This window comes from Leclercia sp. 1548, assembly GCF_050435045.1.
In the GTDB taxonomy this organism is placed as follows: domain Bacteria; phylum Pseudomonadota; class Gammaproteobacteria; order Enterobacterales; family Enterobacteriaceae; genus Enterobacter; species Enterobacter adecarboxylatus.
Window position 1 is genome coordinate 227622 of sequence record NZ_JBNDJP010000001.1, and the last position, 227507, is coordinate 455128.

Consider the following 227507-nt stretch of genomic DNA (forward strand, 5'->3'; position numbering starts at 1 on the left):
CCGGGCAGGACGCGCCGTGACGCGGAAGGCGGATCACGCGGATATCGTGGGCAAAATATTTGCCGCCAAACTGTGCGCCCAATCCGAGGTTCTGGGCTTCCACCAGCAACTCCTGTTCCAGCTGCACATCGCGGAACGCCTGACCGTGCTCGTTACCTTCGGTTGGCAGGCCGTCATAATATTTGGTGGAGGCCAGTTTGACGGTTTTCAGGGTGCTTTCTGCCGAGGTGCCGCCGATGACAAAGGCGATGTGGTACGGCGGGCAGGCCGCGGTGCCAAGGGTACGCATCTTCTCGACCAGGTAGTTCTTCAGCTTGCCCGGGGAGAGCAGCGCTTTGGTCTCCTGGTAGAGATAAGTTTTGTTGGCTGAGCCGCCGCCTTTAGCGATGCAGAGGAATTTGTATTCGTCGCCATCGACGCTGTAGAGGTCGATCTGCGCCGGCAGGTTGGTGCCGGTATTCACCTCTTTGTACATATCCAGCGCGGCGTTTTGCGAATAGCGCAGGTTATCTTCGATATAGGTGTTGTAGACGCCGTGCGCCAGGGCCGCTTCGTCACCGCCGCCGGTCCAGACGCGCTGGCCTTTTTTACCGGTGATGATGGCGGTACCGGTGTCCTGGCAGGTCGGCAGAATGCCTTTCGCCGCGATATCGGAGTTACGCAGGAACTGCAGCGCCACGTATTTGTCGTTTTCACTGGCCTGCGGGTCGCTGAGGATATCGGCCACCTGCTGCTGGTGCGCCGGGCGCAGCATGAAGGAGGCATCGTGGAAGGCCTGTTGCGCCAGTAAGGTCAGCGCCTGCGGGTCCACTTTGAGGATCTCCTGACCTTCAAACTCAGAGACAGAAACGTAATCGCGGGTTAACAGGTAATATTCGGTCTGATCCTTGGCCAGCGGGAAAGGATCCTGATAATAGAAGGGTTTATTCGACATTGTTCTCTCACTTACGACATTGCTGATTATGGTTCAGGCAGATGTTCCGTTTGCCTTGCTTAAAAGCGAGTTGGCTTATCCTACACAATTTTTTAACAAAAACTGAGACTAGTACGACTTTTTCCGTGCGCAGGTTACTTCCGCCCGGTTTATTGCTTTAATACGGGCAGTTAATTCCACATTTGAAACAGGGCTTGATAATGCAAAAACTCATTAACTCAGTGCAGAACTACGCCTGGGGAAGTAAAACTGCGTTAACGGATCTCTACGGTATCGCCAACCCCGACAACCTGCCGATGGCAGAGCTGTGGATGGGGGCGCACCCAAAGAGCAGCTCAAAAATTGAGGGTGCCCACGGGGTTCGCTCCCTGCGCGAGGTCATCGACGCGGATAAAGGCACGCTGCTGGGTACGCAGGTCGCAGACCGTTTTGGCGAACTGCCGTTTCTCTTTAAGGTGCTGTGCGCGGATCAACCGCTCTCCATTCAGGTTCACCCGAACAAGCAGGCCTCAGAAGCAGGTTTTGCCAAAGAGAACGCCGCCGGTATTCCGCTGGATGCCGCCGAGCGTAACTATAAAGATCCGAACCACAAACCGGAGCTGGTGTTCGCTTTAACGCCGTTCCTGGCGATGAATGCTTTCCGCGAATTCTCTGAAATTGTCTCCCTGCTTCAGCCGGTGGCCGGGGCGCACAGCGCCATTGCCCACTTCCTCGAAAAACCCGATGCAGAGCGCCTGAGTCACCTCTTCGCCAGCCTGCTCAATATGCAGGGCGAAGAAAAATCCCTCGCGCTGGCGGTGCTGAAAGCCGCTCTGAACAGCCAACAGGGTGAGCCGTGGCAGACTATCCGCGTGATTTCAGAGTTCTACCCCGACGACAGCGGGCTGTTCTCGCCGCTGCTGTTAAACGTGGTCAAACTCGAACCGGGTGAAGCGATGTTCCTGTTCGCCGAAACACCGCACGCCTACCTTAAAGGCGTGGCGCTGGAGGTGATGGCCAACTCCGATAACGTGCTTCGCGCGGGCCTGACGCCAAAATACATCGATATTCCTGAACTGGTGGCGAATGTTAAATTTGTCGCCAAACCGGCGGCAGAATTGCTCACCCAGCCGGTTAAAAACGGTGCAGAACTGGACTTCCCGATCCCGGTTGAAGACTTTGCGTTTTCGCTTCACGAACTGAGCAGTGCAGAAAGCGCGCTGGCTCAGCAGAGCGCGGCGATCCTCTTCTGCGTTGAGGGCGAAGCCGTCGTGAGCAAGGGTGACGAGCGGCTGGTGCTGAAGCCGGGCGAGTCGGCATTTATTGCCGCCAGTGACTCGCCGGTCAACGTCAGCGGCGTCGGTCGTCTGGCCCGTGTTTACAACAAGCTATAGTGACCTACTGAATTTTTTAACATTTGTTGCTAAGCTATTGGTAATCTTATGACCTCACCGGGCGGTTTTAACCGCTCGGTTTCATTTTAGGGATAATCACGATGAAGAAATCGGTTATAGCCGCAGGCGTTATTGTTGCATTAGGTGTGGTCTGGACGGGTGCGGCCTGGTATACCGGGAAACAGCTGGAGAGCCATCTGGCAGAAATGGTCGCGCAGGCGAACAGCGAGCTTAAGCGCACCGCGCCAGAAGCCGGGCTGGAGGTCAGTTACCAGGATTACCAGCGCGGCCTGTTCAAAAGCCATCTGCAACTGGTGCTTAAACCGGTCGCTGGCGCGCAAAATCCATGGCTGCAGCCAGGACAAAGCCTGGTGCTGAACGAAGTGGTGGATCATGGTCCCTTCCCGCTCGCCCAGCTGAAATCCTTCAACCTTATCCCTTCCATGGCCTCGGTAAAATCGACGCTGGTGAACAACGAAGCGTCAAAACCGCTGTTCGATCTGGCGAAGAATGAGTCTCCGTTCGAGGCCAATACCCGCATCAGCTATGCCGGTGATACGAGCACCGATCTGGCGCTGAAAGCACTGAATTACGAAAATGGCGATGAAAAAGTGGCCTTCAGCGGCGGCAATTTCCAGCTGGATGCCGATCGTGATGGCAAAAACGTCTCGCTGAAAGGTGACGCAGCAAGCGGCCTGGTAAATGCCGTCAATGAGTACGGCCAGAAAGTGCAGCTCACCTTCAACAACCTCAAAACCGAGGGCAATAGCCGTCTGACCGACTTTGATGAGCGGATCGGCGACCAAAAACTCACGCTCGATAAGCTGGCTATCGCCATTGAAGGCAAAGAGATGGCCGTGCTTGAGGGAACCGATCTGAGCGGTAAAGCCGAGCTGTCGAAAGATGGCAAGAGCGTTAATAGCCAGCTGGATTACAGCCTGAAGAGCCTGAAAGTGCAGAATCAGGATCTGGGTACCGGCAAGCTGACGCTGAAAATCGGCAATATTGACGGCCAGGCGTGGCATCAATTCAGCCAGCAATATCGCGCCCAGAGCCAGGCGCTGCTGGCAGATAAAGCGCTGATGGAAAATCCGGCCCTGTATCAGCAAAAAGCGGCAGAAGTTTTCTTCAGCAACCTGCCCGTCCTGCTTAAAGGCGAGCCGGTGGTGACGCTGGCTCCGCTGAGCTGGAAAAACAGCAAAGGCGAGACCAACTTCAACCTGTCGCTGTTCCTGAAGGACCCTGCCACCGCCAAGGGCGAGGCGCAAACCCTGGCCCAGGAAGTGGATCGCAGTGTGAAATCGCTGGAGAGCAAGCTGACTATCCCGATGGACATGGCGACCGAGTTCATGACCCAGATTGCGAAGCTGGAAGGCTATAACGAAGATGACGCTGGTAAGCTGGCTGGCCAGCAGGTGAAAGGCCTGGCGGCAATGGGCCAGATGTTCCGCATCACTACCGTGGAAGATAACGTCATCAGCACCAGCCTGCAGTACAGCAACGGTCAGGTTACGCTGAACGGTCAGAAGATGACGCTGGAAGAGTTTGTCGGCATGTTTGGCGTTCCGGCGCTGAACCTGGCGGTACCGGACGAGCCTGCCGCGCCAGCGGCTCCGGCTCCGGCTCCGGCACCGGCACAGCCTGCGGTTCCGCAGCAGTAATGATAAAAAACCCCTCTTCGAGGGGTTTTTTATTGCCGCCAGCCAGAATGCCTTATCGCTCTTCCTTTAACCGTGAAACTACTTCACGGGGACTAACCGGGCGGAGACAATCTGATGCCCGGCTTGCACATCAGATTTTTCAATCCGCTGCATAATCCTGTCCGCCAGCGTGTGGCCCATCTCCCGTGCAGGGGTGGTTGCCCAGACGATAGGCAGATCGTCCAGCGCGTTTTCTGACACATCCGCAAAGGCACCGAGCGCCACCTGATGACCAAAGAAGGTTTCAACCCCGCCTTCCCCGCTCTGGCGTCCGGCCCGTATCAGGCCAAACCAGGCGCCCATGGCGATGACGTCGTTGTAGCAGATCACGGCGCTGATGGTGGGGCTGGCGCGGAGCAACGTCCCGATAGCCTCTGCCGCCTGCTTCTGGCTGGACTCGCACTCCACCACCCACTCACTGTGGAACGGCAGGCCGTATTTAATTAGCGTTGAACAGTAGCCGCCCACCCGTTCGGCGCGGGTCAGCGACGAGCTTTTTCCGCCCAGCCAGGCAATCCGCTGATGGCCGCGGCGAATAAGATGTTCGGTCAGCATTTGTGCTGCCTGCATGTTGTCCGGGCGCAGGGTATCGGCCTCATCCAGATAGCTGGCGCGGGAAGCAAACACCAGCGGAACACCCTTCTGGGCTGCCCGTTCGCACAGTTCGTTGCTTAACCCGGATGCCCCGGCAACGATCACCCCATCGACCCCCTGGGTCAGCAGCATATCGAGGCGCTGGAGCAACTGATCCGCTTCCCGGCCACCGTGGAGTAAAAAGACCATCCGCCCTTGCGATTCCAGCGCCTCCGTCAGCCCTGCCGTCAGTTCGGCATAAAACGGCGAGGTCAGATCGCGGACAATCAGGCCAATCACCCCGCTTTGTCCACCGCGCAGCGCCGAAGCCTGCCGGTTACGAACAAATCCTAATTGCTCAACCGCATCGTTAACGCGCTGGCCCGTCGCGGAGGAGATCCGCCCTTTTCCGCTCAGCACCAGTGACACCGTGCTGACGGACACGCCCGCCGCCTGCGCAACGTCATTAATGGTGATCTTTTTCGCTACAGCCATGTGATGGCGTGACTCCCTGACAATGAGACCGGTAAAACGTTTTATCAATACGTTATCTTTATACTACCAGTTAAAGGCTAAGAATGTGATTTAGCGCGCACTAAAATTTGATAAAACGTTTTATCTTCTCGCAGCATTGAAGCAGATAAACTGATTTTAACAACACAGGAGTCGTTTTATGACGGCGAAAGCAGCACAAAAAATATCGCTGTGGGAGTTTTTCCAGCAACTGGGTAAAACCTTTATGCTGCCAGTGGCGCTCCTCTCGTTCTGCGGGATCATGCTGGGGATCGGCAGCTCGCTAAGCAGTCACGATGTGATTACGCTGATTCCGTTCCTCGGCAATCCTGTGCTGCAGGCCGTCTTCATCTGGATGAGCAAGGTCGGCTCCTTTGCCTTTAGCTTCCTGCCGGTGATGTTCTGTATCGCTATCCCGCTGGGACTGGCGCGGGAAAACAAAGGTGTAGCGGCATTTGCCGGTTTCGTTGGCTATGCGGTGATGAACCTGGCGGTCAACTTTTGGCTCACTGCCAAAGGCATCCTGCCGACCACCGATGCGGCAGTACTCAAGGCCAACAACATACAGAGCGTGATTGGTATTCAGTCTATTGATACCGGGATCCTCGGCGCAGTGATCGCGGGTGTGATCATCTGGATGCTGCACGAGCGTTTTCACAATATCCGCCTGCCGGACGCGCTGGCATTCTTTGGTGGCACCCGTTTTGTACCCATTATCACCCTTGTGGTGATGGGTCTGTTTGGCCTTGTGATCCCGCTGATTTGGCCTGTCTTTGCCATGGGCATTACCGGCATTGGCCGCATCATTAACGGTGCCGGTGATTTTGGACCGATGATCTTCGGTACCGGTGAACGTCTGCTGCTGCCGTTTGGACTTCAGCATATTCTTGTCGCACTGATCCGTTTCACGGAAGCGGGCGGTACGATGGAGGTGTGCGGTCACGATGTGAGCGGCGCGCTGACCATTTTCCAGGCGCAGCTGAGCTGCCCGACCACCCACGGTTTCTCGGAGAGCGCCACTCGCTTCCTGTCCCAGGGTAAAATGCCAGCCTTCCTCGGTGGCCTGCCGGGCGCAGCCCTGGCGATGTACCACTGTGCTCGCCCGGAAAACCGTCACAAAATTAAAGGCCTGCTGATCTCCGGTGTGATCGCCTGCGTGGTGGGCGGAACCACCGAACCGATTGAATTCCTGTTCCTGTTCGTTGCCCCGGTGCTGTACCTCATCCACGCTGTGCTGACCGGTCTGGGCTTTACCGTGATGGCGGTGCTGGGTGTGACTATCGGCAACACCGACGGCAACGTGATCGACTTTGTGGTGTTCGGCATCCTGCATGGCCTGTCGACCAAATGGTATCTGGTACCCGTAGTAGCAGCGATCTGGTTCGCGGTGTACTACGGTATCTTCCGCTTCGCCATCACCCGCTTTAACCTGAAAACGCCGGGTCGTGATACCGATGCGGCCACCATGGTGCACCCAGTGGGACTATATTGCCGACCGTTTTGGTGCCGCCGATCTGCTGCCTTTTACCATCTCGGATATGGATTTTGCCACTGCCCCTTGCATTATCGACGCCCTGCAAACGCGCATCGGCCACGGGGTGTTTGGTTACAGCCGCTGGAAAAACGACGAATTCCTGGCCGCTGTGGCCCACTGGTTCCACCAGCGTTTTCACAGCACCATCGACACCCGTGCCATCGTCTATGGCCCCTCGGTGATCTATATGGTGTCAGAGTTGATTCGCCAGTGGTCGGACGCCGGTGACGGCGTGGTGATCCATACCCCCGCTTACGACGCGTTTTATAACGCCATTGCGGGTAATAACCGACAGGTTGTCTCTGTCGGCCTGCAACATTCGGTGGTGGGCTGGCAGTGCGATATGGCCGAACTGGAAGCGGTGCTGGCCCAGCCGCACAACAAAATCCTGTTGCTCTGTAGCCCGCATAATCCGACCGGCAAGGTCTGGACACGCGACGAGTTAACCACTATGGCTGACCTCTGCGCGCGACATGGCGTGGCGGTGATCAGTGATGAAATCCACATGGATATGGTGTGGGGCGAGCACCGGCATACCCCCTGGTGCGAAGTCGCTCAGGGTAAATGGGCGTTGCTAACCTCTGGCTCCAAGAGCTTCAACATTCCCGCCCTTACCGGCGCATACGGCCTGATTGGCGATGAGGCCAGTCGCATGGCCTATCTGCAGGCGCTGAAAGGCCGTGATGGGCTGTCCTCGCCGTCGGTGCTGGCGCTGGTGGCGCATATTGCGGCGTATCAGCAGGGCGAAGCATGGCTGGATGCGCTACGCGCTTATCTGGAGGCGAATTTGCAGTACGTCGCCGACACGCTGAATGCCGCTTTCCCGACGTTAAACTGGCAGCCGCCGCAGGCGACCTATCTGGCATGGATCGATCTTCGTCCGCTCGGGATCGATGACAAGGCACTGCAGAAGGTGCTGATTGAGCAGCAAAAAGTGGCAATCATGCCGGGTTATACCTACGGGGATGGAGGCAAAGGTTTTGTCCGTCTTAACGCTGGCTGCCCACGCAGTAAGCTTGAGCAGGGTGTCGAGCGCCTGATTGCCGGGATCCGTACTTTGCAGTAATTCGTTTGCGCAACGGAATAATCCCTTGCGCAAATAGCTTTTTCTCTCGTTTTGTTTTTATAATAGCTCGCACATTACAGTTAATGCGCAGAATATCGTTGAAAATCAATGTTTATCAATCTTTTCAATTGCTTGCTTAGCGCATGGTATTAACATTATCTCGCATTAACTGACATTTATCTGTCCCTGTTTGTGTCCCTAACATACCTTTTGCCCCCGGCATGCCCCCAGACAACCCCCTATGTGTGGCTCCTTTCAGAACTCAAATCCCCAGCTTAAAGGACCACTACCAGCTGTACAAAAACATATCCACATTCGTTTGTTTGATTCGAAAGGTGCGCACCACTTCTTACATCGAAGGCTGATTTGTGCCAGAGGCAGATTTTCCTAATGTCAGCCCGTGCTAATTAGAGGGGGAGCAGGTGACGGTGACAGGTTTCATAAACTTCAACGACGCAGTCCACGTAGTAACAGACTATATCGTTGGGATTACAGCGTGCTCTAGCCTCATGAATATAATGGCGTATTATCATAAAACGAATCAGAAAACCGGTACTAAGAAAACTCTAAACAGTGGCGAGATTTTTATTGACCGCTACATTTGTACGAAACCCTTTTCCAAGTACGATCTCATCTTCGATGCCACTAAAGAGACGGCAAGTAGTTGTACAGTCATAAGAAATGACTTTTGAAGGTTATTCACAGTCTTGTCGGATTAATGCCTAATGAAGGGAGAACAGTAAAGATATAAGCTCTCCCCCAGAAATAATGCATGCTTTCGGATTGTAGCTTATAATTACTATGCTTCTAACGAAGTACGCGATTGGTAAGCACCTTTTTCTGATTTTCAGAAACCGTGTTTAAGTACACGGTTTTTTTTGAATACAATGACTATGCGTACTGACCTTCTAAAAAACCAACAACCTTTGATTTGTTGCAACTAAATTGAAAATTTATGCAACTTCTACTCTTATCTGCAGATGATGATTCCCTTGATACGCCCCCTTAGATGGCGAAATATTTTAATGATTCCCCTCACCGCCACAGACTTACATGTTGACAAAACATGCTCTTATTCTAGTTTTATTTAGTGGTGAATCCCCCTCAGCGGCGGGGCGACTGGTCAAAATGCAATATGCTCGCGTATCTTAGGACTGGTAAAGATACACCGGGAGGCACCCGGCACCACATTTATCTTATTCTTATACAAGGATATTTTTTCTTTAATGATTGTTTAAACATTTATTTCAAGCACTTGACACTTGGTTTAAAAAAGTAACGGGATATCCGACATCAAACACCCCGTCAAAATTTTACATCGATAATATTCTTTATCTTCCCAATGGAATATACACGACGAGTTAGAAATAAAAATCAAATAGTTTTCTTGTATTGCACACTGAAAAATAGCAAGCAAATTATTAATTTAGTAAAATCAGTCTAAGACAGCCATTTTAACCATTTTTCATTTAGCCAATGGTAAAAAGCCCTCTTGCATCAGCAAACTTTGCATTGGGTTCTATAAATAAATCATTACAGTTTATCTAGGTATCATATACTTACGAACCTTTAATGATTTAAACAACTTTAAACTGATACGTCGATAACCTCGAAACTCACTAAATATAGTATATAAAACACCCCTTGTAAGAATAAAACAATCTAAGATGCTTTACCTGGCCATAAATTTCTATTTACCTAAGCGAATTAACTATAGTTAAAGGGATAATTTAAAAGCCGGAGGATATTATGTTTAACCACTCATCTGAGAAACCTGAAAGTGAATTCACGGAAACCGTAAAGAAATACGCTTCTAAAACTGACGATGCGTTACGCAGTGGGGCTAATAACATGAAGGATAAAGTTGAATCATATCCTACAACAAGCATTCTGATTGCTGTCGGCATAGGTTTCGCGTTAGGCTTTATATCGGGAAGAAGGTGAATAAATCCGAGAAAAAACAAATAGATCAAAAAATACAATTAGCGTATTATTTAATAATTCTTAACCGCAGAAAGGGGCTGGTTTCAGATTGGGCTTTTAAGCCTCTGAGGGCTGTAGTGAGCACCGGAGACAACTCATCTATCTCACCTGTTTAGGCCATCGCCTTCTCCGTGGCTTTGGAATGAGAGAGCGGGTGGAAAGCCGAGTACCACATACGGAACATACGGCCCCGTGTGGCAGGTTTTGTACAGGATCGAACGAGGTGAAAAAGAACCGGTTGCTTTTGCAAGCAGGACAGATGAATCTCATAACAGATACGACGCTCCCAAGCCGTTGGCTGTACTAAATCATAAACATTTTTATATAGCTAACAGAGCATCAATTCAACATTTCTTAAAATCCGTACATCACACACGACTTGATATGTCCCTTTTCCGCCGTGCCATCGAGCAAGTCGAGGACCTAAAAGTCTGCTCTCATAAAGTTATCCTTTATGCTGCCGATATGTTAAAAACCTTCGCCCTGAGCGTGGGATCGATAACAAAGCCAAGGAAATTATACCTGCTCCCGTGCGGGCTTTTTTATGGGCTGCATTTACACAGGGCTTTAATCAGCGTCCGTGCTGTTGATGAAGAAGAGACCCTACCCATAACTTCTACCTCTTCCGCCGTAGCGCCCTTGATCGCTTCGCCATCATCCGTGATTAAAGCCCTCCCCATTACCCGAGCAAATTGAGTGCGGCCGCCGGACAAAATCAGCAAAATCTGATTCTGTACCAGCCGGGTGCACGGTTCAAAACCGCGAACCCGGATGATGTTTCGAGAATTCTGCTTTCGATACCTATTCCGCAGATAATTTCTAAAGATAAACGAGGGGCTACGTAATCAGCCATTCGAGAGGGAAATCCCATCAGTGAACTCTCCCCATGTTGCGCAGGATCCAGTAATGATTGTCGGTTCCGTCAGTTGTCTTATCCGTGAAATCTGGCTGGTAGCGCGCTATCCAATGGTTGGCGTCGGCTCGGCTGAAATGCCAATGGACCTTTGCCAACTCACGGATGAAGTCTTCTGTACGCAAACACCTGTAGCCCTTTGGGTTTTGCTGTATGGCTGCCACAAACGCGGCATGAATGTCGAGACGGCGGGGCATGGTGACCTCTCATTTGCCATTACTGTCTATACACACAGTAGTTTTATAGAGAGTGTAGGGCAAGGTGGCTATGCCTATTGATGATTACCACTGAACATCATGATGCTGTTACGCTTTCAGCGCCTTAATCTCACCCTGCAGCTGGGCGACCTGCGCAGTGAGGTTATCGACAGTATCCATAAGAACGAGAATGGCCTCATGGTGAAGCGCTCCAACGCCTGCGACATTCAGAGACAGGAATCCGTCATTATCCTCACCGACTACTTCCGGTAGTACCTTTTGCACTTCCTGGGCAATATACCCTGCAGAGTCAATATCCCCCTTTTTATAAGTGAAAGTTTTCCCATGAAATAAGCGCATTTTCTCGATAGGGTTTTCAATAGTTTTAATGTTGTATTTCAGTCGCTCATCGGACGGGTTGTTCCACGTTCCGCCGCCAGCGTTGCCGTTAGCACCGAAGAGATAAGACGACCATACATTTGACGATCCCCCATTGACGTTAATTTGAACTCGGTCGAGGTTAGTAGAACCTCCTCTTACGCCTCCAATAGACCAGCCTGCTGTGTACCAGCCACCGGAGAGCTGACTTACAAAACTCCCTTCGCTACTGTCATTTGTAACGTTGTTTAATTCAATGTAGTTGTTGGATTCAGGTCGCCACGCCTTAACCCCACAGCCGCCTCCCGGGCTGGTGTGAATGTCGGAAAATACACTGCCAGCAGCATTCACTGTCATTTTGCCAGTTACCTGCACGTTGCCGTTTACGACACCGCCTGAATCAGTACTAAGTGCCTTTACGTCCGCTGCTGTCAGGGTAACTGTATCTTTTCTGTTTGCCATGATTTAACTCCTAAGCCCAGACGCGAGCCGGTGTTTTCGGTGTAACCACAAATTCGTTCAGCCCGGATAAATCGAGCGAGTCATTCATGACCCGCAAATTGACGTGATAGCCGGGTTCGGTGGTGTACTTGATAACTACGTTTTCTTCACCGGGATTGATAACTTCAGCAGGAACAGTGATAACGCCGACGATATCCAGGCTGATATCAGGGTGATATAAACCACCCTGCTCTTCATCATCCACAAACCCCGCCGCGATTAATTGCGTGCGCATTTCGTCGGCGTCATTAAAGCGCAGATATAAGTCTCTCATTAGCGGAGTCCATTAATTTGATTAGGGGTTAACAGGCGATGCCAGATACGGAAGTTGCGAATGTGATAAACAACGTTCGGGTTGCTCTGAATATCAATACTGGTTGGTTTAGAGGCCGGGTTTGTTGGTGCCAGTTTTCTGTTGCTGGTCTTTCCATCAAAATACATGCTGTTTGTATTATCGACATCAATGGATTGCACATAGACTTTACTGGCAAACGGATAGGTTATGGGTACAGATGGTCCACTCCCGCCAATATATGAGTTAATGGTGCCTGACACCGCCCTGAATATAATATCGTTGTTGGAACCCGCCACCCTGACAAGATCAGCGTAACCAACACTGGGCGTAACATATCTGTTTACAGCAATTTCAAATGCCAGTGTCCTGCTAAATGCATCACCAATTGATTGATAGCCAACATTGCCAGAAGGTTGCAATGAGGCTTTTTCACCACCCCTTGTCACAGCCGCCGAACCAGTAGGGATATAGCTTGTTGGTACTGCGTTTTTTTCACACTGAACGGTTTGGACGAACACCTCTGCACCTACGGGGATCGTGCCGCTTTTCGGCATGAAATAAATGCGGCCAACATATGCGCCATCAACTGGCGCTTTGCAGGTAACTGTGCCGTAACAATACCCATCAGGGCCGGGGGTGTTTGTCGCCGATACAATGCTTGTGCTGGTTGTGTTGCCCACCATCCCATCAAAATACAAGCCGACTTGCCCCTGATTCGTTCCGCTGGGGGCGTCAAACCGGAACAACATAAACCCATCGGTGTATGAGCTTTTAAACCTGCATGAAAGGGTAATGAAGTCACCAGCCGAGCAAGTGATGGCCGAACTAGCTAATACAGTAGCGTTATTCATGCCCGTGGCAGTGATGACACCGTCAAAGGTTTTTGCCTGCGTCGCTCCGTCTGTGATAGTGCTCCTAGTCCCAAAGCCAACCGCTACGCCGCTCCATTTAGATGGATCGTCGCTGTTCAGAATATAGTTAGTGCTCTGGCCCTCCAATAATAAGCCATCATGCTGATAGCGCGGTTCGTTAACATCAGCGGTCTGCAATACACCGGATTTGTCGATATAAGTCGCAATGGTTGAGCGGGTAAAGGCCCCTGACCTTGTTGGAAGCTCCAGGACCTGCCCCGAAATTGTCAGCCGGTCATAAGGCGCGGAACCCGCCAGCAGGCGCATGTCATCATTGAAGGGTAACCAGACATCGGGGAACGGGGCTTCCTCGTAAGGCACAGAAGTCAGCAGCTGAGCAGCAGCCAGTGATGATGCGGCGTTCGTTTCGCTGGTTTTAGCGTTATTTTCTGAAGCCTTCGCGTTCGTCTCAGACGTTTTGGCGTTGGTTTCTGAGGTTTTGGCGGCATTCTTCGATGCGAGTGCGTTACCCTCTGACGTTGCCGCGTTCGTGGCGCTTTGTGCTGCTGCATTTTTTGACGCCAGAGCATTCGTTTCACTGGTTTTAGCAGCAGCGGCGCTGGCTCCTGCCGCACCGGCCTGGGCGATCAGCTTCGTCCAGCTGGGGCCCGTTTTTTTCGAGCCGTCTGCCAGGGTTACGGTGACGTCACCGGTGCCCGATAAAATCAGGTCCTGGTTGATGATACTGCCTTGCGCCAGGCGAAACCCTTCTGTGACGGCTTTCGCTAAATCGTCATCAAGTGTGGCCATTCGTGATGTCCTTAAAATGAAAAACCCAGCCGGAGCTGGGTTGGATGGTCTGAGGTTGTAGGGATCAGGAGAAGGAGCCGGTACCGCGGGTCACAGTGATAGTTGGTGCATAAATTGCCACGGTTGCATTACTGGAAGAAACGAAAATGCTTGCGTCGATACGTTGCCCGGTCAACCCAGTTGCAGCATGACGTGCAGTGAACCAAAACCCACCAACAGGAACGTCAAAAGTGAACGTGCGAACGTTACCCGCGATAGTTATGTTAACTGTACTCCCGACCGCGCCTGTAGTCCCTCGGACATATATCAACGCCTCCACGACGGCGTTTTTATTCAGCCCGTTATTGCTGGAGTCGGTGTATGCCATGGCTACACTGGTAGAAACGGCATTGTTAGACCGGTTGCTGGAGTCGGGATAGACCCCTGTGTTGGCGACATCTCCAATGAAAGATGTCGCTTCAACCGTGCCCCTGAAGCTCCCGCTGGTCGCCTCAACCCTGCCTTTAAAGCTCCCGTCAGTGGCATAGATCGTCCCGCGAACTGTCACGCCGTTAAACGTCGCATACCCGGATTTATTGATATGCCAGCCGACATTGCCGGTCCCGTCCCAGTTGCTGGACTGGATGTAATTCCCGATCTTGCCGTTGTCGATGGAACCGTCCTGGATGAACACCGAACGCATGAATATCTGGCCGCCGGTCGAAGCAAACACCAGCTCCTGCCCGTTCGTCGTAGGGTTATAAACCGCGAACGTATCGGCAGAAATCAGGAAGTTTGAGGCCCCTGTACCGTCAATGCCCAGCTGAATACCCGCGATGCGTTTAACACCGTTCGCCTCCACCTGGACTTTAACGCCCCACTGCGCGGAGAGCTTGCCGTTGATATCAGCAACAGCCTGGCTGGTCGTCTGGACGTTAGCGTTGGTTTGCCCAATCGACGCAGTCACCTGCTGGATACTGGTCGCCGTGGCGCTCTCCAGATCCGTAACGGCTTTATTAATGCGCGTAATGGCGGCGGCGTTGGTCTGGCCGTTTTGCTCAACTGTGGCCTTAAGCGTCGTGACCTGTTCAGCTACAGCGCTTGTGGCATCCGCAGCGGTCTTCCGGGTCTCGGTGATCTCGGCCATCGTTTTCGTTTCGCCAACGGCAAACGTGACGCGCTGATCCGAAAACGCAAAGAAGTTGGCAATGGCGTTGCTGACGCTACCCACAATGCCTGCGTCGCGGCTGGCCGTGTTACCGTCCACATCAACTTTCAGGCTGTCGATACGGCGACCCAGCGCGCTGTCTGCATCCGTGCGGGCCGTGGTTTCCGTGCTGATATCAGCCGTGTTCTTGTCAGTCGTCGCCTTTACCGCAGCCAGCGCGGTAGTCTGCGCCTTGTTGTTATCGGCGACAGCTTTATCGATACGCGTGATATCGCCGGTATTTTTCCCGACGGTGGTCTGCAGGCCCGACAACGTGGTGGCCTGCGCCTCCTGCTCAGTCGTCAGCGTTGCCAGCTCCTGCGTCACGCTGGCTTTGTTGGCATTAACGGTCGCTTCCAGCGCCGTCCGGGCTGTCACCTCCGCTTCCTGCGCCGTGATGCGCGCCTGGCGTTCGGTGTAGAGCAAGCCCGAGGCCAGCTTCGACGGGTCATCACCGGTGTAGCCGCCCCGGATCTGCGTCGCCAGCGTTTCTCGCGCTGTGGCTTCCGCCTGGTCGCCAGCGACACGGGCTGTCGTTTCCGCCTGCAGCGCCGCCATGCCTGCGCCGGGCGTTGGCCGTCCGAGCGCCACCCAGTCAATCAGGTAGTAGTTCGTCGCATCCTGCTTAGTGGACAGATCCAGCCTGAACTGATTCATCGTGGCTTCAGTCAGCCAGGGGATATTATCGAACTCCAGCGTGGCGATCCCGTTCGCGTCATAAGCAGGCTCGGCGACAGTTAGCATGTTGGTGTCGTTGAAGCCACCCGTACCCCGCCAGCGCAGCTGCCCCGCCCAGCCCGGCGCCCCGAACTTCCTGATGCGCAGTTTAACGAAGCGATAGGACGACGAGTTAACACCCAGTGAACCGGGAGACGCCACCCACGGATCTGTGACATGGTTCGCAGGGCGGATCCACCCGTCAACAATCGTCGGGGTCCCGTTCCCGGTCCAGCCCTCTACCGTCGAATCGAAGTACCAGATTTTGGCAGGGTCGAACTGCGAGCCGGTGCCAGCAGAAATCTGCCCAATCTGCTGCGCCAGTGATTCGGTGGTGGTCTGGATCGTCTGATTGACGTTGCTGATATCCGCGACGCGCTCGTTCTTCTCGGTCAGCAGCGCCTGGCCGCGCGCCGCTGCCTCGTCGATGATGGCTTTCTTACGGTCCGTGACCTCCTGTGCCAGACCCGCTTTGGTTGCCGCTGACTCTGTCGTAACTTTGCTGATGTCGTCGCGCGCTGACTGAATATCGTCGCTGAGATCGGCGATATCCGAGGTGAGTTCCTTATACGCGTCTGTCTGTTTGATCTGGTTATCGATATCCACCAGGTAATCAGCTGCAACCGAGCTGCTGCTGCCCTGAATGAAATCAGTCCAGGCTGACTTATTGCCGGTGCGATCGACAAGCCGCGCGCGGTACCAGAATCCTACCCCGGCTTTAAGGCCCAGTTGCTGATAAACATGCTGCGGATAGGGAACCCCGGCCAGCAGAAGCGGATTTGTGCCGGTCGATGCAGTGGAATACTGGATCTCCGTCTGTAAAGTATCGCCGGTACCAGCCGGGAAATCCCAGTCCAGCTGTACGCCCCAGAGCAACGGCGTGGTACGGAAATTGGCGGGCTTTGGCACATCACCGGACCGGCCCTTGAGATGCGTCAGCACTGAGGTGGCCCACAGGCTGGATGCGCCGCCAGCGTTAATCGCCCTGACACGCACCAGGTAATCACCTTCGTAGATCCCCGGCACTTCGATATTGCGCAGCCCGGTTTGCGGTACGTTAACCCACTCGCTGTCACCCCTGCGCCACTGCACCTGGTAGGCGATAACGTCTGCCTGCGGTTTCCCGGCTTTATCCAGTGGAGCGTCCCAGGAGGCTGTCAGCGTGGCAATGCGCTGCCCCTGTCTCACTGAGTCGTAGCTCGATACCACGACGTTTCCGGGCTGAGAAACAACACCAGTAGGAATCAGGCTGACAGGCGGGATGTCCAGGCGCGCTTTGTTATCGACAGCGTCATATTTCGAGGCGTTGTATTCCGCACCCGTAATGGTGTAGGTGTTCTCCTCGTCGTTGAATGTCAGGTTCATCACACGGAAATACTGCAGGCGCAGCTGTCCGGCATCGATAACGAAAACGGCATCTGGCGCTGGCGCAGAGGAAAACGCCGTGGCCACGATTAACTGCGTGCCGTTGACCGCCTGAATGACCCGGTTTTCTACAATGCCGCCCTGTGTGCGGATCATCAGCGTATCGCCCGGGACGGCGCTGGTCCCGCGATCGGTTGTAACGGCTTTAAGCCCGGCGTTGTAACTCAGAACGCGCCCACCATACACTCGCCCGGAAAAGCGTTCATCCGCAAAAGCGAACACGGTGCCGGGAACATAGGCAAAGCCATCCAGCCCGGTTTGCAGCGTGATCAGGCGATCGAGATAGTTGGAGTACACCGCCCAGCCGCCGCGACGCTGCGCCTCACTCTCACGCGTACAGCCAATGGCAGTCAGCTGCGTCTGCTGGAATTTGAACTGCTTAACCAGGTCAGGAAACATCACCGCAGTGGTGCGATCCTGGTAGTGGTTATCCGGGTCGCTGAAGTTAATTAGCGCAGAACTGTAGCGGTTCTTCTCGCTGCCGCTGGAATAGTTCGGCTTTCCGACGACCGAGGCGCGAGTGAGGATCTGCAGCTTCGTCGTATCCGCTGGCATGTCCGAGACAACATTGAACATGTTGTTGCCCCAGAACGTCATACCGTTGAAGCCAGCGGCGATATCCTTTATCACCTGCCAGGCATCGGCCTGCGACTGGATATAGACGTCAAACAGGAAGCGCGGCTCGGTACCGGTGCCGCCCTTACCATCGGGCACCTTCTGGTCACAGCGCTGGGCTATGCGGTACAGCTCCCACTTATCCAGCATGGCTGCCGTTACCCGACGACCCAGGCCAAAGCGTGGCTCCGTGAGTACATCGAACCAGATCCACGCCGGGTTATTCGACCAGCCCCATTTGAATGTCCCATCCCAGGTGCCGTTATAAACCCGGCCAACCGGATCATAGTTCTGCGGGATGCGGATAATCCGCCCTTTCGGCTTGCAGGATATCTTCGGGATGTTGCTGAAGGATTTTGCGTTGAACGACACATACAGCAGCGCGGTATGCGGATAGCGCAGGCGCGCGTCGATCACCTCCGTGATTGCCTGCACCTGTGTCTTGTTCTGAAGCATCTGGCTGGTGCTGTCGGCGTTATCGCGAACCACGCGGATCTGCCAGCCGGTGTTTGCCTTCGGCAGATTGATGCGGTGGGTCAGCTCGTACAGTGAGCTGAGCTTTTCGGTTACGGTTTTGGTGAGCACGGTGCTGTATGCCCCGCCATCTACAGCCACGTCGATGTGATAGGTGACGGAAGTGCCAACGATATCGCCATCATTCTCCTGCTGCTGCAGACCGGTAATGCCGATACGCACCAGCACTGCGTCAATCTGGGTATTGCTGATGGCCCGGGTCCAGGGAGTGGCCTTAGTCAGCGATACGCCGATGCTGGTCTCGTTCTCCACGGCGGGGAACCCGGGGATCGGCGACTGCGTCTGTGTACCCGGACGAAAGTCCCAGGAGACATTCTCGAAGTTCATCGAGCCGTCGGCGTTACCCAGCGGCGTGCCGTCAAGGAAGATCCGGGTAGCATCCAGTCCACCAGCAAACTCACCTTCACCGAGCGCCAGCAGCATACGGCAGCGCGCCATCGACTGCGCGGAATCGGGTTGTTCAACAGGCGTGTGCTGCTTCTGGCTGCCGCCTTTTGCACCAGTAATCGTTGCCATATTGCATCCATAAAAAAAGCACCCGATTGGGTGCTAATTGAAGAGTAAGAAATTCTCAGATGTCCTCGGCCACGATCCCCGCACTGATTATGGCACCGCCAATTTCGCGCTCGCCATAGAACAGCGCGACCGGGTTGCCCATCGCCAGGGTGTTCACTGCGCCGCCGAAGGCATAGCTGGGTTTATTGTCCGGGTCATCACGCCCCTGAAGGCCTTTGGGCTGCGGCGAGAGCATCTGGTAGATACCGCCTGCAGCCATGCCGATACCAGCAGAAATCATGGCACCACCGACCGGACTGGCCCAGCCAGCAGAGAGGCCAGACACCACGATGCCCGCCACCACCATCACTGCGCCAAGGATCGTCTGGAATAAACCTGCCTTTTTCGCCCCTTCCAGCACAGGCGCGATGCGGATATCACTGTCACCACCCAGCTCCTTGAAATCCTGTTCGCCGATGTTGCGTTTGCCACGAAACACCGCGAAGGTCATGCCGTTTTTTTTAGCATTCATGAGAAAGCTTTCCAGCCCGTCCAGGTTGATGCACAGCGCCTTTACCGCTTCCGCAGACGTCTGCACCGCCAGCCGGTGAACGCGGCCAAACCGGGCACCCAGCGCGCCATACAATCGAATCGTGGTTAAGCGCGCCATGGTTTAATCTCCTGCGGCAGGTCTTTGTGCCGAACGCAGATCATCGTCCGGTCTTTAAAATATCCACGGGCATAAGGCGTGATGCAGGATGGCTGGCCGTACAGGTGGTGTAGCAGTTCGCCCTCTTCGGTGATGATCCCCGCGTGGTTCCACTTGTCCGACTCGACCTGCATGATGACCATGCACCCGGGCGCGGGGTCGCATTCGACAAACCCCTCACGTTCCCAGTTATCGAAATAGAGGTTGTCCGGGTACTGGCTTTCCCACCACGGATAATCCACGCGGAAATCGTTCAGCGTGACGCCCTGGGTGGCGTGCCAGTCCATGACCAGCCCCCAGCAGTCGTGCGAGCCAAGGAGGAACGGGCGGCCAATCAGCGGGATCGCATCAGGGGTGATCTCGGCGTATTCATCGCAGTCCGGCGCGTAAATGCCCCAGACCACACCAGAGTTATTGCACTGCTGGCGATCAAGGTCAGAGGGGATAGGCCGTGCGCCATCGCCCGGGTGGGAGTGAATGACGCGGACAATGGTCCCGGCGTCCTCGGCGTTCGCCCAGTGTTCGCCGTCAATTCGGAAATGCTCTGTCGGATTTTCATGGCTGTTCGGCACCGGGATATAGCGCTGGCGCCGTCCTGACTGAATGACGAAGCCGCAGCACTCGCGTGGGGATTCCTCCAGCGCATGCGCCCGGATCGCCGTCATAATGGTTTTATTCATGGGTATATCCGGTTATCGGGTGAAGAGAACTGTCGCCGGGTAGCCGCCGAAATCAAGAACGGCAGTGTTCGGTTCTGCCAGCCCGGCGCCGAAACGCTTGCGGCAGTCACTGAGGCAACCTCCGCATACATCAAACGCCGGGTCAGCTACCGCATTGCCCTTCGCATCGAAATATGCCGTGCCGTTGTAGGTGCAGCCGTCACCGCTGCGATATTGTCCGCGCAGTGCCCATTCGCAGAGCGAGGTGATCTGCCGGGTGGGTATAACCAGATTCTGCAGGTCAGCCGGGCTGCTGAGCGACCAGGACACCGTCTCGTCATCTTCAGAAATTTTGGTGTCCAGCCAGAAGGTCTGCAGGGAGAACATCGTCGGATCTGCTGTCGGATTCACTCCGCCCGGGAAGTTCACCGCATCAAGGTAAACCGCATAGGTGTCGATGATGCTCACCTTTGCATTCACCATGTCTTTAAACTGGAGACACAGCGCAGTGATATGGCCGTCGAGGTTAGACACGCTGAGCTTCGGCTCGGCGGCCTGATCCGTTGAAAGCGCCAGGTCGGTAATCTGGAAAGGCCAGAACTCGTAGGCGTTGCCATCCCAGATGATAGGCTTCGGCCCAAGCCTGGCCTCGTCGCCGTTCGCCGCGTCAATCTCGGCAGGCGTATGGGGAAACGGACTGTAGTGAAAGCGGTGGATCCCGCCGCTGAACTCTGAGGCATCCACTTCGACCAGGCGGACCCTGCCACCTGGTGCCAGCTTCGCCGCTGTATCAATCAGTGCTGTCATGTTCTACCTCAGGCAAATACGCCATAGGCGCGCTTAATGGTGAACGTCAGCTCTGCGAATTTGCTGTTGATCTGGTTTTTGCGAACAGAGTCGGCGATAACGCGGTACAGCCCCTTCTCTTCACCCGGCGGCGTAATGATGAAGGCCTTAACGGTGTGAGCCAGCAGAAAGTCGCGGATCGCGTTTACCTCCGCCTCAGTGCCGGAATGTTTCATCGGCACCTGGATCGCGGTGGAGTTGATGCCGTTCTCGGCAACCTGTTCATAGCCATCGCCAAACTGCGCAGCACGCACTGTCTGGCTATATTCAACAGGGCCAGCGCCGAGCTGCGAGCGCCAGCTGTAGGTTTCGACTGCCATGTTTGCTCCATAAAAAAAACCCGCCGAAGCGGGCTTATAACTATTTAAATATGCGAATCATTTAACGTGATTTACTTGCATTTCTTTATACATATTTTTAGCGAACTCTACATCACTAATTTTGGGATCGATTTTCTCTTGGCATTGCTGAAACTGTCTTAGTGGCTCTTTACCATCACTTGCTGGTTTTTGAGATACCCCCAGAGCCTCATTTTGGACTCGTTCAGCCTCTTCCAAAGCAAAATTGTTTGCATTAAAGATACATATGGTTTTTGGCACTGCAATTTTCGTAGAAAACTTAAGATAACCGGCGTAACTCCCAGCAACTCCAAAAATGAGAGATACGATCACACCAAATATAAAACAAAATACTTTGTCTTTATTCATCTAACTCCCCTTGGCATTCTGTTTATAACTCATGCGTTTTCGACATAACCCAATTAAGTTATCATATCAATTTGATAAATCACATGTTTTTGTAATAACTAACCTTTGAATCAAAGTCCTGTTTAGCTAGAGGAGTCTGACTTGTAATGAAAGCCTCCCAAGCGCTATAAGCACTAATAAGTCCATGCTTCTCATCAGCGCCCGTTGTGCCTGCCTTTACAGCCTCAAACACGTTGGACGCATTCTCTTTCCGTTTGTTTTTCCTGTTAGCACCACATGTCGCTATTGCATCGGCAACAGAATCATTCCACCCAACCATTTGCAGGATTTCTATCCGCTTTTGAATTACGAACTGATCCGCAGATGCGTTACGTGCCTGAGTTGAAAGATACTCAGCAAATTCCCTTTTATTTTTTGGCGTCTGAGAGGGAAACTCTAGGTCCAGATCGCATTTTGACAGCTCATTATACTTGGCTTGTTTTTGCACGTTATTGCCTGGACCATTACCAGCGCACGCAGAAAGAGCCATTGCTAACACCACAGTCGTGAAGACCTTTTTCATTATCATCCCCTGATTAGTATGGTTTTGAGCATAATAACCAGGGCAGGCATCGGTGTAACCAGGTACGGGTGATATTGCCATCTCAGAATTTAAGACGATGCCTATTTGGACTGGAACTGCCTACCAAGAAGGCCATCACTTCGAGCTGCCCTCATAAGGATCTCCGTCACCTTAATTTCTATTTCCTTCCCTAACGCCCGCGCTGCAGCGCCTCCGTCTCCAGATGTGTTTGATGATGCATTGCCCTTATTATCGACATAAATATCTATGTTGACCTGCGGCTGAGCACCACCTCCCCCCTGCGCCCTGACACCAAGTCGGCCTGCGGAATCACGCGTTAGCGGCATAATCGCCTCAGCACCGGCCTCAGCAAAGACACCGCCCTTGGCAAACTTCGAGGCTCCCTGGAACGCGAAGTATTGAGGTGTATCATAGACGCCATTCACGTACTTACTCAGGCCCGGAGACTCATAGACTCCGCCTTTTGCATTCGGGGTGAATGATGTAACAGCGAATGATTGTCCGCCCCCAGCCGAAGCCCCAGAGCCACCACTAATCCACCCCATAGCGGCCTGCACTGCATAGGCAATCATGAGGCGGTTCGTCACATCCAGGATCATCTTAAGCATCGACTTGCCGAACTCTTTAACCGATGCTTTGCCGGTTGTCATAAGTTCGGTAAGCATGTCGCTCAGACCTGTTAGCGTGGAATTGGCAACGTTTTTCACGGCATCGTAAGTATTAGTGGCAGCGTCCAGATACTCATTCCAGCCGCTTACAGCACCAGCTTTCCAATCACCGCGCAGCTTATCCTCTTCAGCATAATAATTCCGAAGCGCTGCCAGCTCTTTTTCATAACCAGCATCTTCAAGCTTGCCGCCGCCATTCAGCCATCCCTGTCGAAGCTGCGCTTCCTCCATCAGGCGCTGCGTTTGACGACTACTTAACCCGGCGCTATCACGCAATGCATCGGTTTTTTCAGCCATCTGGGTGACGTATTTGTTTGCCTGCTGCGCCAGCCCGTTAATCTTCTGCTGGGCCTCGACTTCCTTATTTTTCTGATCCACAACTTTGGCGGCGTTGAGGATGGCCTCACGGTTCGATAGAAGAGATTTCTCCTGTGCGCTCAGAGCGCGAGACTTAGCAGCCTCGTCCAGCTCGGCAAAATGGGATTGCTGTTTGCTGAACTCGGTATTTTTGGCGTGAATATCTCCCGTTTGACGCAGCGTTTCGAGCGTTTCCGTTAGGGTTCTGGCCTGAGCGCGGTAGTTTTCCAGGGTGCGATCGCCAGCATCCAGCATAGCTCTTGCCTCTTTGGCCTTTTTCGCGGAGTCTTCTGCAAGCTTCGAGACTGCGTCTCTCGATTCGCGACTGGATCCCCCCTCGCCTTTTACCTTGGACCCTCGCGCTTCGGCTTCATAGCTTGCCTGTGCGTTAGGCGCAGTGACTCGCTTCCAGAGTTCGGCGTAGCGTTTTTTGTTCGCCGCGATCTCTTTGTCAGCTTCTGCCCCAGCCTTTTTCATGGCCTCGACATCCATGCCGAGGAAGTCCGTAATTGCCCCACCGCCAGGTATTTTCTCAGCCCAGCCAGCTAAAGTGCCGGTGAATTTGGCATCCAGTAAGGTGATATTGAGGAAGAGATCTTTGATGGAGGACTTAACCAGTTCGAAAATATCGATTATCTGGTTTCCCCAGGCGCGTACTGTTATACCGATGTCACCAAAGGTATCAGAAGCGCTCTTCTTGAGGCTTTCCCACGTCTGACCGATATTATCGGTCGCTTTATTGGTCTCCTCAGCGCGCTTTGCCATTACGCCTGCGAACAACTCAATAGCTTCGGTAACCGCCGCCTGCTCACCTTTCTGCTTACGCAGCTGGATGATGTGCTTCATCATGGCTTCATCGACAAAGCCATATTGTTCGTTCAGGCTGGCCAGCCCTTTTATCGGATCGCTGACAATTTTGCCGAAGTCGGACATCGCCGCTTTGGTGTCGCTTCCAGCCTTGCCCATGAGGGTGATGGAAGTGGCAATTTGTTTCATCTGGCTGGCGGTATATTTGCCAGTATCGTTCAGCGTAACCAGCGTATCCACGGTGGAACTGATGGATGAATTCGTCTTGCCTGCCACCTCCTCAGCGGCCTGGTTAAGCTGCTGCATTGAGGCGAAGCCAGCTCCCCCCATCATGATGACCGAGCGCGCCACCTGATCGAACTGTTGAGACGAACTATATGCAGCAGCGGCCAGCAGACCGATGGTGCCGACCAGCCCGGCCAGCGCAATCGTGGTTGGGTTAATCATCCCAGCCATGCTGCGGATGTATTCGCCGACGCCAGTGAGTGCCCCCTGGACCCCGCCAAACTGGTCTTTAATCTGCCCGCCCTGCTGGAGCAGGATCAGGAACGGAGACTGCCCACCAGCCAGCTGCGTGGCGATATCGGTGAACTGTGCCGGTAGTGTGCGCATTGCTGCGCTGTACTGACCCACAGAGATACCGGCGCGTCGTGCTGCGGCCTCCTGCCGGGATAGCGCCTCAGGCAGCACGTCAGCCACGCCAGAGAGCCGTTCACGGGTCTGGTTGAGGATGGTGTTGAAATGCTCGAACTGGGTGCCGTTAATGCGCCCCGCTTCGAAGTGTGCTACCAGCTGCGCATGCTGCTCGTCCAGCGAGTTGAATGCGCGGATCGTCGGGTCGATTGACCCCAGCAGGTTCTTTAGTGCGGCTGATTGCTTCTCTGCCGCCTGGGTGGCCGCGAGTTCTGCCTGGGCACGCGCAGCTGCTTCGCCGGTATCCGTCAGCTTAAGCCGGGTATCGTCCAGGATTTTGTTGTAGTGCTGAAAATCATCGGTATCCAGAAAGCCTTTGGTCTGGAAGTTACGCAGCGCGGCCTGCTGTTCGTCCAGCCGGTTCAGCGCTTTGTTTACCGGATCGATATTCTCAAGCAGGCCTTTCAGCGCAGCCTGTTGCTCCTTGATGCCCTCGCTGCCCTGCTTTGCAGACTCAGCACCAGCGCGGAAAACGCTGTTAAGGTCATCAGCTTTGCCGACGGCACCAGCCGCGGCTTCACCGAGTTTATCCAGCTCATTGCTGGCAGTTTTCAGGTCAGAAACATCGGCCCGCAAAGTAATCGAGGCGATCTGGTCTGTCATTATTTCGTCTCCTTGTGCATTACTTTGAGAGCCTCGCTTTCCATAATCTGAAGGTCAGCCATGCAGGCCGCCGCATCCTCAACCCCGTGTAACTTAAACACCCAAGGGAGAACGTTGTAATCAAGGCCGGTCGCCCCGCCCGCGCCAACACGCCATTGAGTCGCAAGTGCAGAGAATATGGTGAAGGATTTCCATACCGACGGCAGGATCCCCACCTCTTCCTGCACGTCCTCAGGCGTCAAACCAAAAGCGGCTAACTCCGCGAGAGTCGGTCCCGGTGTGTACAACGCTGCGGCGACCTGCCTCAGTTTTTTTCTCGTACACCCATCAGCTCTTTGGTATAGGCCAGGCCGATGTTGTCGAACGCGCGCGGGTAGTTCTGCAGTAGAACGATCACGTTATCGCGGTTGAACTCGTCAGGCAGTGCCCAGCCGTCAACGATCGCCATCAGGTAGTCGGCCTGTGGCTCGATAAGGGACTTTTTGCCTTCGGCACCTTTGCGCAGCTTCTCATCCATGGCGTACAGCTCTTCGAGCGTCTTATGGCGGAAGGTAAAGGTCAGCTTGCCGTCTTCAGCACCGGCGCGCGGAATGCTGGCAGTGGCGGGAAAGGTCGGGTTTGGGATCAGGGAGAATTGGGTCATTTCGGTTCCTTAGAAAAGTGCAGGATGGGGCCGTAAAAAAGCCCGGCGAACCGGGCCAGAGTGGTTAGCTGACCGTGACGACACACGCGCCAGAGGTAATGGTCTTGCCCGCGGCGTCGGTGACTTCGCAGGTGTAAGAGCCAGCATCGCCGGATGCCACAGACGGGATGTTGAACGTCGAGGCCGTTTTGGCCGGGATAGGGGTACCGCCTTTCTTCCACACGTAGGTGTAAGGCGCGGAACCGCCCTGCATGACCACCGCCAGATCCAGCGCCGAGCCAGTAGAGACCGATTTGGTTGCCGGCAGGTCAGTCAGGAAGGCCAGCGGCATAGCAGATGAGTCGGCGATCGGGTAAATCTGCATATCCGATTCGAAGTTCATGCGCGCTTCGTTGCTTTCCACGGCGTTGATTTCGGTACGTGGCACGCGCTGGAACGACACTTTGGCAGAGTAGTAACGATCCGCTTTCCCGCGAGGGTTGTGGAACCAGACCGCCGTGGTGTCGCTGGAGTCGTCCAGGTCGATGAGGCGCTTGTAAATCGCCAGCTGCGGGTCGTGGGCGAACGTATAGACCTGAACCACGGCGTTTTTAAACGTCGGGATGGTACGGGCCTTATCATCTTCCAGGAACTGGACACTGATGGTCTGCTGGTCGCCGCCTTCGGTAGAGAGCGTCATGACCTGAGGCATGGTGATCCACGAGTCGATTTTGCGCAGTGTGCCTGCGCCGGTGCCCGCCGGGAATTTCTTGGTATCGGTGGTATCAAACGCTTCCAGCACAATTTTGGTGCCGGTCACCGATTTAACGCGCAGCACCATGTTATCGAGTTTGAGCCAGCCAGAGCTTACCTGGACGACATCGCCCGCAAGGATCCCGGCAGCGGAGGCAACGGTCAGTTCGCATTCCGTCGCGTTGGAGGCTGCTGTGAAGACAATCGGCGCAAGATAGGCCTTGGCCACGTTCACACGTGACCCGTTAGGGATTGCGAATGCCATTGCATTCTCCTGAATTGAGGGAATAAAAAACCCGCCGGATGGCGGGTCAGTAATCAGCGCGGTACTGCATGCTGACGGGAGTGGTATAAGTGATGGAGCCGCTACTGCCGTTTGGTGCTGATGTAGGGCGATCCTGTACAGGTGGACGTACCTGTGGTGGCCCGTTGATGTAAACCGTCAAATCCCCATCCACCAGCGGCAATCCTTCGGGGAAGGCATCTGCGACCGACGTTGCCAGTCCCCTGGCCTGCGTCACGCCGCTGCCTGCTGGCGCAATGATGTTGAGCTGGAGAATGCCCTGGTACGTACGCAGCTGGCCTTCCAGATCCTGCCCAACGGTCTGAGCAGGTATGATGTAAACGCGCCCGTATGGCGCATTATCCGGGGGAGCGAACGCGATGTTCGGCCAGGCCACCGGCAGGCCAAGCGACGAGCAGATAACCGCAACATGACTCTCAAGCAGGCCAGCGATACGCACTGACTGGTCACTGGCCATTGCGCACCTCGCTCATTGCCTCACGGAACATTTGCGCGGCATCCAGCGCAGTGATACCCACCATGCCGCCGGGCGCCTGACCAGAGTGCCCGTTCTCAAGCGCCGCCGCATAAGGCAGATTATTGGTGAAGTAAATCGAGCTGACCTGGCCCACCCTGAACACCTCGAGCACCGCCATGCCACGGGAGTTTGAACCCTGGCCGGAAGCGTCCGGTGTATCGTTGGACTGAGTAGGCTGGCTGTCGAAACCCACATACCAGTTGTTTTTGAAGCGCCCGCCGACATAGCCCTCAGGCTTTTTGATGTCCATCGAGTCATTTACGCGCAGACCACGCTTAAGCCGTCCCGATTTGGTCAGGTTGGCAGGGTCATCGCGAAGGGCCGCGTTATGCTCCCGCACCGCAGTGTTGTACGCCGTCGCGGTCTGGTTGACCTGCCAGATATCCGGCTGGCCCACCGGGGACATATCAACCAGTTGAGCGAGGATTTTAATGCCCGTCCGGCGCACTACCTGATCCATCTCCTGCTTCGAACTATCCACAAATAACTGAATGGCAGCCAGGAACGGCTGATTAACAGAGCTGGCCATAGTCACACCCTTAACTGAATGTTGTAGGAGATGAGTACATCGGCAGGCTTAACCGGATTAGGCTGCACCACCCGCCATGCTTTGCCGCCGATCTCGATGCGGTCGTCAATACGCACTTCCGTTTCGGCTGTGGCCGCCAGTTTCTTATCACCAGTGGCGATCAGAGAACCATCAATTTCGCGGGCGGAATACTCAGTAATAACACCCGTAACTGTGGCGGTTATTGTAGGCGTGGTGATCTCTTTGCCGAACTGATCGCGGGTAGTGCCGCCACCGCGGGTAAGCGGATAGGTCTTCCCGTTCTCAGTCAGCAGTCGCGTTGCGGTGTTTCGCATGCGTCGGTAGTCGACTGGCATATCACCCCCTTTCGATGCGGATCTGATTGCCACCCACCACCAGCCCGCGCAGCGAGGAATAAAACCAGGGGAATGACGGTGCAGCCTTATTCGTGCCTGGTTCGTACTGGACCGTGACTGCACCCTCTACGCGCTCCATCGTTACCGCACCACCACCAGCAACCGAAGGCGTGAGGTCAATCTCCTGCGATTCGAGAGCCAGGCGGCACTGGGCATCAACCAGGCGCTGTGGGATGGTGTCATCTTGCAGGTCAACGCCGTCGAAGCGCACGCCCGCGCGCGGCCACGATAGCGGCTGTGATGCACTGGAGCGCTGCCCGCGCCATGTCTTGCTTTCCAGATAGTCCATTGCCTGCATCAGCATCTGGCTACATTCGCCATCATCCGCAGGAACGGCATATCCGCGTCCCGCCGCGAACGTGCGCAGGTCAATAACGCTGGCGTAGCTGTTGAAGTCAGGCGAATGGGGATCGGCAACCAGCATGGTTATTCCTCCAGACGCCAGTCCAGCGCCAGCCAGTTATCCACCTCGTCAGGGTGAACCTCAGCGCTCAATGGGCCACCGGGAAATTCTGGTGTATCACGCACCATCACCACCAGATCAATGCTGGCCTGGTCCTGCTGCTGGTCCTGCTGCTGGTCCTGCTGCTGGTCCTGCTGGGCAGGAGTTTGTTCAGCGCCATTCTGCGCGGCAAGCTTTTCAGCCTCACGCTGTGCGCGCTGCTCTTTGGTCAATCCGGCCATCGGGCCTCCTGAATAACAAAGGGGCCGAAGCCCCCTGGGTTAACCCATGATGATGACAGAATGTTCAGGCTGAACAGCTGCCACACCCCACGCCACACCAACCTCATAACGCACCTGGCGGTACTGGCGGTACAACGCGATCTGGAAGGTGATACCAGAGATCGGATCGGTTACGTTCATCACGTCGTCAGCGGTATCGCCGCCTTTTGGCATGGCCGGGGTTCGACACGCCAGCAGGAAGGCGTTACGGTCAAACGCCATGTTAGGCGCGAACTCACTCAGCACAGTGACAGTTGCCTGGTCCGCCAGATCCTTACGCAGGCCCGGCGCGCCGATGGTGATAGTGGAAGAGGTTGCCGCGACCACCATGTACTGGTTGTCATCGCCATCGAACTTCACTGCGGTCCCGGCAGCAATACCGCCAGTGCCAGCAGAGATAGCAACAATGATGTCGCCCTCTTTCTTCGCGCCGTTGACCTTATAGCCCGCCGCAGTGCTTTTCGCGGTGCGCTTGATGTTGGCGGATTCGTGCAGGTTAAAGCCCATCACACGACCAATAATGCCTTCGCGCAGCAGCTGATCGGTACCGGCTTCGTTCGCCTTGAACAGTACGGACTGTTTACCGCGGATGGATGCCATGGCTTCACCGCCCAGCACCATGCGCAGGTCAGTGGTGGGCGCACCGTTATCAGTCAGCACCTGGCGGGCGTTCGCCGCGTCGGACAGGTCATCTTTCACACTGAACGGCGTATCTTTCGGCGCACTGACAGCACGAGAGGATTTGTAGTACAGCGCGGCCAGGTCAGCGTCCATTTCGTTGCTCAGTGCGCGGAATGCCTGAGAGAACTGGTCAGCCAGGACAATGTCATAGGTGCCTGACGGCCCGATGGCAAGCTGCTCTTCACCATTCCATTTGACCGGGGCCATTTTGGATTTGGTGATTTTGACGTCCACGGTACCGATGTTCTGATCACCGTCGTTTGGCGCGGTTGCCGCCGGAGTGATATCAACGGTGGTGGTTTTTGGTGCGACCGGTGCGGTCACGGTTTGGTCTTTAGCCGCGGCATCGGCTTTGGCGTTACGGGCCACCGCCGGGATAAAGCCCACCTGCTCGCGGGATACGCGATTCAGGGCGGTGAAGATGGTTGGGATGAGGCCAGTGAGGGTGTTGGACATGCAGGTTTCCTTTCGGTTAATCAACGATGCTCGTGCCGCCGCCAATTACCGTTTGTTGTTCAACTGGCGGTAAGGCGTCGAAAGCAGCGCGTTTCATGGTTTTCTGCCCGGCCTGATGCTGCGACTGGTGAGAGCCGCCGCCGCTGTTGCCGGACGCTTTGAGGATGTAGTCTTTCTGCGGATGCAACTCGACCAGGGATTCCAGCGCTTCATCGAAGTCAGCCAGCTCGCCGGGCTTGGTACGGGAGAACACCTTGTTGCCCTGCCCGTCGTAGGCCACGACCTTGCCGTCTTCGATTTTGAAGTTCTGGCCGAAGTGGGAACGCACGAACTCAGCCGGGATCGCCATCTTCTCGGAGATAAATTTCGAACCACCGAAGCGGCCGCCGATCATCTCGTCGTAGAGCTGGGTTTCGAGCTGTTTGGTTTTACCGTTCGCTTCGTCCAGCTGCTGCTGGAATACCTTGGTGATCTCGGCCTTCACCTGGTCAACGGCGCCAGCGTCGATCAGTTTCTTCTGGTCGATTTTGGTCATCATTTCCAGGGCCTCAAGCGCCTTAGTCGGGTCGGAGATGCCAGCGAATTTCGCGAGGCTGGCTTCCGCCGCCTCCTTCGCTTCGCGGTGGGTTTTGGCCTCACCGTTCAGGGAAGTGATTTTGGTCATCGCTGCGGCTGCATCGAACGGGAACTCCTTGCCGTCATCATGGACGTACACAGGCATACCGTTTTCAACAACCACATTTCCGTTAGCATCGAGTTTGAGTTTCATTGTTTTGCTCCAGCCTTCCGGCCATTGGTTATGGGTCATCCGACCCGGTCACCGCGTCGCATCCGCTCAGCGGCAGGCATAAAAAAAGCTGCCCGGAGGCAGCCTTGATGTTGATTAGGGTTGTGTTATTCAAACGCCGACGCATCCACGCGGCGCAGTTCGTCCAGAGTCAGGAACTCCCCGCGGTCGTTAAACATCTCGGGTACCGTGATTTTGCCGTCACGCAGCATCTGCGCCCGGGTTACACCCAGCACCTGCTCCTGTCGCGCGTATGGCTGCCGGGCGAGCCAGTCGGCATAGCTGGTATGCGCTGGTACCTGCCCGTCCATCGAGGCGCGCGTGGCGCTGCTCAGCTCATCACGGGGAATCTTTAGTTCTTCCCACGACTTCGTGATCAGGATTTCACCGGAGCGGCAGCAGAAGTGAATTTTGCCGGGGCCACGCAGATACGGCACCACATGCCCCAGCGGCTTGCCGTCGAGGGTGTAGAGCTTGCGGTCGCGGATGATGCACCACTGGCTGGTATGCGTATCCAGCGTGGATGACCACTGCTTGGCCTTGACGATATCGCTGTTGGCCTGGGCAAACTCCTGCCGCGCCGTAGCGGCCATATGATTCACTGCGGTGCGGGTCACCACCGCCAGGTCACGCCGGGATGCGTTGATCACCCCATCTTCACGGTTAAGTTTTGGCGTGCCGGCAACGCGCCGGACAATCTGCTCTACCGTTTCGCCCTGGAGGAAACCGGAGCGCACGGCATTGGTGATTTTGTCCAGCCGGTCGGCTTCAAGATTCTGGCCCCACTCCTTCAGCAATCTCCCCTGGAATGGCTGCGCTGCTGCTGCGGCGTAGACCTGCTCGGGTGCAATGCTCTGCAGCGGAACGTGTTTCAGGATCTGCTGCGGGATGATGCTGCTGAACAGGTCCAGTTGATACCCGGCCTCATATTCAACGTAGCGCGTCAGTTCGCGTGCCAGCGCCGCGTTAACCGGTTCGTAGGCCTGCTGATTAAGTTCACGCACACCAGCCAGCAGCGATGCCAGGCGACGGGCGCTGTAGGTATCCGCCCGTTTGCCGTCCAGAAGCACCAGCAGTTTCGCTGCCAGCTCTGCATCCAGTTTGTTCAGCAGCGCCACCATGCGCCGGGCGATGCCAGTGCCGTAGCGCGTCACATACAGGCCATGCGCTATCGTCTCATCCTGCAGGCGGTCGTTGACGGAGCGGGCCATATTACACCTCGCCCGGTGACGGTTCGTTCAACGAGGCTGATTCTGCCAGCAACTCATCAAGGACTTTCTCAGGGTCGGCATCAGCATCAATCAGGTTGAGCTTCTGCAGGGCTTTAATGGCATCAATACGACGGAGGTCACCACCCTGGCGCAGGGACTGAATAGCCAGCGCTGCCGGAGGGTTGAACTCATTCGACTCAACATCCAGCTCAGTACGGACATCAACGTTGCCGCCCTCTTTCTCACCGATGTACTCGGCCATGATTTGCAGGATGTTGTCGATCGCATCCTCCAGGCTGGTCGCCATGGTGTAGAGCGGGGACTGCTCCTGCATTTTCTCTTCAGAGGTCTGGTCTACGGACTTCGTCGAGGTATTGTCGGTGCGCAGCAGCTTCGCGCCAGCCTGGCGCATCTGCTCCACCAGTTCAGCCAGCGACTCTTTGCCAGCGCCGATAGAGGAACCGGTGTGCTCAACGTACTCGAGGCCTTGCGTCTGCCTATCAGTGAAAGAAGTCGCGGAAGAGGAGCCGATCGTCAGCTCTTCTCCCTGCTCCAGCCCGAACACGGTGAGGATCGGCACCCGGGCGACGTGGAGGATGTTGTCCTGCTCGCTCTGGCTCTGCCAGTGCTTGACGTTCAGCAGCGCCATGTTGAGCAGCGGCGGTGAACCGCACATGAAGCCGGTGCGCTTGGTGTAGAGCGTGACCAGGGTGATATCTCGACGGGAGGTTGCCCACTCTTCATGCTTTTGCCAGTTTGATTCACCCTGACCACCAGCGGTCTTTCGATAGATTTCGACCTTTCCCGGCGTCAGGAGGCGGATCTGTTCGACTTTCGTCTGCCCGAAGTCGTCACCGTCTTCGACCACCACCTCTTTGATGCGCAGCGACGTGAGCACGACCTTGCCGCCAGTCATCTTCGACTTCCAGCCGATCACCTGGCGGGGATTCAGCATGGTGACGTACGGGCGTGCACCGGTGGCCTTCTCATCCGCCTTGGTCTTCACCTGTTCGCGGTCAACGCGGGGGTAGTCCACCAGCGCATGGGAGAGGCCATACTGCATCGCCAGGCTGAAGAACGACTGCGCCCATACATCCAGGCGGGTGCCTTCAAGGTCCACGTCTTTTGCGAACTCACGCAACTGGTCCGGCACGTTTTCGCCCAACTGGATTGGCTCAGCGAACACACGCCCGACGTTCTGGTTGATCGTCTCTTCGTAGGCAGGGAGAAGCGTGGCTACTGCCAGGCGCTTTTTGTAATCCTCTTTGTCTTCCTTCGGCCAGCGCGGCAGATAGGCATCACCCAGCTGGCGCATGTACAGCGTACCGCCCATCAAAGCGTCGTTAATGTCCCACGCCTGCACCATGTTCCCATAGTCCAGATTGGGTGTTGAAATATCAGGCATGGTCTTACATCCGTAGTTTGGTGACTTTGCCAGTTGGTTTGATGATCGGGAATTGCTTCACGATGTAGTAACCACCAGCATCATTGGGGTGATCGTTATCAGCGGATTTATCCGGCTCGCCATTCGCCGCCCATACCTGCTGTTCCAGGCTGTCGGTGTATACCGGGCAACGGGTCACGTTAACTTTGTAGCGGCGCTCTCCGTTGCCGTTGCAGAACATGGCGTTCACGGAGTTAATGCGATCCTTCACGGGCGGGTTGGCGGCGTTCACCACCACGCTGAACCCGGCCTGTTTGAGCTGCGCGATATCCGTGGCGCTGGCGTTGTTCGATTTGCGCGAATCGCCGGAAGCATCGGGATAGATGTAAATCTGACGAGAGGCGACGTAACGTCCGCCCTCATAGCGCCAGAACTCCTCCTGGATGCGCTTAATCATCGCTGGCGTGTCATAAACCTTCACCAGCTCCCGTACAGCTCTCGGTTCTCCGTCACGCAGCACATGGACGATGGCTGCCATCTTGCCAACGTTAAAGTCCATGCCGATATACAGTGGTTCGCCTGCCTGCTCCTCATCAGTACAGCCGTTAAGCTGGCGATCGAACTGGTGATAGATGGTGCCGCTGGTCAGGTTGGTGAATTTCCCGCGCAAATACGCCTTAATCAGTTCTGGCGGATAGGAGTCCATCAGCGAAGGGATGTAATCGTGGGGAAGGTTCGCTTCATTATCGAACGTTGAGGCCTGTATCAGGCCATACAGCGTCGCCAGTTCAGGCTTATCGCGCACAGCTTTAACAAACTGCTGGTAGACGAACTTAAAGCCCTCTGGCGTGGTGGTCACATCGATGCCGTTACGCAGGCCGTCAACCTTGTAGCGCATACGAGCGATGATTTTTCGCCATGCCTGCTGCGCTTTTGCGGCAGCCATAACGTCCAGTTCATCAACCATCGCGTTGCCGATTTTGAAGCCGACAATAGAGCCTGGCTTCTCCATCGAACGGCAGATAGTCGTTCCGCGGTACTGACGCCCGGCGTAGAAGTGAACCTCTTTGTTCCCCTCGTTGATTTTGACGTTCATGCCCCAGTCGAAAGCCACCTCTTCCACTGTCGGATAGAAGATGTCACGGATCTGCGGATAGGTCGGCGCGAAGTAGCCCTGGTTGATTTTGGGGAACTCCCACATCCCCTTGCAGATGCCGCCGCAGCCAACCCACGTCTTACCGGAACCGAACCCGGCAACGTAGGCCTTAAACTTATGCGGCATTGCGAGAAAACGCGCCTGGGGAACGTTAAGCGTCGGCGCTATCATCACGAACCCTCGCGTCTACCACGTTAATGTTGATTGCAACTGGTGCAGGAACATCATCATCAGGATCGGCTGCCAGCTCTTTGCGGAGTTTTTCTATCTCCAGTTGCCGGCGCTCAATTTCAATCTGCTGCAGACGCTGCGCAAACTCGCTATCGGCCAGGCCAAGCCGCTTCATCACGGCTTCATACATGCGCTCGCGGCTTATGGCTGTTATCTCAACGCCATTCTTACCCAGCTTCACGCCGGAATAAGCCAGGGCAGCATCAGGAGGAAGTTTCCGGGTATCCGCGAAGTATGGCTGCCCTATTCCATCGCCATTGCAGCGTGGACAATCAGGGTTAGGCTCCCGGTTGTGGTCGTAGCCATAACCACCCACATCGACTGGCTCACGCTTATCGCGTTCTGTTGCTTCCAGCCTCTTCTCTTCAAACTCCACCATATCGCGCCACTGATATTGATGACCGAAGCCCCAGCAATAACGGCAGGCACCGCGACGATACTGTGAAAGCTGGTTTGCATCGAAGGTGGCGAGTTGCCACATCTGGGAGAGGACTTCATCGGCACTGCCGAGAGTGCGCTCAATGGACGCTTTCTGCTGACGCTCGATCGCCTGTGCAACTGAAGTTTTCTTAAGTAGCTGATGACCTATCTGATCCGCGGTCTTTGTACTGTACCCCGCCCGAATAGCTGCCTGTGTGGCATTGCGATCCTTCAGGTATTCTGCGACGAAAAGTCTTTGCTGGGCCGTCAAGCCATCATCATCCACCAGCTCAACTGCGCACTTTTCCTTTTGCGCAGTGCGCACTTTCTTCTGCGCAGTTTTTTGCGCAGTTTGCGCAGTAGGCTTTTTGATGTGTCGGCGTGCGGTTGCATAATTCAGTCCCTGCGCTTCACACCACTCCTTTGGTGATACGCCGGTTACGGCATGGTCGGACAGGAACCGTTGCTGAAGCACGCCCCAGTCCGGTTTTACCATGGTCATATTCCTTTTGTTATAGCCATTAAAAAAGCCACCCTGAGGTGGCCTTTGTGATGGCAATAAAAGGGCCGCCTTAGCAACCCCTTCTTTGAAGATATGATTATAGAAGTTTAATTTTCACGTCATAACCTTCCAGACCTGTCATCGCTTCACGAGCAACAAACTGAATGTCAGAGACTTCTTTTCCTGTTTTTTTTCTTAACTCTGAAATTTTTTTTGTGATCAAAGCGGAAATTTCTTCCTCGGCCTTTTGTGTAAGGACATCAACTTTCATTTGGGCCTCTTCTGGTTTACTCATATTCCTATTCTCCAGCAAGGTGATAGTTGTTGAAATACTATCCTCTACTATAAGTGTTTATAAATTATATACTAATAATGTTCTTGTCGCTGCATACACCTACCAAACCCTTGCTTTCCTCGTTGGATGGAAACCCTGATAGGTTGGTCTGTGAAAAAAAAGCCCCTGCATCACTGCAAGGGCTTTGGGCATATGGTGCCGGGTGCCTCCCGGAGAGTCGTTGGGATAACCACCCGTGACTCGCTGCTTCAGTCGTTCACGATGAGCGCCAGTGTAGAAGAGCCATCGGTTAATTAGCCCCTCCGCTTAGGGGGATTCACCAAAGTTTGTTTCCAGCATGGACATGAAAAAGCGCTCAATCATCGAAATGCCAGTAGCTATGCCCGGGCGTTGATGGCACTCCATTCACAGATACTTTTTCACTGCGTTTGAAACTTCTTCCTGAGTAAGTTCTCGGTCAGAAGCAACACAAATCTCGACATGATCCCCTGTCAGTGAATGAATTCCGGTAAGCATTATTTTTAGGGAGACTTCATCACCGTTTGGGTAGCTTCGAACAATTGATGTTACAGGCTTAAGTACATTTGCGACCTCGACCTGCTGCGAATTGAAGAAAACCAGTACTTTTTTCATGAATTTGCCTTAATCCCGTCTTGCGTCTGTTTAAGGCAGATATCGCTTTGACTTCAGATAACCGCAAATGTTTAGGATAGGCCACTCTATTGTGTGGCCTCTGTAAGTATTGCATGCCATTCACTCCGCCATGCTCCGGGGCCACTGGATAGAGTCATAACTAAACGGCACCCAATACACCTGCAAGATTGATAATCTATACAGGATGGATTGAGTCTATATGTAAAAAAAAAATCGACACATCTAAAAAAGATTTAGTTATGTTTGTATCGTTCTATAAGATATATGAGCGCACTAAAGCTGGAATCAAAGTGTAATCCACTACTTATAACGAAACTTCAGAGATACCATTTCAAAGCTCATAGCCGGTGAGCTTTGAAATGGCTAATGGTTATCTTGTCGGAGGATTCATCGTTAGGCGCACTCGCAAATGCGCCATTATATAGTTATTGAACATCAGTGCCTTTGCGTTTAGCTTTAACCTCTTCTACTGCTTTTTTAACGATGCCACATATTTCTTCAGCGCCATCAGGGCAGTAATGGTTGTACTTCCCGCCCTTATTCATTACCCGCCGTACATCATTCACGACTCCATCTAGGCTCAGGCCTGCATCCTCATTAAGGGATAGGACTACCAGTAACGTCTGTTGAAGAAGCTTTTCTTTATCGTTTAGCAAAATTCCACCCCGTTCAAAGTTGTCAGACTTTAAATGTAGACTGAATTACCTTAGACATTGCTCTCTGACGTACTGCTGCAGTCCGGCTAGTTGCTTTGTGGCGGTTTCGATCCGCTCTCTGAGGGTGAAATAATCCCGTTCAGCGGAGTCAGTAAGTCGGGGGCTGCTGCCATCATCCATGCTGGTGGTGCTGGGCGCTCCGTTCGCGGGGCACTTGGCGTTGATGCGCAACCCACATTTGCCAGTGCTAACGCAACGCTGCAGATCATCCAGCTGCTTTTTCGCATCTGCGAGTTCTCCTGTGTACTTGGCATCGAGTGCGGCAACATCTCGCTGACGTGTTTGCATGTCGGTGATTGTGGTATTCGCCAGAACAAGACTCTGCTCAGCAGCATCAGCGCGCAACCGTTCCGTCTGATACTTATCGTGATAGTGGCTTGCAGACCAGATGATGCCGCCCAGCACGCTCACCGCGAGCGCGAAAATAATTATCCGGTAGTGGATCTTCATGACTTACCCCACATGCAGACTTCACGCTCAATCTCCCGCCGGGTGATGAGGCCCTTCCACTGCTTATCACCGGCGTACGTCCAGCGCTGCAGCTCTTTGCACGCGCCCGGAACATCGCCAGCATTCAGTTTTTTCAGCAGCGTGGAGTGACTAAACGCGCCAGCGCCCACGTTGTAGGTAAACGAGTAAAGCGCTGCCCGGGTAGGCTCAGGGATGCGGACCTTGATTAGCAGGTCAATAGCCTTTGCCACCTTACCCAGATCGGATTGCAGCAGGGCATCGCACTCTTTGTCGGTGTAACGGTGACCGCGTCGAACGTCTGCGCCGGTATGTCCATCACATACAGTCCAGACTCCAACGACATCCTGATATGCGTAATACCGCCGCCCTTCCAGCCCGTCAGCATTACCCAGCATGACAGCGGCAATGGTTATTGCGCCCGATCCGCCTAGGATGGCCTTCACGAGCTTACTTTTCAGCGTCGGGTCCATTCTGGCTCCTGTCGCGGCGATTACTTTCGCGGATTTTGAAGTACAAATTTGTCAGGTACGTAAGAACAGCGACAACTATGCCCACCAGCACGCCGATGGCGTTCCACTGCTCAGGGCTGTATGCGTTAAGAATGCCGTTCAACACACTCCCCGCAGAGGCGCCGTAAGCTGCGCCGGTGGTTAATTTATCCATGCGTAACATCTCTCACCTCCGATGGGTCCGGGGTGCTGTGCAGTGTAAAAGGTTCAGGCTCTCCGGATGAATTAACGGCAGTCCTTGATGGGGTTTCCGGGAGCCTGAAATAAAAAAGGCCCGCTTTTCAGCAGGCCTAACTGAGTTGGAAATCTAAGAAGGTAGTCGTGTAATCTTACCATTATCCGTGCAACAGCTGTGTCGAGCAGCGCCACTGACCGATCAGGATGTCCGGCGAAAGGTTCTGGCCTGGCTCACAATTTGAAGGTAGCAGCAGTTTCGAAGCGGGAATAAAAAAAGCCTGTCCGGAAGAACAGGCTCAAAAAGCACTTACCAGGTTACATACAGGTGCCGGGTGCCTCCCGGTGACTCGTTACCAGTTATACGAGCCGCAAGCACATATACATTAACTGGATTGCCCCACCGCACAGGGGGATTCACCAGATATAAGCCTATACCCTATATTGAAACGCAACGGTGTTTATTTCAAAAATGTGGCGGCGTTAATGGTCCTGATAAAATCTCAGCCTCGCCGTCATCGCAAATATCATCGCCTTGTGTGAGGTGCCAGATACCAGTAATGATTCTTCCTGTTTCAAGGTCTTCAGTTTCGCCGTCAGTGTAATAAGCAACCTGAACTCTGCCGCCGTACTGTATCCAGTAGAATCCTTCTTCCATAATGATTGTCCTCTGCAAGCTCTGATAGAACTCATAAGGATGACATTATCTGATATGTAAAACGGAATCCAGGCTTGCTGTGCGCTACATAACCTACATCAGAGCCGGACGAAGAAGTGCATGAATGGGTGTGATGCCGGGTGCCTCCCGGTGACTCTGCGCCAGACCACAGAACCGCGCTACTCACCTGCCTGTCTAGACGCCCCACCGCATAGGGGGATTCATCACAGGCACAGCCTAGTCGTCTTCCTGCCATAAAGCTATTTTATCTGTATATTTATTCAGTATGAACAACAGAGCATCAGTGCCCTGCTGGCTAAAGTCATGTAAAACATAAAGCTGCCAATAGGCAGCCTGGATTACGTAACAAACACCTTAGCCGCTGAGCTAATTTATTTGCAGGGAAATTTCGACCGTAAAGCTTCAGGGATTACTTTGGTGAATGGTTCGTTAACAGCGCTGGGCGTTGCGATAATGTATTCACTAACCTTTTGCTCAACATGTGCAAGAGAACCGTTCGGGCAATAATCAACTTTTCCACGTCCTGCCTGAAAATCCGCATAATCCTTATCAAGATAAGCAAGGATATAGCCCTTTAAAGTTGCAGCACGAGTTTCTGCATGAGGTTCTTTACTGTGTCCCAGCACAGCTTCTGCTGAAGAGACTTTCTCCGGGTTATACTCTCCCCCTAATACTGATTGCATCTGATTTTGTGCAGCACCAGCAGTCCCTGCAAATACAAGAGCAAGTAAAGAAATTGTCAAAATATTACGGCACATAAAACCAGCCTCGTCGATGAGTATGCTGTAGATCTTATCACCCTCAGAATGACCACACAAACACTGCTGCAATTGACGATATTTTAGGTTAACTTTTCAGCCCCATCGAGAATTTTACCCTGAACCTCAGAGTTAGTAGTCCGTATTTTCTCCAGTTGAGCTAGTGGCAAAAAAAGACCAGCGCTGAGTCGCTGGTCAGGGGTCATGCAGTTGTCTCTGCGTATGGGTGTTTCCCCACCCGAGTGTTGTAAGGGTATCGAGAGCATTATCGAATGCCACCTTAAAATTAGCATCCAAAGGCCAATCCAGACAAAATGGCAAGAGCTTTATGCTTCAATTTTGTGACGAATGAAATACTGGCGGGTGTTCTACGCAAACAAAAAGCCCCACGGTGTTAACCGCAGGGCTTGAAACGAAGGCAATAACCCATCGTTGGGATGAAATTAACACAGATTCGGGAAAAGTAAATAGCTCACGGTTGAAACGTAAGCTATTTCCGTGAGCATTATCGTGTTATCTGCTTAAGCTGCGCTTCTGCCCAGGCTTCTTCGATATCAAATTTCGTGATCAGCTGGTCGTAAAACGGCTTAACCGACTTCTTCCAGGTATCCAGGCTGATTGCATCAGTAATCTGGCAAACAGCTGCATGGGCCTCTGTCGAAGGGATTCGCTCATAACCGCGACCACTGCAGCGCTTACAGGCAGCCAGCACTGGCACGCCCTGCTCCTCTGTGAGTTCCTGATTCACTGCCAGCCCCCTCCCATGACAATCACTACAGGCGCAGCTGACAACCCTCTTCCCTTGGCAGGTCACACATAGAACGCGGGCAACTTCTTTCACCTGGCGCCGGTTCTGATGCTGCGAGGGAATAACCTTCAGTCCCCATTTCTTTGATTTTTGAATGATGTCCTTTGCGCACCCAGACATGCTGGTTTTCATAGTGAACACGTCAGCCTCGATAAACCCCTGCCCCGCGCAGCAATCACAATTTTTCACGCTGGCAGCGCTACGCGAATAGTCTTCAAACGCGAACGTGGCCAGCTGTTGCATTACCAGCGGCTTAACTCCCTCGCTCAGCTTGCGCAGCGCGGCAACCTTATCGCATTTTGTCAGCGCGTATTCGGCCAGCAGCGCGATCGCCCTCTCCCGGTCGTTATGGCTGATCCCCATCTTCCCGAGAAAAGCGCTGTACCCCATGGCGGCGCGTTCCTGCGTCATGCCAATGGCTGCCATGATATCCGTACCGGTCAGAGAATCTGATGCGGTGGCGTGCGGGGAGTCGCTGATCATCGTGGACTTTGCGAAGTGGTATTTCACGGTGTTTTCGAGGTTCATGCTGTGGCTCCTGCCATCAGGTAAATGCGGATAAAGTTACGAAGGATGCGATAGTCCACCAGCACCGTTCCCGGGCGGCGATAAATGCGGAGGCGCAGCCAGCGCATGCGAAGCGATTCGATTAGTTCTGGTTTCATGCTGGCTCCAGCTCGGTGATGGTTAACTCCAGTTTGCCGCCCTTGATGATCGGCATCCGCTTTACGCGGTAATCGTCCACCTGCTGGTCGTCCAGCCAGAACCCGGCTTTTGTCAGCGCGTCGAACGCAGCTTTTTGCAGGTTGTCCAGGTCCCGGCGGCGGCGATCCGGCATGTGGCACTCGATACGGATTTTCACCGGCGTAGCCAGGCCGATATCCAGCATCCCGTCTTTGATGATTTGGGCGACGCGGTCGCGGTAGGCCTGCCCTTCTGTGCTGATATGCGTGCGCCCTCGGTTATGCCGGTAGTAGCGGTTATTGCTCGGCGGCCACGGCAAGCTGATTCGATACTCGCTCATACTTTTACTTTGCCTTCTTTCAGCCAGATAACCTGCGTGCGGGCCATGCCTTCCAGCGCGCACTCCTTTGCATATGCCGCATCAACTAAGCGGGTGCGGCGGTCTATTTCGTCGTGGCAGCTGCTGCAGGCGATGGTGGCGATCAGGTCAGGCGGTTTGATGCCGGTACCGCACAGACCGGCCAGGCGGATATGCGCAAGAACGGACGTTTCAGAATTGCCATTGCACACGCCGGGGATACGTACCTGACATTCGCGGCCACGGGCTTCTTTGCATAGATTTGCCATGATCACCCCCAGACCTTTTGGCGGAAGGTCCGCGGCGTTGGCTCGAGGTACTTAACCTCCTGTCGCTCTACGCTGACGGTCCAGGTAAGGTAATCGCGATTGAGGCTGCGTGTTACAGCTACCCCACGGCGCTGGTACTGCCGCTGAAGTTCATCGGCCTGTTTGGTACTGCATTCGGTGTAGTGGAACCATGATTTCGCCATCTGGTTATCCCCCGAAGCTCATCAGCTGCGCGGCGGCGTTCTCAGCCTCGCGCTGGTCTTTGAATGCCCGTGACAGGATCCAGCGCCACAAAACGTCGAGTGCAGCCCGGTAGAGCTGCTGAAACTCGGTATCGTCCATGTTGGCGAAGGCTATGCTGCGTGGATGCTTGCGAAGAGTGCCGTCAGGCAACTGGATAGCGTCGTAATGCCCGGATTCGATGGTTACCCAGGCGCGATACGCGTCGAAGGACTTGCAGGCGCTGATGCTGCCAGTGCGCTTGTCGGCGATGCGTTCAAGATACTGTTCAGCAGCATCCAGCAGCGCGCCTTCGTTCCCGCCGTATGAAGCGAGGTATTTCGCATAGCCGGTCACCAGCTTGCGTTCGTTGGATGAGATGGCCCCGCCGGTTGGCTCCCAGTATTCGAAGCCGAGATTCAACAGAGCGAAGAAGCGGCGGTGGAAAGCTGGGTTACGGACCTGTTTGAAGTCGGCCACCAGCACCGCGCCGAGCTTGATTTTTGATTGCAGTAATTCGCTGGTCTCCGGCGTGGCGGGGATCAGAATTCCTGAGGATTGCTTGATGAGTTGTAACTGCGCCATGGTGTTCTCCGTGGCGCATCAGGTCAACGGGTGTTCAGTCCGTTGATATCATAATATCAGAGGGTTGAACGAGGCGGTAGCCAAGGCGGCGAAGAAAGCGGGTTCCAGACGACAGATTGAAGATTCCCTCATCCTCCAGCAGCGGGCGGCAGGACACCATCCCATTCCTGGTGTATACGAGGCATCGGCTCTCAAACGGCATGGAACCAATAAGCTTGCCGTCTGAACGTCTGATAATGTCGTACCAGTCATCCTGCTCCTGCTTTTCTTTCACATCAACCTCCTCACTTTGCTATCTACAAATACGCTCTCCCGGCGGGGAGAACTTCACTCCATAGAGCCAAAAATAACAAATGGCGCAAATTTCCTAATAGGTTCGCCGGAAGAAAAATTCATTTTTTCCTGTAGTACTTAAACCATACAACAAAATACTGTATGTATAAACAGTTATCGTTCTTTTAGCGTAAGAATGCCTGTGAAAAGCATGCCTGCAAAGCATGGCACAAGTGCTTGAATAAAATTAATTTTATTAAAAATTGAAGTTTTTACACTCAAATCCGGAGGGATGTGCCTAAGCAAAGCTCTGTTCAGAAAGCGTTCAATTCCACGTAACCAAGCGCAGGCCTAGGCCTGAGGGTATATTGATGCGGTGACACGTTGTGTCAGCATTACAATTTTTTGCAAGACGGTGACTATTTACTACTCAGGCCACTAAAGTTCGTCTGCTGACTGCCGATAATATATGAAATTTTATTTAAGTATGGTGACTAATGATTTTTGAATGTCATAGGTGAGGGCAAAAAATAGACGACATTGCAACTATGCTTTAGCAGTTTAAAGATTGCGCTTTTGTTAACAACAATCATATGATGACGGTAAACATTATTGTCACCTTTAGAAAATAGATTAACAATGTTGTCAGATTAGAGCCAACTTCCTCTAGACGTGGCTGGGTTCTAGAAGTGGCTGGGTTTTATTTCTATAACTTAAATTACTTATCATTACGGCTTTTGCCGAAAAGGAACTCTTATGGGATTGTGGGATAGTATTAAAAGTGCAGCATTAAAAGCTAAATGTGCCGTCGGAATTCATGGCGGTAGTTACAAATTAATTGAGAATGAGACCTGTAAATACTCAAAGATATGCCCGGATTGCCATGAGACTATCAAAACTGAAAAGCATCAACTCGGTAAAGCTGAGTACAAATTCGACTACAAGTGCGTGACGGTCAAAAAATGCATCAAATGTGGACTGGAACAAGAGGGAGAAAAACACGAAGAGTATGAAAACGTAGATGTGGATGATTTTTGCAATGTTAAGCAACGTTGCAGGCGCTGTGGTTCCGAGCGCATCCATGGAAAGGAACATTCATGGTCATCCGCTGGGTCTACCGATACACACCACTTATTTGAATGCATAAAATGCGGTGCTAAATCAGAAGAAAAAAAAGTGAACTTCAAGTCACGTTAATCTCTTCATTCGACACTCCATCTCCGATAACACCCTCTTGGGTTTAGAGAGGAGGCAGTCTTAGGAACCTATTACTAGCATAAAAAATCTACCACAGGATTGCCCCAACAATCTTCTCTGAAGGAGGTCATGACATAGTCTCATCTGATTAGTAATAAAATAATTAAGATGAAATTAAATAGTATTAATATTTTGTCGATTTACGACATTACGTTTGTCTAATCTATCGCGAGGATTGAATGTTAAAGGCATTAGCAACCATCTATGTAAGTGGATTCTTCATCGTCGGTCTTTTTTTGACCTTTTCATCTGATATGACAGCTACTGAATCGATGGATATAGCAGCTGAGTGGCCTTACCGACTTTACAAGTATATTGACCTGTATTTTACAATGAAAGAATACGAAGAAATGAAGTCTAACGGTCTCTGATTGCAAAAACAGCGGCAACAAGGCCGCTGTTAAGTCTGCTGTCCGCCTAATCCAGCGCCCAAAAGCTTTTTAAATCGAACATTGCTAACCCTACCGTACTTCCACTGCATCAGCAATTCTTAGCTCTGCATCTCCATAATTAATGCCTTTCGACTTCAGGGCTCAATCTGTATCGCGATATTTAGTGCAGGCATCCATCGTTTCCCTGATAACTTGCTGATGCATAGCCTTCAGTGCATCCCTCTGCTTCGTCATCTCACGCAACGCCGCGGTGGTGCAGTCCAGCCGCTCCGCCAGACGGGAAACAATCTTCGCCATATCGATGATCGGCGTGTCGCTGCTCATCGTCTTCGCAAACTGATGGCCAACGGCCACCAGCTCTTTGTTGCTCAGTGAATCACTCATGTGATGCTCCTCGGTGCGTGTAACGCTCCATGTCAAAGTCGATAACTGCCCGCTGGTCGCGGAAGACGCCGCAGCGCCCGTGGCGGATAAGTTTCCCCTGCTCTACGGCAGCCCGGATGTATTTCTCGGCAGTGGTGCGGTGCAGGCCGAAAATGGCGACGACATCGTTGGTCGTTACGCGGCCATGCTTTTTCACCAACTCGATAATCCAGGCGATGAACAGGGTGCGTTCGCTATGCGTTTTTGGTCTCGGCATAATCACCCCCTTCTCACTTCACAGCCCGCAGGTGCGATACGTTCCCGCGATAGCTTGCCCAGTCGAAATTGACCCAGATGCCGCTGTCCATCCGAAGGCGATCTACGACGCGCGCGCCGAGTGTAGCCACCAACTCGTCGTAATTCAGGTTGCTCAGGATGCCGACCGGTCGCATCGAAGAGAGCCGACGGTCAATCACTTGGTTGATAATCACCTTCTCACCACTGGAGCCGCGCTGGATGCCTACTTCGTCCAGCACTAGGAGATCGACGTTACACAGATCGTTAAGCAACGCTGATTCAGACTGTCCGCCGTCGTAGCACTCGCGAACACGGAGCATCAGGTCAGGGATGGTCACCACCAGAACGGAGTGCCCGGCTGCCAGCAGGTGGTTGCCGATTGCCGCCGCCAGATGATTCTTCCCGGTACCCGGTGCGCCGCTGAAGACGAAGCTTGCGAATCCGCCTCCGCCAAAGTTTTGCGCGTAGCTCTTCGCCATGCTGTAGGCCTGACGCTGTTCCGGGCCTGATACTTCGTAGTTCGCGAACGAGCAGCTGCGGTGAAGGGCCTGTATTCCGGCACGACCAAAAATTTTCTCAGACCGCGCGCGCTGGTTTTGCTTTTCGATTAGCTGGCGGTGTTTACGGCCCTCTTCCTGCTGCCATGCCTGCCACTCTGCGACGCTGTTGAATTTCGGCTGCACGCTGGCCGGGATAAACTTACGCAGGCGTTCAAGCGCGCTGCCGGTGCCGATTGCGTTTTTCATGGTTGCCCCCTGAAGCCTGCTGGGATTTTTTTATCTGGCTGGGAAATGTGATTCACATCTCGGACCGCCTTACGGCTGCTCAGGCCAAATTTTGGCTTGAACAGACCCTGGTACCCGTTTGCGATGCTGGTGTTGATCACGGCTACCGGATCGTGACCTTCGTCCAGGCACTCTTTCAGCAGACGGAACGCTTTGGTGACGGTCAGTTCAGTTTTGATGGCCTTGCCAGACTGCTGACGATAGGCAATCCACTCCCTCCAGGACGACGCATCCAGCCATTCAGGAACCGGGATACTCAACGGGTCAAACTTCACCTTCTCCCTTGGGGGATTAGAGGGGGTTAGATCTGTATTTATATTTGTCTTTGGAAGAATGTCTTTGGTGTTCCCTGTTTTCGGGGATCCATTTCCCTGTTTTCGGGGATAACCATCCCCGTTTTCAGGGATGGTTTGAGGGGTATTTTTGCTATCCCCGTTTTCAGGGATAGCTGTCCCTGTTTTCAGGGATAACCATCCCTGTTTCAGGGGATTGTAAAGGCTGATTTCGGGAATAGAGATTACCCAAGTTATAGCTTCAGCAGACGGGAAAGCTACTGGGCACTTCATGCAGTTCGGCTTTGTATAAGCCCATTTATCCAGGTTGGTATTAATCCCTATGTATCTGGTTTGCCCGATGCGGCGCAGGATGATGATGTTCCGATAAGCGAGGCTCAGCACGGCTTCAGAAACATGCTTTACCTTCAGCGTGGTTTTGTCCGCGATGAGGCTGTTGGCAATCCGGTCTGATTTTTTCGACCAGCCATACGTCAGACGAACGATAGCGTTCAGCACCCGGAACTCACGGCCCGATAACTCGACGATACACAGAGCATCCTGAATCTGGTTGGCTAAGCGCAGGTAGCCATTCTCCAGTTCAGCCATGCGACTCTCCTGCTTCCCCTCTTGCGTGGGGAAATTGTAAATTTCAGCAGTATTTGACATACTTACCTCCGCAATTGACTGACGTTTGTTGCAACTGAAGGCCACTTCTGTTCCCGCAGAGTGGCTTTCGCCTTTTTAGATCCCGTCATACAGCCCCCAACATCGTCGTTACCATAGCCATTAATGGCGCCACAGAGTCCGGGCCGTCCAGATAGAAACTGGCGACAATCTTTTCGCTGATCTCCTTCAGCCGAACCTGCTTTGGCGCTTTGAGCATGACAGCCTGAATAGCTTCAGCGTCCTCTTTCACCGTTCTGGCGATTCGAACTGCAACATCGTCGATCTGAATGACACGATCCCGATACGCAAGAGGTAATGCCGAGATAATGGCTGGGGCCAGCAATTCGACATTCGAGCGGTATACTGCCGAATTCTCTTTGTTGTCCAACCAGCGAAACATCTTCACGTTCCAAACGCCCGGCTGAACGTTGAGATCAATTCCTTCAAGCGCCATTTCTTCCGCCACTTCCCTGATTTGCAGCGCAACGAATAAACGCCCTTCCGCTGCTGCCCAGGCGCGGACCGCTGCGCATAAATTACGGTGGTCAACGTTACCAGCTGACTCTTCTTTGTGGTGATACTGGAATATCAGGTGCTCTGCCGGCGCTCTGTTATTCTGTTGAAAAGAAAGTGTTTGCATTGTTAACGCTCCTACTTTGGTAAACCGTCAGTGGGATTTGGGTAAAGATCTGGTCGCAGTTCGTGGGGTGTTACGCCAGTAGCCTCAAACACTGGCAGCACTCGTTCGGCAGGAATGCCTTTGCGGCGCCACAGCGAAACGGCCATTTTTGAAACTCCGATCAAAGCGCCAAGCGCGCTGGCTGAGCCAGATCGGAGGATTGCATTTTCAATACCAGTCATAGGACCTCCTTAAGTGAGCAAAGTAAAGCACCAATTTACCATTGAGTCAATACACGCCTGCCTACCAACTGGTAAAGCTATTGTTTACAATCCCTATATGAATAAAAAAGATCCTAACCAGAGCCTGATTTCTAGGCTGACTGAATTGAACGGCAAAGGCTTCTCAAAAACAGAGATGGCCAGGGTTGCTAATGTCAGCAAGCAGGCTGTAACCGGCTGGTTTCGAACCGGTAAAATCAGCAAAGAATCAGCATTGGCTATTGCAGACGCAGCTGGCGTATCGGTGCCATGGTTACTCGGTGAGGACGTTGGAGAGAAAGACGGACTCAAGCCGGACGAACAGCGTCTGCTGGAGCTTTACCGCCAGCTGCCGGAAGAAGAACAACAGAACATGCTCCGCATCTTCGCGATTCGCCTGAAGGAGCTTGATGAAATGTATGAGAAGTACATGAAGGGGCGGACCCGGTCTAACAAACGGTTAAATGAAAATGAATGAAGTAAGAATTCTTTCTGTAACCTCAGGTAAAACAGTACGTGATAATGACAATAGGGCGTTTTGTCATCCGATATCTGTTTTCCCTGCGGCCACTTATCCTATTGACTTAGAGCTTTGCATAGAAGTGCATCTTTATGGTACATCCCCCACTTCTTCCTATCATTTAACATTAGAAGTACTTGATGATAAAGGTAATGACACAACTTCTGCCTACCAATGGCTGGAACCAATCGATATAAACGAAGCTCACAATGGAGAGGGATTTTACGTAACCAAGCTTTTATTTGACTTAAAAGGCCATAAAATTCATTCTTCAGGGCTGTATAGAATTGAGGTGGGTCTGTTAGATAAGGATGCCTCTGAGCCTGATGCCATAAAGTACGAGCGCATGTCGACTTTCATAATTGTATCCGATACTTGGGTTACTGGTGAAAATAATGCATAAGATGTATAACTATAATGCTGAGAAAGCCAAACGTGGCATGACCCCTGCTTTCCCTGAGCTGGATGGTAAGTTTGGGGATGGAAATGGCGGAGGTGATGACATGCTCGAGAGAATAAAAAAACTAGAAGAAAAAGTATCGACGTTAGTAACTGACATCGCAGTCATAAAATCTAATTACGCCACCGGTAGTGACATCGCATCTGTTAAAACCGAGGTAGCTAACGCTAAAGCTGATCTTCATAGTGCATTAAGACTGCAGGCGTTGACAATCATTGGGTCAATGATTGCTATCGTAGGCGTTGCTTCCGGAATTGTTATTAAATTTTTACACGCCTGACAATCAGATTAAACCCGGCCACCACGCCGGGTTTTTTTATATCCTAACCCACCAGCTCCGCCGCAAAACTACCACCCCGAACTCCCCGATCCCGACCTTGGCGTCGGAATTTTTTTGCCTTCTAACACGCAATTCCGCACTCCAAATCATACCAGTAAAGCATTGCTGTACTTTTTATAACTTCATTGCTTGACCATTTAGTAAAGTGGTGATTTACTAGTATCACCAAGACGCACCACGTACCACCCAGGCATGGAGCCCACGAAGTAGCCGCCGGCGGCATACGAATAGTCGGATGAGGTGGAGTGATTAACGCGCATCAGGTTAAAGAAACGTTCCGCCAGCCTGGCGACAAGGGCAAACAAGAGGGAATCATCATGGTTCATCAGCACTATGGAACCCAGACGGTCAACCGCGGCGCAGTTCTGCCCGGCATGCTCGTAAAGCACAAAGACAGCACCTGGACGGCATCCGCCAACAAGCGCGGCAAACTCTATCTGCATCGCGGCATTGAGCGTACTTGCACCACTGATCTGCTGGTCGAGGTTTTTCTTAACGGCGTGGGGAATGGCCTGAGCCATTAACGGAGGGAGTCATGCAAGAGAAGAAATGCGCGTACTGCCGCAAACCAATCGAGCAAGAGAAAGAAGTTAAAAACGTATTGCTCTTCATCTGCGGCGCCCAGCTGGCGCGCGAACCACGTGACTACTGTTCTACACGTTGCGCTTCTTACGACCAGATGGCTCACGAAGCCTAACGTAAAACCCGCGCAAGGCGGGGTCTACGTCCGGTGCCACCAACCAAAGTTACACCGGAATTTATACCAAAACCAAAAACACACCCAATGGGCGCTATCTCTGGCCCGGGGATCTTACATCCAAAAATGAGGATCTGACATGGAATTTTTCTACCTGGTTAAGGCCACTCAGAAGTCAGGGAAGCCTGACGCTGTAGTGTGGCTCTCCGCCAACACCCAATCACGAGCTGCGTTGCAGCTGGATGTCGCGCTGGAAGATGCAGGCATCGAAACTGGCCGCGGTAAAGACTACGCCAAGCCTGTTCGCACCGATTTCCCGGTGTTCAATGACCTGCCCGAAGAAAGCACCATCGATTACACCTGGTGCGAGCGCTACACCCTGGCCGAAGACCAGCGCACCTGGAACGTGATCCCGGGTGCCGCATCTCAGAGCGAAACCACCATCGCCCTGGACAGCGCCACCAGCGATGAGAATCAGCCGACCGCAGCGGTAACCCCCACTGATACCGCAGATGTGGGCAGCACCTCCCTGCTTGAAAATCGCACCCCGGCTGTCCGCTTCGCCGTTCATCTGTTGGGTGACAAATACCTTTCGGAAATCAGCCAGGAGCAGCACATCGTCGCGAACGAACTGGCGACCGATGAGGGAAATGTTTACTTCCAGCGTCTCCTGAAGGCCAAAAATGACGTTGCTGATATTAGCGATCTCAGCCTGCATGCTGAGTGGAAGCTGGTGCAGGCCGTCAAAGAAGTTTTTCCGCAGGACAAAGAACACGACCCTGCACTGGTGGCCGCCTTCATGTCGGGCTGGATTAAGGCAGAAGCTGGTGATCGCAATCAGCTGGTTGAAGACTGGAAGAATGGAAAGCTCCCGGCCAAGGATGAGCCTGATTACTGGTATGAGAATGGCCTGCGGGTCCATAAAACCGGTGATGAGTTTACTCGTTATCCATTATGCAAACTGCCGTTCCGTCAACAACTGCTGGCTCAACTGACGGTGGACGAACTGCGCCATCATGTCACTCGCGGTGAACATGCGGAACTGCATGCGCTGGAGAGTGATACCGACAATAGCTATGTCCAGACCCTTTTGCTTGCTGCTGAAAGCTGCCCTGAGGTTAAGACCTTCGATACCAAAGACCTGTGGCGCTATTCCAATGCCATTCGCAAAGTGTTCAGCATGGATAAACGCCATGAGCTGGCGCTGCTGTTGCAGTTCACTAAAGCCTGGGTAGCCACCCCATATATTGACCGTGGGATCCTGACACGCGAATGGGCCGCCGGCAGCCGCATAAGCAATGTGCAGCGCACAGATGCAGGCACCAATGCCGACGGCGGGTACGTAACTGACCGTGGAGCAGATGCGCATCACACCCTGGACACCCTCGATCTGGAGATCGCCTGCGCCCTGCTGCCGATGGATTTCCACCATTTTGAAATCCCTTCCAGTGTTTTGCGCCGCGCCAAAGAGATTGTCGCGAACAAAGAAGATCCATGGAAATCCTGGAGCAAAATTTTACGCAATCAACCTGGCGTTTTGGCGGTCAACCGCGCGGCCATTTTTAACTTGGTACGCATTGCGCCGGAGAACATCCACCTGACGCCGGTTGCTCATCTCGAATACGTCAACCAGACAATGACAGTAGCTTTCTGCCAGGCGACAGAGCTTCTCCCTCTGCCGTGCATCGAATCGGAAGAGGACACTCAAGCCGTCGAGCAGCAACAAGCATTGCCGAAATGGGTAGAAGCCGGTGAGAAAAAACTCGCTGATGAAGATGAAGCAGAAACGCAGATCCTGCCAAAGTGGGTGAGTGCTGGCGACAGCCAGCCACAGGTCGCTAACCTCGGAGGCGGCGTGTTCTCTATCGATGGCCTGATGGGTGGAAATACTGACCCGGTCACCAATACCCCCTCAAACGCAGTCGAAAAAACGGAAACAGTAACGGAGACCACCAGCGATGTGCAGATGGAAGAGACTCACCCGCAGGAAGGAGAAGCTGGTGACGCGTTACCACCAGGCGAAAGCGCTGATGCAGCTGATCCGCAAACAGATGCCCTGAACCTGGCAGAAGTTCTGGCCGTCGCCGTGCCAGAGCTGGCGAACGCCACGCAGCCGGAAGTTACCACCGAAGCGCCGGAGGAAACCGCCAGCGCGCCGGAATACCCGGCGTACTTCGAACCGGGCCGCTATGAAGGTCTGCCGAATAACGTTTACCACGCAGCGAACGGGATCAGCAGCACCCAGGTGAAGGATGCCCGAGTCAGCCTGATGTACTTCAACGCGCGCCACGTCGCCAAAACCATCCCGCGCGAAAGCTCCAAAGTGCTGGATATGGGTAACCTAGTGCATGCGCTGGCGCTGCAGCCGGAAAACCTCGATGAGGAGTTCACCGTGGAACCGGCGATCCCGGAAGGGGCATTCACCACCGCGGCGACCCTGCGCACCTTTATCGATGCGCATAACGCCAGCCTGCCAGCGCAGCTGAGTGCCGACGATATCAAGGCGCTGCTGGATGAGTACAACGCCACCCTGCCCGCACAGTTGCCGCTGGGTGCATCAGTTGATGAAACCTACGCAGCTTATGAGCAGTTGCCAGAGGTTTATCAGCGAATTGAAAACGGCACGAAACATACCGCCACGGCAATGAAAGCCTGCATCAAAGAGTACAACGCCACCCTGCCCGCGCCGGTGAAAACCAGCGGTAGCCGTGATGCGCTCCTCGAGCAGCTGGCGATCATCAACCCTGACCTGGTGGCACAGGAAGCGCAGAAACCTGCACCGCTGAAAGTGTCCGGCACCAAAGCGGAGATGATCCAGGCGGTGAAGTCCGTTAAGCCGGATGCGATATTTGCTGACGAACTGCTGGATGCGTGGCGCGAGAACCCGGGCGATAAGATTTTGGTTACTCAGCAGCAGATGCAAACGGCGCTGGCCATTCAGAAAGCCCTCCACGAGCATCCGACAGCCGGCAAGCTGCTGCTGCACCCTGATCGCGCTGTTGAGACGAGCTATTTCGGTATCGATGAAGAGACCGGGCTGGAAATCCGCGTGCGCCCGGATCTGGAAATCGACATCGACGCCGTTCGCATTGGGGTCGACCTGAAAACCATCAGCATGTGGAACGTGAAACAGTCCGGCCTGCGTGCCCGTCTGCACCGCGAAATCATCGACCGCGATTATCACCTCAGCGCGGCAATGTACACGAACACCGCGGCGCTGGACCAGTTCTTCTGGATTTTCGTCAACAAAGACGAGGGTTATCACTGGATCGCCATCGTTGAGGCCAGCGAAGAACTGATTGAGCTTGGCATGCTCGAGTATCGCCAGACGATGAACCGCATCGCCAACGCTTTCGACACTGGCGTGTGGCCAGCGCCGATCACCGAAGACTACACCGACGAACTGAACGACTTCGACCTGCGCCGCCTTGAAGCGCTGCGCCTGGCTTAATGGAGAGAATGACAATGCAAAACACTAACGTAACCGTTGCTGACCAGAACGCTGTGATTAACTCCAACGTGGCTCTGTTCGATTCTCAATACCTGAACGCCATCAGTACATTTGCTCAGATTATGGCTCAGGGTGCCGCAACAGTTCCCAAGCACCTGCAGGGCAATCAGGCCGACTGCATGGCTGTTGCGATGCAGGCCGCCCAATGGCAGATGAATCCCTTTGCAGTGGCGCAGAAAACCCACCTGATCAACGGTGTCCTCGGATACGAAGCTCAATTAGTTAATGCGGTAATTTCTCGCAGCGGCGTGCTGGCCAACCGCTTTGAATATGAATGGTATGGGCCATGGGAAAAAATCATTGGCAAATTCAATATCCGCAAAGGGGATAAAGGAGAGTATCGCGTACCAGGGTGGACGATGGCTGACGAAGCTGGAATTGGCATCGTTATCCGCGCAACGCTGAAAGGTGAAGACCAGCCCCGTGAACTGGATTTGCTGTTGGCGCAGGCACGCACCCGCAATTCAACACTATGGGCTGATGATCCGCGCCAACAGCTCGCATATCTGGCAGTGAAGCGCTGGGCGCGACTGTTCTGCCCTGACGTAATCCTCGGGGTATATACCCCTGACGAGCTTGAAGATCGCCAGGAGAAGGAGATTAACCCTGCGCCCGCTCAGAAAGTCAGCCTGGCTGACATCCCCGGTGACACTGTAACAACCACCCACAGCGCGCAGGAATCGGCAACCAACATTGATGCTCTGGCCGATGATTTCCGGGATCGCATTGAAGCGGCGCAGGACGTAGATAACGCCAAAGCAGTTAGGGCCGATATTGAAACTGCCAAGAACACGCTGGGTTCGGCCCTATACACCGAGCTGAAAAACAAGGCCGTGAAGCGTTATCACCTGGTGGATGCGCGCAACAAGGTTGAGGCGGCGATCAACTCCTTGCCGCAGCCCGGCGAACCGGATGGTGCCGAGCGCTTCGAGGAAGCTGAACGCGTGCTGGCGTCGGCAAAACGTCATCTGGGCGACGAACTGCACGATCAGTTCAGCATCACCCTGGCAGACATGAAACCGGAATACGTGGCCTAAGGGAGGCGGGAGGGTTCGCCCTCCCGGTAACGAGATGAGCAAATTCACAAAAGAGCAGTTGGTTGAATACGTAAAGGGATGTATCGAGCACGCCGAGCGGTTTCCGGGCGTCGAAATAGCCGACAAAGAAAAGGCCATATTTGAAATCGCGCTGGCAGCACTGACCGCTCCGACTGAACCGGTCTATCAATACCGCATCAGGAACGAATACAACGGTCAGGTAACGGAGTGGCAAACCATTCGCCGTGACCAGGTTGATTTTGTTTTGAAAGCACAGCCGCTTAATGCTGAGTTTCAAATTATCGCCCCGTCAGCGCCGGAAGTGCCAAAAGAATGCCCGTCAGAAATTCGTGATCTGATGGCATCACATTCTGACGCCCTTTTTGATGACGACGACGCACAGGAGATTTGGAACGCCTGCCGCGCCGCCATGCTCCAGGGCGCAAAAAAGGTGGTGAAGCATGAAGCTGATTAACCGCAGCACACAGTCACCGCTGACGCGTCAGGCCTGCGAAATCGCCCTGGCGGCCCATCAAGAGCGGTACGGAAACTACGGACGCAGCCGGATGAAAGAGACGTACACGGTAAAGGTGGAAGGAGTGAAGGTCTGGGTGGAGGTGGTGAACCGCAAGGCGAGCTACGTGGCCACGGCGATGACCGGCATGCGCCGCCTGCGATCATTACCCGGGCAGATCGCCTGATATTGAAATATCAATGTTTAACAACCGGCATCTTTATAATGATGTCGGTTACCTGAGGTGAAAGATGGCACAGGTGATTTTTAACGAAGAGTGGGTGGTCGAAGCGAAGCTGTGTGAGAGAACGGGACTCTCAAAGCGGCAGGTAACCTGCTACCGCGCTCATCGCTGGATCGAAGGTATTCATTTTAAGCGTGTAACCCAGACTGAAGGAGATAACAACTCTCCGCGGGCGACACTTTGGTACAACTTCCCAAAGATAAACAGTTTCGTTCAGGAGCAGTGACGTGGCGCCAACGGGTGTTGAAATTCACAATGGCAAGATTCGGATATGGTTCATTTATCGAGGGGTTCGTTGCCGGGAAACGCTTAAAGGCTGGCTGGTGACGAACGCCAACCTCAAAAAAGCAGGCCAGCTCAGAGCGAAGATCACCAGTGATATCCAGATGGGGATATTCGATTATGGCCTGCAGTTTCCTGGCTCTAAGGCAGCAAAAAAATTCTCAACTACGTTGAGGATTAGTACCTTCCAGGAACTTTGTGATGAATACAGCGGAACCAAAGAGCTGGAAATGTCCTACGCATCAGCGCGGAACATGCATTCCATCATCAAGATTCTGCTGCGGATCGTTGGTAGCGAAACCCTCATCACCGATATTCAACAGATCGACATTCTGAGATACCGGAAGGAGTTGTTGCTGGGGGATGTACGGAATGATGTTGTGCCACATTTGAATAAAACGGGCCGTGCACCGGCTACGGTAAACGAGCAAATCCGCACGCTTTGCGCCATGCTAAAATTTGCCAAACGTAGCCACATTATTACCAACAGCCCTTTTGAAGATATTCCTTCTTTGAAACGGCCAAGAAAAGCACCGGATCCATTCACGATGGAAGAATACGAGCGATTCATTTCGGTATTACCGGCTTCAGTTGTTAACTTATGGAAACTGGCCTTTTACGCTGGTCTTCGTCATGGGGAGCTGTGCGCACTTGGATGGGATGATGTTGATCTGGTCGATGGAAAAATTCACGTCAGTCGGAATCTGAACAATTACGATCAGTTCGGGCCGCCTAAAACGTCCGCCGGAGAACGCACGATCACATTGCTGGAGCCAGCCCTCGAAGCGTTAAGAGATCAGTTCCATCTGACCGGTGCAGACCAGACGACAGAAATCACATTTAACCATCGTGCGTATGCGAGCACTGATCAGCAGCACGTACGGTTTGTGTTTCGTCCGGTAATTAAATTTGCCGTTCCGAATCCCTATTATTCAAAAAACGCGCTGGGCTATAGCTGGAAGCAGGGCTTAAAAAAAGCGGGAATACGCAGTCGTGTGCCTTATCAGTCTCGCCATACTTACGCGTGCTGGTTGTTGTCTGCAGGAGCGATCCCCTCTTTCATCGCCAGCCAGATGGGGCATACTGATGCCAGTATGGTGTATAAGGTTTACTCTAAATGGATGTGTGATAAAGACCGGGATCAGGTGGAGTTTTTAAACAGCAAATTAGGCTAATTGCCCCCTATATGCCCCTTTCATTCTGCAAATGCATGAATTTCTCAGCATTTTTAATAGGTTAATTAACTGTAGTATAATGGCTCGCACTTCTACTAATAAAGAGTGCGACCATGATTGATATCACCCTCCCGTTAACTGACGTTCATCGCCACCTTGATGGTAACATCCGCGCCCAGACCATCCTTGACCTGGGCCGTCAGTATAATTTAACCCTGCCCGCACAAACCCTTGAAACGTTGATCCCACATGTGCAGGTTACGGAAAACGAGCCGGATCTGGTCAGTTTCCTGAGTAAGCTCGACTGGGGGGTAAAAGTTCTGGCCTCGCTGGACGCCTGTCGTCGCGTCGCTTTTGAAAATATCGAAGATGCCGCGCGCAACGGTTTGCACTATGTCGAACTGCGCTTCTCGCCGGGCTACATGGCGATGACCCATAAACTGCCGGTGGCAGGCGTGGTTGAAGCGGTGATTGCTGGCGTGCGTGAGGGCTGCAAGACCTTCAACGTCGAGGCCCGTCTGATTGGCATCATGAGCCGCACCTTCGGGGAAGACGCCTGCCTGCAGGAGCTTGAGGCGCTGCTGGCGCACCGCGACCATATCACCGCTGTGGATCTGGCGGGTGACGAGCTGGGCTTCCCGGGCAGTCTGTTCCTTTCTCACTTTAACCGCGCCCGCGATGCTGGCTGGCACATCACCGTGCATGCCGGTGAAGCGGCAGGCCCGGAGAGCATCTGGCAGGCCATTCGCGAGTTAGGTGCCGAGCGTATCGGTCATGGGGTGAAGGCGGTTGAAGATCCGGCCCTGATGGACTTCCTGGCAGAGCAGCGTATCGGGATTGAATCCTGTCTGACCTCCAACATTCAGACCAGCACCGTGGCGACGCTGGCGCAGCATCCACTGAAAACCTTCCTGGAGCATGGGGTGATGGCCTCGCTGAATACCGACGATCCGGCGGTTCAGGGCGTGGATATTATTCACGAGTATACGGTTGCCGCCTCGCTGGCTGGACTGAGCCGGGAGCAGATCCGCCAGGCCCAGATCAACGGGCTGGAGATGGCCTTCCTGACTCCTGCGGAGAAGCAGGCGCTGCGCGACAAGGTCGCACGCGGATAAGAAAAAGCCCGGCTCTGCCGGGCTTTACTTTTTTAAGCGAGACACAAGGTCGCGCGATGTTTCGCAGACTCAATCCCTAGCTCAATCAACTCCATAATCTGAATCGCCTGGCTCGCAGGAACAGGGTTTTCACCGTCGCCGTTCAGTGCATCGCGAATACCAGCATAATAGGCCGGATAGTTACCCGGCAGCGTCAGCCAGGTCTCTTCTACACGCTCTTCGCCTTCAACGCGGGTCAACACGCCGTCACGCATGTCATAACCCCAGTCTTCCTGCGGCAGACGCTCGCCATTTTTCAGACGATCTTCCTGCGGGTCGAGGCCAAACTTCACGTAGCTGCCGCGGGAGCCATGCACTATATAGCGAGCCGATTCTGCCGCTGCCATCATGGTGCCGTGCAGTACCACACGACGCTGCGGATAACTCAGCACAGCGTGGAAGTAGTCCGTGGCCTGTGCGCCAGGGCGCAGTTGGGCCAGATCGACGTTCAGACTCACCGGTAGACCGAACAGGTTAACGGCCTGGTCAAGCAGATGGGGGGCCAGATCGTACCAAATGCCGCTGCCCGGACCCGCCTGCTCGCGCCAGCGGTTGCGTACCTGCGGACGGAAGCGATCAAAATGCGATTCAAAGAAGGCTACTTCTCCGAGAGACCCGTCAGCGATCAACGCTTTCACGGTCAGGAAATCGCTGTCCCAACGGCGGTTATGAAACACGGAGAGCAATTTCCCGAGGCTTTTCGCCAGCGCGTCCAGCTCCCGGGCCTGTGACAGTGTCACGGTAAAAGGTTTGTCCACCACCACATGCTTCCCTGCTTCCAGGGCTGCTTTTGCCAGCGGGAAGTGAGTGTCATTGGGCGTAGGGATGACGATGAGATCAATAGTGGGATCGTTAAACAGATGCTTCGGCTCGGAAACTACCGGCACCGTCGGCCAGTCTGCATGCACTTTACTCGCATCGCTACTGGAGATTGCCGCCAGTTCCATCCCCGGCGTGCCATCAATTAGCGGAGCATGAAACGTTTTACTCGCATAACCATAACCTATTAATCCAACACGGATTTTGTCGTTCATGACGTCGCCTCTCTTCTTTTGACACACATATTTCACACTATCTCTACTCTGGTCACAATAGGTTAAAACTGGGTTTTGCGCCTCGGGGCGACATATGCAATCAGTAATTTCTGATTAACAATTATAACTAGCTGATTACAATCGCAAAACAACACTGCAAAGCGCTTGCCGGGCGGCAATCTGCGCTGTAAAATTCTTAAACTGTATTTATGGATAAAACAAAATAACGAATCATGACGACAATCATTAATCGAATTATCGAGTTAGCCGGATGGATTGTGTTGGGCGTGTCGGTGATATTGCTGGGCATCGCCAGCCATATCGACAACTATCAGCCGCCGGAACCGGTCAATAGTGTCAATCAAGCCAAGCCGCATGCACTGCTCAAAAATAGTGACATATGATGTCAGTTGCATATTGCCAGCCGTCATGAACAGCGTTAACCTTCATCGCCAGGCGTCGACCGACGCCTGATTTTGCCATGTAAAGAAAATTCTTATTTTTGCCGCTACGCTTCGGCAAATGTTTACGCCTTTTTTGTTCCGTTTACTATTCGACCGAATTACTTCTTTGGTATCACTCCTTCTTAATATGGAAAATTATTAATATGACCGTTCAGGACTATTTATTAAAATTTCGCAAAATTAATTCCCTCGAAAGTCTGGAAAAGTTGTTTGATCATCTGAACTACAGTCTGAGCGATAACCAGGAGATTATCAGCATGTACCGCGCCGCAGATCATCGCCGCGCTGAACTGGTCTCTGGCGGGCGTTTGTTCAACATTGGCGAAGTGCCTAAGTCCGTGTGGCGTTACGTGCTATAAGAGGGTAGCCATTCCCGGGAAATGTTATATACTCTCGCCCCTGCAAATTTGCAGTTTGCACTGTTACGCTGACTTCGGGAGAGAACATGACCACAACGGCTGGAGAAAAAATTGGCGGCTGGTTACTGGCTCCGCTTGCCTGGCTGCTAATGGCATTATTAAGCGCTTCGCTGGCACTCGTCCTTTACTCTACGGCGTTAACGACGCCGCACGCGTTAAAAACGCTGGGCGCGCAAAATACCAGTAATATTGTCATGTGGTTTATTTCTTTCGCCTTTGCGATTGCCATGTGGTACTACACGCTTTGGTTAACCATTGCGTTTTTTAAATGCCGTCGGGCTGTGCCGAAACACTATATTATCTGGCTACTGGTTTCTGTATTACTGGCTATTAAAGCTTTCGCGTTTTCGCCCGTCTCCGATGCGCTGGCGGTGCGTCAGTTACTCTTCCCCCTGCTGGTGACTGCACTGTTTGTGCCCTACTTTAAGCGTTCGGCACGCGTGAAGAACACCTTTGTGAACCCGTAATAACCTTACAGTTAACCTGTTGTCGCCTGCCGCGGCTTGTCCGATAATAGGGGGCTTTTTTATCTCAGGCTGAAAAATGACCGATTACTTACTGCTTTTTGTCGGCACGGTGCTGGTAAACAACTTCGTTCTTGTGAAGTTTCTTGGCCTGTGCCCGTTTATGGGCGTGTCCAAAAAGCTGGAAACAGCAATGGGGATGGGGCTGGCAACCACTTTCGTGATGACCCTCGCCTCGATCTGTGCCTGGTGGATTGACACCTGGATCCTGCTCCCCCTTGGCCTGACCTATTTGCGCACGCTGGCCTTTATTCTGGTTATCGCGGTGGTGGTGCAGTTCACCGAAATGGTGGTGCGCAAAACAAGCCCGGCGTTATACCGTTTGCTCGGCATCTTCCTGCCGCTGATCACCACTAACTGTGCGGTGCTCGGCGTGGCGCTGCTCAACATTAACCTTGGGCACAATTTCCTGCAGTCGGCGCTGTACGGCTTTTCGGCTGCGGTCGGCTTCTCGCTGGTGATGGTACTGTTTGCGGCGATCCGCGAACGCATGGTCGCCGCCGATATCCCGGCACCGTTTCGCGGTAACGCCATCGCGCTGGTTACCGCCGGTCTTATGTCTCTTGCCTTTATGGGCTTTAGTGGTCTGGTGAAGTTGTAATGAATGCAATCTGGATCGCCATCGCAGCCATCAGCGTACTGGGGCTGCTATTTGGCATCATTCTCGGTTACGCCTCGCGCCGCTTCGCGGTTGAGGACGATCCGATCGTTGAGAAAATTGATGAGCTGCTGCCGCAAAGCCAGTGTGGGCAGTGCGGCTATCCCGGCTGTCGCCCGTACGCAGAGGCGGTAGGTAACGGCGGAGAGAAAATTAACCGCTGTGCGCCTGGCGGCGAAGCGGTGATGCTGAAGATTGCCACCTTGCTGAACGTCGATCCGCAGCCGGTTGACGGTGACGAAAGTGCGCAGGAGCCGGTTCGTATGCTGGCGGTGATCGATGAACCAAACTGCATCGGCTGTACCAAATGCATTCAGGCCTGCCCGGTAGATGCCATCGTCGGCGCCACGCGCGCCATGCATACCGTGATTGAAGATCTGTGTACCGGCTGCAACCTCTGCGTTGCCCCCTGCCCGACGCAGTGCATTGAGTTACGCCCGGTAGCGACAACGACCGACAGCTGGAAATGGGATCTTCAAACCATTCCGGTTCGCATTATTCCTGTGGAACAACATGCTTAAGTTATTTTCTGCCTTCAGAAAAGAGAAGATCTGGGATTTCGACGGCGGTATTCATCCGCCCGAAATGAAAACCCAGTCCAGCGGTACGCCGCTGCGCCAGATCCCGCTGGCTAACCGTTTTGTTATCCCTCTTAAACAGCATATCGGTGCTGAGGGTGAGCTGTGCGTGAAGGTCGGTGACACTGTGTTACGCGGCCAGCCGCTGACCTTTGGCCGCGGGCGTATGCTGCCGGTTCATGCCCCCACGTCCGGTACCGTAACGGCGATTGCTCCGCACACGGTAGCCCACCCTTCTGCCCTGTCTGAGCTGTGTGTGGTGATTGACGCTGATGGTGAAGATCGCTGGATCGAACGCGACGGCTGGAGCGACTACCGTAGCCACAGCCGCGAAGAGCTGATCGCCCGTATCCACCAGTCTGGCGTCGCCGGGCTGGGCGGCGCAGGCTTCCCCACCGGCACCAAACTGCAGGGCGGCGGCGACAAGATTCAGACTCTGATTATCAACGCCGCCGAATGTGAACCTTACATCACTGCCGACGATCGTCTGATGCAGGACTGTGCAGCGCAAGTTGTTGAAGGTATTCGCATCCTCGCCCATGTTTTACAGCCGAAGGAAGTGCTGATCGGTATTGAAGACAACAAGCCGCAGGCGATCTCAATGCTGCGAGCGGTGTTGGCGGGAAGTCATGATATCAGCCTGCGGGTGATCCCGACAAAATACCCCTCCGGTGGCGCGAAGCAACTGACCCAAATTTTAACAGGCAAGCAGGTTCCACACGGCGGCCGCTCGTCTGACATCGGCGTGCTCATGCAGAACGTCGGCACCGCCTATGCAGTGAAACGTGCGGTCGTTGACGGCGAGCCGCTCACTGAGCGCGTCGTTACCCTCACCGGTGAAGCCGTCAGCCGCCCTGGCAACGTCTGGGCGCGTCTGGGCACACCGGTTCGTCACCTGCTGGACCAGGCCGGGTTCTGCCCGAGCGCGGAGCAGATGGTGATCATGGGCGGGCCGCTAATGGGCTTTACCCTGCCGTGGCTGGATGTCCCGGTGGTGAAAATTACCAACTGTCTGCTGGCCCCGTCCGTCAGCGAGATGGGCGAGGAACAGGAAGAGAAAGGCTGCATACGCTGCAGCGCCTGCGCCGATGCCTGTCCGGCGGATCTGCTGCCCCAGCAGCTTTACTGGTACAGCAAAGGTCAGGTCCACGACAAAGCAAAAGCCCATAACCTGGCCGACTGCATTGAATGCGGTGCCTGCGCCTGGGTTTGCCCGAGCAATATTCCGCTGGTGCAATATTTCCGCGTCGAAAAGGCCGAGATTTACGCCATCGCCCAGGAAGAGAAACGCGCTGCTGAGGCCAAAGCACGCTTTGAAGCCCGCCAACTGCGTCTGGAGCGAGAAAAAGCCGCCCGCGAAGAACGTCATAAAAAAGCAGCGGTTCAGCCTGCGGCGAAAGATCAGGACGCCATTAATGCCGCCCTGGCTCGTGTTCGCGAGAAGAAAGCCACCGCCGCTCAGGATGTGGTGATCCCATCGGGTCAGCGCCCTGACAATAGCGAAGCCATTGCCGCGCGCGAAGCGCGTAAAGCAGAGGCTCGTGCCCGTCAGGCCGAGAAGGCCCAGTCCGGCGCCGCACAGCCAGAAGCGGATCCGCGTAAAGCGGCCGTCGAGGCTGCTATTGCCCGCGCTAAAGCCCGTAAGACATCGCAGCCGGACGAGACTGACGTAGAACCGACCTCCGTTGATCCGCGTAAAGCGGCTGTTGAAGCCGCTATTGCCCGTGCGAAAGCCCGTAAAACCGCGCAGCCGGACGAGATCGAGGTAGAGCCGACACCGGTCGATCCGCGTAAAGCGGTCGTTGAAGCCGCCATTGCCCGCGCCAAAGCCCGTAAAGCGGCGCAACCGGACGAGGTTGAGACCGAACCGGCACCCGTTGATCCGCGTAAAGTGGCCGTTGAAGCCGCCATTGCCCGTGCGAAAGCCCGTAAAGCGGCGCAGCCGGACGAGATCGAGGTAGAGCCGACACCGGTCGATCCGCGTAAAGCGGCCGTTGAAGCCGCCATTGCCCGTGCGAAAGCCCGTAAAGCGGCGCAGTCGGACGAGGTTGAGGCCGAACCGGCACCGGTCGATCCGCGCAAAGCGGCCGTAGAGGCAGCTATTGCCCGCGCCAAAGCCCGTAAAGCGGCGCAGCCGGACGAGATTGAGGTAGAGCCGACATCGGTCGATCCGCGTAAAGCGGCGGTCGAAGCTGCCATTGCCCGCGCCAAAGCCCGTAAAACCGCGCAGCAGGACGAAATTCAGGTAGAACCGACACCGGTCGATCCGCGTAAAGCCGCGGTCGAAGCCGCCATTGCCCGTGCGAAAGCACGTAAAGCGGCGCAACAGGAAGAAGAACCGGCAGCCAATGACGATCCACGCAAAGCGGCAGTTGCTGCCGCCATTGCGCGCGTCCAGGCGAAGAAAGCCGCACAGCAGGCAGTTAACGAGGATTAAATGGTTTTCAGAATCGCAAGCTCCCCTTATACCCACAACCAGCGCCAGACATCGCGCATTATGATGCTGGTCTGCCTGGCCGCGCTGCCGGGCATTGCCGTTCAGTTCTGGTTTTTTGGCTGGGGGACGTTGTTCCAGATAATCCTGGGCTGTGCAAGCGCGCTGGCGGCGGAAGCCCTGGTGCTCAAACTGCGTAAGATGGCAGTAAGTAAGATCCTGGCCGATAACTCCGCCCTGCTCACCGGCCTGCTGCTGGCCATCAGTATCCCGCCGTTCGCTCCATGGTGGATGGTGGTGCTCGGTACCGTGTTTGCGGTGATCATCGCCAAGCAGCTGTATGGCGGCCTGGGGCATAACCCGTTTAACCCGGCAATGATTGGTTATGTGGTGCTGCTGATTTCCTTCCCGGTGCAGATGACCAGTTGGCTACCGCCGCATGAGATCGCGGCCACCGTGCCTGGCTTTATGGATGCCCTGCAGATAATTTTCTCTGGCCATACCGCCACAGGCGCGGATATGAACAGCTTGCGCATGGGCGTGGACGGTATCAGCCAGGCGACCCCGCTCGATACCTTTAAAACCTCTCTGCACGCCGGTCACAGCGTGGAGCAGGTCATGCAGTACCCGATTTACAGCGGCGTGCTGGCAGGCGCTGGCTGGCAGTGGGTAAACCTGGCATACCTTGCCGGTGGCCTGTTTATGCTGTGGCAAAAGGCGATCCGCTGGCATATCCCGGTGAGCTTCCTGGTCACCCTGGCAATTTGTTCCGGGCTGGGCTGGGCCTTCTCGCCGGAATCGCTGGCGTCACCGCAACTTCATCTGCTCTCCGGCGCGACCATGCTGGGGGCATTCTTTATTCTTACCGATCCGGTGACGGCCTCAACCACCAACCGTGGGCGTCTGATTTTCGGTGCTCTGGCCGGTCTGCTGGTGTGGTTGATCCGCAGCTTTGGCGGCTACCCGGACGGCGTGGCCTTTGCGGTTCTGCTGGCGAACATCACCGTACCGTTAATTGATTACTACACGCGACCACGTGTGTACGGCCATCGCTAAGGGACTCGCCATGTTAAAAACAATGCAAAAACACGGCGTGACGCTGGCGCTGTTTGCCGCTGTGCTGACCGGCCTGACGGCTCTCGTCAACGGGCTAACCAAACCCACCATCGACGAACAGGCGGCCCGTCAGCAAAAGGCGCTGTTCGATCAGGTGATCCCGGCAGAGCTTTACGATAACAACCTGCAAAAAAGTTGTTATCTTGTCGAGGCAGCCCCCTTAGGCAAAGGCACTCACCGTATCTTTATTGCCCGTAAAGGGGATGCCCCGGTTGGCGCAGTGATGGAAACCACAGCCCCGGATGGCTATTCCGGCGCCATCCAGCTGCTGGTCGGCACCGACTTCTCCGGCACCGTGCTGGGCACGCGCGTCACTGAGCATCACGAAACGCCAGGGCTTGGGGATAAAATCGAAACCCGCTTAAGCGACTGGATTTTGCATTTTGCCGGCAAAACCATTCATGGCAGTGACGATCCGGCATTTGCAGTAAAGAAAGATGGTGGTGAGATCGATCAATTTACCGGGGCGACCATCACCCCACGCGCGGTGGTAAATGCCGTTAAACGTGCGGGCATATACGCCCAGACGCTGCCTGCGCAACTCAACAATCTGCCCGCCTGTGAGGAGTGATCATGAGTCAGGTTAAAGAGGTTATTGTCCAGGGGCTGTGGAAGAACAACTCCGCCCTTGTTCAGCTGCTGGGGATGTGTCCCCTGCTGGCGGTCACCTCGACCGCCACCAACGCCCTGGGTCTGGGTCTGGCGACCACCCTGGTACTGACCCTGACCAACCTGTCGATCTCTGCCCTGCGTCGCTGGACGCCGTCAGAAATTCGTATTCCGATTTACGTGATGATCATCGCCTCGGTGGTGAGCGTCGTGCAGATGCTGATCAACGCCTACGCCTTTGGCCTCTATCAGTCACTGGGGATTTTTATCCCGCTGATCGTGACCAACTGCATCGTGGTAGGCCGCGCCGAAGCCTTTGCGGTGAAAAATGACCCGCTCATTTCTGCTCTGGATGGCTTTGCCATCGGCATGGGCGCAACGGGGGCGATGTTCGTGCTGGGTTCGATGCGTGAAATTCTCGGCAACGGCACCCTGTTCGACGGCGCAGATGCGCTGCTGGGCGGCTGGGCGAAATCCCTGCGCATTGAGGTGTTTCACACCGATACCCCGTTCCTGCTGGCAATGCTGCCTCCGGGCGCGTTTATCGGCCTCGGCATGATGCTGGCGGTAAAATACCTGATTGATGAGAAACGTAAGCGCCGCGCTGCCGCACGCAGCGTCGAGGAAGGGATCCCTGAGAAGGCTTCATGAACAAAGAGAAACGTTTAACTATTCTGCAACGCCTGCGGGATAACAACCCGCACCCAACGACCGAGCTGAACTTTACCTCGCCGTTTGAACTCCTGATTGCCGTCCTGCTCTCTGCGCAGGCTACTGACGTCAGCGTCAATAAAGCCACCGCAAAGCTTTATCCTGTTGCCAACACGCCGCAGGCGATGCTGGAGCTGGGCGTGGAAGGCGTTAAGTCGTACATCAAGACCATCGGCCTGTTTAACAGCAAAGCCGAGAACGTGATTAAGACCTGTCGCATGCTGCTGGAGCTGCACGGCGGCGAGGTGCCGGAAGACCGCGCCGCGCTGGAGGCCCTGCCGGGCGTCGGGCGTAAAACCGCTAACGTGGTGCTGAATACCGCCTTTGGCTGGCCAACCATTGCCGTGGACACTCACATCTTTCGCGTGTGCAACCGCACCAACTTTGCCCCCGGCAAGAATGTCGAGCTGGTGGAAGAGAAACTGCTGAAAGTGGTTCCGGCGGAATTTAAGGTCGATTGCCATCACTGGCTGATCCTGCACGGGCGCTATACCTGCATTGCGCGCAAACCGCGCTGCGGCTCCTGTATAATCGAAGATCTCTGCGAATATAAAGAGAAAACAGACCACTGAAACCGTCATTTGACGGTTTTTCACCTTTTCAATGCCTTACGGAAAGTATGCCTCCCTGCTGATCCCCCCTTTTGCAGTTGTTCAACCTGAGCACGAGTCCGCCCCTCGCGTAATCTGTGGCGATATAACAATCAAACAGGTTAATTGTTTTTTTGTCAGCGAAATTTTCTATATAAGTGTGACGGGGATCACTCTGTTCACACTGTGTTAATTTTATGTATTGGAAATGCCGACAAAGCCTTATTGCATCAATAAATCACCTCTGATAACCCGAAGATATGACCGGATATTTTTCAGAACTTAGTCCATATCACTGCATATTGCCTTTTACAGCAGAACATATCGCCATCTGCGCATTTTTTGGACTGATTAATAGTGAAAAAAACCAGTTTATACGCAACGGTAAAATTTAACGCTAAATAACATTTAGGTTTCTGGCGCATTATAGTGCCAGGGTTATATGTAACAGATTATTGCAAACACCTTGCCAGACGGGTCAGGATAGTGAACATTACCCGCCGTTTCCCCTCCCACTATAACTATAAAGCGGACGGACTACGGTCATCACGCTATGAACACCCCCGTTAATATGGGATGTAAAAAAAGAGGTATATGTGTCTACTGCAAACAATAAACCAGCTGAGGAAAGCGTAAGTCTTAACGCTTTCAAACAACCGAAATCGTTCTATCTCATTTTCTCTATTGAGCTGTGGGAGCGTTTTGGTTACTACGGTCTGCAAGGGATCATGGCTGTTTACCTGGTTAAACAACTGGGTATGTCCGAAGCTGATTCCATCACGCTGTTCTCTTCTTTCAGTGCTCTGGTGTACGGTCTGGTCGCAATTGGTGGCTGGCTCGGCGATAAAGTACTGGGAACCAAACGAGTTATTCTGCTGGGTGCCATCGTTCTGGCGATCGGTTATGGCCTGGTAGCCTGGTCTGGTCATGATGCCGGTGTGGTTTACATGGGTATGGCGACCATTGCGGTCGGTAACGGCCTGTTCAAGGCTAACCCTTCTTCCCTGCTTTCGACCTGCTATAAGAAAGATGATCCACGTCTGGACGGTGCATTCACCATGTACTACATGTCCATCAACATCGGCTCCTTCTTCTCTATGCTGGCGACCCCGTGGCTGGCAGCGAAATTCGGCTGGAGCGTGGCGTTTGCCCTGAGCTTCGTCGGCATGCTGATCACCGTGGTTAACTTCCTGTTCTGCCGCAGCTGGGTGAAAGACTACGGTTCAAAACCTGACTTTGCACCGGTACAGATGGGCAAACTGCTGGCGACCATCGTCGGCGTGGTGATTCTGGTCGCTGTTGCCACCTGGCTGCTGCACAACCAGGGTATCGCCCGTGCGGTACTGGGTGTGGTTGCCCTGGGTATCGTCTGTATCTTCGCGAAAGAAGCCTTCTCTATGCAGGGTGCGGCGCGTCGTAAGATGATTGTTGCCTTCATCCTGATGGTTGAAGCGATTGTATTCTTCGTCCTGTACAGCCAGATGCCAACGTCGCTGAATTTCTTCGCTATCCGTAACGTTGAGCACTCTATCCTGGGCATCGCGTTCGAACCTGAGCAGTTCCAGGCCCTGAACCCGTTCTGGATCATGGTGGGTAGCCCAATCCTGGCCGCTATCTACAACAAGATGGGCGACCGCCTGCCAATGCCGCACAAGTTCGCGATTGGTATGGTGCTGTGCTCTGGTGCTTTCCTGGTGCTGCCGCTGGGTGCGAAATTCGCCAGCGACGCCGGTATCGTCTCAGTCAACTGGCTGATCCTGAGCTACGCCCTGCAGTCTATCGGTGAGCTGATGATCTCTGGTCTGGGTCTGGCGATGGTTGCACAGCTGGTGCCACAGCGTCTGATGGGCTTCATCATGGGTAGCTGGTTCCTGACCACTGCCGGTGCCGCGATTATCGCAGGTAAGATTGCAAACCTGATGGCCGTGCCATCTGATGTAACCGATCCACTGCTGTCACTGCACGTGTATGGCGATGTATTCCTGCAGATTGGTGTCGCTACCGCAGTTATCGCCGTGCTGATGATGCTGACCGCACCGAAACTGAATCGTATGACTCAGGACGACGACACTACCGCAAAAGCGAGCAAAACCGCGACCGTGTAATGTCATCGGGAAACGACTGAACAGAAGCCGCTAACTGTGCGTTAGCGGCTTTTTTTTTAGTCGGTGCCGCACTACCATAGAGTAAACCTACGTAAACAGGAGTGACCGATGAAACTGTTCTATAAACCAGGCGCCTGCTCTCTTGCCTCCCATATTACGCTGCGCGAGAGCGGTAAAGACTTCACACTCAACGGCGTTGATCTGATGAAAAAGCGTCTGGAAAACGGCGATGATTTTTTCGCGGTGAATCCTAAAGGCCAGGTCCCGGCACTGTTGCTGGAAGACGGCACCTTACTGACCGAAGGGGTGGCCATCATGCAATACCTGGCGGATGGCGTCGCGGATCGCCAGCTGCTGGCCCCGACCGGCAGCATCGCCCGCTATAAAACCCTCGAATGGATGAACTACATCGCCACTGAACTGCACAAAGGTTTCACCCCGCTGTTCCGCCCGGATACCCCGGAAGAGTACAAGCCGACCGTTCGTGCTCTGCTGGAGAAAAAGCTGCAATACGTGAACGAGTCGTTAAAAGACGATCAGTGGATTTGCGGCCCACGCTTTACCATTGCCGATGCGTATCTGTTTACCGTTCTGCGCTGGGCGCGGGCCGTGAAGCTGAATATGGAAGGGTTAAGCCATATTGACGCCTATATGCAGCGTATGGCGGAGCGCCCTGCCGTGGCGGCAGCGCTGGAAGCGGAAGGTTTGAAGTAAATTAGTGTTTGTTGCCGGGTGGCGCTATCGTTCACCCGGCACTCTTTAAAGGCCCGGCAAACGCAGTGCCGCCGGGCATAGAGGTTAAAGCTGGGTCGCGCTAAAGAGGTGCTCCGGCATAGCAATCCGGTCCTGGGCGGCCACCACCTGCAGTTCATACTCCTGCATACTCTTTGTGGCAATCATGATTTCGTATACTGCCGCTGTGACGTGCTCAAGCGCATCACGCACCGTCGCCCCTTGAAGCAGTTTCACCAGCAGCAGGCCGCTGGTCACATCCCCGACGCCTACCGGTTGACGGCTACCAAAATCCACCAGCGGACGGCTAATGTGCCAGGCTTCGTCTTTCGTCACCAGCAGCATCTCAAAGCGGTCCGGGCTTATCCCGGCGCGGGCGAGATGTTTCACCAGCACGATCTCCGGGCCTTTGGCAATCAGTTCGCGTGATGCCGCAATTGCCTGTTCCACATTATTTACCGGATGTTCGCAGAGGATCTCCAGTTCAATCAGATTAGGGGCGATGATATCGCTGGCGGGTAAAGCATAACGGACATGAAACTCGGCCACGCCGGGCGCCACGATGCAGCCCTTTTCAGGGTGGCCCATCACCGGGTCGCAGAAGTATTTCGCCGCCGGGTTGGCTGCCTTCACCTGACGGACAATCCCAAGAATATGCTCACCCTGCTCGGCTGACCCCAGATAGCCGCTCAGCACAGCATCACAGGTTTTGAGTTTGTCGATCTCCGCAATACCCTGAACAATCTCGGTCAGATGGGCAGGCGGCATCACGCAACCGGTCCATTTGCCGTATTGCGTATGATTGGAAAACTGAACGGTATTTAGCGGCCAGACGTTGGCCCCGAGACGACGCATCGGAAATTCAGCGGCGCTGTTGCCAGCATGCCCAAACACGACGTGGGACTGGATGGCGAGGATATTCTTCATTTTCTTACCACAACCCTGAAAAAATAAAGGGGCGTGGTTTCCCACGCCCCTGTGCTTTTATGATTACTTCCAGCAAATCAGGCAGTAATTCTTTTTGCCGCGACGCAGTAAGGTGTAGCGGCCAAACAGGCGATCGCTGTCCACGAAGGTATACTCCTCGTTGGACTGCTTTTCGCCGTTAATGGTGATGGCATTTGAGGCGATAGTTTTACGCGCCTGACCACGGGACGGCTGCAGCTCGGAGTCAACCAGAGCCTGCATCAGGTCTGCCCCTTTCTCCATCTCAACCATCGGCACGCCATCCTGCGCCAGCTGTTCGAAATCAGCTTCGCTCAGATCGCTCAGGGTACCGTTGAACAGGCTGGCGGTAATACGCTTCGCGGCTGCCAGACCCTCTTCGCCGTGAACAAGCTTCGTAACCTGCTCCGCCAGCACGTACTGGGCGCGCGGGGCTTTACCGCTGTTCTTGTCTTCTTCTTCCAGAGCGTTGATCTCTGCAAGATCCATAAAGGTGAAGAACTTCAGGAAGCGATAGACGTCAGCATCTGCGGTGTTGATCCAGAACTGGTAGAACTTATACGGGCTGGTTTTCTTCGGATCGAGCCATACCGCGCCGCCTTCGGTTTTACCGAACTTGGTGCCGTCGGCTTTGGTGATCAGCGGAACGGTCAGACCGAAGACCTGGTTCTGGTGCAGACGACGGGTCAGGTCGATACCGGAGGTGATGTTACCCCACTGATCGGAGCCGCCAATCTGCAGCGTCACACCGTAAAGGTTATTCAGGCAGGCGAAGTCATAACCCTGCAGCAGGTTATAAGAGAACTCGGTGAACGAGATGCCCTGGTCGTCACGGTTCAGACGCTGCTTCACCGCTTCTTTGTTGATCATCTGATTAACGGAGAAGTGCTTGCCGATATCACGCAGGAAGGTCAGCACGTTCATGCCGCCAAACCAGTCGTAGTTGTTGGCGGCGATCGCTGAGTTTTCACCACAGTCGAAATCGAGGAACGGGGCGACCTGTTTGCGGATCTTATCCACCCACTCCTGCACGGTGTCTGCCGTATTCAGTTTACGCTCAGCGGCTTTAAAGCTCGGGTCGCCAATCAGACCCGTTGCGCCGCCCACCAGCGCCACAGGCTTATGGCCTGCCAGCTGGAAGCGTTTCAGGCATAACAATGGAACAAGATGCCCCAAATGCAAGCTGTCGGCGGTAGGATCGAAGCCGCAATAGAGCGCGATCGGGCCTTGCGCCAGTCGCTCTGCTAACGCTTCCTCGTCCGTCACCTGGGCTACCAGCCCCCGCTCTTGCAATTGTTTAATCAAGTTACTGCTTGCCATCAAATTCTCCATGTATAAAACGACTGCACCTCTGCCGGTACACGACTTTTCGCCAGACGCGAAAGGTACATAGAATAAAGCGCTGACACCCGTTGTACCAGCGCTTAAAAGAACAAATTTAGGGGATTAAGGTGCCAGACGATCGATTTTCCACGCGCTGTTATCGCGCTGGTATAAAAACCGGTCGTGGAGGCGATGTTCACCGCCCTGCCAGAACTCCATCTGCTGAACGCTGACGCGGAACCCGCCCCAGAAACTTGGCAGGGGTACTTCGCCCTGCTGGAACTTCTGTTTCAGCTCGAGGAATTTACTTTCAAGCACGCCACGCGCAGAGATGCGACTCGACTGTTTAGAGACCCAGGCACCAATCTGGCTGTCGCGCGGGCGGCTGTGGAAGTACTTCACCACTTCCAGGGTAGAGAGGCGCTCAACGGTACCGGTGACCATGACCTGACGCTCCAGCATATGCCAGGGGAAGAGCAGGCTGATGCGCGGGTTGTTTTCGAGGTGGTGCGCTTTGCGGCTGCCGAGGTTGGTGTAGAACACCAGCCCTTTCTCGTCGTAATGCTTCAGCAACACGATGCGCTGGTAGGGTTGCCCCTGTTCGTCGACGGTCGCCACTACCATGGCGGTGGGATCCGCCAGTCGGGCTTCACAGGCCTGTTTCAGCCAGTGCTCAAACAGCACCAGCGGCTCTGCGGGGAGATCCTGGCGACGCAGGCCGCCTTTGGTGTATTCGCGGCGCAGGTGCGCGATATTTTGCAATTCGTCGTTATCTGACATGGCGTTAGCTGACATTGACAATGGGTGAGGCTATTGTGCGCCCCCCCCTGCAAAATCTCAACGCTTCGGATTTTCGATCTGACAATTGTTCAGCACGATACGATCGCGCTTATATACCGTCGCGCTGTCACCTTTCGACCAGAAGACATAGACCCCGTCGCTGTAACGGGTGCCGGAGGCAGACATCCCCTGCTTCAACGTCAGCAGCTTGTTGTCATAGACAAAACTGACTTCCTGACGAGGATTGTTGAGCTTCACGGTGAGCGGTTTTTCATCGCACTGGTATGCCAGGGAGTCGGTTTGCATGCGCTCGACAAACTGGTTGTAGACGCTACAGCTCGCCAGGAGGAAGGGGGTTAAAGCAAGAAGCAGTTTTTTCATGGGTGAGTTCCGAAGACTTTCCAGGTCCCGGAGGGCGCGAACGCCCTCCCGTTTTTTCGTGTAATTCTACCCATCGTGCTTTTAAGCGAAATTCGGTTAACTCTGATTTTGCCGCGGATTGGCTGGAAAAACAGCACCTAACACGCTGGCTTCACGCGCGCCGGTCACGGAGGGGAGGTTCCCAGGCAGTCCCGCCACCGTCCGCCACGCCAGCCAGGCAAAGGCCAGGGCTTCCATATCATCGCCGCTGATCCCGGCCCGATCGGTGGTTGTCACTTCTGTGCCCGGCAGCAGACCGGCCAAACGCGCCATCAGCAACGGGTTACGGCCGCCACCACCGCACACCAGCAGACGATCGCAGCCGCCGCTCAGCAACACCTGTTCCGATACGGAAACGGCAGTAAGCTCTGCCAGCGTGGCCTGAACGTCCTGCGGTGCCAGGCCCGGGAAATTCGCCAGCTGACGTTCCAGCCAACCGTAATTGAAATACTCGCGGCCGGTGCTTTTTGGTGCCGGGGCGGCAAAATAGGGATCGCACAGCATGCTTTGCAGCAGCGGGATGATGACCTTGCCGCTGCAGGCCCACTGGGCGTCTTTATCGTAAGGTTTGCCCGCCTGGCGCCAGATCCAGGCGTCCATCAGCATATTTCCCGGCCCGGTGTCGAATCCACGTACCGGCTGCCCGGGGATTAATAAGGAAAGATTAGCGATACCGCCTATGTTAAGCACCATGCGGCGCTCCGTCGGGTGCGCAAGCAGCGCATGGTGGAAGGCCGGAACCAGCGGCGCGCCCTGCCCGCCGAGCGCCATATCCCGGCGGCGGAAATCCCCCACCACCGTCACCCCGGTTTTGGCTACAATCTGGTTATTATCGCCAATCTGCAAGGTATGAGGCGCCTCTCCGACCGGCTCATGCCAGACCGTCTGGCCGTGACAGCCTATCGCCACCACATCCTGAGGGCGCAAATCCTCCTGGTTCATCAAGGCCAGCACGGCATCGCCGAACAGACGTCCCAGTTGCGTATCCAGTTGTCCCAGCTGCGACAGCGTTAGCTGTTGGCCCTGACAGATATTCAGGATCGCTTGTTTAATTTCCTGGGGAATGGGCCAGCTAAGGCTTGCCTGCTGCGCCACCATATTCTCATCGATTGCCGCGAGAACGACATCCACACCATCCAGACTGGTTCCTGACATTACGCCAATATAGCGACCCGATTTCATGAGTTTTCCTTACTTCGCTGGGTTGATGGCCCACTCCACCATAAACCCGGCACCAATTCCATGACCGGATAATACTTTTTAACAATACCTTCAGGTTAGGGTCATTCCAGGAATTATCCTTACCGGATATGGGGTGAAGTCAACGCCCGTTTATATCTGGTTAAGTCAGAATCAAGTACTATTCTCCTATTGTTTAGGCGAAGATAGGAACTATGGCCCCAGATGCCATATAATTTAGCCATAACGGATGCTCACAGAGCGTTTTTTGGTGAACAGGAGATTCAAATGATTTTACGTGTACTGGCCGTTTCGCTGGTTGGATTCACTCTGGCTGGCTGTGTTAATAACGACTCCCTCTCCGGGGATGTTTACAGTGCGTCTGAGGCGAAGCAGGTACAAAACGTCACCTACGGCACCATTGTGAACACGCGCCCTGTGCAGATTCAGGGTGGAGATGATAATAACGTAATCGGTGCGCTTGGCGGCGCGGTGCTGGGTGGCTTCCTCGGTAACACCGTGGGTGGCGGTACAGGCCGTTCTCTGGCGACTGCAGCAGGTGCTGTTGCCGGTGGTGTGGCCGGTCAGGGCGTTCAGGGATCAATGAACAAAACCCAGGGCGTCGAGCTCGAAATCCGCAAAGACGACGGCAACACCATTATGGTGGTGCAGAAACAGGGCAACACCCGTTTTGCCGCAGGCCAACGCGTCGTGCTGGCAAGCAATGGCAGCCAGGTTACCGTTTCTCCGCGTTAAGAACAATGTGGGCGTGGCCTTTCGGCCACGTCCCTTTACACTCCACAACATTACCGTGAATATATTTACAAAATACATTCATCACAAATATATTTAATATCCGCTTAACTTGTCCCTGCGCAAAGTATTTCCCCCTGCGCTCATGAGACCATTCGCAAATCCTCTCTCTCTGCTTTTTACTTTAAAACGATGCCTATGGTTGCGATGAGTCGAAATATAAAAAACAGTTATGTTCAGTTCTTTCTTGGATGCATTATTATCATTGGGATTGCAAACTTTCTCTTTGTTGGGCTTGAAGAAAAGGTTTCATCATTCTCACCGCTTTTATTCCCCATGCTGACCATATTTTTACTGGTCTTTCACCTGGTTATTGCCTGTTTCATGGTGATGAAATACTGGTGCGACAGAAAACGCTTATATCTGATGGCGTTCGCCTTCGCCTATACCGGCTCCGCTATGCTGATGGCGGGGACGCTGTCCAGCTACCCGGCCTGGCTGGATCTACACCAGTACAACGTTGTGAATTACAATGATGCGATGATCTTCTTTACGTTTCGTCATTTGTTAATGTCAATTCTGTTTATCACTTCAGCGCTGCTGTACGCTATTCGTAATAAACCGCTGTCGCGAAGGTTTCATTTCTCGCTTCTTTTCGGTGTCTCTCTTTTTACCGTCGTAATAGTAATGTTAGCCTGGATATATTCCAGCTGTTCGCCTTTGTTATCATTAGATTTGGTCGATAATGAAACCCGGCATTACATGCTGCTGTGGAAAAAGGCGATAAGCGTCGCCTTAATTGTATTCTGGGTTGTTACATTAGCTACGCTGATGATTATTACCCGCGTGCGCAATATGTTTTGGGTCGGTGGGAATTTTATTTGTGTCTGTTATATTGTGACCCTGGCTATGCTCTTTTTAGGCGACCAGGCAGAAGATATCACCTGGTATCGTGCCCGTTTATTTGAAACGGTCGCCACTGTGCTGATTATTTTCATCCTGCTGTATGACGTCTTTAATCTGTATCGCGCTTCGCATCTGAAGTATCAAAAGTCTTACCAGAACTCGATACGCGATCCCCTGACCCGCCTCTACAATCGAAGCTATTTTTACGACGCGTTAAACCAATCGCTGCGCACCGCAAATGAGCGAGAGCCGGTCTCGGTTATCGTGAGCGATCTCGATCGTTTTAAGCGTATCAACGACAACTACGGGCATCTTCAGGGCGACAAGGTGTTGCAGTTTGTCTCCCGACTACTGATGGATTCAGTACGGCCTCAGGACATCGCAGCGCGTATAGGCGGTGAAGAGTTTGTTTTACTGTTAAACCAGACCTCTTCCGAGGCCGCCCTTCAGATTGCAGAGCGGATAAGGTTAAAATTGAGCAGCGTTGACAGCGCCAGTTCCGGGGGACAACTTCCCGAACCCATCACCATCAGTATGGGCGTATTTACCGCCACGTCGACCAATACCAGCGCGGAAACCTGCGTAGAATGCGCAGATAAGGCGATGTACGAGGCGAAAGAGACCGGGCGTAACCGAGTAGTGGTATTTCGGTAAAGAAAAAGCCTTGCATCAGCAAGGCTTTTTTAAAGGTTAGTCACGGGATTGCAGCTCGTGGATATTGCTTTCCAGCCGGGCGACCAGCGAGATGAGCAGCTCGAGTTCTGCGGGGCTTATCCCGGAGAGGATCTCACCACGCGTTTTGCTGATCACGGCTTCCATCTCAGTGATGATAGGCGTGGCTTTCTCGGTAAGCCTAATCCGCTTGGCACGACGATCGCTGGCGCAAGTCTGACGCGAGATCAGACCCTTATCTTCCAGTTGATCGAGCGTACGTACCAGAGATGGCTGCTCGATGCCAATCGCTTTTGCCAGTTGGATCTGTGACTGGTCGGGCGGCAGCTGATGAATATTATGCAGCGTGACCCAATGCGTCTGTGTCAACTCCAGAGGTTTCAGGCGATGGTCAATCAGAGCACGCCATATGCGTACTAACCTTGCCAGATCAGAACCTAGTGGCGATTCCAATTTCATCTCCTTATAATTAGCTTGCTAAGTTATTATACTGATTTTAGAATAGTGTGCAGCATTTATATTGCCAAAACAAATGCAATACTGGTCTAAAAGTTGATGGCCGTCTGTTTTACACTGCGTAGAGACGCCCGCGGGTGTCATGCGACTGCTATTATGGTCACTTCCCCTTTTGCTAAGGAACCGGCTCGTGAATTTCACGTTTAACGCCACGGGGTTACCGCTTCAGGATTTAATTGTCGGCGCCTCGGTTTACTTTCCTCCCCTCTTTAAGGCGGTAATGCTGGGTTTTCTGATCTGGCTTGTCACCCACCGTATGCTGCGCGACTGGATCTATTCCGGTGAGATCTGGCACCCAATGTTAATGGATCTTTCGCTGTTTGTGCTGGCGGTGTGCCTGAGTCTGGCTCTGTTGATTGCATGGTGACGATACTGTGAAAACCATAAAATATTTCTCTTCATTACTTGTTCTGGCCCTGGCCCTGATCGCAGGCTGGTGGTTATGGAATTATTATATGCAGTCACCCTGGACCCGTGACGGCAAGGTGCGCGCCGAGCAGGTCAGCATCACGCCGCAGGTGTCCGGCACCATCACCCACTTGCAGATTAAAGACAACCAGTTTGTCCACGCGGGCGACGTGCTGTTTCATATTGATGAGACCCCTTATCACATCGCGATCCTCAATGCCGAAGCACAGCTGGCGAAATCCCAGTCCGACCTCGCGAAGGCGAATAACGAAGCCAACCGCCGCCGCCATCTGTCAAAGAATTATATCTCCGCCGAAGAACTTGATACCGCCAACATCAACGTCAAAGCGATGCAGGCCAGCGTTGCCGTCGCCGAAGCCACGCTCAAGCAGGCCCAGTGGCAACTCACCCAGACGGTGGTCAAAGCGCCGGTTGATGGCTGGGTCACTAACCTTTCCACCCGGTCTGGTGATTACGCTACAACTGGCCAGCCGGTCTTCGCCCTGGTCGATAGCCATTCGTTTTACGTGGTGGGCTATTTTGAAGAGACCAAATTGCGACACATCCGCGAGGGTGCCCCGGCGCAAATCGTCCTCTACAGCGGCTCGACGCGATTACAGGGGCATGTGTCCAGTATCGGTCGCGCTATCTATGATCAAAGCGTAGAAACTGATTCAGGGCTGGTGCCTGACGTTAAGCCTAATATCCCCTGGGTGCGGCTGGCGCAGCGCATTCCGGTACGCATCGCCTTTGACCAGTTGCCGACGGACCTGACCCTGGTCTCCGGCACCACCTGCACCGTCTCCATCGGAAGCGCCCGGTGAATTTGCACAGCCTTCCGTGGCTCAGGGCAACCCCAGCGCAGTGGCGCTATGCCCTGCGCAACGGGATTGCGATGTGTCTGGCGCTTACCGTCGCTTACTGCCTCAACCTGGACGAACCTTACTGGGCGATGACCTCAGCAGCGGTGGTCAGCTTCCCCACCGTCGGAGGGGTGATCAGTAAAAGTCTGGGCCGTGTCGCGGGCAGCCTGCTGGGGGCCACCGCGGCGCTGATCATTGCTGGTCACACCCTGAACGATCCGTGGCTGTTTCTGTTGAGCATGGCGGCCTGGCTCGGGTTCTGTACCTGGGCCTGCGCCCATTTCAGCAATAACGTCGCCTACGCCTTCCAGCTGGCCGGATATACCGCGGCAATCATCGCCTTCCCGGTGATCAATATTCTGGACATCACTCAGCTGTGGGATATTGCCCAGGCGCGGGTGTGCGAGGTCATTATCGGCATCCTGAGCGGAGGGGTGATGATGATGATCCTGCCCAGCACCTCCGACGGCACTGCCCTTATCAACGCCCTGAAAGCAATGCACGCCCGACTGCTGGAACACGCCAGCCTGTTGTGGCAGCCCGACACCAACGACGCCATTCGCCTGGCGCATGAGAAAGTCATCGCCCAGATCCTGACCATGAACCTGCTGCGCATTCAGGCTTTCTGGAGCCACTACCGCTTTCGTCGTCAGAATGCCCTGCTGAATTATCTGCTCCACCAGCAGCTGCGGATGACGAGCGCCATCTCCAGCCTGCGCCGCATGCTGTTGAACTGGCCCAACCCGCCAGCGCAGACCCGGGAGATCATCGAGCAACTGCTCGCTGCCCTCGCACGGCCCGACACAAATTTCTATACCGTGGCCCGCATCATCGCGCCGCTCAACCCGGGTGCTGACGGCGACTACCGCCATCGCGCCGTCTGGCAGCGGCTGCGCTATTTTTGTCGCCTGTACCTGCGCAGCAGCCGCTGGATAGCCGCTGTCGAAAACGCCACCCCGGTCACTGTGTTCGCCGTCCCGCGCAGCCCTGCTTTGGCACGGCATACCGATAATCTGGAGGCATTGTGGAGCGGCTTTCGCACCTTTTGCGCTCTCAGCCTGGTAGGCGCCTGGACCATCGCCGCCCAGTGGGATGCCGGAGGGGCAGCCCTGACGCTGGCAGCGATCAGCAGTGTGCTTTACTCGGTGGCGGCTTCGCCCTTCAATTCGCTGGCCCTGCTGTTACGCACCCTGATCCTGCTTTCGCTGTTTAGCTTTGTGGTCAAATTTGGCCTGATGGTGCAGATCTCCGACCTGTGGCTGTTCCTGTTGTTCCTGTTCCCGCTGCTGACCACCATGCAACTGCTGAAGCAGCAAATGCCTGCCCTGGCCGGCCTGTGGGGGCAACTCATCGTGTTTATGGGCTCGTTTATTTCGGTGACAAACCCGCCGGTGTATGACTTTGCCGATTTCCTTAATGACGATCTGGCAAAAATTCTTGGCGTAGGACTGACGTGGCTGGCCTTTGCAGTGCTACGCCCGGGATCGGATGCGCGCAAAAGCCGCCGTCATATCCGGGAGCTGCGGCGGGGATTTGTCGATCAGCTCAGCCGTAAGCCGCAGCTGAGTGAAAATGGTTATGAGTCGCTGGTGTATCACCATGTGAGTCAGCTCAACAGCAGTCAGGATGCCCTGTCGCGCCGCTGGCTGTTACGCTGGGGGGTGGTGCTGCTCAACTGCAGTCATGTGGTGTGGCAGCTAAGGGACTGGGAGACCCGCGCGGACCCGCTGGCCCGGGTGCGGGATGTCGCCGTGTCGCTACTGCGCGATATCATGAGCGAGCGCGGGGTGCAGCAGCGGCCGCTGGCCTCTGCTCTCGATGAACTACAGCGTATCTGCGACGTGCTTGGGCATCATCCACATCCGGCCGGGCAGGAGCTGGCAGCACTGATCTGGCGTCTGCACTGCTCGCTATCCCAGCTGGAACAGGCGCCCGCTCCGGGCACCTTAAGCGATCAGATAACGCCGCAGGCGTAACGCGCCCCGCCACCGCCGAGTGGTTTAGGGTGATCGGACATGTTGTCGCCGCCAACGTGGATCATCAGCGCTTTACCTTTAACTTCATCAAGCTTTTTAAGGCGCGGCGCGACCACAGGATCGGTGGCCTTCCCGTCGTTGTTCACGACCAGCGCGGGCAGATCGCCCAGGTGGCCCATGCCCTCTGGCCCTTCATGTTTGCCGGTATTCTGTGGATCGAGGTGTCCGTCCGCAGCCTCAGCGGCGGAAGGTTTACCCTCTTTCATTGCCGGTTCGCAGGAGCCTTTGGCGTGGACGTGATAACCGTGTTCGCCCGGTGGAAGGGCGTTGAGATCGGGGGAGAACTCCAGTCCTTTATCCGTTTCGGTAATTTTTACCGTCCCAATGGACTGGCCTATCCCTTGCGGGGTGACGAGGTTCATCTTTACTTCTTCACTGGCAGCCTGCGCACCTGCGCAAACCACCAGCGTCAGCATTGCCAGAGTAAAACGCTTCATATGACCTCCTTCGGTTATTTTTTGCCCCTTAAGTTTATACCAGGGGCAAGGATTTCACCGGGAAATCAGACGAATACGCCATTACGGCACGTCGTAGCCCAGCGCAGCTTTACGGATGCGGAACCACTGCTGGCGCGTCATTGCCAGCTGTTCTGCCGCCAGCGCCGAACGCACGCGCTCGATTTTACCGGAACCGATAATTGGCAGCGGCTGCGATGGCAGACGTAAAATCCAGGCGTATACCACCTGCTCGATGGTTTCGGCGTTCAACTCCTGCGCAACCTGGGCGAGTTCATCGCGCAGCGGCTGGAAGGCTTCGTCGTTAAACAGGCGTCCGCCGCCGAGGCAGGACCAGGCCATCGGACGGATCCGCAGCTGCTGGAGCTGATCGAGGGTGCCGTCCAGCAGCAGTGGCTGGTGAACCGGTGAAATTTCGACCTGATTGGTCGCCAGGGTGAACGGCAGACGCGACTGCAGCAGGGCAAACTGCGCCGGGGTAAAGTTCGACACGCCGAAATGACGCACCTTGCCGCTCTGATGCAGGGCGAGGAAGGCTTCAGCCACGTCGTCGGCATCCATCAGCGGATCCGGGCGATGGATCAACAGCAGGTCAAGATAGTCGGTCGCCAGGTTGGTGAGGGACTGTTCCGCACTGCTGATGATATGGTCGCGGTCGGTAATATAGTGGCCAAGCGCATGTTCTGCTTTGGCAGTGGTGGCAATGCCGCATTTGGTGACGATCTCCATCCGCTGACGCAGCGCGGGTGAGCGCTTCAACGCTTCCCCGAAGGCCGCTTCACACTGGTAGCCGCCGTAAATATCGGCGTGGTCGACGGTGGTGACCCCCAGATCAAGATGTTCTTCAATAAAGCTGACCAGCTGTTGGGCGGACATATTCCAGTCCATCAGACGCCAGTAACCCATCACAAAACGGGAAAACTCCGGGCCTTGCGGCGCGAGGGTAATACGCTGAACCATAGCAATTTCCTTAAAAAAAGTCTGGGGGGAGTATACGCATTTACGAGGCTAAAACAGTGAGGGTTGCTGCGGTTCTTCGGTATCGGGGGCTTTGTTTGCGCGCAATTTGCGCAAAAGGCGCTGACGGCACAGGCGCAGGACCTCCTGCTTCTGGGCATCACTGAAGCTTTGCCAGTTAAAACGCTCCTCCCGGCTGCGCATACAGCCGCGACAGAAACCCCGCTCGTCAGACTGGCAAATCCCCCGGCATGGGCTCTGGACAGGAAAGAACTCCAGTTGTTCAGCCACACGACCCTCCCGAAACCCTTGAATACCCTAAAGTGAAGACCTTAAGCCGGGGTTACGCAAGGCGTCAATCATAGATTTGTGGCATTAAGGTTTCACTAATCTTCGCTTCTTATAATCGCCTCATCAATACATTCTGGTTTAACGATGATGCTGACCATAAAAAAGTTACAGTGTAACGACATAAAGTTTACGTTGGGTTGTGCGCTCTTATTTACGCTGTTAAACGCCCTGTTTATTCATCGCAGCTGGCAGGTGATCTCCCCCGCCCGGCTGCATGACGTGCTCTTCGCCCTCTCGGTGCCGCTGGTGCTCTTCTGCGGCTGGGTGATTGTATTCAGCATCCTGAATATCCCCCTCATCCGCAAACCGCTGCTGGTGCTGTTGACCCTGGGCTGCGCGGCGGCGACCTGGTTTATGTTTACCTACGGGGCGGTGATTGACCAGAACATGATGGTCAACGTCTTTGAGACCAACTCTCAGGAGGCGGCGGCGCTGGTGACCCCGCAACTGGTGGTGTGGCTGGTTGTCGCCGGACTGCTGCCCGCCAGCCTGCTGGCGATGATCCGCATCCGGCCGGGTAAATGGTGGCATACGCTGTTAATACGCCTCGCCGCAATTCTCGCCAGCGCAGTGGTGATTGTTCTGGTAGCGGCGGTCTTTTATAAGGACTATGCCTCGCTGTTTCGCAATAACAAAGGCATCGTCAAAATGGTGACACCGGCTAACTACGTCAGTGCAATTGCCAAATACAGCAAGGCGCGCTGGTTCGCCGGTGATCAGACCTTGATCCGTCTCGGTGAAGATGCCCGAAAAGGTCCGGTACTGCTGGCGCAGCAGAAAAAGACCGTACTGGTGCTGGTTGTCGGGGAAGCCTCCCGGGCGGAAAATTACTCCCTGAACGGCTACGATCGCGAGACCAACCCCGAGCTTAAAAAACAGAATGTGATTAACTTCCCGCAGGCCTCCTCCTGCGGAACCGAAACCGCCGTCTCCGTCCCATGTATGTTCTCCGGGATGCCCCGGAAAAAATACGATGCCGATCTTGCGCACCATCAGGAAGGATTGATGGATGTGCTGGGCCACGCTGGCGTTAATCTGCTGTGGCGGGATAACGACGGTGGATGTAAAGGCGCCTGCACCCGCATTCCGCACACCGACATGACCCAGTGGAAGCTTCAGCAGTTCTGTAAGGACAACTCTTGTATTGATGACGTGAATCTCTGGCGCCTGGATGACATGCTGGATGGCGTGAAACAGGATACGGTGCTGGTGATCCACCTGATGGGCAGCCACGGTCCGGCCTACTATGAGCGTTACCCGGCCCAGTACCGTCACTTTACTCCGACCTGCGACACCAATGAGATCCAGGACTGCACGCATCAGGCGCTGATGAATACTTACGACAATACCATTCTGTATACCGACAGCGTGGTGAGTAAAACTATTGATGCCCTGAAAGCGCGGCAATCGACGCTCAACACGGCACTGGTGTATCTCTCCGATCACGGGGAATCGCTGGGGGAAAACGGCCTGTACCTGCACGGCACGCCGTACATGCTGGCTCCTGAGCAGCAGACACATATTCCGTTTATATTCTGGCTTTCAAAGGACTACCAACAGAACTTCGGCGTTGACGCGCAGTGTCTGCGCGACCAGGCGGCGAAAGAGGCGGTGTCGCAGGATAATCTCTTCTCCACGGTGCTGGGAATGATGAACATTCGGACGGCGGTCTATCAGCCGCAAATGGATCTGCTCACCCACTGCCGTCGAACCTAAGACTTGCATTAGACCAATTGGTCTATTACATTGATGGCATGAATAAGCATACTGAACACGATACACGCGAACACCTTCTGGCCACCGGCGAGCAACTTTGCATGCACCGCGGGTTTACCGGAATGGGGCTGAGCGAACTGCTGAAAACCGCTGACGTGCCGAAGGGATCGTTTTATCACTACTTCCGCTCCAAAGAGGCGTTTGGCGTGGCACTGCTGGAGCGCCACTATGCGGGCTATCACCAGCGACTGGCCACGCACTTTGCCAGCGGCAACGGCAATTACCGCGATCGTGTTCTGGCTTATTACCAGCAGACGCTGACCCAGTTTTGTGCCCAGGGCATTATCAGCGGCTGTCTGACGGTGAAACTTTCTGCCGAAGTGTGCGATCTCTCTGAAGATATGCGCACCGCGATGGATAAAGGGGCCACGGGTGTGATCACCCTGTTGGCACAGGCGCTGGCGAAAGGCCGTGATGAAAAATCACTGGCCTTCGTCGGTGAGCCGCTGACCCAGGCGCAGGTGCTCTACTCCCTGTGGCTGGGCGCTAACCTGCAGGCCAAAATGTCCCGCAGCGCGCTGCCGCTGGAGAGCGCGCTGGACCATGTTAAAAACATCATTGCGACGCCTGGTGCATAACAGGCGTTTTTATTTCACGATTTACTAGACGACCGGTCTACTCAGGAGCCACTATGTCAGCCGAAAAATTATTCACCCCGCTTAACGTGGGCGCGATCGTTGCACCAAACCGTGTCTTCATGGCGCCTCTTACCCGTCTGCGCAGCATTGAGCCGGGCGATATCCCGACGCCGCTGATGGGCGAATACTATCGCCAGCGCGTCAGCGCGGGTCTGATCATCTCGGAAGCTACCCAGATCTCCGCCCAGGCCAAAGGCTATGCTGGCGCACCTGGCCTGCACAGCCCGGAGCAGATCGCAGCGTGGAAGAAAATCACCGACGGCGTGCATGCCGAAGGCGGTCGCATCGCAGTGCAGCTGTGGCACACTGGCCGCATCTCTCACAGCAGCATCCAGCCTGACGGCCAGGCACCGGTTTCAGCCTCTGCCCTCAACGCAGGAACCCGTACCTCCCTGCGCGATGAAAACGGTCATGCCATTCGCGTCGATACCACCACGCCGCGCGCGCTGGAGCTGGACGAGATCCCGGGCATCGTCAACGATTTCCGTCAGGCCGTCGCCAACGCCCGTGAAGCCGGTTTCGACATGGTTGAGCTGCACGGTGCCCACGGCTATCTGTTGCACCAGTTCCTGTCTCCGTCCTCTAACCAGCGTACCGATCAGTACGGCGGCAGCGTAGAGAACCGCGCCCGTCTGGTGCTGGAAGTGATTGATGCCGTATCCAAAGAGTGGAGCGCCGATCGCATCGGGATCCGCGTCTCGCCAATCGGTTCCTTCCAGAATGTCGATAATGGCCCGAACGAAGAAGCCGACGCACTGTACCTGATTAAAGAGCTGGCTAAACGCGGCATTGCGTACCTGCACATGTCCGAGCCTGACTGGGCCGGTGGTGAGCCTTACACCGACGCGTTCCGCCAGAAAGTGCGGGACGTGTTCCCGGGTGTGATCATCGGTGCAGGCGCTTATACGCCAGAAAAAGCAGAAGACCTGATCAACAAAGGGCTGATTGATGCGGTGGCCTTTGGCCGCGCCTATATCGCTAACCCGGACCTGGTCGCGCGCCTGGAGCGCAAAGCCGAGCTGAACCCGCAGCGCCCGGAGAGCTTCTACGGCGGCGGCGCTGAAGGTTATACCGACTACCCTTCTTTATAATCCCTTCATTGATAGCGGCGACCTTTCGCCGCTATACTAAAACATCGTTTCTGTTCAAGATGATAAAAAGCTAAGAGGATAATATGCGCCTACTTCACACCATGCTGCGCGTTGGCGATCTGCAACGTTCCATCGAGTTCTACACTAACGTGCTGGGCATGACCCTGCTGCGTACCAGCGAAAACCCGGAGTACAAATACTCCCTGGCGTTTGTCGGTTATGGCCCTGAGAGCGACGAAGCCGTTATTGAACTCACCTATAACTGGGGTGTTGAGCAGTACGAGCTGGGCACCGCCTACGGTCATATCGCGCTGGAAGTGGATAACGCGGCAGAAGCTTGCGAGCGTATCCGCAGCAACGGCGGCAACGTGACTCGCGAAGCGGGTCCGGTTAAAGGCGGCACCACGGTGATCGCTTTTGTCGAAGATCCAGACGGTTATAAAATCGAACTGATCGAAGCCAAAGACGCGGGCCGCGGTCTGGGCAACTGATCCTTGAGGGCGCGCCATGCGCCCTTTGTTTTACTGCATCTCACTGCAAAATTTGCCATAATGCGCACTGCTTTTTTCCCCTTGTAAGAGATCCAGATGTCCGATAACGCTCAACTTACCGGTCTGTGCGACCGTTTTCGTGGTTTTTATCCTGTAGTCATTGATGTCGAAACCGCTGGATTTAACGCCAAAACCGATGCGCTACTGGAAATTGCCGCCATCACGTTGAAAATGGATGAACAGGGCGATTTGTTGCCGGACTCCACGCTGCATTTTCACGTTGAACCTTTTGAAGGGGCGAACCTGCAGCCAGAGGCGCTGGCGTTTAACGGCATTGACCCGCATAACCCGTTGCGCGGGGCGGTCAGTGAATATGAGGCGCTGCATGCCATTTTCAAAATGGTGCGCAAGGGCATGAAAGAACAGAACTGTAACCGCGCGATTATGGTGGCGCACAACGCAACCTTCGATCACAGCTTTATGATGGCCGCCGCGGAGCGCGCCTCACTGAAGCGAAACCCGTTCCATCCGTTTGTGACCTTCGATACCGCCGCGTTAAGCGGGCTGGCACTGGGGCAAACCGTGCTGTCGAAAGCCTGCATCACTGCCGGCATTGAGTTTGACGGTACCCAGGCGCACTCTGCCCTCTACGATACCGAGCGCACAACGGAACTGTTTTGTGAAATCGTAAACCGCTGGAAACGCCTCGGTGGCTGGCCGCTGCCGGAAGCCGATAACGACGCATAAAAAAAGCGACCTTCTGGTCGCTTTTTATTTACCTGGCCCGGTGGATCACTCGGCGCCTGGCTCTTCAGATTTGTATTTCGCAGCTGTCTCTTTGATCAGCTGTTGCAGTTCACCGCGTTGATACATCTCAATCAGGATGTCGCAGCCACCTACCAGTTCGCCATCAACCCACAGCTGCGGGAAGGTCGGCCAGTTAGCGTATTTTGGCAGCTCAGCGCGGATATCCGGGTTCTGCAGAATATCAACGTAAGCAAAACGCTCGCCACAGGCAGAAAGCGCCTGGACCGCCTGAGCGGAGAAACCACAGCTTGGCAGTTTCGGAGAACCTTTCATGTACAGCAGGATCGGGTTTTCAGCAATCTGCTGCTGAATTTTTTCAATAGTAGTACTCATGTTTTGCTTCCTTAAACTTCTGTTACGGCAATCGTCTGACATTGTAGCGTTTCAGACCGACAACGGAAAATAACATTTTTGTCACTTATATGATTTTACCGCGCGCCCCTTAAAGTTGCATTCAGAAACGACCTTATCGCGCGATTACCTGCGGTTTTGTTCAGCTAATACACAAAATGCCCAGGTGAAAGAGTGATATTTTTGCGCTAGCTAACGAAACGTGGTTTTAGATGCAAAAAGTTTATTAACGTCGGGCCTTTTTATAGATTAGAATCGACGAGTTTTGTAAATCATACGCAGGTTTATTTATAACCTGCTATTACCAGGGGATTGCCCAGTGGCGCGAATAAATACATTCTCGATCACGCTCTGTGCCTTGCTGTTTACGTCTCTCACCTGCACACCGATGGCTAACGCCTCAGAGCAGGCGCGGCCTTCTGCCGCGCATAAAACGCATCTGGCAAAAGCAACCGAACCCAAGAAAAAAAGCAGTACCAGCAAAACCACAAAAAAAGAGAGCACCAGTAAAAAAAGCAGCACTAAAAAAAGCCTCGCTAAAACGCAGTCAACAAATTCCAGCAAAAAAAGCCGAACCTCCTCACGCAGTGCCAGCCGAACCACGCAAACCGCCTCCCGCGTTGTGACAGAAAAATGCACCACCCGTAAAGGGCGCAAAACGCACTGCGTGAAAACCAGTAAAACGACCACCCTTGCCGAGGCGCATAAAGTCCGGGTGCAAAAAGCCCAGAAAACGGCAATGAATAAACTGATGGGCCAGATTGGTAAACCTTATCGCTGGGGTGGCTCGTCGCCGCGTACCGGCTTCGACTGCAGCGGCCTGGTTTATTACGCCTATAAAGATCTGGTTAAATTCCGCATTCCACGTACCGCTAACGAAATGTACCACCTGCGTGACGCCTCACCGGTCGATCGCGGTGAGCTGGAGAGCGGTGACCTGGTGTTCTTTCGCACCCAGGGTCGGGGTACGGCGGATCATGTCGGCGTCTACGTCGGCAATGGCAAATTTATTCAGTCGCCACGCACCGGCCAGGACATCCAGATTACTTCCCTCAGCGAAGACTACTGGCAGCGTCATTACGTCGGCGCGCGTCGCGTAATGAAGGCCAACACCCTCCGTTAATCCCCTGCCCCGCCAGTACGCTGGCGGGGTAAGTTCCTCTTTTGCATGGCCTTTCAATTTGCTACTCTATCCCTTCATTTAGTATGGCTATTAAATGGATCACTATAATAAGGAGAGTAGCAATGTCGTTTGAATTACCTGCATTACCGTATGCAAAAGACGCCCTGGCCCCGCATATTTCGGCGGAGACCCTGGAATATCACTACGGCAAACACCACCAGACCTATGTCACCAACCTGAACAACCTGATCGGCGGCACCGCATTCGAAGGGAAAACCCTGGAAGAGATCGTACGCACCTCCGAAGGCGGCGTGTTTAACAACGCCGCTCAGGTGTGGAACCACACCTTCTACTGGAACTGCCTGGCACCCAATGCAGGCGGCGAGCCAACGGGCGAGCTGGCGGCAGCCATTACTGCTGCATTCGGCAGCTTTGCGGATTTTAAAGCGAAGTTTACTGATGCGGCGGTGAAGAACTTTGGCGCAGGCTGGACCTGGCTGGTCAAAGAAGCGGACGGCAAGCTGGCTATCGTTTCCACCTCCAACGCCGGGACGCCATTAACCACCAGCGCCACGCCGCTGATGACCGTTGACGTCTGGGAACATGCGTATTACATCGATTACCGTAATGCGCGCCCAAATTACCTGGAGCACTTCTGGGCGCTGGTAAACTGGGAATTTGTTGCGAAGAACTTCGCGGCATAAACAAAACGCCGAAGGAAACTCCTTCGGCGTTATTTTTTTACTCGGTCGCGCAAACCGGTTCAGGTTGTTTTCGCCCGGAGGCCAAGACCAGAATAAGCCCCAGACCGGCAATGTTCGCCCCCATTACCGGAACGAAGCTGTAACCCATCCCGCTAGAAATAACCGCCCCTCCGGCCGCCGCCCCCAGCGCATTCCCCAGGTTAAAGGCACCGATATTCACCGAAGAAGATAACCCTGGCGCATCGCTGGCCACGCGCATAACGCGCATCTGCAGCGGGGGGACCACCGCAAAGGTCGCCATACCCCATATCACCATCGCCACGGCTGCGCCCACCTCATTCCGCGCCAGCCACGGAATCGCCAGCATGATCACGATAAGCAGCAGTAAAAAGCCTTTCAGGGTGCCGGTCACGGACTTATCCGCCAGCCTGCCGCCCAGATAGTTGCCGAGGGAAAAGCCGACGCCAACCAGCACCAGCATGGCGGTGATAAAGGCCGGCGTCGCCTGATTGAGGTCATGCAGCACCGGGGCAATATAAGTATAAAGAGTGAACATCGCACCGGCCCCCAGGACGGTGGTCAGCAGGGCTGATAACACCTGTGGACGCAGCAGGACCGCCAGCTCTTTGCGCACTTCCGGCTTTTCACCCGCACCGCCAGAAGGCAGAGAGAAGAACAACGCCATCATCGACACCACGCCCAGCAGCGCGGTGGCCAGGAAGGACATCCGCCAGCCAATCGCCTCACCCATCCAGGTTGCGGCAGGCACGCCGCCAATATTGGCGATGGTCAGCCCCATAAACATGGTGGCTACGGCGCTGGCCTGCTTATGCTTTGGCACCACGCTGGCTGCCACCACCGACCCGAGGCCAAAGAATGCGCCATGGTTCAGGCTGGTCAGAATACGTGACAGCATCAGGGTGGTGTAGTCCGGGGAGAGCGCCGACAGCACGTTGCCGACAGTAAAGATCGCCATCAGGAAGATCAGGGCGTTACGGCGGCCCCGATGCGACAGAAGCAGCGTCATCAACGGTGCCCCCACCATCACCCCGATGGCATAGGCGCTGATCAGCATGCCTGCCGCGGGAATGGAAACATCTACCCCTCGGGCGATAACCGGCAGCAGACCCATCGGCGAAAATTCGGTGGTACCAATACCAAAGGCACCGATGGCAAGGGCCAGCAGCGGAAAATTGATTCTCATACTTCAACTCCAGACACCGTGTCGTCGGGCGACACAGAACAATGAAGGCGAAAGCATGACATCAATCACAAAAAATGAGAAGTTAACAATTTAGCAAAAGATTTTTGCAGGGCGCGTAACAATCAGCGTAAAGGAACGAGGGAGAGCTGCCTCTCCCGCATCAATCAGTGCAGTGCCGCAACCAGACCGCTGGCGACAATCAGACTCAGAACAATAATGGTGGTAATCAGCGAAAACTTAAGATCGGTACTCATCAATTTTTCTCCTTTTAATCACCCTATGAAGAGTGAGCCTGCTCATTTTTACACAGTTCAGGGTAAAAATCTTGCTGGATTTAGATTGATATCGTTTTTTGCTCTTCCCCTTTTGGCCAAGATAAGACAAAATTCCACGCTAAATTTATTAGCGTACCGGCCATTGACCCCCTCCTGACGTCCTGTGTCGTTTTCCCGGCGTACCGCAATTCAAATTGCGCAATTAGGGCGAGTGAAGGCAAACGTTTACCTACCGGTTTTTCAGGAGCTTAGATATGGTCTGGAGTGACATCTGATGGCAACAATTAAAGACGTGGCGAAACGCGCAAACGTTTCCACTACAACCGTATCACATGTTATTAACAAAACCCGCTTTGTCGCGGAAGAGACCCGTAATAATGTCTGGGCGGCCATTAAAGAGCTGCATTACTCACCCAGCGCCGTGGCCCGCAGTCTGAAGGTCAATCACACTAAATCGATCGGCCTGCTGGCAACCAGCAGCGAAGCGCCCTATTTCGCAGAAATTATTGAAGCGGTAGAGAAGAACTGCTTCCAGAAAGGCTACACCCTGATCCTCGGCAACGCGTGGAACAGCCTCGAAAAACAGCGGGCTTATCTGTCGATGATGGCGCAAAAGCGCGTCGATGGTCTGCTGGTGATGTGTTCCGAATACCCGGAATCGCTGCTGTCTATGCTGGAAGAGTATCGCAATATACCTATGGTGGTGATGGACTGGGGCGAAGCGAAGGCCGACTTCACCGACTCGGTGATCGATAACGCTTTTGAAGGCGGCTACATGGCCGGTCGTTATCTCATCGAACGCGGTCACCGCGAAATCGGCGTGATCCCGGGCGCGCTGGAGCGCAACACCGGTGCCGGCCGTCTGGCGGGCTTTATGAAAGCCATGGAAGAAGCGTTGATCACCGTGCCAGAGAGCTGGATCGTGCAGGGCGACTTTGAACCGGAGTCCGGCTACCGCGCAATGCAGCAGATCCTCTCCCAAAGCCCGCGCCCTACTGCCATCTTCTGTGGCGGGGATATTATGGCCATGGGTGCGCTCTGTGCCGCCGATGAGATGGGCCTGCGCGTCCCACAGGACGTTTCGCTGATCGGGTATGATAACGTGCGCAACGCGCGCTTCTTTACCCCGGCGTTGACCACCATCCACCAGCCAAAAGATTCGCTGGGGGAGACCGCCTTCAACATGCTGCTGGACCGTATCGTCAACAAGCGCGAAGAGTCCCAGTCAATTGAAGTGCATCCGCGCCTGATTGAACGCCGTTCCGTTGCGGATGGTCCGTTCCGCGACTATCGCCGTTAATCTTCTCCGGGAGCCAGCACCTCTGGCTCCCGCAGCCACTCCCTGTTCATCGTTTCACTGTCTCCCAGATAATCCAGCAGCCATTCCAGGGCCGGTGACATATCGTTTTGTTGCCAGGTCAGGCAGCACGCCGCATCCGGGAAGGGATTCTCCAGCGCCAGCTCTACCCATTTCCCGCTGGCAATTTGCGGGCGCGCAAAATGAACCGGCACCATGCCCACGCACAATCCTGCCGAGAGGCAGGTGGCGGACGATTCCCAGTCCGGCGCGACAATTCGTCGTTGGTTATCCAGCAGCCAGGTGATCCGTTTCGGCAGTGAGCGGGAGGTATCTTCTCGTACCAGCGACGGCCAGTTGCGCAGAATATCGTCGCTGATCGGCCCGTCCAGAGCAGCCAGAGGATGATGGCTGGCCACCACGCAGCACCAGCTCAGCATTCCCATATCGCGGAACGCATAGCGGCCGCCTACCGGGATCGCCTGCGTGGCACCTATCGCCATCTCAACCCTGCCGTCTGCCAGCGCATCCCAGACGCCGTTGAAGACCTCCTGAGAAACCCGCAGCTCAACGTCAGAAAAGTGGCGGTAAAAATCGACAATCATCTGGCGGGTGCGCTCGGGACGAACAATGTTGTCCACCGCAATAGAGATATGCCCGCGCCAGCCATTGGCGATCTGCTGACACTGTTCGCGGGTGATCTGCATTTTTTTGATAACAGACCGCCCCTCTTTCAGAAACCACAGCCCGGCCGGGGTGAGAACCACATCGCGATGGCGACGCTCAAACAGCGGCACTGCCAGCCACTCCTCCAGTTGACGCACGGTATAGCTGATGGCTGAAGGTACGCGATGCAACTCCTGCGCAGCACCGCTGAAACTGCCGTTACGCGAGACCGCATCCACCACTTCAAGAGAATATTCTGACCACATTTTCTGCCTGCAAAATTTTTGAACGCAACCGCCAAATATTAGCGTTTCACAAGCCTGTTTGCACTCCCTACACTTTGCGGCAATGACAACCTGCGCCCATAAGGAAAATAAAACAGTGAAACCCGGGAAAGGATTTTTAGTCTGGCTCGGCGGCTTAAGCGTGCTGGGCTTTCTCGCCACCGATATGTATCTGCCTGCCTTCTCGATTATGCAGGCGGATCTGCAAACCCCTGCGGCTGCGATCAGCGCCAGCCTGAGCCTGTTTCTGGCCGGGTTTGCCTTTGCCCAGTTGCTGTGGGGACCGATGTCCGACCGCTTCGGACGTAAGCCGGTGCTGCTGGCGGGCTTAGCCATTTTCGCCCTCGGCTGCCTCGGCATGCTGTGGGTTCGCGATGCGACCTGGCTGCTGGTGCTGCGCTTTATCCAGGCGGTAGGCGTCTGCGCTGCGGCGGTCACCTGGCAGGCACTGGTCACCGATTATTACCCGGCGTCGCGCACCAACCGTATCTTCGCCACCATCATGCCGCTGGTCGGGCTTTCTCCGGCCCTGGCACCGCTGCTCGGTAGCTGGATCCTCTCCCACTTTAGCTGGCAGGCAATTTTCGCCGTGCTGTTTGTGATCACTTTGGTACTGATGATCCCGGCCTTAAGCCTGAAGCCAGCGACGATCAAAAATGAGCAACCCAAAGAACGCGTAACCTTTTTATCGCTGTTACGTTCGCGCACCTACCGCGGGAACGTGCTGATTTACGCCGCCTGCTCAGCGAGCTTCTTCGCCTGGCTGACCGGCTCGCCGTTTATTCTTAGCGACATGGGCTACAGCCCGGCGGTGATTGGCCTGAGCTATGTGCCGCAGACTATTGCGTTCCTGATTGGTGGCTATGGCTGCCGCGCCGCGCTGCAAAAATGGCAGGGTAATCAGATGCTGCCGTGGCTGCTGGGTCTGTTTGCCCTTAGCGTAATCGGCACCTGGGCGGTTGGGTTTATTCCGGGCGCGAGCCTGGCAGAGTTACTGATCCCCTTCTGCCTGATGGCGGTGGCGAACGGTGCAATCTACCCGATTGTGGTGGCGCAGGCACTGCGTCCTTTCCCACAGGCGACGGGCAGTGCCGCTGCCCTGCAAAACACGTTACAGCTCGGCCTCTGCTTCCTGGCGAGTCTGCTGGTGTCGTGGCTGATTGCCACCCCGCTGCTGACCACCACCAGCGTGATGGTGGCAACCGTGGTGCTGGCGGCGCTTGGCTATCGGATGCAGTATGTGCGTGCTGATCAGCAGGATAATAGTCTGCAAGCTGAATCGACCCGGGTATAACAAAATAAGCCGTTAGCTTGCTAACGATACCCTGTTGAATCAGTGCGATATCAGTCCTATACTGACTGAAGCGTTCTGATAAATACTAAAATATTATGTATTAACGGGAGCCGGAGTGCTCCCGTTTTTCCATGGATGGCCTTTCGGCAAGGGTCCCCTCCCTTCCTCTGTTCTACGTCGGATATTAGCCTCACGGTTCCCGTGAGATTTATCACTCTCCATAAAGAGCATCTACGCTGTTTATGGATTCTGATTACATCAGGTGATGGAGAAGCTATGAGTTCATCGTGTATAGAAGAAGTCAGCATACGGAACGATGACTGGTTCCGTATAGTCAATGAATTGCTGAGCCGCGCAGGTATCACCATCAACGGCCCGGCATCCTCCGATCTACAGGTTAAACACCCGGATTTTTTTAAACGCGTCCTGAAGCAAGGCTCGCTGGGTCTTGGCGAGAGCTACATGGACGGCTGGTGGGAGTGCGAGCGGCTGGATATTTTTTTCCATAACGTCTTACGCGCTGGCCTGGAAACGCAACTGCCCAGCCACCTGAAGGATACGCTTCGGATCGCCACTGCCCGCCTGTTCAACCTGCAAAGTAAAAAGCGCGCCTGGATCGTCGGTAAAGAGCATTACGATCTGGGTAATGACCTGTTCAGCCGGATGCTCGACCCCACCATGCAATACTCCTGCGGTTACTGGAAAGAGGCTACCACCCTTGAACAGGCGCAGCAGGATAAACTCCGTCTTATCTGCGAAAAATTGCAGCTGAAACCCGGCATGCGGGTGCTGGATATCGGCTGCGGCTGGGGTGGTCTGGCTGAGTTTATGGCTAAACATTACGGCGTTAGCGTGGTGGGCGTGACCATTTCAGCGGAGCAGCAACGTCTGGCGCAGGCGCGCTGTGCCGGTCTGGATGTCACCATTCTGCTGCAGGATTACCGCGACCTGCGCGATCAGTTTGATCGTATCGTCTCCGTGGGGATGTTCGAACATGTCGGACCAAAGAACTACCGCACCTATTTCGAAGTCGTGGACCATAACCTGAAGCCGGATGGTCTGTTTCTGTTGCACACCATAGGTTCACAGAAAACCGATCATCGCGTTGACCCGTGGATCGATAAATACATCTTTCCGAATGGCTGTTTACCTTCTGTTCGCCAGATTGCAAATGCCAGTGAACCCCATTTTGTGATGGAGGACTGGCATAATTTTGGCGCTGACTACGATACGACGTTGATGGCATGGCATGAACGTTTCCTCGCCGCCTGGCCGGAGATCGCAGACAACTATTCTGAACGATTTAAACGGATGTTCAGCTATTATCTGAATGCTTGTGCCGGGGCGTTTCGCGCCCGCGATATTCATCTGTGGCAGGTGGTATTCAGCCGCGGCGTGGAGCACGGCCTGCGGGTGGCTCGCTAAACAAAACACCCCGGCAAGCCGGGGTGTTTTTTATTACGCGTCGTTGAGCGTCTGTTGGATGGCTGCGGCCTCTTTGGCCGCCAGCACGCGTTCAACGGTATCGACCACCGCCTGGGTTTGCGGATCGATTTCAATATTAACCCGATGGCCCAGCTTTTTATTCCCGAGGGTGGTGCGCTGCAGCGTCTCCGGGATCAGGTGTACGCAGAAACGAGTTGGTGTTACTTCACCCACCGTCAGGCTGATACCGTCCACGCCAATAAATCCTTTATAGAGGATGTATTTCATTAAGGACGGATCCTGAACTTTAAACCAGATCTGACGGTTATTTTCCGAGGTCAGGATTTTGGCGATTTCTGCCGTGGTCATAATATGGCCCGACATTAAATGGCCGCCGATTTCATCGCTGAATTTCGCCGCGCGCTCAACGTTAACAATATCACCCTCAGCCAGCTCGCCCAGATTGGTGATGCGCAGCGTTTCTTTCATTAAGTCGAAACTGATCAGGTTTCCGTTAATTTCGGTGACCGTCAGGCAACAACCGTTGTGTGCAACCGATGCTCCCGTCTCCAGCCCATCAAGCATCTCATCCGGCAGGGCCACAACATGGGTTCGGAAGTTGGGTTTTTCATCAATGGACACCAGTTTCGCGGTGCCCTGCACAATACCAGTAAACATGCTTACGACTCCTGTTTGTTCCTTCGGTGATGACACCGTTTTATCGCACCACAATAACAGTTGAAAATAGAGGTTGCCAGTACCCCACCTTTTCTGGCGATTTTTTCACTAGATAATTGGCGCATCCCCGCTACAATAGCTGGAATTCCCCCGCATTTCTTCTTGCTGTTTTTCGCAGCGGCTTTTTTTATCTCAAATAACAACAATATCAAAGGTGTTTACGTGCAGAAGTACTTCATTGAAGCGCGTCAGTTATTAGCTCTGGCGATCCCGGTAATACTCGCGCAAATTGCCCAAACCGCAATGGGATTCGTTGATACCGTCATGGCGGGGGGCTACAGCGCCACCGATATGGCCGCGGTAGCCATTGGCACCTCTATCTGGTTGCCGGCAATTTTATTCGGTCACGGCCTGCTGCTGGCCTTAACCCCGACTATTGCCCAGCTCAATGGCTCCGGGCGCCGGGAGCGTATCGCCCACCAGATCCGCCAGGGCTTCTGGCTGGCCGGTTTTGTCTCAGTGCTGATCATGATCGTCCTGTGGAACGCGGGCTATATTATTCACGCCATGCGCAATATTGATCCGGCCCTGGCCGATAAAGCCGTCGGTTATTTGCGCGCCCTGCTCTGGGGGACGCCAGGTTATTTATTCTTCCAGGTGGCGCGTAACCAGTGCGAAGGTCTGGCAAAGACCAAACCGGGCATGGTAATGGGATTCATCGGGCTGTTAGTGAATATTCCGGTGAACTATGTCTTTATTTATGGTCATTTCGGCATGCCTGAGCTGGGCGGTGTTGGCTGCGGCGTAGCGACAGCGGCGGTTTACTGGGTGATGTTCCTGAGCATGTTGTCGTATGTGAAACGTGCCCGGTCAATGCGCGATATTCGCTACGAAGCTGGCTTCAGCAAGCCGGACATGCCGGTGGTTAAGCGTCTGGTGCAGCTGGGCCTACCTATCGCGCTGGCGTTGTTCTTCGAAGTGACACTGTTCGCGGTGGTTGCGCTGCTGGTTTCTCCGCTGGGGATCGTGGATGTGGCAGGTCACCAGATCGCCCTTAACTTCAGTTCGCTGATGTTCGTTCTGCCGCTTTCGCTCGCAGCCTCCGTAACCATTCGCGTGGGGTATCGCCTTGGTCAGGGGTCGACCCTGGATGCGCAAACCGCGGCACGCACCGGGATTGGCGTCGGGGTGTGCATGGCAGTCTGCACCGCGCTGTTCACGGTCGCGTTACGCGAACAGATCGCCCTGCTCTATAACGACAACCCGGAAGTGGTGCTCCTCGCCTCCCAGCTGATGCTGCTGGCGGCGGTGTATCAGATCTCTGATTCCATCCAGGTCATCGGCAGCGGGGTGCTGCGTGGCTATAAAGATACTCGCTCGATCTTCTTTATCACCTTTATCGCTTACTGGGTGCTGGGGCTGCCGAGCGGTTATATTCTCGCCCTCACCGACCTGGTGGTGGATCGGATGGGTCCTGCCGGCTTCTGGATGGGCTTTATTATCGGCTTAACCTCAGCCGCGATCATGATGATGCTGCGCATGCGTTTCCTGCAACGCCAGCCATCGAGCGTGATTTTGCAACGCGCTGCACGCTAATTGCGCAGTAGCCGCCTGCGGGCGGCTACTTTCTCCGCATTTTGCGCGGGAATGAAGCAATCGCGTGAAATCGTGAAGAAATTTGCAGTTTCCCTCTTGCCTGATGCCCGCACTGCCGCTAATATTCGTCCCCGTTGTCACACACAACAATGCGTTCATAGCTCAGTTGGTTAGAGCACCACCTTGACATGGTGGGGGTCGTTGGTTCGAGTCCAATTGAACGCACCATTCTCTACAGTGCGTCCGTAGCTCAGTTGGTTAGAGCACCACCTTGACATGGTGGGGGTCGGTGGTTCGAGTCCACTCGGACGCACCATTTCAGTAAGTTCTCAGCAATACCTTTCTCTTCCTTATAAACGTCCCTGTTAATCGATTTTTTATGCTTCCCGCATACCGTACTTATGCCGCTGACATACCGCACACTGTTCCGTTTCCGGGGTAAAGGTATAAAATTCACGCTGACAGCAACGGCAGGATTTTTCTATCCATTCAAAGCGTAACACCCTGTTTTCACTCAACTGCCGGGCGATACGAATAGCGTCCACAGGGCATACCACGGCGCAGCTGTTACAGCCGGTGCAGGATGAAGATGAAAACGTCAGCGCCCCTTCGTTCAGGCTCAGCGCGTTCTCCCCACAGATCCTGGCGCAGGCACCGCAGGCCGTACACAAGGCCCTGTCCAGTGCCAGGTGATACTCGCTAAGTGTGGAAAAAGCCTGACGACGTGCCCGTCGCCCGGTACGCGCAGTGGCAGACTCTACGTCCACCTCATTGGCTTTGATAAAGTGTCGGCGCGCCGCGTTGATCGCTTTTTGCTGCGGGGGGAGGATTTGCCAGACGGGGGCATTTAACTCCCGGAGTTGGATATTCAATGCCGCAACGGCACGCACCCAGCCGGGAAACTTATCCATCTCCATTTCCACCGCCCGGATCCCGTGCTGCTGATGCCACATCAGTAACTCATCAACAGACGGCTCCAGCGTGGAAAATGGCGCCACCAGGGTTGTTCCGGTAAAGCGGCGGGTTTCAGGGCGAATGTTTTGCAGCGCATCCGTCGGACAGACGAACAGGCAGCGGCCACATTGCAGGCACTCCCCCTCGTCAATGGACGGCGTGCTGGCCGTTGCAGTAATGGCTTGCACCGGACATGCCGCCACGCATGCCTGGCAGTCGTGGCGAGGAAGCAAGTTGCGTAAACAGGGTTCCCCCACGCCAGGCGGCGCGGGGGGGTGTGACAGGCGAAATAGCGCCATCAGTTAATGCTGAAGAAGATAAAGCGGAACAACACTTCAGACAGCACCAGCAGCAGACTGCCAAAGACCATCCCGGACTTGCCCTGACGCCATGCGCCAACGGCAAACAGCAGCGCGCCGAGTACGGATAAGGTCCAGCTAAACAGCCGCAGACCGCTTAACTGGGTGAAGCTCTCCAACGGCTGATGCGGTAAGGTGACAATGCCGCTCAGGCTGGCGCTCGCCAGATAAGCCATATAGTCCGGCTGCGCCAGTAGACGGATCGCCACAATCGACACCACCACTACCGCGGCGAAGCGCATCACGGCCTGTCGATCCCGGGCCATGGAGCGTGCTTTCAGTATCGGCAGCCATGCCACCGCCACCGCGCCCAGCACACCAACGGCACCGTAAAACATCAGCCAGGTATTGAAATGGCTCCAGGTAATAACCGACGTATGGGCATAGATTGCACTCATGCACCAGACATCAATCAGTCCCAGCACGGCGGCCAGGGGGAGCAACAGCGGAATTAGCTGTTTTTTGACCATCATAACCAACGTACATAGCCCCAATGCCGCCAGATAGACGCTGGCAAAGACAATTTCACGGCTCAGCCAGGAGCTGGCGACGTGGCGCAGGGCATTGAACGCATTCAGCGGATAGCCAAGGTGCAGGGTGGAGACCATCAGCCCCAGCCCCCCGACCACGCAGGCTAGCAACATGCCAGGCAACAGCTGGTGTTTAACCTCCGGTATGCGCGACGCCGCGCGGGCGGATAAGGTCAGAAAGACGGCCATGCCAACCGAGCCTTGCACCAGCAGGGTAAAGATCAGGAGCGGTAACTCATGCATGCGGGTTTTCCTCTTTTTCTGCGCCCTGATGCGGCTTAATCACCAGGTTAGGCTGCGTAATGGATGACGCCGGCAGGCCCTGCACGTCGCAGAGATTGCCGTACTTCGCGCGCAGCTCCTCAATTGGCCCGAACTTAATCGCCCCCAGTGGACAGGTAGCGACGCAGATGGGCTGCTCGCCTTTGGCCTGCAAATCCACGCAGAAATCGCATTTTGACATCTGCCCGGTCTCTTCATTCATCTGCGGCGCACCGTAAGGGCAGGACCAGGCGCAGTACCCGCAGCCAACGCATTTGTTGGTATCAACGCGGACAATGCCATCGCCCGGGCGCTTATGCATCGCCGTGGTCGGGCAGTTTTTGGTGCAAATCGGATCGGCGCAGTGGTTGCAGGAGATCGACAGAGTGTAGGCGTACACGTTATTGGCAAATCCGCCCTGCCCGGTCGGGATAAAGCCCCCGCCTTTCACCTCATAGACGCGGCGAAAACGGCGTCCTGGCTCAAGGTTATGTTTATCTTTGCAGGCCACCTGGCAGGCTTTACACCCGGAGCAGCGTGACGAGTCAATGAAAAAGCCAAGCTGCTTATCACTGACCGGTGGGTATTCCTTATACTGCTGACTCATACTTTGCGACCTCCACAAGCATGGTTTGATGAGAATTGCCTTTCGCAAGCGGAGTAATACGTGCAGAGCTCAGCACGTTGGCACATCCGCCGTGGTCGACGCCTTCGGCATCCGGTTGCCACCAGGCGCCGGCCTGCATGGCGACCACCCCAGGCATGATGCGCATGGTGACTTCCGCCGGGACCTGGCAGACGCCGCGCTGGTTGTGAATACGCACGGTATCGCCCTGACGGATCCCCCGCTGTTGGGCATCCGCCGGGTTGATCCACAGCTTCTGGATCTGCACTTCCTGCAGCCAGGGGTTGGCATACTGCGTGGAGTTGGCGCGGTTTTTCCCTTTCCAGGTGATCAGCTGGAGCGGGAACTGCTTCGCCAGCCTATCCTCCGGGCCTTCATGGGCCGGAACATAATGCGACAGCGCCGGTATTTCCGGGTTATTCATGTCGTACAGACGCTTCGAGAAGATCTCAATTTTCCCGGATGGCGTCGGGAAGGGATGATTCTGCGGATCGCGGATGTTGTCTTCAAAGGCCACATGCGGCTTGCTCTTAAAGAGATGCTGGCGTTTTTCCCGCAGCTCAGCGAACGTCGGCAGATGCTCATCTGGCATGGAGAGGCGGGTCTGCTCCCAGATATGTTCAATCCACTGCTGCTCGGTACGGCCTTCGCTGAACTGCGGCTCCATTCCCAGTTTAGCGGCAACTTCACGCTGCCAGTCATAGTCAGAGCGGCGTTCAAACTCTGGCTCAATCAGTTTTTCTGACAGGATCAGGTAGCTTGCCGTCCCCCAGGTTTCCCCGATGTTCCAGCGTTCCATAAAGCTGGTTTCCGGCAATAACAGATCCGCATAGCGGGCGCTTGGCGTCATATAGAGATCGCTAACGACGATAAACTCGATTTTCGACTCGTCCTCCAGCACCTTCACCGCCTGATGCAGATCCGGGTTCTGGTTCGCCAGGTAGTTGCCTGCCAGCGAGAAGAGGATGCGGATATTGCTTTTGAGCTTATCTGCCCCTTTCAGCCCCGCCTCTGGCGTCACTTTGTTGGCATCGTCGGCGGCCTGCACCCAGTTCATGATCGAGATGCTCTCTTTGACCGGGTTATCTGGCATCTCCGGGCCTGCCGCGAACTTACGGTTGCCGCAGCCGCCGTAGCCTGCCGCCCAGCCGCCTTTGATCCCGACATTACCGGTGAGGGTTGCCAGCAGCGTCGAGCCACGGGCGGTACGTTCACCACAGTTATGTCGCTGCGGCCCCCAGCCCTGAATTAACGCTGCCGGTTTGGTGTTGGCATAATCGCGCGCCAGCTGGCGAATGGTTTGTGCCGGGACACGGGTAATCTTTTCAGCCCATTCAGGGGTTTTAACCTGACCGTCTTTTTTGCCCATCAGATAGGCCACCAGCGACTCGTTGGCAGGCACGCCTTCCGGCATAGACGTCTCGTCAAAGCCCAGGGTATAGCGATCGATAAAGGCTTTATCATGCAGATTTTCGCTGACGATGACGTACATCATCGCGTCCATCAGCGCGTTATCGGTGGCGGGCAGCAGCGGGATCCACTCATCGGCGAGCGATGCCACGGTATCGGAGTAGCGCGGATCGACGACGATAAAGCGCGTGCCGTTCTGCTTCATCTGCTGAAAATAGTGATTGGTATGCCCGAAAATGGTTTCCGTCGGGTTGTGCCCCCACAGGATCACCAGCTTCGTGTCCGCCAGGGTATCCAGCGAGTTACCGCTGGCGACCGTGCCATAGGTATAAGGCGTGGCGGCGGCCGTGTTGCCCATACTCACCGAGTGGTAATACTCCAGATAACCGCCGGTGAGATTGAGCAGACGACGCATCATTTTATCGCCAGAGAAGGTGCCCCCGCTGGTCGCGGTATTGTTGTGCACAAAGCGGCTCTCTGGGCCATATTTGGCGGTAATGCGTTGCAGATTGTTGGCGATAAGCGTAGTGGCTTCGTCCCAGGAGATGCGCTCAAATTTCCCCTCTCCCCGCTTGCCCACGCGCTTCATCGGATATTTCAGCCGATCCGGGTGATAGACAAATTTACGGTAACTGCGGCCGCGCACGCAGGCGCGCATGACGGGCATCTCGGGATCGAGCGCGCTATCCGGGCGCGTCGTAATTTGCGTGACCACACCGTCAGCGACGTGGGCGCGAATATCGCATTTACCGCCGCAGTCAAAGGTGCTGCAGGTCTGGACAACACGCTCAGTGGAGCCAGCGGCCTCTGCCGTCGTAGCGGCTTCGGATTTGGCGGCAAAAGACTTGCCGGACATCACAAAGGGCAGCGTCACCAGGGCGGAACTGGCCTTCAGCAGTCCTCGGCGCGTGATTTCGGGAAAAAGCGCGTCCCTTTTTTCTTTGCGTTCTGACATGTTGTTCCCTCTCAAAAAAAGAGGTGCATTCTTCCCTATAACCCCAATTTGGTAATTGATATGAATCAATAGAGAAAAAGTGCTGCTCGCCAGATGCGTTATTTTTACTTTATTCAACTAAAACAATCGAGTACATGAATACCACCTTAGATACACATTCATAAAACTAATGATTTAGAGGTATCCCTGTGCTGCCGGTTTGCTCATTTTGCGTTTTCATCCACACTTATTTTTCATGGATTAATAATATGTGTGCCTGAGGCAACGCTGCAGGCAGGCAAAAAAGGGTAAGCACTGATGAAAAGGATCGCAATTATCGGCGCAGGGCCGACCGGCATTTATACGTTTTTCTCGCTACTGAACCAACGGACGCCGCTTTGCATCACCGTTTATGAGCAGACTGAAAAAGCGGGCGTCGGCATGCCCTACAGCGACGAAGACAATTCAAGACTGATGCTGGCCAATATTGCCAGCATTGAAATCCCGCCTATTTTTTCCACTTACATTGACTGGCTGCGCAGCCAGGACGATGCGCATCTGGCGCGCTACGGCGTGGAGAAATCGACCCTGCACGTGCGCCAGTTCCTGCCGCGCATTCTGCTGGGGGAGTATTTTCGCGATCAGTTTTTGCTTCTTGTGGAGCAGGCGAAAAAAGCGGGTTTCGACGTCGAGGTGCGCGAGTCCTGTCAGGTTACCGACGTGGAAGCCACCCCTGACGGGGTCAATATTTTGACTGACGATGACGCCGCACCGAAGCTGTTCGATCTGGCCGTTATCGCCACCGGGCACGTCTGGCCTGATGAGGACACCACGTCGCGTTCCTACTTCCCCAGCCCCTGGTCCGGGCTGATGGAGGCCGACATTCGCGCCTGCAACGTGGGGATTATGGGCACCTCGCTGAGTGGCCTGGACGCGGCAATGGCTGTCGCCGTCCAGCATGGCAAATTCATTGAGACCGATAATGAACAGATCCATTACCAGCTGGATGAAGGCAGCGAGGCGTTGAAGATCGTGCTGATGTCCCGTTCGGGTATCCTGCCTGAAGCCGACTTTTACTGCCCAATCCCTTACGAGCCATTAACCATCGCCACGGAAACGGCGATAGACGCTGCTATCGCACAGGGTTCGGAGGGTCTGCTCGACCGCATCTTTGATCTTATCGTGGCCGAATTGCAGAACGCTGACCCGCAGTGGAGCGAGGCGGTGGCATTGCACTCCCTCACGGCCGATAGTATTCGTGAGGCCTGGTTTGCCGACAGAGAAAAACACGGCCCGTTCCGCTGGGCGGTCTCAAATCTTGATGAAGTGGAACGCAACAAGCGCGACAAACGCACGGTGCCGTGGCGCTATACGATCCTGCGGTTGCACGAGGCCGTTGAGAAAATTGTGCCCCACCTGACTGAACAGGACAGAGAGCGCTTTAAGTCGGGTCTGGCGCGTATTTTCATCGACAACTATGCGGCAATCCCGTCCCAGTCGATCCGCAGACTGCTGGCCCTGCGCGAAGCCGGCATTATCAGCATTCTTACCCTGGGTCCCGATTATGAACTGGCCTTAAAAGAGGACCGGACGGTGATCCATGCCCAGGGTAAAGCCTGGTACTTCGATGTGTTTATTGATGCGCGCGGGCAGCAACCGCTCAAAACGAAAGACCTGCCGTTCCCGGTCCTGCGCCACCAGCTGGAGTCTGCCGGAGAAGATATCCCCGAGGTGGGCGACGATTACACCCTGCTCGCCCCTGACTACCTGCGCGGAAAAATTGCCTTCGGCGCTCTGCCGTACCTGATGCACGATCGCCCCTTTGTGCAGGGACTGGTGGTGTGCGCCGAAATCGGTGAGGCAATGGCTAAAGCCGCGGTGCAACCCGCCTCGCGCGTGCGCAGACGGCTGCCCTTTACGGCAGAGTAAACGCGGTTTCGCAGGCGGCTGCCAGCGCCAGCAGCGCTGATTCCTCCCCGGCGGGGGAGAGAATTTCCAGTCCCACGGGAAAGCCGGTTCGTGTTGTGCCGCAGGGAAGCGTGATAGCGGCGGATCCGCTGATGGCCGCCAGCTCAGGCGCGCAGCCGGGCGGCATTTTCTCAAGGCTTACCGGAACCCGGCCGACCGTCGGATAGAGAAAACCGTCGAGCCGCCCCTGCTCCGCCAGCAGGCCCAGGGTATGGCGCAGCCGACGCCGCAGCTGCCGTCCGGCCAGCCACTGGGGCGTTTTTAACCTTTCGCTGGCGATCATCTGCGTCAGAAGCGGCATGAATTCCGGCAAAAACTGCCCCGAGGCGATAATCGCGTTCAGATCCGCGGGTGCGCCCGGATGCTGCTGTAACCAGGCGTCAAACGCCACGCGAAACTCATACAGGCTCAGGCATGTGGCTCGGGCCACTTCAGGCAGGATTGGCAGGGCAACGTTGACGACGGTGGCGCCGTGCCGTCTCAGGGTTGCGATGGCGTCATACCAGACGGCCAGTTGTTCAGGGTCCTCTCCCTCCAGAGCACGGATCACTCCCAAGCGCACGCCTTTCAGCGACAACGGTGTAACGGCCCCCGACGTCTGACCATGGATGATCGCATGCAGCAGGGCCGCGTCCTGCACGTTGTGCACCATCGGCCCCACCGTATCTTTACTCAGGGAGAGGGGGGCAATGCCCTGCATCTGCGCCCTGCGCACCCGCGGCCTTAACCCCACCAGCCCGGTATAGCTACAGGGAATACGGATCGATCCGCCCGTATCGGTGCCCAGCGCCCCTTCCGCCATCCCGGCCGCCACCGCCGCAGCGCTGCCTCCGCTGGAGCCGCCTGCGGTAATGGCCGGAAACCGCGGGTGGCGCACGTCGCCCCCCAGCGAGCTGCGGGAGCGGACGTCAAAGGCAAACTCAGACATATTCGCCCGGGCCAGAATAATCGCCCCGGCTTCGCGCAGGCGACGGACCACCAGGGCATCGGTGGTCGCCCGCAGCTGAGCCAGCGAGGCGCAACCCAGCGTCAGGGGCAGCCCGGCGCAGGCAATGTTATCTTTCACGATCACCGGCACGCCGTGCAGAGGCCCGGTAAGCTGGCCGCGACGCCGCAGTTTCTGGCTCGCCGCCGCCTCAGCCAGGGCCGCCGGGTTCACCCCGAGAATGGCATTCAGCTGCGGGTGCGCGTCAATAATGGCCAGCCGCCGGGTTCACCCCGAGAATGGCATTCAGCTGCGGGTGCGCGTCAATAATGGCCAGCCGCCGGGTTATCTCCGCAACGCAGTCCTCAGGTGGTATCAGCCGCATTTTTTGCATAGGGTTCTCTTCCTGTTCAACGCCGCCATGCCGGAGGCCAGGCCCGCGCCCGACCTCCCGTTGCATTTAGTCCCGCAGCCCGGAGGTGATGGCATCAAGATCGTGCGGGCGCAGACGGATCTCTGCGGCACGACGGTGCCCCTGCATCCCCTCGGTACGGCTCTGGCGAATCGCCGGTTCCGCAATCGCGGCAATACCCTGCTCGTCGATCCACTGGTGGGTACAGATTTTAACGTAAGCCCCCACCCACAACCCACCGGTATAACGCGCCGCCGCCATGGTCGGCAGGGTATGGTTGGTGCCGCAGCATTTGTCTGAGAACACCACGCTCGCATTCTGCCCGATAAACAGCGATCCGTAGTTGCGGATTTTCGATGCCGTGCCGTGTGGATCCCGGGTATGCACCTGCAGATGCTCGGTCGCCATATAATCGGCAAAAGCAATCAGCTGCTCTTCGCTGTCGCAGACCACAATTTCGCCCTGGCGACGCCAGGCTTCGCTCGCGGTGACGGCGGTAGGCAGTGATGTCAGCTGGCGTTCGATTTCCGCAAGCACGCCCTCGGCAATCGACTGGCTGGTGGTCGCCAGCCCCACGCGGGTATGGACATCATGCTCGGCCTGAGCCAGCAGATCGGCGGCGATAATGCGCGCATCGGCGCTGTCGTCGGCGATGGTAAAGATCTCGCTCGGCCCGGCCAGGGCATCAATCCCCACTTTGCCGAAGACCTGGCGCTTGGCCTCGTTGACAAAGGCGTTACCCGGCCCGACGATTTTATCCACCGCCGGCACGCTCTCGGTTCCCCAGGCCATAGCGGCGATTGCCTGCGCGCCGCCAATTTTAAAGATCCGGTGTGCGCCTGCGAGATGGCAGACCGCAATCATCGCCGGGTGCGCCCCGGGCGGCAAACAGGCGATAATCTGTTCACAACCGGCGACCGTGGCAGGCACAATCGACATTACCGGCGCGGAGAGGATCGGGTAGCGGCCCCCTGGCACATAACATCCCACCGTCTGGACGGGAATAATGCGGTGCCCGAGATGGACGCCTGGCAGGGTTTCAACCTCCAGCGGCTGCATGGTGGCGAGCTGGGCCTCGGCAAAGCGGCGCACCTGCTGGATAGCAAATTCGCTGTCCCGGCGGGTCTGGGGATCCAACTCGCTGAGCGCCGTTTCGATCTCGTGGGCGGTGACTTCAAACTGCGCCGGAACCACCTTATCAAACTGTTGTGAGAAGGCTTTCAGCGCCTCGTCGCCCTCAGCCTTAACACGTTCAATAATGGCGCTTACCGTGTCGGTTAACGACCGGTCGGCCTGGGCATCCTGCCCCTGAGGACGTTTGATCCAGCTCACCTGGTCAACAATTGACTGTACAGACATTACGCTTCCTCCATTTGACCCAGTTTGATTTGCGCCAGCAGCGCCAGGTGATCGTAAATTACCCACTCATCGACGATTTTGCCGTTGATAATGTGGTAGTGAGACATGCCCATCACGAACAGGCGTTCGCCGGTCGGTTTACCCAGCTCGCCATAGCCCAGATGATGGCCCTCAATGATCCAGCGAACCGCCACTTTGGTGCCGCCCTCATCGCACGGGTTGGAGCAGATATGCTGCGGCAGCCAGGCGCCGTCGGGGATCATGCCGATCAGCGCCAGCGTCTGGTGCGTCACGGAAGCCGTGCCGTAAAGCTCTTTCATCAGCGGGCCGTGCCACTGGACGTTCGGCGCATAGACCTCTTTGATTTTGCCCAGCATCCGGCGGTTGTAGATTTCGTGCAGCCAGCGCAGGCACTGCTCTTCGGTATCGGTATGGGCAATGGAGACATCACAGACCATTTCCGGGGGATACTGCCCCAGCATGCGGCCATTTTCGCCGATGTCGGTGACGCGAAAGCCCTTATCGAACTGCTCCTTCGCCATGTTGAAGGCAATCTCGTCAGTGTTCAGCCCCAACTGCTTCATCAGCGACATGTTGTCGCTCACCACCCACTCCCGGTAGATTTTGTTTTCGTGGATCATGCAGTCGGCCACGGTGCGGGTAACGAAGGTGCGGTTGGTCGGTTTACCTAAATGGCTGAACTGGGTATGGCGGCCGCTGCCGGTCACGAGGTGCGAGGTATAGAAGCCATCGACGTCGTTGCCGTTCCAGATAACCTGCGTCGCCATGCCGCGGCGTTCCGGGAACGCCACCAGGCGCTGAAGCGTATCCTGCACCACCTGCTCGCGGGTATAGAGCGTGCCCAGCGCGTTATATAAGACGCAGTTGTGCGTATAATGGGTATAAATTAATCCCACGTCGCGTTCATCCCATATTTTATGGGTGCAACGCACGATGTAATCGACAATATCGGTATAACAATCATCGAACCCCCGTAATGATTGTACGCGCTGGCGTTTCTCCGGCACTAAATCGATAAAGTCCCGGCGCTCAACCTGTAATACGGGTTCTTCGCGGATAAGTTTATTATTTTTCTCAGGTACGGCTGGAGCTTTATTTGTTGCTTCGGTTGAAGACATGCGATCTCCTGCTTCTGTTTTCAGACAATACGATCCCGCACCCGAAATGGATGGAGAAGTGAGCCGCAATAAATATTGCGGCGGATTTAACACACGTTCAGATAAGAAAGAGTGCGGAGACTTACCTCCGCTTAATTAACGATTTGTGACCAGATAGCTAATTCATCAATACCCAGATATTCGCGAATAATTAAACCATCACGTAATTCAAGCTGGCTGATACCGGTAATGGAGACCGGTTTACGGGTTGGCACGCCAAATTTACCGTAGCCGTCGTGCCAGGTCAGGAGCGACCAGCGCAGCGAAATGCGCACCGGCTCGTTGGGATCCCGGCGCACGATCAGGTGGTGCAGCTGCACTTCGCTGTCCGCAAAGGATGCCCGGTAGCCTGACAGCAGCGCGGCGATCTCCTGCTCTCCGGTGCCGATGCTGTGCCCCGGCGCATACAGCGTGGCGGCAGGATGGTACAGGCCCGGCACAGTACCACTGTTGCCTCCCGCCCACATGGTCAGATAACGTTCCACCACGCCGGCGACAGGCCCCTCAACATCATCACCTTCCGGCCCACCCGCCCAGCGGGCGTCGAGCGTTTCGGCACTTTCGCGGGCAATCCCCAGTTGATTCTGCATAACCCCCAGGTTGCGGGCAAACTCCTGCACGTTAAGCCCCAGCTGCGCCACTATTGCTGCCCGGTCCTGCAGCAGCCACTCCTGGCGCACCGCCCCCTCGGCGCAAATACGATCTGCCCAGGTGCGCACCCAGACGGTTTTCCCGGTCGGCGGGCCAAAGAAGCCCTCTCCCTGATGGCGAATACAGGCGATGGTTCGCTGGGCGGCGTAATGCTCATCGCCTGGGTTTTGCGTCGCCAGGATGTCTTCCGTTAGCACGGTGCGCTGGGGGAAGCTGTGCATCGCCTCCAGCGTCAGGCGCATAAATTGCGGCAGATCGGTGAGCTGTTTCTCCGGGGTGATAAAGACCACCGGCGTGGCGTAAAAGTCAGCCAGTTGACCAATGTCCTTCTGCTCCCAGACCACGTGCGTCAGGGTGCGAATAAACTGTTGAATGGAGTCGAACTGGGGGCTGAATCCTGGCAATCTGCTCATTTGTCCTCCTGGGTCTGGAACACGTAATTACCCTCTGCGTCGATAGTGCCCCTATGCGGGCGGCGCGCAGAGTGGCGAACCACCAGCCGGCCCGGGACGATAACCTGTTCGGGTTCAATAGTGCCGCTGTCGATCTGCTTCAGCAAGAGATCCACCGTGGCGGCAACCATCGCCTCTACCGGCTGCGAGGCCGACGTTAAGGCATATGAGGCCCAGCCGGACGGGCCGATATCGTCATAGCCAATGATGGAGACATCCTCCGGGATGCGCAGGCCAAACTCGTAACGCGCCACGTCCATCACGATGACGGCCATATGATCGTTGGCGACAAAGATCGCATCCGGTGCGGGCGAGGCAGAAAAGAGCGCGTATGCCGCGCGGGCGGTCTGCTGCGCATCGTAGTTACCATTAACCACCCGGACGTCCTCCACCCCCTGCTCCTGCAGAGCGGCCAGATACCCCCGCTGACGGGCCAGGTTGACGGACGAATCCGCCACGCCGCCCACGTAAGCAAACCGCTGATGACCTGCCGCCAGTAAAAATTCGGCAATCTGCCGGGCGGCCGCCTCGTTGTTGCTGTTAACGCTCGAGGCCATGCCGCTCTCTTCGCTGCGGTTAAACAGTACCACCGGGATGCCCGCAGCCAGACACTCCTCCGACAGATCCAGCGACAGCGTCACCGAGGCCAGCACAATCCCGTCCACTCGGTACTGCATGATCTGGTCGAAAATGCGGTCAACGTTTCCTTCCCGATCGCCGACAAACAGCAGCAGGTGATAATTCAGCGTGTCCAGCTTTTGCGCCAGCGCCTCCAGCACCTGCGGGTAAAACTGGTTATCAAAGTAGGAGATCACTACGCCGATGATCCGCGAGCGGGCGGTGTTGAGCGAACGCGCTATGGCGTTTGGCCGGTAACCCAGCTCCCGCGCCGCCTTCAGCACTTTCTCACGGGTGGCCGGTGAAATGCTCGCCCCGGGCGTGAAGGTGCGGGAGACTGCCGACTGTGATACGCCCGCCAGTTGCGCCACCTGTTGTGAGGTCACCGCTGTAAAAGTCTTACGTTTCATTACTCTGTGTTCCTTATCCCTTTCGCTTCCCCATTCTGGCACAGATTCAAGACGTTAAACCGAACTGCCGCCCTGTTCCCCGCAAAACGGTGCCTCAGGAAGCGGGTATTTTTTATACTTACACCATCTTTGCATGCGTATGCAACAGACAGAATTATTTTTTTCACAATGGTGACAAACAGCCTTTACAAAATTGAAACCTTTTCGTAACTTCAATTTTTGAATACGTATGCAGCGCAGTTTTCACACCGTCATGGTACCGGGCAGATTGGGCAGTATCCAAAAGGAGTGAGCCGGTAAAGGTTGTACTTGGCTGGTTATAACCCATTACTTTTTAAGAGGTTCACAACCATGTTTCGAGCACTGTTACGCCGACCGGAAGCCCGGCTGTTCTTTATCATCAGCGTATTGTTTTTTATCTGTATTCATAGCATTGACGCGTTTCTGGCCCCGATGATGATCAATCAGGGGATGGAGCCGCAGGTGATGGGGATCATCATGGGGGCCAGCGGTCTGGCGACGCTGCTGATCCGCTTCCCGCTGGGAATTGTTTCCGATGTGGTGAAGAGTCGAAAAATCTTCATCCAGTTTGCGCTGGTTCTGCCGATCATCGCCTGGCCCCTTGCCTGGCTGGAGCCGAACGCCCTTACCCTGTATCTGGCGAAAGCGGCAGACGGGGTGACCGCGGCTACCTGGGTACTCTACAACATCCTGTTTATTCGCTACTTCGACCAGAAAGAAGCGCCTGCCGCCGTGGCGCTGCTGGCGCTCGCCGGGCCGCTGGGGGTGTTCCTCGGCAACTGCATCGGCGGTCTGTTAATTCACTATTTTAATAACAACATCGCCTTTTTCGTCTCCTGTGTCTCGGCGTTGGTGGCGCTGCTCCTGACCACCCGCATTCGCGACGTGCATGACCCGGTTAAAGCCCCGACGCTGAAAGCCTGTATCGCCGGTGCGCGCGTGCAGCTGGCTGACCGTTCGGTGTGGCTGATTGGTATTCTGGCCACCCTCGTCATCCTGGTGCCCTTTGCCACCCGCGATACGCTGACGCCGATCTACGCCGAGCAACTGGGCGGGCGGGCCGGGATCTTAACGCTGCTCAGCAATATCCATCTGATCTTCTATGCCCTGGCAATTGCCCTGTGCAGTAGCGTGTTCTATCAGCGTCTGGGTCTGATGAAAACGGCGGTGCTGGGCATTGTGCTGCAGGTGGTGTCGACCTTTGGCATCCCCTTCACCAGCAATCTGTATCTGATCTATCTGTTACAGGCTCTGGCCGGATTCTCCTTCGGGATGGCGTTTGCGGCCTTTATGTCCCTGAGCGTGGTCAACACCACCTCCGATGAACAGTCCACGCGGATGGGGCTTTTCCAGACCATCTACTCCTGCGGCATGTTTGCCGGGCCGGTGATCATGGGGGTGATGATGCAACACATTAACCTGTCGTCCGGTTATCTGTTTATTGCCGCCCTGTCTGTCGTCGCGGCGCTGGCGACCCCGCTCTCCGTCCGCTGGGTTAATTCCCGTAAAACACCCGCAACGGCTGAATTATCGATTAACAGTTCCAGTTCCCTCGCGCCCGCGCGCGACCAGTAAATTTTATTTCCGATGACATTATCCCGGCCCGCCGGGAGGGTATCCCTCATCATAAATACAGAAGGAAAATAGTGTGGCTTATAGACTTAAAACCAGTAAACCCATTCAGGAACGTCAGGATGCACAGCGACAAATAAGGGAGACGGTGGAGCTTATTCTGGCGGATATAGAAAAACGCGGGAATAAAGCCATTCGCGAATTATCGGTAAAATTTGATCGCTATGACCGGCAAGATTATCGCCTGACGGAGGCGGAAATTAATGCCTGCATCGGCAAATTAAGTCGTCAGGATATTCGCGATATTGAATTCGCCCAGGAGCAGGTCTTTAATTTCGCCCGGGCGCAAAAAGACTGTCTGCGCGATCTGGAAATTGAAACCCGCCCCGGGGTGATCCTCGGCCATAAAAATATCCCGATTAACGCCGTGGGCTGTTATGTCCCGGGGGGGAAATATCCGCTGCTGGCCTCGGCGCACATGTCGATTATTACTGCCAACGTCGCGGGCTGCTCCCGCATCGTCAGCTGCGCCCCGCCGTTCGGTGGCGAGCCGGCTCCGGCAATCGTGGCGGCGCAAAAAATGGCCGGGGCGACGGAGATCTACGCCCTCGGCGGCATTCAGGCGATTGGCGCGATGGCGCTGGGCACCGATACACTGGCGCCGGTGGATATGTTAGTCGGCCCCGGTAACGCCTTTGTGGCAGAGGCCAAACGCCAGCTGTTTGGCCGGGTTGGCATTGATCTCTTCGCCGGTCCAACCGAAACCCTGGTGATTGCCGATGACACCGTTGACGCCGAAATCTGCGCCACCGACCTGCTGGGACAGGCCGAACACGGCGTTACCACCCCCGCCATTCTGCTGACCAACTCAATGGAACTCGCCAAAGAGACGCTGCGGGAGATCGACCGCCTGCTGGAAAAACTCCCCACCGCCGATATTGCCCGCCAGGCCTGGCACGACTACGGAGAGATCATCGTCTGCGACAGCTACGACGAAATGCTTGCCGAGGCCGATTGCATCGCCTCTGAACACGTGCAGGTGATGACCGACCGCGACGACTGGTTCCTCGCAAACCTCACCAATTTCGGCGCACTGTTCCTCGGCCCGCGCACCAACGTCGCCTACGGCGACAAGGTCATTGGCACCAACCACACCCTGCCAACGCAAAAAGCCGCGCGTTACACCGGCGGCCTGTGGGTCGGCAAATTCATGAAAACCTGCACCTGGCAGAAGGTCCTTAGCGATGAGGCCACTGCGGAGATCGGCAGCTACTGCTCGCGGTTATCACTGCTGGAGGGCTTTGCCGGACACGCCGAGCAGGCCAATGTTCGCGTGCGTCGCTACGGTCAGACAGAGGTGCCCTACGCCACCCCTGCCCCGGTCAGAGAGAAGGTGTAACCCATGACCTTTCCTGAGATGCCCTCCTTTGGCCTGCACGGCAAGCGCGCCCTGGTGACGGGCGGCTCCAGAGGACTGGGGTTCGCCTGCGCCATCGCGCTGGCCCACGCCGGGGCGGAGGTGTGGATCGCCGCCCGGGATCGCCAGACGCTGGAGGCCGCCGCCGCACTCGCCGCAGAACACGGGCGGGTATTGCACCCGGTGGCGCTGGATATTACCGATGTCGCGCAGGTCGGGGCGGTGCTCGCTGAACTGCCCGTTTTCGACATTCTGGTGAACAGCGCCGGGCTGGCGCGCCACGAGCCGTTCCTTACTGCCAGCGAGGCCAGCTTCGACGCGGTAATGGCGGTCAACGTGCGGGCCACTTTCTTTATCAGCCAGCGGGTAGCAGCGCGGATGCGTGACCAGCGGATTGAGGGGTCGATCATTCATCTCTCCTCGCAGATGGGGCACGTCGGCGGCCCGCGTCGCAGCGTCTACTGCGCATCGAAATTTGCGCTGGAAGGGTTAACCAAAGCCATGGCGCTGGAGCTGGGTGAAGACGGGATCCGGGTCAACACCCTCTGTCCAACCTTTATTGAGACCGCACTCTCTGCGCCGTCGCTGGCCGAACCCGATTTTCGCCGCTACGTGCTGGATAACATCACGCTGCGCCGTCTGGGCAAACTGGAAGACATCATGGGACCCGTGGTGTTTCTGGCCTCCGACGCCGCAGGGATGATCACCGGCAGCGCGCTGATGGTTGACGGCGGCTGGACCGCAACGTGAGGCATGAGATGGAAAAGAGTCATCGCGCCCTGCCGCTGGTGCTGATTGGCGGCACGCTCTGTAACGCCCGGCTCTGGCAGCCGGTTCTCGACCAGCTCAATGTGTCTGCTGCGATCTGCCCTGAGCTAACGACAGACACCTCGGCTGTGCAGGCTTCGCAGCGGTTGCTCGCCAATCTGCCGCCGCGCTTTCTGCTGGCCGGTTTCTCACTGGGAGCGATAGTGGCGCTGCAGATGGCCGCCGACGCCCCCGGGCGGATTGCCGGGCTGGCGCTGCTGTCGGTCAACCCCCTTGCCGACCGACCGGAAAATACCGCACCCCGGCGTGAGGCGGTGAACGCCGCCCGGCAACAGGGGCTGACGCACTGGCTCTCCGTCAGCCTGTGGCCGAAGTACGTCGCGCCGTCACATACGGATGATCAGGCCTTACACGATCTCATCTGCCGGATGGCAGAGGAAAGTGGCCTCGATACTTTCGTCACGCAAACGGAGATCGCTCTGACCCGGCGGGATAATCGCGGGGCGCTGGCCTCGCTCGCCTGCCCCATCATCGTTATTAACGGCGTGCATGACCCTATTTGCACGCCCCATCACCACCAGCTGGTTGCTCAGAGCGCCCCGCAGGCGAGATGCGTCACCCTCACCTCTGCCGGGCACTTTACGCTGCTGGAGGCGCCCGAAGAGGTTGCGCCCCCGCTACGCCAGTGGATTCAGGAGTGTTCAGATGCGCAAGAATAAACTCAGGGCGGAGCATAATAACGCCGCCATTATTAACGGCTGGCTGGCGATCCCCTCCAGCTACAGCGCCGAGATCCTCGGCCATCAGGGCTATGACGCCGTGACCGTCGATCTCCAGCACGGCATGATCGATTTCGCCAGCGCCCTGTCCATGTTGCAGGCGCTCTCCGCCACTCCGGCGGTGCCGCTGGTGCGGGTTGCTGATAACGATCCGGCGCAGATCATGCGCATGCTGGATGCCGGTGCCTACGGCATTATCTGCCCGATGATCTCCACCCCGGAAGAGGCCCGACGCTTTGTCGCCGCCTGCCGCTACCCGCCGCTGGGCAACCGCTCTTTTGGTCCGGCACGCGGCTTGCTGTACGGCGGGGCCGATTACCCGCAGCACGCCAATGACGAAATTCTGACGCTGGCGATGATCGAAACCCGCGAAGGGCTGGCGAATCTTGACGCGATCCTGGCCACCGAGGGGCTGGATGGGGTGTTTATCGGTCCGAACGATCTCTCCCTGACGTTGACCGGCAGCGCCAGCGCCGAATCCCGTCACCCGGAGATGCTGGCCGCCGTTGAGCGGGTAGTCAGCCAGTGTCGCCAGAGGCAAAAAATCGCCGGGATCTTTTGTACCTCCGGCGAAGCTGCCGCCCGACGTGTCAGCGAAGGTTTCCAGTTTGTCACCCCTGCCAACGATGTCATGCAACTTGGCCGCGCCTCGCGCGAGGCTGTCGCCCAGGCGCGCGGCAACGCTATCCCCACTACCGGCGCATCAGGCTATTAACAGGAGGAAACATGAAAGCACGTCACATTACCCCGGAACAGGCCAGAAGCCGTCTGGTTGCCCCTGAAGATATGGTCTCCTGCAATCTGGCGTTTATCGATTGCAAACTTCCCGGCTCGCACCTGAAGCAGAACTACTCCTTTATTGGTCCGGGCGTAACCCAGTCGTCTGCCCAGGTGGTAAACATTCCGGAGCCGCACGGTTTTAACATCGGTGCCGCAGCCATGCCGAAAGGGGTAACCAATAACCTGCACCTGCACTTCACCGCCGAAGTGTTTTTAATTCATGAGGGCACCTGGCGTTTTCGCTGGGGAGCAAACGGTGAAAACGAAGCGGAGTTCAGCGCCCCGGCCATTCTGTCGATTCCCACCTGGATCTTCCGCGGCTTTACCAACGTCAGCAAAGAAGAGACCTGCGGCATGGTCTACACGGTGCTGGGCGGTAACCACACCGGGGGGATCATCTGGCACCCGTCGATTCTGGACGCGGCCAGCGAGTACGGCCTGTACCTGAGCAAAGAGAATATGCTCATCGACGTGAACGCGGGGGATACCCTGCCTGAACCGTCGGCGCTGCTCGCGCCGCTGCCGGCAGACGAGATCGCCGCCCTGCGTCACTACTCCGTCGAAGAGATGCGACAGCGGGCGGTGACCGGGGATGATCGTCAATGGTCTGCGGCGGGGTTACTTGATTCGGTCCTGCCGGGCCACAGCGGTGAGATCGCGCCGGTGATTGGGTTCGGCATCAGCCAGGACAAACACGCGGCCCCCGCCATCGTCAACCCACACGGCTTCTCGGTGGAGTGGCTGCGCCTGGCGGCAGATCACGTGGTCGGTCGTCACCTGTGCCCGGATGTGCAGGTGATCATGGTCTTTAAGGGAACCCTGGAGGTGACGTGGAATGTGGAAGGGGAAGAGGTGAGTATTATCGCCCCTGAGCGTTCTGTTATTTCGGTGCCGGAAAACAGCTGGCGACGTTATCGTGCGCTGGACGGCGACATGGAGTGCATTCTGACAACACAGGGCGATCAGCGTAAGCGCATCTACTGGGATGAGAAGGTGCTTGAACAGGCCAGAGCCGCCAATCGCTGTCTTGATCCAGACGGTTACGTAACGGCCGTGGATCTGTTGCCTGAAACGGCGCGTCGCGCGGGTCTCAGACTGGAGGCCTTGCCTTAAGCGGAGTCAGGGCGGGTCATCCCGCCCTGAACGTGGAGATTTACTCGAAGTAAACGCCCGGGTTATCGGACAGGGAGACGAAGGTTTTCGAATCTTTATCCAGGGCGAGGATCCTACCGCTTTCGATATCATAAACCCAGCCGTGCAGGCGGATGGCGTTGTTACGCAGACCGACCGCTACGGATGGATGAGTTTTGATGTTACTCAGCTGGGCGAAGACGTTCTCCTGCACCATGGCATTCACTTTGTCAGTCGGATTTTCCCAGTTTTTATTTTCTACCACCGCTTTGGCGGCATCGGAGTAACGCAGCCAGTGCGACACGGCAGGCATCGGTTCCAGGTTAGCGTTGTCGGCAATCGCTTTCATCGCGCCGCAGTTGGAGTGGCCGCAGATCACGATGTCAGTGACGCCCAGCGCCACGACGGCGTATTCGATGGTGGCGGAAACACCGCCTGGCTCTGGCCCGAAAGGCGGCACGATGTTGCCAGCATTACGAATGACAAAGAGCTGTCCTGGATCCTGCTGGGTCACTAATTCCGGCACCAGACGGCTGTCAGAACAGGAGATGAAAAGCGCTTTGGGATTCTGGCTGGAGGCCAGACTACGGAAGAGGTCTTTACGTTGCGGAAAAACTTCTTTTTGAAAGCTGAGAAAACCTTCAATGATATGTTGCATAGCAATGTCTCATTTTTTTGTGATTGTACAGGCATGATCGAGATCACGGTTTTTTGAGTTTACCCACCGCGCCCGAGTTCAGACAAGCAATATATTTCTGGACGGACCGCATGACAATCTCCCGCGCATCGGCGGAAATGTTCTGCCCTTCAAAGGCGCCGTAGAGCCGTTCGAAGCGCACATTGTCCAGGTGCGCAGCGATCTCGCTCACCGCGCTTGCCGGCAGCGGCAGCATATTCGGATAGCTCCACATAAAGGAAACCGCGTCTTTTCCCGGGGTCACCTGCAGGATATCGCCCGCCAGTAGCACGCCCCCGTCCTGGTTCCAGTGCAGCACCGTGCCTCCGGCAAAATGCCCGCCAAGCCTGAACAGGGTGACGTCAGGCATAATCTCCAGAGAATCCCCCTCCCAGAAGCGCAGCGCGGGACTCTCCCGCATCACCCACTGCCGATCGCTGGCATGCAAATACACCGGCGCATCAAAGGCTGCGGCCCAGTCCTGCATGGTGGTGTAGTAGTGCGGGTGAGAGATGGCAATGGCGTCGATCCCGCCCAGCGCCGTCACCAGCGCGTGGGTGGCAGGATCGAGGTTGGCAATGCAGTCCCACAGCACGTTACCCTGCGGGGTTCGCAGCAGGATCGCCCGCTGGCTGATGGCAAAGGCGGGAACGGTTTTGAGGCTCAAAAGACCGTCTTCGAGCTGTTGCCACTTATTCGTGTGGGTGGTGGTCAGGGTAGTGAAATCCACCCATTCCTGCCCCGTCGCGGGCACATACTGGCGTTCATCCTCACAAATGGCGCACTGTTGCGGTTCGCGGGCCATGTCGTACGACGTGCCGCAGGTTTTGCAGATGGTGATCATGACGTCTCCTTAGCCGAATACTGCATGAGTATGGCAAGGATTATCCTTATGTGCGCTGGCGTGCCTTAGCCCGGTATTTTGCTCTATAATACGACCTGGAACAAAAACCGAACAAAGCAGGTAAATGATGGAAATTGATCTTAACAATCTGGTGTTTGACGGGCTGGATGAAGCAGAAGAACGTAACGCAGAACGCCTTGAAGACGCTGATAAAAAAGCGCAGGCAATTGTAGCGGACGACGACTGCGGCGACGCCTGCAAGATCTGATGTAAAACGCCCCGGACGATTGCCGGGGCGTTACGTTTCAGGCCCACGCAAGCGCAACGCTGCCGGGCACTGATTACGACTTATTCATACCGTCGATTGCTTGCTGAGCGCAGGCTTCATCCAGATGCCCACCCGGCGCACCGCCAATTCCGATAGCCCCGATCACCTCCTCCCCTTCCTTAACCGGCAAACCACCCGCCAGCAGCAGCAGGCCCGGGATATCGCGCAGGTTCTGCGCGCCCGCGTTGCTCTGGGCAGATTCCATCACTTTGCCCGAGGCATTTTTGGTGCTAAGGGCGGTGAACGCTTTCATCTCGCTGGCTTTCAGGGTGTGTGGACCGGCATTGTCCGTGCGCTGTACCGCTTTCACCACCCCGGCACGATCCACCACCGTGACGCTGACCTGATAATTTTTGGCCGTACAGGCCTGAATGGCCGCGCTGGCTAACGCGTTCGCCTGGGTCAGGGAGAGACTCTTTTGCGTAACGGACTGGGCATGCGCCGATACGCTGACCATCCCTGCTACACATGCTGCTGCCATCATCAACTTTTTCATCGCACATCCTCTGGTAAGTGGAAACAGAGGCAGCGTACCGAAGCGCGCGATGAAATGTTATTCGGTCGATTACGCAGTTATCCTGGTAGTTCTACGGATGGCAATTTGTCGTATTCCCGGATGGCCTGCACCAGACTTGAGACTCCCAGCTTAACGAACACCGCTGCCCGGTGGGCTTCCACCGTGCGGGGCGAGAGGTTCAGGCGGGCGGCGACCTCCTTGTTACTGCTCCCCTCCATCAGGGCCAGCAGCACCTCGTGTTCCCGGGCGGTGAGCTGTTCAAAGAGCGCCCTGACCCGTTTTGCCTCCTGCCAGCGCACCACCCGCTGCTGGCTCTCTGCCAGCGCGACGGTAATGGATTCGATTAGCTTGTCGGCATCCAGCGGCTTGGTGAAAAACTCAAACACCCCATTATGAAACGCCCGCCGACAGGCATCGATCGTGCCATGACCGGTCATCAGGATCACCGGCAGCAGCGGCCAGGGCCATGCCCCCTCCTCCAGCCAGGCCAGGCCGCCTTTGCCCGGCATCCGCATATCGAGCAACAGGCAGCCGGTCAGCGCTTGTTCAGCGCCGTGGGCAGCCATAAACGCCGCAATACTTTCATATGGCTCGACGCGCCAGTTCATCCCCGACAGCAGAAAAACCAGCGACTCCCTGACCGACGCATCATCGTCAATTAACCAGATGACGTTATCCATCTACGCGACTCCCGTAATAAGCAAACTGCAACCGGACCCTGGCGCCGCCTTCCGGGGCATTATCCAGCGCCAGCGTGCCATTCATTCTGGTGACTAACGATTCCGTTAAGGTCATGCCCAGGCCAGTGCCGCCCTCTCGCCCGCTGTAAAAGGGCATAAAGGCGTTGTGTAGGGCGTCCGGGGTAAAGCCCGGCCCGCCGTCAGTAATGTCGATATGGATAACATCGCCGTTGCGCAAGCTGCGGATATGCACCCAGCCCGCCGCACGTTCCTGCTGCGCCTGGATGGCGTTACTGAGAAGGTTGTGCAGCACCTGCTCCAGCCACAGCCGGTCGGCGCAGAGCGTGCGGGCATCCGCGGCAAAGTCATGGGTAAGGCGAATGTGTCTGGCGGTGCGCTCGTGCTCCAGCAAATTCCCGACCTGTTGCCAGCAGCTGACCAGATCCACGTCGCCAAGGGTGACTGTCTCCTGGGTAACGTGTTCGCGAAAGCGGGTCAGTAGTTCATCTATCCGCCGGGTTTGCACCAACGCCGACGCGAGCGCCTGAGACACCGCCTCGGGATTACCCTGCCGCAACTGGCGCTGCGCCCCCTGGATCCAGGTCTGGGCTGCCGTCAGGGGCTGGTTGATCTCATGCACAATCCCTGCGGTGATCTCCCCCAGGGTGTTGAGCCGGGCATGCTGATAATACCTGGCGCGCTGGTCGGCGTTTTGCCGTTGCTTACGCTGCCAGAGGATCACCCCGCCTGCCGCAATCACCACGCCCCATCCCAGCCAGAGCAGTAAAAACGGCAGCAGGGCAATGTCCAGCCACGCCGTTCGGGCGTCGGCCCGCAGGATAAAGGGTTGGGTATGCTGCGTAAACTGACGCTGCCAGTGCCAGAAGGCGTCTGTCGGGGGTGGCGATGCGTCGCCACCCATATCGAGCGCGAGACGGGTAAAACGCGGCCTGGCATTGATCACCGACCGGGTATCGATCAGCACGCGGATTTGTCGCCAGGGGTTGTAGAGCCAGTATTGCGTGTCGCCCACCGGTTCCACCCGCGCGGCGTCGAGGGCGCGACCCTGGGTCTTTTGCAGGCCGAGGATTTGCGGGAATTTTTTACGCAGCGCCGCAAGATCTTCATCGCCATTCAACAGCGGCAGCACCGACTCATTCTGGGTGAGAACCGCGCCAGCCTCAGTAAAGGCCAGGGCAAAATCCCGGTCCAGATCCCAGAACTGACGGCGGATCTGTTCGGCATACAGCAACACGCTGCTCAGAAGACAGAGCACAAGCCAGATCAGGATCCCACGTTTTAGAAAATTTTGGCTGTTCATTCATTTAACTGGCGCAGGGAGAAGACGCCAGAGACCTTAGCAGGAAGCCAGGCCGGGGACAAAACTTGCGGTGTTTTTTGGATGTTAGCGTCCAGAATGGCGGGATGTGCGCGGTAGAACGCACACCTCGTTCCAGTAGGTTTCCCGCACCAGGCGGTGTTCAGCGTTGCGTTTGCTCATGGAACCACTCCGGGTCGATGGTGGCGATGTCCACGCCATAGAGGCTGGCAACCGGCAAAATGGATTCAATAATACGTTGCGCGCTGTTCTCTGTGCCTTCCGGTGGCGCTGCAAAAAACCGCCGTAACCTACTCATCAGTCTGTTCAATGCCGTGTTCCTCTTTGCTCAACCTGAATGCAGTTAAACAGCAATCGCCTGCCCAGTGAAATGCCGATTCCGGCAGAGGATTTGCGTGAATTGCAAAAGCACGCCATCCGTTTATTGAAGCGTAACAGACTGTTCATGCGTGTTTTTATAGAGCAAAGACAAACTTGGCATTTGGCGGCCAGGGGTGATGATGGAAGCGTATCCAGCTGGCCTTTATCGTTAACGTGCCGGAACTGACGACAGTGGCAGGTCAGGTGAACAACCGGGTGCAGATTTACCCGGCGGCTATTTTGTCTATACAGGCGTGGTGTATTACCTGCTGTGCAGTGGGATTGAACAGCTGGCAAAACGCTGACGGTTTAACCGGCCAGCGCTTTCACCACGGTTTCCATCGCCTGGGTGGTTAACTCACTGCGTTTTACTCGCTGGTTCGCCAGCGAGGTGCGCAGGACCCCGGCGATAACAATATGCTTTGGCTCCTGCCCGAGATCGCGCATCTCAAGAACGACTTTGCCTACCACGCGACACATCTCCTGATACAGCGCTTCGTCTTTGGTTACATTGCCCATGATCTTCACTCCATTGCCCGAAAACGCCAGCTTAAAGCATTCATTAGTCTTATACAAAAAAGAAGCCCGGCGAGAAACTCACCGGGCTTTTTAAAAGCAGAATCAGGGGATTAGTTGTTAACCGGGATCACTGCGCCTTTGTATTTGGTGCGGATCCAGTCCTGAATTTCTTTTGAGTGCAGGACATCGACCAGCGCCACGATGTCCTTCTTCTTCTCATCGCCACGGTGCACGGTGATGATGTTGGCGTACGGGTTGTTTTCACCGCTCTCAACCGCGATCGGGTCGTGAACCGGATCCAGACCGGCGTCGATGGCGTAGTTGGCGTTGATCACCACCGCAGCCCCTTCGTCATTGTTGTACATCTGCGGCAGCAGAGAGGCTTCAACGTTCGGGGTGAACTGCAGTTTTTTCGGGTTCTCTACGATATCGCTGATGCGCGCGGTCACTTTGTCGATGCCCGGCTTCAGTTTGATCACGCCCTCTTTCTCGAAGATAGAGAGGATACGGCCTTCTTCAGAGACAGCATCACGCATGATGATTTTGCCGCCTTCCGGCAGGTCTTTCAGCGATTTGTATTTTTTGGAGTAGATGCCGATCGGCTCGATGTGGATCGCACCGGCGCTGACGAAATCGTACTCTTTATCACCGGCGTGATCTTTCAGCACGCTGTTGAGATACGGAATGTGCTGGAAGTAGTTGGCGTCGATGTCACGACCCGCCAGCGCGGTGTTCGGCAGGATGTAATCCTGGAACGGTTTGATCTCCAGGTCGATACCCTGCTTCGCCAGAATCGGCTTCGCCTGCTCAAGGATTTCGGCGTGCGGGGTGTTGGACGCCCCCACGGTCAGGGTATCAGCCCAGGCGGCAAAGCTCAGGGCGCTCAGGGTTGCTGCGGCAATCAACGTCAGTGTTTTTTTCATGATGATGGTTCCTGTGTTTGTATTATTAGCGTTTATCTAACAGTGAAGTAATGATGTCGCCGCAGAACTGGATAATGAAAACGATGATCAAAATGGTCACCGTTGCCACCAGCGTGACGTCACCATGGTTACGCTGGAATCCTTCCAGATAAGCCAGATTTCCCAGACCACCGGCACCAATCACCCCCGCCATTGCGCTGTAACTGACCAGTGCAATCAGCGTTACCGTGATCCCGGAGACCAGGGCTGGAGATGATTCCGGCAGTAAAACCCGAAAAATTAAGGTACTCAGACGGGCGCCCATTGAGCGCGTCGCCTCGATCACCCCTTTGTCCACCTCACGCAGGGCGATCTCCACCAGACGGGCGTAGAACGGCGCAGCACCGACAATCAGCGCGGGCAGCGCCGCATTTGCCCCGAGGATGGTCCCCACGACGGTTTTGGTGAAGGGGATCAGCAGCACAATCAGGATGATGAACGGGATCGAGCGGAATACGTTCACCACAATCGAAATCACGCTGTAAACCGTGCGGTTGTGGAACATGCCACCCCGGGCGGTTAAAAACAGCGCCAGGCCGAGGACCAGGCCAAGCACAAAGGTCGCGACGCCAGAGAGCGCTGTCATGTAGAGCGTTTCCAGCGTGGCGGCCCACAGCTGGTCCCATTTCAGGTGCGGAAAAAGATTCTCAGCCATGTTTAATTACCTCGCCTTCAATATCACTGTGCTGCAAATCGGCGAGGATATTGTTCAGTTGTTCTTCTGTTGCCGCCACGTGAAGCCAGAGCTGGCCGAACACGCCGTGAGCGGTTTGGGTCATTTTGCCGTGCAGGATGTTGAACGGCAGGCCGTAGCGCAGGGTCAGCTCCCCGACAATTGGCTTGTGGGTGCTGTGGCCGGTGAAGGTCAGCTTGATGACGGTGCCTTCCAGCTCATTCGCCAGCTCCGTATTAAAGGTCTCTTCTTCAGCGTACTGGCTGACCTGACGCACAAACTGTTGCGTAATCGGCTGCTGCGGGTGGGTAAAGACCTGCAGCACTTCGCCCTCTTCCACCACTTTGCCATTTTCCATCACCGCCACGCGGTCGCAGATTTTGCGCACCACGTGCATTTCATGGGTGATGAGAACAATGGTCAGCTTGAAGCGACGGTTAATGTCGAGGAGCAGATCGAGGATCTGATCGGTGGTCTGTGGATCCAGCGCGGAGGTGGCTTCGTCGCAGAGCAGAACGTCAGGGCTGTTCGCCAGCGCACGGGCAATGCCGACACGCTGCTTTTGCCCACCGCTGAGCTGGGAGGGATACGCCTGTTCGCGGCCTTTCAGACCCACCAGCTCTACCAGTTCCGCCACCCGGGCTTTAATTTTGGCTTTTGGCACCCCGGCAATCTGCATTGAGAAAGCGATGTTCTCGCTCACCGTACGGGACCACAGCAGGTTGAAGTGCTGAAACACCATACTGATCTTCAGCCGCGCCTGGCGCAGGGCTTCGCCTTTCGCTGCGGAGATATCCTGCCCATTAATGGTCACGCTGCCCGTAGTCGGTTTTTCCAGACCGTTAAGCAGGCGGATTAAGGTACTTTTACCCGCGCCGCTGTAGCCAATAATGCCGTAAATCTGTCCCTGCTCTATCGCCAGGTTCACGTTGTCAACGGCCGTCAGCGCCACTTTTCCGTTGTCAAAAATCTTCGAAATATTCCTGAGTACTATCATTCTTAAGGTAATCCGTTCGCCTGTGGCGGTTTAGCAGTATGGATGTCCAAACGATAGTAAACAGCCGTTATTAGCTTTTAAATGAATGAAATGGAATATCTTATAACTTACAGCGATATGCCGCGTGGGCATTGGTATGGGCCATAATGCATAAATTCAGCAATCTATAGTTTTGGAACGAATATGTGGGCTCGCCCAGTCTTTTTACGGCGTTTGACTGAAGGTTTTCCGCTGGCGCAACATCCTGAAAGGGAACCTTAACGCCTTGATAACAATCCTTTGTGAATCACCAGATAAAATTTTTGAAACGCTGTTTTTCTTTCCCTTTTGCGCATCTTTAAGCGTATAATGCGCGCCTAATCCCTGATGAATGGTTTCAGCGCTTGGACTACAAAAAACAACGCATACAACTTTCCCTCTCTCCCTGGGCTGAAACACAGGCACACATTCTTCTGCACGCTCAATTGATGTCACCTATCCTTACTGCGTGTCATATAAAATTTCGCAACACAGGTTTGACTCTGAGGCAATACGCCCCCGGAGCGAGATTTCCATATCCTTCTCAACTTAAAGACTAAGACTGTCATGAAAAAGACGAAAATTGTTTGCACCATCGGCCCGAAAACCGAATCTGAAGAGATGCTGACCAAAATGCTGGACGCCGGCATGAACGTTATGCGTCTGAACTTCTCTCACGGTGACTATGCTGAACACGGTCAGCGCATCCAGAACTTGCGCAACGTGATGAGCAAGACCGGTAAAAAAGCAGCAATCCTGCTGGATACCAAAGGTCCAGAAATTCGTACCATTAAACTGGAAGGCGGCAACGACGTTTCTCTGAAAGCGGGCCAGACCTTCACGTTCACTACAGACAAGTCCGTTGTCGGCAACAATGAAATCGTTGCTGTGACTTATGAAGGCTTCACCAGCGATCTGTCCGTTGGCAACACCGTCCTGGTGGACGACGGCCTGATCGGTATGGAAGTGACCGCCATCGAAGGCAAAAACGTTGTTTGTAAAGTGCTGAACAACGGCGACCTCGGTGAAAACAAAGGCGTTAACCTGCCAGGCGTTTCCATTGCCCTGCCTGCGCTGGCAGAGAAAGACAAACAAGACCTGATCTTCGGTTGCGAACAAGGCGTTGACTTTGTTGCGGCGTCCTTTATCCGTAAACGTTCCGACGTAGTTGAAATCCGTGAGCACCTGAAAGCGCACGGCGGCGAGCACATCCAGATCATCTCCAAAATCGAAAACCAGGAAGGCCTCAACAACTTCGACGAAATCCTTGAAGCCTCTGACGGCATCATGGTTGCGCGTGGTGACCTGGGCGTTGAAATCCCGGTTGAAGAAGTGATCTTCGCGCAGAAGATGATGATCGAGAAGTGTGTTCGTGCCCGTAAAGTGGTTATCACCGCTACCCAGATGCTGGACTCAATGATCAAAAACCCACGTCCAACCCGCGCAGAAGCTGGCGACGTGGCGAACGCCATCCTCGACGGGACCGATGCAGTAATGCTGTCCGGTGAATCCGCGAAGGGTAAATACCCGCTGGAAGCAGTTTCCATCATGGCCACCATCTGCGAGCGTACTGACCGCGTGATGCCTAGCCGTCTGGATAACAACAACGACAGCCGTAAACTGCGTATCACCGAAGCCGTGTGCCGTGGTGCAGTTGAAACTGCCGAGAAACTGGAAGCGCCACTGATCGTGGTTGCTACTCAGGGCGGTAAATCTGCGAAAGCCGTACGTAAATACTTCCCGAACGCGACTATCCTGGCGCTGACCACTAACGAGATCACTGCTCGTCAGCTGGTACTGAGCAAAGGCGTTGTGCCACACCTGGTGAAAGAGATCGCTTCTACGGATGATTTCTACCGTCTGGGTAAAGAAGTGGCCCTGCAGCTGGTTGAGCGTGGCCTGGCGCAGAAAGGTGACGTTGTGGTGATGGTTTCTGGTGCGCTGGTACCAAGCGGCACCACTAATACCGCATCTGTTCACGTGCTGTAATAATATCGAACGAATTAATTTGTTTAAAAAGCGTCCTTCGGGACGCTTTTTTTATATCCGCTATCAGCCAAAGTTATTAAAAAAGCAAATCGGGTTTTTCTATTTAACGGGTACGGTTTCTAAGATGAATCCGATGAAAATAGTCTGTTTTTGCACAATATTTTTCACGAAATAGTCAAAACAGGTGTTTCTTTGAGCGAACGATCAAAAATAGGCATATTCCCATCAAAAAAATATTCTCAACCTAAAAAACTTTGTGTAATACTTGTAACGCTACATGGAGATTAACTCAATCTAGAGGGTATTAATAATGAATCGTACTAAACTGGTACTGGGCGCGGTAATCCTGGGTTCTACTCTGCTGGCAGGTTGCTCCAGCAATGCTAAAATCGATCAGCTGTCTTCTGACGTTCAGACTCTGAACGCTAAAGTTGACCAGCTGAGCAACGACGTGAACGCAATGCGTTCCGACGTTCAGGCTGCTAAAGATGACGCAGCACGCGCTAACCAGCGTCTGGACAACCAGGCTACTAAATACCGTAAGTAATAGTACCTGTGTTAATAAAATGGCGCACATTGTGCGCCATTTTTTTTTGCCCGCTATTTTGCTTTACTGAATTGCCTGTTCATGCCCACTCTGATTTGCTGATACCGGCAGCGGCGTGTTCCGGGCTGACAAGCCGGTGCTCTGAACCTGAGACCCGACGCCTGTCGATACTTCTACCGGGATCCCCGCCCGCCGTGTCAACGCTTTATTCACCAGCAGCTTATCGCTCCCGCTTTGCGACATAAACGACGCAAGCGCGCTGGATTGGGCGATTGCCAGAGTTTGAGGGTTTTCCCCCTCCTCCGACGCCAGAGGTCGATGCACCTCAACGTAGCGCTTACCGTCCGGCTCCACGGAGAACTTCACCGGCTCATTGATGATCTGCACTCGCGTCCCGACGGACGTCTGGGCAAAAAGCGCTTTGATATCCGGGGCATTCATGCGCATACAGCCGGAACTGACGCGCAGCCCGACGCTATCCGGTGCGCTGGTGCCATGGATGAGGTATTCGCCGTTACCCACGCCCAGACGCAGTGCAAAGCGCCCCAGCGGGTTATTCGGCCCTGCGGGTACTACCGGGGGCAGTTTGATGCCCTTCTCCAGCGAGCGCGCTCTGATGCCCGCTGTGGGGGTCCAGGTCGGATTAGGGATTTTCTGGCTGATGCGGGTGACAGTAACCGGCGTATCCAGACCCAGTTGCCCAATACCCAGCGGATAAACCTGCACGCTGTTTTCCCCCGGCGGATAGTAGTAAAGGCGCAGTTCCGCCAGGTTCACCACAATCCCTTCCCGGGGAGTATCGGGGAGCAACATTTGCGACGGAATCGTAATCACCGTTCCCGGCGCAGGATAAACCGGCGCGATAGTATTATTGGTTTCGAGAATTAAGTGCGCAGCGGTATTAAACCGGCGCGCAATCGCCTGCAGATTATTATCCCCTTCCTGAATGACATACGTCTGGTTTTGCCCAATAAGACGACTGCCCGCCGGTGGCAAGGGATAATCCATCGCCCGGGCGCTATTAAGCGCGCTGAGCGAACCAAAAAGAATGAGAGTGACAAGGGACGCGCGCTTCATACTGAGATTCCTTATTCACTGACTGGACGTCAGAAAGCTGAAAAATCCACGAGGCGGGAACCACCTCGTGAAACAGAATGATAGCTGTCCTGTAAGTCTAGCTAATGTTGGCGGCTTTGGTGCGGATTGCGCGGATCATCGCCTCAAGTCCCTGCGAACGGGAAGGCGTTAAATGCTGGGTCAGCGCCATTTTTTCAAACCACGGGCGCACGTCGAAAGCGACAATATCCTGAGGGGACATCTGCTGATATAAAATAAACACGACAGCAATAAGGCCTTTTACTATTGCCGCATCACTGTCGCCCGCTAATTCAATTACCCCGGCGTCATTCTGGTGCATTATTATCCACACCTGGCTCTGGCAGCCCTGAATACTGTTTTCCGGGATATGCGCCTCTGGACTCAGCGGAGGCAGACGCTGCCCCAGCTCAATGATGTAGAGGTATTTCTCTTCCCAGTTTGCGCAACGCGTAAAGTTGCGCAGTAATTTGTCTCTGTCTGGCAACGCAGCCATCTTTTGCCCTCTTTCAGCCTAGCAGATGGTGGATACGCTTCAGCCCTGCCACCAGTCTGTCGACCTCTTCCATTGTGTTGTACATCACCAGCGATGCGCGGCACATCGCCGGTACCTGATAGAACGCCATCAGCGGCATGGCGCAGTGGTGGCCGGTGCGTACCGCTACCCCGTAATTATCAAGAAAACTGCCGACGTCATAGGCGTGGTGTTTCCCCAGATTAAAGGCGATCACTCCCTGGCGGTCGGCCGGGCCGTAGAGGGTCAGATCCGGCACGCTGGCCAGCTCTGCCAGTGCATAGTGCATCAGCATCTGCTCGTACTCGGCAATGGCATCAAGGCCAATGGCCGAGACATATTCCATCGCCGCCCCGAGGCCGATAATACCGCCAGTGTTGGGCGTCCCGGCTTCGAAACGCCACGGCGCACGGGCGTAAGTGGTGCCTTCGCTCAGGCTGACGGTGGCGATCATCGACCCGCCCCCTTCCCACGGCGGCATCTTTTGCAGAATGTCGTCTTTAACGTACAGCACGCCGATACCGGTCGGTCCGTAGAGCTTATGCCCGGAGAAAACGTAGAAATCGCAATCCAGCGCCTGAACATCAACGGTGTGGTGCATGACTGCCTGCGCCCCGTCCACCAGCACTTTTGCGCCAACCTGATGGGCTTTGGCGATGATCTCTGCCACCGGGTTTTCGGTTCCCAACACGTTGGAGATCTGGGTGAGGGTCACCAGGCGGGTACGTTCATCCAGCAAGGTATCCAGCCGGTCAAGCTGTAACGTTCCGTCCTGATTGAGGGGGATCACCCGCAGTTCCGCGCCGACGCGCTCGCACAGCATCTGCCAGGGCACAATATTGGCGTGGTGCTCCATCTGGGTGATGATGATGTTATCCCCCGCATGAACCTCAGCACTGCCCCAACTGTTGGCCACCAGGTTAATCCCCTCGGTGGTGCCGCGTACAAATACCAGCTCTTCCGGCGAGCGGGCATTTAAAAATGCCGCCGCCCGGGTACGGACGTTCTCCATCCGCTGCGTCGCCTCGGCGCTGAGGGTATGGATCCCCCGGTGCACCGCCGCATAACCATGCCGGTAAAATTCCGCTTCGGCCTCGATCACCTGCGCAGGCTTTTGCGCGCTGGCAGCGCTGTCGAGATAGGCAAGCGGCAGACCGTTCACTTCACGGGTCAGGACAGGGAAATCCGCCCGCACTCTCTCTACAGGAAATGTCATGCCACACCTCCGGGCAGACGCTGACCGATACGCGCCAGCACCTGCTGTCTTAAGGTTTCATCCCCGAGCGCTTCGGTCAGCTCGGCGGCAAAGGCGTAAATGATCATCTTCTCTGCCGCCTGCTTGTCGATCCCGCGGGAGCGCAGATAGAACATCTGCTCATCATCAATACGGCCTACCGTTGCCCCGTGGCTGCACTTCACGTCATCGGCATAGATTTCCAGCTGCGGTTTGGTGTCCACCTCCGCCAGCCGGCCCAACAGCAGATTGTTGTTGGTCATCTGCCCGTCGGTTTTGATGGCGTGCTGCGCCACATTGATCAGCCCGTTAAAGACCGCTCGCCCCTTATCGCTGACGATTGTTTTATGCAACTGACGGCTGTTGCAGTAGCCCTTATTGTGCTCAAGCCAGGTGCGGGTGTCGCACACTTCAGTTTTCACCGGCATCGCCAGGCTGTTGATGCGCAGCGTGGTATTTTCGCCGTTCAGCTGGGTACTGGTGTTATGGCGCAGTACCGCTCCGCCCAGCAGGAAGCTGTGGCTGAATGCCGTCGCATCGGCGGCAAGCCGCAGATCGTTATGGGCGAAGTGGTGGCTCGCCGCATTCTCAAACGCAAGCTTGATGTGGTGTAACCGGGCATTAGCCGCCACGTTCATGGTCAGACGGCCGCCGGTAAAGTGCCTGGCCGGAGTCAGGCTGGCGTAGTGTTCGATAAGGGTCGCCTCTGCCCCTTCGCCCAACTCCAGATGATGCCGATAATGGGCGGTGTTGATCTCGTCCCCTTCCAGCCCCTGGGTGATATGCAGCAGAAGCAGCGGCTTCGCCGGGCGCGTGTTGCGCTTCACGCTGATATGGGTCACGCTTTGCGCCAGGCTCTCGGTGAGATGCAGGAACACCTCAGGCTGCACCGGTGCCGCCAGGTTCTGATGCTCGTCGTTGATAACAACCTCAAACCCGCTGTTGTCGGTGCTGTCGCTCAGCGCCGGGTTAAAGCGCCCGTCAACAAACACCAGCCGGGTGGCATCCAGGGTAAGAGCCAGCGCATCCCGATCGGCAGGCGCGACGCTTGCCGGACGCGCCACGAAGTTGCCGTTGAGCAGCCCTTCCAGCGGGGTGTATTTCCAGTTTTCATGCTTACGCGTCGGTAGCCCCAGGCGCAGCATCTGCTGCAGGTGCTGCTCGGCCTGCGCCGAGCGCGCCCCGCCCTGAGCCTCAAACAGACGGTGCCACTGCTGCAGCGCGTTACTGCTGTTCGCTAAGCCAGCCATAGCCCTGCTCCTCCAGCTGTTTCACCAGCGTGAAATCACCGGATTTCACAATACGCCCCTGATAGAGCACGTGCACGTAATCCGGCTTGATGTAATCGAGAATACGCTGGTAGTGGGTGACGATAATGAACGACCGTTTGCCGTCGCGCAGGGCGTTGACGCCGTCGGCGACAATTTTCAGGGCGTCGATATCCAGCCCGGAGTCAGTTTCATCGAGGATGCACAGCTCAGGCTCCAGCACCGCCATCTGCAGAATGTCGTTGCGCTTCTTCTCCCCGCCGGAAAAACCGACGTTGACCGAGCGGGTGAGCAGGTCTTCCGGCATCTTCAGCAGCTGGATCTTCTCTTCCATCAGATCCTGAAAATCAAAGCGATCCAGCTCCTCTTCGCTACGGTATTTGCGCACGGCATTGAGCGCAGTCTGCAGGAAGAACTGGTTGCTGACGCCGGGGATCTCCACCGGATACTGGAAGGCCATAAAAATGCCTTCGCCAGCGCGATCTTCCGGCGACAGCTCCAGCAGATCTTTGCCTTTAAACTCCACCGATCCACCAACCACTTCATAATCTTCGCGTCCGGCAAGAGTTGCCGAGAGCGTACTTTTCCCCGAGCCGTTCGGCCCCATAATGGCATGCACTTCACCCGGACGAACCTCCAGGCTCAGGCCGCGCAGGATCGCTTTATCTTCCACACTGACCTGTAAATCTTTAATGCTTAACATGTGCTTTCCTTAATCCTTAACCGACGCTGTGTTCAAGGCTAATCGCCAGTAATTTCTGCGCTTCCACGGCAAACTCCAGCGGCAGTTCCGAGAACACATCCTTACAGAAGCCGTTCACAATCATGGAAATGGCATCCTCTTCGCTGATGCCGCGCTGCAGGCAGTAGAAGAGCTGATCTTCACCAATCCGCGAGGTGGTCGCTTCATGCTCCAGTTGAGCGCTGTTGTTACGGCATTCGACGTACGGGAAGGTATGCGCCCCGCAGTCCGGGCCAATCAGCATCGAGTCACACTGGGTAAAGTTACGGGCGTTGGTGGCGGTTGGCATAATCTTGACCAAACCCCGGTAGCTGTTCTGACTTTTGCCCGCCGAAATCCCCTTCGAGATAATCGTCGATTTGGTGTTCTTGCCAATGTGGATCATCTTGGTGCCGGTATCGGCCTGCTGATGGCCGCTGGTGAGCGCCACCGAGTAGAACTCGCCGATGGAGTTGTCCCCGCGCAGAATGCAGCTCGGGTACTTCCAGGTGATGGCGGAGCCGGTTTCCGACTGAGTCCACGACATCTTGCTGTTCTCGCCTTCGCACAGGGCGCGCTTGGTGACGAAGTTCAGAATACCGCCCGTGTTGTTATCCCCCGGGAACCAGTTCTGCACCGTCGAGTATTTCACCTCGGCGTCTTTATGGATGATCACTTCCACTACCGCGGCATGCAGCTGATAGCTGTCACGCACCGGGGCGGAACAGCCCTCGATATAGCTGACGTAGCTGCCCTCATCGGCCACCAGAATGGTGCGTTCAAACTGACCGGTTTTCTCGGCGTTGATGCGGAAATAGGTCGATAGCTCCATTGGGCAACGTACGCCCTTAGGTACATAGATAAAGGTGCCGTCAGAGGCCACCGCCGCGTTCAGCGCAGCAAAGAAGTTGTCGTTGCCCGGCACCACGGTACCGAGATACTTCTTCACCAGCTCGGGGTGGTCGTGAATGGCTTCGCCAAAGGAGCAGAAAATGATCCCCTGCTCACCCAGCTTTTCCCGGTAGGTGGTGGCGACCGAAACGGAGTCGAAGATGGCATCTACCGCCACCTCACGCCCTTCGCGCACCGGCACGCCGAGCTGCTCGAAAGCTTCTTCAACCTCTTTGCTTAAAAAGGCGTTAGTGCCGGTCTGCTGTACCGCGCCGGGTTCAGAGGCGCAAGTATCGTCGCAGTTGCCGCAGGACGGAGCAGAGTAGTAGCTGTAATCCTGATAGTTCAGCTTATCGTAGTGCGCCTTCAGCCAGTGCGGCTCGTCCATCTCCAGCCAGGCTTTGAACGCATTGAGTCGGAACTCCAGCATCCACTCTGGCTCGTTACGCCTTGCAGAGATGGCGCGGATGACCTCTTCATTGATCCCTTTTGCCATCTCATCGGTCTGCAATTGGGTGAAGAAGCCTTCTTTGTAATTAATATGGCCGCCAGACCAGGTGTTGACATCGTCAGTTGCTTCAGTATGTCGAGACATAATACCGCCTATACCCCAAAACTTTCGCCGCAGCCGCATTCGTTCTGGGCTTTCGGGTTATTGAATTTGAATAACTGGTTTAAGCCTTCGCGCACGTAATCCACTTCCGTACCGTCGATAAACGGCATTGCCTGCAAGGGAACATACAGCCGGGCACCGTCCTGCTCGAATAGCAGGTCGTCTTTAGCCGGTTCGCTGACGGTATCCAGCACATAACCAAAACCGGCACAACCGGTCGTCTTAACGGCTAACCGCACACCGAGCATGCCCTCCTTTTTGCTCACCAGGTCGCGTATATGCGCCGCTGCGGAAGGTGTGAGCGATAAACCACGCCACGCAAATTCTGTTGGATCGAATGTTTCTGAATGCTGTTGCATAAATCCACCTCTTGTAGTGCGCCCCCAGGGCATAACACCATGTTAGTGATAATGATTATCACTTCAACCCCTCAGTTGCAGGGGCATTCGGCTTAACCGCCCTTTTTGGCTACTTTCATTAAGCATAGACCCTGCTACGAGGGTTAACAGGAATGATCACATTTACTTAACACATTGATCGAAAGCGTAATTTTCGCTTTATTTAGGGCTGAATGAGATAAATGCAAAATATGTATAGAAAATGCCTATTTTTGAGATAGGAGGAGGGGTGGCTTCGCTGTTCGTACCTGTAAGCGTATTCCGAAAGCGGCCCGGAGGGGGCTAATAACAGGCCTGGGGTGCGCTATCCTTGCTGTATAGGGCCAGCAAAAGGAGGGGATATGCTTACTGCACTATTGATAACCGCCATCCTTGCCGTGGTCATTACCGGTCTGGTGTTCCTGTCAGCCATGCAGGACATTAAAGATGATTATTGAAGGGACAAAAGGCCGCGGTTGAGACGCGCAAAAAGAAAGCCCTTAAGACTACCGCAGGTAATCTTAAGGGCTTCTTGTTCCATCCGGCGCTTATCTCCGGCACTCATCATGGCTTAGCTCTTGAAGGAACACCGGAATAGTCTCATAAACGTTAATCTGCGAATTAACAAAAATTGCGTCCTTTCTGAAAGCAGCGCGATATCAACGGGATGGAAAACAAAAAAGGCCGCTTTCGCGGCCTTAGTTTTTACACGACCGCGGTGGTCAGCCGCGACGAGCAGCACAAATTCTGCTGTTCATCGAAGATATCAATCTGCCACACCTGGTGTCGCCTGCCAGTATGCAGGGCGCGACAGACGCCCCGTACCCGACCGCTACGCACGGAACGTAAGTGGTTGGCATTAACCTCCAGCCCCACCACCTTTTGCTCTCCTTCGGTGCAGAGATACCCCGCCACCGAGCCAAGGGTTTCGGCCAGCACCACAGACGCACCGCCGTGCAGCAGGCCAAACGGCTGATGGGTACGACTGTCCACCGGCATGGTCGCTTCCAGTTCATCCTCACCAATGCGGGTAAACTGAATGTCCAGTAATCCCACCATGTTCCCGTCGCTCATGGCGTTTAACGCCTGCAAGGTGACCGCACGTTTCCAGATCATCCCATAATCTCCAGCAGAGCCTGCAGTGGATGGCGCACGCCGCTACCCTCGACGCGTTTGACCTGGCTTCGGCACGAGTAACCGGTCGCCAGGCAGCGATTACGCGGCAGACGCTGCATCGCCTGGTGCCAGGAGAGTTCATAGATCCCCAGCGAGTTTTTATGGTTCACCACCTCATGGCCATAGGTTCCGGCCATGCCGCAGCAGCCGACGCTGACGCTCTCGAGCTTCGCGCCAAAGCGGGCAAAGATCGAGGCCCACTGGGCAGGCGCACCCGGCAGTGCGGTCACTTCGGTACAGTGGCCGAACAGATACCAGGATTCGCCGCTGATTTCCTGGGGCGCTTGCCCGTCGACAATGGTCGGAAGCCACTCGTGCACCAGCATCACGTGGAATTCGCCGCGCTTGTCGCCGAGGGTCTGCTTGTACTCATCGCGATAGCAGAGCACCAGGGCCGGATCGACGCCCACCATCGGCATCCCCAGAAGCGCCACCCGGCTAAGGAAGTCAGAGGTCTTTTGCGCCGTTTTCGCGAAACGATTGAGGAAACCTTTAATATGCTGGGCTTTGCCGTTCGGCGAGAACGGCAGCAGTACCGGCTGATAGCCCAACCGCTCCACCAGACGGATAAAGTCAGCCACCACCTGCGCATCGTAATAGCTGGTAAACGGATCCTGAACCACCAGCACCGTTTTCGCCTTTTGCTCGTCACTCAGCGCTTCAAGCTGCTCAAGGGTAAGGTTGGCGGAGCGGTGGCCCACCAGCTGGCGTTGCAGAGAAGGCGTGGAGAGCAGAGGCAGATCGATCATGCCGATATGCTTCTCAGACAGCTTGCGTACCAGCGGCTGGTTGATAAAGAAGTTGAAAGTGCGTGGCGCGCGGGCCATTAAGGGCGCGTAGCTCTCGACCGTTGCCACCAGATGATCGCGCACCGGACGCAGGTAACGGCTGTGATAGAGCTGCAGGAAGCGCGAGCGGAACTCCGGCACGTCGATTTTGATCGGGCACTGCGTGGAACAGGCTTTACAGGCCAGGCAGCCCGACATCGCCTCTTTTACTTCATGGGAAAAATCGTACTCCCCTTTGCGCGCATGCCAGCTGTTGCGGGTGCGTTCGACGAGAGTGCGCAGGCTGGCGCGTTTCTCCGGCAGTTCTTTCTCCAGCGCCAGCGGATCCACGCCGCGATCGGCCAGCAGACGCAGCCACTCGCGCACCAGCGTCGCACGCCCTTTCGGAGAGTGGATTCGGTTGCTGGTGATCTTCATCGACGGGCACATCGGGCTTTTGGCATCAAAGTTAAAGCACAGCCCGTTGCCATTACACTCCATGGCGCCACGCCAGGAGGATCGCACCGCAATCGGGATCTGGCGATCGAAGGTGCCGCGTTTCACCGCATCCACCTGCATCATCGGTGCATCAACGCCCATTGGCGGACAGATTTTACCCGGGTTGAGGCGGTTGTCCGGGTCAAAGGCCGCCTTGATTTTGCGCAGTTCGTCGTACAGCGCTTCGCCAAAGAAGGCCGGGCTATACTCCGCGCGGAACCCTTTTCCATGTTCGCCCCACAGCAGGCCGCCGTACCGGGCCGTGAGTGCCACCACCTCATCGGAGATCTGTTTCATCAGTATCTCCTGCTGCGGATCGCACATGTCCAGCGCCGGGCGCACGTGCAGCACCCCGGCGTCAACGTGGCCGAACATGCCGTAGCTCAGGCCGTGGCTGTCGAGCAGCGCGCGGAATTCGACAATATAGTCAGCGAGATTTTCCGGCGGGACGCAGGTATCTTCGGCAAAGGGGATAGGCTTGGCCGCGCCTTTGGCGTTCCCCAGCAGGCCCACCGCTTTTTTACGCATCGCATAGATACGCTCGATGCCGGCCAGCTCGTTGCACACCTGCCAGCCAATGACCCCGCCTTCGCCCCGGGCAATCAGCTCGTCCAGACGCTGGCACAGAGCCTCGACCTGGCTTTCAATGAGTTCAGCGTCATCACCGGCAAACTCAACGATATTCAGGCCCAGCATCTCTTTGTCGGGCACGTCAGTGATCAGCTCGCTGACCGAATGCCAGACGATATCTTCCCGCGCCAGGTTGAGCACTTTCGAGTCGACGGTTTCTACCGACAGGGCGCGGGCATCGACCATGAAAGGTGCATTGCGCAGCGCAGAGTCAAAGGAGTTGTACTTCACATTCACCAGACGGCGCACTTTCGGCAGACGGGTGATATCAAGGCGCGCCTCGGTGATAAAGGCCAGCGTGCCTTCGGAGCCGGTCAGGATGCGGGTCAAATCGAACTGGCTGAGGTCATCATTGAACACATGGCGCAGATCGTAGCCCGTCAGGAAGCGGTTCAGTTTTGGGAATTTATCGATAATCAGTTGGCGATTGTCGCGACAGCTTTCCAGCACGGTGCGGTAGATGCGACCGGTGGTGGTCTTGTCTTTGCCGAGCGTCTCGGCCAGTTCGACCGGTACGGGCTGGGTATCGAGAATATCCCCACCCAGCAGCACCGCCCGCACGCCAAGGACGTGATCGGAGGTTTTACCGTACACCAGCGACCCCTGGCCGGAGGCGTCGGTGTTGATCATCCCACCGAGAGTGGCGCGGTTACTGGTCGATAGCTCCGGCGCAAAAAAGTAGCCGAAGGGCTTCAGGTACTGGTTAAGCTGATCTTTAATCACCCCGGCTTCTACCCGCACCCACCCCTCTTCCGGGTTGATCTCAATGATGCGGTTCATATAGCGGGACATATCGACAACAATCCCCGTATTCAGCGCCTGGCCATTGGTGCCAGTGCCACCGCCGCGTGGGGTAAAGATCAGCGAAGCGAAACGCTCCTGGGAAGCCAGACGGGCCAGCAGGGCCACATCAGCGGTAGAGCGGGGAAAAACGACTGCATCGGGAAGTAGCTGGTAGATACTGTTGTCGGTCGCCATGGTCAGCCTGTCGGCATAACGTGTGGCGGTATCGCCGGTAAAACCCTGTTGCTCCAAAGCCTGCAAAAAATTGAGCACCAGCTGAACGACGCCAGGTGCCTGAGAAATTTGTGGGATCATTACTGTCGACCCTGCCCCATCTGAATTGTTGTAGATAATCGTTTGCGTTGTGCTTCCCTGTTTGTATCACATTTTTTTCTTATGCGCCCGACAGAATTACAGGCAGAATCTGCCTGTTAAAAATCGCTGAAATCACTAATGATTGTAGTGATGCGGTTTCCTGTTCTCACCGGCCTTTCCGGTGTAATTCAAAGGTGAATTTCATATATGGTCAATCGACACCAGCCCAGGGACGTTGCGCAAGTTTTGCTGTCGGTGCTGTTTCTGGCAATCATGATTATTGCGTGTCTGTGGATTGTGCAACCCTTCATTCTGGGCTTTGCCTGGGCAGGCACGGTGGTTATCGCCACCTGGCCGCTGTTTCTTCGGCTGGAACGTTTACTCTTTGGTCGCCGCGCGCTGGCCGTGTTGGTGATGACGCTGCTGCTGGTGCTGCTCTTTGTGATGCCGGTGGCGTTACTGGTGAACAGCCTGGTGGACGGCAGCGGCCCGCTCATCTCCAGCATTACCAGCGGGGATATGACGCTCCCGACGCTGGACTGGCTCAACGATATCCCGCTGATTGGCGATAAGCTCTATGCCGGCTGGCACAACCTGCTGGACATGGGTGGCAGCGCCATTATGGCCAAAGTACGGCCCTATATTGGCGCGACCACCACCTGGTTTGTGGGGACTGCTGCGCACCTGGGGCGCTTTGTTGTCCACTGTGTCCTGATGCTGTTGTTCAGCGCCTTGCTGTACTGGCGCGGCGAGCAGGTCGCCCTCGGGGTTCGTCATTTTGCGACACGTCTGGCGTCAGCGCGTGGCGATGCGGCGATGCTGCTGGCGGCGCAGGCTGTGCGCGCGGTAGCGTTGGGCGTGGTCGTGACGGCGCTGGTACAGTCGGTGCTGGGTGGGATTGGTCTGGCGCTTGCTGGCGTGCCTTACGCCACGCTCTTTACAGTGCTGATGCTGTTGACCTGCCTGATGCAGCTTGGCCCTCTGCTGGTACTGGTCCCGGCGATTGTGTGGCTCTACTGGAGCGGGGATACCACCTGGGGCACGGTGCTGCTGGTCTGGAGCTGCGTGGTGGGCACGATGGACAACGTGATCCGACCGATTCTGATTCGTATGGGTGCCGACTTGCCGTTAATCCTGATCCTCTCCGGCGTTATCGGCGGGTTGATTGCTTTCGGAATGATCGGGCTGTTTATCGGGCCGGTGCTGCTGGCGGTCTCCTGGCGACTGTTTTCCGCGTGGGTGCATGAAGTTCCGCTGCCGCCGACCGACCCGGATGTCCTGTTCCAGACGCTTCAGGACGAACGAGAGCTTAAAAAGTAATGCTCATGCTTCTGGTGGGTTCGCCCACCAGAATGTTAAGCGTCACTTATCATTCAGATTTCCCTTAAGCGCAGCTAAAGCCGTTTTTATCCGCAATTGCCTCATTCCTCTAATAAAATCTTCATTTTCTTTAAACTATTGAGACGAATCTGATCGACGCAAAAATCCACCATGCCTACTATTAGGTCACGGTTATGAATCAACAACACCTTGATTTATAAGCATGGAAATCCCCTGAGTGAAACAACGAATTGCTGTGTGTAGTCTTTGCCCATCTCCCACGATGGGCTTTTTTTTATCAATTTTTCAGGCGGTTATGCGTTTTACGGTTTGAGGTGAGCAATAGGTGTGTAATCACCGGAAGCGCAAATTATCAAAAATTCACTCCTCAATAATCAATAATTTACCTTGTATCTAAAAAAACAGAGCAGCCGCATTTCAGTCTCTTTAGATTGAGCAAACAGGGAAAAATAAAAAGGCGAGAACCTAAGTCCTCGCCTTTTTATATTGCAGAAGCGTGACGTTACTTGTTCAGTTCCGCCAGGCTCAGCCAGGTTTGCACCACGGTGTCCGGGTTGAGGGACAGGCTATCAATCCCCTCTTCCATCAGCCAGGCAGCAAAGTCTTCATGGTCGGACGGCCCCTGACCACAGATGCCGACGTACTTGCCCTGTTTCTTCGCGGCACGGATAGCCATCGACAGCAGCGCTTTCACTGCCTCGTTACGCTCATCAAACAGCGCAGAGACCACGCCGGAGTCACGATCCAGACCCAGCGCCAGCTGCGTCATATCGTTGGAGCCGATAGAGAAGCCGTCGAAGTGTTCCAGGAACTGCTCTGCCAGCAGGGCGTTGGACGGGATCTCACACATCATAATGATTTTGAGGCCGTTCTCGCCGCGCTTCAGCCCCTGACGGGCCAGCTCGTCAATAACCGCTTTCGCCTGATCGACGGTACGCACGAACGGCACCATGATTTCGACGTTGGTCAGCCCCATATCGTTGCGCACGCGTTTGACCGCCTCGCACTCCAGCGCAAAGCAGTCGCGGAAGCTGTCGGAAACGTAACGACCGGCACCACGGAAGCCCAGCATCGGGTTCTCTTCTTCCGGCTCGTAACGCTCGCCGCCCACCAGGTTAGCGTATTCGTTAGATTTGAAATCAGAGAGACGCACGATGACGCGTTTCGGGTAGAAAGCTGCGCCCAGCGTGGCGATCCCTTCGGTCAGACGGCCAACGTAGAACTCTTTCGGCGAGTCGTAGCCCTTCATCATCTCGCGGATCTCTTTCTGCAGCTTCGGATCCTGGTCGTTGAATTCCAGCAGCGCACGCGGGTGAACGCCGATCATACGGTTGATGATGAACTCCAGACGCGCCAGGCCCACACCTTCGTTTGGCAGACAGGCGAAGTCAAAGGCACGATCCGGGTTACCGACGTTCATCATGATCTTCAGCGGCAGATCCGGCATGGTGTCAACGCTGGAGCTCTTCACGCTAAAGTCGAGGATCTCGGCATAGACGTAACCGGTATCGCCTTCGGCACAGGAGACGGTAACGTTCTGATCGTCCTTCATGCGTTCGGTGGCGTCACCGCAGCCGACCACGGCCGGGATGCCCAGCTCACGAGCGATGATAGCCGCGTGACAGGTACGGCCGCCACGGTTGGTGACAATCGCCGCCGCCTTTTTCATGATCGGTTCCCAGTCCGGGTCGGTCATGTCGGTGACCAGCACGTCGCCCGGCTGGATACGGTTCATTTCGCTGATGTCGTGGATCACCTTCACCGGACCTGCGCCGATGCGGTGACCGATAGCACGGCCTTCAGCGATGATGTTGCCTTGCGCATGCAGCGTGTAACGCTCCATCACCTGACCGCGGGAACGCACGGTTTCAGGACGCGCCTGGACGATAAACAGTTTGCCGGTGTTGCCATCTTTGGCCCACTCGATATCCATAGGACGGCCATAGTGCTTCTCAATCTGCACCGCCTGCTTCGCCAGCTCCTGCACTTCGGCATCGGTCAGCGAGAAGCGGTCACACTGCTCCTGTGGCACATCTTCAATCCGCACCTGCTTGCCATGCTCCTGGGTCGGCGCATAGATCATGCGGATTTTTTTCGAACCCATGGTGCGACGCACGATTGCCGGACGATCCGCGGCCAGGGTTGGTTTGTGAACGTAGAATTCGTCCGGGTTGACAGCACCCTGCACCACCATCTCGCCCAGACCCCAGGCGGAGGTAATAAAGACCACCTGATCGAAACCCGATTCGGTATCAATAGAGAACATCACGCCTGACGAGGCCAGATCTGAACGCACCATGCGCTGCACGCCAGCCGACAGCGCAACGCCGCGGTGGTCATAACCCTGATGCACGCGATAGGAGATCGCACGATCGTTAAACAGGGAGGCAAACACATGTTTTACCGCCACCAGCACGGCATCGTAGCCCTGCACGTTGAGGAAGGTCTCCTGCTGCCCGGCGAATGAGGCGTCCGGCATGTCTTCTGCGGTGGCGGAAGAGCGCACGGCAAAGGAGGCCTGAGCATCATCAGCAGAAAGCTGGTTGTAGGCGTCGTGAATGGCTTTTTCCAGTTCAGGCTGGAAAGGTGTATCGATGATCCACTGGCGGATTTGGGTCCCGGCTTTGGCAAGCTCAGAGACATCATCAATGTCCGTGTTATCCAGTAGTTCGTAAATGCGCTGGTTTACGCCGCTTTGATCCAGAAAATAGTTAAAAGCATCGGCGGTAGTAGCAAATCCATTCGGTACGGAGACACCCATACTGGACAGATTCGTAATCATTTCACCCAGGGAGGCATTTTTGCCTCCAACTCTGTCTACATCATTCATGCCGAGTTGGTTATACCAAAGCACCAGCGGTGACGAGCCATTGTTGGACATCGAAACAATCCTTTTGTGATATATGAACGGGTTTTAAGAAACTCCTTACTGCGTATTTATACTGTCATATTTATCCGCGCTAAAAAAACGGTGAATCGTGTAAGCACTTTTATTTTTTAGCTTTTCAGACTGTTCCCGCTTAAATCCTAACCTGATGATTATTATAGAATCCCACAAAAAACATCAGACTTTAGGGTGATTTTGAAAAATGAAACACCCCTTTCATTAAAAATAAAAATAGTGTTTCATTTTTAATTTAGGTGCGGCATTGACTGTTGTATTTTACTTTTTTAATTTAAGCTTTCAGTCAATTACATCTGATATACAGAGTGTGCCAAATGGATAATGCTGTCGATCGCCACGTTTTTTATATTTCCGATGGTACGGCCATCACCGCCGAAGTGTTAGGCCATGCGGTGATGTCGCAATTCCCGGTGTCTATCAACAGCATCACGCTGCCGTTCGTGGAAAACGAGAGCCGCGCCAGAGCGGTTAAAGATCAAATCGACGCCATTTTCCAGCAGACCGGCGAGCGTCCGCTGGTGTTCTACTCGATTGTGATCCCGGAAATTCGCAATATCATTCTGCAAAGCGAAGGCTTCTGTCAGGACATTGTCCAGGCGCTGGTGGCCCCACTGCAGGAAGAGCTGAAGCTGGACCCTACACCAGTGGCGCACCGCACCCACGGCCTGAACCCGGCCAATCTTATCAAGTACGACGCCCGAATCGCCGCCATTGACTATACCCTCGCCCACGATGACGGCATCTCAATGCGTAACCTCGATCAGGCGCAGGTCATCCTGCTCGGCGTCTCGCGTTGCGGCAAAACCCCCACCAGCCTTTACCTGGCCCTCCAGTTCGGGATCCGCGCAGCAAACTATCCCTTTATCGCCGACGATATGGATAACCTTGTCCTTCCCGCGGCGCTCAAACCCCTGCAGCATAAGCTGTTTGGGCTGACCATTAACCCGGAACGACTGGCGGCGATCCGCGAAGAGCGCCGGGAGAACAGCCGCTACGCCTCGATGCGCCAGTGCCGGCTGGAGGTGGCTGAAGTGGAAGCCTTGTACCGTAAGAACAACATCCCGTGTCTGAACAGCACTAACTATTCGGTAGAAGAGATCGCCACCAAAATCCTCGATATTATGGGTCTCAATCGCCGCATGTACTAACAGGCTAGTACATTGGTCCATAATCCTTTATACTCGCACTCCATCACAGGGCACCGCTTGTGCCCTGCACTTGAATTCAGCGGGGATTGGTTTAAGGTGATGCCCATCACTTCCCGGTAAGTTACCGATGAAGCACTACATTCTGAGAAATACCATGAATAAAACCGATGAACTCCGCACAGCGCGTATCGATAGCCTGGTCACGCCAGCTGAACTGGCCCAGCGGTACCCTGTTTCTGCGGCAGTGGCAGAAAACGTGACAACGTCACGTAAGCGTATTGAAAAAATCCTTAACGGTGAAGATCGCCGCCTGCTGGTGATTGTTGGCCCCTGTTCTATTCACGACCTTGATGCCGCAATGGACTATGCCAAGCGCCTGAAAGGGCTGCGGGATAAACACCACGCCCGCCTGGAAATCGTGATGCGCACCTACTTCGAGAAGCCGCGTACCGTGGTGGGCTGGAAAGGGCTGATCTCCGATCCCGACCTGAACGGCAGCTACCGGGTAAATCACGGTATTCAGCTGGCGCGCAAACTGCTGTTGCAGGTTAACGAGCTGGGCGTTCCCACTGCTACCGAATTCCTCGATATGGTGACCGGACAGTTTATCGCCGATCTGATCAGCTGGGGGGCTATTGGTGCCCGCACCACTGAAAGCCAGATCCACCGTGAAATGGCTTCGGCGCTCTCCTGCCCGGTGGGCTTTAAAAACGGTACCGACGGCAATACCCGCATTGCGGTGGATGCCATCCGCGCAGCCCGCGCCAGCCATATGTTCCTGTCGCCGGATAAGAACGGTCAGATGACCATCTATCAGACCAGCGGCAACCCGTACGGCCATATCATTATGCGCGGCGGCAAACAGCCAAATTATCACGCTCAGGATCTGGCCGAAGCCTGCGATACCCTGCGTGAATTTGATCTGCCCGAGCAACTGGTGGTGGATTTCAGCCACGGCAACTGCCAGAAACAGCACCGCCGCCAGCTGGACGTTTGCGATGAGATTTGCCAGCAGATCCGCAACGGCTCTACCGCTATTGCCGGGATTATGGCCGAGAGCTTCCTGCGCGAAGGCACGCAAAAAGTGGTGGTCGGTCAGCCTATCACCTACGGTCAGTCGATTACCGACCCCTGCCTGAGCTGGGAAGATACCGAAGTCCTGCTGGATAAACTTGCTGCGGCGGTGGACTCCCGTTTTTAACGCCTGCGCCGGGTAGCAGTTGCGTCTTGCCCGGCCTGCTCAAGCTCCCTTCACCGGCCCGGTAAGCGCAACGCCACCGGGCTTTTTTACAGACCGCGCCACCCCGCACCTCCCTCACGTCACTGTTTTTTCATAAAACGCTTGCCGTCAAAATCGATTTGTTGATAATGATTATCATTGTTACATTGATTGCTATTTTGAAAAACACTATGTCACGTATGGATAACACTGCTGCAACGCTCACTCGTCCTGAAGACAAAACACAGCCTGCACCAGGCGCGACCGACCGTCGCATCGACAGCAAACAACTGTTGGGCAAAGAGGGCCGCGTCATTATCGAGCATGACGGCCAGCACTACCTGCTGCGTCAGACACATGCCGGAAAATTAATTCTCACAAAATAAGCCCCCCGCCAGCCACCCAGGTTCCCCAGGCAGCCAGCGCTTTTCACTTTTAAATGGAGAGTGGCTCATGCCATACCTGAACACCGCGTCTTTACGCCCGTCGCTGCTGGCGCTGGCGATCGTCAGTGCCCTGCCGGGAGCGGCTGTTGCCGCCACCGACGACATGACCGTTACCGCCACCGGTAATGCCCGCAGCGCCTTCGAAGCCCCGATGATGGTCAGCGTCATTGACGCCAGCGCCCCGGAAAATCAAACCGCCAGCTCTGCCACCGACCTGCTGCGCCACGTACCCGGTCTGACGCTCGACGGGACCGGTCGTACCAATGGCCAGGACGTCAATCTGCGCGGCTACGATCGTCGCGGCGTGCTGGTGCTGGTTGACGGCGTGCGTCAGGGCACCGATACCGGTCACCTGAACAGTACCTTCCTCGACCCGGCGTTGATTAAGCGCATTGAGATCGTGCGCGGGCCATCGGCCCTGCTGTATGGCAGCGGCGCGATGGGCGGGGTGATCGCCTATGACACCGCCGATGCGAAAGACCTGCTCCAGGCCGGACAAACCAGCGGCTATCGTGTATTTGGCACTGCCGCCACCGGCGATCACAGCCTCGGGATGGGTGCCAGCGCCTTTGGCCGCACTGATACCCTCGATGGCCTTGTGGCCTGGTCGAGCCGGGATCGCGGGGATATCCGTCAGGGCGGCGGCGGCACCGCGCCGAATGACGAATCGATCAACAACATGCTGGCTAAAGGCAGCTGGCAGTTGGATCAGGCCCAGTCCCTGAGCGGATCGTTGCGCTATTACAACAACGCGGCGCAGGAGCCGAAGAACCCGCAAACTATCGCGGCCGATGACAGCAGCAACCCGATGACCGACCGCTCCACCATTCAGCGGGACGTGCAGCTGGGATATCACATCGCTCCGGCGGGCAATGACTGGCTAAACGCCGATGCCCGCATCCACTGGTCTGAAGCGCGTATCAATGCCCAGAATATCGACGGCACCGGCGAATTCCGCCAGCAGACCACCAAAGGCGGCAAAGTCGAGAACCGCACCCGCCTGTTCGCCGACTCCTTCGCCTCGCACCTGCTGACTTACGGCGGAGAGTATTATCGTCAGGAGCAGGAGCCGTCCGGTGCCACCACCGGCTTCCCGGATGCGCGTATCGATTTCAGCTCCGGCTGGCTGCAGGATGAGATCACCCTGCGCGATCTGCCCGTCACTCTGCTGGGCGGCACCCGCTACGATAATTATCGCGGCAGCAGCGATGGCTACGAGGATGTGGATGCGGATAAATGGTCATCCCGCGCCGGGATCACCATCACCCCGGCAGAGTGGCTGATGCTGTTCGGCTCTTATGCTCAGGCCTTCCGCGCCCCGACGATGGGCGAAATGTATAACGACGCTAAACACTTTTCCATTGGCCGCTTCTACACCAACTACTGGGTGCCGAACCCGAACCTGCGCCCGGAAACCAACGAAACCCAGGAATACGGGTTTGGTCTGCGCTTTGACGATCTGCTGCTGGCTAATGATGCGCTGGAGTTCAAAGCCAGCTACTTTGATACCAACGCTAAAGATTACATCTCCACCACCGTCGATTTTGCCGCGGCCACTACCATGTCGTACAACGTGCCGAACGCCAAAATCTGGGGCTGGGACATGATGGCGAAATACTCTGCCAGCCTGTTCACCCTGGATGTCGCTTATAACCGCACCCGTGGCAAAGACACCGACACCGGGGAGTATATCTCCAGCATCAGCCCGGACACCGTCTCCAGCAAGCTGGATATCCCGGTGGCGCAGAGTGGCTTTAGCCTTGGCTGGATCGGCACCTTTGCCGATCGCTCCACCCACGTGAGCAGCAGCTACAGCCACCAGCCCGGCTACGCGGTGAATGATTTTTACGTCAGCTATCAGGGCCAGCAGGCGCTGAAAGGCGTGACCACCACGCTGGTGCTGGGCAACGCCTTCGACAAAGAATACTGGTCGCCGCAGGGCATCCCGCAGGATGGCCGCAACGGCAAGATTTTCGTGAGTTATCAGTGGTAATGACCCTGCCCTGGCGCTGCCAGGGCATTTATCCGAAAGGAAGAGAGAATGAATCACTACACACGCTGGCTTGAGCTAAAAGAACAATATCCCGGGAAATACGCCCGTGACATCGCTGCTCTGATGAACATCAGCGAAGCGGAACTGACCTGGGCGCGGGTGGGGCATGATGCGTGGCGTCTGCACGGCGAAACCCGCGAGATCCTCGGCGCGCTGGAGGCGGTGGGCGAAACCAAATGCATCTGCCGCAACGAATACGCGGTTCATGAACAGGTAGGCACGTTTACTAACCAGCATCTGAACGGCCATGCCGGGCTGGTGCTTAACCCGCGTGCGCTGGATCTGCGTCTGTTCCTCAACCAGTGGGCCAGCGCGTTTCATATCACCGAGACCACCGCCCGCGGCGAGCGTCAGAGCATACAGTTTTTCGACTATCAGGGCGATGCGCTGCTGAAGGTGTACACCACCGATAACACCGACGTGTCCGCCTGGGGCGATCTGCTGTCCCGCTTTATCTTTGCCGATAATCCCCCGCTGGCGCTGAAAGCTGCCGATTCGACAACCAATGTAACAACCGCTGACGCCGCGACGGTGGACAGCGAGTGGCGCGCGATGACCGACGTGCATCAGTTCTTCGGCCTGCTGAAACGCCACAGTCTGACCCGTCAGCAGGCGTTCCGGCTGGTGAGTGACGATCTCGCCTGCCAGGTCGATAAACGCGCGCTGTCGCAGCTTCTGAACGACGCCCGCCAGGCGGGCAACGAGATCATGATCTTCGTTGGCAACCGCGGCTGCGTGCAGATCTTCACCGGCACCGTGGACAAAGTGGTGCCAATGAAAGGCTGGCTGAACATTTTCAACCCGGCTTTTACCCTGCATCTGCTGGAGGAGACCATCGCAGAAAGTTGGGTAACGCGTAAACCTACCGCCGACGGCCACGTTACCAGCCTCGAACTCTTTGCCGCCGACGGAACGCAGATCGCGCAGCTTTACGGCCAGCGCACTGAAGGTGAACCAGAGCAGAGCCAGTGGCGTTCGCAGATTGACGCTCTCACGGTAAAAGGGTTGGCCGCATGAGAACCCTTCTCGCCCTGTTCTTCGCCCTACCGCTGGCCGTCTCTGGCGCTGCGCAGGAGAAGATCGTCGCCCTTGGCGGCGACGTGACGGAAATTGTCTACGCCCTGGGTGCCGAAGACGCGCTGGTGGCGCGCGACAGCACCAGCCAGTGGCCGCAGCAGGCTACCGCCCTGCCGGACGTGGGTTATTTGCGCCAGCTTAATGCCGAAGGGATCCTGGCGATGCGTCCGACGCTGGTATTAGCCAGCGCGCAGGCACAGCCTTCTCTGGCGCTAAAACAGGTCGGGCAGAGCAAGGTGAATGTGGTAACAGTGCCGGGCAGCAATGCCCTGAGCGTGATCGACGAGAAAGTGCGGGTAGTGGCGCAGGCGACGCACCGCGTTGCCGAAGGGGAAGCGCTGCGCCAGCGCCTGCAGCAAGAGCTGGCGGCACTGCCCGCCTCGCCCATCAATAAGCGCGTGCTGTTTATTCTCAACCACGGCGGGATGACCGCTATGGCCGCCGGGCAGGATACCGGTGCCGATGCGGCGATCCGCGCGGCCGGGCTGCGTAACGCCATGCAGGGGTTCTCCCGCTATCAGCCGCTCTCCCAGGAAGGGGTGATCGCCAGCCAGCCCGATCTGGTCGTGATTTCACAGGACGGGGTAAATGCTATGGGCGGGGAAGCGAATCTCTGGAAGCTGCCAGGTCTGGCGCAAACCCCTGCCGGTCGGAACAAACAGGTATTGCAGATTGACGATATGGCGCTGCTCGGGTTTAGCGTGCGTACCCCGCAGGCCATTGGCCAGTTGCGCAGTAAAGCCGAGCAACTGCCCTGATGCCTCGTCGGGTCAGCTTATCCCTGTGGGGACTGGCAACGACGCTGGCGCTGATGACGCTGCTGGCCACCGGTTTTGGCGCGTTGCGCCTGCCGGTGACCGTGCTGTGGAACGGCGGTGACGAGGCGCTGCGCCAAATCTGGCTCACCATTCGTCTGCCGCGGGTGCTGCTGGCGCTGGTGATTGGCGGCTCGCTGGCGCTGGCGGGCTGCGTAATGCAGGGGCTGTTTCGCAACCCGCTCGCAGACCCCGGCTTGCTGGGGATCAGCAGCGGTGCCGCCTGCGCCGTCGCACTGTGGGTGGTGTTACCCGTTACCCTCCCCGCTCTGCTGATGCTTTACGCCCCGATGCTGGCGGCCTTTCTCGGCGCGCTGGCGGCCACGGTGGTGATTTTCCTGCTCAGCCAGCAGCGGGAGAGTTCCCTCTCGCGCCTGCTGCTGGTAGGGATCGCCATCAACGCGCTGTGCGGCGCGGCGGTAGGTGTCCTCTCCTGGGTCAGTAATGACGCGCAGCTGCGTCAGCTCTCACTGTGGGGCATGGGCAGCCTCGGTCAGGCGCAGTGGTCCACCCTGCTGGCGGTCACCTCGCTGATGATCCCCACGGTGCTGGTGATCTGGCGCCTGGCGGCGGCTCTCAACCTGCTGCAGCTGGGCGAGGAAGAGGCTCACTATCTGGGCGTGGATGTGCGCCTCGTTCAGCGTGTTTTGCTTCTGTGCAGCGCCCTGCTGGTGGCGGCTGCGGTGGCAGTCAGCGGGGTGATTGGCTTTATTGGCCTGGTGGTGCCGCACCTGATGCGCATGTGGCTGGGGTCGGATCACCGGGCAGTGATCCCCGGCTCGGTGCTGGCGGGGGCGTTTCTGCTGCTGATGGCGGATACGGCTGCACGCACGCTGGTCGCGCCAGCGGAGATGCCGGTAGGACTGCTGACCAGTATTCTCGGTGCCCCCTGGTTCATGTGGCTTATTTTCCGTCGTGGAGGTCAGCATGGCTGAACCCTTGCTCGCTGAAGGCTTGTCTTACTCCGTGGCGGGCCGGGAGGTGGTTCGCGACGTTTCGCTGTCGCTCGCGCAGGGGGAACTGGTGGCGCTGATCGGCCCCAACGGGGCGGGGAAATCTACTCTGCTGCGCCTGTTAACCGGTTTTCTTACGCCCGCTGCCGGGCGCTGTCTGCTGGACGGTAAAGCCCTGGAGAAGTGGAGCACCCAGGCGTTATCGCGTCAGCGGGCGGTGATGCGCCAGCAAACCCAGCTGGTTTTTGACTGGCCTGTAGAAGCGGTAATCGGGATGGGGCGTGCCCCCTGGACGCCGCAGCCTGAGGCGCAGATTGTCAGCGAGGTGATGCAGCTCACCGGGTGTCACCTCCTGGCCGGTCGTCGATACGCGGCCCTGTCGGGCGGAGAACAACAACATGTGCAGTTGGCGCGTTCGCTGTCGCAGCTGTGGTGCGAGGGCGGGCCGCGCGGCTGGCTGTTTCTTGATGAGCCGACCTCAGCGCTGGATCTCTACCATCAGCAGCATCTGCTGCGGTTGCTGAAGGCGTTGACTGTTCACGGGAAGCTGCACGTCTGCGTGGTGCTGCACGATCTCAATCTGGCTGCCTTATGGGCCGACCGGATCGTGCTTTTACATGAAGGCAGGATTGTCTCCCAGGGAACGCCGCCATCGGTGCTGCAGGCTGACGACCTTACGCGCTGGTACGGCGCGCAGGTGCACGTTGGCCTGCATCCCCTCAACTCCACTCCCCAGGTGTTTCTTGCCCCTTAGCTTGAGCAACTCACTTCCAGCCGCTTACCCCAGTCGGGCGGACGGTTGATATAGTCATCATTGCGGTCGGCAAACGGCGTGCGCAGGGCTTCATGTAAGCGGTGAAGCTCGGCGTAGTCGCCTTTTTCAGCCTGCTCGATCGCCCGCTGCGCCAGCCAGTTGCGTAGCACCATGGCTGGGTTAACGGCACTCATCTGCGCCTGACGCTCATCATCCGCGATGTTTTCACGCTGGAGGCGGGTACGGTAGATTGCGAACCAGTCATCAAAGGCCTGACGGTCGATAAACTCATCGCGCAGCGGTGAGGCGGCACTGTGCTGCTCGGTTTGCCCCAGCATACGGAAGGTGCGGGTGTAATCGCTGCCTTCCCGCGCCATCAGCGAAAACAGGTTATTGAGGATCTCATTATCCCCCTGCTCCTGGGTCATCATCCCCAGCTTACGGCGCATCAGTTTGCCGTACTGCTGTAGCAGCACCTCCTGGTAACCATCCAGGGCGTCGTTGAGGGCATCGACATCGATAAATGGCGACAGGGACTGCGCCAGCCGCTGCAGGTTCCACAGCCCTACCGCAGGCTGGTTATCAAAGCTGTAGCGCCCCTGATAATCGGAGTGGTTACAGATATAGCCTGGCTGGTAGTCGTCGAGGAAACCGTACGGGCCGTAATCGATGGTCAGGCCGAGAATCGACATGTTATCGGTGTTCATTACGCCGTGGGCAAAACCCACCGTCTGCCAGCTGGCGATCAGCGAGGCGGTACGCGCCACAACATCCCGGAACCAGAGGATGTATTTATCGGCATCGTCTTTCCACTGCGGCCAGTAATGGTTAATGACAAAATCCGCCAGCTGGCGAACTTTCTCCGGCTCGCGGCGATAGTAAAAGTGTTCAAAATGACCGAAACGGGCGTGGCTTTGCGCAATGCGGATCAGCATCGCGCCCTGTTCCATCGTTTCACGCGCCACGGGCGTATCGCTGGTGACTATCGACAGCGCGCGGGTGGTGGGGATCCCAAGGGCGTGCATCGCTTCTGAGGCCAGGCTTTCGCGAATGGTTGAACGCAGGACGGCGCGCCCGTCACCCATACGCGAGTAAGGCGTCAGCCCGGCCCCTTTCAGGTGCCAGTCCATCGTTTGTCCGTTAGCAAGCTGCTGCTCGCCGAGCAAGATCCCTCGCCCGTCCCCCAGCTGTCCGGCCCATACGCCGAACTGATGTCCGCTGTAGACCTGGGCCAACGGCTGCATGCCTGGCAGCAGGGTTTCGCCGCCAAAGACGCCAGCGCCCTGTTCAGGCGTAAACAGCGTTTCGGGGATCGCCAGATCGGCGGCCAGCGCCGTGTTATGCCAGATCAGGCGGGCATTATTCAGGGGAGTGGGTTTCAGGGCCGTATAAAAACCGGGTAATTCGTCATGCCAGTGCGCGGTAAAAGACAGGGTCATAGGTCCTCCTGCTTTTAGTGTAGTGGGTTTATCAGAGGTTAAACACCAGGCAAGAAAAGGGTTATCCCTGTACCAGGGTGGTAATGCGCTCAAGGGGAACGGCAGGCCACAAACCGCCCTGCATGGCACTAAAGCCAAATGTAGACAGCCGTTGCAGGGCAATGTCATCGTCCACACCCGCGACCATCAATGACTGACAGTAGGGTGAAACCTGGGTCATTATCGCCCGTAATAAGAGTTCGAATGTATTATCTGTTAAATGCTGCTGAATGAAGTTTTTATCCAGCGCCACACGTTTAAACATGCCATCAAAAATGGCTTTGGTGGAGGCATCTCCGGCACCGAAATTGCCCAGTATCAGCGGAAAACGCAGGGCAAAGTCCATCAGGGTGGAATTCATATTCCCTTTATTGAGATCAGGATAATTCTCATTAATGCAGAACTCCAGCCACGGATGTTGTTCACATATCGCAACACCGTTTTCACCCATTAACAGGTATTCAACGATGGCTGGAGAGATATTTATCCATGCCGTGAGCTGCTGCTGAATAAAAAAGAGTTTGCAGCTGTCGAGCATTGCTAACTGCTCCTGAAACAGCATCAGCTCTTGCTCGGGGGTGAGGTAGGGGCGCACGAGTTCGGTCGGAATGCGCACCTGGTTATCCACGCCGACAAAGTTAACGACTATTTCAATGCCTATAAGCGCCCCTGTATCTTGTCGTGCAGGGAGTAATAACAATTCAGACTGATAAGCAATATCCAGCATCACAATCATGGCGTCCGACCCGGTTTAAAGACGATACATGACATCCTGAAACATATGCTGAAGCAATTCAACGTTATGGATTTTAATAAGATTAATTTCATTCGTTCCATTTAATATTCGGAATTTCCTTAGTCCTGAAATAATCTTATCCTGGATACGGCTTAATAGCCAGTTGTCGCGAATCATCAGAATTGCATCAAATTAATTCATCCGCTAACTAATCTTTAACTATTAAACCACGCTAATGAATAGCCTATACGGATGAAAAGAGTGTCGCGCCGGGCGGCGCGACAGGGTTAAATGCGTCGGGCTTGCCAGAAATTTTTACGCCAGTAGACATTATTGAGGGAGGAACGCACGACGCCACGGCTGGTCGAGGCATGAATAAACTGATCGTCGGTGTCGTATATCCCGACATGCAACCCGCTTTCGCCGGAGCCGGTTTTGAAGAAAACCAGATCGCCCGGAAGCAGCTCATCCTTATTAATTTCGGTGCCGATAGTTGCCTGCTGGCGAGTTTCGCGTGGTAACTGTAGCGCAAACTGGTCGCGGAATGTGAGCAGCACAAATCCTGAACAATCAATCCCACGGCGCGTCATGCCGCCGTAGCGATAAGGCGTACCGCCCCAGTTATGGAGCTGATCGTTCAGGCCTGCAATCACGGCGATAGAATCAGACAGCCGCGGATTGGGCGGCGGTGCGCGATGGCTACTGCATCCTGCAAGAAATAGCGCGGCCACAAGGAGAAAACAGAATCGCATTCCTGACGAATCCTCTGATTTTTATGCTTTCCGTAATTTAGCCTGTGAATATGCCGCTACGCAATAAGCGCTTATTCCTGTGATGTCGAAATGATCATTCTGTGACCTTCGATATCCAGTCGACGGAAGGACATGTCATACGCTTTAGCCAGATTCGGCGGCGTCAGCACGCTATCGCGGGTGCCGCTGGCGATCAACTGGCCCCTTTTCAGCAGCCAGACGCGATGGGCATGGCGCAGCGTATGGTTCAGATCGTGGCTGCTCATAACCACCGCAATCCCCTGGCGTGACAGTGCGCTTAACAGCCTGTCGAGCGCCACCTGCTGAGCGACGTCGAGGCTGTTCATCGGCTCGTCCAGCAACAATAGCTGGCCGTGCGGGTTGCCGCCAGGGTGAATTTGCAGGATCACGGCAGCCAGCCGCACGCGCTGCCACTCACCGCCGGAGAGCTGGCTGACGTGGCGCGGCAGCTTATCCTCAATACCCAACGCTGCCGCCACCTCTTCCAGCAGCGTTTTCTGCTGACTGTCGTACTGATGCAGCGTCAGATAGTGCCAGACCGGCATAGCGAATGGCGCGGTTTGCTGCTGCGCCAGGTACGCCCTGCGGCAGGCCAGCGACGCGGAGGACCACCGGGAAAGCGACTCGCCCTGTAACAGGATGTCGCCCTGCCCGGCACTCAGCCCGGCCATACGTGACAGCAATGTGCTTTTACCTGCCCCGTTCGGGCCGACCAGGTGCAGGATCTCCCCCGCATTCACCTGGGCGGAAAGCGGTTGCAGACGCCCGTGTTCCGTCACCCCATCCAGCTGCATCAACATCGACATTACTTCGCGAGGGCCAGCTTGATCGCTTCCATCAGGATCGGATCCTCAGGGGTCATATCTGGCGCAAAACGCTGTACCACTTCACCATCGCGGCCAATCAGGAATTTTTCGAAATTCCATAAGATGTCATCAGGATAGAGCGGCGCGCGGCCTTTGCTCGCCAGACGCTCATAAAAACCGCTGCTTTCAGGGGCGACCGCGACAGGTGCGGCGGCAATCAATTTTTGATACAGCGGATGACGTGCGTCGCCATTCACCTCGATTTTGCTGAACATCGGGAAGGTGATGCCATAAGTGGTGCTACAGAAGGTTTTGATCTCCTCTTCGCTACCTGGCTCCTGGCCGAGAAACTGGTTGCACGGGAAGCCGAGCACGGTAAAACCGTCTTTTTCCCAGGCTTTATGGATATTTTCGAGCTGCTCATATTGCGGCGTCAGGCCGCATTTCGATGCCACGTTCACTACCAGCAGCACCTTGCCTTTGTACTCTTCCAGGGTGGTGGTTTTGCCATCAATGGTCGTTACTTCGGTGTTCAGAATATCGTTCGGCATAGCATTCTCTCAGGTTGTGGTTCAGATGGGCTGTACTTAACGTCCGGCTTTTAAGAGTAGCCAGATAAACACGGGTGCGCCCAGCGTGGCGGTCACTACCCCAATGGGCAGCTCTGCGGCGTTGAGCGCGAGGCGCGCGATGATATCAGCGAAAAGCAACGCTGCGCCGCCTGTTACCGCCGCAGCAGGCAATAACAGCCGGTGATCGGTAATACCACACAAACGTAGCATATGGGGAATGACAAGGCCGATAAAGCCAATCGCACCGGCCAGGGCCACGCTCACACCCACCATCCAGCCGATGGCGACCACCAGCGTGTTGCGCCAGAAGGTGAGCGGCAGGCCGAGCTGGCGGGCCGAAATCTCTCCCAGCACCAGAATATTTAACGGGGGTGCCTGAAAGCAGGCCCAGACGATGGCCGGTAACAGTAGCAGCATCAGCCAGCCCTGCCCCCAGTCCACGCCGCCAAAGCCTCCCATCATCCAGTACATCAACTGGCGCAGATCAAAGGCGGTAGAGAAATAGACCGCCCAGGTCATCAGGGCGCTACAGATGATACCCAGCGCCACGCCGGCAAGCAGCAGGCGGCTCACGGAGAGATGACGGCGGGCAAAACGCAGCAAAATAAGGGTAATGATCAACGCGCCGGCGATGGCGCAGAGGCTTAAGCTCCAGCCCGACATCGCCCCGCCGCCGAGCATCACGGCGGCAATCAGCCCTACCCCGGCACCGTTCGATACGCCTAATAAGCCGGGCTCGGCCAGCGGATTATCGAACAGCGCCTGCATGATCGTCCCGCTGAGCGCCAGCGCTGCGCCCACCAGCACCACAGCCAGAGTACGCGGCAGACGGATTTGCCAGATAAACAGCTCCCCCCGGGGAGTGAACCACGCCTCAGGGCCAATCCACAGATCGCCCGCGCAAAGGCTCAATCCCAGGGCGATAACGAGCGCCAGTATGAGCGCGAGCAATTTACGCAGATTGGATCGGTACTGCTGACGGGCAAATTCGGGCATCGAAGTCATTTTGCGGGTGAATGATGTCTCTGATTTTACGGTGGGTTTATAGCAGCGCAAAGAAAAAAGGCCGCATAAGCGGCCTTTTTGGTTAGATCATATCACTCTGCTTTGGGTGAAGCGTTTTCGACACGGCTCTTTAACTTCTGGCCGGGTCTGAAGGTCACCACGCGGCGGGCTGTAATGGGAATATCCTCACCCGTCTTCGGGTTACGACCCGGACGTTGATTCTTGTCGCGCAAATCAAAGTTACCAAAGCCGGAGAGTTTTACCTGCTCACCATTTTCCAGAGCGCGACGGATCTCTTCGAAAAACAGCTCAACCAGCTCTTTGGCATCCCGTTTGCTAAGCCCAAGCTTATCAAACAGATATTCGGACATTTCAGCTTTTGTAAGCGCCATAGGTTCAATCCCTCAATGATGCCTGGAATCGCTCTTTTAATGCCTCTACACATTTGGCAACGGTAGCGGCAATCTCCTCTTCTTCGAGTGTACGGCTGGTATCCTGAAGGATCAGGCTGATAGCCAGGCTCTTAAAGCCCTCTGCTACGCCCTTGCCGCGGTACACGTCAAATAAGTTTACGCCAACTACCTGATTTACGCCAACTTTCTTACATTCGGCCAAAATATCTGCGGCAGGCACATTTTCGGCCACCACAACGGCGATATCACGACGGTTTGCCGGGAAGCGAGAAACGTCCTGAGCCTGAGGAATGACGCGGTCTGCGACCTTGTTCCACTCCAGTTCAAACGCCAGTGTGCGGCCGTTGAGATCCAGTTTGCGTTCCAGCTCTGGATGCACAACACCAATGAAACCAACGCGTTCACCTTTCAGATAAATCGCGGCACATTGGCCCGGATGCAGGGCCGGAATGGCCTCAGCACGGAACTCAATTTCAGACAATTTACCGGTCAGGTCGAGTACGGATTCCAGATCGCCTTTCAGGTCGTAGAAATCGACACTGTTTTTACTCAGGTCCCAGTGCTCTTCATAGCGGTTGCCGCAGATAGCCCCTGCCAGCATCAGATCCTGACGAATGCCGAGGTTAGCCTGGGTGTCCGGCACAAAGCGCAGGCCGGTTTCGAAAATACGTACGCGGCTCTGCTGACGGTTCTGGTTGTAGACGATGGTGCTGAGCAGGCCTGGCAGCAGCGACAGACGCATGGCTGACATTTCGCTGGAGATTGGGCTTGGCAGGATCAACGCTTCCTGGCCCGGGTGGATCAGCTGCTGCACTTTCGGGTCAACGAAACTGTAGGTGATCACTTCCTGGTAACCTTTGTCGTTGAGCATGGTTTTCACACGCTTCAGAGACAGATCCGCTTCACGATGGGAACCCATCACCAACCCAGCCTGCACCGGCTCATCAGGAATGTTGTTGTAGCCGTAGACACGGGCAACTTCTTCCACCAGATCTTCTTCGATCTCCATATCGAAACGCCAGCTCGGCGCAACGGCTGTCCACTCGTCCTGGCCTTCGGTGACGTCACAGCCCAGACGACGCAGAATGTCGCTCACCTGCGCATCGGCAATGTGATGGCCAATCAGGCGGTCCAGCTTGCTACGACGCAGGGTGATGGTCGCAGGCTTCGGCAGATGCGCCTCGCTGGTGACATCAATGACCGGGCCAGCTTCGCCGCCACAGATATCGATCAGCAGGCGGGTCGCGCGCTCCATCGCTTTATATTGCAGAGCTGGATCCACGCCGCGCTCATAGCGGTGAGAAGCATCGGTATGCAGACCATGACGACGCGCGCGACCGGTAATGGACAGCGGGCTGAAGAAGGCACACTCCAGCAGCACGTTCTGGGTTTCATCGTTCACGCCGGAGTGGTCGCCCCCGAAGATCCCGCCCATCGCCAGGGCTTTGCCGTGATCGGCAATCACCAGGGTGTCGGCATTCAGTTTGGCTTCGCTGCCGTCCAGCAGGACCAGAGTTTCACCCTCTTTCGCCATACGCACGACGATACCGCCTTCGATACGATCTTTATCGAACGCGTGCATCGGCTGCCCCAGCTCCAGCAGGACGTAGTTAGTCACGTCAACAACGGCATCGATGGAACGGATACCGCAACGACGAAGCTTCTCTTTCATCCACAGCGGCGTTGGCGCCTTAACGTTGATACCCTTCACTACGCGGCCCAGGTAGCGCGGACAGGCGTCAACGGCTTCAACCTGAATCGGCAGCGTGTCAGTAATGGTGGCCGCCACTGGCGCGATTTCAGGCGCGTTCAGTTCGGTCTGGTTCAGGACCGCCACGTCGCGGGCAACACCGATGATGCCCAGGCAGTCGGCACGGTTCGGGGTGACGCTGATTTCGATGGTGTTGTCATCAAGGTTCAGGTAGTCGCGCAGGTCGGTGCCAATCGGGGCGTCCGCTGGCAGCTCAATGATGCCGGAGTGATCGTCGGAAATACCCAACTCGGAGAAGGAGCACAGCATGCCTTCAGACGGCTCGCCGCGCAGTTTCGCCGCTTTAATTTTGAAATCACCCGGCAGCACCGCACCCACAGTTGCCACAGCCACTTTCAGGCCCTGACGGCAGTTTGCTGCGCCGCAGACGATATCGAGCAGACGTTCGCCGCCCACGTTAACTTTTGTGACACGCAGTTTGTCTGCGTTCGGGTGCTGACCGCACTCCACAACCTCACCGATAACCACGCCGTTAAAGGTGCCTGCAACTGGCTCTACGCCGTCTACTTCCAGGCCAGCCATGGTGATCTGGTTAGAGAGCGCCTCGCTGTCCAGCTCGGTGTTTACCCATTCGCGTAACCACAGTTCACTGAATTTCATTGTTCTGTCCTGCCCTTATTTAAACTGTTTGAGGAAACGCAGATCGTTTTCGAAGAATGCGCGTAAGTCGGTCACGCCATAGCGCAGCATGGTCAGACGTTCCATCCCCATGCCAAACGCAAAGCCGGAGTAGACTTCCGGATCAATACCGACGTTACGCAGCACGTTCGGGTGCACCATGCCGCAGCCCAGCACTTCCAGCCATTTGCCGTTTTTACCCATCACGTCAACTTCTGCAGACGGTTCGGTGAACGGGAAGTAGGACGGACGGAAACGAACCTGCAGATCTTCCTCAAAGAAGTTGTTCAGGAAATCGTGCAACGTGCCCTTCAGGTTGGTGAAGCTGATGTTTTTATCAACGATCAGCCCTTCCATCTGATGGAACATTGGGGTGTGGGTCTGGTCGTAGTCGTTACGATAGACGCGACCAGGCGCGATGATGCGGATCGGCGGCGCTTGCTCCTTCATAGTACGAATTTGCACGCCAGAGGTCTGGGTACGCAGCAGGCGGGTCGCATCAAACCAGAAAGTGTCGTGGTCAGCACGTGCCGGGTGGTGGCCTGGGATATTCAGGGCATCGAAGTTATGGTAATCGTCTTCGATTTCCGGGCCGGTCGCCACGGTAAAGCCGAGCTCACCGAAGAAACTTTCAATACGGTCGATAGTGCGGGTGACCGGGTGCAGCCCACCATTCTCGATACGGCGTCCCGGCAGGGAGACATCGATGGTTTCAGCAGCCAGACGGGCGTTCAGCGCGGCGCTTTCCAGCGCGTTTTTACGCTCGTTCAGCACTTGCTGCACCTGCTCTTTGGCTTCGTTAATCACCGCACCTGCAGCCGGGCGCTCTTCTGGCGGCAACTCACGCAGGGTAGTCATTTGAAGGGTCAGGTGCCCTTTCTTGCCCAGATATTCGACGCGGACATTGTCTAACGCGGCAACATCTGAGGCCTGGTTAATGGCGGCCGTTGCACTGGCAACCAGCTCTGCGAGATGTGACATGGTTTTCCTCGTTATGTAGCGATATTTACAAGCGGCAGATACGAAAAAAGCCTCCATCAGGAGGCTTTCTGGCGCTGTTTTCCGTTTCGTCTTTCACGCGCTAGCCTCCTGAAATCAGGTGCTAAAGTAAAAGAAGAAGCGGAAAATAGCAGCATTCATGCTTGCATTACCTTGTGTGGTAAGGGACCTAACGCCTTATTGAAAAGGGTCGCCGGAAAATTGTCAATGTTTTGATACTGTTGAAACGAAAAGAGGGAGACTAGCTCCCTCTTTCAACTGGCTTATGCCAGAGCTGCTTTCGCTTTTTCGACCAGAGCGGTGAACGCTACTTTGTCGAATACTGCGATGTCAGCCAGGATCTTACGGTCGATTTCAACAGAGGCTTTTTTCAGGCCGTTGATGAATTTGCTGTAAGAAATACCGTTCTGACGTGCTGCTGCGTTGATACGCGCAATCCACAGTTGACGGAACTGACGCTTACGTTGACGACGGTCACGGTAAGCGTACTGACCAGCTTTGATAACTGCCTGGAAGGCAACGCGGTATACGCGTGAACGCGCACCGTAGTAGCCTTTGGCTTGTTTCAAAATTTTCTTGTGACGTGCGCGGGCAACTACACCACGTTTTACGCGAGCCATATGTGCTCTCCTGTATCTATTCTAATTAAAAAGTTAAAAAACGTTTACGACTTATGCGTACGGCAGGCACGCGATAACCAGACCCAGATCGCCTTTAGAAACCATGGCTTTCGGACGCAGGTGACGTTTACGCTTGGTAGCTTTCTTAGTCAGAATGTGACGCAGGTTTGCGTGCTTGTGCTTAAAACCACCTTTACCGGTTTTTTTGAAGCGCTTAGCAGCACCGCGTACGGTCTTAATTTTTGGCATCTTAATAACTTCCACTTCGCATTGTTAAATAAACGAAACCCAGGCGAACAAAACCTGCGAAGCCTGTCGGCTCCACAGGAATTGCTACTTGAAGGCCTACTGTTTCTTCTTAGGAGCGAGCACCATGATCATCTGGCGGCCTTCGATCTTCGTAGGGAAGGATTCGACTACTGCCAGTTCACTCAGATCTTCACGGACGCGGTTAAGCACTTCCATGCCGATCTGTTGGTGGGCCATCTCACGACCGCGGAAACGCAGCGTGATCTTGGCCTTATCGCCATCTTCCAGAAAGCGAATCAGGCTGCGGAGTTTTACCTGATAATCGCCATCGTCGGTACCAGGACGGAATTTAATTTCCTTAACCTGGATAACTTTTTGTTTCTTCTTCTGTTCCTTAGAAGACTTACTCTTTTCATAAAGGAACTTGCCGTAGTCCATGATACGACAAACTGGCGGTTCGGCGTTAGGGCTGATTTCAACTAAATCTACTCCAGCTTCTTCAGCCTTTTCGATTGCTTCTCTCAGACTCACAATCCCCAGCTGTTCGCCTTCCAGACCTGTTAAGCGAACTTCCTGGGCGCGAATCTCGCCATTGATACGATTCGGACGTGCCGTTTGAACTCGTTTTCCGCCTTTAATACCTTATTCCTCCAGTTGTTGAAGACTGCGGCTGCGAATCTCTTGTTGCAGCTTCTCAATCACTTCATTTACGTCCAGGCTGCCCAGGTCTTTACCACGGCGGGTGCGAACGGCAACTTTGCCTGCTTCCACCTCTTTATCACCACAGACCAACATATACGGGACACGACGTAAAGTGTGCTCGCGGATTTTAAAGCCAATCTTCTCATTTCTCAAGTCTGCTTTTACGCGAATGCCCGCATTTTGTAGTTTCTGCGTCAATTCTTTAACGTAATCAGCCTGAGAATCGGTAATGTTCATCACTACAACCTGCACTGGCGCAAGCCAGGTTGGGAAGAAGCCAGCAAACTCTTCGGTCAGGATGCCGATGAAGCGCTCCAGTGAACCGAGGATAGCACGGTGAATCATTACCGGTACCTGACGCTCGTTATCTTCGCCCACATAAGAGGCGCTTAAACGCTGCGGCAGGGAGAAGTCCAGCTGTACAGTACCGCACTGCCATGCACGATCGAGACAGTCATACAGGGTAAATTCAATTTTCGGACCGTAGAATGCGCCCTCGCCCAACTGGTATTCAAACGGAATGCCGTTTTCTTCCAGCGCTACAGCGAGATCCGCCTCAGCACGATCCCAGGTCTCATCGCTCCCGATACGTTTTTCCGGGCGCGTTGAGAGTTTGACTACGATCTTCTCGAAGCCAAAGGTGCTGTACATATCGTAGACCATACGAATACAGGCGTTAACTTCATCACGCACCTGATCTTCAGTACAGAAGATATGCGCATCATCCTGCGTAAAGCCACGAACACGCATCAGACCGTGCAGCGCGCCTGATGGCTCGTTACGGTGACAGCTACCGAACTCTGCCATACGTAGCGGCAGATCGCGATAGGATTTCAGACCCTGGTTAAAGATCTGAACGTGACCCGGGCAGTTCATTGGCTTGATGCAGTATTCACGGTTCTCTGAAGAGGTGGTGAACATCGCATCTTTGTAGTTGTCCCAGTGGCCGGTTTTTTCCCACAGCACACGGTCCATCATGAACGGGCCTTTCACTTCCTGATACTGGTACGCTTTCAGCTTGGAACGCACGAAAGTTTCCAGTTCACGGAAGATAGTCCAGCCGTCGTTGTGCCAGAAGACCATACCCGGCGCTTCTTCCTGCATATGATACAGGTCGAGTTGTTTCCCGATTTTACGGTGGTCACGCTTCGCCGCTTCTTCCAGGCGCTGCAGGTACGCGTTCAGGGCTTTTTTGTCAGCCCAGGCGGTACCATAGATGCGCTGCAACATTTTATTGTTGCTGTCGCCACGCCAGTAAGCGCCTGCGGTTTTCATCAGCTTGAAGTGATGGCAGAAGCGCATGTTCGGCACGTGCGGTCCACGGCACATGTCGATGTATTCTTGGTGATGATACAAGCCAGGCTTGTCATCATGAGCAATGTTCTCGTCAAGAATAGTGACTTTGTAGTTTTCACCACGTTTCACGAAGGTTTCACGCGCTTCGTGCCAGCTCACTGTTTTCTTAATGACGTCGTAGTTGCTCTCAGCCAACTCGTGCATACGCTTTTCGAGGGCTTCGATATCTTCCTGGGTCAGCGTGTGGTCAAGGTCAACGTCATAGTAAAAGCCGTTGTCGATAACCGGGCCGATAGCCATTTTGGTGTTAGGCCACAGCTGCTTGATCGCATGACCGAGCAGGTGAGCGCACGAGTGACGAATGATCTCCAGACCTTCTTCGTCTTTCGCGGTGATGATCGACAGCTTCGCATCGTTTTCAATTAAATCGGAAGCATCAACCAGCGCACCGTCAACGCGCCCAGCAATAGTGGCTTTCGCCAGACCCGGGCCGATATCCAGCGCAACATCCATTGGGCTGACGGCGCGGTCGAAATGGCGTTGGCTGCCATCAGGAAGAGTAATTACAGGCATTTTATGTCCTTATTTGCAGTGATGCCCCACACATAAGAGCATATGCAAAGAAAATAATCTTTGATTTACAGTGAATTGCAAAGCCATCTGACCAACAATCGTCAAATTGGCCCGCAATCATGCACAGGATCGAAATCAGAAAAATGGCAATTTACGATCAGCCTGTTGATGGTAACACTAACGCCTGGGTGAAAACACCCTTCTGGGCAGATTGAACGTGTTAGTACTTTTGCATGAGTTTAACGTGGAATTTCAAACAGCTTCTCGCAATACCGGGTGGCTGAGCTATTCTTGAACAGGTCCTTCAATACACTATGGGGCATATTATGAACGTATCCAGCAGAACAGTCGTTATCCTTAACATTCTTTCTGCCACCGCATTACTCGTGATTCTGGCAGATAAGTTTCACTGGTTCTGACGCTCGATGTTGGAAGCGCCTGACGCTTTAACCTTCCGGCGAAACTAAATTATGTTTGCTCTTTGGTAAACGACCGCAACCAAAGAACAAGGATGATAAGATGCCGACAAAACGCTTTTCTAAAAAATACTGGAAGATGGTGATTGTGTTAATCACCCTTTGTGCTGCCCTGCTGATATTACGCTGGGCAGCAATACTTTGGGGTTAATCTTATCACCCATTTCAGCCCGGTAAAGGTATTACTTTTTTGCGGAACCCAACGGATTTAAACTTCCGTTTTAATTATCTTTACATAAACTTTAAAAATAAAAAAAACCGGTACATCAAAACCCGGTTTTTTTAGCAGCTATAACTGCCGATAAATGAATGTATCGTGTTTGATAAATCAATCAAGACCATTCACCGGCGACCAGTTTATGCACGTCGAACGCGTCATCCATAGATTGCCCGGTGGATTGCGAGCCAGGAGCGATGTTCGATCCGGCTTCTACATCAGAGGCCTTGGTGATGCCAATTTGTGTAGAAGTGTCACTGGCAGAGTGATATACAGAATCAGCGGCAAATGCGCCGAATGACAGTGCCGAAAGCACTATTGCTGCAGATGCAGTTGTGATTTTATTCATAATGTTTTTCTCTTACTGAATTAATACAGACCAACTTTAGGCAATATCTAGCTTGTCCTGATAGTTTAGATCTGGATCACACTTTTGCATAGTCAAAATATTTATCAATTCGTGTCAAATAAACTGAATGTTAACAAACCGGTGAATTATGGAGAGAATATGGAGATATCGGCTACGGCTATATTTTAAAACACTGTTTATTATTTATCAGCACAAAAATTAAAAACGGGTCAATATATTATTGACCCGCTGCGATTACATTTTGTAGCCCAGAGAGACCGTGGTTCTGCGATCGGTATGTTCCGGTGCAGATGCTGGCGGTTCGGAGTTCCAGGTCACGTTGTAAGCCACTTTCAACCCGAAATGGGCGTTGATGGCGACGTTCAGCGCCGTCTCGGAGTTAACGGTCGTGTCGTCAGCACCGAAGACAGAAACGCCCTGGCTAAATTTGGCGTTATCGGTCATCTGCCAGGCATAAGTCCCGGACGCATAGCCCAGCGGCTGTGTTTCGGTATCGCCGTCGGTGTATTCGTCGTAACGTACACCTGGACCAAATTCAAAACGGAAGCTGTGTACCGGCCCGTTCAGGAACTGGCGACCATAACCCACTGTTGCCACGTCACGCTGACGATAACCGTTATAGCGGTCAGTCAACCAGCTTGCCTGGCCGAACAGATAGTCAAAGTCGGTCATGTTGTAACGGCTACGCCCACCCACCGCATATTTCTCGGAAGAGCGTTCATCGTTAGACGAGGTATTGCTGGCGTTACCCCACAGTGACCAGGCGGTGGTGTTGCCGTACCAGGTCATGGTGGTATCGGCAGTCAGGGAAGAGCTTTTGGTATTGCCCGATTGCGCCAGATAACCTGCGTTCAGGTTACCTTCGAAAGGTTTCTGTGCAGTGGAGGGATCGTCCATGACAGTAAAAACGGAATCATCGGCTGTTGCATGCAGTGACGCAAACAGGCCTCCCGCTACCATCATTGCAGCGGGTACTGTCTTTAAGAGCTTCATTTATAAAGAGTCCGTACAACAAAAAAAGAGACCATTACGGTCCCGGAAACTTTCTTGCGGATCAATGCCATGGGATCCCGCGAAAGGTAACAAATTATAAAAAGGCTCAAATAACATAGCAATGATTTCTTGTTTCATTTTTGGAATAAGAACGATCTCAAAGCAGCCTGTTATTTATAAATAAAAGTCACGGTAGGTAACGATATTCATATTGAAAATCATATTGTTATTTACTTTCCCTTCCGCAGGTTCGGTGCCAGGCTTATGGTTATACTCAATCACAGGAGATCAGCATGGATCGTATCTTTACGTTGACGCTCTCCCCTTCTCTGGACAGCGCAACCCTGACGGCTCAACTCTATCCTGAAGGTAAACTCCGCTGCAGCGCGCCGGTATTCGAACCCGGTGGCGGCGGGATTAACGTGGCGCGGGCCATTGTTCACCTTGGCGGTAAAGCAACCGCCATCTTTCCCGCTGGCGGCGCGACGGGCGAACACCTCGTCTCGCTGCTGGCTGATGAGCAGGTCGCCGTGGATACGGTTGAATCCCATGACTGGACCCGGCAAAACCTGCACGTACATGTTGAATCCACACACGAGCAGTACCGCTTTGTCATGCCCGGCGCGACCCTGAGCGAAGATGAGTTTCGCCAGCTGGAAGAGAAAGTGCTGGCCATCGAGAGTGGCGCGCTGCTGGTTATCAGCGGCAGCCTGCCACCGGGTGTCAAAACCGAACGGCTGACGCAGCTGATTCGCGCTGCGCAACAGAACGGTATCCGCTGTATCGTTGACAGCTCCGGGGAGGCCCTCAGCGCCGCGCTGACCCTTGGCAACATCGAGCTGGTGAAACCTAACCAGAAAGAGCTTAGCGCACTGGTCAATCGCGATCTTAGCCAGCCGGATGACGTGCGCAGCGCCGCGGAAGAGTTGGTGAAGAGCGGCAAAGCCCGGCGGGTTGTCGTGTCCCTCGGCCCGCAAGGCGCACTGGCCGTGGATGAAACCGGCTCGGTGCAGGTGGTGCCACCCCCCATGAAAAGCCAGAGCACCGTCGGCGCGGGTGACAGCATGGTGGGCGCGATGACACTGAAGCTGGCGCAAGGCGCGTCCTTACGGGAAATGACCCAATACGGCGTAGCCGCAGGCAGTGCGGCAACCATCAATCATGGCACCCGGCTGTGCTCGCTGGATGACACCCAGAAAATATTTACATACCTGACAAATGCATAATCGTTGCCCTCCCGGCTACCCGGCGAGGGCGACAAATGACATGAATCGTCTATGCTAAAAAAATTTCGTGATAACAATGAGGTGAATTATGAGCAGTGGAGAGATCGCTCGCTATGTGGTAACCGTCAAAATTCATGAAGACTCACTGACGGAACTCAATGAAATCAATAACAATCTTACCCGCGGCGGTTTTTTACTGACCATGACTGACGAGGACGGCAACCTGCATGAACTGGGCACCCATACCTACGGGCTGGTTAGCCCATTGAGTGAAGATGAGGTAAAGGCGCTGGCCACGGGTCTGGTAGAGAACGCCACCGGAAAAGAGCCGCAGGTTGAGGTGACGAGCTGGGAAAACTGGCAAAAACAGCAGCAATAAATGCCACAGGGCCAACCAAACGGCGCAGATGTGCGTTAGTTCGTGTTTTTTGACCATAGTTTCACGCTAACTTTATGATCTGGCAGACAACATGGGAGAGCGATCATGTGGCAGGCTATCAGTCATCTTTTAAGTGAACAACTGGGCGAAGGTGAAATTGAACTGCGTAACGAGCTGCCAGGAGGCGAGATCCACGCCGCATGGCATCTGCGCTATGCGGGACGCGACCTCTTCGTGAAATGTGATGAACGTGAACTTTTACCCATCTTTACCGCTGAGGCTGACCAGCTGGAACTGCTCTCCCGCAGCAAAACCGTCTCCGTACCCCAGGTCCGGGCCGTCGGCAGCGATCGCGACTACAGCTTTCTGGTAATGGATTACCTCCCTGCCCGCCCACTTGATGCGCACAATGCCTTTATTCTGGGGCAACAGATTGCCCGTCTGCATCAATGGAGCGATCAGCCGCAGTTCGGTCTCGATTTTGACAACGACCTTTCCACTACTCCCCAACCCAACGCCTGGCAACGACGCTGGTCGACCTTCTTTGCCGAACAGCGGATAGGCTGGCAGCTGGAGCTGGCAGCAGAAAAAGGGCTGGAGTTCGGCAACATCGATGCCATTGTCGATCATATCCAGCAGCGCCTGGCCTCGCATCAGCCGCAACCTTCCCTGCTGCACGGCGATTTATGGTCGGACAACTGCGCGCTGGGTCCAAACGGTCCTTATATCTTTGATCCGGCCTGCTACTGGGGGGACAGAGAGTGCGACCTGGCGATGCTGCCGCTACATCCAGAACAGCCGCCGCAGATTTACGACGGCTATCAGTCTATCTCACCCTTACCGGCCGACTTTCTGCAAAGGCAGCCCGTGTATCAGCTTTATACCCTGATGAACCGCGCCATCCTGTTTGGCGGTGAGCATATGGTAAATGCGCAAAAAGCGCTGGATCGCGTGCTGGCGGCATAAGGTACAGACTGCCGGGCTACATTGCCCGGCGGCGTACACTTATAACAGGCCGAGAAGGGAAAACAGGAAGTACCCGGCGATGATCATCAGCACCGGCAGTACGTAGAGGGTGAAAATCTGCAAGAAAATGGTGTGGTTCGGCACCACAATACGCGATTCGATCTGTTCGCGCGTTAACCCTTCATCCCCTTTCGCATTCTCCAGAATCAACTGGGCCTCCAGCCCTTCACGAATAAGACGCGTCTGTCGGCGCATCCGCGCACCTGAAGCCTGCAACGCCAGGGCGATAAAGATCAGGGCAAAGATGATCCAGAAGGCAATGTTCATGCCCTGCCTGAAGTCGGGTGTCGGAGAGTTGTACCAGAAGAAATTCAGAAACGGCGTGTTAAAGCGCATCATTTCGATCATGACATGGGCAAAATCCAGCATCACGGCATTGATCCCGGCCTGCTTTTCGCTGTGGTCATAGATAAATTTCAGGACGGAAATAATGGTTGAGATGACTGCCGGGATAAAAATAATCCATCCGGCGATGATCTTCAGTATTGCTACCCGTCCAGCTTGTTGATATGTCATCGGTTCCTCATTTTTAAAATACATCCTTTGAGGCTAAGTCTACCTGCTGGATCTCATTTTCGCCCGTTCTTTGCAGGCGATATGGTAAATTGCTGGGGTTAAGTAGTCTTTATCACTGCTCACCCCAAGAAAGGAGAAGTTGCATGTCGACCCCGCGTCAAATTCTTGCAGCCATTTTTGATATGGATGGATTACTGATTGATTCCGAGCCGCTCTGGGATCGTGCCGAACTGGATGTGATGGCCAGCCTGGGCGTGGATATCAGCCGCCGTCACGAACTGCCGGATACCCTGGGCCTGCGTATCGATATGGTGGTGGAACTCTGGTATGCCCACCAGCCCTGGTCAGGCCCTGGCCGTGACGAGGTGACCGACCGCATCATCAACCGGGCGATTACGTTGGTGGAAGAGAACCGTCCGCTGCTGAAAGGGGCATGTGAAGCCGTGGCCCTGTGCAAGGCCCAGGGGCTGAAGGTTGGCCTGGCTTCCGCCTCGCCGCTGCATATGCTGGAGAAAGTGCTGATTATGTTTGATCTGCACGACAGCTTTGATGCGCTGGCTTCGGCAGAAAAACTGCCTTACAGCAAACCGCACCCCCAGGTATATATGGACTGCGCCGCGAAGCTCGGTGTCGACCCGACCACCTGCGTGGCGCTGGAAGACTCAGTCAACGGCATGATTGCCAGCAAAGCAGCGCGGATGCGCTCTATTGTTGTCCCCGCCGAGGAGAACCGGCATGACGTCCGCTACGCGCTGGCAGACGTTAAACTCGACTCACTGCAGGACCTTACCGTGGCGCATCTGCACGGGTAATTAATGTCAGCGGGCAGCGCCGGGTTGCCCGCAAACATGATCCACATAAAATTTTTAAAACATCATTTCATTTTAATTTGATATTCCCATTTGCTGCTTCTATGCTTATCTCAGAACAACTATACCCCCCTACTTTCTGAGGTTTGTATGATACTGGATGCCTTTAATCTTTCAGGAAAAGTTGCCATCGTAACCGGCTGTGATACCGGTCTTGGCCAGGGCATGGCGCTGGGTCTGGCACAGGCAGGCTGCGACATCGTGAGCGTCAATCGTCGGATCCCCGAAGAGACTGCCGCAGGCGTGAAAGCGCTGGGCCGCCGGTTTATGGCAATCCAGGCCGATCTCAGCAAGCAGGACGGCATCAATGATATCGTCGAGCAGGTCGTCGCCGGGATGGGCCGCGTGGATATTCTGGTCAATAACGCCGGCACCATCCGCCGGGAAGATGCCCTGACCTTCAGCGAAAAGGACTGGGATGACGTGATGAACCTCAACCTCAAATCGGTCTTTTTCCTGTCGCAGGCCGTGGCCCGTCAGTTCATCGTCCAGGGGCAAGGCGGCAAGATCATTAATATCGCCTCGATGCTGTCATTCCAGGGGGGGATCCGCGTTCCTTCGTATACCGCATCGAAAAGTGGCGTGCTGGGTATCACCCGCCTGCTGGCTAACGAGTGGGCACAACATGGCATCAACGTGAACGCCATTGCGCCGGGTTATATGGCGACTAACAATACCCAGCAGTTACGCGACGACGAGCAGCGCAGCAAAGAGATCCTCGACCGCATTCCGGCGGGTCGCTGGGGCAAGCCGGAAGACCTGCAGGGTCCGGCAGTATTTCTGGCCTCGTCAGCCTCGGATTACGTCAACGGCTATACCCTCGCCGTCGATGGAGGCTGGCTCGCACGTTAACCGCTTTGTGACAAAGAGTTACACCGTCACTACTTCCGTATACTGTATAAAATCCCTATACTGGATGCATTGACAGTTTAGTGGGTTTTATCATGACGGCGGAAGGTCATCTGCTCTTTTCTCTCGCCTGCGCAGTGTTTGCCAAAAACGCTGAGCTTACACCTGTGCTGGCGCAGGGCGACTGGTGGCATATTGTGCCATCGGCAGTTTTGACCTGCCTGTTACCTGATATCGATCACCCCAAGTCGCTGCTCGGGCAGCGGCTGAAGTGGATCTCCAAACCCATTGCCCGCGCCTGCGGCCATCGCGGTTTTACCCATAGTCTGCTGGCGGTGTTTGCCGCCCTCACGCTCTTCTATTTAAAAGTGCCCGACAGCTGGCTGATCCCGGCGGATGCTATCCAGGGAATGGTGCTGGGCTATCTGAGCCATATTCTGGCCGACATGCTCACTCCGGCGGGTGTTCCCCTGCTGTGGCCCTGCCGCTGGCGTTTTCGTCTGCCGATCCTGCGCCCACAAAAAGGCAACCAGTTAGAGCGCGCACTGTGCATGGCCCTGTTCGCGTGGGCGGTGTGGATGCCGCAGACGCTGCCGGAAAACGGTGCCGTGCGCTGGTCTTCGCACATGATCAATTCCCTGCAGTTTCAGTTCAATCGCTTTATTCACCATCAAAGTGAGCAGTAACTGGACAAATTCAGGCGTTTTGGCATAACCCATTCCATTTGGATATAAGCGACGCGATCACACTTCTGATAATCTTGCGGCAATAAGGTCGGACCTAATACGATCTGCTATTCAATCAGGAGAACGGGGATGAATTTTCCATTAATCGCGAACATTGTGGTGTTCGTTGGCTTACTGTTGTTGCTGGCGCAGTCGCGTCACAAACAGTGGAGCCTCGCTAAAAAAGTTCTGGTCGGTCTGGTGATGGGCGTGGTCTTCGGGCTGGCGCTGCAGGCCATTTACGGTGCCAGCAACCCGGTACTGAAAGACTCTATCCAGTGGTTTAACGTGGTCGGTAACGGCTATGTCCAGCTGCTGCAGATGATTGTCATGCCGCTGGTATTCGCCTCTATTCTGAGCGCCGTTGCCCGTCTGCATAATGCGTCTCAGTTGGGTAAAATCAGCGTCCTGACCATCGGCACGCTGCTGTTTACTACGCTGATCTCGGCCCTGGTGGGTGTGCTGGTTACTAACCTGTTTGGCCTGACCGCCGAAGGCCTGGTGCAGGGCACCGCGGAAACCGCGCGTCTGACCGCCATCGAGACCAACTATGCGGGTAAAGTCGCGGATCTTACCGTACCGCAGATGCTGCTCTCCTTTATCCCGAAAAACCCGTTTGCCGATCTGACCGGGGCCAACCCAACGTCAATCATCAGCGTGGTGATTTTCGCTGCCTTCCTCGGTGTGGCTGCGCTGAAACTGCTGAAAGATGACGCTCCGAAAGGCGAGCGCGTCCTGACCGCCATCGATACCCTGCAAAGCTGGGTGATGAAGCTGGTGCGTCTGGTGATGCAGCTGACCCCATACGGCGTTCTGGCGCTGATGACCAAAGTGGTGGCAGGCTCTAACCTGCAGGACATCATCAAGCTGGGCAGCTTCGTGGTGGCCTCCTACCTCGGCCTGGGCATTATGTTTGTGGTTCACGGCATCCTGCTCGGCGTGAATGGCGTCAGCCCGCTGAAATATTTCCGTAAAGTATGGCCGGTGCTGACCTTCGCCTTTACCAGCCGCTCCAGCGCTGCCTCCATTCCACTGAACGTGGAAGCGCAGACCCGTCGTCTGGGCGTGCCGGAATCGATCGCCAGTTTCTCTGCCTCCTTCGGCGCGACTATTGGTCAGAACGGTTGTGCTGGTCTCTACCCGGCGATGCTGGCAGTGATGGTTGCACCAACGGTAGGTATTAACCCGCTGGATCCGGTCTGGATTGCGACCCTTGTCGGGATTGTGACCGTGAGTTCTGCCGGTGTAGCCGGTGTGGGCGGCGGCGCGACCTTCGCCGCGCTGATTGTCCTGCCTGCGCTGGGTCTGCCAGTTACGCTGGTGGCACTGCTGATCTCCGTTGAACCGTTGATCGACATGGGCCGTACTGCGCTGAACGTCAGCGGCTCAATGACGGCCGGTACGCTCACCAGCCAGTGGCTGAAGCAGACCGATAAAGCGGTGCTGGAAAGCGATGAACATGCGGAGCTGGCGCATCGCTAAGCGCCTCCCCTGCTAAAAAAAACCGCCTTCAGTGATGAAGGCGGTTTTTTATTATCTGTTAATCCTCAACTTCTTCTTCCTGGCGGACCTGCATCGCCCAACGTTGAGCCGACTCCGGCACGCTAAACGCCGGTGAACGGCGAAAACGCTCGCCAATTAGCACAAAGGCCACGTATTTGCCGCGTAACAACCACACGTCACGAAAGCCATCCATTTTGCTGGCATGTTCTGGCGGCGCGGGTTCAACGCGGGGCTGGTAACTGATAACAGGACGATTTTGTTGGCGAAGAGGTTTCATAAGCAGCGGGTTCACTAAAGCAAACTCAAAAATCAGTAAATTCCTATGATAGCCGATTGCCCCTCCTGCGTCGCGCCCCATGTGTCATCTCAAGCGTAAGCGGCAGCCAGAGATCGGGTTATCACCCGGTGTTCTACCCGTAATGTTCTATAGTTATTGAGTTTTAACGCAAATATGACCGTGTTTCAGTAATGAAAACAGGAGACGAGTGCAATGTCGCAAAATGATAAGACTCACCACCCGCAGCAATCCCCGGTACATGACGAAAACGAAGCGAAACCCGGGATGGATTCACTGGCTCCCGACGATGGTTCCCACCTCGCCAGCCCTGTTCCTACCCCGCCGGGTAAGGAGCCAACGGCACCCGGCAGCCTGAAGGCGCCGCATACCGGCAATGAAAAGCTGAACGCGCTGGAGGCCGTACGCAAAGGCGGCGAAAACTGTCCGCTCACCACCAATCAGGGGGTGCGCATCGCTGACGATCAGAACTCGCTGCGCGCCGGGACCCGCGGTCCGACCCTGCTCGAAGATTTCATCCTGCGTGAGAAGATCACCCATTTTGACCATGAGCGTATCCCGGAGCGTATCGTTCACGCCCGCGGTTCGGCTGCGCATGGCTATTTCCAGCCTTACAAAAATCTGAGCGATATCACCAAAGCCGCGTTCCTCTCTGACCCGGAGAAAATCACTCCGGTGTTTGTACGCTTCTCCACGGTGCAGGGCGGCGCTGGCTCTGCCGATACGGTGCGCGATATTCGTGGCTTTGCGACCAAGTTTTATACCGAAGAGGGTATTTTTGATCTGGTGGGTAACAACACGCCGATCTTTTTCATTCAGGACGCACACAAGTTCCCCGATTTTGTTCATGCGGTAAAACCAGAGCCACACTGGGCGATCCCGCAGGGGCAGAGCGCGCACGACACCTTCTGGGATTACGTGTCGCTGCAGCCCGAAACCCTGCATAACGTGATGTGGGCAATGTCCGACCGCGGTATTCCGCGCAGCTATCGCACCATGGAAGGGTTTGGCATCCATACCTTCCGGCTGATTAATGCCGAAGGTAAAGCCACCTTTGTGCGTTTCCACTGGAAGCCGGTGGCGGGTAAAGCCTCGCTGGTGTGGGATGAGGCGCAGAAGCTCACCGGGCGCGACCCGGACTTCCATCGCCGCGATCTCTGGGAAGCCATCGAAGCGGGCGATTACCCGGAATATGAGCTTGGCTTCCAGCTGATCCCGGAAGAGGACGAGTTCAAATTTGATTTTGACCTTCTCGATCCGACCAAGCTGATCCCCGAGGAGCTGGTACCGGTTCAACTGGTGGGTAAAATGGTGCTCAACCGTAACCCGGATAACTTCTTTGCCGAGAACGAGCAGGCGGCCTTCCACCCTGGGCATATCGTCCCCGGGCTGGACTTTACCAACGACCCGTTATTGCAGGGGCGTCTGTTCTCCTACACCGACACCCAGATCAGCCGTCTGGGCGGGCCGAACTTCCACGAGATCCCGATCAACAAGCCAACCTGCCCGTACCATAATTTCCAGCGTGACGGGATGCATCGGATGGAGATCGACACCAATCCGGCCAACTACGAACCAAACTCCATCAACGACAACTGGCCGCGCGAGACCCCTCCGGGGCCAAAACGTGGCGGTTTTGAGTCGTATCAGGAGCGCGTGGAAGGGTCCAAAATCCGTGAACGCAGCCCCTCTTTCGCCGAGTATTACGCTCACCCTCGCCTGTTCTGGCAAAGCCAGACGCCTGTCGAGCAGGAGCACATTATCGGAGCCTTCAGCTTTGAGCTGAGTAAAGTGGTGCGGGCCTATATCCGTGAGCGGGTGGTCGATCAGCTGGCGCGTATTGATATTACCCTCGCCCAGGGCGTAGCGGACAACCTGGGGCTGACCCTCAGCGAGGCGCAACGCAATATGGCCCCACCGCAGGATGTCAGCGGCGTGAAAAAAGACCCTGCTCTCAGTCTGTATGCCGTTCCCGGTGGCGATATCAAAGGCCGGGTCGTGGCGGTATTACTCAATGACGCCCCGCGGGCCAGTGACGTGCTGGCGGTGCTGCAGGCGCTGAAGGCGAAAGGTGTACACGCCAAGCTGCTCTACTCCCGAATGGGGGACGTAATCGCCGATGATGGCTCGGTGTTGCCGGTGGCGGCCACCTTTGAGGGATCGCCGTCATTGACCGTCGATGCGGTGGTGGTGCCCTGCGGTGATATCCAGAGTCTGCTGAAAAGCGGGGATGCCGTCTACTATCTGCTGGAAGCCTACAAGCACCTCAAGCCGATTGCGCTGGCAGGCGATGCGCGGCAGTTCAAACCGCTGTTGAAAGTAGCGGATCAAGGCGAAGAAGGGATTATTGAAGGCGATACCGCGGCAGGCGCGTTTATGGACGAGCTGGTCCTGCAAATGGCGGCGCACCGTGTCTGGTCGCGTCGCAGCAAAATCGCCAGCATACCGGCGTAAAAAAAGCCGGGTGGCGGCTTCGCCTCACCCGGCCTGGTGTATTTTTTCTGCCCGGTTAGCTTTGCGCTACCGGGCTGTTCCTCACAAATCCCTGAACGTCCCCAGACGATATCCGCGCTCGGCAATCGCATATTTCAGCGAGGTCGATGTCAGCACATCAAGTTCCGTCAGGCGTGGCCAGCAGTAGGCGCTTTTACGAACGGTGTTATCAACAAAGGCCGGATGCGCCATCACTTCCAGCGAGCACTCGCCCTGCTGTACAGAGTGATCCAGCACGCGCAAGAACAGCGCTTCACTGATTTCCTCGCCATAAAATGCGCTACTGAAACCGTCGGTGGTCGGCGGGAGTTCGGCGTTCAGTTCGCTGAAGCCTTCAGAGTGACGATCCACCCGCAGTGCCACCCCTTTACGGCGGGCAAACTCGGCCACAATGGGGAAGATGGCCGGGATCATATGCACATGATGATGACTGTCGATATGAGTCGGCTCACGTCCGAAAAGATCGACAAAGCGATTGAACTGACAGTCCAGCTCGCGGGCGATCTCATCGAGCGGCAACGTCCCCTGCTCTGCCATCTGCCAGATCCATTTGCCCAATTGCCCCTCCCGTGTCAGCCCTGGCATTGGCGTCAGCGGCATACCGAGCGTCAGAACAAAGTGCATGCCGACTCCCAGTTCCGGTAGCGCCCGGCTGAGTTCAGCGGCGTGCTCAATCGCATCGCCGTTAACCATGGCGGTGGTTGAGGTCACCACGCCGTGCCGACAGGCTTCCACAATGCCGTAGTTCTGGCCTTTTGACAGGCCAAAGTCATCGGCGTTGACGATCAGCAGATATTGCATAGTCATCCCTCTTAGTGCTGCTCACTTTTTAGCTTATCGACAGTGGCGGCAAAGTTTGGCAACCATTTTTCATGGGCCAGAATCAGGTCGCGTGCCAATTTCTCGGCATCACGATCGGACTGCACCAGCGGGCTGAGGTTCAGGGCCAGCAGCACGTCGTTCAGCTCGCCGCTGAGCGCCGCCTGACTTGCCGCCACTTCAAAGCCCTTGATGGTGTGGATCAGCCCCATCACTTTGTCATCGAAATGGGTCAGGCGGGGATGCGGCTTCGCCCCCTCGCGACCGAGGATGCAGGTCATCTCCACCGCCCAGTCGGCCGGGATATTATCAATGTGACCGTGGTGCGGCACGTTGACGTAATGCTCTGCCTGCTTGTCGTTGTAGATAGCGTTGATCACTTCGCAAGCCGCATCGGAGTAATATGCCCCGCCGCGCTGCTCCAGCTCTTTCGGCTTCACGTTCAGATCCGGGTTTTTATAGAGATCGAACAGCTGTTTTTCCACCTTCTGCACCACCTGCGCCCGGGCGCCGCCTTTGTAGTACTCGCCCATCTCAATCGCCAGCATCTCTTTCAGCTTGAAGTAATAAAGCAGATAAGAGCACGGCAACAGATTCAGGGAGCGGATCAGCCCTTCGCTGAACGGCAGGTCGAAAATATTTTTCACCGAACTGGCTTTCAGGGTGCCCGACGCCACGCCGTCCAGCAGTTCAGCGAAGCGTGACTCGCCGTTAACCAGCACGTCTTTGATAAAGACCATGTGGTTCAGGCCGAACAGGTCGATGGAAAGCTCATCGTTATCGGTCAGGGCCAGCACGTCGCGGATAAACATCTTCATGCCGATAGGGATATTACATACCCCGATAAAGCGTTTGAAATCGGTGTGGCGATAGACCGCTTCGGTCACCATACCGGCCGGGTTGGTAAAGTTGATCACCCACGCCTGAGGGCAGATCTCCTGCACGTCTTTGATGATGTCGAAAACCACCGGAATGGTACGCAGCCCTTTAAACAGGCCACCGGCACCGTTGGTCTCCTGACCCAGATAGCCGTAGCTCAGCGGGATACGCTCATCCAGCTCGCGCGCCTTAAGCTGGCCAACACGCAGCTGGGTGGTGACGAAATCGGCATCTTTCAGCGCCTGGCGACGATCGAGGGTTTTATGCACGGTCATCGGCACGCCCGCTTTTTTAACCATGCGCTGGCACAGGTCAAAAATAATATCGAGCTTTTCCTGGCCTTCGGCCACGTCCACCAGCCACAGTTCGCTGACCGGCAGTTCATGATAACGCTTGAGGAACCCTTCCAGTAATTCCGGGGTATAGCTGCTTCCGCCGCCGATGGTTACGACTTTCAGTTTCTTTTGCATAATATTCTCCCTGGGAGATCCGCCATTAGAGTATAGCGGTCCCGTCCCATATATTTAGGGCAAGCATTTAAATCGCTATTCCCGGCGGTGATCCCGCCGGACGTTAATTAATAACCGTGATATTTTTCCGGTAGCTGTTAGGTGTAAAAGAGGTCAATTTCTTGAAGGTCTTAATAAACAGGCTCGGACTGCTATAACCGGATTCGTAAGCAATATCCGTCACCGAATAGTTGGTGATCTCCAGCTGTTTTCTGGCGAAATTGATCCGTATTTCATTAATTATTTGCACCGGCGTTTTCTGATAATAACGCTGGGTCGCCCGGGTCAGGTACTCTTGCGATTTACCCGACAGGGCCACCATATTCTCCAGCGCATTTTCCCCAAAACGCAGTTTGTCGTGCATCATTTCAACGGTGGTACGCAGCCATTGCGGGATATCGTCCGTCACCTGCTGCTCTTCGCGATGGTGGCGTAAGCGGTTGACGACATAGAAGGTCACCGTTTCAATAAATTCATCAAATTCACTGTCACGAAAGTTAAGCGAGGCAATAACAGTGTCGATCCAGTTCAGGAACTCACTTTTGACGTGATAAACCTGCGAGGCCACAAAGCAGAACGGCAGCAGCGGCGCGTAGTGGGTTTCGAAGAAGCGTTTACTGACGCCAACGTTGAGAATGCGCGTGGCACCAAAGTCATAAAAGCTCTGATGATGGGAACCCATGGGGATAAAGACGAAGTCCCCGCGCTCCAGCAGCACCCGCTTGCCGTTGATCTCCTGAAAATAGCGGCCGGTCAACACAATGGTGAATTCATAGTAGTCATGCTGATGCAGACCGCTAATGCTCTCCACCTTGTTGTAGATAAACACATGAAAATTTTTACCATTGAACAGCTGTTGTTCCCGGGCGGTAGTGATTTCCATTGCGCTGACCTCCTGCTATCAGTCTGACTTACTGCATTTTCTCGTGAAGTTCGATGAGTTCCGCCACCAGCTCACGCGCCAGCATGGAGGTCATCAGGTGATCCTGGGCATGGACCAGCACCAGGCTGACCTTCATCTTACCTTCACCCTGATCGCTTTCGATCAGTTTTGTTTGCACCAGGTGCGCTTCATTCAGCGCGGTGCGCGACTGGGCCATCATCTCTTTCGCCGTATCGAAATCACCTTGCTTGGCTTTTTTCAGGGCGCCGTACGCCAGACTACGCGCCTGACCGGAGTTGATGATAAGCCCCATCACCACTTCTTCAAGGTCGTTCTCTGCTACGTTTTCCACTTCTTCTGCAACAACATGGTCTAAATCAAACATTTTCGTTTCTCCTGTACTGACGCGGGTTGCCCCGCGTCAGACGACATCAGAATTTCAGTGCCAGAGCGATCTCTTCTTCGCTCTCTTCTTCATCAATGGTGGTCTGGGCCTTGTTAGCGATGGCAACGAACGGCATATAGAGCAGGGTCGCCACACCGAGGTTAAACATCGCCACCAGGAAGGCCGCTACGCTGCCGTTGGTGTTGAAGAAAGCCCCCAGGCCCGCTGGCATGGTCCACGGCGCAATGTTGGTCACCGGCGGGATAATGCCCAGGTAGTAGGCGGTCAGGGTTATGGCGGCCAGCAGCGGTTGCACCAGAACAAACGGAATAAACATCACCGGGTTCATGATAATCGGCAGACCGAAGAGGATAGGCTCGTTAATCTGGAAGATGCCTGACGGCAGCGCCAGCTTCGCCACCTGACGGTGATCTGCACGACGGGAGGTGATAAACACCGCGATAATCAGACCCAGTGTCGCCCCGGTACCGCCCAGGAAGATATAGGAGTCGAGCATCGGTTTGGCCCATACGTGGAAGGTTTTACCGGCCGCCAGCGCCGCGTCAACGGAACCGTACTGCTGGTAGAGTGCCACGTTTTCCAGCGCCCACGGCGTCATGATGCCGCTGTCCAGCGCGGCCAGCGCCAGGGAGCCATGTACGCCAAAGAACCATAGCAGGGAGGTGAAAATCACGTAAGCCCAGCCCACGACGCCACCCATAGAGGCCAGCGGTGTGGAGATGGTGTCCATGATGATCTGGTGGAAGTTAGTGCCCCAGTGAGAGAGCGCCCAGGCGATGGTGCCCATGATGGAGAGAATAATGAAGCCAGGGATCAGCGCCGAGAATGAGCGCGACACCGATGCCGGTACGCTGTCGGGTAAACGAATCACCCAGTTGCGACGAATAATAAAGGTAAACATTTCCGCCACGACCAGGCCGATCACGATACCGGAAATGATGTTTGCCCCGCCCAGCCAGTTGGCCCCCACCGCGTAAGCTTCACCGACGCTGTAGGGAGTCACGGTCATAAAGGCAGCGACAGATAATAAACCGGCGGCCAGCGCGTCAACTTTACGCTCTTCTGCCAGCGCCATCCCAATAAAGAAAGGTGCCATCAGCGACATAATACCCAGTGTACCGTTGTACACATTGCCGCCGATGGCTTTGAAACCATTTAACGTTTCAATAGTTGAGGGATCTAAACGCACACCTAATGAATAGAAGAATGAACCATCACCGAAGCTAAGAAAAACGTTATTAATTAAAACGAACATGGCCCCCGCCAGGGTTAACGGCATAACTTTAATAAAGCCGTTTTTAATGGCGTTGACATGCGGTTGCTTTCCTATTTTAACTGCAAAAGGAAGGAGTACCTTTTCAAGCGCAGCAATAAATCTACTCATAGAAAATGCCCTTAAATGCCGCAATAATATTGCGGCGTAAGTGTGTGTGAAATTGCTCTTTGACGGGAAAAATAATAAATTAAATTAATTAGCAGCTTTTTTAATCGCCGCTACAGCAGCTTTAAGAACACCCAAACCATCCACTTTGCCGTACAGCGCAGAGTCGATCACTTCCACCGGTTTATTCGGTAACAGACGTTGAATTTCTGGCAACATATAAGCGATTTGTGGCCCTAACAGCACCACATCCGCATTGTTCCCTTTCTCACCCGCCAGGGTTTCCGGGAACGCTTCAATCACGACAGGTACTTCGTACTTCTCTGCCTGCGCGCGCATCTTTGACACCAGCAGTGACGTTGACATGCCCGCTGAGCAAAACAGATAGATATGTTTCTTTTCCATAGCAATTTCCCTCTAATGTGCTCACCGCTTCGCCACGATGTTCCCGCCTTGACCGACCGGAATCCTTCGCTGGCGTATCTGATGAATGGAGTATACGGCAACTGCTATCCGGGAGATAATTCATAAGAGACTACAATTGTCTCTCCTTGACCTGGTGTTATGACACCCTTCACATTTTAGGTAAATAATTCGCGGTGAGAATTAAGATGGGTAGCGACGTAAAAAAACCGGCCAGGTGGCCGGTTTGTCGCTTTGCTCAGGAAAAGCGATATCAGGCTTTAGGTGCCTGCGGATCGGTGTCATATTCCGCGCAGGTCTGGTAGCCGGAGTTGATCACGTGGCCAGTATCGTCGAGGGCCACAAAGTAAGTTTCAGTTTTACCATCGCGTTGACCCAGGATGTAGGTCTGGCAGGTGCCACGAGCGTGGATCATCGTCACTTCTGATGACGGCTTACCGGCCAGCTGCTGTACCTGTGCACGGCTCATCCCTTTCTTAACGTCTTTTACGACGGGTTCTTTAAACTGGTCAGCGGTACGGTCATACGCGGTACACCCTGCCAGTAAAGTCATTACTGCCGCTGCGCCTAACATTCCTGCTAAATTCTTGTTCATATTCCGTCCTCTTGTTTATCAGCGTGTTAAGTAAGCCTGGAATAGAAAACCACATTTTTCAACCTCAAGCGTGACGGCAAAGTTTTTTCGGAAAATTCCTGTAATTCAAGCATAAGCTACTAAATCGCTCTGATTCACCCAATTCAAATGTGTGATCCTTGTCGTTTTCCCCATGACGAGTTAGCTTTAACAGAACATCCATCAGGCAAATTTGTGTAACGGAGGGGCTAAATGGCTCTGCAACAAGAAATTATCCAGGCGCTGGGTGCCAAACCCACCATTAATGCGGAAGAAGAGATCCGCCGTAGCGTCGATTTTTTGAAATCCTATTTAACCCGCTTCCCGTTTCTGAAGTCGCTGGTGCTGGGCATTAGCGGCGGTCAGGACTCCACCCTCGCCGGGAAGCTCGCCCAGATGGCCATCAGCGAATTGCGTGCAGAAACAGGCAATGAATCCCTGCAGTTTATCGCGGTGCGTCTGCCTTACGGCGTGCAGTTCGATGAGCAGGATTGTCAGGATGCCATCGCCTTCATCCAGCCGGATCGCGTGCTGACCGTGAATATTAAAGAAGCGGTGCTGGCCAGCGAAAAAGCGTTGCGCGACGCGGGCATTGAACTGAGCGACTTCGTACGCGGCAACGAAAAGGCCCGTGAGCGGATGAAAGCCCAGTACAGCATCGCCGGGATGACCAGCGGCGTGGTGGTGGGCACTGACCATGCGGCAGAGGCGCTGACCGGTTTCTTCACCAAATATGGCGATGGCGGCACAGATATTAACCCGCTGTTCCGTCTCAACAAGCGTCAGGGCAAGCAATTGCTGGCCGCGCTGGGCTGCCCGGAGCATTTATATAAGAAAGCCCCTACCGCTGACCTGGAAGACGACCGCCCTTCTCTGCCCGACGAGGCCGCGCTGGGTGTAACCTATGAAAACATTGACGATTATCTGGAAGGCAAAACGCTGGATGAAGGCACCGCCCGGATTATCGAGGGCTGGTATCTGAAGACCGAACACAAACGTCGCCCGCCGATCACGGTATTCGACGACTTCTGGAAACAATAATTCTGTCGGGGCGGCCTCTGCCGCCTCTTTTTTAACCACACCACAGCTGCTACACTGTATGCCTGAACAGTATCAGGAGTATGTTGTGAGCAGGCGTCAATCGGCACCGCGGCTTGAATTCGAAGCAGCAGCTATCTATGAATATCCCGAACATCTGCGCCCATGGCTGGAGGCACTGCCGAAGCAGCCAGGCGTCTATTTCTTTCATGGCGACAGCGATGCCATGCCCCTATATATCGGTAAAAGCGTCAACATTCGCAGCCGGGTGCTGTCGCATCTTCGCACGCCGGACGAAGCCGCCATGCTGCGCCAGTCCCGGCGTATTACCTGGATCCAGACTGCAGGTGAACTGGGCGCGCTGCTGCTGGAAGCCCGTTTAATCAAGGAGCAGCAGCCGCTGTTCAATAAACGGCTGCGCCGCAATCGCCAGCTCTGCTCACTGCAGATCACCGAGGGCAAACCGCAGATAGTCTATGCCCGCGAGGTCGATTTTTCGCACACCCCCAATCTTTTTGGTCTCTTTGCCAACCGTCGGGCAGCGCTGCAAACCCTGCAGACCCTGGCCGACGAGCGTCAGCTCTGCTATGGCCTGCTGGGACTGGAGTCGTTAAGTCGTGGGCGGGCCTGTTTCCGTTCCGCCCTGAAACGCTGTGCCGGAGCATGCTGTGGGAAAGAGAGCGTTGAGGATCATCACCAGCGCTTAGTCGAGGGGTTGCAGGCGATTGGTGTCACCTGCTGGCCGTGGGACAGCGCCGTGGCGCTGAAAGAGTCGCGCCCGGATATGACCCACTACCATATTATCCATAACTGGCTCTGGCTGGGCGCGGTCGACAGCCTGGACGAGGCGGCGGACCTGCTGCGCACGCCCGCCGGTTTTGATCAGGATGGGTATAAAATTCTCTGTAAGCCGCTGCTGACCGGCAACTACGAGATCATTCCTCTTAGTGCCCCGGAAGCCAAAAAATCTCGCTGAACAACAGCGTTCCCTCCGCCTTCAGCAGCCGCAGCGTATGGTTGCCTTCGTGCCACCATGCGCCCTGATCGGCGGTGAGCAGCTTCTCACCCAGCTGCCAGGCGCCGCTCAGGACAAACACCACCCCGCCACGTGACGCAAACGTGGTAAAGGTGCGATCCGCCACCCGCACCTTTGCCCGACAGCGATCCCGGCGGGTCATAATATTGAAATCCATCGACATTTGTCCCTCTAACAGCTTTGCTTTGACTGGCAGATCGCCGGCAAAGCTGAAGGGCTGATGACGCTGTAACGTATGCGTAAACGCATTGCCGCCATCAAGATGGACTTCCCCTCCTTCCAGTAGCGTGATCACCCGATCAATGCCAGGCGAGACGGAAAAGTCGCCATTGCTGGCGAGGGAGGCAATACTGGCGCGCCAGTTAAATTCCCGGGTTGCGGGGGGAAAACAACATATTTCGCGTGTTTCACCGGCCCCGTTACGCCAGAGGCTGATCGGCATTTTACGGATATCAAAGAATTCCATCACCACTCCGAATGGCGCAACAGGCGCCAGAGCAACCCGCGCAGGGCGGTCGCTTTTTGATTGTTATCGTTAGATCATCACTGTGTAGTATCGGCAGACGTGTCCAACGGCCTTAGCCTGACGACGAAAAAATCCGTAACGCCAGAAATTTCAAACACATTCTGCAAATCGATAACAGGAGAATACCGGGATGGCGGCGGCTGGCAAGAGGGCAGAAAAGAAAAAACCGCCGGACCTGTCCACAGCAAATATGCTTGGGTGAACAGGACTCCGGCGGTCTTGAATGGCTGAACCGATTATTCGGCTGGTGGGGTCATTTTACCTTCCGGCCCGGCACGTTCTGTCAGACGCTTCTCAAAATTCGCATCAAACTGTTTTTTCTGTTCCGGGGTCAGGATGTTGTAAATCTTGTTCTGGGTTTCCATGTGCGCCAGCATGCGGGCTTTGTTCTGCTCGGCCATCTTGTCGACCTGCGCCTGGGCTTTCGCTTTATCGAAGCTGTCGCTGGCGATGATGTCATGCATAGCGCGGCGCTCTTCAACCGATGGACGCTTCATCTGGTCACGCTGGCTTTTCATGATGTCGCGGATTTGCGTTTTCTGCGCATCCGTCAGATTCAGATCTTTAAACATCATGTCGTGATGCATACCCGGCTTGCCTTTGTGATGCATCATTTTGCTTTCGGCAGGTGCCGCGGTCGTGGTGGCGGTATCTGCGGCGAACGCCGCGCTGGTAGCGCCCAGAGCCAGGGTAGAGGCAACAAACAGTGCAGTTAATTTACGCATAATTTTGTCCTTCCTTTCAGTTATTCTTCGGCGCTATGCCGTGTTGACGAGATTCACTTTACGGGGTTTATCGTCAATTAATCAGAGCAAGGGTAAAACAATGAAAGTGTAAAAAACAAATTATCGTCAAATATGGAGAAAATAAGGATAAAGCGTGGAGAGTTGAAACAGAAATATACATCTGGCTGATTTTAAAGAGATTGTGAAGGAGTATACCGGGAAGAAGATTAATAATAAAGCAAACAGCCAGGAATAATCTGTAATAAAACAGGAGAACAATGAAATGGCTGAGAAAATAAACAACCCCATCGCATTAAGCTGATGGGGTTGGAGGAGTGTCAGGTGATTTTTTCCAGCATCAGTCCGGCACGCAAACCAAAGGCCACGGCAGGGTTCGGGAACAGAACATATTCGGTCGGCTTGTGCACTTCGTAGCGTTCATCGCCATCCTCCGCCAGTAATACCCCCTGGCGAAATGGCGTAAAGTTGAGGGTATGCGCCGCCATGTGCAGCACGAAGGCCTCGCTGCGGCGAGTGATCTGCTGCACCACCCGATAGTGCTCAACAGGCTCAGCATGTTGCGCTGGCGCCTCGCCGCTCAGTAAAGCAAACAGCGCCCGATGGGTAGTGGCAAAACGCGACAGATCGTTATGGCCGAACGGCAACGCCTTGCCCAACTCCAGGGTACAGGCAAGGGCACCAAAGCGTTCGCAGCTAAAATGGGTGAATGTCCCGCCCGGCGCCTGATGAAAGACCAGCGCCTCCAGCCCGGCATCCCCCAGCCACTGAATAAATGCCTCATCCCACGGCTGATTGCGCTGGGGCAGTACGCCAAAACGCTCATGATACGAGGCGCGGATGGCGGTATGCAGATCGAGATGCCAGCGGTCGGCCCCTGCCTGCTGATAAAACGCACCCACCAGCTCCTCCAGCAGCGCCGCGCGCGCGGTCTCATCACAGGCCGGAAACTGCGCTCCGCGCCCGCTGAACAGGCGGTTGATATCGCAGGTCAGGTAGCGCTTATCGGCCCTCAGCGCCGGAGGATTGCCATAGATAACAAGCAGGCGGCAGCGTAGCGTCAATTCGCCACGAAACAGCGCCCGCACCAGCAGATCAACGATTTCCACCGGCGCGGTTTCGTTACCGTGGATCCCGGCCGAGAGCACCAGGGCACGCTCGCTCGCGACCTCAGGCGTGAACTCCAGTACCCCGCGCGCCAGCCAGCGCCAGTCAAAGGAGGCCCCTTTGCCCTGAAGGTGGGCAGGTGTTTCATCGGCCATCGTCAGCGCCAGAAAGTTTTCCATCAGGCCTCCTTTATTGCTGGAACGGGTAGACAGACCCGAGTTGCAGAATACGGGTCAGGGCATCCAGCGCCTCGCGCCCTTCGCGCAACAGCTGCGGATCCACCAGGTCGGCCTGAGTCAGACGGTCGCGATAGTAGCGGTCCACCCAGTCATTGAGGGTGTTAAACAGGGTCTCGTTCATCATCACCGCCGGGTTAACTGCCCGCTGCTCCTCGGGAGTCAGCACCACGCGCAGGCGCAGACAGGCCGGGCCACCGCCATTGGCCATGCTCTCGCGCAGATCAAACACCCGCAGCTCGCTGACAGGGTTATCTTCTGCCACCAGACCGTTCAGATAGCGCCAGACGCCAGGGTGATCCTGCGATTCTTGCGGCAGGACCAGTATCATGCTGCCGTCGTCGCGACTCAGCAGCTGGCTGTTGAACAGGTAAGTGGACACCGCGTCCTGGACCGACACTGCCCCGGTCGGCACTTCGATCGGCATGAAGCCGGGCACCCGCTCGCGCAAGGTCTGAAGCAGCGCAGGCTGATCGACAAACGCCTGCTCGTGGCAGAACAGCACCTGGCGGTTCGACACGGCGATCACGTCGTTGTGGAACACCCCCTGGTCAATCACTCTCGGGTTTTGCTGGGCGAAGAGGATCTGCCCGGGGTTGACCTGGTTCAGCCGGGCAACCGCCTGGCTCGCGGCCAGAGTCTGACGCGCCGGGTAGCGGGCCGGTGCCTCATTACCCCCCTCTTCACGACCATAGACGAACAGTTGCAGGCCCGGCTCGCCGTAGTCGCCGCCGAGGCGGTTGTGGTTTGCCGCGCCTTCGTCACCGAACATCGCGACCTGCGGCAGCGCCGTATGGACGCTAAAGCGGGATTCATCGCGGAAAATGGCGCGCAGCACCTTTTCGGTGGTACCGGCTTCACTGGCCCGGTGGAATTTGTTGTTGAGGTTGGCAACGGTGAAATGAACTTTTCCGTCGAGCGTGTCTGCCGACGGGGCTACCGTCGCGGCATTCGCCACCCACATGGAGGAGGCGGAACTGGCGGCAGAGAGCAGCTGCGGCATCTGCGTGCCGGCCTTCTCCACCACCTGCTCATCGGTGCCGGTAAAGCCGAGCTGGCGCAGCACGCCGACGTTAGGCCGCTCCTGAGGCGGGATCACCGCCTGGGGAAAGCCTGCATCCGCCAGCGCCTTCATCTTTAACAGCCCCTGCTTTGCCGCCAGCTGCGGGTTGGAGATCTGAAAGCGGTGCTTAGTCGAGGCTTCATTGCCGAACGACAGCCCGGCATAGTGGTGGGTCAAGCCCACCAGCCCGTCGAAGTTAACCTCACGCGCTTTCATGACGCTTCTCCCGCGTAAAATCGAGGCCCGGACTCAGCTGCTCCGGCAGGACGATGGCCGGGGTTTCGAGGCTCGCCATGGGCCAGGCGCAGTAATCCGCCGCATACCAGGCGCTGGCGCGATGATTGCCGGAGGCACCCACGCCGCCGAATGGCGCGGTGCTGGCCGCACCGGTAAGCGGTTTGTTCCAGTTGACGATCCCGGCACGTGCCTCCAGCAGCAACTGGTCAAATTTTTCGCGTTCCGGCGAGATCAGGCCGCACGACAGGCCGTAACGCGTAGCGTTAGCCATCGCGATAGCCTGGTCGAAATCGTCATAACGCCAGATGCAGAGCAACGGCCCGAAGACCTCTTCATCCGGTACATCACGCACGCCCGTCATGTCGACGATCCCCGGGGTCAGTAAAGAGGTGCCCGCCCGCACCAGGCGGGGATCGAGCAGCGACCGCCCGCCGCGGGCAACGTGTTCCCGCCAGACGTGATAAACGTTTTTCGCCGCCTGCTCGGAAATCAGCCCGCCCATAAACGGCTGGTCGTTGGCATCCCACGTCCCTGGCAGCAGTTTCGCGCTCACCTCCACCAGCCGGGCGAGGAAGGCATCGCCTTCAGCACCGCTTTTAACCAGCAGGCGACGGGCGCAGGTGCAGCGTTGTCCGGCAGTGATAAAGGCCGACTGGATCGTCAGGTGAACCGCAGCGTCGATATCCGCCGGGTCGTCAACGATCAGGGCATTGTTGCCGCCCATCTCAAGGGCCAGAATTTTCTCTGGCTGACCGGCCAGCTGGCGGTGCAGCTGATAGCCGGTCCCGGCGCTGCCGGTAAACAGCAGGCCGTCAATATCGCTCAGGGCACTCAATGCCTGCCCGGTTTCCCGTCCACCCTGGACGAGATTGAGCACGCCCGGCGGCAGCCCGGCCTGCTCCCACAGTTTTACCACCGCCTCACCGCTCCACGGCGTCAGCTCGCTCGGCTTGAAGATCACGGTGTTACCCGCCAGCAGCGCGGGCACGATGTGACCGTTCGGCAGATGGCCGGGGAAGTTATAGGGGCCAAACACCGCCAGCACGCCGTGCGGACGATGGCGCAGCGTGGCTGCCCCGTCGGCCATCTCGGTGTGCTGCTCGCCGGTACGGGTGTGGTAGGCCTTTACCGAAATGGCGACTTTGTTGATCATCGCGGTGATTTCCGTTGCCGCTTCCCAGCGCGGCTTGCCGGTTTCGCTGGCAATGATCCGGGTCAGCTCCTGCTTATTGGCTTCCAGCAGAGAGGCAAATTTCTCAACGATGGCCTGACGCGCACTGAAGGGCAGCTTTGCCCAGCCCGGGAAGGCCGCACGCGCCGCCCGGCACGCCTGTTCGACCTGCGCGGCACTGGCATCAGCCCCTTGCCATAACCTCTCCTGGCCCACCGGATTGTATTTGGTGCGGGATTCACCTTCGCCGGTCACCCAGTCGCCATTGATCCATAAGTTCATGCTGTTTTCTCCTCGGGACACAGGCGCACCATGCGAATACGATCGCCAGCGCGGCATTTCAGGGCATCCAGTTGTGCTGCGGTCAGCACCAGACGTTCACATTCAGGATCCACGCGCACCAGCGTGGCGCGGAACTGGTCATACTGTTCATTAGCAACCAGGCAGGCGGGCCACTCACCCGGCGCAGGCTGGCCTTCGGCCACTTCCACCAGACGGCTTTTGCGGATCGCCCGAACCCGGTCGATATCGCACTCTAGCGTCGGGCCGCCGTCAAAGATGTCGACATAGTTGCGGTAGCGGAAGCCCTCTTTCTCCAGCACCGCGCGCGCCGGGGCGGTTTGCGGATGCACCTGGCCGATCACGGCCTGCGCCTCGGGGCTGAGGAAATGGGTATAGATAGGGTGTTTCGGCATCAGCTCGGCAATAAAGGCTTTCTGTCCGGTGCCGCACAGGTAGTCGGCTTTGCTGAACTCCATCGAGAAGAAGCGTTCGCCCAGGCTTTGCCAGAACGGCGAGAAGCCGGTTTCGTCGATCACGCCGCGCATCTCGGCCACCACTTTTTCGTTAAAGCGATCGCGGAAGGCAGCCATAAAGAGAAAGCGCGATTTGGAAAGCAGATAGCCGTTGCCCTCCTTGCGCCAGTCGGGATCGAGAAACAGGCTACAGAGTTCACTGCTGCCGGTGTGATCGTTACTGAGAAACAGCGTGGGCAGCGCGTTGTAGACGTTCAGCTCTTTCGACGCGTGCACCAGGGTGCCGACGCGGTAGTTATACCAGGGGTCGTTTAAGCCCACCGCCACTTCGATGGCGCAGATCCCGGCCACGGTGCCGGTGGCAGCCTCTTCCAGAACAAACACGTAACCCTGTTCGCCTTTCGGCAGCGTCCCTTGCCAGGTCTGCAGCGAGCGTTCGATGCGCGCCGAGAGCGTTTTTTCATCAACGGGAAGCGAGGTCAGCCCGCCTCCTGTTTTACCGGCAAGCTGCATGAGGGCGGATAAATCCCCGCGCTCAATGGGACGGATGACCATCATGATGACACCCCGGACTTCACACGATCACAGGCCAGCGCAAAGCGATCTAACCCGGTCTGCACCTCTTCCTCGCTGACGATCAGCGCAGGCGCAAAGCGCACTACGTTAGCCCCGGCGATCAGTACCATCACGCCCGCTTTTGCCGCTTCCTGTGAAATAAGTTTAGCTTTTCCGGCAAATTCCTCCGTGAGTACGCAGCCAATCAGCAGTCCAAGGCCCCGTATTTCTTTAAACAGCCCCGTTTTGCTGTTAATGGCTTGCAGGCGTTCGACAAACCAGTCGTGACGCTGCTTAACGCCGGTCAGCACGTCCGGGGTGTTGATGATATCCAGTACCTGACCGGCCACCGCCGATGCCAGCGGGTTGCCGCCGTAGGTGGTCCCGTGGGTGCCAACGGTCATCACCCGGGCGAATTTGTCGGTGGTCAGCATGGCACCGATTGGGAAGCCGCCACCGAGGGCCTTGGCGGTGGAGAGCACGTCCGGCGTAACGCCATAATGCATATAGGCATACAGCTCGCCGGTGCGGCCAACCCCGGTCTGGACCTCATCGAAAATCAGCACCGCGTTGTGACGATCGCACAGTTCGCGCAGCCCTTGCAGGAAGGCCTTATCCGCAGGCAGCACGCCGCCCTCGCCCTGCATGGGCTCGACGATCACCGCACAGGTGGTATCGTCGATCAACTCGCTGGCAGACTGGAGATCGTTATAGACCGCGTGGCGGATATCCGGCGGCAGCGGCGCAAAGTCCTGTGAATAGGAAGGTTGCCCGCCCGCGCTGACGGTAAACAGCGTGCGGCCATGGAAGGCATTTTTGAAGGCGACGATGCCGCTTTTCTGGTTGCCAAAGTTGTCGTGGGCATATTTACGCGCCAGCTTCAGCGCCGCTTCGTTCGCTTCGGCCCCGGAGTTACAGAAGAACACTTTTTCGGCGAAAGTGGAGTCGATCAGTTTTTTCGCCAGACGCAGCGCAGGTTCATTGGTGTAGCCGTTGCCGGTATGCCAGAACTTCGCCGCCTGGTCGTTCAGCGCCTGACGCAGCGCCGGATGCGCATGACCCAGGGCGTTAACCGCAATCCCCCCGGCAAAGTCGATGTACTCTTTACCCTGTTGATCCCACAGGCGTGAGCCTTCTCCCCGTACCGGAATAAAAGCCGCCGGAGCGTAAACCGGCATCATCCATTCATCAAAGTTTTCACGAGTAATTGACAGAGACATAGCGACCTCATCCGGTAAATAAAAGGTTGATTAAATGTTAAATATTTTAGTGTTTGCGCTGTAAATGTAGATTGCAGCGATCGTGCCAGCCAGCACTAAAAATGCATAAACGGGATGGGGTAACGTAATATCAATGAGTTACAACATGGCGTTATTCACTGTTTTTGCATAATAAGTGAATATTTTTACAACAAGCGGGGCTTTGCCGCATGAAAAATAGCTGTTTTATGCAGAAGCCAAATATAATTCTGGAATTGTGATCGCTCGCGAAATTTGTGGTCCCTTTTCGCGCCATTACAGGGCATCACGCGCCAGTTCGGTGCAAAAATTGCACTGTCGGCACGATCTGTCACAGTAATTGGTGGAACATACGCAGCGGCGGCAGTCAGCCCAACGAAATTCTGCTAACATCCTTGCACTATTCACCTTGCACTGGCAGCGACTATGAAATTTGTCTCTTTTAATATCAACGGCCTGCGCGCCCGTCCTCATCAACTGCAAGCCATCGTTGATCAACATCAGCCTGACGTTATCGGCCTGCAGGAGACAAAAGTCCACGACGATATGTTCCCTCTCGAAGAGGTGGCGAAACTGGGCTACAACGTCTTTTATCATGGCCAGAAGGGCCATTACGGTGTGGCGCTGCTCACTAAAGAGACCCCTGTCTCCGTGCGTCGCGGCTTCCCGGGCGACAACGAAGAGTCCCAGCGCCGTATCATCATGGCGGAAATTCCTTCACCGCTTGGCAACATCACTGTGATCAACGGTTACTTCCCGCAGGGCGAGAGCCGCGACCACCCGCTGAAGTTCCCGGCCAAAGAGAAGTTCTACCAGGATCTGCAGTCGTACCTCGAAACCGAGCTGAAAAAAGAGAACCCGGTGTTGATCATGGGCGACATGAACATCAGCCACACTGACCTGGATATCGGCATCGGCGAAGACAGCCGCAAGCGCTGGCTGCGCGCCGGGAAATGCTCCTTCCTGCCGGAAGAGCGCGAGTGGATGGCGCGTCTGATGGACTGGGGTCTGGTGGATACGTTCCGCCACGCCAACCCGGAGACTCAGGATCGCTTCTCGTGGTTCGATTATCGCTCCAAAGGGTTTGATGATAACCGCGGCCTGCGTATCGACCTGCTGCTGGCAAGCTCGGTGTTGGCAGAGCGCTGTGTTGAAACCGGGATCGACTACGAAATCCGCAGCATGGAAAAACCGTCCGACCACGCCCCGGTATGGGCGACGTTCGACGTCAAATGAATGGCGACAAACGCCCGTAAAATCATCCTGATATGCGCCCTTCTGGGCGCATTTATTGTTATTTATACGCAATTGCCGCCCGGCAGCGTAACGCTGGAAAATCTTCAGGCGCGGCATCAGGCGCTGCTGCTTTACTGCCAGCAGGCCCCGCGCCAGAGCGCTGCCCTCTATTTTATTCTCTATGTGCTGGTGACCACCCTGTCATTGCCGGGGGCTGCGTTGCTGACCCTGCTCGGCGGGGCGCTGTTCGGTCTCTGGCCGGGGATCCTGCTGGTCTCTTTCGCCTCGACGCTGGGCGCCACGCTGGCGATGCTGGTCAGCCGTTATCTGCTGCGCGACTGGGTGCAGCACCGCTTTGCCGGGCAGATGCGCACCGTTAATGACGGGGTGGCGCGGGACGGGGCATTTTATCTGTTTGCCCTGCGTCTGATGCCATTGTTCCCGTTCTTTGTGGTCAACCTGCTCGCCGGGGTGACGCGCCTTGGGGTATGGCGCTACTGGTGGGTTAGCCAGCTCGGGATGTTACCGGGGGCTATTGTCTATCTCAATGCGGGCCACCAGTTGGGGCAGATAACGTCGCTGCATGATATCCTCTCGCCGGGCGTGGTTTTTGCCTTTACGCTACTGGGGCTGCTGCCGCTTATCACCCGCTGGCTGTTCGCCCGCTTTTCCCGAACGTCTTTATAACAGGGGGCATTATGCGCCGTGTGCGTTTTTGCATGTTATTGACCGGCCTGTTGATCGCAGGACCGGCGCTGGCTGATGACGGCTGGCAGAAAACCAAAGAGGATGCCCGGGGCCAGACCGTCTGGTTCAATGCCTGGGGCGGTGACGAGGCGGTGAACCGCTACCTGGACTGGGTGAGTGGCGAGATGAAAAGCCACTACGCCATTAACCTGAAGATTGTCCGTCTGGCTGATGCGGCCGATGCGGTGAAGCGTATCCAGACCGAGGCCAGCGCCGGGCGCAAAACCAACGGCTCGGTTGATCTGCTCTGGGTCAACGGCGAGAACTTCCGTACCCTGAAAACCGCCGGGCTGTTGCAGACCGGGTGGACGCAAAGCCTTCCCAACTGGCGTTACGTCGACACTCATAAACCGGTGACAGAGGATTTCGCTATCCCGACGGAGGGGGCTGAATCCCCGTGGGGCAGCGCACAACTCACGTTTATCGCCAGCCGTCAGACCCTGCCGCACCCCCTTAAGGATCCCGAGGCGCTGCTGGAGTATGCCACGCAACATCCTGGCACTGTTACCTACCCGCGCCCGCCTGACTTTACCGGCACCGCGTTTCTGGAACAGATCCTTCTGACCCAGACCACCCAACCCGACGCGCTAAAACAGCCGCCGGACAGCGCCACCTTTGCCGCCGTCACCGCCCCGCTATGGGCTTATCTGGATAAACTGCATCCTCATCTGTGGCGCGAGGGCAAGGATTTTCCACCGTCTCCGGCGCGGATGGATGTCTTGCTGGCCAGTGGCAACTTAAACCTGTCGATCACTTTTAATCCGGCCCATGCCCGGCAACAAGTGAACAGCAAAGCATTGCCCGCTGACAGCTACAGCTTCGGTTTTCAACAGGGGATGATTGGCAACGTACACTTCGTCACCATCCCGGCCAATGCCTCTGCCAGCGCAGGCGCAAAAGTGGTCGCCAACTTTTTACTTTCCCCGCAGGCGCAGATCCGCAAGGCCGATCCGGCCAACTGGGGCGATCCGAGCGTGCTGGATCCGCAAAAAGTGCCCGCCGCTGAGGCCGCACAGCTGCGCCAGTTTATTCCAACCGATTTACCTGCAACGCTCGGCGAACCCCACGCCGCCTGGGTTAATGCGCTGGAGCAGGCATGGCTGCGTCGCTACGGCACCCACTAAGCTGGCTCGCATGGGCACTGATGGCGGCAGTTTATCTGCCGCTGCTGCCCGCCTTTGCCCTACTGTTACCGCCGGTTTTCTCTCTGGAGAACTGGCAGGCGCTGGCGGCGGATCCGCAGTTGCCGCAGGCGCTGATCGCCACCCTGGTGTCCACCCTGATTGCCGCCGCTGGCGCGCTGCTCCTGGCGCTGGCAGTGGTGGCTGCGCTGTGGCCCGGCAACCGCTGGCGGCGGCTGAGTAATCACCTGCCTTGGCTGCTGGCGATCCCTCATGTGGCCTTTGCCGTCAGCGTGCTGCTGATGTTTGCCGAAGGCGGTGAACTTTACCGCTTCTGTTCGTTTTGCTCGCCGGTTATGGATCGCTACGGGATCGGGCTGGGCCTGACCCTTGCCGTCAAGGAGAGCGCCTTTGTTGTCTGGGCCATTTACGCCTCGCTTCCGGAAAAAGCGTTGGCGCAAAAAGTCACGCTCCTGCGAACCCTGGGCTACAGCCGCTGGCAGGCGCTACGCTGGCTGATCCTGCCTGCCATTGCGCCCGCGCTGGGGGCAGTGATGCTGGCGGTGATCGCCTGGACGCTGTCGGCAGTGGACGTGGCTCTGATCCTCGGGCCGGGTAATCCCCCCACCCTCGCCGTGCTGGCCTGGCAGTGGCTTTCGCAGGGGGATGCGCAACAGCAGGCGAAGGGGATGCTGGTGTGCGTGATCCTGTTGGTGCTGCTGGAACTGATCGCTGTCGCGCTGTTTATCGGCTGGCAACGCTGGCGCCGCACTATCCCGGATATCTCCGGGAAGCGCCCGACACCGCGTCCGCTAAGGGTGGGACGCGCCTGCGGCGTGCTGCTGCCGTTGGCGGGGATCGTCAGCGTGGCAATACTGGTGCTCACGGCAGGCAATGCCAGCGTCTCCCGCGAGACGGCGGGCGAGAGCCTGACGCTGGGCCTCTCTTCGGCGGTGCTTGCCCTGGGGATGATCCTGCTCTGGCTGGAGTGGGGCCCGCAGCGCGGCGGCTTCTGGGTCTGGCTACCGCTGGCCCTCCCCGCCCTGCCGCTGGTGGCCGGGCAGTATCAATTGGCCTTGCTGCTGCAGCTCGACGGGCAATGGATCGCTGTGTTGTGGGGGCATTTACTGTGGGTGTTGCCGTGGATGCTGCTGGTAATGCAGCCCGCCTGGCGCCGACTCGATCCGCGCCTGATCCTGATTGCCCGCACTCTGGGATGGGGATCGCTTAAAATATTCTGGCTGGTCAAATGTCCGCAGATGATCCGCCCGGCGCTCACCGCCTTTGCCGTCGGGTTTTCCGTCAGCATGGCGCAGTATCTGCCCACCCTGTGGCTGGGCAGCGGACGGTTCGCCACCCTGACCACCGACGCCGTGGCGCTCAGCAGCGGGGGCAGTAGCGCCGTGCTGGCGGCCCAGGCGCTGTGGCAATTGCTGTTGCCGATGCTGGTCTTCGCCGCCTGCATCCTGATTTCCCGGCTGGTTGGCCGTTTTCGACAGGGGTTACGTTAATGCTGATGGTTAAGGATGTTTCGCTCGCACTGCGCCACACGACGCTGCTGCACAACGTTAACTTCAGCGTGCAGCCAGGCGAAATTCTCACCCTGATGGGCCCATCCGGCAGCGGTAAATCGTCGCTGTTTGCCTGGATGGCAGGTGCCCTGCCCGGCGATTTTCGCGCCGCAGGGGAGCTGTGGATCAACGCCCGGCGCTGTGACGCCCTGCCCACCGAGCAGCGCGGACTGGGCCTGCTGTTTCAGGATGCCTTGCTCTTCGATCACTTCAGCGTCGGGCAGAATCTGCTGCTGGCGCTCCCGGCGGCGATAAAAGGCAAGCGCCGACAGCAGGCGGTGATTGCGGCGCTGGACGCCGCCGAACTAAACGGCTTTTTTCATCGCGACCCCGCCACGCTCTCCGGCGGCCAGCGCGCCCGGGTGAGTCTGCTCCGCGCCCTGCTGGCCCAGCCGCAGGCGCTGCTGCTCGATGAACCTTTTAGCCGCCTGGATAAAAACCTGCGCGACCAGTTTCGCCGTTGGGTGTTCGCGGAAGTGCGCACCCGGCAGATCCCGGTGGTACAGGTCACGCACGATGACGAAGATATTCCCCCGAACGGGCGCGTGCTGCCGATGGCGGGCTGGCAATGAATTCCATGACATCCTGCGCAAACGCAACGTTTTTTGGCTGGCAGGTTGCCACAATCACGGCTCATTTCTTTACGATCGGGCTTTTCGATGAAACGTGTTTCTCAACTGACCGCGCTGACCGCCGCTTTAGGTCTCGCCGCTTTCTCTTCTTTTGCTGCTGAAATGGCACCTTCCCTCACGCTGACAGCGCTTCAGCAACAGCAAGGCGCCCTGATTGACACCCGCGCCAGCGCCTTCTACAACGGCTGGCCGCAGACCCTGAACGGTCCGTCCGGCCACGAGCCTGCCGCGCTGAACCTTTCCGCCAGCTGGCTTGGGGCCATGAACGAGACCCAGCTGAAAGCCTGGGCTTCGCAGCACCAGCTCACGCCGACCACGCCGGTTGCCCTGTACGGTAGCGACAGCGATAACCAGGCCGTTAAGGCGCGGCTGAATCAGGCGGGTTTCAGCCAGGTCACGTTGTTGAGTGATGCCCTGCAAACCCCGGCGCGTCTCCAGCGTCTCGCCCACTTCGAGCAACTGGTCTACCCGCAGTGGCTGCACCAGCTCCAGCAGGGTAAGCCGGTCACGGCTGCGCCTGCCGGCGAGTGGAAAGTGATTGAAGCGGCCTGGGGCGCACCGAAATTTTATCTGCTGAGCCACATCCCCGGCGCAGACTATATCGACACCAATGAAGTGGAAAGCGAGCCGCTGTGGAACAAAGTTTCTGATGCGGATCTCAAAGCGATGCTGGCAAAACATGGCATTCGCCATGACACCACGGTGATCCTCTACGGCCGCGATGTGTATGCCGCCGCGCGCGTGGCGCAGATCATGCTCTATGCCGGGGTGAAAGATGTTCGCCTGCTGGATGGCGGCTGGAAAGCCTGGGACAGTGCAAAACTGCCGGTTGAACGCGGCACACCGAATAACGTGACGCCAGCGGCCGATTTTGGCGCGCCGATCCCGGGTCAGCCACAGCTGATGCTGAATACCGAACAGGCGCGTGGCCTGCTGCACCGCAAGGATGCTTCTCTGGTGAGCATCCGCTCCTGGCCGGAATTTACCGGCGTGACCAGCGGCTACAGCTACATTAAGCCAAAAGGCGAGATCGCAGGCGCACGCTGGGGTCATGCCGGAAGTGACTCTACCCATATGGAAGATTTCCATAACCCGGATGGAACCATGCGTAGCGCAGAGGATATCGCCGCGATGTGGAAGCAGTGGCATATTCTGCCTGATCAGCAGGTGGCGTTTTACTGCGGCACCGGCTGGCGGGCATCGGAAACCTTTATGTATGCCCGGGCGATGGGCTGGAAAAATGTCGGCGTCTATGACGGCGGCTGGTACGAATGGAGCAGCAACCCGCAGAATCCGGTTGCTACCGGTGAACGCGGGCCAGACGCGTCACTCTGATCCTGCCTGACGCTGAGCCTCTTTCAGCGTCAGATAACCACTCCAGATGCGCGTTGCGGTGGTGAGCCAGCACAACGCGCCGAAAACCCACGCCAGCCATGCAAAGTGCGCCGGGAACAGGCAGAAAAGCACAAACAGCAGGATGGTTTCGGTTCCTTCTGTTAGCCCACCCAGATAGTAAAACGACTTGTGGGCATAGCCCGGATTGTCGATGTCATGCTTCGCGGCCAGCGTGGCAAACGCCAGGAAGCTGCTGCCGGTGCCAATAAAGGCAAACATTAGCCAGGCGGCTGGCAACGCATTAAGCGCGGGATCCGCGAGGGCAAAGCCAAAGGGCACGAGGGCATAAAACAGAAAATCGAGGGCGATATCAAGAAAGCCACCGGCATCGGTTAATCCTCTGCGTCGCGCCAGTGCGCCATCCAGTCCGTCCAGCAGGCGGTTCAGTACAATGGCCACCAGCGCCGCCAGATACCAGCCCAGCGCCAGAAATGGCAAGGCCAGCACACCGATGGCAAAGCCGATCAACGTTATGCCGTCCGGGCTGATCCCCGGTTTATCCAGTCTCATCACCAGCCGATTGAGCAGCGGTTTCAGGCGCGGGTGGAGGTGGCGATCAAGCATCGTGTTTTTCTCCAGGCATGACGCATAACCCTTGCGAGGGGATATCCAGTGCGGCATTGAAACGCGCTGACAGGTTCTGAAAAGCGAGCAACGCGGTCATCTCCGTAATCGCCTGTTCGCTGAAGTGGTGGCGCAATGCGGCTTTTAGTGCATCGTCAACCACCGGCGGGGTGGCGGAAACCGCCTCGGCATAGGCCAGTGCGGCACGCTCCTGGTCGCTGAAGAGCGTGCTGTCGCGCCATGTTGCAACGGCCTGTACCTTTGCCATCCCGCCGCTGCGTTGCGCCAGACGTAACGCATTGGCATCGATGCAGAACGCGCAATGGCACACCTGAGAGACGCGGGTCATCAGCAGCGAACGCAGCACCGGATCGAGAGGCGATTTTTTACGCTCGATATACCCGACAAACAGCGCCACCAGCCAGAATAGCCGGGGCATTCTCCCCCACCAGCGCAGCGGGTTAAGCACCGCGCCATAATGTTTTTTCTGCATCCTGGCGATTGGCGTTAAACTGGCGGGGATGGATTCGATGGGTTTAACCCAGACTGGCGGTGACTCTTTCACAGGATGCTCCCTGGTCGCTAATAAGTACGCAGATCCTAACGCTTTCTCTCTCACTCATTATTGACGACCATGCTAAAAACACTCGATGTTGTTTGCGCTATTCTCGAACAGGATGGCAAAATTTTACTGGCGCAGCGCCCGCTGCATGCGGATCAACCCGGTTTGTGGGAGTTTGCCGGGGGCAAAGTGGAGGCGGGAGAGACGCAGCCCGACGCTCTGGTACGTGAGTTGCGCGAAGAGCTGGGCATCGAGGCCCGGCCCACGCGCTATATCGCCAGCCACCAGCGTGAAGTGTCGCAGCGGCTTATCACTCTACACGCCTGGCACGTGCCGGCGTTTACCGGCACGCCCGAAACGCACTATCACAGCCAACTGGCGTGGTGCTCTCCGCGCGAGGCGCTGAGCTACGATCTTGCCCCGGCGGATATCCCCCTGCTGGAGGCGTTTATTCTCTTACGCGACGCCAGACCAGCGGATTAGTGCTGATGGCATTCTGATCGCGCTGGCACTGCAATAACACCCCGTCGGCCTTCACCACCGCCCCTTCGGAATAGTTCTGATCCTGATAGATGCAGCACTGATTGCACGGCGGCGGGCGCTGACCGCTGGAGCTGAAGATCTCCGGCGGGATATTCACATCCACCCCGGTACCAAACCGCTGGTCGGCCTGACTGCCGGCCGCGAAAACCCCAAGCAAAACAGCCATCACAATACGCTTCATCGACGCTTCTTCCTGTTGTGTCCTGATATTCACTATAACGGTAAAAAACCCGGGAAGCTTTAATCCCGCCGATCATCGTTTTTTGTTATGACCCGGCACGTGTAATGAATTTAACTTGAGGACAAAATTTAGCTTGCGTCACAAAGCGCATCGGGTGGTATAGTCGAAAAACACAACAACATGCATCTTTTTGTTACAAATAAAATAATCCCAAAATATTAGAGGAACTTATCGATATGGACCAGGCGTGCTCTCTTGAATCCTTTCTGAACCGCGTTCAACAGCGTGACCCACATCAGAGCGAATTTGCTCAGGCCGTACGTGAAGTGATGACCACCCTCTGGCCATTCCTGGAACAAAACCCGCGCTACCGTCAGATGTCTCTGCTTGAACGCCTGGTTGAACCCGAGCGCGTGATCCAGTTCCGCGTAGTGTGGGTTGACGACCGCAATCAGGTGCAGGTCAACCGCGCCTGGCGTGTCCAGTTCAGCTCTGCGATTGGTCCTTTCAAGGGCGGGATGCGTTTCCACCCGTCGGTTAACCTGTCGATCCTGAAGTTCCTCGGCTTTGAACAAACCTTTAAAAATGCCCTCACCACCCTGCCTATGGGCGGCGGCAAAGGCGGCAGCGATTTTGATCCAAAAGGCAAAAGCGAAGGCGAAGTGATGCGCTTCTGCCAGGCGCTGATGACCGAACTGTACCGTCACCTGGGCGCGGATACCGACGTACCGGCCGGGGATATCGGCGTGGGCGGGCGCGAAGTGGGCTTTATGGCCGGGATGATGAAAAAACTCTCCAACAACAGCGCCTGCGTCTTCACCGGGAAAGGCCTCTCTTTCGGCGGCAGCCTGATCCGCCCGGAAGCGACCGGTTACGGTCTGGTCTACTTCACTGAAGCGATGCTGAAGCGTCACGGAATGAGCTTCGACGGCATGCGCGTGGCGGTGTCGGGTTCCGGCAACGTAGCCCAGTACGCTATCGAGAAAGCAATGGCACTGGGTGCCCGGGTGATCACCGCCTCTGACTCCAGCGGCACCGTGGTTGATGAAGCGGGCTTCACCTCTGAAAAACTGGCGCGCCTGTGCGAAATCAAAGCCAGCCGCGACGGCCGTGTGGCCGATTATGCCCGCGAGTTCGGTCTGACCTATCTTGAAGGCAAACAGCCGTGGGCTGTACCGGTCGATATCGCCCTGCCATGCGCGACCCAGAACGAACTGGATGTGGATGCGGCACGCCAGCTGATCGCCAACGGTGTCAGAGCAGTCGCCGAAGGGGCTAACATGCCAACCACTATCGAAGCCACCGACCTGTTCCTGCAGGCTGGCGTGTTGTTCGCACCGGGTAAAGCAGCTAACGCTGGCGGTGTGGCAACCTCAGGCCTGGAGATGGCGCAGAATGCCGCGCGTATGGGCTGGAAAGCAGAGAAAGTGGATGCGCGCCTGCATCACATCATGCTGGATATTCACCACGCCTGCGTTGAGTATGGCGGGGAAGAGAAGCAGACCAACTATGTTCGCGGGGCGAACATTGCCGGGTTTGTGAAGGTCGCGGATGCGATGTTGGGTCAGGGTGTGATCTGATTCTGCGCCCTCTTCTCAAGGGAGAGGGCGAAAAACTCAGGCCGGGTGAGCGTCGCGCCACCCGGCGAATTTTCAGGCCGTACTCTTCTTCTTAAACTTTTTCTTCTTGTCGCCACCCGGCGCAACCATGCCACGAAAATCCCTGACGGATGTGTTCCGCGCCTGGTTAATCAGATCGAATAACGTGCCCACCAGCGGCTGCATAAAATCCTGATATCGACACTGTTTTTCGCTGATCTGGGTCAGCACTGATTCCCAGTGCGCGGTCATATCCGGTCTTGCGGCCATCTCCGGCAGGGAGTGGATCAGCGCCTTTCCGGCATCCGTCGCGTGGATGTAACGCCCTTTCTTGTGCAGAAAACCGCGTTTAAACAGCAGCTCGATGATCCCGGCGCGGGTCGCTTCCGTTCCCAGCCCGTCGGTGGCGCGCAGGATCTTCTTCAGATCTTTATCCTGCACAAACCGGGCGATTCCGGTCATGGCGGAGAGGATAGTCGCGTCGGTGAAGTGGCGCGGCGGCTGAGTCTGTCGCTCCACCACTTCGCCCTTCTCACACAGCAGCTCATCGTCTTTTTTCACCACCGGCAGCGGCGTTCCGTCGTTTTCTTCATCGCGCTCTCTACTGCCCAGCAGCGTGCGCCAGCCCGCTTCGGCGAGGAAGCGTGCCTTGGCGATAAATTTGCCTTTGGCGATCTCCAGCTCAATGACGCACTTGCGGAACAGCGCATCCGGGCAGAACTGCATCAGGTACTGACGGGCAATAAGGTTATAAACCTTCGACTCATTCTCGGTCAGACTGACCTTACTGCTGCGGGCGGTGGGAATGATAGCGTGGTGAGCATCCACCTTTTTATCGTCCCAGCAGCGGTTGCGCGTATCCGGGTTGACCACCGGCTGCGGCATTAAATCAGGAGCATGAGCGGCAATGGCGTTCAGCACCGCGTGGCGTCCGGCAAAATGCTCTTCCGGCAGATAGCGGCTATCAGAACGCGGATAGGTAATCAGCTTATGCGTTTCATACAGCTTCTGGCAGATATCGAGCACGTTTTGCGCGCTCAGGCCGTAGCGTTTCGCGGCCTCGATCTGCAGAGCGGAAAGGGAAAACGGCAGCGGCGCGGGTTCTGATTCCCGTTTATCGTTATAGCTGGTGACGACGGCGGGCTGGCCCTGAATGCGGGTCACCACGTGGTCGGCCAGAGGACGATGCAGCAGACGTCCCTCTTCATCCTGATAAGGTTCGCAGGCCTCGCTCGGCTGCCAGACGGCGGTAAAGCGTTCGTCCTTCGGGGTGACAATATGGGCCTTCACTTCGAAGAAGTCTTTGGCGACAAAGTTCTCAATCTCTTCATCACGGCGCACCACCAGCCCCAGCACCGGCGTCTGTACGCGGCCCACCGACAGCACCCCTTGATAACCCGCGTTACGCCCGAGAATGGTATAGGCGCGGGTCATGTTGATGCCGTACAGCCAGTCGGCGCGGGCACGGGCCAGCGCCGACACGCACAGCGGCACAAACTCGCTGTTGGATCGCAGACGCGAAATGGCACGCTCTACCGCCTGCGGGTTGAGATCGTTAATCAGACAGCGTTTTACCTGGTGGCGTTTTTCTGGCGCGAGGTTCAGGTAATCCAGTACCTCGTCCACCAGCAGCTGCCCTTCTCTGTCCGGGTCACCGGCGTGGATCACTTCTGCTGCGTCATTCAGCAGACGCTTAATGACGTTGAGCTGTTTGGTCACCGACGGGCGTGGCTGCAGCTGCCACTTTTCTGGCACGATAGGGAGATCGTTGAGATTCCAGCGCGCGTAGCGGCTGTCGTAGGCATCCGGCTGGGCCTGCTCCAGCAGGTGGCCGATACACCAGGTGACCACCTGCCCGTTCCCGCACTCGATATAACCATCGCCCTTGCGATGCGGCTTGGGTAATACATCCGCAATCGCCCGGGCGAGGCTGGGTTTTTCGGCAATAAATAACCGCATTGAATTAACGGATCTCAATCATCGGACGGCCACCGCGCGCAGTCACCAGCTCGCCGATGGCGGTCAGGGTGATACCGAACTCAGCGGCGGTTGCCTGGACTTCTGCTTCGGCCTCCGGGGTGACCGCCAGCAGCAGGCCGCCGGAAGTCTGCGGGTCGCACAGCAGATCGCGCCACTCGGCGGGCATCTCGCCCATCAGGTGACCGTAGCTGGCGAAGTTACGCTGCGTGCCACCCGGCACAGCCCCCTGGGCAATATAGGCTTCCACACCCGGCAGTTTCGGCACGTCCTGATACCAGACCTGCGCCTGCACACCCGCCCCCTGGCACACTTCGCTCAGGTGGCCCAGCAGGCCAAAGCCGGTCACGTCGGTCATCGCCTTCACGCCGTCAATGTTGGCGAAGGCGGCACCGGCGAGGTTCATCTGGCACATCACTTCCGTCGCCAGCCCCTGGTGTTCTGGCTTCAGCAGGGATTTTTTCTCCGCGGTCGTCAGGACACCAATGCCTAATGGTTTGGTCAGAAACAGCTTACAGCCTGCTTCGGCGGTGCTGTTGCGTTTGACGCGCTCCGTCGGCACTACGCCAGTCACTGCCAGGCCGAAAATCGGTTCAGGCGCGTCAATGGAGTGGCCACCCGCAAGCGCGATCCCCGCCTGCTGGCAGGCAAAGCGACCGCCCTCAATCACCTCGCGGGCGATCTCCGGGGCCAGGGTGTTGATCGGCCAGCCGAGGATCGCAATCGCCATGATCGGCTTGCCGCCCATGGCAAAGATATCGCTGATGGCGTTAGTGGCGGCAATGCGCCCGAAATCGAACGGGTTATCGACGATCGGCATAAAGAAATCGGTGGTGCTGATAATGCTGGTGCCGTTGCCTAAATCGTAGACTGCCGCATCGTCGCGGGTCTCGTTACCCACCAGCAGGTTCGGGTCGACAAACTTCGCCTGCTCGCTATGGAGAATGGTTTCCAGCACTTTAGGGGAAATTTTACAACCGCAACCGGCTCCATGGCTGTATTGCGTTAAACGAATAGCTTGCTCGCTCATGACAATCTCCTTTCATTACAATTGCACTATGGTAGCGCTCATTCCATTAAGTGATAAGTATGACTGTCTGAATTCTGCTGCGGTTGCTCAGGATCCAGACAGTTTTGTGTTGGGGATCAGAAATGGGTGACGAATGGCGCGGTATCAGGCACGGAAACGGTGGTCGAGGCTTTGAGCTGTGGGGTGCCCAGATAGAGGAATCCGACGATTTTATCGTCTGCGCCGCAGGACAGGCCGTCGCGTACCACCGGGCTGTCGGTTAACGCACCACTGCGCCAGATACCGTTGTAACCCTGGGCAACGGCGGCGAGCTGCATGGCCATCACCGCACATCCGGCTGACATCTCCTGCTCCCAGACCGGCACCTTGTGCTGCGACTGGCATTTCGCGACCACGGCGATAATCATCGGCGCGCGGAACGGGGCATTACGGGCTTTTTCAATCGCCTTTTCATCCTGACCTGCGGCCACGGCCCCTTTCTCCAGCAAGGCGCTAAAGCGATCGCGTCCTTCACCCTCTATGATAAAGAAGTGCCACGGTTGTAAGGTGCCGTGATCCGGGGCACGCATCCCGGCGCGAAGAATGTTGTCCAGCTGTTCACCTGCCGGGGCTGGCTCCGCCAGGCGCGCCGCGCTACGACGGTTAACAAGCAGTTCGAGTGCATCCATGGGGTTACTCCTGTCTTGAAATTTACTCAAAATTAACACGACGGCAGATTTTGTTACAGCGTGGCAGGCGATTCCTGCTGACAAGTGGCGGTCGGGTCATTACGATAGCCCGACAACACCGTCCATGGCGACGGGAAGGTAATTATCTGGACAGGGAGAATACATGCGAACCCTCTGGCGACTGTTTGCCGGCTTTTTTAAATGGACGTGGCGACTGCTTAATTTCGTCCGCAATCTGGTGATGAATATCTTCTTCATCCTTATTCTGATGGTTTGCGTGGGCGTCTGGATGCACCTCAGCGCCACCAGCCAGTCGCAGAACACCGGCCGCGGTGCGCTTCTGCTGGATATCGCTGGGGTCGTGGTGGATAAACCCTCCACCAGCAATCGTCTTGGCGTGCTGGGTCGCCAGCTGTTTGGCGCCAGTAGCGACCGTCTGCAGGAAAACTCGCTGTTTGATATCGTCGATGCCATTCGTCAGGCGAAAGATGACCGTAACATTACCGGCATCGTGCTCGATCTGAAGAACTTCGCCGGGGCGGATCAGCCTTCCATGCAGTACATCGGTAAAGCGCTGCGCGAGTTCCGCGACAGCGGCAAACCGGTCATTGCGGTGGGCGATAACTACAGCCAGGGGCAGTACTATCTGGCAAGCTTCGCCAATAAAGTGTGGCTCTCGCCGCAGGGCACCGTCGATCTGCATGGCTTTGCCACCAATGGCCTCTATTACAAAACGCTGCTCGATAAGCTGAAAGTCACCACCCACGTGTTCCGTGTCGGCACCTATAAATCTGCCGTTGAGCCGTTTATCCGCGACGACATGTCCCCTGCTGCCCGCGAGGCAGACAGCCGCTGGATCGGCGAGCTGTGGAAAAACTACCTGGGCACCGTTGCTGCGAACCGTCAGATCACCCCGGAGCAGGTCTTCCCGGGTGCGCAGGGGGTTCTGGACGGACTGCGTAAAGTCGAGGGGGATACCGCGAAGTATGCCCTGAACGCTAAGCTGGTGGATGCCCTGGGTACCAGCGCCGAGATTGAAAAATCTCTGACTAAACAGTTCGGCTGGAGTAAAGAGGAGAAGAATTACAGCGCCGTCAGCTTCTACGACTATCAGGCGAAAAAACCGGCCGATACCGGTGACAGCATTGCCGTGGTCTTCGCTAACGGAGCAATCATGGATGGCGAAGAGACGCCGGGCAACGTTGGCGGCGATACGACCGCGGCGCAAATCCGCGAAGCGCGCCTCGATCCGAAAGTGAAAGCCATCGTCCTGCGGGTGAACAGCCCGGGCGGCAGCGTCAGCGCCTCGGAAGTGATCCGCTCGGAACTGTCAGCGGCACGCGCCGCCGGTAAACCGGTTGTGGTCTCTATGGGCGGGATGGCGGCATCCGGTGGTTACTGGATCTCGACCCCGGCGAACTACATCGTGGCGAACCCGAGCACCCTGACTGGCTCCATCGGCATCTTCGGCGTAATCAACACCGTGGAAAACAGCCTCGACTATCTTGGCGTGCATACCGATGGCGTTGCGACCTCGCCGCTGGCGGATCTTGCCATCACCAAAGCCTTACCGCCGGAAGTGTCAGAGATGATGCAACTCAGCATTGAGAACGGCTATAAGCGCTTTATCACCCTGGTGGCCGACTCCCGTAAGCAGACCCCGGCGCAGATTGATCAGATTGCGCAGGGCCACGTCTGGACCGGCCAGGATGCGAAGACCAATGGGCTGGTGGATAATCTGGGTGATTTCGATGACGCCGTCGCCAAAGCCGCCGAGCTGGCGAAGCTGAAGCAGTGGCATATCGATTTCTATCAGGATGAGCCGACCTTCATTGATGTGGTAATGGACAGCTTCTCCGGCTCGGTTAAAGCCATGCTGCCAGATGCGCTGCAGGCGTATTTGCCTGCGCCGGTCGCCTCGGCGGCGAAAGCAGTCAAAGCGGAGGGCGATAAACTGGCCGCCTTTAACGATCCGCAAAATCGCTACGCGTTCTGCCTCACCTGCGCTAACGTACGTTAATCATCATCCCCTCTTCTGCGAAGAGGGGATTTTTCTTTGAAGCCCAAGAACATTACATGATGCAAAAGAAATCAATCTATGTGGCCTATACCGGCGGTACGATCGGTATGCAGCGCTCGGAAAACGGCTATATCCCGGTGTCGGGTCACCTGCAACGCCAGCTGGCGTTAATGCCTGAGTTCCATCGCCCGGAGATGCCGGATTTCACCATTCACGAGTATGACCCGCTGATGGACTCTTCCGACATGACCCCGGAAGACTGGCAACATATCGCCGACGACATCAAGGCGCATTACGATCAGTATGATGGATTCGTGATCCTGCATGGCACCGACACCATGGCGTTTACCGCCTCGGCGCTCTCTTTCATGCTGGAAAATCTCAGTAAACCGGTGATCGTGACCGGCTCGCAGATCCCCCTGGCGGAGCTGCGTTCCGACGGGCAGATCAACCTGCTCAATTCCCTGTACGTGGCCGCCAACTTCCCGATTAATGAAGTGAGCCTGTTCTTTAACAACCGCCTGTATCGTGGCAACCGTACCACCAAAGCGCATGCGGATGGCTTTGATGCTTTTGCCTCGCCGAACCTCTCTCCGCTGCTGGAAGCCGGGATTCATATTCGCCGCCTCGGTACGCCCCCCGCCCCTCATACTACGGGCGAGCTGGTGGTTCATCCTATTACCCCGCAGCCGATAGGCGTGGTGACGATTTATCCCGGCATCTCCGCCGATGTTGTGCGTAACTTCCTCCGCCAGCCGGTAAAAGCGCTGATCCTGCGCTCCTACGGCGTGGGCAATGCTCCGCAAAACGGCGAGTTCCTTAAGGAGCTTCAGGAGGCAAGCAGCCGTGGGATCGTGGTCGTTAACCTGACCCAGTGCATGTCGGGCAAGGTGAATATGGGCGGCTATGCCACCGGTAACGCTCTGGCGCAAGCGGGGATTATCAGCGGATTCGATATGACGGTAGAAGCCACTCTGACTAAACTTCACTACTTACTGAGTCAGGATCTGGACGTACAGTCGATTCGCACCGCGATGATGCAAAACCTGCGTGGCGAACTGACGCCAGACGAATAAGGAGTCTGCATGAAACAACGAGCCTTGTTACTGGTCGATTTACAGAATGATTTTTGTGCCGGCGGCGCGCTGGCGGTGGCTGAAGGCGACAGTACGGTGGATATCGCCAACGCTTTAATTGAGTGGTGTAAAGCCCGCGGCGAAGCGGTGGTGGCCAGCCAGGACTGGCATCCGGCAGATCACGGCAGCTTTGCCAGCCAGCACAAGGTCGAGCCTTTCACCCAGGGCGAGCTGGATGGCCTGCCGCAAACGTTCTGGCCCGATCACTGTGTGCAGAACACTGAGGGCGCAGAGCTGCATCCTCTGCTGAACAGCAAAGCCATTGACGCCGTCTTCCAGAAAGGGGAAAACCCGAACATCGACAGTTACAGCGCCTTCTTTGATAACGGTCATCGGCAGAAAACTGGGCTGGATCAGTGGCTGCGCCATCACGAAATCGTGGAGCTGATTGTGATGGGCCTGGCAACCGACTACTGCGTTAAATTCACCGTGCTGGATGCGCTACAGCTGGGTTACAGGGTGAATGTGATCACCGACGGCTGTCGCGGGGTCAATATCCAGCGCCAGGACAGCGCGCAGGCGTTTATGGATATGGCGGCGGAAGGCGCCACGCTGTATACGCTGGCAGACTGGCAGGAGACGCAGGCCTGATACCAATTTGGCCGGGTAGCACTATGCTACCCGGCCGACAATCCCTTGGATTCTTTACGGCCTGATACCTCACCCTCTCCCACAGGGAAAGGGCTCGAAGATAAAAAAACGGTAACCTGGGTTACCGTTTTTTTTACCTCAAAACCGCTATCCGGTAGAGCATTAATGCACTTTCTGCGTGACGATCGGCTTCGGCGCAATGCCGAAATCTTCTTTAAGCTGCTGCTTACTCTTCATCACCATTTGGCCCTGGGTATCAATGGTCATGTGTTGCGCGTCTGTATTGTTGCGCGCCTGCCACAGCATCACCAGTTGCAGACAGTTCTCTTTTTGCTCCGGCGTCAGCGCCACGCCATCAGCCCATTTTCCCAGCTCGACCGCCGTGACCAGACGCTGGTATACGTCCGGCGTCATGCCCTTGATCATCTCTTCAATATTCATGTTAAATCCGACTCCAAAGGAATAATTTGCTGAATCGATTTTTCAACCTTTCATCTGGTCGCCATTCTGGTCATCAGTGAAGCTCAAAGAGGCAGAGTTGACGCAAAAACGTTCGCCTGTCGGCTGAGGACCGTCCGGGAAGACGTGACCGAGATGCGCGTCACAGTTTCCACAGCGGATCTCAATGCGCTGCATGCCGTGGCTGTTGTCGGTCAGGTAGCGAATCGCCTCCTCGCTGACCGGTTCATAAAAGCTCGGCCAGCCGCAACCGGAATCGTATTTGCTTTGGGAGTTAAACAGGGCAGCGTCACACACCAGACAGTGGTATACGCCATCCCGTTTATTATGCAGCAGACGCCCGGTAAATGGCGGTTCCGTACCGTGATTTTGCGTTACGTAGAACTGCATTTCGGTAAGGTTTTTTTTCAGGTCATCGGGGTTTTGTTGATTCGACATAGGCTTACATCTCGCAGTTGAAACAGACAACTTTTACCCTCGATTCTAACAAAACATTAACACTGAAGTATGAACTTTTGATCTAAACTTACTCGTTGCCGGAAGGCACTCGGCCAAATGTGATCTAGACCACATTTTTATGCGACCAGCCCTTTAAAATTCCGTGCGCAGGCCCCATATGGGTGCTAGCTCCGAGGGAATGTGAGGTGAGTCAATCGAGCAAAGGTAATGCGAAGGATTGATTTGTCGCAATGATTGACACGATTCCGCTTGACGCTGCGTAAGGTTTTTGTAATTTTACACGCAACCTTTTATTCACTAACAAATAGCTGGTGGAATATATGACTATCAAAGTAGGTATCAACGGTTTTGGCCGTATCGGCCGTATTGTTTTCCGTGCTGCTCAGGAACGTTCTGACATCGAAATCGTTGGTATCAACGATCTGTTAGACGCTGAATACATGGCGTACATGCTGAAGTACGACTCAACTCACGGTCGTTTCAACGGCACCGTTGAAGTGAAAGACGGCCACCTGGTTGTCAACGGCAAAACCATCCGTGTTACTGCTGAAAAAGATCCAGCTAACCTGAAGTGGAACGAAATCGGTGTTGACGTTGTTGCTGAAGCAACCGGTATCTTCCTGACTGACGAAACTGCGCGTAAGCACATCACCGCTGGCGCGAAAAAAGTTGTTCTGACTGGTCCATCCAAAGACAACACCCCAATGTTCGTTAAAGGCGCTAACTTCGAGAAGTATGCTGGCCAGGACATCGTTTCCAACGCATCCTGCACCACCAACTGCCTGGCGCCACTGGCTAAAGTTATCAACGACAACTTCGGTATCGTTGAAGGCCTGATGACTACCGTTCACGCTACCACCGCAACTCAGAAAACCGTTGATGGCCCGTCTCACAAAGACTGGCGCGGCGGCCGCGGCGCAGCTCAGAACATCATCCCATCTTCTACCGGTGCTGCTAAAGCTGTAGGCGTTGTACTGCCAGAGCTGAACGGTAAACTGACTGGTATGGCGTTCCGCGTTCCAACTCCTAACGTATCTGTTGTTGACCTGACCGTTCGTCTGGAAAAAGCAGCAAGCTACGAAGAAATCAAGAAAGCAATCAAAGCGGCTTCTGAAGGCGCAATGAAAGGCGTTCTGGGTTACACCGAAGACGACGTTGTTTCTACCGATTTCAACGGCGAAGTGTGCACTTCCGTGTTCGATGCTAAAGCAGGTATCGCACTGAACGACAACTTCGTGAAACTGGTTTCCTGGTACGACAACGAAACCGGTTACTCTAACAAAGTTCTGGACCTGATCGCTCACATCTCCAAATAAGTGAGATGAGATTCTGATCCAAAAAGGCGACCTCGGTCGCCTTTTTTTATGGCATTAAAGACAGAGGATTGCGTAATGATTAAAACAATTTTTGCACTTCCGGTAGTCGAACAACTTACCCCTGTGCTCTCCCGTCGTCAGATTGATGATGTCGAAGTGATTGTGATCGAACATCCACAGGTGCAGGCTTCCGTTGCCCTGCATGGCGCACACCTGCTCTCCTGGAAGCCAGAAGGCGAAGCAGAAGCGCTGTGGCTGAGCGACATCACCTCCTTTAAAAAAGGGGCAGCGATCCGTGGCGGTGTGCCAATCTGCTGGCCGTGGTTTGGCCCGTCTAAGGAGCAGGGTCTGCCGTCACACGGTTTTGCCCGCAACCTGCCATGGACGCTTCAAGCCCACAACGAAGATGAGTCCGGCGTGGTGCTGACCTTTGAACTGCAAAGCGATGACGAGACGCGTAAGCTGTGGCCGCACGACTTCACCCTTTACGCCCGCTTCAAGCTGGGTAAAACCTGTGAGATCGAACTGGAAGCCCACGGTGAATTTGAGACCACCTCTGCCCTGCACACCTATTTCAACGTCGGCGATATCGCTGCCGTAACCGTGAATGGTCTCGGCGATACCTTTATCGATAAAGTGGATAATGCGAAAGAAGGGAAACTGAACGACGGTTCACAGACCTTCCCGGATCGTACCGACCGTGTCTATCTGAACCCGGAAGCCTGCAGCGTCATCGAAGATACGGCGCTGAACCGCGCTATCGAAGTGATCCATCATCACCACAGCAACGTGGTGGGCTGGAACCCTGGCCCGGCGCTGTCGGTAAGCATGGGTGACATCCCGGATGATGGCTATAAAACCTTCGTCTGCGTTGAAACCGCCTGTGTCAGCGAACCGCAAACCGCGACCGAAGAAAAACCTTCGCGTCTGGGACAAACTATTCACATTGTGAAACGTTAATCCCCTGCCCTTGCCCTCTCCATGCAGAGAGGGCATTACGCTCGCTTTATACCACGTCTAACGCCGTTTTCTGTTTCGGCGCCGGGAAGGCAGCATCCAGCTGCATTACTGCCTCCGCTGACAGAGAAATCGCCAGCGCGCCTGCATTTTCTTCCACATGTTGAATTGATGACGCTTTCGGAATTGCCATCACCCCGCGGTGACCGATCACCCACGCCAGCAGGATCTGGGCCGCCGTGGCGTTGTACTCTTTTGCCACCGCATTCACCACCGGATGATTGAACAGCCCGGTGCGTAGCCGCCCGGCCTGAGCCAGCGGGCAATAGGCCATCACCGGCATCGACTGCTGCTGACACCACGGCAGCAGATCATATTCGATACCGCGCGAGGCCAGATGATACAGCACCTGATTGGTGGCACAGGCCTGCCCGCCCGGCACCTGCCAAAGTTCCTGCATATCCGCATAATCGAGGTTCGACACGCCCCAGCGGCCAATTTTGCCCTGCTGTTGCAGCGTCTCCATTAGTTGGACGGTTTCGGCCAGAGAAAAATTTCCGCGCCAGTGCAGCAGGTACAGGTCAATATGGTCGGTACCAAGACGGCGCAGGCTCGCTTCACAGGCGGCCATGCCTTTTTGCCCTCCGGCATGCCACGGGTAGACTTTGGAGACCAGAAATACCTTGTCGCGCTGACCAGCGATCGCTTCGCCGACCACCTCTTCCGCGCCGCCGTCGGCATACATCTCGGCGGTATCAATCAGCGTCAGTCCACGTTCAATACCTGCCCGCAGGGCATCCACTTCCTGGCGGCGTTGACTCGCCTTCTCGCCCATATACCAGGTGCCCTGGCCAATGGCCGGAAGCAGGATATTGTCGCCAAAGGTAACGGTTTTTTCGCTCATCACACACTCCTGTTTATCTGCACCACCCTAAAACAAACGGAGCGCAAGCGCTCCGTTATGATGCATAAAATGAATCATCAATAACGGATGTAAGGCTCACCAACAAAGGACTTCGTAATGATAAATACATTTTGTGTACACTCATGGGTACACATTAAGCAGTAGTGCTACCCCTTCGCTTAGTTTTTCATGCCATCCAATAGAGTAGTTCGCCATATAATACACCTGCCCACTAAACCGTTTTACTCCACGTGTACTTAAAAAGCGTTAGTTCAGTTGGTTCAGTTGGTTCAATTTTTAGAGATGATTGTTTTCAAAAGAATTATTTCCAAAATATGAACCGACACACCCCACTTTTGAACCAACAAAAAGAGGCCGTGAACCAACACGCCACTTAAAAAACGCTATTTATGCTGAAGTTAGGGGGGATCCACCACTACAGGAATGGTCTGGTGCTGGTTTAGAGCTGATCACCTCACGCGTCGTGGCGCTGGTTTGCACCACCGGTATGCAGGGCCGGTCATCATTTCGCGGTGTCGCCGAGATAATGCCGCCCCTTCTTCCAGCTGGCGCTTCAGTTCCCGCAGTTCTACCGGTTCGAGCTGGTGGCCGTCATGCTCGAGCTTGGCAATGGTCAGTAACTCTATTTCGCGTGGCGTCATGGTTTATCTCCCTGCTGGTGGTGATCAGCATTGTAATGTCTGCCAGGAGATACTTCGCTGGCTGGCGCTGGAAACCTCTATGGAAATCTCGCCACTGGAAACCGCCCTTCGGTGGCAACCGCCCTGGCAACCTCGTGTTTGACAACCATATAGGCTGGTTACTGGCACTGGTTACCTACCACAGGTATCCTGTCGGCCGGTACCTTACTGGTGGATACCAGTGTGGATACCACGCGTTTGGATACCAGCCTTAATGTTTACCCCACCTCATGAACAACCAGCAGTAGGTGCTTAAATAGCGAATCGCTTGAGCAAATGGAACAGAAAAAAATCCAATCAATACGACCGCAAGTAACAGTGCGTGGAATGAAAAACCCTGCTCAGGTGTTGGGCACGGCTCAAAGGTCTTCTTCGTGCCAGAAGCGGACATTCCCTATTCAGTTGATAGTAAATCCCGGACAATCCGTAATGCCTGCAATGAACGGAGTGTCATGGTTCTGTCTTAAATTAACGGCCATAGCAACGCGAACAGCGTTGCCATGCCTCCCAGTACCACAAGAAATACCGTCACGCCACGCAGCTGCGTCAGCGCAGTACGGGTGTAGATCAGGTAGGCGGGGATCAGGAACAGGATCACTGCGATCAGCGGGCCGCAGAACGTCTCAATCAGGTTGATCCCATCCGGGTTCGCGTACCGCCTGGTAGGCCTTTGGGTATCTCTCCATGACTCGCTGGTTTAGTTGTGCATGATGAACATTCCATTACAAAAGTCATCAGATTAGTTATCTCTGCCTCTCAGGAGGATTCATCATAGAGGCAAAAGAGCATGAAGGGGGAGAGATAAAAGGATATTGGCATTTTGTCAGTGCACTAAGAGTGACTTCATGATTTGGCAGTGATTTTTAAAAAAGAATGTGTAAAAAAAAACCTGCGGTTAGCAGGCTATAAAGTTTTTTACTTATTTTTTGTTCGTATCTTATAAATAGGGTAGGTACGCAATAAAACATGAAGCAGAGAGCGTCATGGAATTTCTATAAATATTTTCTGGCAGCATCGAGTATTTCCTGTGACGTTAACTCCTTGTCAGAAGCCACGTAAACAACACCATGATCGCCGGTTAAGGAAGGAAAGCCAGCGGACATAATCCGAAGATGTGTTTCATCACCGTTTGGATATTCCTGCCGGATAGAGGATATACCCTCCAGAACGGTCATGACTTTACAGGATTCGGCATTAAAGAAAACAAGGACTTTTATCATATTCCGCCATGACGCAGTTAATCTTTTCCATCACCCTGTTCTCTCAGTAATTTCGCTGACAGATACCATTAAGTTAAAATCAAGGGCATGATGCTTTCGGAAGCTACCGGGGATCCGGATTATTTTATTATTTAAAGATGAGTTAGTTTATTATTTCAGGCTTTTCATGCAGCAGGCCTGTACCTTATCAAATCGGTCAGCACATTCATACATATGCAAAAATATGCTGACCTGATATTAGGATTAAACGGCTTTTATCACATTTAATTTATGGGTCTGTCTACTCAGGAATAATCCTTCATCGTTGTCGCAGATCCACAAAGTTTTATTTATCGCAAAGTGTTACGTTTGCAGCAGCAGAACCTTTGGCACCGCTGTGAACGGCGAATTCAACTTTCTGTCCTTCAAATAAAGTTTTAAAGTTGTCGCCATCAAGCGCAGAAAAATGGACAGAAATATCTTTACTGCCATCAAGAGGAGAGATGAAGCCAAAACCTTTGTCTTCGTTAAACCATTTTACCAGACCTTTAATTCTTGAGGTCATACTGACTCCCGTTATTAATGATTGTATTGATAGTAAACATATCGTATTAAACGTATGGACTCAAAAGGAGGGATATCAGAGATAGCGCCTGGTAATGAGGACTTCCCGAAAATGTTAAACGTTCGTTTGTACATTGAACTGATGGGATTCATTAAGGCACGGTAAATAATAATAAGCAAATTATATTTTAGCCGTCCAGAGGTCCCACAAGGAAATTAAAAGTGGCAGCGTGCTATTTTCAATGTATAGTATTTACGTGTTTTCAATAAGGAATTGCCTTGTCCCATAAAATGACAGGAATTGTCAAAAGTTTTGACATTCTCAGCGGTAAAGGCCTCATCATCCCCTCTGATGGCCGAAAAGACGTTCTGCTTCACATTTCAGCCGTTAACTCCCGCGAATCAGAATTACTCATCATCCCAGGAAGCCGCATAGAATTTTGCCGGATCAACGGTACCAGGGGGCCTGTGGCTGCGAACATTTATCTTTCCTGAATTGCTGTGCCTCAAAATATATAGATTAAAACTTAACCATATGTGATACGGTGAAGCTCATTCATTGAAAGGTTAATGGTCATGTCTGTTATCAATTACGCAATGAAACTCTTCAGCAGTGCGTCTACTGCCACTGCTGCCTGTCCTGTTTGTGGCTTAAAATCAGCACAACCGTTGTCAAAAATCCGACTCAACCAAGCCATGCTTTGCCCCGGATGTAAAGCTCTGTTTATCTCCCGACGCTAGCTCGACCACAACCGCAGATCAGAGCCCATGTCCTATACTTATGTTAGATTCCGGCAGCTGTTAAATCCCTGATGCCTGACGCCCATCCTGAGAGAACGTTTCTGAACTGATTTCGCAACTGCTCCTGCGTGCTAACGTTGCATCAGAGCAATGCTATGAAAATGAACCCGAAAGCGTGGTTTAACCGCTCCCGTATTCCGAGGAATGCTGCTGAAAACGTAACGTTTTCAGCGAACGATCCTGCCGGTGAAAGTCCTCTGCGGTTAGAACTCTTTTCGACCGCCCAGATGGAGCGCTACGGTCAGAAGCTGGCGCGAACCCATAAATTATCACCGGATAAACATCCTTATTATCTTCTGAAAAGGCTTGGCGACAATGAGGCTATCATCACTCAAAACTGCTATGAGCTTAACGCAGGTAAAAAGACCAGTATCATGCCCGCCGGAGAGTGGTTGCTGGACAATTACTATCTGATTGAAGAACAGATACGCACTGTCCGCCAGCACTTACCAAAAAGCTTTGGTAAAGGACTCCCGTCGCTGATGTCGCCGCTGAATTGCCCACGAATTTACAACATTGCATCAGAGGCAATTGCTCACGGTGATGGCCGCTGGGATGCCGCCAGTCTGACCAGCTATCTCACAGCTTATCAACAGGTAACACCTCTGACATTAGGTGAAGTCTGGGCATTACCGGGAATGCTGCGCCTGGCGCTGATAGAAAATCTCCGTCGTATAAGCGTGGAAGTGGTAAAAGCGCAGCAGGACAGAAATCTGGCCGATACGTGGATAACAAGGATTTTCGAATGCGCCGAGAGTGCGCCTGGTGATTTAATCATGGTAGTTGCCGATATGGCACGCTCCCGGCCTCCTTTAACCAGTGCGTTTGTCGCCGAACTGGTGCGGCGCCTGCAGGGGCATGGTAACGCGCTGTCGTTACCTCTGAACTGGGTTGAACAGAGCCTTCGGGAACAGGGGATCACCTCCGACGTTCTCATACATAACTTTAATCAACAGCTTGCCGCCAGCCAGCTGTCTGTCAGCAACAGCATCGCGGGTCTGCGGTTACTGAGTGAAACGGACTGGGCTGATTTCGCCGAAACGATAAGTGTCGTCGAACAGGCTTTACGCAATGATCCTGCCGGGATCTACCCCGGGATGCACTTCAATACCCGGGATCATTACCGACACGTTGTTGAGGTCCTGGCCAGAGACAGTGGTCTCAGCGAGCCAGAGGTTGCTGACAGAGTACTGCGGTTGTCAGGAAAGAATGCTCCCGATACACCGGAACATCATGTTGGTTATTATCTCGCAGGCGAAGGTCGACAGGCGCTGGAAATTCATATCCTGGCAGATACCTCAAGGCTCATAAGCTTGCGGCACAGTTTCAACAGAATAACCCTGCTGTCATGGCTTGGAAGCCTGGCGTTGTTGACCACCGCAACAACCGCGGCAATTTTGCACGAAACTGCCATGCAGGGCGCACAGTGGCTGTTGATTGCAGTGATACTGCTTTTGATTATCGCTTTAACTCAGTTAATAAGTGATTTACTCAGTGACGCAACCACCCGTTTTCGTGTTCCTCGCCCGTTGCCGGGAATGGATTTTTCAACCGGTATTCCCGCTGACAGCGCCACCCTGTTAGTCATCCCCTGCATGCTGACCAGCCACCAAAGTTTCAGTAAGCTCCTTTCCAGCCTTGAAGTCTGCTGGCTGGGGAATGAAAACGAAAATCTCAGGTTCGCGCTGCTCACTGACTTCGCTGATTCTGAAAATGAACCCTCGCCAGAAAGTCACATACTGCTGAGACAGGCGATCGCCGATACGCAGGCGCTGAACCGCCGCTATCCCTCCGAGCGGCCACGTTTTTATCTGCTACACCGCCAGCCTGAATGGAACTCCGCTGAAGGAACCTGGATGGGCTATGAACGCAAGCGGGGAAAGCTGGCGTTACTGAACAGCTGGTTACGCCATCCGGGGACACAATTCGTCAGCGTAGCAGACATGCCTGCCCACCTTTTACCAGGTCACATTAAATACGTTATTACCTTGGACAGTGATACGTTGCTGCCGCGCGATACGGCACACAAACTGGTCGCGGCAATGGCACATCCGCTGAATACGCCAGTATATGATCCAGTAAGCCAGAGGGTTGTCAAAGGATTCGGCATTCTGCAACCCGGCCTTGCAGAGGAGATACCACTCAACGGTCAGGGCCGTTACGCAGCGCTGCGCAGCAGCATACCGGGCAATAACCCCTATTCGATGATGTCTTCGGATATTTATCAGGATCTGTTTGGGGAAGGATCGTTCGTGGGCAAAGGGATTTACGATGTTGATATTTTTATGCAGGCCACCGCCAACACCTGCCCGGAAAATCTGGTCCTCAGCCATGACCTCCTCGAAGGATGCTATGCCCGTTCGGGTCTGCTGAGTGAGGTGTTGCTCTACGAACAATACCCTAATAATTATTTGTCGGATGTTGCACGGCGTTCACGCTGGATCCGGGGCGACTGGCAACTGCTTAACTGGCTGAAACCACGCGTCAGAAAAGCCGATGGAACCCGGGACAGGAATCCGCTGACCGCGCTTTCTTACTGGAAATTACTTGATAATCTGCGGCGCAGTCTGGTCGCCCCCTCTTTACTGGTATTGCTGTTTTTTACCCTGCTTGGGGTACCTAATCCGGTTTACTGGTTGGGCGTACTTTCACTGATATGGCTATTACCAGCCATCCTCTGCATTGCCCATGATCTTCTGCATAAACCTCTGCGTCGCCGCCTGAAGCCGCATCTGTTACTGGTGGGGGCGGGCGCGCTGAAGCGTTTGTCAGGTATCGGGATTAATTTTGCGGTACTGCCACACGAAGCCGGATATTCGTTGAAGGCGATTGCCGTGACGCTATGGCGACTGGGGATCAGCAGGCGTAGCCTCAGCCAGTGGGTCGTTCACAGCCACGACAGCAATCAGTCCACACCCGCTTTTGCGCGGTTTTATCAGGCGATGTGGCTGAATGTAGCCTGTGGCGTGACGCTGATAATACTGACCGGACAATTTGCACCACAACTGCTGGGAATTGCGTTGCTGATCGGTATGTTATGGTGTCTGGCACCGCTGCTGATGAGCTGGCTGAGTCGCCAGCCCGTGCGTAAGGTGTTTTCGCCAAATCAGGAACAAAAACAGTTGTTACGCCAGACTAGCCGTGAAATCTGGGCGTTTTTTGAAACCTTTGCCACAGAAAAAGAGAACTGGCTTCCGCCTGATAACTACCAGGAACTACCGCAACCGAAGGTGGCCCATCGCACTTCCCCTACCAATATTGGCCTTTCCCTTATGGCTAACCTGACGGCATGGGACTTTGGCTATCTGCCCGGCGGAGAGGTGCTCCGGCGCGTGTCGCTCACGCTCGACACGCTGGATAAAATGGAGCACTACCGGGGCCATCTCTACAACTGGTATGACACCCGTACGCTAGCCCCCCTCAGCCCACGCTACATCTCGAGTGTTGACAGCGGCAACCTGGCGGGGCATCTGTTGACCCTGCGTGCAGGGCTGTCCGCCATGCGTCATCAGCCTGTTTTAAACAGCCAACAAATACTGGAAGGACTGAACGATACGCTGGGTATTCTTGAAAACCAGTGGGGTCAGAATCCCCCGGACAGCCTGCGGCTGCTGCGCAAACACTGCCTGCTCGCGGTGTCGCTCTCTCCGCAGGCATTTTTCAGCGAGCTGAAAAACATGCGCACCCAGAGCAACCATCTGACCACGCAATGTCATCATGGAGCCCCCCTTCAGATGCGCTGGGCAGGACATCTGGAGCATCAGCTGGTTCAGCTTTGCCATGAGTGGTCGCTGCTGCTTGGCTGGTTACCTGCATCCTGGAACAAACAAACGCTGCCGACGCTGATCGAGCTTGCCCGGGAGACATTTACCGGTAAAGAAACACCCTCTGCGTCAGCGACGGGGCAGGCCCGGATGCGACTCAATATTATCACCGAGCTTGAACAGCGGCTGGATGAACATGCCCGGATGGATTTCGCCTTCCTGTACAACGAAGCAACCAGTCTGCTCAGTGTTGGTTATAACTGTGACACAAATACGCCTGACAAGAGCCACTATGATCTCCTGCCGTCTGAAATTCGCCTGACCAGTTTTCTTGCCATTGCGACTAATCAACTTCCTCTTAAAAGCTGGTACGCGCTGGGTCGACTCTTTACCACGATTGATAATGAAACTGCCCTGATGTCGTGGAGCGGGTCCATGTTTGAATACCTGATGCCGAATCTTGTAATGCCTACCTGGCCTGGTAGCCTACTCGATGAGATGAGTCAGTCGGCAGTTATGCGCCAGATCCACTGGGGGAAAGAACGCGGGGTACCCTGGGGGGTTTCAGAGTCTGGTTATCATGCTTTTGATGTTCAGTATAATTATCAGTATCAGGCCTTTGGCGTGCCGGGCCTCGGTCTGCGCAGGGGGCTTGCTGATGACATGGTTGTCGCCCCTTATGCCACATTGCTGGCGTTGATGGTCTCTCCACAGAAAGCCTGTGAGAACCTGTTCAGGCTGCAAAAAAATGGCTCGCACGGCGAATATGGTTTTTATGAAGCGCTGGATTATACCCCCTCACGCCTCGCATCTGGTCAGCTCTATGCGGTGGTTCAGTCTTGGATGGCGCATCACCAGGGCATGGCATTTCAGGCGTTGGCCCATGTATTGCTTGGGGCCCCCATGACTGAGCGATTTATGTCCAGTACGACCTTCCGTTCAGCGAGTCTGTTGTTACAGGAGCGCGTGCCGGATGCGCTCGATCTCTACAGCCCACGTCGTCATTTTGAATCTCATGAGGGCAGAGTCAAACCCGTTCGCTATGAACCCCGCATTTTCAATGGGGTGGACACGCCAGCTCCGGATATTCAGCTCCTGTCCAACAGCCAATATCATCTGATGTTGACGGTAGGCGGTGGCGGTTATAGTCGCTGGAATAATATTGCTCTTACACGCTGGCGCAGTGATACCACCCGAGATAACTGGGGAGCATTCTGCTATATCCGCGATATGCAGACGGGCAACGTGTGGAGCAATACCTGGCAGCCGACAGGCAACGTCAGCGAACACGAAGAAGAAGTAATATTCACCGATGCGAGTGCTGAATTCAGACGTACCTTTGGTGGACTCAGCGTCAAAACTCAGATTGTTATCTCCCCGGAAGATGACATTGAACTGCGACGTCTCACACTCATTCATCGTGGACGCCAGCCCCGCTCTCTGGAGCTGACAACCTATGCCGAAGTGGTACTGGCTCCTGATGCCAGCGATCTGGCACACCCGGCATTCAGCAATCTGTTTATTCAGACTGAACTTGAACCTGAGCGTGACGCTATTCTTTGCCACCGGCGCCCGCGCACCCCGGATGAACCGAGTCCTTGCTTGTTTCACATGATGGTGGTGCATGGCGATACACTTCATACCGTCTCATTTGAAACGAACAGGGCAAAATTTCTTGGCCGTGGCAGAAGTCCTGCTGATGCCCTGGCAATAGAGGCTGGAGGAGCGCTTAGTAACACGTCGGGGTCAGTACTGGATCCTGTACTGGCGATACGCCATGCCATCATTATGCAGCCGGGGCAGACGGTCACGATTGATATCATTTATGGCATCAGCGAGACCCGTCAGCAAAGTCTGGCTCTGCTGGAAAAATACCGCGATTACCCTATCGCTGATCGCGTCTTCGAACTGGCCAGGTCTCACAGTCAGGTGGTATTACGTCAGATGAATGCCAGTGAAGATGATGCCACGTTGTTTAATCGTCTCGCCAGTGCAGTGCTTTACCCTGTCCAAGAGCTGCGAGTCGAGGGACAGGCGATCAGCCGCAACCGTCGCGGTCAGTCCGGTCTGTGGGGCTGGGCAATTTCAGGCGATCTGCCGATAGTGCTGCTGAGTATTACCAGCGAAGAAAGTATCGCTGCCGTGACCACTCTGATTCAGGCACACCGGTACTGGAGACAGAAAGGGCTGGAGGTGGATCTGGTGATCCTCAATAACAGTCCCGGCGGTTATCAGCAGGGATTACAAAATCAGATTATGGAGTTAATTTATGCCGGGGCTGAAGCCAGTCTGCTGGATAAAACGGGTGGGCTTTTTGTCCGTAATGGCGAGCATCTCTCCGCTGAAGATAAGTTGCTTTTGATGAGCGTGGCCTGTCTTTATCTTGATGATCGTGCAGGTGGAATTGGTGAGCAGCTTAATCAGCGTATTCATACTCTCAAACCTCCGGCCAGAGCATTCGTACCTCACGCAGTCCGGGAACGTAATCAGCACAAGGAGTGGAATCCTTATGTCGGTCAGTTACAACATTTCAACGGATACGGTGGGTTTTCTCAGGATGGTCGGGAGTATCAGATTGTCCTGCGGGAAAATGCGCTGACACCGGCACCATGGTCAAACGTACTGGCAAATTCCCGTTTTGGCAGTGTGATTTCAGAGGCGGGACAGGCCTATACCTGGTATGAAAATGCGCATGAATACCGGTTGACACCCTGGGAGAACGATCCGGTGAGCGATCGCAGCGGCGAGGTGTTTTATCTGCGCGATGAAGAGAGCGGTGAGTACTGGTCGCCAACGGTTTTGCCTGTTCGCGGACACGGTGATTACCTGACGCGCCATGGTTTTGGTTACAGCGTCTTTGCCCATCGTGAAAGCGGTATAGACAGCGAGTTGACTGTTCTGGTTGCCGAAGACGCGCCGGTTAAACTTGCACTCCTGACGCTCAGTAATACGTCGGGCCGGACACGCAAACTTTCCGTAACTGGCTATGTGGAGTGGACGCTGGGTGAATCCCGACCTCGCTCGGCTCCTCACATTGTGACACAGGCAGCCAGTGTTCCTGGCGGCTGCGGGGTACTGGCGAACAACTTTTATGGTGATAACGGCGGTGACCGTACAGCATTTTTTGCCGTCAGCGGTAATGACTGTTCGCTGACTGGTGACCGCCGGGAGTTTATCGGTCGCAACGGCTCGCTGCACGCCCCGTCTGCGATGAAACTGCTCAGGCTATCAGGTAAGACGGGCGCCGGCCAGGATCCCTGCGGGGCGGTGCAATCGGCCGTCAAATTAATCGACGGCGATCAGAGGACCTTTATTTTCATCCTTGGCGCTGCTGAGAATCATGCTCGCGCTCAGGAGGCGCTTGCCCATTATATGAACGAAGATGCGGTCCGCCAGGCGCTGAACCGGGTTCATATCCACTGGCACAATATGCTCGATAAAATTGTGGTTAACACCCCCGACACGTCCGTAAATTTACTGGTTAATGGCTGGCTAATGTATCAGACAGTAGCCTGTCGTCTTATGGCCCGCAGTGGTTACTATCAGTCTGGTGGGGCATTTGGTTTTCGCGATCAGCTGCAGGATACGCTGGCACTGAGCCATGCTGCTCCGGACCGGATGCGTGAACAGATAATGCTCTGTGCATCGCGGCAATTTATCGAGGGTGACGTGCAGCACTGGTGGCACCCGCCACACGGAAACGGTGTGCGTACCCGCTGTTCCGATGACTACCTGTGGCTTCCTTTTGCTGTTTGCCACTATGTTGAAACGACGGGGGATATGGATGCACTGGAAACACGCATTCCTTATCTTGAGGGACGGCCGCTTCAGCCGGGTGAAGAGTCAGTCTATGACACGCCGGTCATCAGCGGCACCGAAGAGACACTCTGGTTACACTGCGTCAAAGCTCTTCAGTATGGACAGCGGTTCGGGGGGCACGGCCTGCCGCTGATGGGGGCAGGTGACTGGAATGACGGGATGAACCAGGTGGGTATCGAAGGCAAAGGTGAAAGCGTCTGGCTGGGCTTCTTCCTGTACGATATTTTGCAGCGGTTTGCAGCGCTGGCGGAGCGCAGGATGGATGAGAATGTCGCCTCGATGTGCCGTGCACAGGCCCTGCGTCTGCAAAGCAATCTCGAAGCCCATGCCTGGGATGGTGAATGGTACCGGCGCGGGTATTTTGATGATGGTACTCCCCTAGGGTCGAAAGCCTCTCAGGACTGCCGGATCGATGCGATTGCGCAGAGCTGGTCTGTATTGTCCGGGGCCGCAGACCCGGGACGGTGCGCAAAGGCTATGCAGGCGCTGGATAAGCACCTTGTGGATAATGAGGGGAGACTGATAAAACTGTTAGCGCCGCCTTTCGATGGCCATGGTCCAAATCCGGGGTACATACAGGGGTACCTGCCCGGTGTACGGGAAAACGGAGGGCAGTATACTCATGGCGCTATCTGGGCCGTGATGGCATTTGCCCGAATGGGGAATGCCGAACGCGCCTGGCAACTCTGGTCAATGATTAACCCGATAAATCATACCCTGAATGCGGACTCGGTCGGGGTTTATAAAGCGGAGCCTTATGTCATGAGTGCTGATGTCTACAGCATTGCTCCCCATACCGGACGTGCAGGATGGAGCTGGTATACCGGGTCAGCAGGCTGGGCCTGGCGTTTACTTACTGAGGAATTACTGGGGATAAAACGTTCCGGTGCTGACTTTACTGTTCATGCCCGGATGCCGGATGCGTGGCCGGCTTTCTCTATGGCCTATCAATATGGCGAAAGCCATTATCTGATTAGTGTCTCTCGCGGCGACGCAGAATATCGCGTTACACTGGATGGTGTTCTCCTCCCTGATGACAGAATACCGCTGCGGGATGATGGACAAAACCATACGGTTGAGATCATTCAGAACTGACAATGACTCCGGACGTGCATTAACGTCTGCCGTTAATGCGCTGATTATCCCTGAGAACGTCAATCGCTGTCTGCATGGCAATTTTGTCATCCCGTTTTTTTTGCCTGCCCTGCATGACCTGAAGGTATTCCAGCAAGGTTCGGGTATTAATCGGTCGGCCCTGTTTACCCACAGCCAGCACGGCTTCGCCAAGAATAATTTTTACTGGCGGTAGCTGGGACGGGTACCAGTCAAGGGTGTCTTCTGATTTCATCATAAATTTCTCATGGAAGGGTATTATATCATAAATCGGACGTTCATTTTTAACTGTCTGATATCCTGATTCAGTCATAAATCAACATAACTTAACCCGGCTGTTTTTATAGTAAAGCGTATAATAATTAGTGTATTCCTCAGAGTATTTTATTTATGTCTTATACAAAAGGATTCAGGCACTTTAAAGAAAGACCGGTTCATATTGCCTGCGCGGTATGCGCATACAGAGCCGATCAGAAAGCAGGTAAACCAAGAAAAGATGCGGTTCTGGCGTGTCCTGCCTGCGAGCTGTTTTTCAGACTATCAGAATGCTGGTGTATCGGCGGCTGAGCATTTTCTGCCACTTAACGTAAGTGATGCCGGGAAATGACAATATTTCTCCTGTCCTGCAGTTGACGAGGGTATGATAATGAAATCTAAAAAATCTTCCTTTATAGAAGGGCATATCCTTTCGAAAAGCTGTCATGGGCAGGCCGGTCAACCTTTCTGTATCCACCGGGTCAGGTTTAGTAATGGCAAATATGCGATTATTCGGGAAGCATCAGGCATATGTTTCAAACCTGGCGATAATATTCAGCGAAACGATTGCGAATGGTTTTATAAACTTACCAAAATTCGTCTACTTTCTTTTGAGTACCTTGAGGATGATGAGTCAAGAAGGCAATTTATTGAATATCAATGATAAACTTATGAGTTCATAACGGCATAACTTTGCTGTTTTACAATTCATTCATGACTCTCCAAATGGTTTGCCCGTATTGAATATTATTTTTTCTTAATTTAGAAAGAATTAGACTGTCTAAAATAATGTGTATTACAAAAGAAAGTTTTTTGTGTTATTTTCCTTATGTGTTACAACCTACCTTATCACCCCACATTGCTTCCCGAATACTCTTCGCTTTTACTGTCAACCCGCTCCGGATATCCGCTTTTGTCACTGTTGTGGACATGGAACAGCCGCCAAGACGCTGGGTAGCTGGGTAGCTGGGAAAGATGCGGACGAGGGTATCGTTGCCAAAGGTCAACAACTTATTGCTGATGCCACGGCATTCCCTGAATTATCAATCACGCTAGGGCATGACGAATGACGGCTGTAAGGTATTTTTCAAGGGCTATCAGAATTGTACGTAATCATTAGCAGGCACTCACTGCACTTTGAAATGCAGGGTGTCTGCTAAAAATAGTAACGTCCGCTTCTCGCTCAAAGCAGACATTAAGTGCTACTGGTTGTCGCCTCCCTGCCAGCGTCACATTGGATATTCATCAGGCCCGCCGCAACCATAACAATCCATAACAGGCGTTGCGCACTAACAATTACTAACAGGGTACCGCGCAGACACCTAGTTTTCCCTAGCAGATAGCTGCGCACCTGAAGTTATCTGAAGCACTCCAGACAGGCCTTTGCGCATGCGCATGTCAACTATTATCACCCCTTCATGGGGTAAGGCAAATTTGCGCAGTTTGC

The 227507-nt window shown here is 55.3% G+C and carries 234 protein-coding genes, 2 tRNA genes, 1 other RNA gene, 4 pseudogenes and 1 other annotated feature (1 of these 242 only partly in view); of the genes and pseudogenes, 99 read left to right on the forward strand and 142 right to left on the reverse strand.

Going from position 1 to position 227507, the window contains the following annotated elements:
- Positions 1-934, reverse strand: the 5' portion of a protein-coding gene (fumA, locus tag ABIE02_RS01075) for a class I fumarate hydratase FumA (protein WP_032617863.1). The gene continues 713 nt to the left of window position 1, outside the view; the window shows 934 of its 1647 coding nt (coding positions 1-934); the start codon lies at positions 932-934; the stop codon falls past the left edge of the window.
- Between the two features lie 200 nt (positions 935-1134).
- On the opposite strand from fumA, the gene manA reads away from it, so the two are divergent.
- Both manA and ABIE02_RS01085 read left to right on the forward strand, forming a co-directional pair.
- Positions 1135-2307, forward strand: a complete 1173-nt coding sequence (gene manA, locus ABIE02_RS01080; protein WP_336994646.1) for a mannose-6-phosphate isomerase — start codon at positions 1135-1137, stop codon at positions 2305-2307.
- 101 nt (positions 2308-2408) lie between these two features.
- Complete coding sequence (locus tag ABIE02_RS01085; RefSeq protein ID WP_336994647.1) at positions 2409-3968, forward strand: YdgA family protein; 1560 nt, start codon at positions 2409-2411, stop codon at positions 3966-3968.
- A gap of 78 nt (positions 3969-4046) precedes the next feature.
- Here the strand turns inward: ABIE02_RS01085 and ABIE02_RS01090 are convergent, their stop codons facing one another.
- Positions 4047-5075, reverse strand: coding sequence for a Mal regulon transcriptional regulator MalI (locus ABIE02_RS01090; RefSeq protein ID WP_032617860.1), 1029 nt, complete (start codon positions 5073-5075; stop codon positions 4047-4049).
- A gap of 178 nt (positions 5076-5253) precedes the next feature.
- Between ABIE02_RS01090 and malX the strand changes: the two are divergent.
- The 3 genes and pseudogenes from malX to ABIE02_RS01105 all read left to right on the forward strand — a co-directional run.
- Positions 5254-6564: pseudogene (gene malX, locus ABIE02_RS01095) on the forward strand (maltose/glucose-specific PTS transporter subunit IIBC); the annotation flags it as partial.
- A complete protein-coding gene (locus ABIE02_RS01100) occupies positions 6548-7693 on the forward strand; it encodes a MalY/PatB family protein (protein WP_429211167.1) in 1146 nt (381 codons plus the stop codon). The pseudogene malX and the gene ABIE02_RS01100, both read left to right, overlap by 17 nt.
- Positions 7694-9442: 1749 nt before the next feature.
- Complete coding sequence (locus ABIE02_RS01105; RefSeq protein ID WP_336994649.1) at positions 9443-9637, forward strand: hypothetical protein; 195 nt, start codon at positions 9443-9445, stop codon at positions 9635-9637.
- 909 nt (positions 9638-10546) lie between these two features.
- Here ABIE02_RS01105 and ABIE02_RS01110 read toward each other — a convergent pair.
- From ABIE02_RS01110 to ABIE02_RS01310, 41 genes are all read right to left on the reverse strand, one after another.
- On the reverse strand, positions 10547-10786 hold the full coding sequence (locus ABIE02_RS01110) for a hypothetical protein (protein WP_336994650.1): 240 nt from the start codon (positions 10784-10786) through the stop codon (positions 10547-10549).
- A 108-nt stretch (positions 10787-10894) separates the two neighbouring features.
- Positions 10895-11626, reverse strand: a complete 732-nt coding sequence (locus tag ABIE02_RS01115; RefSeq protein ID WP_336994651.1) for a tail fiber domain-containing protein — start codon at positions 11624-11626, stop codon at positions 10895-10897.
- A gap of 10 nt (positions 11627-11636) precedes the next feature.
- Positions 11637-11939 carry a hypothetical protein gene (locus ABIE02_RS01120; protein WP_336994652.1) on the reverse strand — a complete coding sequence of 101 codons (303 nt, stop codon included), beginning with the start codon at positions 11937-11939 and terminating at the stop codon, positions 11637-11639.
- Entirely contained in the window at positions 11939-13621 is a 1683-nt protein-coding gene (locus ABIE02_RS01125; protein WP_336994653.1) for a phage head spike fiber domain-containing protein, read from the reverse strand. Before ABIE02_RS01125 ends, ABIE02_RS01120 begins: the two co-directional genes overlap by 1 nt.
- Positions 13622-13685: 64 nt before the next feature.
- The gene (gpJ, locus tag ABIE02_RS01130) at positions 13686-18614 is read right to left on the reverse strand and encodes a TipJ family phage tail tip protein (protein ID WP_336994654.1); all 4929 of its coding nucleotides are present in this window, start codon (positions 18612-18614) and stop codon (positions 13686-13688) included.
- A gap of 55 nt (positions 18615-18669) precedes the next feature.
- A complete protein-coding gene (locus tag ABIE02_RS01135) occupies positions 18670-19263 on the reverse strand; it encodes a tail assembly protein (protein ID WP_336994655.1) in 594 nt (197 codons plus the stop codon).
- Positions 19251-19982 (reverse strand): C40 family peptidase, encoded by a 732-nt coding sequence (locus ABIE02_RS01140; RefSeq protein ID WP_336994656.1) that lies wholly within the window; start codon positions 19980-19982, stop codon positions 19251-19253. The genes ABIE02_RS01135 and ABIE02_RS01140 overlap by 13 nt, the downstream gene beginning before the upstream one ends.
- Before the next feature lie 12 nt (positions 19983-19994).
- Complete coding sequence (locus ABIE02_RS01145) at positions 19995-20768, reverse strand: phage minor tail protein L (protein WP_336994657.1); 774 nt, start codon at positions 20766-20768, stop codon at positions 19995-19997.
- 8 nt (positions 20769-20776) lie between these two features.
- Complete coding sequence (locus tag ABIE02_RS01150; RefSeq protein ID WP_336994658.1) at positions 20777-21127, reverse strand: phage tail protein; 351 nt, start codon at positions 21125-21127, stop codon at positions 20777-20779.
- A 57-nt stretch (positions 21128-21184) separates the two neighbouring features.
- The gene (locus tag ABIE02_RS01155; protein ID WP_317519046.1) at positions 21185-21514 is read right to left on the reverse strand and encodes a hypothetical protein; all 330 of its coding nucleotides are present in this window, start codon (positions 21512-21514) and stop codon (positions 21185-21187) included.
- Between the two features lie 79 nt (positions 21515-21593).
- Complete coding sequence (locus ABIE02_RS01160; RefSeq protein WP_336994659.1) at positions 21594-22076, reverse strand: hypothetical protein; 483 nt, start codon at positions 22074-22076, stop codon at positions 21594-21596.
- Positions 22077-22177: 101 nt separating this feature from the next.
- Positions 22178-25225: a phage tail tape measure protein gene (locus tag ABIE02_RS01165; protein WP_336994660.1), complete on the reverse strand. Its 3048-nt coding sequence runs from the start codon at positions 25223-25225 to the stop codon at positions 22178-22180.
- Positions 25225-25512, reverse strand: coding sequence for a DUF1799 domain-containing protein (locus ABIE02_RS01170; RefSeq protein ID WP_336994661.1), 288 nt, complete (start codon positions 25510-25512; stop codon positions 25225-25227). Before ABIE02_RS01170 ends, ABIE02_RS01165 begins: the two co-directional genes overlap by 1 nt.
- 17 nt (positions 25513-25529) lie before the next feature.
- On the reverse strand, positions 25530-25868 hold the full coding sequence (locus ABIE02_RS01175; RefSeq protein WP_336994662.1) for a phage tail assembly chaperone: 339 nt from the start codon (positions 25866-25868) through the stop codon (positions 25530-25532).
- Positions 25869-25932: 64 nt separating this feature from the next.
- Entirely contained in the window at positions 25933-26865 is a 933-nt protein-coding gene (locus ABIE02_RS01180) for a phage tail tube protein (protein ID WP_336994663.1), read from the reverse strand.
- Between the two features lie 46 nt (positions 26866-26911).
- Complete coding sequence (locus ABIE02_RS01185) at positions 26912-27361, reverse strand: phage tail terminator-like protein (protein WP_336994664.1); 450 nt, start codon at positions 27359-27361, stop codon at positions 26912-26914.
- On the reverse strand, positions 27351-27950 hold the full coding sequence (locus tag ABIE02_RS01190) for a hypothetical protein (RefSeq protein ID WP_336994665.1): 600 nt from the start codon (positions 27948-27950) through the stop codon (positions 27351-27353). The genes ABIE02_RS01185 and ABIE02_RS01190 overlap by 11 nt, the downstream gene beginning before the upstream one ends.
- A gap of 2 nt (positions 27951-27952) precedes the next feature.
- Positions 27953-28306: a hypothetical protein gene (locus ABIE02_RS01195; protein ID WP_336994666.1), complete on the reverse strand. Its 354-nt coding sequence runs from the start codon at positions 28304-28306 to the stop codon at positions 27953-27955.
- Between the two features lies 1 nt (position 28307).
- Positions 28308-28790 carry a DnaT-like ssDNA-binding protein gene (locus tag ABIE02_RS01200; RefSeq protein ID WP_336994667.1) on the reverse strand — a complete coding sequence of 161 codons (483 nt, stop codon included), beginning with the start codon at positions 28788-28790 and terminating at the stop codon, positions 28308-28310.
- A 2-nt stretch (positions 28791-28792) separates the two neighbouring features.
- Positions 28793-29050: a hypothetical protein gene (locus ABIE02_RS01205; RefSeq protein ID WP_429211175.1), complete on the reverse strand. Its 258-nt coding sequence runs from the start codon at positions 29048-29050 to the stop codon at positions 28793-28795.
- A 39-nt stretch (positions 29051-29089) separates the two neighbouring features.
- On the reverse strand, positions 29090-30226 hold the full coding sequence (locus ABIE02_RS01210; protein WP_336994669.1) for a P22 phage major capsid protein family protein: 1137 nt from the start codon (positions 30224-30226) through the stop codon (positions 29090-29092).
- 16 nt (positions 30227-30242) lie between these two features.
- Positions 30243-30995, reverse strand: coding sequence for a DUF6651 domain-containing protein (locus ABIE02_RS01215; protein WP_336994670.1), 753 nt, complete (start codon positions 30993-30995; stop codon positions 30243-30245).
- Between the two features lie 125 nt (positions 30996-31120).
- On the reverse strand, positions 31121-32224 hold the full coding sequence (locus ABIE02_RS01220) for a phage minor head protein (protein ID WP_336994671.1): 1104 nt from the start codon (positions 32222-32224) through the stop codon (positions 31121-31123).
- Position 32225: 1 nt separating this feature from the next.
- The gene (locus ABIE02_RS01225) at positions 32226-33629 is read right to left on the reverse strand and encodes a DUF4055 domain-containing protein (protein WP_336994672.1); all 1404 of its coding nucleotides are present in this window, start codon (positions 33627-33629) and stop codon (positions 32226-32228) included.
- Between the two features lie 4 nt (positions 33630-33633).
- Positions 33634-34938, reverse strand: a complete 1305-nt coding sequence (locus ABIE02_RS01230) for a terminase large subunit domain-containing protein (RefSeq protein ID WP_126508590.1) — start codon at positions 34936-34938, stop codon at positions 33634-33636.
- Positions 34916-35911, reverse strand: a complete 996-nt coding sequence (locus ABIE02_RS01235) for a terminase small subunit (RefSeq protein ID WP_336994673.1) — start codon at positions 35909-35911, stop codon at positions 34916-34918. The genes ABIE02_RS01230 and ABIE02_RS01235 overlap by 23 nt, the downstream gene beginning before the upstream one ends.
- A 103-nt stretch (positions 35912-36014) precedes the next feature.
- Complete coding sequence (locus ABIE02_RS01240) at positions 36015-36188, reverse strand: GnsA/GnsB family addiction module toxin (RefSeq protein ID WP_336994749.1); 174 nt, start codon at positions 36186-36188, stop codon at positions 36015-36017.
- Between the two features lie 429 nt (positions 36189-36617).
- Entirely contained in the window at positions 36618-36845 is a 228-nt protein-coding gene (locus ABIE02_RS01245) for a hypothetical protein (RefSeq protein ID WP_336994674.1), read from the reverse strand.
- A gap of 446 nt (positions 36846-37291) precedes the next feature.
- Positions 37292-37522, reverse strand: coding sequence for a hypothetical protein (locus tag ABIE02_RS01250; protein ID WP_336994675.1), 231 nt, complete (start codon positions 37520-37522; stop codon positions 37292-37294).
- 45 nt (positions 37523-37567) lie between these two features.
- Complete coding sequence (locus ABIE02_RS01255) at positions 37568-38032, reverse strand: lysis protein (protein WP_336994676.1); 465 nt, start codon at positions 38030-38032, stop codon at positions 37568-37570.
- Positions 38029-38523 (reverse strand): lysozyme, encoded by a 495-nt coding sequence (locus tag ABIE02_RS01260; protein WP_336994677.1) that lies wholly within the window; start codon positions 38521-38523, stop codon positions 38029-38031. Before ABIE02_RS01260 ends, ABIE02_RS01255 begins: the two co-directional genes overlap by 4 nt.
- Positions 38501-38725, reverse strand: coding sequence for a class II holin family protein (locus ABIE02_RS01265; RefSeq protein ID WP_336994678.1), 225 nt, complete (start codon positions 38723-38725; stop codon positions 38501-38503). The genes ABIE02_RS01260 and ABIE02_RS01265 overlap by 23 nt, the downstream gene beginning before the upstream one ends.
- 477 nt (positions 38726-39202) lie before the next feature.
- Positions 39203-39394 (reverse strand): hypothetical protein, encoded by a 192-nt coding sequence (locus ABIE02_RS01270; RefSeq protein ID WP_336994679.1) that lies wholly within the window; start codon positions 39392-39394, stop codon positions 39203-39205.
- A 392-nt stretch (positions 39395-39786) separates the two neighbouring features.
- Positions 39787-40173: a Rap1a/Tai family immunity protein gene (locus ABIE02_RS01275; RefSeq protein ID WP_336994680.1), complete on the reverse strand. Its 387-nt coding sequence runs from the start codon at positions 40171-40173 to the stop codon at positions 39787-39789.
- Positions 40174-40678: 505 nt separating this feature from the next.
- The gene (locus ABIE02_RS01280) at positions 40679-41509 is read right to left on the reverse strand and encodes an antitermination protein (protein ID WP_336994681.1); all 831 of its coding nucleotides are present in this window, start codon (positions 41507-41509) and stop codon (positions 40679-40681) included.
- Positions 41506-41646: a YlcG family protein gene (locus ABIE02_RS01285; protein ID WP_336994682.1), complete on the reverse strand. Its 141-nt coding sequence runs from the start codon at positions 41644-41646 to the stop codon at positions 41506-41508. Before ABIE02_RS01285 ends, ABIE02_RS01280 begins: the two co-directional genes overlap by 4 nt.
- Positions 41643-42005 (reverse strand): crossover junction endodeoxyribonuclease RusA, encoded by a 363-nt coding sequence (gene rusA / locus ABIE02_RS01290; RefSeq protein ID WP_336994683.1) that lies wholly within the window; start codon positions 42003-42005, stop codon positions 41643-41645. Before rusA ends, ABIE02_RS01285 begins: the two co-directional genes overlap by 4 nt.
- Positions 42002-42292 carry a DUF1364 domain-containing protein gene (locus tag ABIE02_RS01295; protein WP_164540234.1) on the reverse strand — a complete coding sequence of 97 codons (291 nt, stop codon included), beginning with the start codon at positions 42290-42292 and terminating at the stop codon, positions 42002-42004. The genes rusA and ABIE02_RS01295 overlap by 4 nt, the downstream gene beginning before the upstream one ends.
- Before the next feature lie 2 nt (positions 42293-42294).
- Positions 42295-42495, reverse strand: a complete 201-nt coding sequence (locus tag ABIE02_RS01300) for a hypothetical protein (protein ID WP_336994684.1) — start codon at positions 42493-42495, stop codon at positions 42295-42297.
- A gap of 4 nt (positions 42496-42499) precedes the next feature.
- On the reverse strand, positions 42500-43096 hold the full coding sequence (locus tag ABIE02_RS01305; RefSeq protein WP_336994685.1) for a DUF1367 family protein: 597 nt from the start codon (positions 43094-43096) through the stop codon (positions 42500-42502).
- A 34-nt stretch (positions 43097-43130) separates the two neighbouring features.
- Positions 43131-43370, reverse strand: a complete 240-nt coding sequence (locus ABIE02_RS01310; protein WP_059308090.1) for a hypothetical protein — start codon at positions 43368-43370, stop codon at positions 43131-43133.
- 755 nt (positions 43371-44125) lie between these two features.
- On the opposite strand from ABIE02_RS01310, the gene ABIE02_RS01315 reads away from it, so the two are divergent.
- On the forward strand, positions 44126-44566 hold the full coding sequence (locus ABIE02_RS01315; RefSeq protein WP_156424705.1) for a hypothetical protein: 441 nt from the start codon (positions 44126-44128) through the stop codon (positions 44564-44566).
- A gap of 593 nt (positions 44567-45159) precedes the next feature.
- On the opposite strand, the gene ABIE02_RS01320 is transcribed toward ABIE02_RS01315, so the two are convergent.
- The 6 genes and pseudogenes from ABIE02_RS01320 to ABIE02_RS01345 all read right to left on the reverse strand — a co-directional run bounded on the left by ABIE02_RS01320 (position 45160) and on the right by ABIE02_RS01345 (position 48265).
- On the reverse strand, positions 45160-45402 hold the full coding sequence (locus ABIE02_RS01320; RefSeq protein WP_336994686.1) for a hypothetical protein: 243 nt from the start codon (positions 45400-45402) through the stop codon (positions 45160-45162).
- A 16-nt stretch (positions 45403-45418) separates the two neighbouring features.
- Positions 45419-45658, reverse strand: a pseudogene (locus ABIE02_RS01325) (DUF977 family protein); the annotation flags it as partial.
- 13 nt (positions 45659-45671) lie between these two features.
- Complete coding sequence (locus tag ABIE02_RS01330; protein ID WP_336994687.1) at positions 45672-46424, reverse strand: ATP-binding protein; 753 nt, start codon at positions 46422-46424, stop codon at positions 45672-45674.
- Positions 46421-47404, reverse strand: a complete 984-nt coding sequence (locus ABIE02_RS01335) for a replication protein (protein ID WP_336994688.1) — start codon at positions 47402-47404, stop codon at positions 46421-46423. Before ABIE02_RS01335 ends, ABIE02_RS01330 begins: the two co-directional genes overlap by 4 nt.
- 85 nt (positions 47405-47489) lie before the next feature.
- A complete protein-coding gene (locus ABIE02_RS01340) occupies positions 47490-48044 on the reverse strand; it encodes a toxin YdaT family protein (protein ID WP_336994689.1) in 555 nt (184 codons plus the stop codon).
- Positions 48045-48055: 11 nt separating this feature from the next.
- On the reverse strand, positions 48056-48265 hold the full coding sequence (locus ABIE02_RS01345) for a transcriptional regulator (protein ID WP_000145712.1): 210 nt from the start codon (positions 48263-48265) through the stop codon (positions 48056-48058).
- A 13-nt stretch (positions 48266-48278) separates the two neighbouring features.
- Here ABIE02_RS01345 and ABIE02_RS01350 point away from each other — a divergent pair, with 13 nt between their 5' ends.
- The 3 genes from ABIE02_RS01350 to ABIE02_RS01360 are packed head-to-tail and all read left to right on the forward strand — an operon-like array spanning position 48279 to position 49543.
- Positions 48279-48761 (forward strand): helix-turn-helix domain-containing protein, encoded by a 483-nt coding sequence (locus ABIE02_RS01350; RefSeq protein WP_336994690.1) that lies wholly within the window; start codon positions 48279-48281, stop codon positions 48759-48761.
- A complete protein-coding gene (locus ABIE02_RS01355) occupies positions 48748-49206 on the forward strand; it encodes a hypothetical protein (RefSeq protein ID WP_336994691.1) in 459 nt (152 codons plus the stop codon). Before ABIE02_RS01350 ends, ABIE02_RS01355 begins: the two co-directional genes overlap by 14 nt.
- Positions 49199-49543, forward strand: a complete 345-nt coding sequence (locus tag ABIE02_RS01360) for a hemolysin XhlA (protein ID WP_336994692.1) — start codon at positions 49199-49201, stop codon at positions 49541-49543. The genes ABIE02_RS01355 and ABIE02_RS01360 overlap by 8 nt, the downstream gene beginning before the upstream one ends.
- Positions 49544-49740: 197 nt before the next feature.
- Here the strand turns inward: ABIE02_RS01360 and ABIE02_RS01365 are convergent, their stop codons facing one another.
- Positions 49741-50124, reverse strand: coding sequence for a hypothetical protein (locus ABIE02_RS01365; RefSeq protein ID WP_336994693.1), 384 nt, complete (start codon positions 50122-50124; stop codon positions 49741-49743).
- Positions 50125-50138: 14 nt separating this feature from the next.
- Between ABIE02_RS01365 and ABIE02_RS01370 the strand changes: the two genes are divergently transcribed.
- The 8 genes from ABIE02_RS01370 to add all read left to right on the forward strand — a co-directional run bounded on the left by ABIE02_RS01370 (position 50139) and on the right by add (position 58178).
- Positions 50139-50300, forward strand: a complete 162-nt coding sequence (locus ABIE02_RS01370) for a YdaE family protein (RefSeq protein WP_336994694.1) — start codon at positions 50139-50141, stop codon at positions 50298-50300.
- Positions 50301-50439: 139 nt separating this feature from the next.
- A complete protein-coding gene (locus ABIE02_RS01375) occupies positions 50440-53751 on the forward strand; it encodes a RecE family exodeoxyribonuclease (RefSeq protein ID WP_336994695.1) in 3312 nt (1103 codons plus the stop codon).
- A 14-nt stretch (positions 53752-53765) separates the two neighbouring features.
- Positions 53766-54848, forward strand: coding sequence for a RecT family recombinase (locus ABIE02_RS01380; protein WP_336994696.1), 1083 nt, complete (start codon positions 53766-53768; stop codon positions 54846-54848).
- A gap of 34 nt (positions 54849-54882) precedes the next feature.
- A complete protein-coding gene (locus ABIE02_RS01385) occupies positions 54883-55323 on the forward strand; it encodes a hypothetical protein (protein WP_336994697.1) in 441 nt (146 codons plus the stop codon).
- Positions 55310-55549, forward strand: coding sequence for a DUF4060 family protein (locus ABIE02_RS01390; RefSeq protein ID WP_336994698.1), 240 nt, complete (start codon positions 55310-55312; stop codon positions 55547-55549). The genes ABIE02_RS01385 and ABIE02_RS01390 overlap by 14 nt, the downstream gene beginning before the upstream one ends.
- 64 nt (positions 55550-55613) lie before the next feature.
- Positions 55614-55832 carry an excisionase family protein gene (gene xisR / locus ABIE02_RS01395; protein WP_059308102.1) on the forward strand — a complete coding sequence of 73 codons (219 nt, stop codon included), beginning with the start codon at positions 55614-55616 and terminating at the stop codon, positions 55830-55832.
- A 1-nt stretch (position 55833) separates the two neighbouring features.
- Positions 55834-57063 carry a tyrosine-type recombinase/integrase gene (locus ABIE02_RS01400; protein WP_336994699.1) on the forward strand — a complete coding sequence of 410 codons (1230 nt, stop codon included), beginning with the start codon at positions 55834-55836 and terminating at the stop codon, positions 57061-57063.
- Between the two features lie 113 nt (positions 57064-57176).
- Positions 57177-58178, forward strand: a complete 1002-nt coding sequence (gene add / locus ABIE02_RS01405; RefSeq protein ID WP_059308104.1) for an adenosine deaminase — start codon at positions 57177-57179, stop codon at positions 58176-58178.
- A gap of 32 nt (positions 58179-58210) precedes the next feature.
- Here add and ABIE02_RS01410 read toward each other — a convergent pair whose 3' ends face one another.
- Positions 58211-59251 (reverse strand): oxidoreductase, encoded by a 1041-nt coding sequence (locus tag ABIE02_RS01410; protein ID WP_032617856.1) that lies wholly within the window; start codon positions 59249-59251, stop codon positions 58211-58213.
- A gap of 245 nt (positions 59252-59496) precedes the next feature.
- Between ABIE02_RS01410 and blr the strand changes: the two genes are divergently transcribed.
- From blr to gstA, 12 genes are all read left to right on the forward strand, one after another.
- Positions 59497-59655, forward strand: a complete 159-nt coding sequence (gene blr / locus ABIE02_RS01415; RefSeq protein ID WP_051916144.1) for a division septum protein Blr — start codon at positions 59497-59499, stop codon at positions 59653-59655.
- A gap of 203 nt (positions 59656-59858) precedes the next feature.
- Positions 59859-60074, forward strand: a complete 216-nt coding sequence (gene ydgT, locus ABIE02_RS01420; RefSeq protein ID WP_032617854.1) for a transcription modulator YdgT — start codon at positions 59859-59861, stop codon at positions 60072-60074.
- Between the two features lie 86 nt (positions 60075-60160).
- Complete coding sequence (locus ABIE02_RS01425) at positions 60161-60601, forward strand: DUF2569 domain-containing protein (protein ID WP_336994700.1); 441 nt, start codon at positions 60161-60163, stop codon at positions 60599-60601.
- 76 nt (positions 60602-60677) lie between these two features.
- Positions 60678-61259: an electron transport complex subunit RsxA gene (rsxA, locus tag ABIE02_RS01430; protein WP_032617852.1), complete on the forward strand. Its 582-nt coding sequence runs from the start codon at positions 60678-60680 to the stop codon at positions 61257-61259.
- Positions 61259-61837, forward strand: coding sequence for an electron transport complex subunit RsxB (rsxB, locus tag ABIE02_RS01435; RefSeq protein WP_032617851.1), 579 nt, complete (start codon positions 61259-61261; stop codon positions 61835-61837). The genes rsxA and rsxB overlap by 1 nt, the downstream gene beginning before the upstream one ends.
- Positions 61830-64331 carry an electron transport complex subunit RsxC gene (gene rsxC / locus ABIE02_RS01440; protein WP_336994701.1) on the forward strand — a complete coding sequence of 834 codons (2502 nt, stop codon included), beginning with the start codon at positions 61830-61832 and terminating at the stop codon, positions 64329-64331. Before rsxB ends, rsxC begins: the two co-directional genes overlap by 8 nt.
- Positions 64332-65384 (forward strand): electron transport complex subunit RsxD, encoded by a 1053-nt coding sequence (rsxD, locus tag ABIE02_RS01445; RefSeq protein WP_032617847.1) that lies wholly within the window; start codon positions 64332-64334, stop codon positions 65382-65384.
- 10 nt (positions 65385-65394) lie between these two features.
- Positions 65395-66015: an electron transport complex subunit RsxG gene (gene rsxG, locus ABIE02_RS01450; RefSeq protein ID WP_032617846.1), complete on the forward strand. Its 621-nt coding sequence runs from the start codon at positions 65395-65397 to the stop codon at positions 66013-66015.
- A 2-nt stretch (positions 66016-66017) separates the two neighbouring features.
- Entirely contained in the window at positions 66018-66704 is a 687-nt protein-coding gene (locus tag ABIE02_RS01455; RefSeq protein ID WP_032617845.1) for an electron transport complex subunit E, read from the forward strand.
- Positions 66701-67336 (forward strand): endonuclease III, encoded by a 636-nt coding sequence (gene nth / locus ABIE02_RS01460; RefSeq protein WP_103793193.1) that lies wholly within the window; start codon positions 66701-66703, stop codon positions 67334-67336. Before ABIE02_RS01455 ends, nth begins: the two co-directional genes overlap by 4 nt.
- A 614-nt stretch (positions 67337-67950) precedes the next feature.
- Positions 67951-69459: a dipeptide/tripeptide permease DtpA gene (dtpA, locus tag ABIE02_RS01465; protein ID WP_032617843.1), complete on the forward strand. Its 1509-nt coding sequence runs from the start codon at positions 67951-67953 to the stop codon at positions 69457-69459.
- Positions 69460-69567: 108 nt separating this feature from the next.
- The gene (gene gstA, locus ABIE02_RS01470; RefSeq protein ID WP_032617842.1) at positions 69568-70173 is read left to right on the forward strand and encodes a glutathione transferase GstA; all 606 of its coding nucleotides are present in this window, start codon (positions 69568-69570) and stop codon (positions 70171-70173) included.
- Between the two features lie 84 nt (positions 70174-70257).
- Here gstA and pdxY read toward each other — a convergent pair whose 3' ends face one another.
- The 5 genes from pdxY to anmK form a co-directional block, all read right to left on the reverse strand.
- A complete protein-coding gene (gene pdxY / locus ABIE02_RS01475; protein ID WP_032617841.1) occupies positions 70258-71118 on the reverse strand; it encodes a pyridoxal kinase PdxY in 861 nt (286 codons plus the stop codon).
- 63 nt (positions 71119-71181) lie between these two features.
- Positions 71182-72456, reverse strand: a complete 1275-nt coding sequence (gene tyrS, locus ABIE02_RS01480) for a tyrosine--tRNA ligase (protein WP_077226662.1) — start codon at positions 72454-72456, stop codon at positions 71182-71184.
- A gap of 126 nt (positions 72457-72582) precedes the next feature.
- Entirely contained in the window at positions 72583-73239 is a 657-nt protein-coding gene (gene pdxH, locus ABIE02_RS01485; protein WP_032617849.1) for a pyridoxamine 5'-phosphate oxidase, read from the reverse strand.
- 57 nt (positions 73240-73296) lie between these two features.
- Positions 73297-73620: a C-type lysozyme inhibitor gene (gene mliC, locus ABIE02_RS01490; RefSeq protein WP_032617838.1), complete on the reverse strand. Its 324-nt coding sequence runs from the start codon at positions 73618-73620 to the stop codon at positions 73297-73299.
- Positions 73621-73716: 96 nt separating this feature from the next.
- A complete protein-coding gene (gene anmK, locus ABIE02_RS01495; RefSeq protein WP_032617837.1) occupies positions 73717-74841 on the reverse strand; it encodes an anhydro-N-acetylmuramic acid kinase in 1125 nt (374 codons plus the stop codon).
- A 285-nt stretch (positions 74842-75126) separates the two neighbouring features.
- Between anmK and slyB the strand changes: the two genes are divergently transcribed.
- The gene (gene slyB / locus ABIE02_RS01500) at positions 75127-75594 is read left to right on the forward strand and encodes an outer membrane lipoprotein SlyB (protein WP_032617836.1); all 468 of its coding nucleotides are present in this window, start codon (positions 75127-75129) and stop codon (positions 75592-75594) included.
- A gap of 195 nt (positions 75595-75789) precedes the next feature.
- A complete protein-coding gene (locus ABIE02_RS01505; RefSeq protein ID WP_429211188.1) occupies positions 75790-77151 on the forward strand; it encodes an MASE4 domain-containing protein in 1362 nt (453 codons plus the stop codon).
- 36 nt (positions 77152-77187) lie between these two features.
- Here the strand turns inward: ABIE02_RS01505 and slyA are convergent, their stop codons facing one another.
- Positions 77188-77628: a transcriptional regulator SlyA gene (gene slyA / locus ABIE02_RS01510; protein ID WP_032617834.1), complete on the reverse strand. Its 441-nt coding sequence runs from the start codon at positions 77626-77628 to the stop codon at positions 77188-77190.
- Between the two features lie 187 nt (positions 77629-77815).
- On the opposite strand from slyA, the gene ABIE02_RS01515 reads away from it, so the two are divergent.
- The 3 genes from ABIE02_RS01515 to ABIE02_RS01525 are packed head-to-tail and all read left to right on the forward strand — an operon-like array spanning position 77816 to position 80932.
- Entirely contained in the window at positions 77816-78052 is a 237-nt protein-coding gene (locus ABIE02_RS01515) for a DUF1656 domain-containing protein (RefSeq protein WP_032617833.1), read from the forward strand.
- A gap of 7 nt (positions 78053-78059) precedes the next feature.
- Positions 78060-78917, forward strand: coding sequence for an efflux RND transporter periplasmic adaptor subunit (locus tag ABIE02_RS01520; RefSeq protein WP_164540214.1), 858 nt, complete (start codon positions 78060-78062; stop codon positions 78915-78917).
- The gene (locus tag ABIE02_RS01525; protein ID WP_164540213.1) at positions 78914-80932 is read left to right on the forward strand and encodes an FUSC family protein; all 2019 of its coding nucleotides are present in this window, start codon (positions 78914-78916) and stop codon (positions 80930-80932) included. The genes ABIE02_RS01520 and ABIE02_RS01525 overlap by 4 nt, the downstream gene beginning before the upstream one ends.
- Here ABIE02_RS01525 and sodC read toward each other — a convergent pair.
- The 3 genes from sodC to ABIE02_RS01540 all read right to left on the reverse strand — a co-directional run bounded on the left by sodC (position 80911) and on the right by ABIE02_RS01540 (position 82695).
- On the reverse strand, positions 80911-81429 hold the full coding sequence (sodC, locus tag ABIE02_RS01530; protein ID WP_429211190.1) for a superoxide dismutase [Cu-Zn] SodC: 519 nt from the start codon (positions 81427-81429) through the stop codon (positions 80911-80913). The two genes, ABIE02_RS01525 and sodC, sit on opposite strands and share 22 nt — an antisense overlap.
- Before the next feature lie 81 nt (positions 81430-81510).
- The gene (locus ABIE02_RS01535) at positions 81511-82407 is read right to left on the reverse strand and encodes an aldo/keto reductase (RefSeq protein WP_032617816.1); all 897 of its coding nucleotides are present in this window, start codon (positions 82405-82407) and stop codon (positions 81511-81513) included.
- A gap of 48 nt (positions 82408-82455) precedes the next feature.
- On the reverse strand, positions 82456-82695 hold the full coding sequence (locus ABIE02_RS01540; protein ID WP_032617815.1) for a DUF1289 domain-containing protein: 240 nt from the start codon (positions 82693-82695) through the stop codon (positions 82456-82458).
- 147 nt (positions 82696-82842) lie between these two features.
- On the opposite strand from ABIE02_RS01540, the gene eptA reads away from it, so the two are divergent.
- From eptA to rnt, 5 genes are all read left to right on the forward strand, one after another.
- Positions 82843-84471, forward strand: coding sequence for a phosphoethanolamine transferase EptA (gene eptA, locus ABIE02_RS01545; RefSeq protein ID WP_164541193.1), 1629 nt, complete (start codon positions 82843-82845; stop codon positions 84469-84471).
- A gap of 38 nt (positions 84472-84509) precedes the next feature.
- Positions 84510-85109 carry a TetR/AcrR family transcriptional regulator gene (locus ABIE02_RS01550; RefSeq protein WP_059308115.1) on the forward strand — a complete coding sequence of 200 codons (600 nt, stop codon included), beginning with the start codon at positions 84510-84512 and terminating at the stop codon, positions 85107-85109.
- A 53-nt stretch (positions 85110-85162) separates the two neighbouring features.
- Positions 85163-86260 carry an alkene reductase gene (locus tag ABIE02_RS01555; RefSeq protein WP_077226656.1) on the forward strand — a complete coding sequence of 366 codons (1098 nt, stop codon included), beginning with the start codon at positions 85163-85165 and terminating at the stop codon, positions 86258-86260.
- A gap of 83 nt (positions 86261-86343) precedes the next feature.
- Positions 86344-86751 carry a lactoylglutathione lyase gene (gene gloA, locus ABIE02_RS01560; RefSeq protein WP_032617812.1) on the forward strand — a complete coding sequence of 136 codons (408 nt, stop codon included), beginning with the start codon at positions 86344-86346 and terminating at the stop codon, positions 86749-86751.
- A gap of 96 nt (positions 86752-86847) precedes the next feature.
- Entirely contained in the window at positions 86848-87498 is a 651-nt protein-coding gene (rnt, locus tag ABIE02_RS01565; RefSeq protein ID WP_032617811.1) for a ribonuclease T, read from the forward strand.
- Between the two features lie 45 nt (positions 87499-87543).
- Here rnt and grxD read toward each other — a convergent pair whose 3' ends face one another.
- Positions 87544-87891: a monothiol glutaredoxin 4 gene (gene grxD / locus ABIE02_RS01570; protein ID WP_032617810.1), complete on the reverse strand. Its 348-nt coding sequence runs from the start codon at positions 87889-87891 to the stop codon at positions 87544-87546.
- A gap of 337 nt (positions 87892-88228) precedes the next feature.
- On the opposite strand from grxD, the gene ABIE02_RS01575 reads away from it, so the two are divergent.
- Together ABIE02_RS01575 and sodB are read left to right on the forward strand one after the other, a co-directional pair.
- On the forward strand, positions 88229-89032 hold the full coding sequence (locus ABIE02_RS01575) for a C40 family peptidase (protein ID WP_032617809.1): 804 nt from the start codon (positions 88229-88231) through the stop codon (positions 89030-89032).
- 122 nt (positions 89033-89154) lie between these two features.
- Positions 89155-89736 (forward strand): superoxide dismutase [Fe], encoded by a 582-nt coding sequence (gene sodB, locus ABIE02_RS01580; RefSeq protein ID WP_032617808.1) that lies wholly within the window; start codon positions 89155-89157, stop codon positions 89734-89736.
- A gap of 37 nt (positions 89737-89773) precedes the next feature.
- Here sodB and ABIE02_RS01585 read toward each other — a convergent pair whose 3' ends face one another.
- Positions 89774-90940, reverse strand: a complete 1167-nt coding sequence (locus ABIE02_RS01585) for an MFS transporter (RefSeq protein ID WP_429211194.1) — start codon at positions 90938-90940, stop codon at positions 89774-89776.
- Between the two features lie 164 nt (positions 90941-91104).
- A complete protein-coding gene (locus tag ABIE02_RS01590) occupies positions 91105-91194 on the reverse strand; it encodes a YnhF family membrane protein (RefSeq protein WP_032617805.1) in 90 nt (29 codons plus the stop codon).
- A 295-nt stretch (positions 91195-91489) separates the two neighbouring features.
- Between ABIE02_RS01590 and purR the strand changes: the two genes are divergently transcribed.
- Entirely contained in the window at positions 91490-92515 is a 1026-nt protein-coding gene (purR, locus tag ABIE02_RS01595; RefSeq protein WP_032617804.1) for an HTH-type transcriptional repressor PurR, read from the forward strand.
- On the opposite strand, the gene punR is transcribed toward purR, so the two are convergent.
- Entirely contained in the window at positions 92512-93444 is a 933-nt protein-coding gene (gene punR, locus ABIE02_RS01600) for a DNA-binding transcriptional activator PunR (protein WP_032617803.1), read from the reverse strand. The two genes, purR and punR, sit on opposite strands and share 4 nt — an antisense overlap.
- A gap of 115 nt (positions 93445-93559) precedes the next feature.
- On the opposite strand from punR, the gene punC reads away from it, so the two are divergent.
- Positions 93560-94756 carry a purine nucleoside transporter PunC gene (gene punC, locus ABIE02_RS01605; RefSeq protein WP_429211197.1) on the forward strand — a complete coding sequence of 399 codons (1197 nt, stop codon included), beginning with the start codon at positions 93560-93562 and terminating at the stop codon, positions 94754-94756.
- A gap of 276 nt (positions 94757-95032) precedes the next feature.
- Positions 95033-96181, forward strand: coding sequence for a cyclopropane fatty acyl phospholipid synthase (cfa, locus tag ABIE02_RS01610; protein WP_059308118.1), 1149 nt, complete (start codon positions 95033-95035; stop codon positions 96179-96181).
- Positions 96182-96214: 33 nt separating this feature from the next.
- Here cfa and ABIE02_RS01615 read toward each other — a convergent pair whose 3' ends face one another.
- Positions 96215-96859, reverse strand: coding sequence for a riboflavin synthase (locus ABIE02_RS01615; protein ID WP_032617799.1), 645 nt, complete (start codon positions 96857-96859; stop codon positions 96215-96217).
- A gap of 222 nt (positions 96860-97081) precedes the next feature.
- Here ABIE02_RS01615 and mdtK point away from each other — a divergent pair, with 222 nt between their 5' ends.
- The 3 genes from mdtK (at position 97082) to ABIE02_RS01630 (ending at position 98771) form a co-directional block, all read left to right on the forward strand.
- On the forward strand, positions 97082-98455 hold the full coding sequence (gene mdtK, locus ABIE02_RS01620) for an MdtK family multidrug efflux MATE transporter (RefSeq protein WP_164540211.1): 1374 nt from the start codon (positions 97082-97084) through the stop codon (positions 98453-98455).
- 151 nt (positions 98456-98606) lie between these two features.
- Positions 98607-98683, forward strand: a tRNA-Val gene (locus ABIE02_RS01625).
- Between the two features lie 11 nt (positions 98684-98694).
- Positions 98695-98771 (forward strand) — tRNA-Val (locus ABIE02_RS01630).
- A gap of 61 nt (positions 98772-98832) precedes the next feature.
- Here ABIE02_RS01630 and ABIE02_RS01635 read toward each other — a convergent pair.
- From ABIE02_RS01635 to ABIE02_RS01650, 4 genes are read right to left on the reverse strand one after another with little or no spacing between them, the layout of a single operon-like run.
- Entirely contained in the window at positions 98833-99708 is an 876-nt protein-coding gene (locus tag ABIE02_RS01635) for a 4Fe-4S binding protein (RefSeq protein ID WP_336994703.1), read from the reverse strand.
- Positions 99708-100541, reverse strand: a complete 834-nt coding sequence (locus ABIE02_RS01640; protein WP_150870646.1) for a dimethyl sulfoxide reductase anchor subunit family protein — start codon at positions 100539-100541, stop codon at positions 99708-99710. Before ABIE02_RS01640 ends, ABIE02_RS01635 begins: the two co-directional genes overlap by 1 nt.
- Positions 100534-101166, reverse strand: a complete 633-nt coding sequence (locus tag ABIE02_RS01645) for a DMSO/selenate family reductase complex B subunit (protein WP_059308121.1) — start codon at positions 101164-101166, stop codon at positions 100534-100536. The genes ABIE02_RS01640 and ABIE02_RS01645 overlap by 8 nt, the downstream gene beginning before the upstream one ends.
- Positions 101150-103549, reverse strand: coding sequence for a DMSO/selenate family reductase complex A subunit (locus ABIE02_RS01650; RefSeq protein WP_336994704.1), 2400 nt, complete (start codon positions 103547-103549; stop codon positions 101150-101152). The genes ABIE02_RS01645 and ABIE02_RS01650 overlap by 17 nt, the downstream gene beginning before the upstream one ends.
- A gap of 297 nt (positions 103550-103846) precedes the next feature.
- On the opposite strand from ABIE02_RS01650, the gene ABIE02_RS01655 reads away from it, so the two are divergent.
- Positions 103847-105457, forward strand: a complete 1611-nt coding sequence (locus ABIE02_RS01655) for an FAD-NAD(P)-binding protein (RefSeq protein WP_032617794.1) — start codon at positions 103847-103849, stop codon at positions 105455-105457.
- On the opposite strand, the gene ABIE02_RS01660 is transcribed toward ABIE02_RS01655, so the two are convergent.
- From ABIE02_RS01660 to ABIE02_RS01685, 6 genes are all read right to left on the reverse strand, one after another.
- The gene (locus ABIE02_RS01660; RefSeq protein WP_429211201.1) at positions 105444-106655 is read right to left on the reverse strand and encodes an amidase; all 1212 of its coding nucleotides are present in this window, start codon (positions 106653-106655) and stop codon (positions 105444-105446) included. The genes ABIE02_RS01655 and ABIE02_RS01660 overlap by 14 nt on opposite strands.
- Positions 106656-106686: 31 nt before the next feature.
- Complete coding sequence (locus ABIE02_RS01665) at positions 106687-106815, reverse strand: hypothetical protein (RefSeq protein ID WP_429211202.1); 129 nt, start codon at positions 106813-106815, stop codon at positions 106687-106689.
- A 66-nt stretch (positions 106816-106881) separates the two neighbouring features.
- Positions 106882-108192: a histidinol dehydrogenase gene (gene hisD / locus ABIE02_RS01670; protein ID WP_336994705.1), complete on the reverse strand. Its 1311-nt coding sequence runs from the start codon at positions 108190-108192 to the stop codon at positions 106882-106884.
- A complete protein-coding gene (locus tag ABIE02_RS01675; RefSeq protein WP_032617790.1) occupies positions 108192-109331 on the reverse strand; it encodes an ester cyclase in 1140 nt (379 codons plus the stop codon). Before ABIE02_RS01675 ends, hisD (ABIE02_RS01670) begins: the two co-directional genes overlap by 1 nt.
- 131 nt (positions 109332-109462) lie before the next feature.
- Positions 109463-110434: a nuclear transport factor 2 family protein gene (locus ABIE02_RS01680; protein ID WP_059308126.1), complete on the reverse strand. Its 972-nt coding sequence runs from the start codon at positions 110432-110434 to the stop codon at positions 109463-109465.
- Positions 110431-111501 carry a LacI family DNA-binding transcriptional regulator gene (locus tag ABIE02_RS01685; RefSeq protein WP_059308127.1) on the reverse strand — a complete coding sequence of 357 codons (1071 nt, stop codon included), beginning with the start codon at positions 111499-111501 and terminating at the stop codon, positions 110431-110433. Before ABIE02_RS01685 ends, ABIE02_RS01680 begins: the two co-directional genes overlap by 4 nt.
- 351 nt (positions 111502-111852) lie before the next feature.
- On the opposite strand from ABIE02_RS01685, the gene ABIE02_RS01690 reads away from it, so the two are divergent.
- The 6 genes from ABIE02_RS01690 to ABIE02_RS01715 all read left to right on the forward strand — a co-directional run bounded on the left by ABIE02_RS01690 (position 111853) and on the right by ABIE02_RS01715 (position 117951).
- Positions 111853-113097 carry an MFS transporter gene (locus tag ABIE02_RS01690; RefSeq protein WP_336994706.1) on the forward strand — a complete coding sequence of 415 codons (1245 nt, stop codon included), beginning with the start codon at positions 111853-111855 and terminating at the stop codon, positions 113095-113097.
- A 73-nt stretch (positions 113098-113170) separates the two neighbouring features.
- Complete coding sequence (gene hisD, locus ABIE02_RS01695) at positions 113171-114493, forward strand: histidinol dehydrogenase (protein ID WP_336994707.1); 1323 nt, start codon at positions 113171-113173, stop codon at positions 114491-114493.
- Positions 114494-114496: 3 nt separating this feature from the next.
- Positions 114497-115261, forward strand: coding sequence for an SDR family NAD(P)-dependent oxidoreductase (locus ABIE02_RS01700; RefSeq protein WP_336994708.1), 765 nt, complete (start codon positions 114497-114499; stop codon positions 115259-115261).
- Between the two features lie 8 nt (positions 115262-115269).
- Entirely contained in the window at positions 115270-115998 is a 729-nt protein-coding gene (locus tag ABIE02_RS01705; protein ID WP_336994709.1) for an alpha/beta fold hydrolase, read from the forward strand.
- Entirely contained in the window at positions 115985-116773 is a 789-nt protein-coding gene (locus ABIE02_RS01710) for an HpcH/HpaI aldolase family protein (RefSeq protein ID WP_144883179.1), read from the forward strand. Before ABIE02_RS01705 ends, ABIE02_RS01710 begins: the two co-directional genes overlap by 14 nt.
- A gap of 11 nt (positions 116774-116784) precedes the next feature.
- Positions 116785-117951, forward strand: coding sequence for a cupin (locus ABIE02_RS01715; protein ID WP_336994710.1), 1167 nt, complete (start codon positions 116785-116787; stop codon positions 117949-117951).
- 40 nt (positions 117952-117991) lie between these two features.
- Here ABIE02_RS01715 and ABIE02_RS01720 read toward each other — a convergent pair whose 3' ends face one another.
- Together ABIE02_RS01720 and ABIE02_RS01725 are read right to left on the reverse strand one after the other, a co-directional pair.
- On the reverse strand, positions 117992-118627 hold the full coding sequence (locus tag ABIE02_RS01720; RefSeq protein ID WP_059308134.1) for a carbonic anhydrase: 636 nt from the start codon (positions 118625-118627) through the stop codon (positions 117992-117994).
- Between the two features lie 43 nt (positions 118628-118670).
- Positions 118671-119489, reverse strand: coding sequence for an MBL fold metallo-hydrolase (locus ABIE02_RS01725; protein ID WP_336994711.1), 819 nt, complete (start codon positions 119487-119489; stop codon positions 118671-118673).
- 127 nt (positions 119490-119616) lie between these two features.
- Between ABIE02_RS01725 and ABIE02_RS01730 the strand changes: the two genes are divergently transcribed.
- Complete coding sequence (locus tag ABIE02_RS01730; RefSeq protein WP_032617828.1) at positions 119617-119757, forward strand: hypothetical protein; 141 nt, start codon at positions 119617-119619, stop codon at positions 119755-119757.
- A gap of 73 nt (positions 119758-119830) precedes the next feature.
- Here the strand turns inward: ABIE02_RS01730 and ABIE02_RS01735 are convergent, their stop codons facing one another.
- The 4 genes from ABIE02_RS01735 to ABIE02_RS01750 form a co-directional block, all read right to left on the reverse strand.
- Positions 119831-120313, reverse strand: a complete 483-nt coding sequence (locus tag ABIE02_RS01735) for a GlcG/HbpS family heme-binding protein (protein ID WP_151584063.1) — start codon at positions 120311-120313, stop codon at positions 119831-119833.
- 77 nt (positions 120314-120390) lie between these two features.
- Entirely contained in the window at positions 120391-121014 is a 624-nt protein-coding gene (locus ABIE02_RS01740; RefSeq protein WP_077226372.1) for a response regulator transcription factor, read from the reverse strand.
- Positions 121007-122335, reverse strand: coding sequence for a sensor histidine kinase (locus ABIE02_RS01745; protein WP_336994712.1), 1329 nt, complete (start codon positions 122333-122335; stop codon positions 121007-121009). The genes ABIE02_RS01740 and ABIE02_RS01745 overlap by 8 nt, the downstream gene beginning before the upstream one ends.
- 160 nt (positions 122336-122495) lie before the next feature.
- Complete coding sequence (locus ABIE02_RS01750; protein WP_165717320.1) at positions 122496-122651, reverse strand: hypothetical protein; 156 nt, start codon at positions 122649-122651, stop codon at positions 122496-122498.
- 206 nt (positions 122652-122857) lie between these two features.
- Here ABIE02_RS01750 and ABIE02_RS01755 point away from each other — a divergent pair.
- Positions 122858-123018 (forward strand): annotated as a pseudogene (locus ABIE02_RS01755) (amino acid ABC transporter permease); the annotation flags it as partial.
- Positions 123019-123022: 4 nt separating this feature from the next.
- On the opposite strand, the gene fumD reads toward ABIE02_RS01755, so the two are convergent.
- The 5 genes from fumD to ABIE02_RS01780 all read right to left on the reverse strand — a co-directional run bounded on the left by fumD (position 123023) and on the right by ABIE02_RS01780 (position 126338).
- Positions 123023-123232, reverse strand: coding sequence for a fumarate hydratase FumD (gene fumD / locus ABIE02_RS01760; protein WP_032617775.1), 210 nt, complete (start codon positions 123230-123232; stop codon positions 123023-123025).
- Positions 123233-123342: 110 nt separating this feature from the next.
- Positions 123343-124155 (reverse strand): MetQ/NlpA family ABC transporter substrate-binding protein, encoded by an 813-nt coding sequence (locus ABIE02_RS01765; RefSeq protein WP_032617774.1) that lies wholly within the window; start codon positions 124153-124155, stop codon positions 123343-123345.
- Positions 124156-124180: 25 nt separating this feature from the next.
- Positions 124181-124849, reverse strand: coding sequence for a methionine ABC transporter permease (locus ABIE02_RS01770; RefSeq protein WP_032617773.1), 669 nt, complete (start codon positions 124847-124849; stop codon positions 124181-124183).
- Positions 124842-125864: a methionine ABC transporter ATP-binding protein gene (locus tag ABIE02_RS01775; protein WP_336994713.1), complete on the reverse strand. Its 1023-nt coding sequence runs from the start codon at positions 125862-125864 to the stop codon at positions 124842-124844. Before ABIE02_RS01775 ends, ABIE02_RS01770 begins: the two co-directional genes overlap by 8 nt.
- A 204-nt stretch (positions 125865-126068) precedes the next feature.
- Positions 126069-126338 (reverse strand): hypothetical protein, encoded by a 270-nt coding sequence (locus ABIE02_RS01780; RefSeq protein ID WP_156107307.1) that lies wholly within the window; start codon positions 126336-126338, stop codon positions 126069-126071.
- Between ABIE02_RS01780 and ABIE02_RS01785 the strand changes: the two genes are divergently transcribed.
- From ABIE02_RS01785 to lpp, 3 genes are all read left to right on the forward strand, one after another.
- The gene (locus tag ABIE02_RS01785; RefSeq protein WP_419720594.1) at positions 126248-126442 is read left to right on the forward strand and encodes a hypothetical protein; all 195 of its coding nucleotides are present in this window, start codon (positions 126248-126250) and stop codon (positions 126440-126442) included. The genes ABIE02_RS01780 and ABIE02_RS01785 overlap by 91 nt on opposite strands.
- 7 nt (positions 126443-126449) lie before the next feature.
- Positions 126450-127871 carry a pyruvate kinase PykF gene (gene pykF / locus ABIE02_RS01790; protein WP_032617771.1) on the forward strand — a complete coding sequence of 474 codons (1422 nt, stop codon included), beginning with the start codon at positions 126450-126452 and terminating at the stop codon, positions 127869-127871.
- A gap of 310 nt (positions 127872-128181) precedes the next feature.
- Complete coding sequence (gene lpp / locus ABIE02_RS01795; RefSeq protein ID WP_001082307.1) at positions 128182-128418, forward strand: murein lipoprotein Lpp; 237 nt, start codon at positions 128182-128184, stop codon at positions 128416-128418.
- Between the two features lie 63 nt (positions 128419-128481).
- On the opposite strand, the gene ldtE is transcribed toward lpp, so the two are convergent.
- The 9 genes from ldtE to ydiJ form a co-directional block, all read right to left on the reverse strand.
- Entirely contained in the window at positions 128482-129495 is a 1014-nt protein-coding gene (ldtE, locus tag ABIE02_RS01800) for a L,D-transpeptidase LdtE (protein WP_032617770.1), read from the reverse strand.
- A 97-nt stretch (positions 129496-129592) separates the two neighbouring features.
- A complete protein-coding gene (gene sufE, locus ABIE02_RS01805) occupies positions 129593-130009 on the reverse strand; it encodes a cysteine desulfuration protein SufE (protein ID WP_032617769.1) in 417 nt (138 codons plus the stop codon).
- Positions 130010-130022: 13 nt separating this feature from the next.
- The gene (gene sufS, locus ABIE02_RS01810) at positions 130023-131243 is read right to left on the reverse strand and encodes a cysteine desulfurase SufS (RefSeq protein WP_059308140.1); all 1221 of its coding nucleotides are present in this window, start codon (positions 131241-131243) and stop codon (positions 130023-130025) included.
- Entirely contained in the window at positions 131240-132511 is a 1272-nt protein-coding gene (gene sufD, locus ABIE02_RS01815) for a Fe-S cluster assembly protein SufD (RefSeq protein WP_151584053.1), read from the reverse strand. Before sufD ends, sufS begins: the two co-directional genes overlap by 4 nt.
- Positions 132486-133232 (reverse strand): Fe-S cluster assembly ATPase SufC, encoded by a 747-nt coding sequence (gene sufC, locus ABIE02_RS01820; protein WP_032617766.1) that lies wholly within the window; start codon positions 133230-133232, stop codon positions 132486-132488. Before sufC ends, sufD begins: the two co-directional genes overlap by 26 nt.
- A 16-nt stretch (positions 133233-133248) precedes the next feature.
- Positions 133249-134736: a Fe-S cluster assembly protein SufB gene (gene sufB / locus ABIE02_RS01825; RefSeq protein ID WP_032617765.1), complete on the reverse strand. Its 1488-nt coding sequence runs from the start codon at positions 134734-134736 to the stop codon at positions 133249-133251.
- Positions 134737-134744: 8 nt separating this feature from the next.
- Positions 134745-135113: a Fe-S cluster assembly scaffold SufA gene (gene sufA / locus ABIE02_RS01830; RefSeq protein ID WP_032617764.1), complete on the reverse strand. Its 369-nt coding sequence runs from the start codon at positions 135111-135113 to the stop codon at positions 134745-134747.
- A gap of 723 nt (positions 135114-135836) precedes the next feature.
- Positions 135837-136247 carry a 1,4-dihydroxy-2-naphthoyl-CoA hydrolase gene (gene menI / locus ABIE02_RS01835; RefSeq protein WP_032617763.1) on the reverse strand — a complete coding sequence of 137 codons (411 nt, stop codon included), beginning with the start codon at positions 136245-136247 and terminating at the stop codon, positions 135837-135839.
- Positions 136244-139300, reverse strand: coding sequence for a D-2-hydroxyglutarate dehydrogenase YdiJ (gene ydiJ, locus ABIE02_RS01840; protein ID WP_059308142.1), 3057 nt, complete (start codon positions 139298-139300; stop codon positions 136244-136246). Before ydiJ ends, menI begins: the two co-directional genes overlap by 4 nt.
- Positions 139301-139507: 207 nt before the next feature.
- Here ydiJ and ydiK point away from each other — a divergent pair, with 207 nt between their 5' ends.
- Both ydiK and rprA read left to right on the forward strand, forming a co-directional pair.
- Positions 139508-140620, forward strand: coding sequence for an AI-2E family transporter YdiK (ydiK, locus tag ABIE02_RS01845; RefSeq protein WP_336994714.1), 1113 nt, complete (start codon positions 139508-139510; stop codon positions 140618-140620).
- A 188-nt stretch (positions 140621-140808) separates the two neighbouring features.
- An RNA gene (rprA, locus tag ABIE02_RS01850) (antisense sRNA RprA) lies at positions 140809-140919 on the forward strand.
- Positions 140920-141143: 224 nt separating this feature from the next.
- Here the strand turns inward: rprA and ppsA are convergent.
- Positions 141144-143522, reverse strand: a complete 2379-nt coding sequence (ppsA, locus tag ABIE02_RS01855; RefSeq protein WP_059308144.1) for a phosphoenolpyruvate synthase — start codon at positions 143520-143522, stop codon at positions 141144-141146.
- 338 nt (positions 143523-143860) lie between these two features.
- Between ppsA and ppsR the strand changes: the two genes are divergently transcribed.
- From ppsR to ABIE02_RS01895, 8 genes are all read left to right on the forward strand, one after another.
- Positions 143861-144694, forward strand: coding sequence for a posphoenolpyruvate synthetase regulatory kinase/phosphorylase PpsR (ppsR, locus tag ABIE02_RS01860; protein ID WP_032617758.1), 834 nt, complete (start codon positions 143861-143863; stop codon positions 144692-144694).
- Between the two features lie 154 nt (positions 144695-144848).
- The gene (gene aroH / locus ABIE02_RS01865; RefSeq protein ID WP_336994715.1) at positions 144849-145895 is read left to right on the forward strand and encodes a 3-deoxy-7-phosphoheptulonate synthase AroH; all 1047 of its coding nucleotides are present in this window, start codon (positions 144849-144851) and stop codon (positions 145893-145895) included.
- A 167-nt stretch (positions 145896-146062) separates the two neighbouring features.
- Positions 146063-146299 carry a hemin uptake protein HemP gene (gene hemP, locus ABIE02_RS01870; RefSeq protein ID WP_032617757.1) on the forward strand — a complete coding sequence of 79 codons (237 nt, stop codon included), beginning with the start codon at positions 146063-146065 and terminating at the stop codon, positions 146297-146299.
- Between the two features lie 67 nt (positions 146300-146366).
- A complete protein-coding gene (locus ABIE02_RS01875) occupies positions 146367-148352 on the forward strand; it encodes a TonB-dependent hemoglobin/transferrin/lactoferrin family receptor (RefSeq protein ID WP_191152855.1) in 1986 nt (661 codons plus the stop codon).
- A gap of 48 nt (positions 148353-148400) precedes the next feature.
- Entirely contained in the window at positions 148401-149429 is a 1029-nt protein-coding gene (locus ABIE02_RS01880; protein WP_077226381.1) for a hemin-degrading factor, read from the forward strand.
- Positions 149426-150247, forward strand: a complete 822-nt coding sequence (locus tag ABIE02_RS01885) for a heme/hemin ABC transporter substrate-binding protein (RefSeq protein WP_191152856.1) — start codon at positions 149426-149428, stop codon at positions 150245-150247. The genes ABIE02_RS01880 and ABIE02_RS01885 overlap by 4 nt, the downstream gene beginning before the upstream one ends.
- The gene (locus ABIE02_RS01890; protein WP_191152857.1) at positions 150247-151239 is read left to right on the forward strand and encodes a FecCD family ABC transporter permease; all 993 of its coding nucleotides are present in this window, start codon (positions 150247-150249) and stop codon (positions 151237-151239) included. Before ABIE02_RS01885 ends, ABIE02_RS01890 begins: the two co-directional genes overlap by 1 nt.
- Positions 151232-152011, forward strand: coding sequence for a heme ABC transporter ATP-binding protein (locus ABIE02_RS01895; RefSeq protein ID WP_336994716.1), 780 nt, complete (start codon positions 151232-151234; stop codon positions 152009-152011). The genes ABIE02_RS01890 and ABIE02_RS01895 overlap by 8 nt, the downstream gene beginning before the upstream one ends.
- On the opposite strand, the gene selO is transcribed toward ABIE02_RS01895, so the two are convergent.
- The 14 genes from selO to thrS all read right to left on the reverse strand — a co-directional run bounded on the left by selO (position 152008) and on the right by thrS (position 164622).
- Entirely contained in the window at positions 152008-153450 is a 1443-nt protein-coding gene (gene selO / locus ABIE02_RS01900; protein WP_144883166.1) for a protein adenylyltransferase SelO, read from the reverse strand. The two genes, ABIE02_RS01895 and selO, sit on opposite strands and share 4 nt — an antisense overlap.
- 61 nt (positions 153451-153511) lie before the next feature.
- The gene (locus tag ABIE02_RS01905) at positions 153512-154225 is read right to left on the reverse strand and encodes an EAL domain-containing protein (protein ID WP_144837686.1); all 714 of its coding nucleotides are present in this window, start codon (positions 154223-154225) and stop codon (positions 153512-153514) included.
- Positions 154226-154512: 287 nt separating this feature from the next.
- The gene (locus tag ABIE02_RS01910; RefSeq protein WP_032617748.1) at positions 154513-154977 is read right to left on the reverse strand and encodes an NlpC/P60 family protein; all 465 of its coding nucleotides are present in this window, start codon (positions 154975-154977) and stop codon (positions 154513-154515) included.
- Between the two features lie 71 nt (positions 154978-155048).
- The gene (gene btuD / locus ABIE02_RS01915) at positions 155049-155804 is read right to left on the reverse strand and encodes a vitamin B12 ABC transporter ATP-binding protein BtuD (protein WP_032617747.1); all 756 of its coding nucleotides are present in this window, start codon (positions 155802-155804) and stop codon (positions 155049-155051) included.
- The gene (locus ABIE02_RS01920) at positions 155804-156355 is read right to left on the reverse strand and encodes a glutathione peroxidase (RefSeq protein WP_032617746.1); all 552 of its coding nucleotides are present in this window, start codon (positions 156353-156355) and stop codon (positions 155804-155806) included. Before ABIE02_RS01920 ends, btuD begins: the two co-directional genes overlap by 1 nt.
- Before the next feature lie 36 nt (positions 156356-156391).
- Complete coding sequence (gene btuC / locus ABIE02_RS01925) at positions 156392-157372, reverse strand: vitamin B12 ABC transporter permease BtuC (protein WP_059308153.1); 981 nt, start codon at positions 157370-157372, stop codon at positions 156392-156394.
- 101 nt (positions 157373-157473) lie between these two features.
- A complete protein-coding gene (gene ihfA / locus ABIE02_RS01930) occupies positions 157474-157773 on the reverse strand; it encodes an integration host factor subunit alpha (protein ID WP_006820203.1) in 300 nt (99 codons plus the stop codon).
- A gap of 4 nt (positions 157774-157777) precedes the next feature.
- Entirely contained in the window at positions 157778-160165 is a 2388-nt protein-coding gene (gene pheT, locus ABIE02_RS01935) for a phenylalanine--tRNA ligase subunit beta (protein WP_103793160.1), read from the reverse strand.
- Between the two features lie 15 nt (positions 160166-160180).
- Positions 160181-161164 (reverse strand): phenylalanine--tRNA ligase subunit alpha, encoded by a 984-nt coding sequence (gene pheS / locus ABIE02_RS01940; RefSeq protein ID WP_032617740.1) that lies wholly within the window; start codon positions 161162-161164, stop codon positions 160181-160183.
- A gap of 40 nt (positions 161165-161204) precedes the next feature.
- Positions 161205-161328 (reverse strand) — a sequence feature (Phe leader region).
- A complete protein-coding gene (pheM, locus tag ABIE02_RS01945; RefSeq protein WP_001386830.1) occupies positions 161279-161323 on the reverse strand; it encodes a pheST operon leader peptide PheM in 45 nt (14 codons plus the stop codon). Its footprint overlaps the feature before it by 45 nt.
- Before the next feature lie 117 nt (positions 161329-161445).
- Complete coding sequence (gene rplT, locus ABIE02_RS01950; protein WP_032617738.1) at positions 161446-161802, reverse strand: 50S ribosomal protein L20; 357 nt, start codon at positions 161800-161802, stop codon at positions 161446-161448.
- Positions 161803-161853: 51 nt separating this feature from the next.
- Positions 161854-162051, reverse strand: coding sequence for a 50S ribosomal protein L35 (rpmI, locus tag ABIE02_RS01955; protein ID WP_001124225.1), 198 nt, complete (start codon positions 162049-162051; stop codon positions 161854-161856).
- A gap of 96 nt (positions 162052-162147) precedes the next feature.
- Positions 162148-162690 carry a translation initiation factor IF-3 gene (gene infC, locus ABIE02_RS01960; protein WP_059287945.1) on the reverse strand — a complete coding sequence of 181 codons (543 nt, stop codon included), beginning with the start codon at positions 162688-162690 and terminating at the stop codon, positions 162148-162150.
- A gap of 3 nt (positions 162691-162693) precedes the next feature.
- Positions 162694-164622, reverse strand: a complete 1929-nt coding sequence (gene thrS, locus ABIE02_RS01965; protein ID WP_032617737.1) for a threonine--tRNA ligase — start codon at positions 164620-164622, stop codon at positions 162694-162696.
- A gap of 326 nt (positions 164623-164948) precedes the next feature.
- Here thrS and yncL point away from each other — a divergent pair, with 326 nt between their 5' ends.
- Together yncL and yniD are read left to right on the forward strand one after the other, a co-directional pair.
- Positions 164949-165041, forward strand: coding sequence for a stress response membrane protein YncL (gene yncL / locus ABIE02_RS01970; RefSeq protein WP_072036629.1), 93 nt, complete (start codon positions 164949-164951; stop codon positions 165039-165041).
- 100 nt (positions 165042-165141) lie between these two features.
- Positions 165142-165249 (forward strand): small membrane protein YniD, encoded by a 108-nt coding sequence (gene yniD / locus ABIE02_RS01975; RefSeq protein ID WP_098946236.1) that lies wholly within the window; start codon positions 165142-165144, stop codon positions 165247-165249.
- A gap of 181 nt (positions 165250-165430) precedes the next feature.
- Here the strand turns inward: yniD and ABIE02_RS01980 are convergent, their stop codons facing one another.
- On the reverse strand, positions 165431-165664 hold the full coding sequence (locus ABIE02_RS01980; protein WP_032617736.1) for a hypothetical protein: 234 nt from the start codon (positions 165662-165664) through the stop codon (positions 165431-165433).
- A 255-nt stretch (positions 165665-165919) separates the two neighbouring features.
- Positions 165920-166678 (reverse strand): DUF481 domain-containing protein, encoded by a 759-nt coding sequence (locus ABIE02_RS01985; protein WP_130588989.1) that lies wholly within the window; start codon positions 166676-166678, stop codon positions 165920-165922.
- 293 nt (positions 166679-166971) lie between these two features.
- Between ABIE02_RS01985 and pfkB the strand changes: the two genes are divergently transcribed.
- The 3 genes from pfkB to ABIE02_RS02000 all read left to right on the forward strand — a co-directional run bounded on the left by pfkB (position 166972) and on the right by ABIE02_RS02000 (position 169249).
- Entirely contained in the window at positions 166972-167904 is a 933-nt protein-coding gene (gene pfkB / locus ABIE02_RS01990) for a 6-phosphofructokinase II (RefSeq protein WP_032617734.1), read from the forward strand.
- 88 nt (positions 167905-167992) lie between these two features.
- Positions 167993-168283 (forward strand): type V toxin-antitoxin system endoribonuclease antitoxin GhoS, encoded by a 291-nt coding sequence (gene ghoS / locus ABIE02_RS01995; RefSeq protein WP_032617733.1) that lies wholly within the window; start codon positions 167993-167995, stop codon positions 168281-168283.
- 105 nt (positions 168284-168388) lie between these two features.
- Positions 168389-169249: a fructosamine kinase family protein gene (locus ABIE02_RS02000; protein ID WP_059308155.1), complete on the forward strand. Its 861-nt coding sequence runs from the start codon at positions 168389-168391 to the stop codon at positions 169247-169249.
- Between the two features lie 39 nt (positions 169250-169288).
- On the opposite strand, the gene ABIE02_RS02005 is transcribed toward ABIE02_RS02000, so the two are convergent.
- Positions 169289-169825 carry a YniB family protein gene (locus tag ABIE02_RS02005; protein WP_117386206.1) on the reverse strand — a complete coding sequence of 179 codons (537 nt, stop codon included), beginning with the start codon at positions 169823-169825 and terminating at the stop codon, positions 169289-169291.
- A gap of 143 nt (positions 169826-169968) precedes the next feature.
- Here ABIE02_RS02005 and hxpB point away from each other — a divergent pair, with 143 nt between their 5' ends.
- From hxpB to ABIE02_RS02025, 4 genes are all read left to right on the forward strand, one after another.
- Entirely contained in the window at positions 169969-170637 is a 669-nt protein-coding gene (gene hxpB / locus ABIE02_RS02010; protein ID WP_130588991.1) for a hexitol phosphatase HxpB, read from the forward strand.
- Between the two features lie 147 nt (positions 170638-170784).
- On the forward strand, positions 170785-171546 hold the full coding sequence (gene kduD / locus ABIE02_RS02015; RefSeq protein ID WP_336994717.1) for a 2-dehydro-3-deoxy-D-gluconate 5-dehydrogenase KduD: 762 nt from the start codon (positions 170785-170787) through the stop codon (positions 171544-171546).
- A 92-nt stretch (positions 171547-171638) separates the two neighbouring features.
- Positions 171639-172229 (forward strand): metal-dependent hydrolase, encoded by a 591-nt coding sequence (locus ABIE02_RS02020; RefSeq protein ID WP_032617729.1) that lies wholly within the window; start codon positions 171639-171641, stop codon positions 172227-172229.
- A 129-nt stretch (positions 172230-172358) separates the two neighbouring features.
- Positions 172359-173750 carry an L-cystine transporter gene (locus ABIE02_RS02025; RefSeq protein WP_032617728.1) on the forward strand — a complete coding sequence of 464 codons (1392 nt, stop codon included), beginning with the start codon at positions 172359-172361 and terminating at the stop codon, positions 173748-173750.
- A 58-nt stretch (positions 173751-173808) separates the two neighbouring features.
- Here ABIE02_RS02025 and cedA read toward each other — a convergent pair whose 3' ends face one another.
- The gene (cedA, locus tag ABIE02_RS02030; protein WP_071886525.1) at positions 173809-174063 is read right to left on the reverse strand and encodes a cell division activator CedA; all 255 of its coding nucleotides are present in this window, start codon (positions 174061-174063) and stop codon (positions 173809-173811) included.
- 198 nt (positions 174064-174261) lie between these two features.
- Between cedA and katE the strand changes: the two genes are divergently transcribed.
- Positions 174262-176520, forward strand: a complete 2259-nt coding sequence (gene katE, locus ABIE02_RS02035; protein WP_077226390.1) for a catalase HPII — start codon at positions 174262-174264, stop codon at positions 176518-176520.
- Between the two features lie 81 nt (positions 176521-176601).
- Here the strand turns inward: katE and chbG are convergent, their stop codons facing one another.
- The 7 genes from chbG to osmE all read right to left on the reverse strand — a co-directional run bounded on the left by chbG (position 176602) and on the right by osmE (position 182454).
- Positions 176602-177360, reverse strand: a complete 759-nt coding sequence (chbG, locus tag ABIE02_RS02040; protein ID WP_336994718.1) for a chitin disaccharide deacetylase — start codon at positions 177358-177360, stop codon at positions 176602-176604.
- Positions 177361-177371: 11 nt separating this feature from the next.
- The gene (locus tag ABIE02_RS02045) at positions 177372-178727 is read right to left on the reverse strand and encodes a 6-phospho-beta-glucosidase (RefSeq protein WP_103792867.1); all 1356 of its coding nucleotides are present in this window, start codon (positions 178725-178727) and stop codon (positions 177372-177374) included.
- A 103-nt stretch (positions 178728-178830) separates the two neighbouring features.
- Positions 178831-179649 (reverse strand): transcriptional regulator ChbR, encoded by an 819-nt coding sequence (gene chbR / locus ABIE02_RS02050; protein WP_032617723.1) that lies wholly within the window; start codon positions 179647-179649, stop codon positions 178831-178833.
- A 28-nt stretch (positions 179650-179677) separates the two neighbouring features.
- Positions 179678-180034 carry a PTS N,N'-diacetylchitobiose transporter subunit IIA gene (gene chbA / locus ABIE02_RS02055; RefSeq protein ID WP_032617722.1) on the reverse strand — a complete coding sequence of 119 codons (357 nt, stop codon included), beginning with the start codon at positions 180032-180034 and terminating at the stop codon, positions 179678-179680.
- Between the two features lie 46 nt (positions 180035-180080).
- Positions 180081-181439 carry a PTS N,N'-diacetylchitobiose transporter subunit IIC gene (chbC, locus tag ABIE02_RS02060; RefSeq protein WP_032617721.1) on the reverse strand — a complete coding sequence of 453 codons (1359 nt, stop codon included), beginning with the start codon at positions 181437-181439 and terminating at the stop codon, positions 180081-180083.
- Between the two features lie 84 nt (positions 181440-181523).
- On the reverse strand, positions 181524-181841 hold the full coding sequence (gene chbB / locus ABIE02_RS02065) for a PTS N,N'-diacetylchitobiose transporter subunit IIB (RefSeq protein ID WP_032617720.1): 318 nt from the start codon (positions 181839-181841) through the stop codon (positions 181524-181526).
- A gap of 271 nt (positions 181842-182112) precedes the next feature.
- Positions 182113-182454, reverse strand: a complete 342-nt coding sequence (gene osmE / locus ABIE02_RS02070) for an osmotically-inducible lipoprotein OsmE (RefSeq protein ID WP_032617719.1) — start codon at positions 182452-182454, stop codon at positions 182113-182115.
- Positions 182455-182685: 231 nt separating this feature from the next.
- Here osmE and nadE point away from each other — a divergent pair, with 231 nt between their 5' ends.
- Positions 182686-183513, forward strand: a complete 828-nt coding sequence (gene nadE / locus ABIE02_RS02075; RefSeq protein ID WP_032617717.1) for an ammonia-dependent NAD(+) synthetase — start codon at positions 182686-182688, stop codon at positions 183511-183513.
- A gap of 85 nt (positions 183514-183598) precedes the next feature.
- Positions 183599-184486: an excinuclease Cho gene (gene cho / locus ABIE02_RS02080; RefSeq protein ID WP_165717689.1), complete on the forward strand. Its 888-nt coding sequence runs from the start codon at positions 183599-183601 to the stop codon at positions 184484-184486.
- Here cho and ves read toward each other — a convergent pair.
- The 7 genes from ves to astC form a co-directional block, all read right to left on the reverse strand.
- Complete coding sequence (gene ves, locus ABIE02_RS02085; RefSeq protein WP_059308162.1) at positions 184455-185012, reverse strand: environmental stress-induced protein Ves; 558 nt, start codon at positions 185010-185012, stop codon at positions 184455-184457. The two genes, cho and ves, sit on opposite strands and share 32 nt — an antisense overlap.
- 296 nt (positions 185013-185308) lie before the next feature.
- The gene (gene spy, locus ABIE02_RS02090; RefSeq protein ID WP_032617714.1) at positions 185309-185797 is read right to left on the reverse strand and encodes an ATP-independent periplasmic protein-refolding chaperone Spy; all 489 of its coding nucleotides are present in this window, start codon (positions 185795-185797) and stop codon (positions 185309-185311) included.
- 338 nt (positions 185798-186135) lie between these two features.
- Positions 186136-187101: a succinylglutamate desuccinylase gene (gene astE / locus ABIE02_RS02095; protein ID WP_059308163.1), complete on the reverse strand. Its 966-nt coding sequence runs from the start codon at positions 187099-187101 to the stop codon at positions 186136-186138.
- Positions 187102-187111: 10 nt separating this feature from the next.
- Positions 187112-188437, reverse strand: coding sequence for an N-succinylarginine dihydrolase (astB, locus tag ABIE02_RS02100; protein WP_059308164.1), 1326 nt, complete (start codon positions 188435-188437; stop codon positions 187112-187114).
- Complete coding sequence (astD, locus tag ABIE02_RS02105; RefSeq protein ID WP_103792871.1) at positions 188424-189911, reverse strand: succinylglutamate-semialdehyde dehydrogenase; 1488 nt, start codon at positions 189909-189911, stop codon at positions 188424-188426. Before astD ends, astB begins: the two co-directional genes overlap by 14 nt.
- Positions 189908-190942 carry an arginine N-succinyltransferase gene (gene astA / locus ABIE02_RS02110; protein WP_077226397.1) on the reverse strand — a complete coding sequence of 345 codons (1035 nt, stop codon included), beginning with the start codon at positions 190940-190942 and terminating at the stop codon, positions 189908-189910. Before astA ends, astD begins: the two co-directional genes overlap by 4 nt.
- Positions 190939-192159: a succinylornithine/acetylornithine transaminase gene (gene astC / locus ABIE02_RS02115; protein ID WP_336994719.1), complete on the reverse strand. Its 1221-nt coding sequence runs from the start codon at positions 192157-192159 to the stop codon at positions 190939-190941. The genes astA and astC overlap by 4 nt, the downstream gene beginning before the upstream one ends.
- 444 nt (positions 192160-192603) lie before the next feature.
- On the opposite strand from astC, the gene xthA reads away from it, so the two are divergent.
- The 6 genes from xthA to ABIE02_RS02145 all read left to right on the forward strand — a co-directional run bounded on the left by xthA (position 192604) and on the right by ABIE02_RS02145 (position 198819).
- Positions 192604-193413 (forward strand): exodeoxyribonuclease III, encoded by an 810-nt coding sequence (gene xthA, locus ABIE02_RS02120; protein ID WP_077226398.1) that lies wholly within the window; start codon positions 192604-192606, stop codon positions 193411-193413.
- On the forward strand, positions 193414-194100 hold the full coding sequence (locus tag ABIE02_RS02125) for a TVP38/TMEM64 family protein (RefSeq protein ID WP_077226399.1): 687 nt from the start codon (positions 193414-193416) through the stop codon (positions 194098-194100). It abuts the gene before it with no gap.
- A 20-nt stretch (positions 194101-194120) separates the two neighbouring features.
- Positions 194121-195284 (forward strand): ABC transporter substrate-binding protein, encoded by a 1164-nt coding sequence (locus tag ABIE02_RS02130; protein ID WP_429211238.1) that lies wholly within the window; start codon positions 194121-194123, stop codon positions 195282-195284.
- Positions 195257-196792 carry an ABC transporter permease subunit gene (locus ABIE02_RS02135; protein ID WP_336994720.1) on the forward strand — a complete coding sequence of 512 codons (1536 nt, stop codon included), beginning with the start codon at positions 195257-195259 and terminating at the stop codon, positions 196790-196792. Before ABIE02_RS02130 ends, ABIE02_RS02135 begins: the two co-directional genes overlap by 28 nt.
- A complete protein-coding gene (locus ABIE02_RS02140; protein WP_336994721.1) occupies positions 196792-197424 on the forward strand; it encodes an ATP-binding cassette domain-containing protein in 633 nt (210 codons plus the stop codon). Before ABIE02_RS02135 ends, ABIE02_RS02140 begins: the two co-directional genes overlap by 1 nt.
- 87 nt (positions 197425-197511) lie before the next feature.
- A complete protein-coding gene (locus ABIE02_RS02145; RefSeq protein ID WP_144883147.1) occupies positions 197512-198819 on the forward strand; it encodes a rhodanese-like domain-containing protein in 1308 nt (435 codons plus the stop codon).
- Here ABIE02_RS02145 and ABIE02_RS02150 read toward each other — a convergent pair.
- Together ABIE02_RS02150 and ABIE02_RS02155 are read right to left on the reverse strand one after the other, a co-directional pair.
- Complete coding sequence (locus ABIE02_RS02150; protein WP_144883146.1) at positions 198811-199443, reverse strand: CDP-alcohol phosphatidyltransferase family protein; 633 nt, start codon at positions 199441-199443, stop codon at positions 198811-198813. The genes ABIE02_RS02145 and ABIE02_RS02150 overlap by 9 nt on opposite strands.
- Complete coding sequence (locus ABIE02_RS02155) at positions 199436-199936, reverse strand: carboxymuconolactone decarboxylase family protein (RefSeq protein WP_419720656.1); 501 nt, start codon at positions 199934-199936, stop codon at positions 199436-199438. The genes ABIE02_RS02150 and ABIE02_RS02155 overlap by 8 nt, the downstream gene beginning before the upstream one ends.
- 141 nt (positions 199937-200077) lie before the next feature.
- Between ABIE02_RS02155 and ABIE02_RS02160 the strand changes: the two genes are divergently transcribed.
- Positions 200078-200488, forward strand: coding sequence for a pyrimidine (deoxy)nucleoside triphosphate diphosphatase (locus ABIE02_RS02160; protein ID WP_077226404.1), 411 nt, complete (start codon positions 200078-200080; stop codon positions 200486-200488).
- On the opposite strand, the gene ABIE02_RS02165 is transcribed toward ABIE02_RS02160, so the two are convergent.
- The gene (locus ABIE02_RS02165; RefSeq protein WP_032617697.1) at positions 200454-200729 is read right to left on the reverse strand and encodes a YnjH family protein; all 276 of its coding nucleotides are present in this window, start codon (positions 200727-200729) and stop codon (positions 200454-200456) included. The two genes, ABIE02_RS02160 and ABIE02_RS02165, sit on opposite strands and share 35 nt — an antisense overlap.
- A 236-nt stretch (positions 200730-200965) precedes the next feature.
- Here ABIE02_RS02165 and gdhA point away from each other — a divergent pair, with 236 nt between their 5' ends.
- Positions 200966-202309: an NADP-specific glutamate dehydrogenase gene (gene gdhA / locus ABIE02_RS02170; protein WP_336994723.1), complete on the forward strand. Its 1344-nt coding sequence runs from the start codon at positions 200966-200968 to the stop codon at positions 202307-202309.
- 72 nt (positions 202310-202381) lie between these two features.
- Here the strand turns inward: gdhA and ABIE02_RS02175 are convergent, their stop codons facing one another.
- From ABIE02_RS02175 to ABIE02_RS02185, 3 genes are all read right to left on the reverse strand, one after another.
- The gene (locus tag ABIE02_RS02175; RefSeq protein WP_155166607.1) at positions 202382-204286 is read right to left on the reverse strand and encodes a DNA topoisomerase III; all 1905 of its coding nucleotides are present in this window, start codon (positions 204284-204286) and stop codon (positions 202382-202384) included.
- Positions 204287-204290: 4 nt separating this feature from the next.
- Positions 204291-205334: a selenide, water dikinase SelD gene (selD, locus tag ABIE02_RS02180; protein WP_059308175.1), complete on the reverse strand. Its 1044-nt coding sequence runs from the start codon at positions 205332-205334 to the stop codon at positions 204291-204293.
- 116 nt (positions 205335-205450) lie between these two features.
- Positions 205451-206002 carry an NAD(P)H nitroreductase gene (locus ABIE02_RS02185; RefSeq protein ID WP_148569012.1) on the reverse strand — a complete coding sequence of 184 codons (552 nt, stop codon included), beginning with the start codon at positions 206000-206002 and terminating at the stop codon, positions 205451-205453.
- 163 nt (positions 206003-206165) lie between these two features.
- Here ABIE02_RS02185 and sppA point away from each other — a divergent pair, with 163 nt between their 5' ends.
- Genes sppA through pncA form a run of 3 tightly spaced genes read left to right on the forward strand, consistent with a single transcriptional unit; the run spans position 206166 to position 209749 of the window.
- Entirely contained in the window at positions 206166-208022 is a 1857-nt protein-coding gene (gene sppA, locus ABIE02_RS02190; protein ID WP_336994724.1) for a signal peptide peptidase SppA, read from the forward strand.
- A gap of 59 nt (positions 208023-208081) precedes the next feature.
- Positions 208082-209098 carry an asparaginase gene (gene ansA / locus ABIE02_RS02195; RefSeq protein WP_032617821.1) on the forward strand — a complete coding sequence of 339 codons (1017 nt, stop codon included), beginning with the start codon at positions 208082-208084 and terminating at the stop codon, positions 209096-209098.
- Between the two features lie 9 nt (positions 209099-209107).
- Positions 209108-209749, forward strand: a complete 642-nt coding sequence (gene pncA, locus ABIE02_RS02200; RefSeq protein WP_144837644.1) for a bifunctional nicotinamidase/pyrazinamidase — start codon at positions 209108-209110, stop codon at positions 209747-209749.
- Positions 209750-209911: 162 nt separating this feature from the next.
- Here pncA and ABIE02_RS02205 read toward each other — a convergent pair whose 3' ends face one another.
- On the reverse strand, positions 209912-210190 hold the full coding sequence (locus tag ABIE02_RS02205; protein ID WP_032617690.1) for a YeaC family protein: 279 nt from the start codon (positions 210188-210190) through the stop codon (positions 209912-209914).
- Positions 210191-210232: 42 nt separating this feature from the next.
- A complete protein-coding gene (gene msrB / locus ABIE02_RS02210; protein WP_077226407.1) occupies positions 210233-210646 on the reverse strand; it encodes a peptide-methionine (R)-S-oxide reductase MsrB in 414 nt (137 codons plus the stop codon).
- A gap of 341 nt (positions 210647-210987) precedes the next feature.
- Here msrB and gapA point away from each other — a divergent pair, with 341 nt between their 5' ends.
- Positions 210988-211983, forward strand: a complete 996-nt coding sequence (gene gapA, locus ABIE02_RS02215; RefSeq protein WP_032617687.1) for a glyceraldehyde-3-phosphate dehydrogenase — start codon at positions 210988-210990, stop codon at positions 211981-211983.
- A 75-nt stretch (positions 211984-212058) separates the two neighbouring features.
- Positions 212059-212943, forward strand: a complete 885-nt coding sequence (locus ABIE02_RS02220) for a D-hexose-6-phosphate mutarotase (protein ID WP_059308179.1) — start codon at positions 212059-212061, stop codon at positions 212941-212943.
- A gap of 46 nt (positions 212944-212989) precedes the next feature.
- On the opposite strand, the gene ABIE02_RS02225 is transcribed toward ABIE02_RS02220, so the two are convergent.
- From ABIE02_RS02225 to ABIE02_RS02245, 5 genes and pseudogenes are all read right to left on the reverse strand, one after another.
- On the reverse strand, positions 212990-213844 hold the full coding sequence (locus tag ABIE02_RS02225; RefSeq protein WP_032617685.1) for an aldo/keto reductase: 855 nt from the start codon (positions 213842-213844) through the stop codon (positions 212990-212992).
- A gap of 470 nt (positions 213845-214314) precedes the next feature.
- Positions 214315-214506: a hypothetical protein gene (locus ABIE02_RS02230; RefSeq protein ID WP_059308181.1), complete on the reverse strand. Its 192-nt coding sequence runs from the start codon at positions 214504-214506 to the stop codon at positions 214315-214317.
- A 502-nt stretch (positions 214507-215008) separates the two neighbouring features.
- Positions 215009-215200, reverse strand: a pseudogene (locus ABIE02_RS02235) (AAA family ATPase); the annotation flags it as partial.
- 337 nt (positions 215201-215537) lie between these two features.
- Positions 215538-215765, reverse strand: coding sequence for a hypothetical protein (locus ABIE02_RS02240; protein ID WP_059308182.1), 228 nt, complete (start codon positions 215763-215765; stop codon positions 215538-215540).
- Positions 215766-216090: 325 nt separating this feature from the next.
- A complete protein-coding gene (locus ABIE02_RS02245) occupies positions 216091-216309 on the reverse strand; it encodes a cold shock domain-containing protein (RefSeq protein WP_059308183.1) in 219 nt (72 codons plus the stop codon).
- Between the two features lie 278 nt (positions 216310-216587).
- Between ABIE02_RS02245 and cspF the strand changes: the two genes are divergently transcribed.
- The 3 genes from cspF (at position 216588) to ABIE02_RS02260 (ending at position 225787) form a co-directional block, all read left to right on the forward strand.
- Positions 216588-216803, forward strand: a complete 216-nt coding sequence (gene cspF / locus ABIE02_RS02250; RefSeq protein WP_313163868.1) for a cold shock-like protein CspF — start codon at positions 216588-216590, stop codon at positions 216801-216803.
- An 81-nt stretch (positions 216804-216884) separates the two neighbouring features.
- Positions 216885-217049: a YnfU family zinc-binding protein gene (locus tag ABIE02_RS02255; protein WP_217266360.1), complete on the forward strand. Its 165-nt coding sequence runs from the start codon at positions 216885-216887 to the stop codon at positions 217047-217049.
- A 155-nt stretch (positions 217050-217204) separates the two neighbouring features.
- Entirely contained in the window at positions 217205-225787 is an 8583-nt protein-coding gene (locus tag ABIE02_RS02260) for a GH36-type glycosyl hydrolase domain-containing protein (RefSeq protein WP_429211233.1), read from the forward strand.
- A 19-nt stretch (positions 225788-225806) separates the two neighbouring features.
- On the opposite strand, the gene ABIE02_RS02265 is transcribed toward ABIE02_RS02260, so the two are convergent.
- Complete coding sequence (locus ABIE02_RS02265; RefSeq protein ID WP_032992301.1) at positions 225807-226040, reverse strand: hypothetical protein; 234 nt, start codon at positions 226038-226040, stop codon at positions 225807-225809.
- Positions 226041-226195: 155 nt separating this feature from the next.
- On the opposite strand from ABIE02_RS02265, the gene ABIE02_RS02270 reads away from it, so the two are divergent.
- Positions 226196-226372, forward strand: coding sequence for a YnfU family zinc-binding protein (locus ABIE02_RS02270; RefSeq protein WP_419720652.1), 177 nt, complete (start codon positions 226196-226198; stop codon positions 226370-226372).
- Positions 226373-226451: 79 nt separating this feature from the next.
- Complete coding sequence (locus tag ABIE02_RS02275; protein ID WP_174521482.1) at positions 226452-226724, forward strand: hypothetical protein; 273 nt, start codon at positions 226452-226454, stop codon at positions 226722-226724.
- The last annotated feature ends 783 nt before the right edge of the window (positions 226725-227507 follow it).

Coding starts and splice junctions, on each gene's coding strand:
- manA (WP_336994646.1), top strand. CDS start 1,135: ATGCAAAAACTCATTAACTCAGTGCAGAACTACGCCTGGGGAAGTAAA.
- ABIE02_RS01085 (WP_336994647.1), top strand. CDS start 2,409: ATGAAGAAATCGGTTATAGCCGCAGGCGTTATTGTTGCATTAGGTGTG.
- ABIE02_RS01090 (WP_032617860.1), bottom strand. CDS start 5,075: ATGGCTGTAGCGAAAAAGATCACCATTAATGACGTTGCGCAGGCGGCG.
- ABIE02_RS01100 (WP_429211167.1), top strand. CDS start 6,548: ATGCGGCCACCATGGTGCACCCAGTGGGACTATATTGCCGACCGTTTT.
- ABIE02_RS01105 (WP_336994649.1), top strand. CDS start 9,443: ATGTTTAACCACTCATCTGAGAAACCTGAAAGTGAATTCACGGAAACC.
- ABIE02_RS01110 (WP_336994650.1), bottom strand. CDS start 10,786: ATGCCCCGCCGTCTCGACATTCATGCCGCGTTTGTGGCAGCCATACAG.
- ABIE02_RS01115 (WP_336994651.1), bottom strand. CDS start 11,626: ATGGCAAACAGAAAAGATACAGTTACCCTGACAGCAGCGGACGTAAAG.
- ABIE02_RS01120 (WP_336994652.1), bottom strand. CDS start 11,939: ATGAGAGACTTATATCTGCGCTTTAATGACGCCGACGAAATGCGCACG.
- ABIE02_RS01125 (WP_336994653.1), bottom strand. CDS start 13,621: ATGGCCACACTTGATGACGATTTAGCGAAAGCCGTCACAGAAGGGTTT.
- gpJ (WP_336994654.1), bottom strand. CDS start 18,614: ATGGCAACGATTACTGGTGCAAAAGGCGGCAGCCAGAAGCAGCACACG.
- ABIE02_RS01135 (WP_336994655.1), bottom strand. CDS start 19,263: ATGGCGCGCTTAACCACGATTCGATTGTATGGCGCGCTGGGTGCCCGG.
- ABIE02_RS01140 (WP_336994656.1), bottom strand. CDS start 19,982: ATGAATAAAACCATTATGACGGCGATCCGGGCGCATGCGCTGGAGGAA.
- ABIE02_RS01145 (WP_336994657.1), bottom strand. CDS start 20,768: ATGACAGCACTGATTGATACAGCGGCGAAGCTGGCACCAGGTGGCAGG.
- ABIE02_RS01150 (WP_336994658.1), bottom strand. CDS start 21,127: ATGGCAGTCGAAACCTACAGCTGGCGCTCGCAGCTCGGCGCTGGCCCT.
- ABIE02_RS01155 (WP_317519046.1), bottom strand. CDS start 21,514: ATGAATAAAGACAAAGTATTTTGTTTTATATTTGGTGTGATCGTATCT.
- ABIE02_RS01160 (WP_336994659.1), bottom strand. CDS start 22,076: ATGAAAAAGGTCTTCACGACTGTGGTGTTAGCAATGGCTCTTTCTGCG.
- ABIE02_RS01165 (WP_336994660.1), bottom strand. CDS start 25,225: ATGACAGACCAGATCGCCTCGATTACTTTGCGGGCCGATGTTTCTGAC.
- ABIE02_RS01175 (WP_336994662.1), bottom strand. CDS start 25,868: ATGACCCAATTCTCCCTGATCCCAAACCCGACCTTTCCCGCCACTGCC.
- ABIE02_RS01180 (WP_336994663.1), bottom strand. CDS start 26,865: ATGGCATTCGCAATCCCTAACGGGTCACGTGTGAACGTGGCCAAGGCC.
- ABIE02_RS01185 (WP_336994664.1), bottom strand. CDS start 27,361: ATGGCCAGTGACCAGTCAGTGCGTATCGCTGGCCTGCTTGAGAGTCAT.
- ABIE02_RS01190 (WP_336994665.1), bottom strand. CDS start 27,950: ATGGCCAGCTCTGTTAATCAGCCGTTCCTGGCTGCCATTCAGTTATTT.
- ABIE02_RS01195 (WP_336994666.1), bottom strand. CDS start 28,306: ATGCCAGTCGACTACCGACGCATGCGAAACACCGCAACGCGACTGCTG.
- ABIE02_RS01200 (WP_336994667.1), bottom strand. CDS start 28,790: ATGCTGGTTGCCGATCCCCATTCGCCTGACTTCAACAGCTACGCCAGC.
- ABIE02_RS01205 (WP_429211175.1), bottom strand. CDS start 29,050: ATGGCCGGATTGACCAAAGAGCAGCGCGCACAGCGTGAGGCTGAAAAG.
- ABIE02_RS01210 (WP_336994669.1), bottom strand. CDS start 30,226: ATGTCCAACACCCTCACTGGCCTCATCCCAACCATCTTCACCGCCCTG.
- ABIE02_RS01215 (WP_336994670.1), bottom strand. CDS start 30,995: ATGAAACTCAAACTCGATGCTAACGGAAATGTGGTTGTTGAAAACGGT.
- ABIE02_RS01220 (WP_336994671.1), bottom strand. CDS start 32,224: ATGGCCCGCTCCGTCAACGACCGCCTGCAGGATGAGACGATAGCGCAT.
- ABIE02_RS01225 (WP_336994672.1), bottom strand. CDS start 33,629: ATGCCTGATATTTCAACACCCAATCTGGACTATGGGAACATGGTGCAG.
- ABIE02_RS01235 (WP_336994673.1), bottom strand. CDS start 35,911: ATGGTAAAACCGGACTGGGGCGTGCTTCAGCAACGGTTCCTGTCCGAC.
- ABIE02_RS01240 (WP_336994749.1), bottom strand. CDS start 36,188: ATGAAAGTTGATGTCCTTACACAAAAGGCCGAGGAAGAAATTTCCGCT.
- ABIE02_RS01245 (WP_336994674.1), bottom strand. CDS start 36,845: ATGAAAAAAGTACTGGTTTTCTTCAATTCGCAGCAGGTCGAGGTCGCA.
- ABIE02_RS01255 (WP_336994676.1), bottom strand. CDS start 38,032: ATGAAGATCCACTACCGGATAATTATTTTCGCGCTCGCGGTGAGCGTG.
- ABIE02_RS01260 (WP_336994677.1), bottom strand. CDS start 38,523: ATGGACCCGACGCTGAAAAGTAAGCTCGTGAAGGCCATCCTAGGCGGA.
- ABIE02_RS01265 (WP_336994678.1), bottom strand. CDS start 38,725: ATGTTACGCATGGATAAATTAACCACCGGCGCAGCTTACGGCGCCTCT.
- ABIE02_RS01270 (WP_336994679.1), bottom strand. CDS start 39,394: ATGGAAGAAGGATTCTACTGGATACAGTACGGCGGCAGAGTTCAGGTT.
- ABIE02_RS01275 (WP_336994680.1), bottom strand. CDS start 40,173: ATGTGCCGTAATATTTTGACAATTTCTTTACTTGCTCTTGTATTTGCA.
- ABIE02_RS01280 (WP_336994681.1), bottom strand. CDS start 41,509: ATGAACCTCGAAAACACCGTGAAATACCACTTCGCAAAGTCCACGATG.
- ABIE02_RS01285 (WP_336994682.1), bottom strand. CDS start 41,646: ATGAAACCAGAACTAATCGAATCGCTTCGCATGCGCTGGCTGCGCCTC.
- rusA (WP_336994683.1), bottom strand. CDS start 42,005: ATGAGCGAGTATCGAATCAGCTTGCCGTGGCCGCCGAGCAATAACCGC.
- ABIE02_RS01295 (WP_164540234.1), bottom strand. CDS start 42,292: ATGGCAAATCTATGCAAAGAAGCCCGTGGCCGCGAATGTCAGGTACGT.
- ABIE02_RS01300 (WP_336994684.1), bottom strand. CDS start 42,495: ATGGCGAAATCATGGTTCCACTACACCGAATGCAGTACCAAACAGGCC.
- ABIE02_RS01305 (WP_336994685.1), bottom strand. CDS start 43,096: ATGGCGCAGTTACAACTCATCAAGCAATCCTCAGGAATTCTGATCCCC.
- ABIE02_RS01315 (WP_156424705.1), top strand. CDS start 44,126: ATGGGATTGTGGGATAGTATTAAAAGTGCAGCATTAAAAGCTAAATGT.
- ABIE02_RS01320 (WP_336994686.1), bottom strand. CDS start 45,402: ATGAGTGATTCACTGAGCAACAAAGAGCTGGTGGCCGTTGGCCATCAG.
- ABIE02_RS01330 (WP_336994687.1), bottom strand. CDS start 46,424: ATGAAAAACGCAATCGGCACCGGCAGCGCGCTTGAACGCCTGCGTAAG.
- ABIE02_RS01335 (WP_336994688.1), bottom strand. CDS start 47,404: ATGTCAAATACTGCTGAAATTTACAATTTCCCCACGCAAGAGGGGAAG.
- ABIE02_RS01340 (WP_336994689.1), bottom strand. CDS start 48,044: ATGCAAACACTTTCTTTTCAACAGAATAACAGAGCGCCGGCAGAGCAC.
- ABIE02_RS01345 (WP_000145712.1), bottom strand. CDS start 48,265: ATGACTGGTATTGAAAATGCAATCCTCCGATCTGGCTCAGCCAGCGCG.
- ABIE02_RS01355 (WP_336994691.1), top strand. CDS start 48,748: ATGAAAATGAATGAAGTAAGAATTCTTTCTGTAACCTCAGGTAAAACA.
- ABIE02_RS01360 (WP_336994692.1), top strand. CDS start 49,199: ATGCATAAGATGTATAACTATAATGCTGAGAAAGCCAAACGTGGCATG.
- ABIE02_RS01365 (WP_336994693.1), bottom strand. CDS start 50,124: ATGGCTCAGGCCATTCCCCACGCCGTTAAGAAAAACCTCGACCAGCAG.
- ABIE02_RS01370 (WP_336994694.1), top strand. CDS start 50,139: ATGCAAGAGAAGAAATGCGCGTACTGCCGCAAACCAATCGAGCAAGAG.
- ABIE02_RS01375 (WP_336994695.1), top strand. CDS start 50,440: ATGGAATTTTTCTACCTGGTTAAGGCCACTCAGAAGTCAGGGAAGCCT.
- ABIE02_RS01380 (WP_336994696.1), top strand. CDS start 53,766: ATGCAAAACACTAACGTAACCGTTGCTGACCAGAACGCTGTGATTAAC.
- ABIE02_RS01385 (WP_336994697.1), top strand. CDS start 54,883: ATGAGCAAATTCACAAAAGAGCAGTTGGTTGAATACGTAAAGGGATGT.
- ABIE02_RS01390 (WP_336994698.1), top strand. CDS start 55,310: ATGAAGCTGATTAACCGCAGCACACAGTCACCGCTGACGCGTCAGGCC.
- xisR (WP_059308102.1), top strand. CDS start 55,614: ATGGCACAGGTGATTTTTAACGAAGAGTGGGTGGTCGAAGCGAAGCTG.
- add (WP_059308104.1), top strand. CDS start 57,177: ATGATTGATATCACCCTCCCGTTAACTGACGTTCATCGCCACCTTGAT.
- ABIE02_RS01410 (WP_032617856.1), bottom strand. CDS start 59,251: ATGAACGACAAAATCCGTGTTGGATTAATAGGTTATGGTTATGCGAGT.
- ydgT (WP_032617854.1), top strand. CDS start 59,859: ATGACCGTTCAGGACTATTTATTAAAATTTCGCAAAATTAATTCCCTC.
- ABIE02_RS01425 (WP_336994700.1), top strand. CDS start 60,161: ATGACCACAACGGCTGGAGAAAAAATTGGCGGCTGGTTACTGGCTCCG.
- rsxA (WP_032617852.1), top strand. CDS start 60,678: ATGACCGATTACTTACTGCTTTTTGTCGGCACGGTGCTGGTAAACAAC.
- rsxB (WP_032617851.1), top strand. CDS start 61,259: ATGAATGCAATCTGGATCGCCATCGCAGCCATCAGCGTACTGGGGCTG.
- rsxC (WP_336994701.1), top strand. CDS start 61,830: ATGCTTAAGTTATTTTCTGCCTTCAGAAAAGAGAAGATCTGGGATTTC.
- rsxD (WP_032617847.1), top strand. CDS start 64,332: ATGGTTTTCAGAATCGCAAGCTCCCCTTATACCCACAACCAGCGCCAG.
- rsxG (WP_032617846.1), top strand. CDS start 65,395: ATGTTAAAAACAATGCAAAAACACGGCGTGACGCTGGCGCTGTTTGCC.
- ABIE02_RS01455 (WP_032617845.1), top strand. CDS start 66,018: ATGAGTCAGGTTAAAGAGGTTATTGTCCAGGGGCTGTGGAAGAACAAC.
- nth (WP_103793193.1), top strand. CDS start 66,701: ATGAACAAAGAGAAACGTTTAACTATTCTGCAACGCCTGCGGGATAAC.
- gstA (WP_032617842.1), top strand. CDS start 69,568: ATGAAACTGTTCTATAAACCAGGCGCCTGCTCTCTTGCCTCCCATATT.
- pdxY (WP_032617841.1), bottom strand. CDS start 71,118: ATGAAGAATATCCTCGCCATCCAGTCCCACGTCGTGTTTGGGCATGCT.
- tyrS (WP_077226662.1), bottom strand. CDS start 72,456: ATGGCAAGCAGTAACTTGATTAAACAATTGCAAGAGCGGGGGCTGGTA.
- pdxH (WP_032617849.1), bottom strand. CDS start 73,239: ATGTCAGATAACGACGAATTGCAAAATATCGCGCACCTGCGCCGCGAA.
- mliC (WP_032617838.1), bottom strand. CDS start 73,620: ATGAAAAAACTGCTTCTTGCTTTAACCCCCTTCCTCCTGGCGAGCTGT.
- anmK (WP_032617837.1), bottom strand. CDS start 74,841: ATGAAATCGGGTCGCTATATTGGCGTAATGTCAGGAACCAGTCTGGAT.
- slyB (WP_032617836.1), top strand. CDS start 75,127: ATGATTTTACGTGTACTGGCCGTTTCGCTGGTTGGATTCACTCTGGCT.
- ABIE02_RS01505 (WP_429211188.1), top strand. CDS start 75,790: ATGGTTGCGATGAGTCGAAATATAAAAAACAGTTATGTTCAGTTCTTT.
- slyA (WP_032617834.1), bottom strand. CDS start 77,628: ATGAAATTGGAATCGCCACTAGGTTCTGATCTGGCAAGGTTAGTACGC.
- sodC (WP_429211190.1), bottom strand. CDS start 81,429: ATGAAGCGTTTTACTCTGGCAATGCTGACGCTGGTGGTTTGCGCAGGT.
- ABIE02_RS01535 (WP_032617816.1), bottom strand. CDS start 82,407: ATGGTTCAGCGTATTACCCTCGCGCCGCAAGGCCCGGAGTTTTCCCGT.
- eptA (WP_164541193.1), top strand. CDS start 82,843: ATGCTGACCATAAAAAAGTTACAGTGTAACGACATAAAGTTTACGTTG.
- ABIE02_RS01550 (WP_059308115.1), top strand. CDS start 84,510: ATGAATAAGCATACTGAACACGATACACGCGAACACCTTCTGGCCACC.
- ABIE02_RS01555 (WP_077226656.1), top strand. CDS start 85,163: ATGTCAGCCGAAAAATTATTCACCCCGCTTAACGTGGGCGCGATCGTT.
- gloA (WP_032617812.1), top strand. CDS start 86,344: ATGCGCCTACTTCACACCATGCTGCGCGTTGGCGATCTGCAACGTTCC.
- rnt (WP_032617811.1), top strand. CDS start 86,848: ATGTCCGATAACGCTCAACTTACCGGTCTGTGCGACCGTTTTCGTGGT.
- grxD (WP_032617810.1), bottom strand. CDS start 87,891: ATGAGTACTACTATTGAAAAAATTCAGCAGCAGATTGCTGAAAACCCG.
- sodB (WP_032617808.1), top strand. CDS start 89,155: ATGTCGTTTGAATTACCTGCATTACCGTATGCAAAAGACGCCCTGGCC.
- ABIE02_RS01585 (WP_429211194.1), bottom strand. CDS start 90,940: ATGAGAATCAATTTTCCGCTGCTGGCCCTTGCCATCGGTGCCTTTGGT.
- ABIE02_RS01590 (WP_032617805.1), bottom strand. CDS start 91,194: ATGAGTACCGATCTTAAGTTTTCGCTGATTACCACCATTATTGTTCTG.
- purR (WP_032617804.1), top strand. CDS start 91,490: ATGGCAACAATTAAAGACGTGGCGAAACGCGCAAACGTTTCCACTACA.
- punR (WP_032617803.1), bottom strand. CDS start 93,444: ATGTGGTCAGAATATTCTCTTGAAGTGGTGGATGCGGTCTCGCGTAAC.
- cfa (WP_059308118.1), top strand. CDS start 95,033: ATGAGTTCATCGTGTATAGAAGAAGTCAGCATACGGAACGATGACTGG.
- ABIE02_RS01615 (WP_032617799.1), bottom strand. CDS start 96,859: ATGTTTACTGGTATTGTGCAGGGCACCGCGAAACTGGTGTCCATTGAT.
- ABIE02_RS01635 (WP_336994703.1), bottom strand. CDS start 99,708: ATGGCGCTATTTCGCCTGTCACACCCCCCCGCGCCGCCTGGCGTGGGG.
- ABIE02_RS01640 (WP_150870646.1), bottom strand. CDS start 100,541: ATGCATGAGTTACCGCTCCTGATCTTTACCCTGCTGGTGCAAGGCTCG.
- ABIE02_RS01645 (WP_059308121.1), bottom strand. CDS start 101,166: ATGAGTCAGCAGTATAAGGAATACCCACCGGTCAGTGATAAGCAGCTT.
- ABIE02_RS01650 (WP_336994704.1), bottom strand. CDS start 103,549: ATGTCAGAACGCAAAGAAAAAAGGGACGCGCTTTTTCCCGAAATCACG.
- ABIE02_RS01655 (WP_032617794.1), top strand. CDS start 103,847: ATGAAAAGGATCGCAATTATCGGCGCAGGGCCGACCGGCATTTATACG.
- ABIE02_RS01665 (WP_429211202.1), bottom strand. CDS start 106,815: ATGCAAAAAATGCGGCTGATACCACCTGAGGACTGCGTTGCGGAGATA.
- hisD (WP_336994705.1), bottom strand. CDS start 108,192: ATGTCTGTACAGTCAATTGTTGACCAGGTGAGCTGGATCAAACGTCCT.
- ABIE02_RS01675 (WP_032617790.1), bottom strand. CDS start 109,331: ATGTCTTCAACCGAAGCAACAAATAAAGCTCCAGCCGTACCTGAGAAA.
- ABIE02_RS01680 (WP_059308126.1), bottom strand. CDS start 110,434: ATGAGCAGATTGCCAGGATTCAGCCCCCAGTTCGACTCCATTCAACAG.
- ABIE02_RS01685 (WP_059308127.1), bottom strand. CDS start 111,501: ATGAAACGTAAGACTTTTACAGCGGTGACCTCACAACAGGTGGCGCAA.
- ABIE02_RS01690 (WP_336994706.1), top strand. CDS start 111,853: ATGTTTCGAGCACTGTTACGCCGACCGGAAGCCCGGCTGTTCTTTATC.
- ABIE02_RS01700 (WP_336994708.1), top strand. CDS start 114,497: ATGACCTTTCCTGAGATGCCCTCCTTTGGCCTGCACGGCAAGCGCGCC.
- ABIE02_RS01705 (WP_336994709.1), top strand. CDS start 115,270: ATGGAAAAGAGTCATCGCGCCCTGCCGCTGGTGCTGATTGGCGGCACG.
- ABIE02_RS01710 (WP_144883179.1), top strand. CDS start 115,985: ATGCGCAAGAATAAACTCAGGGCGGAGCATAATAACGCCGCCATTATT.
- ABIE02_RS01715 (WP_336994710.1), top strand. CDS start 116,785: ATGAAAGCACGTCACATTACCCCGGAACAGGCCAGAAGCCGTCTGGTT.
- ABIE02_RS01720 (WP_059308134.1), bottom strand. CDS start 118,627: ATGCAACATATCATTGAAGGTTTTCTCAGCTTTCAAAAAGAAGTTTTT.
- ABIE02_RS01725 (WP_336994711.1), bottom strand. CDS start 119,489: ATGATCACCATCTGCAAAACCTGCGGCACGTCGTACGACATGGCCCGC.
- ABIE02_RS01730 (WP_032617828.1), top strand. CDS start 119,617: ATGGAAATTGATCTTAACAATCTGGTGTTTGACGGGCTGGATGAAGCA.
- ABIE02_RS01735 (WP_151584063.1), bottom strand. CDS start 120,313: ATGAAAAAGTTGATGATGGCAGCAGCATGTGTAGCAGGGATGGTCAGC.
- ABIE02_RS01740 (WP_077226372.1), bottom strand. CDS start 121,014: ATGGATAACGTCATCTGGTTAATTGACGATGATGCGTCGGTCAGGGAG.
- ABIE02_RS01745 (WP_336994712.1), bottom strand. CDS start 122,335: ATGAACAGCCAAAATTTTCTAAAACGTGGGATCCTGATCTGGCTTGTG.
- ABIE02_RS01750 (WP_165717320.1), bottom strand. CDS start 122,651: ATGAGTAGGTTACGGCGGTTTTTTGCAGCGCCACCGGAAGGCACAGAG.
- fumD (WP_032617775.1), bottom strand. CDS start 123,232: ATGGGCAATGTAACCAAAGACGAAGCGCTGTATCAGGAGATGTGTCGC.
- ABIE02_RS01765 (WP_032617774.1), bottom strand. CDS start 124,155: ATGAAAAAAACACTGACGTTGATTGCCGCAGCAACCCTGAGCGCCCTG.
- ABIE02_RS01770 (WP_032617773.1), bottom strand. CDS start 124,849: ATGGCTGAGAATCTTTTTCCGCACCTGAAATGGGACCAGCTGTGGGCC.
- ABIE02_RS01775 (WP_336994713.1), bottom strand. CDS start 125,864: ATGATAGTACTCAGGAATATTTCGAAGATTTTTGACAACGGAAAAGTG.
- pykF (WP_032617771.1), top strand. CDS start 126,450: ATGAAAAAGACGAAAATTGTTTGCACCATCGGCCCGAAAACCGAATCT.
- lpp (WP_001082307.1), top strand. CDS start 128,182: ATGAATCGTACTAAACTGGTACTGGGCGCGGTAATCCTGGGTTCTACT.
- ldtE (WP_032617770.1), bottom strand. CDS start 129,495: ATGAAGCGCGCGTCCCTTGTCACTCTCATTCTTTTTGGTTCGCTCAGC.
- sufE (WP_032617769.1), bottom strand. CDS start 130,009: ATGGCTGCGTTGCCAGACAGAGACAAATTACTGCGCAACTTTACGCGT.
- sufS (WP_059308140.1), bottom strand. CDS start 131,243: ATGACATTTCCTGTAGAGAGAGTGCGGGCGGATTTCCCTGTCCTGACC.
- sufD (WP_151584053.1), bottom strand. CDS start 132,511: ATGGCTGGCTTAGCGAACAGCAGTAACGCGCTGCAGCAGTGGCACCGT.
- sufC (WP_032617766.1), bottom strand. CDS start 133,232: ATGTTAAGCATTAAAGATTTACAGGTCAGTGTGGAAGATAAAGCGATC.
- sufB (WP_032617765.1), bottom strand. CDS start 134,736: ATGTCTCGACATACTGAAGCAACTGACGATGTCAACACCTGGTCTGGC.
- sufA (WP_032617764.1), bottom strand. CDS start 135,113: ATGCAACAGCATTCAGAAACATTCGATCCAACAGAATTTGCGTGGCGT.
- menI (WP_032617763.1), bottom strand. CDS start 136,247: ATGATCTGGAAACGTGCGGTCACCTTGCAGGCGTTAAACGCCATGAGC.
- ydiJ (WP_059308142.1), bottom strand. CDS start 139,300: ATGATCCCACAAATTTCTCAGGCACCTGGCGTCGTTCAGCTGGTGCTC.
- ydiK (WP_336994714.1), top strand. CDS start 139,508: ATGGTCAATCGACACCAGCCCAGGGACGTTGCGCAAGTTTTGCTGTCG.
- ppsA (WP_059308144.1), bottom strand. CDS start 143,522: ATGTCCAACAATGGCTCGTCACCGCTGGTGCTTTGGTATAACCAACTC.
- ppsR (WP_032617758.1), top strand. CDS start 143,861: ATGGATAATGCTGTCGATCGCCACGTTTTTTATATTTCCGATGGTACG.
- aroH (WP_336994715.1), top strand. CDS start 144,849: ATGAATAAAACCGATGAACTCCGCACAGCGCGTATCGATAGCCTGGTC.
- hemP (WP_032617757.1), top strand. CDS start 146,063: ATGATTATCATTGTTACATTGATTGCTATTTTGAAAAACACTATGTCA.
- ABIE02_RS01875 (WP_191152855.1), top strand. CDS start 146,367: ATGCCATACCTGAACACCGCGTCTTTACGCCCGTCGCTGCTGGCGCTG.
- ABIE02_RS01880 (WP_077226381.1), top strand. CDS start 148,401: ATGAATCACTACACACGCTGGCTTGAGCTAAAAGAACAATATCCCGGG.
- ABIE02_RS01885 (WP_191152856.1), top strand. CDS start 149,426: ATGAGAACCCTTCTCGCCCTGTTCTTCGCCCTACCGCTGGCCGTCTCT.
- ABIE02_RS01890 (WP_191152857.1), top strand. CDS start 150,247: ATGCCTCGTCGGGTCAGCTTATCCCTGTGGGGACTGGCAACGACGCTG.
- ABIE02_RS01895 (WP_336994716.1), top strand. CDS start 151,232: ATGGCTGAACCCTTGCTCGCTGAAGGCTTGTCTTACTCCGTGGCGGGC.
- selO (WP_144883166.1), bottom strand. CDS start 153,450: ATGACCCTGTCTTTTACCGCGCACTGGCATGACGAATTACCCGGTTTT.
- ABIE02_RS01905 (WP_144837686.1), bottom strand. CDS start 154,225: ATGATTGTGATGCTGGATATTGCTTATCAGTCTGAATTGTTATTACTC.
- ABIE02_RS01910 (WP_032617748.1), bottom strand. CDS start 154,977: ATGCGATTCTGTTTTCTCCTTGTGGCCGCGCTATTTCTTGCAGGATGC.
- btuD (WP_032617747.1), bottom strand. CDS start 155,804: ATGTCGATGTTGATGCAGCTGGATGGGGTGACGGAACACGGGCGTCTG.
- ABIE02_RS01920 (WP_032617746.1), bottom strand. CDS start 156,355: ATGCCGAACGATATTCTGAACACCGAAGTAACGACCATTGATGGCAAA.
- btuC (WP_059308153.1), bottom strand. CDS start 157,372: ATGCCCGAATTTGCCCGTCAGCAGTACCGATCCAATCTGCGTAAATTG.
- ihfA (WP_006820203.1), bottom strand. CDS start 157,773: ATGGCGCTTACAAAAGCTGAAATGTCCGAATATCTGTTTGATAAGCTT.
- pheT (WP_103793160.1), bottom strand. CDS start 160,165: ATGAAATTCAGTGAACTGTGGTTACGCGAATGGGTAAACACCGAGCTG.
- pheS (WP_032617740.1), bottom strand. CDS start 161,164: ATGTCACATCTCGCAGAGCTGGTTGCCAGTGCAACGGCCGCCATTAAC.
- rplT (WP_032617738.1), bottom strand. CDS start 161,802: ATGGCTCGCGTAAAACGTGGTGTAGTTGCCCGCGCACGTCACAAGAAA.
- rpmI (WP_001124225.1), bottom strand. CDS start 162,051: ATGCCAAAAATTAAGACCGTACGCGGTGCTGCTAAGCGCTTCAAAAAA.
- thrS (WP_032617737.1), bottom strand. CDS start 164,622: ATGCCTGTAATTACTCTTCCTGATGGCAGCCAACGCCATTTCGACCGC.
- yncL (WP_072036629.1), top strand. CDS start 164,949: ATGAACGTATCCAGCAGAACAGTCGTTATCCTTAACATTCTTTCTGCC.
- yniD (WP_098946236.1), top strand. CDS start 165,142: ATGCCGACAAAACGCTTTTCTAAAAAATACTGGAAGATGGTGATTGTG.
- ABIE02_RS01980 (WP_032617736.1), bottom strand. CDS start 165,664: ATGAATAAAATCACAACTGCATCTGCAGCAATAGTGCTTTCGGCACTG.
- ABIE02_RS01985 (WP_130588989.1), bottom strand. CDS start 166,678: ATGAAGCTCTTAAAGACAGTACCCGCTGCAATGATGGTAGCGGGAGGC.
- pfkB (WP_032617734.1), top strand. CDS start 166,972: ATGGATCGTATCTTTACGTTGACGCTCTCCCCTTCTCTGGACAGCGCA.
- ghoS (WP_032617733.1), top strand. CDS start 167,993: ATGAGCAGTGGAGAGATCGCTCGCTATGTGGTAACCGTCAAAATTCAT.
- ABIE02_RS02000 (WP_059308155.1), top strand. CDS start 168,389: ATGTGGCAGGCTATCAGTCATCTTTTAAGTGAACAACTGGGCGAAGGT.
- ABIE02_RS02005 (WP_117386206.1), bottom strand. CDS start 169,825: ATGACATATCAACAAGCTGGACGGGTAGCAATACTGAAGATCATCGCC.
- hxpB (WP_130588991.1), top strand. CDS start 169,969: ATGTCGACCCCGCGTCAAATTCTTGCAGCCATTTTTGATATGGATGGA.
- kduD (WP_336994717.1), top strand. CDS start 170,785: ATGATACTGGATGCCTTTAATCTTTCAGGAAAAGTTGCCATCGTAACC.
- ABIE02_RS02020 (WP_032617729.1), top strand. CDS start 171,639: ATGACGGCGGAAGGTCATCTGCTCTTTTCTCTCGCCTGCGCAGTGTTT.
- ABIE02_RS02025 (WP_032617728.1), top strand. CDS start 172,359: ATGAATTTTCCATTAATCGCGAACATTGTGGTGTTCGTTGGCTTACTG.
- katE (WP_077226390.1), top strand. CDS start 174,262: ATGTCGCAAAATGATAAGACTCACCACCCGCAGCAATCCCCGGTACAT.
- chbG (WP_336994718.1), bottom strand. CDS start 177,360: ATGCAATATCTGCTGATCGTCAACGCCGATGACTTTGGCCTGTCAAAA.
- ABIE02_RS02045 (WP_103792867.1), bottom strand. CDS start 178,727: ATGCAAAAGAAACTGAAAGTCGTAACCATCGGCGGCGGAAGCAGCTAT.
- chbR (WP_032617723.1), bottom strand. CDS start 179,649: ATGGAAATCACTACCGCCCGGGAACAACAGCTGTTCAATGGTAAAAAT.
- chbA (WP_032617722.1), bottom strand. CDS start 180,034: ATGTTTGATTTAGACCATGTTGTTGCAGAAGAAGTGGAAAACGTAGCA.
- chbC (WP_032617721.1), bottom strand. CDS start 181,439: ATGAGTAGATTTATTGCTGCGCTTGAAAAGGTACTCCTTCCTTTTGCA.
- chbB (WP_032617720.1), bottom strand. CDS start 181,841: ATGGAAAAGAAACATATCTATCTGTTTTGCTCAGCGGGCATGTCAACG.
- osmE (WP_032617719.1), bottom strand. CDS start 182,454: ATGAACAAGAATTTAGCAGGAATGTTAGGCGCAGCGGCAGTAATGACT.
- nadE (WP_032617717.1), top strand. CDS start 182,686: ATGGCTCTGCAACAAGAAATTATCCAGGCGCTGGGTGCCAAACCCACC.
- ves (WP_059308162.1), bottom strand. CDS start 185,012: ATGGAATTCTTTGATATCCGTAAAATGCCGATCAGCCTCTGGCGTAAC.
- spy (WP_032617714.1), bottom strand. CDS start 185,797: ATGCGTAAATTAACTGCACTGTTTGTTGCCTCTACCCTGGCTCTGGGC.
- astE (WP_059308163.1), bottom strand. CDS start 187,101: ATGGAAAACTTTCTGGCGCTGACGATGGCCGATGAAACACCTGCCCAC.
- astB (WP_059308164.1), bottom strand. CDS start 188,437: ATGAAAGCGCGTGAGGTTAACTTCGACGGGCTGGTGGGCTTGACCCAC.
- astD (WP_103792871.1), bottom strand. CDS start 189,911: ATGAACTTATGGATCAATGGCGACTGGGTGACCGGCGAAGGTGAATCC.
- astA (WP_077226397.1), bottom strand. CDS start 190,942: ATGATGGTCATCCGTCCCATTGAGCGCGGGGATTTATCCGCCCTCATG.
- astC (WP_336994719.1), bottom strand. CDS start 192,159: ATGTCTCTGTCAATTACTCGTGAAAACTTTGATGAATGGATGATGCCG.
- xthA (WP_077226398.1), top strand. CDS start 192,604: ATGAAATTTGTCTCTTTTAATATCAACGGCCTGCGCGCCCGTCCTCAT.
- ABIE02_RS02125 (WP_077226399.1), top strand. CDS start 193,414: ATGGCGACAAACGCCCGTAAAATCATCCTGATATGCGCCCTTCTGGGC.
- ABIE02_RS02135 (WP_336994720.1), top strand. CDS start 195,257: ATGGCTGCGTCGCTACGGCACCCACTAAGCTGGCTCGCATGGGCACTG.
- ABIE02_RS02140 (WP_336994721.1), top strand. CDS start 196,792: ATGCTGATGGTTAAGGATGTTTCGCTCGCACTGCGCCACACGACGCTG.
- ABIE02_RS02145 (WP_144883147.1), top strand. CDS start 197,512: ATGAAACGTGTTTCTCAACTGACCGCGCTGACCGCCGCTTTAGGTCTC.
- ABIE02_RS02150 (WP_144883146.1), bottom strand. CDS start 199,443: ATGCTTGATCGCCACCTCCACCCGCGCCTGAAACCGCTGCTCAATCGG.
- ABIE02_RS02155 (WP_419720656.1), bottom strand. CDS start 199,936: ATGCAGAAAAAACATTATGGCGCGGTGCTTAACCCGCTGCGCTGGTGG.
- ABIE02_RS02160 (WP_077226404.1), top strand. CDS start 200,078: ATGCTAAAAACACTCGATGTTGTTTGCGCTATTCTCGAACAGGATGGC.
- ABIE02_RS02165 (WP_032617697.1), bottom strand. CDS start 200,729: ATGAAGCGTATTGTGATGGCTGTTTTGCTTGGGGTTTTCGCGGCCGGC.
- gdhA (WP_336994723.1), top strand. CDS start 200,966: ATGGACCAGGCGTGCTCTCTTGAATCCTTTCTGAACCGCGTTCAACAG.
- ABIE02_RS02175 (WP_155166607.1), bottom strand. CDS start 204,286: ATGCGGTTATTTATTGCCGAAAAACCCAGCCTCGCCCGGGCGATTGCG.
- selD (WP_059308175.1), bottom strand. CDS start 205,334: ATGAGCGAGCAAGCTATTCGTTTAACGCAATACAGCCATGGAGCCGGT.
- ABIE02_RS02185 (WP_148569012.1), bottom strand. CDS start 206,002: ATGGATGCACTCGAACTGCTTGTTAACCGTCGTAGCGCGGCGCGCCTG.
- sppA (WP_336994724.1), top strand. CDS start 206,166: ATGCGAACCCTCTGGCGACTGTTTGCCGGCTTTTTTAAATGGACGTGG.
- ansA (WP_032617821.1), top strand. CDS start 208,082: ATGCAAAAGAAATCAATCTATGTGGCCTATACCGGCGGTACGATCGGT.
- pncA (WP_144837644.1), top strand. CDS start 209,108: ATGAAACAACGAGCCTTGTTACTGGTCGATTTACAGAATGATTTTTGT.
- ABIE02_RS02205 (WP_032617690.1), bottom strand. CDS start 210,190: ATGAATATTGAAGAGATGATCAAGGGCATGACGCCGGACGTATACCAG.
- msrB (WP_077226407.1), bottom strand. CDS start 210,646: ATGTCGAATCAACAAAACCCCGATGACCTGAAAAAAAACCTTACCGAA.
- gapA (WP_032617687.1), top strand. CDS start 210,988: ATGACTATCAAAGTAGGTATCAACGGTTTTGGCCGTATCGGCCGTATT.
- ABIE02_RS02220 (WP_059308179.1), top strand. CDS start 212,059: ATGATTAAAACAATTTTTGCACTTCCGGTAGTCGAACAACTTACCCCT.
- ABIE02_RS02225 (WP_032617685.1), bottom strand. CDS start 213,844: ATGAGCGAAAAAACCGTTACCTTTGGCGACAATATCCTGCTTCCGGCC.
- ABIE02_RS02230 (WP_059308181.1), bottom strand. CDS start 214,506: ATGACGCCACGCGAAATAGAGTTACTGACCATTGCCAAGCTCGAGCAT.
- ABIE02_RS02240 (WP_059308182.1), bottom strand. CDS start 215,765: ATGATAAAAGTCCTTGTTTTCTTTAATGCCGAATCCTGTAAAGTCATG.
- ABIE02_RS02245 (WP_059308183.1), bottom strand. CDS start 216,309: ATGACCTCAAGAATTAAAGGTCTGGTAAAATGGTTTAACGAAGACAAA.
- ABIE02_RS02255 (WP_217266360.1), top strand. CDS start 216,885: ATGTCTGTTATCAATTACGCAATGAAACTCTTCAGCAGTGCGTCTACT.
- ABIE02_RS02260 (WP_429211233.1), top strand. CDS start 217,205: ATGAAAATGAACCCGAAAGCGTGGTTTAACCGCTCCCGTATTCCGAGG.
- ABIE02_RS02265 (WP_032992301.1), bottom strand. CDS start 226,040: ATGAAATCAGAAGACACCCTTGACTGGTACCCGTCCCAGCTACCGCCA.
- ABIE02_RS02270 (WP_419720652.1), top strand. CDS start 226,196: ATGTCTTATACAAAAGGATTCAGGCACTTTAAAGAAAGACCGGTTCAT.
- ABIE02_RS02275 (WP_174521482.1), top strand. CDS start 226,452: ATGAAATCTAAAAAATCTTCCTTTATAGAAGGGCATATCCTTTCGAAA.